The sequence below is a fragment of the Pantoea sp. E2023-21 genome, from assembly GCF_051302795.1.
Classification (GTDB): Bacteria; Pseudomonadota; Gammaproteobacteria; order Enterobacterales; family Enterobacteriaceae; genus Pantoea; species Pantoea ludwigii_A.
The window spans coordinates 513,142-743,827 of record NZ_CP195344.1; the positions used below are offsets into that span (position 1 = coordinate 513,142).

The following is a 230,686-nucleotide window of genomic DNA, read 5'->3' on the forward strand; positions in this document are numbered from 1 at the left end:
GGATTCCACGCAATTCGCCACTTCACGTGAGCAGGTGCCGCAGCTGGTGCTGGTCAATCCGCCACGTCGCGGTATCGGCGCGGAGTTGTGTGCCTATCTCAGTGAGGTGGCGCCCGACTATATTCTTTATTCCAGCTGCAATCCCACCAGCATGGCGCAGGACATTGTGCGTCTGGCGGAATATAGCGTGAGCCGCGTGCAGCTGTTCGACATGTTCCCGCATACCGCGCATTTTGAAGTGCTGTGTTTGCTGATCAAGAAGGGCGGAACAGCATAGCGTTTACCTGAACGGAGGACGTGCAGAACCTGCCAGACGCACGCCACGCTATTCCATAATATTTATTCCGGGAACCACTTCTGATTGATCTGCTGCCAGGTGCCGTTGGCTTTCAACGCCACTAACGCGCTGTTCAGCTCATTTAGCAGCGGCTCATTGCCTTTACGCACCGCAATCCCTAAACCGGTGCCGAAGAAATCGGTGTCAGTGATGTGCTCGCCTACCGCGCTGAGATCCTCATTGGCCTTCAGCCACTGATTTACCACTGCCGTATCGCCAAACACGCCGTTCAGACGGCCGTTCTTCAGATCGAGAATCGCGTTTTGGTAGCTGTCATACGCCACCGCAATCACCTCTGGATGTTTCTCCAGCAGGTATTTCTGATGCGTGGTGCCGTTCTCCACGCCAACACGTTTGCCTTTCAGCTGGCTGAAGTCAGTGAACTGGCCTTTGTGCGCAATCACAATCGCCGAGTTAGCGTAGTAAGGCTGGGTGAAATCCACCTGCTTGCTGCGATCGGCGGTGATATCCATACCTGAAATCACGGCATCATAGCGACGGAATTTCAGTGAAGGAATCAGGCTATCGAAGGCATTATTGGTGAAGGTGCAATCCGCTTTCATTTGCTGACACAGTGCTTTTGCCAGATCGATATCGAAGCCAACGATTTGGTTGTCGTGATCGAGGGATTCGAACGGGGGATAAGTTGCGGAAGAGGCGAAGCGGATTTTTTCAGCCGCATAAGCATTCATTGCCAGAGTTGCCAGCGCAGCAGCAACGATCCATTTTTTCATTATGTAACTCCTGTAAACCATGCCAGAGACGGAACGGGTTACACGATGCCAGTTAATGAATTTATATGCAATATTTTTGCTTAATGATTTAAATGAAAACGGGCGCCTTTTCGGGCGCCCGCTGTGGTTACATCAGTTACGGCGCTCAAATGCCAGCGCACGCTTCTCAACCAGACGCATCATTAACGTCAGCAAGCCGTTAACCACCAGATAGATCAGGCCAGCGGCAGCATACACCGAGATATCGTAAGTGCGGCCATACAGCAACTGTCCGTGACCCATGACTTCCATCAGCGTGATGGTGTAAGCCAGCGAGGTACTTTTGAATACCAGCACCACTTCGTTGGAGTAGGAGGACAGGGCGCGCTTAAAGGCGTACGGCAGCAAAATGCGTAGCGTATCTTTACGATTCATGCCGAGCGCAGCACAGGATTGCCATTGACCAGACGGAATCGCGCGCACCGCACCGTAAAACAGCTGCGTGGTATAGGCGGCGCTGTTGAGCGACAGCGCCAGCAGTGCGCACAGCCAGGGTTGCGACAGCAGATGCCACAGCCACGGAATGTTCTGGATGCTGGGGAACTGGCCGGGTCCGTAGTAGATCAGGAAGATCTGCACCAGCAGCGGCGTACCGGTAAACAGGGTGATATAGCCTTTCACCAGCCAGTTTAGCACCGGCAGTTTAAGCGCCAGCACGATGGTACACAGCACCGACAGCACCAGCGCGGCAATCAACGATGCCACGGTCAGCGTGAGGCTGGTATGAAGCCCTTTTAGCAGCTCGGGTAAGTAATCCAGCATGCGTTAGGCCCCTCGCTCGAAACGCGTGGTGCGCAATTCAATACGGCGCAATACAGCCTGACTGAACAGCGTGATAATCAGATAGATCGCCGCCGCCACCAGATACCAGGTAAACGGCTCTTGGGTGCGGGTGGCAATACTTTTGGTTTGTAGCATCAGGTCGTTCACGCTGATCAGTGATACCAGCGCGGTATCCTTCAGCAGCACCAGCCATTGGTTACCCAAACCTGGCAGCGCGTGTCGCCACATCTGCGGCATAATCAGGCGCAAGAAAATCGCCGACTTCTTCATGCCAAGCGCCTGACCCGATTCCCATTGACCGACCGGCACCGCTTTCAGCGCGCCGCGCAGGGTTTGCGACGCATAGGCGGAATAGAGCATCGCCAGCGCAATCACACCACACAGGAAGGGACTGACGTCGAAGTTTTCAATCTGTACCTGCACCGGAATGTTGAACAGGCCAAGATTGATATGGAAGCCATCGGAGAGCGTCAGCAGCAGTTGAGAGGCGCCAAAATAGATAAACAGCACCACCAGAATTTCCGGCAGGCCGCGAATCAAGGTCACCAGCACAGTACCGAGCCACGCCAGCGGTTTCCAGCGCACTGATTCCCAACCAGCAAAAATCATCGCCAGCACCAGGCCGGCGATCAGTGCACAAACGGCAAGGCCGACGGTCATGCCGGCGGCGCTTGCGAGTGGAATCATTTCATTCATCAGAAATTACTGCTGGAACCATTTGCTGTAGATGGTTTTGTAAGTACCGTCGGCCTTGATCTTCTCCAGCGCGGCATTGAATTTGCCCTGCAACTCGCTGTTGCCCTGACGCACCGCAATACCTAAACCGGTACCGAAGTAATCTTTATCCGTCACTTTCTCACCCAGCGGCGCGAGGTTGGCGTTCTGTTTCAGCCATTCGTTTACCACCGCGGTGTCACCGAATACGGCGTCGATGCGGCCATTTTTCAGATCCAGCACCGCGTTCTGATAGCTGTCGTAAGGCACCACGGTGATGTCGCTGTGTTTGTCAGACAGGTATTTCTGGTGCGTGGTACCGTTTTGCACGCCAACACGTTTGCCTTTCAGCGCGGCTACGTCAGCCATTTTGCCTTTCTGCGCGATGAAGATGGCCGAGTTGTCGTAGTACGGTTTAGAGAACAGCACTTGCTTCTCACGATCGGGCGTGATGTCCATGCCCGCCATTACCGCATCAAAACGACGGAATTTCAGGCTTGGGATCAAGCTATCAAACGCCTGATTAGTAAAGGTGCAGGTCGCATCCATCTCTTTACACAGCGCGTTAGCCAGATCGACATCAAAGCCCTGAATTTTGTTGTCAGAGTCAACAAATTCAAAGGGAGGATATGAAGCCTCGGTAGCGAAACGCAATGTCTGTGCAGCAGACGCGCTCAGGCTCAGGCCGGCAAGGAGGGCAGCAATTACAACTTTTTTCATTAGAAGCTTCCTGACTTAATGCGAAAGATAATTAGCAAACGCGTCGGTTTGCGGCTGTGTAAAGTGGCTGGCATCGCCTTGCTCAACGATGTGACCGTTTTCCATGTACACCACGCGGCTGGCGGTTTTACGCGCCACTTCCACTTCGTGCGTCACGATCACTTGCGTGATGTTGGTCTGGGCCAGCTCACGAATAATGCTGACAATCTGGGCGGTGATTTCGGGATCGAGTGCAGCGGTCGGTTCATCAAACAGCAGCACCTGCGGCTCCATCATCAGCGCACGGGCAATTGCCACGCGCTGCTGCTGACCACCGGAAAGATGCAGCGGGAAACGATCGGCATACGGCGTCAGCCGCAGACGTTCCAGCAGCTTTTCGGCACGCGCTCGCGCAGCGTCTTTGCTGAGACCGAGCACGCGGCACGGCGCTTCAATCAGGTTCTGCACCACGCTCAGGTGCGGCCACAGATTGTATTGCTGGAATACCATGCCCACGTTCTGACGCAGCTCGCGAATCGCGCTGTCAGAAGGCGCTTTGGTGAAATCAAACTGGTTGCCGGCAATCTGCAGGCTGCCGGAACGCGGTTGCTCCAGCAAATTGAGGACGCGCAGGAGCGAACTTTTACCCGCGCCACTCGGGCCGAGCAACACCAGCGTTTCACCCTGCGGACAAGCCAGGTTGATATCGAACAGCGCCTGATGGGCACCGTAAAAACAGTTTATGGCGTTTAGTTGAATACTCATGCGCAAAAAATGAATAGTAATTAGTGTCGCGGATTTTAACGTCACCAGAATAGTTATGCAATTGTGGTGGGTTAATATTTATTAAAGAGCAGTGAAACAACCAAAGCGTAGCACAATATCGCGCAACTCAAGGTGGCAGAGGGCTGGCGAGCCCTATTTAGTTCACAAAATATCAACAAAAAGCGCCGCAAGGATGCGGCGCGCTAATCAATGGTGTTAACTGTAGGAAAAGTGAACGGTTACTTTTTCGCTTCCAGCAGTTGCGTCAGTGAACCGCCGCCAACGTGTGGCACCTGGCCGACATAACGCACATCATCAACTACCCAGCAGGTGCCTTCGTGGATCATCAGCACTTCATCTTGCCAGGTTTTATTGTCGCGGCTTAGCTCAACGCGCAGCGGGATATTGCGCGCGTCGCGATTGGGAATGGTGGATGCGCTGGCGACGTCAGCCGAAGTTGGGCCTTGCGCCAGGCTGGAGAACAGGTCGCCGCGGGTCCACGCCGCGGGTTTCGGGTTCTGGCTGCTGGCACTCAGCAGCTTCTGATACAGGTGATCGCTCAGGTAAGGGCGATATTTCGCCAGCGTGTTGCTGTCTGGCAAACCTTGCGTTGGCTGGCTAACGCGTAAATCGTAGAACTGTTGCGCCACGCTGTCTGGACCACCCTCAACGCAGGCCGCGGTGCGCGGGCCATTATCCTTAATGACCGGCTCAACGGTGGTACAGGCACTTAGCAGCAACGCCGCGGGAATAAGCAGCGCAAAGGCATTGTTTCTCATCTCGATTTCCTTATTGTTCACTGGCAAAGCGCCATTTTTAGCATAGAGTATAGCCTTGCTTTTACGCCGTACGAGCTATAACCAGCTGATTCAGAAAAGGAGAACACCATGAAATTTTCTACAACGCCCACGTTGGAAGGACACAGCATCAGTGAATATTGCGGCGTGGTCGCTGGTGAAGCGATTCTTGGCGCCAATATTTTCCGCGATTTTTTTGCCGGCATCCGCGATATCGTCGGTGGTCGCTCTGGCGCTTACGAAAAAGAGTTGCGTAAAGCGCGCCAGATCGCTTTCAAAGAGCTGGAGGAGCAGGCGAAAGCGCTCGGCGCCAACGCGGTAGTGGGCATTGATATCGACTACGAAACCGTGGGTAAAGAGGGCAGCATGTTGATGGTCAGCGTCACCGGCACCGCCGTGATTATTCGCTAATGCGCGTGGTTGTCCTGTTGGCGATGGCCTTTTTGCTGAGCGCCTGTCAGTCATCGATTGAAGCGCGCCACGGTTATTGGGTGGATACCGCTCATCCGGCGCAGGGCGCACGACCGCGCATCAAAGTGGTGGTGATTCATTACACCGCCGAAGATTTTTCCAGTTCGCTGGCAACACTCACCGATCGGGAAGTTAGCGCGCACTATCTGATTCCACAGCATCCGCCGCAGAAAAACGGCAAGGGCGTGGTGTGGCAACTGGTACCAGAAAGCCAACTCGCGTGGCACGCAGGCCCCAGTTTCTGGCGCGGTGCGACGCGCATCAATGACACGTCGATTGGTATTGAAATCGTTAACAGTGGCTACCGCCGTACTTTGACAGGTTTGCAGTGGCAGCCCTTTACGCCGCAGCAGATCAGCGCGCTGGCGGCGCTGGTTGAAGACATTACGCAGCGCTACGGCATCTCGCCGGAAAATGTGGTGGGGCACAGCGATATCGCGCCGCAGCGTAAGCAGGATCCCGGTCCGCTGTTTCCGTGGCAGCGATTGGCAGAACAAGGTTTAGGTGCGTGGCCCGAGCAGGCGACGGTACAGCGCTATCTCAACGGATGCCCCGCTGAAGAAGCGGTGGATCCGGCTGAGCTGCTGGATACGCTACAGCGTTATGGTTACGACGTATCAGCGGCCACTACGCCACAGATGCAGCGCAAGCTGATTGCGGCGTTTCAGATGCATTTCCGCCCGCATGATTATCGCGGCATCGCCGATGCGGAAACCCTGGCGATTGCCCGCGCGTTATTAGCGAAGTACGGTGCGGCGCAGTGATGCTCCATATTGGTCGCCATGAATGGCGCCCCTACGGAACATCGCGCACCGGCGTTTATTGCTGCAGAAATGCCTGCCAGTGCGCCACCAAACGTTGCAGATCCTGACGGCTGACATCCAGATGCGTCACAATGCGCGTCACTGGACCCACGCTAATGAGCACGTCGCCCGCCTGCATCCAGCTTTTTAGTGCTTCAACCTGCTCCGGTGACACCTTCACAAACAGCATATTGGTGTGTTGATTAAGCACCTCAACGCCGATGGCGCTCAACTGATCGCCCAACCACGCCGCGTTGTCATGATCGTCCTTAAGACGTGCCACGTTATGCTTTAACGCATAGAGCCCGGCCGCGGCCAGAATGCCTGACTGACGCATGCCGCCGCCGGTCATTTTGCGCCAGCGGCGCGCCTCTTCGATATAGGCGTCATCGCCACACAGCAGCGAACCAATCGGCGTGCCGAGTCCTTTTGACAGGCAGATAGTTAACGTGTCGCAGTAGCGCGCAATGGCTTCCAGTTCAACATTCTGCGCCACCACGGCATTAAAAATACGTGCGCCGTCGATGTGCAGCGCCAGCTTGCGCTCGCGAGTGAATGTCCATGCTTGTTCGAGATAGCTCAGCGGCAGCACTTTACCGTGATGCGTGTTTTCCAGGCTTAACAAGCGCGTGCGGGCGAAGTGAAAATCATCGGGTTTAATGGCGGCAGCAACATCGGCGAGCGGCAGGGAACCATCTTCGGCGTGCAGAATCGGTTGTGGCTGAATGCTGCCGAGCACCGCGGCACCACCGGCTTCATATTTGTAGTTATGCGCTTGCTGGCCAACGATATATTCATCGCCGCGCTGGCAGTGACACAGCAGCGCCACCAGATTAGCTTGCGTGCCGGTGGGGAAGAACAGGGCAGCGGCTTTACCGCTCAAGCGTGCGGCTTCAACTTCCAGTGCGTGGACGGTGGGGTCATCGCGGTAGACATCATCGCCGGTTTCGGCTGCCATCATGGCATCGAGCATGGCAGCACTGGGGCGGGTTACGGTATCACTGCGTAAATCGATCACGTCGCTCTCCTGAAATAAAAAAGCGGGCGAAGCGCCCGCATTGTCATCATGTTTGGCCTAATTTGTTTTACCTCAGCCAGTTGGTTTTCGCCAGCTCCACGATTTCATCACCGCGTCCATTCAGAATGGCGCGCATCATGTACAGGCTGAAACCTTTGGCCTGTTCGGCTTTGATCTGCGGTGGCATCGACAACTCTTCCTTGGCGGTAATCGCGTCAATCAGTACCGGACCATCATGCGCAAAGGCTTCCTGCAACACGCCGTTCAGCTCCGAGGCTTTCTCCACGCGCATACCTTTGATGCCGCAGGCGGCGGCAATCGCAGCAAAATCTGGATTCTCAAGATCGGTGCCATCGGTGAGATAACCGCCGGCCTTCATCTCCATCGCCACAAAGCCCAGCACGCTGTTATTGAAGATCACCAGTTTCACCGGCAATTTCAGTTGTGCCACCGAGATGAAATCGCCCATCAGCATGCTAAAACCGCCGTCGCCACACAGCGCGACCACCTGACGCTGTTTGTCCAGCGACTGTGCGCCCAAGGCTTGTGGCATGGCATTGGCCATCGAACCGTGATTAAACGAACCGATCAGGCGACGCTTGCCGTTCATCTTCAGATAGCGCGCCGCCCACACGGTTGGCGTACCCACGTCGCAGGTGAAGATGGCGTCGTCATCGGCGTATTCGCTGATTTGCTGGGCCAGATATTGTGGGTGAATCGGCAACTTGTCATTGGCGGTGGCCAGCTCGTCCAATCCTTTACGCGCATCGACGTAATGTTCCAGTGCCTTGTCCAGATGCTGGCGATCGGTTTTGCTGCTGAGCTGCGGCTGCAGCGCATGCAAGGTGGTTTTGATATCACCGACCAGCGCCATATCGACATGGCTGTGCGAGCCGAGGCTGCCGGGATTAATATCGATCTGAATGATTTTGGCATCGGCAGGATAGAAGGCGCGATAGGGGAATTGTGTACCGAGCAACACCAGGGTATCGGCGTTCATCATGGCGTGGAAACCGGAGGAGAAGCCAATCAGTCCGGTCATGCCGACGTCGTAAGGGTTGTCGTATTCGATGTGCTCTTTACCGCGCATCGCATGTACGATTGGCGCTTTCAGCGTCTCAGCCAGCTTAACCACTTCGGCATGCGCCCCAGCGCAGCCGCTGCCGCACAACAGGGTAATATTTTTCGCGTCGTTCAGTGTTGCAGCCAACGCGGCCACTTCACTGGCATTAGGCACCACATGCGGCAGTTGCGGTGGATACCATTCGCTGCGCGCGCTTTCCGGTGCAGGCTGCAGCGCCACATCGCCGGGGATGACCACGACCGATACGCCACGATTGAGAATGGCTTTACGCATCGCAATGCCCAGCACCTGCGGCAACTGCTCTGGATTTGAAACCAGTTCGCAATAATGGCTGCACTCACGGAACAATTCTTGCGGATGGGTTTCCTGAAAATAGCCGCTGCCGATTTCGCTGGAAGGAATGTGAGCGGCGATTGCCAATACTGGAACGTGGTTGCGGTGGCAATCAAACAAGCCGTTGATTAAGTGAAGGTTGCCAGGCCCACATGAACCGGCACATACCGCCAGTTCACCGCTGATTTGTGCTTCGGCGCCGGCCGCGAATGCCGCGACTTCTTCATGGCGCGTCGGCATCCATTCAATGGTGCCCATACGATTCAAGCTGTCGCTCAGGCCGTTCAGCGAGTCGCCGGTGACGCCCCAAATGCGTTTCACCCCGGCGTTTTCAAGGGTTTTTGCCAGCAGTGCCGCCACAGTTTGCTTCATCGTTTGCTCCTTTCTGGTGTTGAGCCATCCATGCCGATGGCGAAAACGTGTCAGTCAGAAAGCGTAGACGATGAAGCTGGCGCGCAGCCGTGAAAAAATGCGCTGTGCCAATTATGCCGAGAACAGGGCGATGAGGATCGGGGCCAGTAAACTCATGATAAAACCGTGCACAATCGCGGCGGGGACAATTTCCATGCCGCCGGTGCGTTGCAGGATCGGCAGCGTGAAATCCATCGATGTTGCGCCGCTTAATCCCAGCGTCATGCTGCGCTGACGGGTAATTAACAGCGGGATTAGCATGATGGTGATCAGTTCGCGCAGCAGATCGTTGAAGAAGGCTGCGCTACCTATCACCGGGCCAAACGATTCGCTCATCAAAATACCGGAAAGTGAATACCAGCCGAAACCGCTCGCCAGCGCCAGACCGGTTTTGATCGGCAGATTCAGTAGCAGCGCAGCGATGATGCCTCCGAGCAGCGCACTGCTCATAGAGACCAGCGCCACCACCATGCCACGGCGATTAATGGTGATCTGACGCAATGTCATGCCGCTGCTGCGCAGTTGAATACCCACCAGCAATAGCATCAGCATCAAGGCGTATTCGCTAATGGTTGATGCATGGCGCAGCGGTGCCCATTGGCTTAAACCGAGCAGAAAACCGGCCAGCACCGAGCCGCATAGCTTGAGCGACTCCAGCGCCATATGCAGACGCGACGGCAGTGTTTGCGGCTTGTGCTGGTGGCGCCACGGCCAGCGTCGCTCCAGCAGCCACAGCGCCAGCAGCGAGCAGGCAAGAATGCTCAGCATGCTGACCAAGGCGATGTGGAAAATGGCGAGTAAATTACTGCTCAGGTTATCGAGAAACGCCAGGCTGGTGCCCATAAAGAACAGAATGATATACACCAGCGCACTCAGCGTGCGGCTTACAACCTGTAAAAGTGATGTTTGCCGCAGTGGCAGCAGATAGCCGAAAATCAGCGGCAACAGGATAATAATCAATCCGTACATAGTGGGTTTCTATCCATGATTTGAGGGCTGTCACGCTAGCGAAAAACAGTTGAAGTGTAAACCTTTTCCCCTTGCGCTGACTTGACCAGCGCAGCGTGGCGGACCATGCTCAGACAAGGTAACGGATGGATTGTATGATGATTCTGGAACATATCGATATTCACGGTTTTCGCGGCATTAATCGGCTGTCATTGCCGTTGACTGACACCAATCTGCTGATTGGAGAAAATGCCTGGGGTAAATCGAGCCTGCTGGACGCATTAACGCTATTACTGGCACCTGCTGCAGAACCTTATCAATTCACTGAACACGACTTTCACTTTCCACCCGGTGATATCGATGCGCGCATGCGCCACCTGCAGCTGGTATTTCGCTTTCGCGCGCAGGGCGCTGATGATGGCGCACTGTTTCAGCCCTTCTGGCTGCACGATGAAAACGGTCGCTATATCCGTTTCAGCACCCGCGCCAAACGTCAGGAGCAGGGTGTAAAAACCACCTGGCGTTTTATCGATGAGAACAACGATGTGTTGCCAATGGCGGGCACTGACGCCGCGCTGGCGCATCTGCGCGCGTATTATCCGGTATTGCGCTTACGCGATGCGCGTTTTGGCCGCAGAACCCGGCTTACGGACAACGATGAGCAGCGGCGCGCAACCACCTTAACGGCGTTGGCGCAGGAAGTGGAAAAGCTGACGCGCGATTTGGTGGTGCGGCCACAAACGTTAAGCGACGATCTGCTGCGTCAGGGATTGCATACTATGCAGCAACTGCTGGAACACTATTTTCTGGTGCAGCAGTCAGGCAGTAGCGCGATGCGCGTTGCCCCGGAAGTCCGTGATGGCAGCGAAGGCTGGCGCTCGCTGGATAAACTTAATCATCTGATTGCCGGCACTGAATCACGCAGTCGTCAGGTGATTCTGCTGCGCATGTTCTCGCTGTTGATTCAGGCGCACGGCAACGAACCATTGCCCGCGGGTGCGCATCCGCTGCTGCTGGTGGAAGATCCGGAGACGCGCTTGCATCCCATCATGCTATCGGTGGCGTGGAATTTACTGGAACTGATGCCGCTGCAAAAAATTGCCACGACCAACTCGGGCGAATTACTGTCGCAGGTGCCGCTGGAGAATATTTGCCGTCTGGTGCGTGAACCCGCGCGCGTGGCAGCCTGGCGCATTGGGCCGGAAGGGTTGAGTGCTGAAGAGAGCCGCCGCATTGGTTTTCACATCCGTGTGAATCGCCCATCGGCGCTGTTTGCCCGCTGCTGGCTATTGGTGGAAGGCGAAACCGAAGTGTGGATTATTAATGAACTGGCACGACAGCGCGGCTATCACTTCGCGGCGGAAGGGGTGAAAGTAATTGAGTTTGCGCAATCTGGCCTGAAGCCATTGCTAAAATTCGCCCAACGCATGGGCATCGCCTGGCATGTACTGACCGACGGCGACCAGGCGGGTAGCAAATATGCCGCCACCGCGCGCAGCCAACTACCGTCGCATGCACGGGAAAGCGATCATCTCACCCAATTCCCGGCACCTGACATCGAGCATTTTCTCTACAAGCAAGGCTTTAGCGATGTTTATCATCAGATGGCGCACCTGCCGTTAAACGCGCCTATGAATATGCGGCGTATTATTAGTCAAGCCATTCATCACAGTTCGAAACCTGAGCTGGCAATTGCTGTTGCGATGGCGGCGGCGGAACGCGGGCCAGAGGCCATTCCGTCGCTGCTGGATCAGCTGTTCGCTCACGTGATGTGGTTGGCGCGCGGTCGGGCGGATTGAAGTTAGGGTCGATTCGCCAAATAAAAATGCCAGCGTCTGCGGCTGGCATTTTTTTTCGGGAGTGGTCAGAATACGTGAAACAGCCTGCGCGTTAAGCGACCGCAGCTTGCGTGGCTTCACAGGGCACAATTAGGCTGGCGTGATTGCCCTTTGGTCCTTCATGGACATCAAACTGAACCTGTTGGCCAGCTTTCAGCGTTCTGTATCCCTCCATCTGGATCGTGGAGTAGTGTGCGAAGATATCGTCGCCGCCGCTAATCGGACAGATAAACCCGAAGCCTTTGGCGTTGTTGAACCATTTTACAGTACCCGTCTCCATGCTTTTACTTCCCTCGCAAGACATTTTGATAAGTAGGTGAGGTCATTGAAGCTGTGAGTCGAGCTTGTTTAAAACTCAATCAGCTTGTGTTAGTAGAATGTAGAGAAACGGACCTTATCGTCAAGCAAACGGTCCTGGCGGATGGGGATAAATTCATCAAAATTTGAGGCAGTTAACGCTATTGCAAATTTTGTGATACAGGTCGCGCATGTGCTTTTAGGGCCACTTTTTAGCAAGTCAAAGCCGGCTTGACAGGCATGTTAAACTTTAGGAATGGGCGCAGAAATGCGCACAATCGTAACGCAGAATTTCGACGGAACATTATGGCAAACACAAACGACTGGCTTAATTTTGAACATCTAGCCGAAGATAAAGTACGCGAAGGGTTAAAGCCGCCTTCAATGTATAAAGTCATTCTGAACAATGACGATTATACACCTATGGAATTTGTTATTGACGTTCTGCAAAAGTTCTTTTCTTATGATATTGAACGTGCAACGCAGCTGATGTTGAAAGTTCACTACCATGGAAAAGCAATCTGTGGTGTATTCACTGCAGAAGTGGCGGAGACCAAAGTAGCCCAGGTGAACAATTACGCACGAGATAATGAACATCCGTTGCTGTGTACGCTAGAAAAAGCCTGAAGCCATCTCCATATAGGAGATAGGTTGTCAGAGCGATAATTGGGGGAGGTGCCAAATGCTCAATCAAGAACTGGAACTCAGTTTAAACATGGCTTTCGCCAGAGCGCGTGAGCACCGTCACGAGTTTATGACCGTCGAGCATCTGTTGCTGGCATTGCTCAGTAACCCGTCGGCCAGAGAGGCACTGGAAGCCTGTTCGGTGGATATCGTGGCTCTGCGTCAGGAACTCGAAGCCTTCATCGAACAAACCACGCCGGTGTTGCCTGCCAGCGAAGAGGAGCGCGATACCCAACCTACGCTCAGCTTCGAGCGCGTGCTGCAACGTGCGGTATTCCATGTCCAGTCCTCCGGTCGCAGCGAAGTCGCTGGTGCCAACGTGCTGGTCGCTATTTTCAGCGAGCAGGAGTCGCAAGCGGCCTATCTGCTGCGCAAACATGAAGTGAGCCGTCTCGATGTGGTGAACTTCATCTCCCATGGTACGCGTAAAGACGAACCCGGCCAGCCGCAGAACAATGCGGAAAATCCGGTTAACGAAGAGCAAGCAGGCGGGGAGGATCGTATGGAAAACTTCACCACCAATCTTAATCAGCTTGCTCGCGTCGGCGGAATCGATCCGCTGATCGGCCGCGATAAAGAGCTGGAGCGTACTGTTCAGGTATTGTGCCGTCGTCGCAAGAATAACCCGCTGCTGGTGGGTGAATCGGGCGTGGGTAAAACAGCGATTGCTGAGGGGCTTGCCTGGCGCATTGTGCAGGGCGACGTGCCGGAAGTGATGAAAGAGTGCACCATCTATTCACTCGACATCGGTTCGCTGCTGGCCGGAACCAAATACCGCGGTGATTTTGAAAAACGCTTTAAAGCCTTGTTGAAACAGCTGGAGCAGGACAGTAATAGCATCCTGTTTATTGACGAAATCCATACCATTATTGGTGCGGGTGCGGCATCAGGTGGCCAGGTGGATGCGGCAAACCTGATTAAGCCGCTGCTTTCAAGCGGCAAAATTCGCGTGATGGGTTCAACCACTTATCAGGAATTCAGCAATATCTTTGAGAAGGATCGTGCGCTGGCGCGCCGTTTCCAGAAGATTGATATTACTGAGCCTTCTGTGGAAGAAACCGTGCAGATTCTCAACGGCCTGAAGCCGAAGTACGAAGCGCATCATGACGTGCGTTATACCGCGAAAGCGGTACGTGCGGCGGTAGAGCTGGCGGTCAAGTATATCAACGATCGTCATTTGCCGGATAAGGCGATTGACGTAATTGACGAAGCCGGGGCGCGTGCGCGTCTGGTGCCGGTCAGCAAGCGTAAGAAAACGGTTAATGTTTCGGATATCGAAACCGTGGTGGCGCGTATTGCACGTATTCCAGAGCAGAGCGTGTCACAAACCGATCGCGATACGTTGAAAAACCTCGGTGACCGTTTGAAAATGCTGGTGTTTGGTCAGGATAATGCGATTGAAGCACTGACTGAAGCAATCAAGATGAGCCGCGCTGGTTTGGGCCAGGATCGTAAACCGGTCGGATCCTTCCTGTTTGCGGGCCCAACTGGCGTTGGTAAAACAGAAGTTACCGTTCAGTTGGCTAAAGCGCTGGGTATCGAACTGCTGCGTTTCGACATGTCCGAGTATATGGAGCGCCACACCGTTAGCCGTTTGATCGGTGCGCCTCCCGGTTATGTCGGCTTCGATCAGGGCGGTTTGTTGACGGATGCGGTCATCAAGCATCCGCACGCTGTTGTACTGCTGGATGAAATCGAGAAAGCACACCCGGATGTCTTCAATCTGCTGCTGCAGGTGATGGATAACGGTATGCTGACCGATAACAACGGACGTAAAGCAGACTTCCGTAACGTGGTGCTGGTAATGACCACCAACGCCGGCGTACGCGAAACTGAACGTAAGTCGATTGGCCTGATTCATCAGGACAACAGTACTGACGCGATGGAAGAGATCAAAAAAATCTTTACGCCAGAGTTCCGTAACCGTCTCGATAACATCATCTGGTTCCGTCACCTGTCTCAGGAAGTGATTCATCAGGTAGTAGATAAATTTATCGTTGAGTTGCAAGCGCAGCTGGATGCGAAGGGCGTATCGTTGGAAGTGAGCGATGATGCGCGCGATTGGCTGGCTGATAAGGGTTACGACAAAGCGATGGGTGCGCGTCCGATGGCACGTGCCGTGCAGGAAAACCTGAAGAAACCGTTGGCGAATGAACTGCTGTTTGGTTCGCTGGTTGATGGTGGATCGGTATCAGTAGCGCTGGATAAAGATAAAAACCAGCTTACTTACCACTTCCTGAGTGCGGAAAAACGTAAAACCGAAGGTACAGTTCACTAAGCGTGATGCAGATATGAAAAAGGCCGGATGCAAATCCGGCCTTTTTTTTGCGCTAAGTTCGTGCGATCAGCGCGAGATATGAATCTCTACTTAGCGACTACGGAAGACAATGCGGCCTTTGCTCAGGTCGTACGGGGTCAACTCGACAGTCACTTTGTCGCCCGTCAGGATGCGGATATAGTTTTTGCGCATTTTACCGGAGATATGAGCGGTAACCACGTGCCCGTTTTCAAGCTCTACGCGGAACATGGTGTTCGGTAACGTATCCAGTACGGTACCTTGCATTTCAATATTGTCTTCTTTGGCCATCGAATCCTCTGGGTGTACTACCAAACTGTTGAACCGGCAAGATAATGCCGAATTCCATGATTTATGTAAAGAACCGTTGATGATTTTGCCAACGCTTCGCCGTGCGTCGCGCCGTTGCGCGTGCAGTACGGATAAATTAGGGTGTTTTTTGACGTCTGCGGGGGATTAGCGGGCTAAGAATCTGTAGCAATCGGCATCAGTTGCACAATCAAAACAGCTTCGGGGAATGTGTGAGATCCCCAACCTGGCAATTCCGGCTCGCCACAGCGAAGCGCGGACGACATACCAAACTCGCTTATTGTATCACTTTTGTCGGGAATTGTGTGCAAAACATCGGTGAGCCATGTCAAAAAAGGGTTTGTGTTTGCCAGCAGCTGTCAGAAACCGGTTGCCACGCCAGGGTTTGCACATACTGTAAATAATCGACGCGCGGGATTTCAACTGCACCCAATGAGGCGGTATGCGGGTTCAGCACCTGGCAATCAATCAGTCGACCCTGATGCGCCACAAAGTGTTGTGAGAACACCCACAGCGCAGTTTTCGAGGCATTTTCCTGACGGCTAAACATCGATTCACCGCAAAAAATTTGCCCCAGTGCCAATCCATACATGCCGCCCACCAGTTGCTGACCGCACCAGACTTCAATCGAATGCGCATGGCCTAATTCGTATAAACGTAACCACGCACGTTTCACTTCAAAGGTGATCCACGTTCCCTCTTGTCGGCCGCTGGCACAGCCTTCCAGCACCTGTGGAAACGCGTGATTCATGGTAACGCGATAGGGCGAACGCTTATGGAAGCGCGCCATACTGCGACTCAGATGGAAAGATTCTGGCAGCATGACCGCGCGGGGATCCGGCGACCACCAAAGAATCGGATCGCCTGGAGAAAACCACGGGAAAATTCCCCGCTGATAAGCATTCATCAGGCGGGCAGGGGAGAGATCGCCGCCCATCGCCAATAATCCGTTGGGCTCGCGCAGCGCCATTTCAGGGGGTGGGAAATTTAATGAATCCCGTGAAAGCTGTATCAGTCTCATTGCGTCAATCACACTCAGGGCTGTTGGCTAAGACTATAGCGTAAAGCGCTGATGGAAACGCCAGTAGCGGCCTGCTTTTGAGATTAATTCGGCGTGCGTGCCGGATTCAATAATCTTTCCCTGATCCATAACACAAATGCGGTCCATGGACTCCAAACCACTTAAGCGATGCGTCACCATGATTAGTGTTTTACCGTGGGTGACGTGCTGCAATAGTGTCAGGATCTGTTGCTCGGTGCTGGCATCCAAACCTTCAGTGGGTTCATCAAGCAACCATAAATCGCCATCGTGCAACAGGGCACGTGCAATTGCCAGACGACGCAGTTCACCGCCTGATAACGGTCGACCGCCATCGCCCATCCACGCATTTAATCCTTCATCTCGCTCGGCGAGATGCGTTAGACCAACCTGATGTAAGGCATTAATCAACTGTTCATCGCTAGCATCCGGTTTTGCCAGTAGCAGATTGTCGCGCAGCGTTTGGCTAAATAGATGTACACGCTGTGTCACCACACTGATGCGGCTGCGTAGCGAAGCTTCGTCCCAGGCGGCGAGGTCGATATCGTTCAGGCTAATCGAACCTTGTTGCGCTTCCCAGCCGCGCGTAATGAGTGTCAGCAGGCTGGACTTCCCGCAGCCGGTGGGGCCGAGCAGCGCCAGATGTTCACCAGACCCTAACGATAGTGAGAAATGCTGCAGCACCGGTTCAGGGCGCTGTGGATAGCTAAAACAGATATTTTCCAGCTTCAAGCTGATACCTGATGCGCTAGCATTTTTAGCGTTGGGAAAACGTATTGCTGCAGGTTGATCAATGATTTCCTGTACCCGCTTCGCTGCGCTGGTCACTTGCGACAGCGGCAAAAATGCACCGGCAACCGGCGCCAATGCTTCAAACGCCGCCAGTCCGCAGAACACAAACAGCGCGATTAACGCGCCCGGCGCACTATTTCCACCTACGCTAGTAGCGGAAATCCACAACAGCAGCGTAACCGTCACACCGCTGATGACCAGCAGCAGACTTTGTGCCAACGCCTGTAGGCGATGTTGTCTACGTTGCGCCTGTTGCCACTTAAGTTCTTCCGTATCAAGCTGGTCACGCCACAGTTGCGCAGCGCCATAGATTTTCAGCTCAGACAGGCCGGTAATCCAATGCGTTAACTGCAGGCGCCAACTGGCCTGATGCTGGGCTAACTGTTGTCCGACTGAAGTGCCAAGCCGCCAAAACAGCGGCGGCATGAGCAACAGCGTCAATAACATAATGCCGCCGAGCAGCAAAGCTAACGGCACATCCAATAGCGCTAAACCGCAGGTGACCACCACAATCACAATTACAGCGCCGATTAATGGCGAAATCACACGCAAGTAAAGATGGTCGAGCGTATCCACGTCGCTGACGAAACGGTTGAGCAACTCACCTTGACGAAAACGTCCCAACTGTTCAGGTGCGAGGGCGATGAGTTTACTGAAGGTGAAAACGCGCAAATGTTGCAGCACACGGAAGGTAGCATCGTGGCTCACCAGGCGTTCGAAATAACGCGCTGCTGTGCGCATGATCGCCGCACCACGCACTCCAGCAGCGGGCAACATGTAGTTGAACGTGTAAAGTCCCGTAATACCCGCTAGCGAAGAGGCGGCGAGGAACCACCCGGATAACGTTAACAGCCCAATGCTAGCAAGTAGGGTGACGATCGCAAGAATTATGCCTAGCCCTAAACGCCATGGATGACGGTTAAACAGACGCAGGAAAGGCAGTAAATGATTCATCATGCGATCTCCTTTCGACGATGTTGCACCATTTCGCGCAGCGGTCCATCTTGTTCAATCAGCTGCTGCCAATGACCTTGTTGAACCAGTTGCCCCGCCTGCATTACCCAAACTTCATCCCAGCTTACGAGCTCGTTCAGTTGGTGCGTTATCATCAGCGTGGTTTGCTGGGTGGCAGCCTGTTGCAAAGCGCTGATAACATGTTGCTCGCTCTGGCTATCCAGCCCAGAACCAGGCTCATCAAGCAGCAGTAATTGCGCAGGTTTAAGCAGTGCACGCGCCACGGCAATACGCTGTGCCTGGCCGACGGAAAGACCAACGCCGCCATCGCCTAAAAAGGTATCTAATCCTTGCGGCAAACGGGCCAAAAATTCGCTAACTCCCGCACGCTGCAGTACCGCAGTGAGCGTGGCATCATCAATGTCATGATTGAACAGCAAATTTTCACGCAGCGTTTGAGCGGGTAAATGAGGATTTTGGCCTACCCAGGCGAGATGTTTTTGCCAGCTATCACGACTGATATCCCGCAGTTCCTGTCCATTCACCTGCAGCGAACCTTGATAAGGCAGGAAGCCAAGCATCACATTCATTAGCACGGTTTTCCCCGCGCCGCTTTGCCCGACTAATGCTACACGCTTGCCAGCGTCGAGAGTGAAACTGAGTGGCTGCGTTAGCGCTTCACCGCTCGCGGTCATCACCACTAAATTCTGTGCCTGGATGTTAAGCGGTCCAGTGAGAGAAAACGCAGGTGAAGCTTGCTCTACGGCAGGATCGGGACTTTCACATAGAAACTGGTCCAGCGCATCAGCTCCACCAATCGCCTGCGCTTTGGCGTGATAGAAGGTGCCCAAATCGCGTAATGGCTGGAAAAATTCCGGGGCCAAAATTAGTGCCAGAAAACCGGCAAACAGTGTTACGCCGGTGCTGTAATGACCGAAATTCAGTTCGCCGAGGTAAGAGAAACCGAAATAGACTGCGACGACAGCGATCGCCAGTGAAGCAAAAAACTCCAGCACGGCGGAAGAGAGAAACGCCAGGCGCAAAACGTCCATGGTGCGTTGGCGGAAATCCGTGGTACTAGCGGCAATTGCCTGTTGCTCTGCCGCGCCGCGATTGAACAGGCGCAGCGTTTCACGGCCGCGTAGACGATCATAAAAATCACCGCTAAGGCGGGCGAGAGCCACAAAGTTGCGGCGGTTGGCATCTGCAGCGCCCATGCCTACCATGGCCATAAACAGCGGAATCAATGGTGCGGTTACCAGCAGAATCAATCCCGCAGCCCAGTTAATCGGGAAAATGGCGATCAAAATAGCTAACGGAATAAATACCGCTAGCGACATCTGAGGCAGATAACGCGCGTAGTATTCCTGCATCTCTTCGATTTGTTCGAGCAGCAACGTAGCCCAACTGCCTGCGGGTTTGCCCTGAATCCATGCCGGACCTAATTCATTGAGTCGGTTCAGCACCTGTTGGCGTAACGCTCGTCGAATGGCGACGCCAGCGCGATGCCCGGCCATTTCGCGAGCATAGTGCAAGCCGGCGCGCAGAACAAAGCACAGGAGCAGTAACAGAAAATCGGTGAGAAGTGTTGCGCGCGGTTGCTGCGCCACAATCAAATTTTGCAGCAGCGAAGCCATTAACCAGGCTTGAGCAATAATGACCAGAGCGCCAGCAAAACCGAACAGTGAGGCAGCACGTAAATTACGCGCACCGTGATGACGTTGCTGACGGAGCCAGCGGAGAAGTTCTTGTTGCCGTGATTTGTTCATGCGATGCCGTTTGGTAACTCAAAAGAGATGTCAATCCCGGATGAAAACCCAGCAATGTCGGGCGCCTGAACTGTAGCATGCAGGTAACAAAAAAGGCGACCAAAACTGGCCGCCTTTAGACGATTATGATCAGGTTATTAACAACTTACTTATCGTTTTTAACCAGTCCATCAAGGAAACGCTCAGCATCCAATGCAGCCATACAACCGGTTCCTGCAGAGGTAATCGCCTGACGATAGATGTGGTCCATTACATCACCGGCAGCGAACACGCCTGGGATGCTGGTTTGCGTAGCGTTACCATGCAAACCGGACTGCACTTTGATGTAGCCATTTTCTAAATCCAGCTGGCCATCAAAAATGGCGGTATTTGGGCTGTGACCGATGGCGACAAACAGGCCAGCGACGTCAAGTGATTCAGGTGCTTCACCTTTGGTAGACAGCAGTTTTAAACCCGTTACGCCCATCTGATCGCCCACCACTTCGTCCAGCGTGCGATCGGTGTGGAGCACGATGTTGCCATTGCGCACTTTTTCCATCAAACGGTCGATGAGAATTTTTTCAGCGCGGAAGCTGTCGCGGCGGTGAATCAAATGCACTTCAGCGGCAATGTTCGCCAGATAAAGCGCTTCCTCAACAGCGGTGTTACCGCCACCAATGACGGCAACTTTCTGGTTGCGGTAGAAGAAACCGTCGCAGGTAGCGCAAGCGGACACACCTTTGCCTTTGAAAGCGTCTTCTGATGGCAGACCGAGGTAACGCGCTGAAGCGCCTGTTGCAATAATCAAAGCATCGGCAGTGTATTCACTGCTGTCGCCGATTAAACGGAACGGACGGTTCTGCAAATCGACAGTATGAATGTGGTCAAAAATGATCTCGGTGTTGAATTTCTCAGCATGCTCCTGCATGCGTTCCATTAACGCGGGACCGGTTAAATCATTGGCATCGCCTGGCCAGTTCTCCACTTCTGTGGTTGTGGTAAGTTGACCGCCTTTCTCCAGTCCGGTAATCAGCACCGGATTCAGGTTGGCGCGCGCTGCATAAACTGCAGCAGTGTAACCGGCAGGGCCGGAGCCCAGAATGAGCAGCTTACTGTGTTTGGCCGTACTCATGCGTTCCTCAATTTTTTTCTGACAACATAGTTTTTGATTGTAGGGAAATTAACGCCGCAAAAAAAGGCTTCAGCAATTTTGTTAACAATCGCTGCAAGCGGCGTAGACGATGAGTGCAGATTTTGCACGCGGTGTGCGCCAAAAGGGGGCAAAGCTCGGCAAATAGTGGTGCAGCAGCACTAAAATTCTCATTTAAAAACAGCAACCCAGAACTCTATCTGGCATCTTGTACTGAATTTGGATGTTTTACTTTGACAATCGCCTGCGCTTTTGCGAAAACATTGGGAGAAGCAGAGAATATTTAGCGATTCAAAACAGAATTTCATTTCTGTTTTGGGCTTTTTAGCCGAATAAACTCAGCCTGACATTGGTAATGACGCATGATGTGGACAGACAACATGCGTCATACGGATGGTAGCGTTACTGCACAGGCTTATGGTCTTCACTTCAGTAAGGCCCTGAACAATGAGCGTTTTCAGGGTGTGGCAGGTAAAGGGAAGGAATTAAGAGAGACAATAATAATGGTAGACAATAAGAAACGCCCCGGAAAAGATTTAGATCGTATCGACAGAAACATTCTGAATGAATTGCAGAAAGACGGTCGTATTTCCAATGTCGAGCTTTCAAAGCGTGTTGGATTATCGCCAACACCTTGTCTTGAGCGCGTGCGTCGCCTTGAGCGTCAAGGCTTCATTCTGGGTTACACCGCGCAACTCAATCCCCACTATCTGGATGCTTCACTGCTGGTATTTGTTGAGATTACTCTGAATCGTGGTGCGCCGGATGTGTTTGAGCAATTTAACGCCGCAGTGCAAAAACTTGAGGAAACTCAAGAATGTCACCTCGTTTCCGGTGACTTTGACTACCTGCTGAAAACCCGTGTACCGGATATGTCCGCCTATCGTAAACTGCTGGGGGAAACCTTGCTACGTCTGCCGGGCGTTAATGACACCCGCACTTATGTGGTGATGGAAGAGGTCAAACAGAGCAATCGTCTGGTGATCAAAACCCGTTAGTGCAGGGCAGGTGCAAAGCTTGCAGGATTTAGGTACACTCCTGTGAATTCATACAGGACCAACGTCGGGCATGCCCGACGTTGTTGCCTTCTTATTTTACAGGCACCTGGAGAGTTCTCTTGAGCCAGGAATATACAGAAGATAAAGACGTTTCGTTACAACCGCTGAGCAGTGGACGTAGGCTGCTGGAAGCATTGCTCATTCTTGTGGCCTTGTTCGCCATCTACTTGATGGTGTCATTGGTGAGTTTCAACCCTTCAGATCCAAGCTGGTCACAAACCGCATGGCATGAGCCTATCCATAATTTGGGTGGTAGCGTTGGCGCATGGCTGGCAGATACCCTGTTGTTCATTTTTGGCGTGATGGCCTATGCCATTCCTCCCGTCATTATTGGCCTCTGTTGGATCACCTTCCGTCAACGCGATCGTCAGGATTACATCGACTACTTTGCCGTAGGTTTGCGCCTGATTGGCGTGCTGGCCTTGGTGGTGACCACTTGTGGCCTTGCAGCACTCAACGTTGATGACATCTGGTATTTTACCTCAGGCGGCGTGATTGGCAGCCTGGTGAGCAATGCCATGGCGCCGTGGTTCAGTTCGGCTGGTGGCACCTTGACGCTGCTTTGCGTATGGGCTGCAGGCATCACGCTCTATACCGGTTGGTCATGGCTGACGATTGCCGAGAAAATCGGCGGCGTGGTGATGGGTGTTCTGACCTTCGCCAGCAACCGTTCACGGCATGACGAACCCTGGCAGGAAGAAGAGTACGACGACGAAGATCATGCTGAAAAGGTCGCGCCTCCAATGCATGCTGCACAGTCGGCTAATGAAGACGATGATGTGCTGTTAGCAAAACCGCGTAAGGTTAGTGACCCCGTTACACACGCGTTAGGTGACGATCCACTGCTGGCGAAAGCCAGTGCTGCCACTGCCGCTGCGATTGCTGTTACCACGCAAGCCGCCCAGCAGACTCCTGCCGTAGCGCAGCCTGCGGCAAGCGCAGTAGTGGAACCTACCGTTACGCCAGGTTTTGCCGAGACAACGGTTCAGTCGATCCCGAATTCTCAGCCTATTGCTGTCGCGCCTGAGCCGATCGCGCAATCTTCTACGCCACTTTATCGCTTTGAAGTGCCAAATGAACCAGCATCTTCTCCGTTCTCGCCTGCTGATGACGATGAGGGGCCGAGCATGGGCAACTGGCAGGATGCTGCGTCGTCTTCAGCAACAATTAATACCGTCGCTGCCGCATCACTTGCCGCCGGCGCGGTAAAAGCGGCGAGTGCATCAACAGCGTATTCGCCTGCCTTTGATATCGTGCCTGAGCGTGATTACAACCCGCAGGTGAAGCAGGGCATTGGCCCAGAGCTGCCGCGTCCCAACAAAGTTAAGTTGCCAACAAGACGTGAATTGGCATCTTACGGCATCAAACTGCCTTCTCAACGAATGGCGGAAGAGCAGGCCAAAGATGCTGAACAGCAACAACCCGAAGTAACCGCTTCCTACAGCGCTCCTTCACAAGAGGATGATGTTGAATTACAGGAAGCACAACTGCGCGAAGCCTTCGCATCGCAGCAGCAGAATCGCTACGGTGAAAGCTGGCAGGATGCGCGTGAGCCCGAAGATGAAGAGGCGCTACAGCAAGCTCAACTCGCACGTCAGTTCGCCGATCAGCAGCAGCAACGCTATAACGAGCCTGAAGTGAAAGAAGCGCCAGTCTTTAATCTGGATACCTCTTCTGCTTTTGATTTCTCACCCATGAAAGATTTGGTTGACGATACGCCAAGTGAGCCGCTCTTTACCCTATCGGCAACGCCAGAGCCAGAGCCGGAAACTGAAGCGCCACCGCAATGGCAGCAGTCAGCTGCGCCGCAGCCAGCATCACTGCCTTCGTTAAGTGCTGAATCCAGCCCATGGTCATCACCGGAGCAGGAAGCTTATTCGGCGCCGCCTGCACCAGTGAAACCCGCTGCGCCCGTGCAGGACAGCTTGTTCCATCCGTTCCTGGTTCGCCATGAACAGCCGCTGGAAAAACCAACCACACCGCTGCCAACGCTGGATTTACTCACGTCACCACCGGCAGAAGAAGAGCCGGTGGATATGTTTGCGCTTGAGCAAACTGCGCGACTGGTTGAAGCTCGACTGGCTGATTACCGTGTGAAGGCGGAAGTTGTTGGTATTTCGCCTGGCCCGGTTATCACCCGCTTCGAACTTGATCTGGCTCCTGGCGTGAAAGCTTCACGTATCTCCAACCTGTCGCGTGACCTGGCGCGTTCTTTGTCAGCTGTTGCGGTGCGTGTGGTGGAAGTCATTCCAGGCAAACCGTACGTAGGCCTTGAGCTGCCCAATAAACACCGTCAAACCGTTTATTTACGCGAAGTTCTGGATTGCCCTAAATTCCGTGAAAATCCTTCTCCGCTTGCCGTGGTGTTGGGTAAAGACATCGCAGGACAGCCGGTTGTCGCTGATTTGGCGAAGATGCCTCACTTGCTGGTTGCCGGTACCACCGGTTCCGGTAAGTCGGTTGGCGTTAACACCATGATTATCAGCATGCTGTATAAGGCTACGCCGGAAGAAGTCCGCTTTATCATGATCGACCCGAAAATGCTTGAGCTGTCAGTCTACGAAGGTATTCCGCACTTGCTGACCGAAGTGGTTACCGACATGAAAGATGCTGCGAATGCGCTGCGCTGGAGTGTGGGTGAAATGGAGCGGCGTTATAAGCTAATGTCCGCGCTGGGTGTGCGTAACCTTGCCGGTTACAACGAAAAGATTGAGCAGGCTGCTGCGATGGGCCGACCCATTCCCGATCCGTTCTGGAAGCCGGGCGACAGCATGGACACCACTCCGCCAGTGCTGGAAAAACTGCCTTATATCGTGGTGCTGGTCGACGAATTTGCCGATCTGATGATGGCGGTAGGTAAGAAAGTCGAAGAGTTGATTGCACGTCTGGCACAGAAAGCGCGTGCGGCGGGTATTCACTTAGTGCTGGCGACTCAGCGTCCGTCGGTTGATGTCATCACGGGTCTGATTAAAGCCAACATCCCAACGCGTATCGCCTTTACTGTTTCCAGTAAGATTGACTCACGCACCATCCTCGATCAGGGCGGCGCGGAATCACTGTTGGGGATGGGTGACATGTTGTATATGCCGCCAAACTCCTCAATGCCGGTGCGTGTGCACGGTGCATTTGTCCGCGATCAGGAAGTCCACGCGGTAGTTCAGGACTGGAAAGCACGCGGTCGCCCACAATACATCGAAAGCATCACAGCTGGAGAAGAGAGTGATAGCGCGGCTGGCGGTATGATGGGTGATGAAGAGTTGGATCCGCTGTTTGATCAAGCGGTCTCTTTCGTGGTGGAAAAACGCCGTGCCTCAATCTCTGGGGTTCAGCGCCAGTTCCGTATCGGTTATAACCGTGCCGCACGTATCATCGAACAGATGGAAGCGCAGGGCATCGTTTCTGAACCGGGCCATAATGGCAACCGCGAAGTCCTGTCACCGCCGCCACACGAAATGTAATTTTTCGCGTGCAATTGTTCACTTATGGGCCAGTTAACACTGGCCCATTGTTTATCTGTTGGTCGATCCCCATCTTTTAGGGAGCTTTCGGCTTTTTCTCCTGTCGAAGTGACAGGGCGGCAACTACGTTTAATGTTGTAAGTGTCGGGAAACAATGAATAAGGAATCGAATCAGATGAAATTACGCGTTATTGCCTGCGGCCTGTTGGCCAGTTTTGTTTCCGCATCAGTATTGGCGGATGCTTCCAGCGATTTGCAACAGCGTCTTAATAAGGTGAACAGCTTCCACGCCAGCTTTAGTCAGAAAGTCACTGATGGCAGTGGTGCCAACGTGCAGGATGGTGAAGGCGAGTTGTGGGTCAAGCGTCCAAGTTTGTTTAACTGGCATATGACTGCGCCGGACGAAAGCGTAATTATTTCTGATGGCAAAAATCTGTGGTTCTATAATCCCTTCGTTGAGCAAGCAAGCGTTAGCCTGCTGCAAAATGCCGCCAGTAACACGCCGTTTATGCTGATTGCGCGTAACCAGCCGAGCGACTGGAAACAGTACAACATCAAACAGCAGGGTGATAACTTCGAGCTCACGCCGAAGAGCAGTGATGGCAATCTCAAGCAATTCACCATTAACGTGACATCTTCTGGCACCATCAATAAGTTCAGCGCGATTGAGCAAGATGGTCAGCACAGCGATTATCAGCTGAAAAGTCAGAACAACGGCGCAATTAGCCCAGACAAATTCACCTTTACGCCGCCAAAAGGGGTAACGGTGGACGATCAACGTCAGTGAGGTCACGGTGAGTAACCTGTCTCTGGATTTTGCTCCATCGAATGAGTTTCAGCCGCTGGCCGCGCGTATGCGGCCAGCGACACTGCAACACTACATTGGGCAGCAGCATTTGCTGGCGCCTGGTAAACCGCTGCCGCGCGCTATTGAAGCGGGGCATCTGCATTCGATGATTTTGTGGGGGCCGCCGGGGACAGGAAAAACGACCTTAGCCGAGATCATTGCTCACTATGGTAAAGCGGACGTTGAACGCATTTCTGCGGTGACTTCCGGCGTCAAAGAGATTCGTGAAGCGATCGAGCGAGCGCGTCAAAATCGCCAGGTTGGTCGTCGCACTATTCTGTTTGTCGATGAAGTCCATCGCTTCAATAAAAGCCAGCAGGATGCTTTCCTGCCGCATATTGAAGATGGCACCATAACTTTTATCGGTGCCACCACTGAAAACCCCTCGTTTGAACTCAACTCGGCGTTGCTATCGCGCGCCCGCGTATATTTACTCAAATCCCTTACTACGGCCGACATTGAACAGGTGCTACTGCAGGCAATGCAGGATGAAGAACGCGGCTATGGCAAAAGCGATATTGTGCTGCCGGAGAATACGCGTCGCATGATTGCAGAGCTGGTAAACGGCGATGCACGTCGGGCATTGAATACGCTGGAAATGATGGCGGATATGGCGGAAAGCAACGCGGAAGGCCAGCGTGAATTAACACCACAATTGCTCAACGAAGTCTCCGGTGAAAGGGCTGCGCGCTTTGATAACAAAGGCGATCGTTTCTACGATTTAATTTCTGCTTTGCACAAATCGGTGCGCGGTTCAGCGCCCGATGCGGCGCTTTACTGGTATGCAAGAATCATCACAGCGGGCGGCGATCCGCTGTATGTCGCACGCCGTTTACTGGCTATCGCTTCGGAAGATGTCGGTAACGCCGATCCGCGCGGTATGCAGGTTGCACTTGCCGCCTGGGATTGTTTTACCCGCGTTGGTCCGGCCGAAGGCGAGCGTGCGATTGCGCAGGCAATTGTTTACCTTGCCAGCGCTCCCAAAAGTAATGCGGTTTATACTGCTTTCAAAGCCGCGATGCGCGATGCGCGCGAATTTCCTGATTACGATGTGCCGGAACATTTACGCAATGCGCCGACTAAATTGATGAAGGAGATGGGGCTGGGCAAAGAGTATCGTTATGCACATGACGAGAACAACGCCTATGCGGCGGGTGAAGTCTATTTCCCGCCTGAAATGGCGCAGACACGCTACTACCAACCGACTCATCGCGGGCTTGAAGGAAAAATCGGCGAAAAACTCGCCTGGCTGGCTGAGCAGGATCAAAATAGCCCGATAAAACGCTACCGCTGATAAACACCTTACGGTAAGGTGAGCAAGGATTTCATTGCATTCCATAGGGATGCAAGTCCCGCCATTCGTTCAATCAACCTTTTATTACACAGGATTAGCATGCTCGATCCCAACCTGCTGCGTAACGAGCCAGACGCAGTCGCAGAAAAACTGGCACGCCGAGGATTCAAACTGGATGTGGAAACCTTACGTTCGCTCGAAGAGCGTCGTAAAGTCTTGCAGGTGGAAACTGAAAATCTGCAAGCTGAGCGTAACTCCCGATCCAAATCCATCGGTCAGGCCAAAGCACGTGGGGAAGATATCGAGCCGCTGCGTCAGGAAGTGAACGCGCTGGGCGAACGCCTGGATGCGGCTAAAGCAGAACTGGATGCCCTGCAGAACGAAATTCGTGATTTTGCCCTCGCTTTGCCAAACCTCCCGGTCGACGAAGTCCCGTTGGGCAAAGATGACAGCGAGAATCAGGAAATCAGTCGTTGGGGCCAGCCGCGCCAGTTTGATTTCCCGGTCAAAGATCATGTTGAGCTAGGCGAAGCCGCTAAAGGTCTGGATTTTGCAGCAGCGGTGAAATTGACCGGTTCACGTTTCATTGTGATGCAGGGCCAGATCGCACGTCTGCATCGCGCTCTGAGCCAGTTTATGCTTGACCTTCATACGCAGCAGCACGGTTATCTTGAAACCTATGTTCCGTATCTGGTGAATCAGGAAACGCTATATGGGACCGGACAACTGCCGAAGTTTGGTGAAGACCTGTTCCATACTAAACCCCTGGGCGAAGAGGCGGGTAGCAGCAACTATGCGCTGATCCCTACCGCTGAAGTACCGCTGACCAATCTGGTGCGTGATGAAATCGTCGAAGAGGAATCTTTGCCGCTCAAATTGACTGCACACACGCCGTGCTTCCGTTCCGAAGCCGGTTCATACGGGCGCGATACGCGCGGCTTAATCCGTATGCACCAGTTCGACAAAGTGGAGATGGTGCAAATTGTCGCGCCCGAACAGTCCATGGATGCGCTGGAAGAGTTAGTCGGTCACGCAGAAAAAGTGCTGCAGTTGCTCAATCTGCCATACCGTAAAATGCTGCTTTGCACCGGGGACATGGGCTTTGGCTCTGCCAAAACATATGACCTGGAAGTTTGGTTGCCTGCACAGGACACCTACCGTGAAATCTCCTCTTGTTCCAACATGGGCGATTTTCAGGCGCGTCGTATGCAGGCGCGCTGCCGCAGCAAAACCGACAAGAAACCGCGTTTGGTGCACACACTGAACGGTTCAGGTCTGGCGGTGGGTCGTACTTTAGTTGCGGTACTTGAAAACTATCAGCAGGCCGATGGTCGTATTGAAGTACCTGAAGTGTTGCGTCCTTACATGGGCGGCCTGGAATTCGTTGGCTAATTAACGCTCAATTAAATAAACCCGGCAATGCCGGGTTTTTTATTTCTTAAGCTAAAAAACAATTATTTTTTAGTTGGAATTAATCAGAAATAAACGTTATCGATGGCAAATGGCCCTAAAGCATTAAAAATCGTTAATTCAATTAGATAGCTATTCATCGTGGTTTGTTCCTGACGCTTCTAACCTGCTGAAGATAAAAAAAATAAATTGTTCCACAGCAAATCGTGCGGCGACGATTTTTTGCACATTGACTTTAAAATAGTGAATGGCAAACTGCGCGCAATTATTGTCATCTCTTTTGGTTTTATTCCCTATGTCAACCTGGTCGCGCCCCGTCGTTTTGCTGCTTTGCGGCTTAATGCTCATGACGGTGTCTATCGCTGTGCTTAATACGCTAGTACCGCTGTGGCTCACTCATGATCAATTGCCAACCTGGCAAGTGGGTATGGCCAGTTCATCGTATTATACCGGCAACTTGCTGGGCACCTTGCTGGCTGGCTGGTTGATCAATCGTTATGGTTTTAATCGCTGTTTCTACCTGGCCAGCGTGCTTTTTGCAGTGGCGACCATGGGCATGGTGATGCTAGAGGGTTTTTACAGTTGGACGATGCTGCGCTTCACCGCAGGCATAGGCTGCGCACTGATTTGGGTAGTGGTTGAGAGCGCCTTGTTGTGCAGCGGTACCGTACGTAATCGTGGGCAATTACTTGCTGCCTACATGATTATCTACTATCTCGGCACGGTTGCGGGCCAGTTGCTGGTTAGTCGAGTGTCCACAGAACTGCTGCACGTGATTCCGTGGGTCACGGCACTCATTATTTGCGCTGTCTTACCTGTCGTGTTTGTACACGTTAATGCTAGCGCAGCGACGGAAGAAACATCCACTGGGCATATTTGGGTCATGTTACGTCGTCGCAGTTCCCGTCTGGGTATCAATGGCTGCATTATTTCCGGTATCGTCCTTGGCTCGCTGTATGGCTTGATGCCGCTGTATCTCTCTCATCAGGGAATGAGCGATGCAACAGTAGGTTACTGGATGGCATTGTTAGTCAGTTCAGGCATTGTGGGTCAATGGCCAGTAGGGCGTTTAGCCGATCGCTTTGGTCGCCTGATGGTGCTGCGTGTGCAAGTATTCGTGGTTATTCTGGGTGCGATCGCCATGCTAGGTGATGCTGCGATGGCGCCGGCGCTGTTCGTGTTAGGTCTGGCTGGTTTTACACTCTATCCGGTAGCGATGTCGTGGGCGTGTGAAACCGTGGCGCATCATGAGTTAGTGGCGATGAACCAGGCCTTGCTGTTTAGCTATACCGTTGGCAGTTTGGTGGGGCCGGGAATGACGGCGATGCTGATGCAAAATTACTCTGATCGTCTGTTATTCGTGATGATTGCTGCCGTTGCACTGGTTTATCTGGTGATGTTACTGCGTAAAGCCGATCATCAGGCAACGCCGGTTGCGCATGCTTAACGCATTCATTTGGAATGTAAAAAAGGGAGCCAGTGGCTCCCTTTTTTTGCGTTAATACATTACTTCATGGCCGTAGCTGGCGAGGATATTCTTCACTCGCTCCATAATTTCCTTACTCGGCGGCTTAACTCCATCCAGCTTGTACTCTTCGCCCATCGCAATCCATTTGTGTTTACCCAGCTCGTGATACGGCAACAACTCAATCTTCTCGATGTTATCCATATCTTTAGTGAATTCACCTAAGCGGTGAACAGAATCATCATCATCTGAGTAGCCCGGCACCACGACGAAGCGGATCCAGGTTCGTTTGCCTTTCTTTTGTAAGTAGCGTGCGAAATCCAATGTGCGGTGATTTGAGACGCCCACCAAAATCTGATGCACATCATCATTGATCTGTTTTAAGTCGAGCATCACTAAATCAGTAGCATCCAGCAACTCATCGATTACCGGATCATAGCGGCGCACAAAGCCATTGGTATCGAGGCAGGTATGAATACCCTCTGCCTGGCAAGCGCGGAACCAGTCCCGCACGAACTCCGCTTGCAAGATCGCTTCACCACCCGATGCCGTAACGCCACCGCCCGATGCATTCATGAAGTGGCGATAAGAGAGCGCATCTTTCATCAGCTCCTCGACAGTAACTTCTTTTCCACCATGCGTATCCCATGTATCGCGGTTGTGGCAATACAGGCAGCGCATAAGACAGCCCTGAAAAAAGGTAATGAAGCGGATGCCTGGGCCATCAACGGTGCCGCAGGATTCAAAAGAGTGGATACGACCGATGGTTGACATTGCGATGGGTTCTCCAGGTGAGCCTGAACATCAGGCAGCACAATCTCTGTTGTGCTCTAAAAGTGAAAGTCGATTTTGCCAGGCCGCCAGAATTAGCAAACTGGCAAAATAGACTTGTGGAGAAAAGGCTCCCGCAGGAGCCTTTTAATCTCATTAAAGTGTGATTACAACGACTGAGTGAATGTACGTGTAATTACATCCTTCTGCTGCTCTTTAGTGAGCGAGTTGAAGCGTACAGCATAACCAGAGACGCGAATGGTCAACTGCGGATACTTCTCAGGATGTTCCATGGCATCCAACAGCATCTCACGGTTCATCACATTAACGTTCAGATGCTGACCACCTTCAATGTTGGCTTCATGGTGGAAATATCCATCCATTAGGCCAGCAAGGTTAGTTTTACGCACGTTGTCATCTTTACCCAGTGCATTTGGCACGATGGAGAAGGTATAAGAGATGCCATCTTTCGCGTAAGCAAATGGCAGTTTCGCTACTGAGGTCAGTGAAGCTACCGCACCTTTCTGATCACGGCCGTGCATTGGGTTAGCACCCGGCCCGAATGGCGCACCAGCACGACGACCATCTGGGGTATTACCGGTTTTCTTACCATAAACCACGTTTGAAGTGATGGTCAGTACCGATTGTGTTGGTACCGCATTACGGTAAGTCTGAAGTTTCTGAATTTTCTTCATGAAACGTTCAACCAGATCGCAGGCCATATCATCAACACGCGAGTCGTTGTTACCAAACTGCGGATATTCACCTTCAATCTCAAAATCTACCGCTAAGCCATCTTCATCACGGATGGTTTTCACTTTGGCGTATTTGATGGCAGAGAGTGAGTCAGCCGCAACAGATAGGCCTGCGATACCACATGCCATGGTGCGATAAACGTCACGATCGTGCAGCGCCATCAGTGAAGCCTCGTAGCTGTACTTGTCGTGCATGTAGTGAATGATATTCAGGGAGGTGACGTACTGCTTAGCCAGCCAGTCCATGAAGTGATCCAGGCGCTCCATCACGATGTCGAAATCAAGAATCTCGTCAGTGATGGGTGCTTCTTTCGGACCCACCTGCATTTTCAGCTTCTCATCAACGCCACCGTTGATTGCATACAGCAGTGTTTTTGCCAAGTTGGCACGCGCGCCGAAGAACTGCATCTGCTTACCGACAATCATTGGGCTAACGCAGCAGGCGATAGCATAGTCATCGTTGTCGAAGTCAGGACGCATCAGGTCATCATTCTCATACTGTAATGATGACGTATCGATAGAAACTTTTGCCGCGTATTTCTTGAAGTTAACTGGCAATTTTTCTGACCACAGAATGGTCATGTTTGGTTCCGGAGATGGACCCATGGTGTAAAGCGTATTCAGGAAACGGAAGGTGCTTTTGGTCACCAGCGTACGGCCATCGACGCCCATACCGGCCAGTGATTCTGTTGCCCAGATTGGGTCACCAGAGAACAGCTCATCGTATTCAGGCGTACGCAGGAAGCGTACCATGCGCAGTTTCATCACCAGATGGTCAATCAGTTCCTGAGCATCTTCTTCAGTCAGTTTACCTGCCTGAATATCACGATCGATGTACACATCCAGGAAGGTCGATACGCGACCAAAGGACATCGCTGCACCGTTCTGTGATTTAACCGCAGCGAGATAGCCGTAGTAAGTCCACTGAACTGCTTCTTGTGCATTGGTGGCTGGCAGCGAAATATCTGAACCATATTTAGCGGCCATCTCTTTAATCTGACCCAGCGCGCGGTGCTGCTCAGAAATCTCTTCACGCAGACGGATGGTGGCTTCCAGATCTACACCGTTCTCCATATCGCTCTGAAGAGAGTTGAACTGCGCGACTTTGTCTTTCATCAGATAGTCGATGCCGTACAGCGCAACGCGACGGTAATCCCCAATGATACGGCCACGACCATAAGCATCTGGCAGGCCAGTTAGCACGCCTGATTTACGGCAGCGCATGATGTCTGGGGTATAAACATCGAATACGCCTTGGTTGTGGGTTTTACGATAATCGGTAAAGACTTTTTTCAGCGCTGGGTCGAGTTCACGGCCATAAACTTTGCATGAGCCCTCAACCATCTTGATGCCACCAAACGGGATAATGGCACGTTTTAAAGGCGCTTCAGTTTGCAGGCCAACGATTTTTTCCAGGGACTTGCTGATGTACCCCGCATCGTGAGAGGTAATGGTTGATGCCAGATCGGTGTCAAAATCAACCGGCGCGTGAGTGCGGTTTTCGATTTTGATGCCTTCAAGCACGCTGTCCCACAATTTAGTGGTTGCTGGAGTCGCGCCTGCAAGGAAGGATTCGTCGCCTTCATACGGTGTATAGTTTTTTTGGATAAAGTCACGGACGTTGACGCTATTCTGCCATTCGCCGGCGCTAAATCCTTCCCAGGCTGACGCCATTTTTTCATTCAGTTCGGACATGATATACCTGCCTTATTTAGGGAGACTTTGACGTATGGCGCACTGACTCAGCACGCCCGTACTAATTCATTAATGCACCGGCTCATCACCACGCAGATAGATTACCCAGTAGGTCAAACCGACTAATAATCCGCCGCCAATAATGTTGCCGATGGTCACGGGAATAAGGTTATTAAGAATAAAATCGCTAACGCTAAGTGATGGAAACTGTGCGGCACTGGCACCGGCCATTTGCCAAAATTCAGGGCTGGCGAAATCGCGAATAACGATGGCCATTGGGATCAGGAACATGTTGGCGATGCTGTGTTCAAAACCGCAGGCGACAAACATCGCTACCGGTAAGATCATCGCAAACATCTTATCCATCAAACTGCGACCGGAGTAACTCATCCATACTGCCAGGCAAACCATCAGATTGGCGAGGGTGCCGAGACTGACAGCTTCAATAAAGGTGTGATGCATTTTATGGTCAGCGGTTTGCAGGACGTTCAAACCCCAGGCACCATTCGCCACCATGTGTTCTCCGGCTAACCAGATCAGCGCTACAAAGAACAGCGCGCCAAACAGGTTTCCAATATAAACGGTCAACCAATGTCGACCCAACTGCAGCCAGGTAATTCGACCGCTGGCTTTAGCCACTACGATGAGCACGGTTGAGGTGAACAAATCAGCACCGCAAACCACCACCAGCATTAAACCTAGCGAGAAACAAATGCCGCCGATCAGTTTTGCTATGCCATAGGGCATTGCTCCACTTCCGGTGGTAGCAGTGATATAGAAGACAAACGCGATTGAGATAAATACGCCAGCAGTGATGGCAAGGAAGAATGTAGTTAAAGGACGTTTAGTAGCTTTATATATGCCGGCTTCTTCTGCAACTTTCGCCATTGCCGCCGGTAATAATGAATTAAAAGGGTTGTCAGCTTTCACACTAACGCTCTCCAAAAATTGCCTGTAAAGATACTAACAAAGGAGTATAGGTCAGAAATTGATGTGGATCATATTTGCCCGGAAGGTTAACGATAAGCGAAGCGATAATTAGTCTTTTTTTATATTAAACCACTGAATTTAATGAAATAAATAATTTTTAATTAATGCAAAATAAGTTGAAGGGGATGGTGGTGAAGGCTTGGTTCTGTTAAATTTCATTAACGATTGAAGCTGAACTGTTATTTAATAATGTATTTTACTCTCTATGCATAACCCTTATAAAAAAATGGCACTGATTTTATCAGTGCCATTTACGCTTCCGCTAATTTTTATCAATAATCATTAATGAGTGAAGTTTATTTTTGTGCCCAATAACGACGTTTAGCGGTCTGCAATTTTTCATAGGCAGCTAACAGGGACTGATGCGCAGGGAAAGCTTTCAGGTCCAGATCGACAGCTTGCAATCCATAGAATGGCGCTTCACCACTGATTGCGGCGGAAGCTGCATCAACAGCGGCTTGTCCATACATACGAACAAAGGCGCGATGGTATTGAAGAGGATCGCGCTCCTCTTCCATCGCCAGCAACAGCAAAGTTTGCAGGCAGCGATAATAATTAGCGCGCTCTTCACTAAAGATTGACTGATTGAATTCCATCGTCCATTCAGTCCAGATAAGCGCCTGATCCAGGTCGCCTCCGGCCAAAGCCAGCATCGCTTTCAGCTCACCAATACGCAGCGTATACCAGCCATTGTCTTTACCAGATGCAAGACCCAACAGTTCGCGCACGCGGGTAAAGTCATCATGACCTTCCTCATCCAGCTGCACGATCAGATCGAGATAAGCTTCGGGTTCCCATTGGCTTTCTGGTAACGCCAGCAGCGTTTCGCGCAGCGGTGCGCCCATGCTGTTATTCGCCAGCAGCAGGTCTTCTGCCGGATAAATGTCCGACATGCCCGGCACGATTATACGGCAGGCGTACACGCTAAGATGTTCGTAATCGGCGATGTATACTTCTTTGTCTTCCGCGCGGAAGATCGCCATTAGGGTGTCGAACTCTTCGTGAGTCGTACCTGCAAAGCTCCAGTCAACGAAGGGATAATCCGCATCGTCTTTAAACAGGTCCCAGGAAATCAGACCGCTTGAATCAATGAAGTGCGTTTCCAGATTAGCGTGCTCTGCCACCTCTTCATCGTCAAATGTCGGTGGAGTGAACACGTCGAGATCTTTCAAACCACGGCCTTGCAGCAGTTCGGTTACGGTACGCTCTAGCGCCACGCCAAAGTCCGGATGTGCGCCGAAGGAAGCAAAACAGGTGCCGTTTACCGGATTAAACAGTACTACACAAATCACCGGATATTTGCCGCCCAGAGAAGCGTCATAAGAGAAAATTGGGAAACCTTCCGCTTCCAAACGTTCAATCGCCTCAATCACGTCAGGATAACGCTGCATCACTGCTTCAGGGATTTCTGGCAGGCTAATAGATTCCGCGATGATACGATTCTTGATATGACGCTCAAAAACTTCAGACAGGCCCTGCACACGCGCTTCGTTCGCGGTGTTACCGGCAGACATGCCGTTCGAAACGTATAAGTTACCGATGATATTCATCGGGATATAAACCGTTTGCTGGTCAGATTGACGAGTAAAGGGCAAACCACAAATACCGCGCTCGTCATTGCCCGATTGCAGATCAATCAGCTCAGAAGCCCCCAGGCTTTCTTCGGGATCGTAAAATTCGCGCAGACGCGCATCCAGAATGCCGTCCGGCAGGCTGTCATCCTCTGTGAGCGGGAACCACTTTTCATTCGGATAGTGAACAAAATCACCATTGGCGATTGATTTACCTAACCAGAAATCGGCGAAGAAGTAGTTGGTCGAGAGACGCTCAAAATATTCACCCAGCGCGGAAGCCAGAGCGGCCTTTTTGCTGGCACCTTTGCCATTTGTAAAGCACAGCGGGCAGTCGCGATCGCGAATGTGCACTGACCAGACGTGTGGCACCGGATTCAGCCAGGAAGCTTCTTCAATATTGAAACCAAGGTCTTGCAGTTTCTGCTGGAAGCGTGCAATGGAATCTTCCAGTGCGGCGTCTTTTCCGGGGATAAACGTTTGCGTCATGGTGGCGCTCTCTTAAGTCAATGGGGTGGGCGTAAAGCGCGCAATAATACGGGTTTTATGCGTGCTTCGCTATTCAGTCCGCCAAATTTATCTCAGTCTGGCTAAGGTTTTTACACCCTTCGGCTTCCAGATTTTTCTTTCTGAAACCGCCTCACAAAATTCCGCGGCTTGATGCATTTATGACATAAGCTGCGGTGGGGCTGGCTCTGGAAATGTGATCGCCGCCGGATTAATGATTGCAGCTATCTGGAGGCAATGATAAAACCGGTGAGGTATTCATAACCGTTCGATATGACAGTGGTGAGGGGAAATGACTCAGGTTTATAATTTTAGCTCTGGCCCGGCTATGCTGCCGGTAGAAGTGCTCCGTCGCGCAGAACAAGAACTGACAAACTGGCACGGGTTAGGCACCTCGGTGATGGAGATCAGTCACCGTAGTAAAGAGTTTATTGCTGTTGCGGAAGCAGCAGAACAAGATTTTCGCGATCTGCTGAAGATCCCATCCAACTACAAAGTTTTATTCTGCCACGGTGGTGCCCGTGCACAGTTCGCTGCAATCCCCGGCAACTTGCTGGGTGACGCTAAAACCGCGGATTATATTGACGGCGGTTACTGGGCTCATAGCGCTATTAAAGAAGCCGAAAAATTCTGTTCGCCTAATACGATTGATATTAAAACCACGCGTGAGGGTAAGCGTGCTTTATTACCGATGCGTGAATGGCAGTTAAATGATGATGCGGCTTATGTCCATTTCTGCCCGAACGAAACTATTGATGGCATTGCCATTGATGAAGAGCCGCAATTTGGCGATAAAATCGTAGTTGCTGACCTCTCTTCTACTATTCTGTCTCGTCCAATCGATGTGAGTCGCTATGGCGTTATTTATGCTGGGGCACAAAAAAATATCGGGCCAGCAGGCTTAACATTGGTGATTGTGCGTGAGGATCTGCTGGGTAAAGCACAGCGTTATGTGCCTTCTATCCTTGATTACAAAGTGCTGGCCGAAAATGAATCAATGTTTAATACCCCGCCAACTTTTGCATGGTATCTCTCTGGCCTGGTATTCAAATGGCTGAAAGAGAAGGGCGGCGTGGCCGAGATGGACAAGCTGAATCAAGCAAAAGCAGACCTACTTTATGGCGTGATTGATAACAGCGCGTTTTATCGCAACGATGTGGCAAGTGAAAACCGTTCACGTATGAACGTGCCATTCCAGTTAGCCGATTCTGCGTTGGACAAAGTGTTCCTGGAAGAATCTCTCAAGGCAGGTTTGCACGCTTTGAAAGGTCATCGCGTGGTTGGCGGTATGCGTGCATCGATCTACAATGCGATGCCGCTGGAAGGCGTTAAAACGTTGACTGAATTCATGGTCGATTTCGAACGTCGTCACGGCTAAAAGTTTTTTCATGCCAGCCTGTCTGGTATCAGACCCCGTCATAAGATGGGGTCTCGTATTTTCTGGAGATTTGGTTTCACATGCAGGACTCCCTGACTCTACAACCGATTGCTCGCGTTGACGGCACGGTAAACTTACCGGGTTCAAAAAGCGTCTCGAACCGCGCACTCTTGCTGGCCGCGCTGGCAAATGGCACCACCCGCCTAACTAATTTGCTTGATAGCGATGACGTTAAACATATGCTAAATGCGCTTAAAGCGCTGGGTGTCAGCTTTACGCTCTCAGACGATCGCACCGTATGTGAAGTTGTGGGCAACGCGGGCCCATTACGCGCTGAAAAGCCGCTTGAATTGTTTCTCGGTAACGCAGGCACCGCAATGCGCCCATTGGCTGCCGCGCTGTGTTTGGGCCAGCAGTCTATCGTCCTGACTGGCGAGCCGCGTATGAAAGAGCGTCCGATTGGTCATCTGGTTGATGCACTGCGTCAGGGCGGAGCAAGCATTGATTACCTTGAGCAGACTGATTATCCGCCGGTGCGCCTCAATGGTGGGTTTGTCGGTGGTGAAGTCAGTGTAGATGGCAGTGTTTCAAGTCAGTTCCTGACGGCTTTGTTGATGACCGCGCCAATGGCGCAGCAAGATACCACCATCACGATTAAAGGCGATCTGGTTTCCAAGCCTTACATTGATATCACCTTACACCTGATGCGTTGTTTCGGTGTGGAAGTTGATAATCAAAATTATCAGCGATTTGTAGTTAAAGGGCAGCAACAGTACCAGTCTCCAGGTGATTACCTGGTGGAAGGTGATGCGTCCTCCGCCTCTTATTTCCTCGCTGCGGCAGCCATTAAAGGCGGCACCGTACGCGTAACAGGTATTGGCCGCAACAGCGTGCAGGGCGACATCCGTTTTGCTGATGTGCTGGAAAAAATGGGCGCAGTGATTGAGTGGGGCGATGACTATATCTCTTGTACGCGCGGTTCGCTGACGGCGATCGATATGGATATGAATCATATTCCCGATGCGGCAATGACGATTGCAACGACTGCATTGTTTGCACAAGGCACCACGCTGATGCGTAACATTTATAACTGGCGCGTAAAAGAGACCGATCGCCTGGCAGCCATGGCGATCGAACTGCGCAAAGTCGGTGCTGAAGTGGAAGAAGGGCACGACTTTATCCGCGTTACACCTCCGGCTCAGTTGCAACATGCGGACATCGGCACCTACAACGATCACCGCATGGCGATGTGTTTTGCGCTGGTGGCATTGTCTGATACGCCAGTAACAATTCTTGATCCGGGCTGTACCGCTAAAACCTTCCCAAGCTATTTCCAGCAGTTGGCGAAAATCAGCCACGCTTAATAGTCACCAAACCCGGTGCGATCCACTGGGTTTCTTTGCTCTCTTCTGGCCTTATCAGGCGGAAATTCTTCTGAATCTGTCTATATTTCTAGCGCTGTCTACGCTAAAGGGTAACTAACCTGTCGCAGGCAGCGTATAATGCCGCGCATTCCAGGCGGCCTGGAAGGGCTGACAATAAGCACGCAGCAACAGGAGAGAACAATGACGGCAATCGCCCCGGTTATTACCATCGATGGGCCAAGTGGCGCGGGTAAAGGGACCTTATGTAAAGCGATGGCGGAGTCGTTGCAGTGGCACTTACTTGATTCTGGCGCTATTTATCGCGTTTTAGCTTTGGCTGCACTTCACCATCAGGTGGATATTGAGTCAGAAGAAGCATTAGTACCGATGGCTGCGCATCTTGATGTGCGTTTTTTATCGGTTGACGGTGAAATGCAGGTGATCCTGGAAGGTGAAGACGTTACCGGTGAAATCCGCACGCAAGAGGTGAGCAATACTGCTTCGCGCGTTGCCGCTTTTCCGCGGGTGCGTGAGGCCCTGCTTCGTCGCCAACGCGCCTTCCGTGAAGAACCGGGTTTAATCGCCGATGGACGTGATATGGGTACGGTTGTTTTCCCAGACGCGCCAGTGAAAATTTTCCTTGATGCCAGCTCGGAAGAGCGTGCGCATCGCCGTATGCTACAGTTGCAGGATAAGGGCTTTAATGTTAACTTTGATCGCCTTTTATCCGAGATAAAGGAACGCGACGACCGCGATCGTAATCGCGCCATCGCACCTTTAGTGCCTGCCACAGATGCTCTGGTACTGGATTCAACCAGTATGTCGATTGAGCAAGTGATTGAAAAGGCGCTCGATTATGCCAGGCAAAAGCTAGGCATTTAATCTTTCGGCAACCGAATTGTTGTAACCCTGTACCAAGGACCCGGTGCTGGGCATGTGAAACAACCCCATCCGACAATGATGTCAGGTGGACGTTAAATTGAAGAATCCTAAGATTATCAATATGACTGAATCTTTTGCTCAACTCTTTGAAGAGTCCCTGAAAGAAATCGAAACCCGTCCGGGTTCCATCGTTCGTGGCGTTGTTGTCTCTATCGACAAAGACGTAGTTCTGGTTGATGCGGGTCTGAAATCTGAATCTGCAATTCCTGCAGAGCAGTTCAAGAACGCAGCCGGCGAACTGGAAATCCAGGTAGGCGACGAAGTTGACGTTGCGCTGGACGCAGTAGAAGACGGCTTCGGTGAAACCCTGCTGTCCCGTGAGAAAGCTAAACGTCACGAAGCTTGGATCACGTTGGAAAAAGCTTACGAAGACGCTGAAACTGTTACCGGTGTTATCAACGGCAAAGTTAAAGGTGGCTTCACAGTTGAGCTGAACGGTATTCGTGCGTTCCTGCCAGGTTCACTGGTAGACGTTCGTCCGGTTCGCGACACTCTGCACCTGGAAGGCAAAGAGCTTGAATTCAAAGTAATCAAGCTTGATCAGAAACGTAACAACGTCGTGGTTTCACGTCGTGCGGTTATCGAATCTGAAAACAGCGCTGAGCGCGATCAGCTGCTGGAAAACCTGCAGGAAGGCATGGAAGTTAAAGGTATCGTTAAGAACCTCACTGACTACGGTGCATTCGTGGATCTGGGCGGCGTTGACGGCCTGCTGCACATTACCGATATGGCTTGGAAACGCGTTAAGCATCCGAGCGAAATCGTCAACGTGGGCGACGAAATCACTGTTAAAGTGCTGAAGTTCGACCGCGAGCGTACCCGTGTATCTCTGGGCCTGAAACAGCTGGGCGAAGATCCTTGGGTAGCTATCGCTAAGCGCTATCCAGAAGGCACCCGCCTGACTGGTCGTGTAACTAACCTGACTGATTACGGCTGCTTCGTAGAAATCGAAGAAGGCGTTGAAGGTCTGGTACACGTTTCTGAAATGGACTGGACCAACAAAAACATCCATCCGTCTAAAGTTGTAAACGTAGGCGATGTGGTTGAAGTAATGGTTCTGGACATCGATGAAGAGCGTCGTCGTATCTCTCTGGGTCTGAAGCAGTGCAAATCTAACCCATGGCAGCTGTTCGCTGAGACCCACAACAAAGGCGATCGCGTTGAAGGTAAAATCAAGTCAATCACTGACTTCGGTATCTTCATCGGCCTGGACGGTGGCATCGACGGTCTGGTTCACCTGTCTGACATCTCCTGGAATGCGACTGGCGAAGAAGCCGTTCGTGAGTACAAAAAAGGCGACGAAATCGCTGCCGTTGTACTGCAGGTTGATGCAGAGCGCGAGCGCATCTCTCTGGGCGTGAAGCAGTTGGCTGAAGATCCATTCAACAACTACATCACCCTGAATAAGAAAGGCGCTATCGTGACTGGTAAAGTCACTGCAGTTGACGCGAAAGGTGCTACAGTAGAATTAGCTGACGGCGTAGAGGGTTACCTGCGCGCTTCTGAAGCTTCTCTGGACCGCATCGAAGACGCAACTCTGGTTCTGAGTGTTGGCGACGACGTTGAAGCTAAATTCACCGGCGTTGACCGTAAGAACCGCGTTGTGAGCCTGTCTGTTCGTGCTAAAGACCAGGCTGATGAGAAAGAAGCTATCAACACTGTTAACACCAAACAGGATGAAGGCAGCAACTTCTCTAGCGCGATGGCTGAAGCGTTCAAAGCGGCTAAAGGCGAGTAATCGACCTAAGGCACCGGACGATGCAAATCGTCCGGTTTCGGTAAAAGCTGTCATACCTTTCCAAATAAGGATTAACCGGAGGTTACATGACCAAGTCAGAACTGATTGAAAGACTTGCTGGCCAGCACACTCATATTCCGGCGAAAGTCGTTGAGGATGCGGTCAAAGAGATGCTTGAGCACATGGCCACGACGTTGGCCCAGGGCGAGCGCATTGAAATCCGGGGATTCGGCAGCTTTTCTTTGCATTACCGTGCACCACGTACGGGTCGTAACCCGAAAACGGGTGATAAAGTGGATCTGGAAGGTAAATATGTTCCCCACTTTAAGCCGGGCAAAGAATTGCGTGACCGTGCGAACATTTACGGCTAAGCCGTTACCGAACGATAAAAACGACACTTTAGGGTGTCGTTTTTTTTTGCTTGAAGCCGGCAATATTGCGATCCGGTTTCCAAAATGAAGTCTCAACTATGTAATCTCTGCAAACGTCTCTGAACCCATCGCGACACTCTTACTTTTCACTAAAGCAAATCCCTCCTCTTCACTGCACACTCTTCCACCAATCAGGGAGAGTACTAATGCATATTTACTGGATTGTTCTGGCCAGATTGATGATTGCCTCCGCGTTGCCGTTAGGCATATTGCCGCACATACCCGCAGCCAGCGTAATACTCATCATTTTTGGATTCGCGGTGGTGCTTGGACTGATGCCAATAACGTTGCTGCGGATAACAGGGATTGCTCTTTTGATGCTGGTTTGGGCATTGGCTGAAGCCCGGCAGATGATCAATACCATTGAGCAATTGGTTGTAACGCCTGTTGAGGCGACATTACAAATCGCCGAAGTGCGGGAAGACAAGCAGCAGCTAACGGCGCAAATCCTGCGTGTCGGTCAGCGTTATCAATTTCCACCTTTATTCGTCACGCTTAATAACGCTTCCGCGAACCAACCGTTTTGCGCCGGTCAACGCTGGCAGATGAAACTGCGACTGCGTGCTGTGCATGGAAGATTAAACGAAGGCGAGTTCGATCTGCAGCGCTTTGCCTTGTCTAATCATACGCCGCTACAAGGGCGCATCATCAGCCAGCAGGCCGAATCGCTAACCTGCAACTGGCGGACACGCTTAATCAATCACCACTTACCGGCATTCGATTCGCTCCAGCAACCTGCGATTATGCAGGCTCTGGCGTTTGGTATACGTGTAAACATGAGCGAAGCGCAGCGACAACTCCTGCGAGAAACAGGCACCGCCCACCTGATGGCCATCTCAGGTATGCATATCGCATTAGCTGCAAGCGTTGGATGGCTATTAGCGCGTGCTATCCAGGTGATTTTACCTGCTCATCTGATTGGCCATTTATTCCCGTTGCTGATTAGCGTTATAACCGCAGCCACGTACACATGGGTTTCTGGCAGTCACGCACCGGCCCAGCGCGCGATTATCGCGCTCATGCTATGGCTGGGAATTCGTACTGCCGGTTGGCAACTCAGTGGCTGGCAAGTCTGGACGTTATGTCTTGGTGCATTGCTGGCACTCGATCCACTGACCGTTTTATCAGAAAGCTTTTGGTTATCGGCACTTGCGGTCGCGATGCTGGTTGCCTGGTATCAATGGTTCCCGATGCCAAACCGCTTTCGTACGCAGCGCCGGTGGATACCACTGCAATTGCTGCATCTGCAGCTAGGCATGATGATTCTCATGGCTCCGCTACAAATCTTCCTGTTTCAGGGAATAAGCCTAAGTGCTTTATTGGCAAATCTAATAGCAGTACCCGTTGTGTCATTTGTCACGGTGCCGCTGATATTGTTGGCAATGTTGTTGCCGGTACCGCCCATTGCAGAGGGATTATGGTATCTAGCGGATATTTCTATTAGCAAAGTGATGCTCGTGCTGCAGTGGTTACCCGCAGGCTGGTGGGCATGGAGTGAAACGTTGCCTGCCATCCTATTACTTTGGTTAGGATTATTGTTATGGCGAAGCGGACTCATCTATCACAGCTTAATGCCTTGTTGTAGCTTAATGCTCGCCATCGCGGCTTGGCGCACTACTTCACAGCGTGATGATTGGCAAATTGACATGATTGATGTGGGGCACGGCCTGGCAATTGCCATCACTCAGGGCAATGAAGTAGTGCTGTATGACGTTGGACCCGCCTGGAAGCAGGATGATGCCGGCTCACGCGTCATCCTTCCATGGCTGCAGTATCACGGAAAAAGCCTTCATTCTCTGATATTAAGCCATAAGCACCTTGATCACCGTGGTGGGCTACACTCACTGCTCATTGCGAATCCAGCGGTAGAAATCCGAAGTGCCTTAGCAGAAGATAGGCACCTGCCATGCTTCCGCGGCCAGCAATGGCAGTGGGGAAAATTGCAGTTCACCGCTTTATGGCCACCGCAGAATCACACTCAGGGGCAAAATAACGATTCGTGTGTGGTGCGAGTCGATGATGGGCAATTCAGTCTGTTACTCACGGGTGATATTGAGTTGGCAGCCGAGAGGCAAATTGTCGCGCTGGAAAAAGATGCGCTTAAGGCGACACTTTTACAGGTTCCGCACCATGGTAGCCGGACTTCGTCAGGACCATTACTGTTACGTAATGTTGCTGGCAAGGCTGCATTTGCTTCGGTGGCGCGTTATAACGCCTGGCGTATGCCGGCACCTGCCGTGGTACAGCGCTATCAGCAGCTGGGGTATAGGTGGTACGACACGGCCCAATCTGGGCAGATCCAAGTAGGTATCAGACAAGGTCATTGGCAAATTAAGGGCTTGAGAGAGCAAATAATGCCTCGATGGTACCATCAGTGGTTTGGCGTCAAACGCGATTCCAGGTAGAATGAGCGGCTATTTCAAACAGCGTGAATAAATAATGCATCAAGATAAAGATCTCTCAACGTGGCAGACATTTCGTCGACTCTGGCCGATGATTGCGCCCCACAAGGCTGGCCTGTATGTGTCAGCGGTGGCGCTGATACTCAATGCGGCAGGCGATACCCTGATGCTCTCTCTGTTGAAACCTTTACTGGATGATGGCTTCGGTAAAGCTGACAGATCCGTAATGCTGTGGATGCCGCTGGTGGTTATCGGCCTGATGTTGGTGCGAGGCGTAACCAGCTATGTCTCCAGTTACTGTATCTCGTGGGTATCCGGTAACGTGGTGATGAACATGCGTCGCCGTCTGTTCGGCCATATGATGGGCATGCCGGTAACGTTCTTTGATCAGCAATCAACGGGTACGCTGCTATCACGCATCACCTATGATTCTGAACAGGTTGCTTCTTCCTCTTCAAGTGCTTTGGTGACTGTGGTGCGTGAAGGGGCCTCGATCATTGGCTTGTTCATTATGATGTTTTATTACAGCTGGCAGCTGTCACTGATTCTCATTGTATTGGCGCCGATTGTCTCCTTTGCTATTCGTACCGTTTCCAAACGCTTCCGCAGCATCAGTAAAAACATGCAGAACACCATGGGACAGGTTACGACCAGCGCCGAGCAGATGCTAAAAGGGCATAAAGAAGTGCTGATCTTTGGTGGCCAGGAAGTTGAGGCAAACCGTTTTTCTCAGGTCAGCAACAGGATGCGTCAGCAGGGTATGAAACTGGTGTCGGCATCTTCCATTTCTGATCCGGTTATTCAGCTGATCGCCTCGCTGGCACTGGCATTTGTATTGTATGCCGCTAGTTTCCCAAGCGTGATGGAGACGCTAACAGCCGGTACCATTACCGTGGTGTTCTCTTCCATGATTGCACTGATGCGTCCGCTGAAGTCACTGACCAACGTGAATGCGCAGTTCCAGCGTGGCATGGCGGCTTGTCAGACGCTGTTCTCGATTCTCGACAGTGAGCAGGAAGTCGATAATGGCAAATTAGAGATGGACCGTGCTAAAGGTGATGTTGAATTCCGTAATGTGACCTTTACCTATCCTGGTCGTGATATCCCTGCGCTGCGTGATATCAACCTGTCGTTGCCAGCCGGTAAAACGGTCGCATTGGTAGGGCGTTCTGGCTCGGGTAAATCCACTATGGCCAGTTTGTTGACGCGCTTCTACGACATTGATAGTGGTGAAATCCTGTTGGACGGCCACGACCTGCGTGAATATACCCTGCGTTCGCTGCGTAATCAGGTCGCGCTCGTTTCCCAGAATGTGCATCTTTTCAACGATACTGTCGCCAATAACATTGCGTATGCCCGCAATGGTCAATACACGCGCGAACAAATCGAACAGGCTGCGACCATGGCTCATGCGATGGATTTCATCCAGAAAATGGATAAAGGTCTCGATACCGTTATTGGTGAGAATGGTGTGCTGCTTTCTGGTGGCCAGCGTCAACGTATCGCCATTGCGCGAGCTTTACTGCGTGACTGCCCAATCTTGATTCTTGATGAAGCCACATCGGCATTGGATACCGAATCCGAACGTGCGATTCAGGCTGCACTTGATGAGTTACAGAAAAACCGCACCTCATTGGTCATTGCTCACCGTCTGTCGACCATTGAAAAAGCTGATGAGATCGTCGTGGTAGAAGATGGTCGAATTGTCGAACGCGGGACTCACAGCATGCTGCTGGAACAGAAGGGCGCCTATGCGCAACTTCACAAGCTGCAGTTCGGTCAATGATTGAACGCATCTGGAGCGGGCGCTCGCCGTTATGGCTGTTGCTATGGCCGCTGAGTCTGCTTTATGGGGCGATCAGCTGGCTGATACGCTTTAGTTTCCAGCGTGGCTGGCGAAAAAGCTGGCGTGCGCCTTGCCCTGTCATTGTGGTGGGTAACCTCACCGCAGGGGGGAATGGTAAAACGCCAGTAGTGATCTGGTTGGTAGAGGCGCTGCAACAACGCGGAATGCGTGTGGGCGTAGTATCGCGCGGGTACGGCGGGAAAGCTGAACGTTATCCGCTGCTGGTTACGGCTGAAACGCCGACGGCGCAGGCTGGCGATGAACCCGTATTGATCGCTCAGCGCACTCAGGTGCCGGTAGCCGTAGCGCCTCAACGCCGTCTGGCAGTGGAAGGATTGCTCGCTGCGCACGATCTGGATGTCATCATCACCGATGATGGCCTGCAGCATTATGCGCTGCAGCGCGATCGTGAAATTGTGGTGGTGGATGGTATGCGTCGTTTTGGCAACGGCTGGTGGTTACCGGCTGGGCCGATGCGTGAACGTGCCACGCGACTTCAGACTGTGAATGCGGTGATCGTTAACGGCGGCAGTGCGCAGGCTGGCGAAATTGCGATGACATTACAACCTGGTCTGGCTGTGAATCTGATCAGCGGTGCCACGGCATCGTTAGAGCAACTGCCTGAGATCGTAGCGATGGCGGGTATCGGCCATCCGCCACGTTTCTTTAACACGCTCAAACAGCAAGGTGCTAAGCCGGTGGCAGAAATTGCCTTCGCCGATCATCACGCTTATAGCGAAGACGAATTGCGTCGTTTGACTCAGGCAGAACAGTGCTTGCTGATGACGGAAAAAGATGCGGTGAAATGTCGCAGCTTTGCTCGCCCGAATTGGTGGTATTTGCCGGTCGATGCGCATTTGCAAGGCACGGCTGTCGCTACTTTGCTAGACGACATAATCCAACTCTGTACGACTGCACGCGACGCCCGTTCGCGTTAACATTCGCAAAGGGAAATGAGTCATGAACCTCGTTACTTCCCTGTCGTTACAAACCGCTCGTCATCTCCATTTGGCCGCACAAGGACTGTTACGTCCTTTGGGCCGCCGTGCGCGCTATGCCGACATTCACGATACTGTTCGCCAGATGTCCCTACTGCAAATCGATACCATTAATGTGGTGGCTCGCAGTCCATATCTGGTGCTATTTAGCCGTCTTGGTGCTTACCCGGCTAATTGGCTGGAAGAGACGCTGTCATCGGGCGCACTATTTGAATATTGGGCACATGAAGCCTGTTTTATCCCCTTTGAAGATTATCCATTGCTGCGCCATCGCATGCTCGAGCCACAGCGACTGGGTTGGAAGTACAATCAACAGTGGGTAGAGGAACATCAACAGGAAATCACTGACCTTCTGCAACACATCTCCACCCATGGTCCAGTGCGAGCCGCTGATTTCAGCCATGATAAACAGACCAAACCGGGTTGGTGGGCGTGGAAACCGCATAAGCGTCATCTGGAAAACTTGTTCAGTGCCGGTCAGTTAATGGTGGTGGAGCGGCGTAACTTCCAGCGGGTTTACGATTTGCACAGTCGTGTGATGCCGGACTGGATTGATGAACAGCATGCGCTGAGTGAACACGATGCGGTCATCAAGATGTTAAGTCACAGTGCGCGCAGCCTCGGCATTTTCCGGGGCAGTTGGTTAGCGGATTACTATCGCCTTAAACGCGCACCGATCAAACCGTGGCTTGCTGATGCGGCAACGCGCGGAGAGATTGTTCGCGTTGAGGTTGAGCAACTGGGCGAAATGTGGTTACACCATGCCTTATTGCCGCTGCTGGAAAAACCGCTTTCGGCCACGCATACCACGCTGTTATCGCCTTTTGATCCGCTGGTATGGGATCGTCGTCGTGCGCTGGAACTGTTTAATTTTGATTACCGCATTGAGTGCTATACCCCAGCAGAGAAACGCAAATATGGTTACTTTGTCCTGCCGGTCTTGCACCGCGGCTTATTGAAAGCGCGCATCGACGCTAAAATGGAGCGTCAGGCGCAGCAATTAGTGATTCGAGCATTCTGGCTGGAAGAGGGCACACGCGTCAGTAACGCTTTCCTCAATGATGTACAAAAAGCCCTTAATCGCTTTGCCGAGTGGCAGGGTGCCAAAGAAGTGATTATCGAAAATGCGCCTGCTAAATTGCGGGCTGTCTGGTCAAATCGCTGGTCGATTGGCGGGTAAAGCCGCACGATGTCCGGCTTGAGTGCCTCATAAACGCACACGCTATTATGATATGCTAACCGCCTGAATCGGTCCTGAAAGGAGAAGATTATGGATCACCGTTTACTCGAAATCGTTGCCTGCCCGGTATGCAACGGAAAACTGTATTTCAACAAAGAGCAGCAAGAATTGATCTGTAAACCGGATGGCCTGGCTTACCCGGTACGTGACGGTATTCCCGTGCTGCTGGAAGTTGAAGCGCGTACGCTGTCTGTTGAAGAGATTCATCCATGAGTTTTGTTGCCATTATTCCTGCGCGTTACGCATCAACGCGTCTGCCCGGCAAACCGCTGGTGGATATCCAGGGGAAACCAATGGTGTTGCACGTGATGGAACGCGCTCGTGAATCGGGCGCCGATCGTGTGATTGTCGCGACCGATCATCCGGATGTGGCGGCGGCGGTAACGGCGGCGGGTGGCGAAGTGTGCATGACGCGCGTAGATCATCAATCCGGTACTGAGCGTCTGGCAGAAGTGATCGAGAAGTATCAGTTTGCTGATGACACTATCATCGTCAACGTGCAGGGCGACGAGCCAATGATCCCGGCGGAAATCGTACGTCAGGTGGCAGGTAATCTGGCGCAGTCCGAAGCGGGTATGGCGACGCTGGCAGTGCCGATCACCGATGCAGAAGAAGCCTTTAACCCGAACGCGGTGAAAGTGGTGATGGACGCCAAAGGTTATGCGCTGTACTTCTCACGTGCCACCATTCCGTGGGATCGTGAGCGTTATGCCCGCTCACGCGAGCAGATCGGTGACACGCTGCTACGCCACATTGGCATTTACGCCTATCGCGCCGGTTTTATTCGCCGCTACATTGCGTGGGAACCCTGCCCGCTGGAGCACATTGAGTTGCTCGAACAACTGCGCGTGCTGTGGTACGGTGAAAAAATCCACGTCGCGGTGGCAAAAACAATCCCTAGTGTTGGGGTGGATACGCCGGAAGACCTTGAGCGAGTTCGCCTCGCTATGCAGGGATAATCTCCGACCGGCCAGCGGCTCTCGCTGGCCTTAACGTTTGATCTGGCGCTAAGTTTTGCGTCGCCATCACCTCCAGCATACCCCTTTGACATCGGAGGATATCGCATGGAACAGCTCCGTTCAGAACTTGCGTTGGTGCTTGGTGAAAGTATCAGCCGTCTTGAAACCATCAGCGAACAGAAGCACACGCGGCTGTATGCGCTTTATGATAACGCCGGTAAACCCATGCCGCTGGTGGCAAAGTATTTTCGTCACCAGGGACGTGCTGCGCTGGAAGCCAAAAAGCTCACCATGCTGGGTCATGATGGCTTAGTCGCCGTGCCTGCGGTGTTTGGTCTGGTGCTTAGCCAGCAAAAACCCGTTCATGAAATGTTGCTGATGGCGCGGTTTAACGGCGTGTCAGCGGAAGCGCCTGCTCGCAGCGCAGCTCGCTGGGAACAGCTTTGTGAACAGATTGTGGAAGGCGTGCTGGCCTGGCATCGCATCGACAGCCATGGCTTAGTCGGCAGTGTAGACAGTGTGCAGGAAAATAGCTGGCCCGCGTGGTATCGCCAAAGAGTGGAAGTATTGTGGTCAACGCTGGGTTATCTGTCCCCGCCGTTTTTCACGCTAGAAGATCGTCAGATTCTGTTTCGTAGCCGCCAGCTTTTACCTCGTCTGTTTCATGGCTTTGACGATCCTTGCGTGTTGATGCATGGCAATTTGCGCTTAGCCAGTATGCTGAAAGAGGCCCACAGCGATCAGCTGATTGCGATGATGCAGCCAGGCAACATTCTCTGGGCTCCGCGGGAATACGATCTCATGCGATTGGCAGATAGCGGGGCAGAAGCATCACTGCTACAGCACTATTTGCAGCGTGCGCCAGTGGCAGAAGGTTTCCTCTGGCGACGCTGGTTGTATCAGCTGTGGGATTGCATCGACACGCTGGTCAGCAGCGGGCAATTTGACCGTCCGCGCTTTGATCACGCCCGTGAACAATTACTCCCCTGGCTGGGTTGAGGTGAGATCATCACCGCGCAGCTTCTGCCAGGCCTGTCCTAGCATTTCATAGATAGCGCGTTCACTGTGTGCGAGCCACAGCGATGACGGAATGGCGCGTTCCCACCCATTCAACGGCGATGTCACCGCCAGTTGATTAGCCGGCGCGGCCAGCGGATTCATACCGGCACTTTGGAAGAAATGCATGGCACGCGGCAAATGGTTGGCGGACGTCACCAGCAAGAACGGATGTTGCCCAATTGTTTGCTTCACCGCGCGTGCTTCACCAACCGTATCTCGCGGCTGATCCAACTGAATAATCGCTTCTGGCGGCACGCCAAGACTCTCCGCGACTTCTGCCGCCACGCTGGCGCTGCTACGTGGATTTTCGCCTGCCGCTGCGCCAGTAAAGATCATTTTCGCCTGCGGGTAGCGCCGCCACTGACGTACGCCTTCTGCCACGCGCGGCAAACTATTGTTTATCAAATTTGAACTTGGCGCCCAATTCGGATTGAAGGTATAGCCGCCGCCGAGCACCACGATATAATCGACCGGCTCGTTACCGTTCCAGGTGGGATAATGATTTTCCAGCGGTGACAGCATGCGATCGGCAACCGGCTGCAGGCTCAAAACCAGCAGCAGCAGCCAACTGGAAGAGATAAGGATTTTGCCACTTTTTTGCCAACGGCTGAACCAGAGCAGCAAAAGTCCTGCCGCCATCAGTAATAACAGCAGCGGCAAAGGCAGCAACATCCCGCCAATGACTTTTTTAAATGCGAAAAACATCGAATAGGGTCTCTTTTGTCCGAAAAAACAGCAGCCAGACGGTTACTGCGGCATGAAAGGTTCATTCTTGTTGAGCCTGTGACAAAATAGCACAAGTTGAATGCAGCAAAGCGGAGCCATCATCATGCAGGATCGTAACTTTGACGATCTGGCGGACAAATTCTCACAGAACATTTATGGCACGCGCAAAGGGCAAGTGCGCCAGGCGATTGTCTGGGACGAGCTGGAAGCCCTGTTACCGTCATTGCCTGTCGGGCCCTTACAGGTGCTGGATGCCGGTGGCGGCGTGGGACAAGTCTCAAGCGGTCTGGCGGCGCGCGGTCATCAGGTTGTACTGTGCGATCTTTCTGCTGAGATGCTGAAGTTGGCGGAAGCCCATGCGCTCGCAGCGGGTGTGAGCCACAACATGCAATTCAAACAAATTAGCGCTCAGCAGGTGGGCGAACATTTGGATACGCAGGTTGATCTGGTATTGTTTCACGCGGTGTTGGAATGGGTGGCGCAGCCAGAAGAAGTGCTGCAAGCGCTGTGGCACACGCTCAAGCCCGGCGGTGTGCTGTCGTTGATGTTTTACAACGCGCACGGCTTAACCTTCCGCACTCTGACGCTCGGCAATTTCGGCTATATGCGCGCCAATATGAGCAAACGCAAAAAGCGCACGCTGTCGCCGGATTTCCCACGCGATCCTGATGACGTGACGCGCTGGCTGAAAAACTGCGGATTTGACATTGAACGGCGTGCGGGCATTCGCGTCTTCTGTGATTACATGAAGCCGCAACCCGGCGCAGGGAAGAGCGTTGAGGAAATCATTGAGATGGAACGGCGTTTCTGTCGCCAGGAGCCCTTTTTAAGTTTAGGGCGCTATATCCACGTGACCGCGCGCAAACCCAGTCAGAAGGATCAACTATGAGCGAATTTTCCCAGACGGTCCCCGAATTGGTGGCATGGGCGCGCAAGAACGATTTTTCGCTTGCGCTGCCGGTAGAACGTCTGGCCTTTTTGCTGGCCATCGCCACCTTAAACGGTGAGCGCATGGACGGCGAGATGAGTGAAGGCGAGCTAATTGACGCGTTCCGTCACGTTAGCAAAGCTTTTGAACAAACCCACGAAACCGTGCAGGTACGTGCCAACAACGCCATCAACGACATGGTGCGTCAGCGCTTGCTTAACCGCTTTACCAGCGAACTGACGGAAGGGCATGCCATTTATCGTCTGACGCCGCTCGCTATCGGTATTACCGACTATTACATCCGCCAGCGCGAATTCTCCACGTTGCGCTTGTCAATGCAGTTATCGATCGTGGCGCAGGAGTTGAAGCGTGCCGCAGATGCTGCCGAAGAAGACGGTGACGAATTCCACTGGCATCGCAACGTATTTGCGCCGCTGAAATATTCGGTGGCAGAAATTTTCGATAGCATCGACATGACGCAGCGTCTGATGGATGAGCAGCAGCAAGCGGTGAAAACCGACATTGCCGACCTGCTTAACAAAGATTGGCGCGCGGCGATCTCCAGCTGTGAAATGTTGCTGTCGGAAACCTCCGGTACACTGCGCGAGCTGCAGGATACGCTGGAAGCGGCGGGCGATAAATTGCAGGCCAACCTGCTGCGTATTCAGGACGCGACGCTGAGCAGCCCGGATTTAGGTTTTGTCGATAAGCTGGTGTACGACCTGCAAAACAAATTGGATCGCATCATCAGCTGGGGCCAGCAGGCAATCGACCTGTGGATTGGCTACGACCGTCACGTGCACAAGTTTATTCGTACCGCCATCGACATGGATAAGAACCGCGTCTTTGCACAGCGTTTACGCCTGTCGGTGCAAAATTATTTCGACCAGCCGTGGGCGCTGACCTACGCCAATGCCGATCGTCTTTACGATATGCGCGATGAAGAGATGACGCTGCGTAATGACGAAGTGATGGGCGAGCTGCCGCCGGAAATGGAATACGAAGAGTTTAATGAGATTCGCGAACAGCTGGCCGCAATGATCGAAGAGGCGCTACTGATTTATAAGCAGGAACAAAAGCCACTCCATCTTGCCACGGTGATGCGCGACTATCTGTCGCAGTATCCGCGCGCGCGCCACTTTGATTTGGCGCGTATTGTCATCGATCAAGCCGTGCGACTCGGCGTGGCCGAAGCTGATTTAGCCGGTCTGCCTGCGCAATGGCAGGCCATTAATGATTACGGAGCCAAGGTGCAGGCACATGTCATCGACAAATATTGAACAAGTGATGCCAGTCAAACTGGCATTGGCTCTGGCAAACCCGATTTTCCCGGCGCTCGATAGCCAGTTACGCGCGGGTCGCCACATTGGCATTGAAGAGCTGGATAATCACGCCTTCCTGATGGATTACCAGGAATATCTCGAAGAGTTTTACACGCGCTATAACGTTGAGCTGATCCGCGCGCCGGAAGGCTTCTTCTATCTGCGTCCGCGTTCAACCACCTTGATCCCGCGCTCGGTATTGTCCGAGTTGGACATGATGGTCGGCAAGATTCTTTGCTATCTCTATCTCAGCCCGGAACGTCTGGCGAATGAAGGGATTTTTACCCAGCAAGAGCTGTACGACGAACTGCTGTCGCTGGCCGATGAGAGCAAACTGCTCAAGCTGGTAAATCAGCGCTCCACCGGTTCCGATCTCGATCGTGCCAAGCTGCAGGAAAAAATGCGCGCGTCGCTGAGCCGCCTGCGTCGTCTTGGCATGGTGTGGTTTATGGGTAACGACAGCAGTAAATTCCGCATCACCGAATCGGTATTCCGCTTTGGTGCTGACGTGCGCAGCGGTGATGATGCGCGTGAAGCGCAGCTGCGCCTGATCCGTGACGGTGAAGCGATGACGCTGGAAAGCGCGCCAGCTGCGACAGAAACCGATGAATCAGATAACGATATTGACGCTGAAAGCGACGCGAGTGACAACGCGGAGGATGAACAAGCATGATTGAACGCGGTAAATTTCGTTCGCTAACGCTGATCAACTGGAACGGCTTCTTTGCCCGTACTTTTGATCTCGATGAGTTGGTGACCACGCTGTCAGGCGGTAATGGTGCGGGTAAATCCACCACCATGGCCGCTTTCGTTACGGCAATGATTCCTGACTTAACGCTGCTGCATTTCCGTAATACCACCGAAGCGGGTGCCACTTCCGGTTCGCGTGATAAAGGCCTGCACGGCAAACTGCGTGCTGGCGTATGTTATTCGGTGCTGGATGTGGTCAACTCTCGCCATCAACGCGTGATAGTGGGTGTACGTCTTCAGCAGGTGGCAGGGCGCGATAAAAAAGTCGATATCAAACCATTCAGTATTCACGGCTTGCCGAGCGATTCACAGCCTACCGATATGCTGACCGAAGTCCTCAATAACCGTCAGGCGCGCGTTTTGCCGCTGACGGAAGTGAAGGAACGTGTCGAAGCGCAGGAAGGCGTACAGTTCAAACAGTACAACTCTGTAACCGATTATCACTCGGTGCTGTTTGAGCTCGGCGTGGTGCCACGTCGTCTGCGTAATGCCAGCGATCGCAGCAAATTCTATCGTCTGATCGAAGCCTCGCTGTATGGCGGTATTTCCAGCGCCATCACCCGATCGCTGCGCGATTACCTGCTGCCCGAAAACGGCGGAGTGCGCAAAGCTTTCCAGGATATGGAAGCTGCGCTGCGTGAAAACCGCATGACGCTGGAAGCCATTCGCGTTACGCAGTCGGATCGCGACCTGTTTAAACATCTGATTTCTGAAGCTACCAGCTATGTTTCCGCTGACTACATGCGCCACGCTAACGAGCGTCGCCTTCACCTTGATGGCGCGTTGCAGCTGCGTAATGAGCTTTTTACCAGCCGTAATCAGCTCATTTCCGAACAGTATCGACATATCGAAATGGCGCGCGAGTTGTCCGAGCACAACGGTGCCGAGAGCGATCTGGAAAGCGATTATCAGGGTGCCAGCGATCATCTCAATCTGGTGCAAACTGCGATGCGTCAGGCGGAAAAGATCGAGCGCTACGATGCCGATCTGGAAGAACTGACCTATCGTCTTGAAGAGCAGAACGAAGTTGTTGCCGAAGCGCGTGAAGTGCAGGAAGAGAACGAAGCGCGCGCCGAAGCGGCTGAAGTTGAAGTGGATGAGCTGAAAAGCCAACTCGCTGACTTCCAGCAGGCGCTTGATGTGCAGCAGACGCGTGCCATCCAGTATCAGCAAGCCTTACAGGCATTGGAGAAAGCGCGTACGCAGTGCCAGCTGCCCGATTTAACTATCGATAATGCCGCTGAATGGCAGGAAACCTTCCAGGCGCGTGAAGAAGAAGCGACCGAACGTCTGCTGCGTCTCGAGCAGAAACTGAGTGTCGCCGAAGCGGCACACAGCCAGTTCGAGCAGGCGCTGACATTAGTCACGAGCATTGCGGGTGACGTCGGTCGTCAGGATGCGTGGCAAGTGGGCCGTGAATTACTGCGTGATGCCAGCAATCAGCGTCATCATGCCGAACAACTCTCCTCGCTGCGTCTGCGCCTGAATGAATTGGAAACGCGTCTGCGCGAGCAACATGATGCTGAGCGTCTGCTGGCGGATTTCTGCAAACGTCAGGGCCAGCAATACGATGCGGATGCGCTTGACGGTTTGCAGCGTGAACTCGAAGCGCAGATTGAACAACTGAATGAGAGCGTAGCGGATGCCGGCGAACGCCGCATGTTGATGCGTCAAGAGCTGGAGCAACTGCGTGAGCGCATTACGGCGCTGACCGCCCGCGCGCCACACTGGCTGGCAGCGCAGGAGATCCTCACGCAACTGAGTGAGCAAACCGGCCAGGAGCTGACCAGCAGCCAGCAGATTACCGAATTTATGCAGCAACTGCTGGAGCGTGAGCGTGAAACCACAGTTGAGCGTGACGAACTGGCCGCGCGGAAGCGCGAAGTTGAACAGCAGATTGAACGTCTGAGTCAACCGGGCGGCGCGGAAGATGCTCGCCTGACGCAACTGGCGGAACGTTTTGGCGGCGTGCTGCTGTCAGAAATTTATGATGACGTTACGCTGGATGATGCACCGTACTTCTCGGCGTTGTACGGTCCCTCGCGTCACGCCATCGTGGTGCCGGATCTGTCGCTGGTGCGCGAACTGCTCGACGGTTTAGACGAGTGCCCGGAAGATCTCTATCTGATTGAAGGTGATCCGCAGGCATTTGACGACAGCGTATTTAGCGTTGAAGAGTTGCAAAAAGCGGTAGTGGTAAAAGTGGCTGAGCGTCAGTGGCGCTACTCCCGCTTCCCCAAAGTACCGCTGTTTGGCCGCGCGGCGCGTGAAAATCAGTTGGAACTGTTGAACAACGAACGTGAACAGCTGGCCGAGCGTTATGCCACGCTGTCGTTTGATGTGCAGAAAAACCAGCGTTTGCACCAATCCTTTAGCCGCTTTATTGGTAGCCATTTAGCGGTAGCGTTTGATGAAGATCCGGAAGCGCAGATTCGTCAGCTCAACAGCCGCCGTGGCGAGCTGGAGCGGGCTTTAGCGCAGCATGAAAACGATAATCAGCAGCAGCGCGCACAGTTTGAGCAGGCAAAAGAGGGTGTCAGCCAGCTGAACCGCCTGTTGCCGCGCGTTAATCTGCTGCTCGACGACACGCTCGGCGATCGTTGTGAAGAGATCCGCGAGCGGGTAGAAGAAGCGCAGGAAGCCGCGCGTTTCCTGCATCAACACGGCAGCAAACTCAGCAAGCTGGAGCCGTTGATTTCGGTACTGCAAAGCGATCCGCAGCAGCACGATCAGCTGCAGCGTGATTATCAGCAGGCGCAGCAACAGCAGCGTGATGCGCGTCAGCAGGCGTTTGCGCTGACCGAGGTGGTGCAGCGCCGTGCGCATTTCAGCTATGAAAGTTCAGCTGGCATGTTGGGTGGTAACAGCGATCTCAATGAAAAATTGCGTCAGCGTCTGGAGCAGGCGGAAGGCGAGCGCAGCCGCGCACGTGAACGTCTGCGTGGACATCAGGCACAGCTGACGCAGTATTCGCAAGTGCTGGCGTCGCTGAAAAGCTCTTACGACGCCAAACGCGACATGCTGAAAGAGTTGCAGCAAGAGATGCAGGATATCGGCGTGCATGCTGATGCCAGCGCAGAAGAGCGCGCGCGCATCCGTCGTGATGAGCTGTATAGCGCACTGAGCCACAACCGCGCGCGTCGCAACCAGTTGGAAAAACAGATCACCTTCTGTGAAGCAGAAATGGATAGCCTGCAGAAGAAACTGCGCAAGCTGGAACGCGATTATCACCAGATTCGTCAGCAGGTAGTGAATGCTAAAGCGGGCTGGTGCGCGGTGCTGCGTCTGGTCAAAGAGAACGGTGTTGAGCGTCGTCTGCATCGCCGCGAACTGGCCTATCTCAGCGGTGATGAGCTACGTTCCATGTCGGATAAAGCGCTCGGTGCGCTGCGTCTGGCGGTGGCGGATAATGAACATCTGCGCGATGTGCTGCGCATGTCTGAAGATCCGAAACGGCCGGAGCGTAAGATTCAGTTCTTTATCGCGGTGTACCAGCATCTGCGCGAACGTATCCGTCAGGACATCATTCGTACTGACGATCCGGTTGAAGCCATCGAGCAGATGGAGATTGAACTGAATCGCCTGACCGAAGAGCTAACGGCGCGCGAACAGACGCTGGCGATCAGTTCACGCAGCGCCGCGAACATTATTCGCAAAACCATTCAGCGCGAGCAAAACCGTATTCGCCAGCTGAACCAAGGTTTGCAGGCCGTGAGCTTTGGTCAGGTGCGCAGCGTGCGCCTCAACGTGAACGTGCGTGAAGCGCACTCCACGCTGCTGGATACGCTGTCGGAAGAGCATGAACAGCACCAGGATCTGTTTACCAGCAATCGCTTAACCTTCTCGGAAGCCCTGGCGAAACTTTATCAGCGCCTGAATCCGCAGATCGATATGGGCCAACGCACGCCGCAAACCATCGGTGAAGAGCTGCTCGACTACCGCAACTATCTTGAGATGGAAGTGGAGGTCAATCGTGGTACTGATGGCTGGCTGCGCGCGGAAAGTGGCGCACTTTCAACCGGTGAAGCGATCGGTACCGGGATGTCGATTCTGGTGATGGTGGTACAGAGTTGGGAAGAAGAATCGCGTCGTCTGCGCGGCAAAGATATTTCGCCGTGTCGTCTGCTGTTCCTCGATGAAGCGGCCCGTCTGGATGCGCGTTCTATCGCCACGTTGTTTGAGCTGTGCGAACGTCTGGAGATGCAGCTGATCATCGCAGCACCAGAGAACATCAGCCCGGAAAAAGGCACCACCTATAAGCTGGTGCGTAAAATGTTTAACAACACCGAACATGTGCATGTAGTGGGTCTGCGCGGCTTCTCGGCGGATTCCGCACCCGTGAAACAGGAAACGCCCGGGCTTGGTCTTGAAACGGAAAATAGCTAGCGCTAAATCTGGTTAAAAAACAGCGCTACGTTTAATCTGTAAGCGGCATCTGCACTTAAAGGCAGATGCCGTTTTTTATTCGTATACTCAACATTAAGAGTATGGTTGTACATAGCGATAACAGGGCGCTATGTCATTGGTGAGAAGGGGGCAGGGATGTTGCTAAACAATAAAAGCAAAATGAGTCGTGCTGCAGGAGTACTCGGTTTGTCACTGGTATTGTCACCGCTGGCGGTCAGCTATGCGGCTATCACCTCCACGCTGCCTCACTCCACGCACCGTTCGATGTCGGTTGCTGCCAGCCAGCAACAGATCCAGCAGGCGTTTAGCGCCACTGAACAACCCTTCTATCTGCCGGGCTTAGCCGGCATTTATGCTTCGCGCGATATGGCTCCGCTGTGGCAAGACCACGAAGCGGTGCAGGCTTTTCAGCAGCAGCTGGCGGAAGTGGCGCTCTCTGGCGTACAGCCGCAGTTCAGCCGCTGGGTGGAGCGTCTAACCAATCCCAATATTAAAGGTCTGGCGCGCGATATCGTGCTGAGCGATGCGATGCTCGGCTATCTGCAATTTGTCGCCAATGTGCCTTCGCAGGGTGAAACCTGGCTCTACAGCAACGTGCCTTACAAGCTGACGATGCCGACGCTGGCGGCGATTAATCAATGGCAGAACGCGGTCAACGCGGGCGGCAGCCGCACTTTCGTGGTTTCTCTACAGCCGCAACACCCTCAATACGCACCGATGCACAGCGCGTTGAAAACGTTGCTGACCGATAATCGCCCGTGGCCGCAACTGCGCGACAGTACCACGCTGCGTCCGGGACAAATCAGCAATGATGTGCCTGCGTTACGCGAAATTCTGCAACGTACCGGCATGTTAACCGCCAGCCACAGCAGCACGCCTACGCCGGCGGAAGATGCGGTGCCAACCGCCCCGGTTCCGGTGAGTCAAAGCGATCAACCGGTAGCAGTGAGTCCGTCTGCCGCCAATTTTGATGATATTGATGCTGCTCCCGCTCTGGCCGCTTCACCTGAAGTGGCCAATAATGTTGCCGCTAATCCGACAGCCGTCGGCCCCAATGTGTATGACACCGCGCTAGTGGAGGGCGTTAAGCGTTTCCAGCATTGGCAGGGATTGGCCGATGACGGTGCGATTGGTCCGCGCACGCGCGAGTGGTTGAATGTACCTCCGCAGATGCGTGCATCGCTGCTGGCACTGAATATTCAACGTCTGCGCCTGCTGCCGGATGATATGCATAACGGCATCATGGTAAACATTCCCAACTACTCGCTGACCTACTACAACAATGGTGCCACCATTTTGTCATCACGCGTGATCGTCGGTCGTCCCGATCGCAAAACGCCGCTGATGCGCAGCGCGTTGAATAATGTGGTGCTTAATCCACCGTGGAACGTGCCAACTACATTGGTGCGTCAGGATATTGTGCCAAAGGTGAAGCAGGATCCGACTTATCTGTACAAGCACGGTTATACGCTGCTGTCCGGCTGGAGCGCGGATGCGGAAGTGATCGATCCCTCCATGATTGACTGGCGTATGGTGTCGGCGGCGAGCTTCCCGTATCGCATTCGTCAGGCGCCAGGCGCGACGAACTCACTTGGCCGTTACAAATTCAACATGCCAAGCTCAGATGCCATTTATCTGCATGATACGCCCAACCATACGCTGTTCCAGCGCGATATCCGTGCGCTCAGTTCAGGCTGTGTCCGCGTGAACAAAGCTTCCGAGTTGGCCGATCTGCTATTACAGGATGTGGGTTGGAATGACGGACGTATTTCGGACACGTTGAAAGAGGGGAATACGCGCTATGTACCGATTCGTCATCGTATTCCGGTCAACCTTTACTACTTAACCGCCTGGGTTGCTGACGACGGGCAACCGCAATATCGTACAGATATTTACAATTATGATAACCCCGCGCGATCTGGCAGTCAGGTGCTGAATAAAGCAGGTCAATTGCTACTCTAGTGATTGATTTGACTGTTCTCCTTTTACATTAAATTAACCAAGACCAGTCTCGAAAATTTGATTTTGAGCTGGTTTTGGTCTTCTGAATCATATTCCGGGTTGACTGAGTCTTAGGTGGACGTTACTGTTCGGCCTTGTGTACTTTTCGCACATATTTTATCCGCTTTAGATTAGGTAACCTCGCTTCATGGCTAATATTGATTCTCAACGTCGTCGATTACTCTTGATTGGAGGCGCAGCAGCAGGTTTATCACTGCTTCCTGGCTCCGCGCTGGCTTCGCTTTCCACCGCCCGCCCTCGAGTATTGACACTCAGTAACCTTCACACCGGTGAAACCCTTAAAACAGAGTTTTTTAACGGTAAGCGTTATGACAAGGATGAGTTAGCCCGCTTAAATCACTTCTTCCGTGATTATCGCGCCAATCAGGTGAAGAACATCGATCCGCATCTTTTTGACCAGCTTTATCGCCTGCAAACGCTACTTGATACGCGTAAACCAGTGCAGCTGATTTCCGGTTACCGCACGTTAGCCACTAACACCATGCTGCGTGAATCGGGTCCGGGCGTGGCGAAAAAAAGCTACCACACCAAAGGACAAGCCATGGATTTCCATATTGAGGGAATTTCGTTGAGCAATGTTCGCAAAGCGGCGTTATCAATGCGCGCTGGTGGTGTAGGATATTACCCGCGCAGCAACTTCGTACACATTGATACCGGGCCTGCAAGGCACTGGTCCTGATACCGGCAGCGCTGCGTGTGTCGGTCATGGAGCGCTATGAATTACCAAATTATCCCGGTTACCGCTTTTTCCCAGAACTGTTCAGTTATTTGGGATGACGAAACCCAACAAGCGGCATTAGTCGATCCTGGCGGCGATGCGGAAACCATCAAAGCCGTGTTGGCAGAACGTGGTTTAACGCCGTCGCAAATCCTGCTCACGCACGGACATCTCGATCATGTCGGTGCCGCCGCTGAACTCGCGGCACATTATCAGGTGCCGATTGTCGGCCCGCATCCGCTTGATGCTTTCTGGTTAGATAATCTGCCAACTCAAAGCCGCATGTTTGGACTACCCGAATGCGCACCGCTCACGCCCGATCGCTGGCTGGAAGAGGGAGAGACCGTGCAGGTGGGGAATGTTCATTTGGACGTGCTGCTTTGTCCGGGCCACACGCCGGGACACATTGTGTTCTTCGATCGCGCAGGGCGTCTTCTTATTTCAGGCGATGTGATTTTCAACGGCGGCGTTGGACGCACCGATTTTCCGCAGGGCAGTCACAGCGACTTAATCAATGCGATTAAAACCAAGCTGCTGCCGCTCGGCGATGATGTTACTTTCGTGCCGGGTCACGGACCTATCTCAACGTTGGGTCGCGAGCGCATCAGCAATCCGTTCCTTCAAGAATAAAAAATGGGCCATCTAGGCCCATTTTTCATTATTCGCCGTTGGCTTAAAGAACCGCGACAATCGCCTCACACAGCGCCGACATATTGTCTGGCGTCATGCCTGCCACGTTGACGCGACCGGAATTCACCGCATACACACCAAACTCTTCACGCAGACGTACCACTTGATCTTTGGTCAGCCCGCTGAACGAAAACATGCCGTTCTGCTTGATGATAAAGCTGAAGTCTTGATTCGCGCCTTTATCCGCCAGCGTGTTCACAAAGAGCTGACGCATGCGCTGGATGCGCTGACGCATATCCGTCAGTTCCTGTATCCAGATGGTGCGTAGCGCGTCATTGCTCAGAATGGTGGCAACTACAGCCGCGCCATGGGACGGTGGATTAGAGTAGTTAGCGCGAATGGTGTATTTCACCTGGCTGAACGCGGTTTTCGCCACGTCGCTGCTTGCTGCAACCAGCGTCAATGCACCTACACGCTCATTGTACAAACCGAAGTTCTTCGAGTAAGAGCTGGCAACGATTAGTTCCTGGTGAGAGGCGGCAAAAATACGCAAACCTTCCGCATCTTCATCCAGACCGCGAGCAAAGCCCTGATAAGCGAAATCGAACAGCGGTAGCCAGCCTTTCTCTTGTGACAGCTTCGCCAGCTGTTGCCACTGATCGGCCGTTGGATCAACGCCGGTTGGGTTGTGGCAGCAGCCGTGGAACAGCACCACATCGCCCGCTTTGGCTTCCTGCAGTGATGCCACCATGCCAGCGAAATCAAGGCTATGGCTGGCTTCGTCATAGTAATGGTAATCGCAGACTTCCAGACCCGCGGCGTTAAATACATTTTTGTGGTTAGGCCAGCTTGGGTTGCTCACCCAAACACGCTTAACGCTGGTCTGATTTGCCAGGAAATCCGCCGCAACGCGCAGGGCGCCGGTGCCGCCTGGCGTTTGTGCCGTGCAGGCACGACCCGCAGAAATCAGCGCGCTCTCTTTGCCGAACAGCAGCTCCTGAGTACAACGTGCGAAATCCGCCAGACCATCAATGCTCAGGTAGTTCTTGGTGGTTTCATTTTCCAGCAAATACTGCTCAGCTTTTTTAACACTGGTGAGTACCGGCGTTTTACCGGTTTCATCTTTATAAACACCAATGCCAAGATTGATTTTATTCGGGCGGTCGTCGGCACGAAAAAGGTCAGCCAGTCCCAGAATAGGATCGGCGGGTGCGGCAGAGATCGATTCAAACATGAGTCAGTTCCGTTTGGGTGAACTTTAGCGAAATGAGCTATCAGGTTAACGTCAGTCGGCACACTTGCCAACCGCTGATATAAAAAAGAAATAGGGCGGGTGCTGAAAGTAGAAAAGCTAATTGCGAGGCCGATCACTGAAATGCAAAACGGAGCCTTAAGGCTCCGTTTTTAGGTATTACGCCAATCTAATCGTGTGATTAGAACTGGTATACCAAGCCAACGCCAACAACGTCGTCGGTGCTCACGCCCTGAGCGCGGGTGTAATCGTTGTCATCCAGCAGGTTGATTTTGTAATCAACATAGGTAGACATGTTTTTGTTGAAGTAGTAGTAAGTACCCACTTCGATGTATTTAACCAGGTCAGCATCGCCACCAGCGAAGGTTGCACCGTTAGCGGTGTTACCATTCAGCTGCTTGCCTTTAGACTGCAGGTAAGCGATGGATGGGCGCAGACCGAAGTCGAACTGGTACTGTGCAACCACTTCGAAGTTCTGAGTTTTGTTAGCAGTCTGACGAGCAGTATTACCGTAAGCAGTGGTGTTACGTGCTTCGCCGTAGAATGCTGCCAGGTAAACGTTGTTCGCGTCATATTTCAGACCGAAGCCGTATGCGTCAGCTTTATCGCCGTTGCCATCGAGTGCTTGCTGATCGGTACGGTCAGAAGAAGCGTATGAACCTACAACGCTAACACCCATGCCAGTGTCATAGGCTACAGAAGTACCCCAGCCGTCTCCATTGTCATGCAGCACGTCACGACCTTCGTTCTTGCCTTGGTACTGTGCAGCGAAGCTCAGACCATCAACCAGGCCAAAGAAGTTGCTGTTACGGTAAGTAGCCAGACCATTTGAACGACCAATCATGAAGTTGTCGTTTTCCTGATACATGGTGTCATCACCAAATATCGGTAATTGGTCGGTGTAAGACATTGCGTCATAAATAACGCCATAGTTACGGCCGTAATCGAATGAACCTGCATCACCAAATTTCAGACCTGCAAAGCCCAGACGGGTTTTAGAACCGCTGGTGCCCTGAGATTCTGCAACGTTCGCTTGAACGTTGTATTCCCACTGGCCGTAACCGGTCAGCTGGTCAGTAATCTGAGTTTCACCCTTAAAACCGAAGCGAACATAAGTTTGGTCGCCATCATCGCCAGCGTTATCAGAGAAAGTGTGGCGCGCATCAACTTTACCGTACAGATCCAGCTTGTTGCCGTCTTTATTATAAATTTCTGCTGCGTTTGCTGCGCCGGCAGCTAACAGAGCAGGGATAACCACTGCAAGAATGTTGCGCTTCATCATTTTTTATTACCCTCATTGGAGTTATTTGGACATCTGCCACTGCTGCCAAGAAATCTTTACAGAACCTTGAAAGAAGTTTGATGTCTCCTGTGTCTGCACGCATCTTTCCATCACAGGGTTGCTAATTCTAGCCCGAAGATGATTCAAATCTCTCAATTGAGTATCAAAAGGAAAAAATGTATTACAATTTGTAAAAAATAGGGAACTTTGTGAGAGAACTCAAAATTTACAAAAATAAAAAAAGGCCGGCTAGGCCGACCTCTTTATATATATGAATTTCTTATAATTAATCGCTAAATTTAGAAATTCGCATTGCGTGGAGTACGTGGGAAGGGGATAACATCCCTTACATTTTGTACGCCGGTGACATAGGCGATTAATCGTTCGAAACCTAATCCGAAGCCAGCGTGTGGCACGGTGCCGTAACGACGCAGGTCACGATACCACCAATAATCTTCTTTATTGAGGCCCATTTCTGCCAGGCGTGCATCCAGCACATCCAGACGCTCTTCACGCTGTGAACCACCGATGATTTCACCAATTCCTGGCGCGAGCACATCCATCGCCGCCACGGTTTTGCCGTCGTCGTTCATACGCATATAGAAGGCTTTAATGTCTTTCGGATAGTTTTTCACCACAACCGGTGCTTTAAAGTGCTGCTCCGCAAGATAGCGCTCGTGTTCGGATGACAGATCCACGCCCCATGAAACCGGGTTCTCGAAGGTCTGACCGCTCTTCAGCAGGATGTCGACCGCATCGGTGTAATCCACTTGCGCAAAATCGGTCTGAACAAAACGCTCCAGGCGCGCAACGGCGTCCTTGTCCACACGCTCAGCAAAGAACGCCATGTCATCGGCGCGCTCGTTCAGCACCGCCTGGAACACATATTTCAGCATGGACTCTGCCAACGCAGCCGCATCATCCAGCGTCGCAAAAGCGACTTCCGGTTCCAGCATCCAGAATTCCGCCAGGTGACGGCTGGTGTTGGAGTTTTCGGCGCGGAAAGTCGGACCAAAGGTATATACCTTAGACAGCGCGCAGGCATAGGTTTCGGCGTTGAGCTGGCCAGATACGGTCAGGAACGCTTCTTTACCGAAGAAGTCTTTATCAAAATCGATCTTGCCCTGCGGATCGCGCGGCAGATTTTCCAGGTCCAGCGTCGAAACACGGAACATCTCGCCAGCACCTTCGGTATCAGACGCAGTAATCAGCGGGGTAGAAACCCAGAAATAGCCGTTTTCGTGGAAGAAGCGATGCAGCGCCTGGGCCAGCGTATGACGCACGCGCGCCACCGCACCCACCAGGTTAGTACGCGGACGCAGGTGCGCCACTTCGCGTAGGTATTCGATGCTGTGACGTTTTGCCGCCATTGGATAGGTATCCGGATCGTCAACCCAACCAGTGACTTCAACCTTGGTCGCCTGCAACTCGAAGGCCTGGCCTTCGCCCGGCGATTCGACCACTTTCCCTGTAATGATCACGGAACAGCCGGTGGTCAGACGCAGCACTTCATCCTGATAATTATTCAGAGAATTATTGACGACGGCCTGAACGGGATTAAAGCAGGAACCGTCGTAAACGGCGATAAAGGAAAGACCAGCTTTGGAATCTCTTCGGGTACGCACCCAACCACGTACGGTGACTTCGCTGTCAACCGCAACACGGCCGTGCAGTACATCCGCTACAGGCACAACGCTCATAAAGTTCTCTCTATATATATAGTGGATAAAAGCCCCTTTTCGGGGTTTTGCTATGTTACTTGCGAGCCGACAGGAAACAAGCAAAATTGCCGCGCGACAGGGAGATTTGTTGACGGGGAGCAGGGTGCAAGCACCCTGCAATAAGAATCAGCTGGCTCTTTTAACCAGCGGCAGATCGAAGGCTTTGCGCAAGGCGCGCACAAAGGCTTTATCCTGGCAAATGGTTTTGCCGGGACTGTCGGAGAGTTTTGCCACCGGTTTGCCGTTGCAGCTCACCAGTTTAATCACGATATTCAGCGGTGTAACGCCAGGAATATCGCAGGATAAACGTGTTCCGATACCAAACACCACGTTGGCGCGCTGGCCAAAGTGACGATAGAGCGTCAGCGCTTTATCCATGTTGAGGTTATCCGAGAACACCAACGTTTTGCTTTTTGGATCGATATCCAGGCGCTGATAGTGCGCAATGGCTTTCTCACCCCATTCCACCGGATCGCCAGAATCATGGCGCAAGCCTTGGTAACGATGGGCAAAGCCGGGACCAAAGTCACGTAGGAACGCGTCCATGGTGATGCAGTCGGTCAAGGCGATGCCTAATTGATCGTCATACTCATCCAGCCAGGATTGCAGCGCGGCACGTTGGCTATTTGCCAATACCGGACTGATCTGCTGGTGCGCCTGGAACCATTCATGCGCCTGAGTCCCTACCGGATTAAGCTGCAGGCGGCGCGCCAAATCGTAGTTGCTGGTACCAACCAGCCACGGAAACTCCGCTTTTAGCGTGCTGACGATCGCTTCCTGTACCGCTTTGGAGTAACGGCGACGGGTGCCGAAATCCATCAGTTGGAAGCGCGACATATCCAAATCGCCTACCTGCTGACGGAAATCCACCAGCTTGTGCTGCAAGTGCGCTACCGCCTGGTCCACTCCCATTTGCGGCGTGCGATGGCGATGGACTACTTCGCTTATCAGCGCCAGCAATGGCACTTCCCACAGAATCACTTCACGCCACGGACCGCTGATCTGAATGGTCAGATGGCCGTTGTTGTTACGCACGTTGACTTGTGAAGGATCGAGGCGGAATTGGCGCAGCCAGTTAAGGTAATCGGTTTGAAAGAACGGCAGTCCGCTGAGGTAGTGATACTCCTCGTCGCTCAGGGTGAGCGTTTGCAGGGTTTCAATCTGCGCGCGGATCTCGTCCGCATAAATACCGAGCAGCTCGTCGCCACGGCAGCGAAATTCCGCCGTAACCGGGACATCATAATAGCGATGATAGACGGCCTGCTGCATATGGAGCTTGTACGCATCGGTATCAAGCAGCGTGGTCAAAATCGGGGAAGCATGTCCAGTCATGGTGCGTTTCAGCATCCTCTTCCGCGGAGCAGAGCCCGGTGTTCAACAAAGTCATAAAGACGCAGGAGTATAAAACAGTAATGACCGCGATCACACCATAATTGCGGGTGGCAGGTCGAGGGTCATTTGTGCCATTGTTAATGAATTGTAGCCTTTTCAACGAACGCACGCATTGTACGTGGCAACAGAGGCACAACCCGCTTAGACTTTGACGGGTCAACATATTAACGATTAAACGATGCGAGAAGGACTCATGACGCAACAGCCGCAAATTAAATATCGCCACGATTACCGTGCGCCGGATTATACCATTACCGATATCGACCTGACGTTTGATCTGGATGCTGCTTCAACGCGCGTCACTGCGGTCAGCCAGGTGAAGCGTCTTGGCGCTGCGGATGCTGAACTGCGTCTGGATGGCGAAGATCTTACGCTGGTATCACTGGCGGTGGATGGCAATCCGTGGCCACATTACCGCGAAGAAGAGGGCGCGTTGTTCATCAGCCAGCTGCCGGACACCTTCACGCTGACCATCATCAATGACATTCATCCGGATAAAAACACCGCGCTGGAAGGGTTATACCAATCTGGCGAAGCGCTGTGTACCCAATGTGAAGCCGAAGGTTTCCGCCACATTACCTGGTATCTTGATCGCCCAGACGTGCTGGCGCGCTTTACCACCACCATTATCGCCGATGGCGCACGCTATCCTTATTTACTCTCGAACGGCAACAAGCTGGAGAGCGGCCGCCATGAAGATGGTCGCCACTGGGTGAAGTGGCAAGATCCATTCCCAAAACCGTGCTACCTGTTTGCGCTGGTGGCCGGTGATTTCGACGTACTGCGCGACAGCTTTACCACGCGTTCTGGCCGCGATGTGGCGCTGGAGATCTTTGTCGATCGCGGCAATCTCGATCGTGCCGATTGGGCGATGACGTCACTGAAAGCCAGCATGAAGTGGGATGAAGAGCGTTTTAACCTGGAGTACGACCTCGACATCTTTATGATCGTCGCGGTGGATTTCTTCAATATGGGCGCGATGGAGAACAAAGGCCTCAACGTCTTCAACTCCAAATACGTGCTGGCGAAAGCTGAAACCGCCACCGACAAAGATTACCTCGGCATTGAAGCGGTTATCGGTCACGAATACTTCCACAACTGGACCGGCAACCGCGTGACCTGCCGCGACTGGTTCCAGCTCAGCCTGAAAGAGGGTCTGACGGTGTTCCGCGATCAGGAGTTCAGTTCCGATCTCGGCTCGCGCGCGGTGAATCGTATCGATAATGTGCGCGTGATGCGCGGTGCGCAGTTTGCGGAAGACGCCAGCCCAATGGCGCACCCGATCCGTCCGGATCAGGTGATCGAAATGAACAACTTTTACACCTTAACGGTGTACGAGAAAGGGTCAGAAGTGATCCGCATGATGCACACCTTGCTGGGCGAAGAGAATTTCCAGAAAGGCATGCAGCTGTACTTCGAACGTCACGATGGCAGCGCGGCCACCTGTGATGATTTTGTACAGGCGATGGAAGATGCCTCAAATGTTGATCTCTCGCAGTTCCGCCGCTGGTACAGCCAGGCGGGCACGCCTATTTTGACGGTACGCGATGATTACAATCCTGAGCTGGAGCAGTATACGCTGCACGTGGCCCAGCGCACGCCAGCCACCGCCGAGCAGAAAGAGAAGTTGCCGTTACACATTCCGCTGGATATCGAACTTTACGATAACGAAGGCAAGGTGATCCCGCTGCAGCATAATGGTCATCCGGTGCATCACGTATTGAACGTTACCGAAGAGTTCCAGACCTTCATTTTCGATAAAGTCTACTTCCAGCCGGTGCCGTCGCTGCTGCGTGAGTTCTCTGCACCCGTGAAGCTCGACTATAAATGGAGCGATGCGCAGCTCACCTTCCTGATGCGTCACGCGCGCAATGATTTCGCCCGTTGGGATGCGGCGCAAAGCCTGCTGGCAACTTACATTCGGCTGAATGTGGCGCGTCATCAGCAGGGCCAGCCGCTGTCGCTGCCGCTGCATGTTGCCGATGCGTTCCGCGCGGTGCTGCTGGATGAGCAGGGCGATCCGGCACTGAAAGCGCTGATTCTGTCGCTGCCGTCTGAGAATGAAATCGCCGAACTGTTTGATGTCATCGATCCCCTGGCGATCTCGGCGGTGCGTGATGCGCTGGTACGTACGCTGGCAAAAGAGTTGGGTGACGAATTCTTCGCGCTCTATCTGGCCAACCAAAGCAGCGAATACAAAATTGAACACGCTGAGATCGGTAAGCGCACGCTGAAAAACGTCTGCCTTGGTTATCTGGCCTTCGCCGATGCGGCACAGGCGGACAAGCTGGTACAGGCACAATATCAGCAGGCGAATAACATGACTGACGCGTTAGCGGCGTTGGCTGCGGCTGTAGCAGCCAACTTGCCTTGCCGCGATGCGTTGCTGGCGGCGTATGACGAGCGCTGGCATCAGGATGGTCTGGTGATGGATAAATGGTTTGTGCTGCAAGCCACCAGCCCGGCGGCGGATGTGTTGAGCAAGGTGCGCGAGCTGCTAAATCACCGTTCGTTCACCATGGGCAACCCGAACCGTATCCGTTCATTGATTGGTGCGTTTGCGTCAGGTAATCCAGCGGCATTCCACGCCAAAGATGGCAGTGGTTATCAGTTCCTGGTGGAGATGTTGACCGATCTCAACACGCGTAACCCGCAAGTGGCTGCGCGTATGATTGAGCCGCTGATTCGCCTGAAACGTTATGATGCCGATCGCCAGGCGCTGATGCGTAAAGCGCTGGAAACGTTGAAAGGGCTGGATAAGCTGTCTGGCGATCTGTACGAGAAGATCACCAAGGCGCTGAACGCGTAATCATGTGGGGCGCCATGAATGGCGACCCTACGCGGATTTCGTAGAGCGCGCATTTATGCGCGCTTTTTTTAACTCTGCTGCGCAAACTTTAGCGGCTGCTCCGACGAACCGCGCTTCATCACCCGATCCAGCACTTCCGCTTCCAGTTCGGCCAGGCGTGGCGACCCACGACGACGTGGGCGCGGCAGATCGACAATCAAATCCAGCCCAATCTGACCTTCCTCAATGAGCAGCACGCGATCGGCGATTGCCACCGCTTCGCTGACATCGTGCGTTACCAGCAACACGGTAAAGTTATGCTGCTGCCACAGCGACTCAATCAATCCCTGCATTTCGATACGCGTCAACGCATCCAGCGCCCCAAGCGGCTCATCAAGCAGCAGTAAACCTGGGCGATGAATCAGCGCTCGCGCCAGCGCTACACGCTGTTTCTGCCCGCCGGACAACGCTGCAGGCCACTCGTTGGCACGATCCGCCAATCCGACCGCGTCCAACGCTTCCAGCGCGGCGGCACGCCATTCACGGCCTTTCAGTCCCAGCCCAACGTTATCAATCACCTTCTTCCACGGCAGTAAGCGTGAATCCTGGAACATCAAACGTGTATCTTCGCGCGCCTCGGATAAGGGCGCATTGCCAGCCAGCAACGCACCGCGCGTGGTCGATTCCAGACCTGCCAGCAGACGCAGTAAGGTACTTTTCCCACAGCCGCTGCGGCCGACGACCGCGACGAACTGCCCCGATGGAATATGCAGATCAATATTATTCAGGATGGTGCGATCGCCATATTGCTTGCTGACGCCATTGACGCCAACCGGCGTACCGCGATTTAAACGCGCCGGATTTAGGGTTGCGTTGCTCATGCGTTCTCCTTCGATTGGTAGGCCGGATGCCAGCGCAGCCAGACGCGCTCCAGCAGCTGCGCCGCAACGTCGGCCAGTTTGCCGAGCAGGGCATAAAGAATGATGGCCACCACCACCACGTCGGTTTGCAGGAATTCACGGGCGTTCATCGCCAGATAACCAATGCCCGAGTTAGCGGAAATGGTCTCGGCCACAATCAGCGTCAGCCACATCAGGCCAAGGGCAAATCGTACGCCAACCATAATGGATGGCAGCGCACCCGGCAGAATCACCTGAATGAACAGGCTCCAACCGGACAAACCGTAGCTACGCGCCATCTCGACTAAACCACGGTCAATGTTACGAATGCCGTGATAGGTATTGAGATAAATCGGGAATAAGGTGCCCAGCGCCACGAGGAAAATCTTGGCAGATTCGTCAATACCAAACCACAAAATCACCAGCGGAATCAGCGCCAGATGCGGCACGTTACGCAGCATCTGCACCGAGGTATCCAGCAAACGTTCACCCACGCGCGAAGTCCCGGTGATCAAGCCCAGAATCAAACCAATCGAACCGCCGATGGAGAAACCAATGGCGGCACGCCAGCTGCTGATCGCCAGGTTTTGCCACAGTTCGCCGCTCACCGTCAGTTTCCAAAAGGTGATGAGAATGTTTTCCGGTGACGGCAAAATGCGCGTCGACAGCCAACCGACCTGCGAAGCCAGTTGCCATACCGTAATCAGCACCACCGGCAACACCCAAGGCAGTACGGCATTACTCAGCTGTTTTTTAACGTTCGCCATCATCGGCTCCTTTAGCTCTGCGACACTTTTTGCGGCGTGAAATCATTGGCAACCGCTTCACCGTGCGCTTGCACCACGCGTGGTTTAGGCACTTCCGGGATCGCCAGGTCAAGATGCGGGAACAACAGCTCGCCAACGCGATACGCCTCTTCCAGATGCGGATAGCCGGAGAGAATAAAGGTCTCGATACCGAGATCCTGATACTCCTGCATACGCGCCGCCACGGTTGGACCATCGCCCACCAGCGCCGTACCTGCACCGCCGCGTACCAGACCTACGCCCGCCCACAGATTCGGGCTGATCTCCAGCTTATCGCGGCGTCCACCGTGCAGCGCCGCCATGCGCTGCTGGCCCACCGAATCGGTACGCGCAAATGCCGCCTGCGCTTTGGCAATGGTGGCATCGTCGAGATGGGCAATCAGGCGATCGGCTGCCTGCCATGCTTCTTCATTGGTTTCGCGCACAATGACGTGCAGACGAATACCAAAACGTACGGTGCGACCCTGCGCTGCGGCTTTGGCGCGCACCTGCTCAATTTTCTCTTTTACCAGTGCAGGCGGTTCGCCCCAGGTGAGATAAACATCGACCTGCTCGGCGGCCAGATCCTGCGCAGCATCCGAGGAACCGCCAAACCACAGCGGTGGACGCGGTTCCTGCACCGCTTTAAACATCAGACGCGCACCGCGTACCTTCACATGCTTGCCTTCGTAATCGACGGTTTCGCCTTCGCTAACGCGCCGCCAGACGCGGGTAAACTCGGCGGATTCTTCATAGCGTTCCCGGTGATCGAGGAACACGCCATCGCCGGCCAACTCTTCCGGATCGCCGCCGGTGACCAGATTAAACAGCGCACGACCATTCGACAGACGATCCAGCGTGGCGGCCTGGCGCGCCGCCTGAGTCGGTGAAATCACGCCCGGACGCAGAGCGACGAGGAAACGCAGACGCTGCGTAACCGGAATCAATGATGCCGCCACCAGCCAGGCATCTTCACAGGATCGGCCGGTGGGGATCAGCACGCCGCCGAAGCCGAGGCGATCCGCTGCCTGCGCAATCTGTTGCAGATAACCATGATCAACCGGGCGCGAACCTTCCGCCGTGCCGAGATAGTGACCATCGCCGTGAGTGGGGAGAAACCAAAATACGGATACGCTCATGATTAATTTCCTTTAGGCTGGGCGGATTGTGGCTGCCAGATGCGGTCAGCAATATTCACTTTTACCGGCATCAGATGATTGGCATAAAACAGATCGGCCGTTTGCTGTTGGGCCTGTGCGGTATGGGCACTGACCGGCGTAATGGTGGTCGGCGGACGGTGGTCGAGATAGCTGGCAATCACCGGCTTCGGTAAGCCCATCGCATTTGCCAGTAGATCAATACTCTGGTCGCGCTGGCTGCGCGTTAATGCATCGGCATCGCTAAACGTATTCAGCACTTGCTGCACGAAGTCGCCGTTAGCCTCGGTATAGTTGCGCGTGGCTAAATAGAAGGAGCCGGTTTGATTGAGTTTGCTGCCATCGGCCAGCACCCGCACGTTGCCTTGCAGCAGGGCGGCAGAGTAATAAGGATCCCAAATTGCCCAGGCATCAACGTCACCTTGCTGGAACGCGGCGCGCGCATCGGCGGGCGTCAGGTAGGTTGGCTGAATATCGTTAAAACTCAGTCCAGCCTGTTCCAGCGCGCGCAGCAGCAAATTGTGCGAGCTAGAGCCTTTCTGGAATGCCACTTTATGGCCTTTCAGATCGGCCACGCTGTGAATCGGGCTATCTTTCGGCACCAGAATCACTTCAGCCTGAGGCTTGGGAGGTTCCGAGCCGACATACAGCAGATCGGCGCCCGCGGCCTGCGCAAACAGCGGCGGAATATCGCCGGTGCTGCCCAAATCGATGCTATCGACGTTCAGCGCTTCGAGCATTTGCGGGCCCGCTGGGAATTCCACCCACTTTATCTGGGTGTGCGGAAAACGCTGCTCCAGCAGCTGATGGCTTTTCGCCAACACCATGCTCACCGAGCCTTTTTGATAACCGATGCGCAGCTGTTCGGGAGCGCCGGCGGCCTGTGCGCTCACGCTTATCGAGAGCATCGCCGCCACGGCTGGCAGGAGTAAGCCCATCAATATCCTTTTCATCTCTCTTCCTTTATACCGCTTGGGCGTAGGGTGGGTGGCGGCGATGCAGCGCGTGCCAGAAGGTATCCAGCGCCTCATCAATGCGTTGCGACAGCAGCGGATCGAGCCGCGGCTGGCGATCGTAATCAGTAATCTGGCCGTCGGTGGCGAACACGCCGTGCAGCACTTCCTGCGCTTTCAGCGCGTTGAGTACCGGCTTCAGCGCGTAATCCACCGCTAACAGGTGCGAAGCGCTGCCGCCGCTTGCCAGTGGCAACACCACTTTGTGTTCCAGCGCGCGTTCTGGTAGCAAATCAAGCAAGGTTTTCAGTGCGCCGGAAAACGAAGCTTTATAAATAGGCGTGGCGACAATCACGCCATCTGCCAGTGCCAAATCGGCTTTCAAAGCGGCTAATGCGGGAGAATCGAAGCGCGCATAGAGCAAATCTTCTGGTTGGAAATTGTGAATATTCCATGGAATCACCTCCACACCGCGTGCTTCCAGTGCGTGTTGGCACAGGCTCAGCAGCGCTGTTGAGCGTGAAGGGAAGCGAGGGCTACCCGCCAGCGTAATAACTCGCATGGTCACTCCTTATAACTAAAAGTTATTGATTATCTAATATTCAGAACTGATGTGTTCAATACTGTCAGAGCAGGCAGCGAGGCTTAAATGATTTATCTGGTAATCCTAAGTTGGAAAATGGGATAGCTGAGGACATATAAAGGAAGGTCAAAAAGGAGCTATATTGATGTTTAGGTTTAATCTGAAAATCGTTCGATTCTGGCGAGCATTATATTAATCGGAACAGCCTGATGGCGATGACTAATGATTAAAGCACGTTATACATGGCTAAAATGGAGTCGCTAACGAAGAAATATATCGACACATTCGAACTGGCTGAAGATTATTGGGCCGCTGCTATATTGAAATAAATGAAAAAAAGTTCGAGATTCGCCATTATTCTGGCCAGCAGGAATCGGAATAAGCGCAGATTGATCCCCTTCTTCTCCAGCATTACCTGGTTTTTATTTGATGAAACCCATGTCTAAACACGAGTAAAGGTTAAAAAGCGCATCAGTCTTGTATGACATAGTAACAACTGCTGTTACTTTTTTATCGTGAATCTCAACGTTAGTACAGAAATACTGAACAGTTAAATGCTTAGGAATTACGCATCTTATTATCGAGGTTGGAATTAATACTCGCCGCCTGTTTATAATTGGTTGAGATAATTTCCGCTAGAACTCGATAACGATATTTCGCTTATTAATTTACGCCCGTGCTTTGTGGCGTTAACTGCCGTTGCGGCAAGCCAATTTATTCTTAGGGAGATAAATATGGGTAGTTCCTCATTTGCTCACGAACTAACTGAGCAGCAGGCTGTATCTGCACCCTTCAATCGTCTCACTGCACCCCCTAAAACGGACGAAGAGTTGCTGTGTTATTGGCTACAAACGGATGCTGCAGGAACGCAGCTCGCCTCGTCATTGCTACCGACCTTTCCGCACAGCACTCCTGCTGAAGATGACTTCCTGCTGTTCAGCGCGGAGTGCAGCGCGTTGCCTGCCAGTCTGTTGCAGGATGTGGCGAAACTCAGCGATCAACGTCCAGAGCTGAACTGCTTTATTGTTTCTCTGACGAAGCGCGAGCTGGCAAGCGGATTACACTCGTCAACCCAGTTGTTTAAACAACTGCATGAACAGCGCTGGTGGCAGCAGGGCGCCTTTGCCGTGATTTTGCGTGCCGGCCTGGCCCGCGCGGGTGCGCCGTTGACGCGCATTCAGGATGTGATGCTCGCCGGATTACTCCATACGCAAACTGCATGGGTGCTTGACTATGCCAGTGAATCATCGCTGATGACCAAAGCACATTCACCTCAGCCCTTCACCTATCAGCAATTTATTACCGATTATGAAAAACTCACCCGCTTGTCACACTTTATTCCAGAGCGAAACCGTTATCGCGAAAGTTATTTACGCAGCGGCTTATTACAATTAGTCCAGCAGGAGTTAAGGGGCGCAACAACATTCTCAGATAATACCCGGCATGCATTAACCTACTTTGCAGAAAATTTCCCCGCGCAGGGTGCAATGGAAAAACTCATGTTGAAACAACCTGACATCTATTTCGCCATTATGAAAATGAGAAAAAGGCTGGGCGCTTAGCACCAGGATTAATTTTAAGAATAACTCCGGTGTGCGTGTGAATAGATTTATGTCACGCTTAAGGCCACTGAGATAAATCCCCAGATGCCAAAACACCTATGTCTATAAAACGTAACGCGATTGCCAATTATGTTGGTCAAATCTATCTGACGCTGTCAGGTATTTTGGTTGTACCTCTTTATATTCAACACTTAGGAATGGAAGCCTACGGTTTAGTGGGCTTCTTCTCGATTTTATTAACCTGGCTGCAATTACTTGATGCCGGTGTCTCCACCACCTTGATGCGTGAAGCGGCTCGCTATCGCGCGAATCAGGCAGAATTCGTCTGGTTCCCGGCGCTGTTTGCCACGCTGACCAAATTCTTCCTGTTCTCCACTATCGTGCTGGTGGTATTGGGCTGGCTGGCGACACCGTGGATTGCCACGCACTGGCTGGATGCAAAACATCTTCCGTCAGGCGATGTGGTGATTGCTGTGGCAATTATGGTGATCACCGCCGCGATTCGCTGGCGCACCAGCCCCTATCGCAGTGTGATTGTCGGCTTCGAACATCAGGTATGGCTGAACGGCGTTAACCTGATCATCACCACCTTACGCACCTTCGGTGCGGTGCTGGTGATACAGTTCTTCTCTAATCCGGTATTGGCGTTCTTTGTCTGGCAGTTGCTGGTGTCGATTGCCGAAGCGACTTGCTGTATCTACAAATCCTGCCAGCTCATTCCCAAGGCGGCGCGCAAAGAGAAGCGCGGCGATCTGAAAGAAGTGCTGAAACCGTTTATTCGTTTTGCACTCAGCGCAGCGTTTTCCAGTGCGGTGTGGACCTTCATTTCGCAAATCGACCGATTGGTGCTTTCCAAGACGCTGCCGCTGAGCGAATACGGTTCGTTTACCGTGGTGGCGACCGCCGCGACGGGTATTCTGCTGCTCAGCAGCCCGATTATGCAGGCCATCGTGCCACGCATGACCGGCATGAAAACCCGTAAAGAAGGTGATGCGGAGTCACTGAAACTTTACCGCTACACCACGCAGGCCGTGGCGATTTTCATGGCACCGCTCAGTATCACCATTGCCTGCTATGCCGGCCCGCTGCTATGGGCGTGGACGCAAAAGAGCCAAATTGTGGATGAGATGTCATTTGTCCTTAGCCTGTACGCGTTGGGCAGCGGTATTCAGGCAATCTGTGGCTTGCTCTATCACCTGCAGTACATCAACGGCAACCTCAAGCTGCACATGAAAGGCTTCACCTGCTTTGCCGTGCTGCTGGTGCCGCTCAACATCTGGTGCGCCATTCACTATGGCGCGTTGGGCACCGGTTGGCTGTGGCTGGGACAGAATATCTTCTATCTGGTGGGCTGGGCGTGGCTGGTGCATCGCCGCTTTGCGCCGGGCATCCATTTCACCTGGTTAACCCGTGACGTAATGCTGATTTGGGCGGTTTCAGCCGCTATCGCCTGGTTGAGCACATTGCTGCCTATCGAGTGGAATCAGAATCGCTGGATAAACCTGCTGTGGTTGGGCTTGATTGGTGCGTTCAATCTCGGCTTCTGCTGCCTGCTGCATAGCGTGGTGTTGAAGCGTCTCAGAATTCCATTATTTAACGTTGAGGAAAGAGGATGAGCATGATGTCATCTCACCGTATCCCTTCGGTTTCGGTCATCATTCCGAACTGGAATTGCGCGCCCTGGTTGCCAGAAGCGCTGGGGGCATTGCTGCGCCAGTCATCGCCGCCGGAACAGATCATTGTTATTGACGATGGATCCAGTGATAACAGCGTTGCCTGGTTAACCGCATTCGCTGAGCAGCACCCGCAGGTGGTGTTGCTGAGTGGCGAGCGCGGCGGCGTCAGTGCCGCGCGTATGAAAGGTCTCTCGGTGGCTAGCGGGGATTTTGTTTATTTCATGGATGCAGACGATTTTGTCTCCACTGACTTGTTTGCCGACTTCCGTCGCGTGCAGGCGCGCCATGAAGATATCGATCTGTTCTGCTTTGGCGCGAAAATGTTCTTCGATCTGCCCGCCGCGCAGCGTCACTATCAAACCATTCATCAGCGTCATGTCAGCGGATTACTGCCTGGCGGCAGCACCAGCTTGCGTACGCTAATGCAGCACCAATCCGCGCATCGCGTCGTGTGGAGCAGCATTATTTCCCGTCGCTTGATTGACCAACTGGCGCTGCAGTTTCTGCCAATCCAAAACCATGAAGATGCGCCCTATATGTTTGCGCTCTATCTGCAGGCGCGTAACATTTACTGCACCAGCCAAAGCTATTATTACAAACGCTTTATGCTGACCTCGCTGTCACAGAGCACGCGCGATTTCTCCTATGTGAAAAACTACTTCATAGCGCGTGAAAGCAGCGAACAGTTCTTACGCGACCAGCAACTGCCGGTGGATGCGGCCTTGCTGGACAGCTATTACCAAACGGTGATGCACAGCTGCCTGTCGCAGATGCGCAAAAATCATATGGTGATCCCAGCGGATTGGCAGCCGCAGGTGAATCAACTGGTGCGCAACGTGTTGCAGCAGAGCGCGCGTCTGAAGCTGATGTGGTACTGCCCGACGATTTACAGTGGCCTGCAGGCGTGTCGTGAACAGCTTGGCCGCTATTCTGCGCGACGCTGATACCGATCAAATTGTGATGCAGTAGAACAATTTACTTTTGCGCCAGAGCACCTTACCATTCTGGCGCACAATTTCCCGTGCACCCCGACTTCCCTGGTTTTCATCATTGAGGAGAGTGCATGTTATATCCTATCGTCCGGCCGGCGCTGTTTAAGCTTGATCCTGAGCGTGCGCACGAACTCACCTTTCAACAACTGCGTTTTATCAGCGGTACGCCGCTGGAAGGGCTGATTCGCCAGTCGCTGCCATCCCGTCCGGTAACCTGTATGGGATTGACCTTTCCGAATGCGCTCGGCTTAGCGGCCGGCCTCGACAAAAATGCTGAGTGCATTGATGCCTTCGGTGCCATGGGCTTTGGTTTTGTCGAAGTGGGAACGGTAACGCCGCTGGCACAACCGGGAAATGATAAACCGCGCATGTTCCGCCTGGTGCCTGCAGAAGGGATTATTAACCGCATGGGGTTTAATAATCATGGCGTCGATCACCTGATTGAGAACGTCAAAAAGTCACGCTTTAAAGGCATTCTCGGTATCAATATTGGCAAAAATAAAGATACGCCGGTCGAGAAGGGCAAAGACGATTATCTGATCTGCATGGAAAAGGTGTATGCCCACGCCGGTTATATTGCCATCAATATTTCGTCGCCAAACACGCCGGGATTACGCACGCTGCAATATGGCGACGCGCTGGACGAGCTTCTGTCTGCAATCAAATTAAAACAGCAAGAGCTGCAAGCACGGCACCTTAAATATGTGCCCGTCGCCGTGAAGATCGCACCGGATCTTACCGAAGAAGAATTGATTCAGGTTGCTGATAGTTTGGTGCGCCACAATATTGACGGTGTGATTGCCACCAATACCACGCTCGATCGTTCACTGGTGACTGGCCTTAAATATGCCGAAGAGGCGGGCGGATTAAGTGGTCGTCCGGTTCAGTCACGCAGTACTGAAGTGATTCGCCGCCTGGCGCAAGAGCTGCAGGGGCGCGTACCGATTATTGGCGTAGGTGGCATTGATTCGCTGGTTTCAGCGCGTGAAAAAATCGCCGCGGGAGCAACATTGGTGCAGATATACTCCGGATTTATTTATAAAGGCCCGGGTTTAATTAAAGATATCGTGACTCACCTCTAAGACATTTCCCACTTTACTGCGCCGAGGGGTTTATTTATCCCTTCGGCTCGTTTATATTTTGTCCTGCTGGTGCATTTTCAGCCTTTTCCCAAATATATTTTTTAATTTAAGCGCCATTTAGCGCAGCGAATAACCACAGGGCAGATCATGAAAATCAAACCTGATGACAATTGGCGTTGGTATTTTGACGCAGAGCATGACCGCATGATGCTGGATTTAGCGGATGGCATGTTATTTCGCTCGCGCTTCTCGCGCAAAATGCTGACACCCGACGCCTTTAATGTCAGCGGTTTTTGTGTTGATGATGCCGCGCTCTATTTTACCTTTGAAGAACGTTGCCGTCAGAGTGGATTAAAAGGCAATCAGCGCGCCGAATTAGTCTTAAACGCGTTGGTAGCCAGTCGTTTTCTCAAACCCTTAATGCCAAAAAGCTGGCACTTCACCAATCACGCACACAGCTGGCAGCCTGCTGCGGGCGATATGGTGGCGGTGACGTTGGCCGACAGCGGTGAACAGGCGCAGCTCTTTGTAGTGGAAAGCAGTGAAAATGCGGCGCTGTGCTTATTAGCGCAAAACGCGTTGAGCGTGGCAGGTAAAGGTATGCAGTTAGGTGATGCCATTAAGATCATGAACGATCGTTTGCGTCCGCAGCAGGAAGAGCAAACCGCCCACTTTGCGCGGGCGGTGTAATCGGCTTACGCCAGTTCGATATCGCCTGCCGGAATACAGCTGCAGCTTAAGATCGTGCCATCCGCACGCACCGCGCTTTTCTTCAGTGCTTTCACTTCCCCCGCAACCAATGTCACTTTGCAGCTGCCGCAAATGCCGGCGCGACACGAGTAGGGAATGCGGAAACCTTGCATCTCCAGCTGTTCCAGCAACACTTGCTGATTGTCGCCGCTAAAGGCTGCGCCCTGATAATCAATGGTCACTGCGCTGTGGCTGCTGGCAGTGGGCGCCAGGGTTTCGACCACTGCGCCAGCGCCGTAAGCGCGCGGCGTCTGTTTCTCCAGAATCGTTACCGCATCGCCAACGCGAATAATGCCGCTATTCAGCGCGATCAAATTCAGGCCAAAATCGATATCGCCGCTGCCGTCCTGCGCGCTACGAAAACCCTGCAACGTGGTGAGCGGCTCGCCGTCAGGATGTTTACGGCCCGTTTCGGTGCCGACGGTAGTAAACACGCAGCGGCTACACGGCTTCGGCATCTCAAAGGTAATCTCGCCAATTTGTAGCCGTTTCCAGCTGTCCTCTTCCCACGCGGCCGCGCCGCTCACCACCAGATTGGGGCGGAACTGCTCCACGCGCACGCTGGCCGGACAGCGCTGCTGGAGATCCTGCAACGACGCCATATTCACCAGTAAGTAGGGGAAACCGTCGGCAAAACTGAGGGGAACATGATCAAAACGTTTTACGCGGCGCGTGGGCTCCACGCCGGTCCAGCGCAGTTGCACCGGACGTGGGAAAAACGTACTTAACCAGCTATTGATCGTTTCAGGTGCAATACGCGCGGTGAAATGGTTGCCCCACACTTCGGTGGGTGCCTGCTCGGCCGTGAAATCAGCAAAGCGGATCAGCGCCTGCGAACCGTCCGGCGCTTGCAGAAACAGCCCATCAGGCAGCAGTGCCGGGGTAAAACGCACCATTTCCGGAAACTGGCGGGCGGTGACGAACGTACCGTCCTGTTCGGTCACCATAAAGATGCGATCAAAGCCCAGACCGCTTTCCAGCACCTGCGCATGCGACAGTTGCAGGCCGCGCATCGATTTAACGGGATGGATGTAAAGGCGCGAAAGCGTAATCATCACCACTCCAAAAATAGGGTCATAAGTTTAAAAGAAGCTAACTTTATGACATAGCACGCTGATTCGCTATAATGCGCAGCAATTTAAGCAAGAGTAAAAAGTGACGATATGAATTCTCTGTTTGCCAGTACGGCGCGTGGGCTCGAAGAGCTGTTGAAAAGTGAGCTAGACGCGCTGGGTGCGCAGGATTTGCAGGTGGTGCAGGGCGGCGTCCACTTTCAGGCCGACGACCATGTAATGTACCAAAGCCTGCTGTGGAGCCGTTTGGCTTCGCGCATTTTGCTGCCGCTGGGAGAATTTGGCGTCTGGAGCGATCTTGATCTTTACGTGGGTGCGCAAAGTATTCCGTGGACCGAGATGTTCGACAGCAACACCAGTTTTGCCATCCATTTTAGCGGCACCAATGAGGTGATCCGCAACAGCCAATTCGGCGCGCTGCGTATTAAAGATGCCATCGTTGATAGCTTCACCCGGCAGAATCTGGAACGCCCAAATGTCGATCGCGAGCAACCAGGCATCCGTATTAATGCGTGGCTGAACAAAGATCGCGTCAGTATCGCTCTGGATCTCAGCGGTGATTCTCTGCATCAGCGCGGCTATCGCCAGCAAACCGGCGCAGCACCGTTAAAAGAAACCTTAGCGGCGGCGATCGTGATGCGTTCCGGTTGGCAGAGCAGTACGCCGCTGGTCGATCCAATGTGTGGTTCCGGTACGCTGCTGCTGGAAGCGGCGTTGATCGCCTGCGATCGCGCGCCCGGCCTGCTGCGCACCCATTGGGGCTTCAATCGCTGGAAGAAACACAATCAGGCCGTGTGGCAGGATGTTCACGCTGCAGCAAAAGAGCGCGCGCGTGTTGGAACCGCCGCTGCGACCGCCCGTTTCTTTGGCTACGATAATGACAGCCGCGTGCTGGAATCCGCGCGCGCCAACGCGCGTCGTGCGGGCGTATTCGAGCTGTTCACCTTTGCGCAGCAGGATGTTATCAAGCTGAAAAATCCACTGGCGGGCAAGGACATTACCGGCACGGTATTGAGTAACCCGCCGTACGGTGAGCGTCTGGAAAGCGAACCGGCGCTAATTGCGCTGCACAGCCAGCTCGGTCGCATCATGAAGCAGAATTTCGGCGGCTGGAATCTGTCGCTGTTCAGCGCCTCGCCAGAGCTGCTGAGCTGCCTGCAACTGCGTGCCGATCGCCAGTTTAAAGCTAAAAATGGCCCGCTGGAGTGCGTACAGAAAAACTATCAGCTGGCTGCGACCAGCGCAGAAGGCGGCGCGCAGATTGCCGAAGATTTTGCTAACCGTCTGCGTAAGAATCTGAAGAAGCTGGATAAGTGGGCGCGGCAGTCAAATATCGACTGCTATCGTCTGTATGACGCCGACCTGCCCGAGTATAACGTGGCGGTCGATCGCTATGCCGATTGGGTGGTGATTCAGGAATATGCGCCGCCGAAAACCGTAGATGCCAATAAAGCGCGACAGCGTCTGTTCGATGTGATCAGCGCGACACTGAGCGTGCTCGAAATCCCGGCGAATCGATTGGTGATGAAAACCCGCGAGCGCCAGAAAGGCAAAAGCCAGTATCAAAAGCTGGGCGAGAAGGGTGATTTCTTCGAAGTGCAGGAATTTGATGCGCGCCTGCTGGTGAATCTCACCGATTATCTGGATACTGGCTTGTTCCTCGATCACCGTATCGCGCGGCAGATGCTGGGCAAAATGAGTGCAGGCAAAGATTTCCTTAACCTGTTCGCTTATACCGGCACAGCCAGCGTACATGCCGGTTTGGGTGGCGCGAAAACCACCACCACCGTGGATATGTCACGCACCTATCTGGAGTGGGCCGAGCGCAACCTGCGTCTGAACGGTTTGACCGGACGTCAGCATCGTCTGATGCATGCGGATTGCCTGAGCTGGCTGCGCGAGAGTGACGAACAGTTCGATTTGATCTTTATTGATCCGCCGACGTTCTCTAACTCTAAGCGCATGGAAGACGATTTCGACGTGCAGCGCGATCACATGATGCTGATGCAGAATCTGAAACGTCTGCTGCGTCGCGGTGGCACCATTATGTTCTCCAACAATAAGCGCGGCTTTAAAATGGACCTCGACGGTTTAGCACGTCTCGGTCTGCAGGCGCAGGAAATAACCCAAAAAACGCTGTCGCAGGATTTCGCGCGCAACCGTCAAATTCACAACTGCTGGCTGGTTAGCCACGCCGGTAAGGAATAAGTTTTATGTCACTGATCAGTATCCATGGCGCTTACCTCTCATTCAGCGATGCGCCGCTGTTGGATAACACCGAACTGCATATCGAAGAGGGCGAACGCGTCTGTCTGGTTGGCCGTAACGGCGCCGGTAAATCGACGCTGATGAAAATCATCAACGGCGAACAGCCGCTGGATGATGGCCGCATTATTTATGAGCAGGATTTAGTGGTCGCGCGTCTGCAGCAGGATCCGCCGCGCAACATTACTGGTTCCGTTTACGACTTCGTCGCCGAAGGCGTGGCCGAGCAAGCTGAGCATCTGAAGGCTTATCACGCCATTTCCCATCTGGTGATGGAAGATCCGAGCGAGAAGAACCTGAACGAGATGGGCCGCCTGCAGACCATTCTGGATCACCAGAATCTATGGCAGCTGGATAGCCGCATCAATGATGTGCTGCTGCAGATTGGCCTCGATGCCGATACCGAGTTGTCTTCACTCTCCGGCGGCTGGCTGCGTAAAGCGGCATTGGGTCGCGCGTTGGTGAGCAACCCGCGTGTGCTGATGCTTGATGAACCGACTAACCACCTCGATATTGAAACCATCGACTGGCTGGAAACCTTCCTCAAGACCTTTAGCGGCAGCATTGTATTCATCTCGCATGACCGTTCGTTTATCCGCAACATGGCAACACGCATTGTCGATCTCGATCGCGGTAAGCTGGTTTCCTGGCCGGGCAATTACGATCTGTTCCTGACCGGTAAAGAAGAAGCGTTACGCGTCGAAGAGATGCAGAACGCCGAATTCGACCGCAAGCTGGCGCAGGAGGAAGTGTGGATTCGTCAGGGTATCAAAGCGCGTCGTACGCGTAACGAAGGCCGTGTACGTGCGTTGAAAGCGCTGCGTAACGAGCGCTCTGCACGTCGTGAAGTGATGGGCAAAGCCAATATGCAGGTCGGCGAAGCGGCACGTTCAGGCAAAATTGTGTTTGAGATGGAAGATGTCAATTACAGCGTGGGTGGCAAAACCCTGGTGAAAGACTTCTCTACTCAGGTACAGCGCGGCGATAAAATTGCCCTGATTGGCCCGAACGGTTGCGGTAAAACCACCTTGCTGCGTTTGATGCTGGATCAGCTGAAAGCGGACAGCGGCCGTGTGCATTGCGGCACTAAGCTGGAGATCGCTTACTTCGATCAGCACCGCGCTGAGCTGGATCCCGATCGTACCGTGATGGATAACCTTGCTGAAGGTAAACAGGAAGTGATGGTTAACGGTAAACCGCGCCATGTACTCGGTTATCTGCAGGACTTCCTGTTCCATCCCAAGCGCGCCATGACGCCGGTCCGCGCGTTGTCCGGCGGTGAGCGTAACCGCCTGCTGCTGGCGCGTCTGTTCCTCAAACCTAGCAACCTGCTGATTCTTGATGAACCGACCAACGACCTCGATGTTGAAACGCTGGAGTTGCTGGAAGAGCTGGTGGATGGATATCAGGGCACCGTGATGCTGGTGAGCCACGATCGTCAATTCGTCGACAACACCGTGACTGAATGCTGGATTTTCGAAGGCAACGGCGAAATCGGCACCTTTGTGGGTGGCTATCACGATGCGCAGCTGCAGCGCGCGGCGTATAAGCAAGGAAAAGCATCCCAGGCGAAATCTGCTGCACCGGCGAAAACCGCTGAGAAAAGTGAAGCCGCCAAACGTCCGGCTAGCAAGCTAAGCTATAACCTGGCACGTGAACTGGAACAGCTGCCGCAGAAGCTGGAACAGTTGGAAACACGCATCGGTGAATTGCAGGCCAAAATGAGTCATCCAGACTTCTTTAGTCAGCCACACGATAAAACCCAGCCGATTCTGGATGCGTTAGCGCAGACCGAACAGGAACTGGAAGTGGCGTTTGAACGTTGGGAAGAGCTGGAAGCGCTGAAAAACGGCGCATAATCGGGAAGGAGTCAGCATGTGTGCAGCGGATCAGGCGCATCAGTGGAGTCTTTGTCCACAGTGTGATTTAACAGTAAAGCTGCCCGCTGTACCGGTTGGCAGCCGTGCGCGTTGCCCGCGTTGTCACACCACGCTGCAAGCCAACTGGCAGGAGCCGCGTCGACGTCCGACCGGCTACGCCATTTCAGCACTGTTTATGTTGGTGCTGGCTAATCTGTTTCCTTTCATCAATATGCACGTCGCCGGGTTGAGCAGCCAGATATCGCTGCTCGAAATCCCGCAGGTGATGGATCGTGAAGACTACCGCAGCCTGGCCACGCTGTTCCTGCTGTTTGTGCAGGGCATTCCTGCCTTTTGCATGGTCACGATTATCCTGCTGGTCAATCAGGTACGGATGCCGCATAACGTGCGGCTAGGATTGGCGCGCATTCTGTTTCAGCTGCGCAACTGGGGCATGGCCGAAATCTTTATGGCCGGCGTGCTGGTCAGTTTCGTAAAGCTGATGGCGTATGGCGAAATTGGTCTCGGCAGCAGTTTCTGGCCGTGGTGCCTGTTCTGTGTGCTGCATCTGCGCGCGTTTCAATGTGTCGACCGCCGCTGGGTGTGGCAACGTATCGATCCGTTACCGCCGCTGCCAAAGGTGCCGCAAGCCGGTATTAGCGGCTTAAAGCAAGGCTTGCGCAGTTGTCCCTGCTGTACCGCCATTCTGCCTGCCGACCAACTGGCGTGCCCGCGTTGCGGTGTGAAGGCGCATGTCCGCCGTAAGCACAGTTTGCAATGGACGCTGGCGCTGCTGATTACCTCGGTGATGCTCTACATTCCCTCGAATATCATGCCGATCATGGTGACCGAAACGCTCGGCTCGCAATATCCCTCGAACATTATGGCCGGGGTGATTTTGCTATGGAGCGACGGTTCGTGGCCGGTGGCGTTGGTGATCTTCATCGCCAGCATTATGGTGCCCTCGCTGAAAATGTTGGCGATCGCCTGGCTTTGCTGGCACGGCAGCGGACGCGGTGGGCGCGATGATGAAAAGATGCACGTGGTTTATGAGGTGGTTGAATTCGTTGGCCGCTGGTCAATGATTGATGTGTTTGTTATCGCCGTTCTCTCTGCGTTGGTGCGGATGGGGCGATTGATGAGTGTGTATCCTGCGCCGGGCGCGCTGCTGTTTGCCATGGTGGTGATTCTTACCATGTTTGCCGCAATGACCTTTGATCCGCGCCTGCTGTGGGATCGACAACGAGAAACTGAACGTAAGGAGCCGCGTCTTGACGGACAACCATCACGGGACTGCTAAGGTCGACCAGATTAAACGCTGGTCGCCGGTCTGGATTGTACCCATCGTCACGCTGTTAATCGGCGGATGGATTCTTTTTTATCACTTCAGCCATCAAGGCCCGGAAGTGACGCTGATTACTGAAAGTGCCGAAGGTATTGAGGCAGGTAAAACCACAATTAAAAGTCGCAGCGTGAACGTCGGTGTGGTGGAAAGTGCGGTGCTCACTGATGACCTTCACCATGTAGAAATCAAAGCGCGGCTTAACTCCGGTATGGAGAAACTGCTGCAAGGTGACAGCGTGTTTTGGGTGGTAAAACCGCAGATTGGGCGTGAAGGGATTACCGGCCTCGGCACCTTACTTTCTGGCGCCTATATTGAACTGCAGCCGGGTTCCAAAGGTGACAAACCAGAGCGTTACCCATTGCTGGATGCGCCACCCCTTGCACCACCGGATGCCAAAGGTATTCGCGTGACGCTCGACAGTAAAAAAGCCGGTCAGCTTAATGCCGGCGATCCGGTGCTATTCCGTGGCTATCGCGTGGGTTCGGTCGAAACCAGCAGCTTTGATACTGATAAACGTATGATGACGTATCAGTTATTTATCGCAGCACCGTACGATCGCTTGATCACCACCAATGTGCGTTTCTGGAAAGACAGCGGTATTGCGGTAGATATGTCGGCTTCAGGCATGCGTGTTGAAATGGGCTCGCTTACGACGCTGTTTAGCGGTGGTGTGAGCTTTGATGTGCCTGATGGGGCCGAACTTGGTCGTGCTGCTGAGAACAAAGCGGAATACCATTTGTTCGACGATCAGCGCAGCATTCAGGACTCGCTCTATACCAGCCATACTGATTTCCTGCTGTTCTTTACTGATTCAATTCGTGGGTTGCAAGTCGGTGCACCGGTTGAGTTTCGTGGCATCCGCTTGGGCACGGTTTCGCAGGTGCCTTATATGATTCCGGGTGTGAATCAGGCGCTGAATAACGACTACCGTGTGCCGGTGTTGATTCGAATTGAGCCAGATCGCTTTGTTAACCGGTTAGGCGGCGATTTCAATCTTGAACAGCATCTGCAGGAAGGCAAAAAACGCGGACTGCGTGCGACGCTCAAGACTGGCAACCTGTTGTCGGGCGCACTGTTTATCGACCTCGATTTCTACGACAACGCGCCAGCTTATAAAGGCCCGAACGAAGTGGCTGGTCTGGAAGTGATTCCAACCGTCAGCGGTGGACTGGCGCAGATTCAACAGAAATTGATGGCGGCGCTAGATAAGATCAACGGTTTGCCACTCAATCCTGTGCTCAACGAAGCCACCGGTACGTTGAAAGAGAGCCAGCGCACGCTGCAGCAGTTGCAGAAAACCCTGGATAACCTGAATCAGGTCACGGCTAATCCGGCGATGAAAACCCTGCCTTCAGACATGCAGCAAACCCTGCGCGAACTGAATCGCAGCATGAAAGGGCTGCAGCCAGGTTCGCCAGCGTACAGCAAGCTGGTGGGCGATATGCAGCGGCTTGATCAGGTGCTGCGTGAACTGCAGCCGGTGCTGAAAACGCTGAATAGCAAAAGTAACGCGCTGGTGTTTGAAGCCAAGCCGGGCCAGGATCCACAGCCAAAGAGGGCGAAACAGTGAAAAAAGGGCTAATTATTGGTGCACTGTTGCTGCTGACAGGGTGCAGCAGCAGCATTGAAAACACCTATTATCAGTTGCCTGCGGGCAGCAATGTGGCGCGTGTTGAAAGTGCAGCTGGCGCTGATCAACCAATGATTTGGGTCGAGCAGGTGACGGTGCCGGATTTTATGGCGGGCAACGGTTTGGTTTATCAGACCAGCGATGTGAAGTACGTGATCGCGTCGAATAACCTGTGGGCCAGCCCACTCGATCAGCAGCTGCAGCAAACGCTGATTAGCAATCTCAGTAAAGCGCTGCCTGGCCGCCTGATAGCCGGTTCGCCGCTGGGTGAAACTCACGATACGCTTACAGTGAACGTCACCGGTTTCCAGGGGCGCTACGATGGGCAGGTAGTAGTAAGTGGTGAATGGCTACTGCAGCATCAAGGACGTCTAATCAAACATGGCTTTAATCTGACGCTGCCGCAAACCGAAGATGGCTATGATGCGCTGGTGCGTACTCTGGCTCTCGGCTGGCAGCAAACGGCGCAACAAATCGCAAATAGTGTCGTTTCGCTAAATTAAGATTTGTTCGAAGCTTATGATAAGTCCTTGATTTACTGTAGTGTGATCGCAGTCAAATCAAGGGCTTTTTTTATTGCTGAATCAGCCAGATAGACAGTTAACTGACAATTCTACATATCAATTTGACGTCAAATTGATGACATTGGCGTGAATTTTGCGCATTGACCTTTCTTTTGCATCGGGTTAGAACATTACTGTGGTTGAACATTATATCGCCACTCTTTCTTTCCACCCAGATTCCACCAGACCTGAAATGAGGGAAACGAGGCATGAAGAGACAGAAGAGAGACCGCCTGGAACGAGCACATTCACGAGGCTATCAAGCCGGTATTACGGGCCGCTCGAAAGAGATATGCCCTTATCAAATGATCGATGCGCGGTCTTACTGGTTGGGAGGTTGGCGTCAAGCCATGGAGGACAGGTCGGCGGTGGCCTAGCACTGCTGAATGTCTATCATTAAGGAAGAAACCTCCGCTGCGTGCGGAGGTTTTCGTTTGGAAGGATTAGAAAGCGGAAGTGTCTTTGAATAGACCCACTTTCAAATCCGTCGCGGAGTAAATCAGGTTCCCGTCTACGAAGACTTCGCCATCTGCCACGCCCATCACCAGTTTACGGTTGATCACACGCTTGAAGTGAATTTTATAAGTCACTTTCTTCGCAGTAGGCAGGACTTGTCCAGTGAACTTCACTTCGCCCACGCCCAATGCGCGGCCTTTACCTTCTGCGCCCAGCCAGCCGAGGTAAAAACCGACCAACTGCCACATGGCGTCGAGGCCGAGACAGCCTGGCATAACTGGATCGCCGATGAAGTGGCAGTCAAAGAACCACAGGTCAGGGCGGATATCCAGTTCGGCTTCTACGAAACCTTTGTCGAATTTACCGCCGTCTTCGGTCATTTTGACCACGCGGTCCATCATCAACATGTTGTTGGATGGAAGCGGCGGTCCATTTTCGCCAAACAGTTCGCCGCGACCCGAGGCAACCAGGTCTTCTTTACTATAGGATTCGCGTTTATCTACCATGTTCTCAATATGCCTTCTTTTAGTGAAGCCCGAATATTAGCGAACAGTTGTACGCTGAGCAATGTTATCAGCTGTGGTTGAACCAGTTGAGCCAACGCAATGGCCATGGACGCAGGCGAGCTTCCTGCTGATTCAACTGCGTAATACGTTCCTGAATGGTGCTAAGCAGTGATTCGCCGCTTTCACTTTGCCAGGCAATCCCGGTCAATAGCGGCAGCGCTTCATCTACGCTCTCAATGGCCCAGAGATGGAATTGTCCGGCCTTCACCGCTTCCACCACATCCTGATTCAGACTGAGATGGCGCGCATTACTAGCAGGGAAAATCACACCTTGCTTGCCGGTAAGCTCGCGGGAATTACAGATGTGGAAAAAACCTTCAATTTTTTCGTTCAGACCACCCACCGGCTGCACATTACCAAACTGATCGACTGAACCGGTTACCGCAATCTGCTGGTTGACTGGCTGATTAGCGAGCGCACTGATTAATGCACACAACTCAGCCAGCGATGCGCTGTCGCCATCTACTTCCGAATAGGATTGTTCAAAAACCAGTGAAGCGGAGAAGGGCAGCTGCTGCTCCAGTTCCAGCTCGGCAATCAGGTAGGCTTGCATAATCATCATGCCTTTTGCATGAATGTTGCCCCCTAACTCGGCTTTGCGCTCGACATCGGTGAACTCGCCATCGCCCGGATGTACCACGCAGGTAATGCGTGAGGGTTCGCCCCAGGGACGCGGATGACCGGGGAATTCAACCACCGACAGGCCGTTGATTTGCCCAACCACTTCGCCTTCAGTTTCAATCATGATCTGATTGAGCAGGATTTCATCGCGCATGCGATCTGCGAGGAAGCTTTCACGCCACTGGCGGGCTTCAAGCGCTTCTTTCAGCGCTTCACCATTGATACTGTCACCATGCAGCGCCGTTTCCTGCAGTTGGCGACGAAGCCAGCGAGGACACAATGGCAAGGTATCTTGATCACCCGTCATGCGAGCTGCTTCGGTAATCAATAATGGCCAGAAATCCGCTTCAGGCTGTGCCAGACCCGCTTGTTCAGCCTGGGTTAATGTCCACTGGCACCACGATGTCATGTCATCTTCGTCGAGAATCTGTAAACTTTCTTCGAATTCGCTGTAGAGCGCCATCTCATGAACTTCGACGTCCATTTCCTGGAAAGCAGCCAGCGCATCACGATCGCCGCACAACACCAGTCGCAGCTGCAGCGGTAGCGGCGGAATGGCGACGGGTAGGGGTTGACGTTCATCCTGCGAATACCAATCGAAGCGACCTTGCTCGATGCATTTACGCAAACGCAACCACAGCAGCGGCTGCGCCAGTAAGGTATTGACGGCCAGGATTAACGTGCCACCATTGGCGCGATGCAGAAGGCCGGGTTCAGGTTGAACGCGGTCTTTGTATTGACGTACGCATCCGAACAGCTGTTCAGCTTCAATCCAGTCCGCGAAATGCACGCCACCCTGGCTCGTAAACGGACGATTGATATCGGTAGGCGCCAGCAGGCTAACGGTATCGCCCATCACATGATAGTCGCCGCCATAGAGGGAAATTTCATCCGGCTGGAAGCGTTGTGCCGCATCGGCGATGCAAGCCAGGTAATCACTGTTTTCCTGACTGCGTAATAACAGCAGCGGGAATCCCAACGTTTGATGATGCAAATGCGCCAGCGCATTCAGCAGACGCGGCTGAACCGCGGCAAGACTATCGCAATCTTCCAGTGAGACATTCGAGAAAATGGATTGGTAGCGGTCGCTATCCGGCTGCAGGGCTTGCCACGTAATTTGAGTGCTGGTCAAAATATTCGCATTAGTCTGATTTAGGAAAAGCGCGATTATACAGGAATCAACCCGGTTAATCACGGCGGAGTTCCGGCCCGGATTGTGACTGCTGCAACATGTTTTTCCTTGCTGCATCCAGGAAAAAAGCTGTTATTCTTAGTTTGTTACGTGATCACGATGAGATTCCGATGAAATACCAGCAACTCGAAAATCTTGAAAGTGGATGGAAGTGGAAATACCTGGTGAAAAAGCATCGGGAGGGTGAACTGATCACTCGTCATCTAGAGCTTAGTGCGGCCCAAGCTGCAGTCGATACGCTGCTTTCGATGGAGAATAGCCCGGTCGAGGTTAATGAGTGGATCGCGCAGCATATTCATCCGGATTTGGACAATCGTCTTAAGCAGACGATACGTGCACGCCGAAAGCGTCACTTCAATGCTGAGCATCAACACACGCGCAAGAAATCTATCGATCTGGAATATCTGGTGTGGCAGCGTTTGGCGGGATTGGCGCAGCGGCGCAGTAACACGCTGTCAGAAACCATTGTGCAGCTGATTGAAGATGCCGAGCGCAAAGAGAAGTACGCCAGTCAGATGACGACCCTGAAGCAAGACTTGCAAGCGATCCTGGGTAACGGCGGTTCGGAAAAAGAATAAAATTCTTTTCACTCTCATTACATTCAGCCATAAAAAAACCCCGCCGAAGCGGGGTTTTTTACTGCGTGATAACTTAAGCCTGTGGCTGAGTTACAACGTCTTTGATACCTTTCACGTCGATTTCAACGCGACGGTCTGGCGCCAGGCAGTCGATCAGGGCATTACGGCCTTTCACGCTGTCACAGGTGTTGCCAGTAACTGGGTTAGATTCGCCCATACCGCGTGCAGAGATCTTGTTAGCTGGGATACCTTTAGAGACCAGGTAATCAACTACAGACTGAGCACGTTTCTCAGACAGCTTCTGGTTGTACTGCTCTGAACCGATGCGATCGGTGAAGCCCAGTACGACAACAGAACCGTCTTTTGGATCCATTGAGCTCAGCTGGCTATACAGCTGATCCAGAGCCTGCTGACCTTCTGGCTTCAGAGAAGCTTTGTTGAAGGTGAACAGAACGTCAGACTTCAGGGTGAAACGCTTGGTTTCAACAACTGGCGCTGGAGCTGGAGCCGGAGCTACAACTGGCGCTGCATCTTCATCCTGACCGAAACGGTAAGAAAGGCCTACGCTCAGCATGCTGTTGTCTGGACGTGCACCAACGGTACCTGCGTCACCGATGTTGTTAACCCACTGATAGTCCAGGCGAGTCGCCCAGTTTTTGGTCAGTGCGTATTCAACACCAACAGCAGCCAGCGGAGAAACGCCGGTGTCGTGGTCGCTGATGCGAACGCCGTTGTTGTTTTGAGTTGAATCAGCACGCCATACCATACCACCCAGACGGGTGTAGACATCGAAGTCTTCGGTAATTGGGTAGCTCAGTTTAGCGGCCAGCTGAACGCCTTGTGCTTTGAACGCGCCATTCACTTGGTTGCCTTTGTTAGGCATACGGCCCAACCAGTCGTAACCCAGCTCGAAGCCCAGGTACGGGTTAGCCTGGTAACCTGCGAATGCACCAGCACCCAGCTGAGATTCGTGAGTTGGACCATCGTTGTTCGCGTAACCGTTACCGTAGTAACCAGTATCGTGATACTGAGACCAGCCCAGTTTAGCACCGGTATACCAGGTGTTATCTTTAGGTGCGGCCTGCGCTACGGTAGCGAAGCCAGCCAGTGCCACTGCAATTGCGATAGCTGTCTTTTTCATTTTTGCGCCTCGTTATCATCCAAATAGGCAATGAGCAAAAAGGTTGCTCTTTGTGTTAATCCTTCGCCGGGTCTAAACGCTCGCTTTTGACTCTACCGAAAAAACGGAGGTTATTGAGCACCCTGGCGAGCTAAAGTCTACAACGAGATTGGAAACTTACAAGTATGATGTGACGCTGCGCAGCAAAAAAACAGGGATTTATACACACATTTTAACAAATCACATGGCAAAATCTTCGGTATTAGAAAACAAAAAAGCGTCTAAGCCATTGTCATAGCTGGCGGGAAAAGAATCAGTAGCTTAGATGCAACTTTTGCAAAAAAAATGCTGAGAAAATTCCTGGATTTACTTAATGAAACAAATCTGAGGGAATTTTTGTTGGGTTAGGTTGTCTGGAATGAGCAAATTGACGTCCTTGCGGACGCAAAATCAAACCGAGCGCTTCACCTTCTGCTGCAGCTTGTTCCAATTCTAAACGCTCTTCATCGCTCAATTCGTACGGAATCCAGGCAAGCACGACGCTGTAATTGCCTGTACGTAACGCCTTAACCATACTTTCAACGGTGTTAAAACGCTCAGATTCGGTGATATGCATACTCTTGTCTAACGGCAATCCCGACTGCTGCATCCAACTGCGATTCAGCTTATGAGCCGGCGTGAGCCACAACTGCCAGCGTGATTGCTCGCTCAGCTGTTTTAGTACCGGTAGCAGCATAAGTTGCATCATTTCTGGTTGTTCGCTGGAGCGCAGTTCAGTGATTCCACCCAGCGAAGGTTGCGTTAAGCTTGGTGAAGCGAAACGATGAGAACGATCAGCAGGGCCAGAGAAATGAGTACGCATAATTTAATCACTCAGTAATGAACTGTATGAATATACAGTAATGGCTTCCTGGATAAAGATCAACCTCAATTTCTGAAAACGCCTCGCAATTTCTGCACAAGTTCTGTCCCACACGCTTTTATTCATTGAACAGCTAAATCGTTTTTTTTATCTTCTAACCAGATGAATCTGCGAGCTTTTATAGGAAATTTCCCGTGCATGGAATCCAATGAAGGGGGCATTATGAAGAGATATAACCCAGTAGTTGAGCAATCAAAAACGCAGTTGGCTGCACTAGGCAAAATCGAATCGCGTACGCAATTTGGGGGTTACGCGCTGACTGTTGAGAGGGTGATTTTTGCTTACATCAATGAGGATGCACTCTATCTGCGCGCCAGCGAGGCGCTTCACGTCTACAACGCGCAGCGCTCTTTGGAACCGCTGGTATACCGTAAGCGTGGCGTGCCGGTGACCTTAAGCTATTTCAAAGTCGACAAACAGCTGTGGCAAGATCCAGAGCAATTACTGCATTTATCAGCCAGCTCTCTTCGTGCTGCGCAGGATGAAATCGCGACCAGACTTGTCTCGCTACGTTTGAAAGACCTGCCAAATCTGAGCCTGCGTTTGGAGTTGATGCTACATAAGGTGGGGATCAGTTCGGTGCAGCTGCTGTGTGAAACAGGATCGCGGCAATGCTGGTTGAAATTGCGCGCGGTGAATAAGCACATAGGGCTAAAAACGTTGCTGGCATTGGAAGGTGCAATTTCTGGACATCATGAAGCGGCATTACCCGGCGCAATCAGGCAGGAGTTATACGCCTGGTATCTCAAAATGCTCCGCCAACATGCTGCGGCGGAGCATTTACAACCTTAGTTATTAACGAGGCTACGACGCAGACGTGCAATTTCGGGCATCAGCGCAACCAACAATCCCAATTGCTGAATGACTAACGGTGCGCGTGCATCCGGGCTAATCTTCATTTCGCTCATGCGTTGCATAAGCACCTGCTGCATGTCTGCAGCTTGTGCATCCGTGACACGTTCGATTTGTAGCACATCTTCAATGAAGCACACCGCATCATCCAGTAAGGTAAGTAAGGTGCTATCCGCGAGACGCTCGCGGTGCGCTCCCAATGCGGAGATATAACTGAGAAAGGAGTGGTTGAGGCATAGCAGACGAAACGCATTCTCACGCAGCGGTTGTTGCAGCTTGAGTTCACCACTGATATTGGACACCACGGATGCCAGCTCAGCATCGGCGTTATGTGCATCGCGACGAGCTACGCGATAAGCGAGGCGATTGTCTTTCCCCTGATGATACTGCTCCATAATGGCATCAAGATAGCGGCAGTTAGCATCCAGCGTACGATCGGCGACGGCAGTAATTTTGCGGAAACGCCAATCTGGCCAAACAAAGGCGACGGCGAGCCATGCCAGACCGCAGCCCAGCAAGGTATCCACCACGCGCGGCAACGCTACTTCAAACCCTTCTCCCAGCAAATTGAAGCACAGCAGAACGAGCAAGGTGATAAACAATGTGGCTTGCGCATATTGAATCTGACGGAAAGCAAAGAACAGCACACCGCTCAGAACAATCAGCACCAGCTGACCTTCAATCGATGGCACCAGCCACAATACCGGCAGGCCGATGGCGATGCCGGCTAACGTGCCACCAATTCGCAACGCGAGGCGTCGTCGGGTGGCGTTGTAATTGGGCTGGCAGACAAACAGGCTGGTCAGCAAGATCCAGTAACCGCGATCGACACCAGTGATTTGAATGAAGGCATAGCCAACGCACAGTACCAGTGACATTCGCACTGCATGGCGAAAGAGGGCAGAGTTGGGGCTGAGATGGCGACTCAGGCGCAAGCGGATATCCGCCCAGCCGCTAAGCCCTTCACGCGATAGATGGTGATCGCTGTGCGGTGACGGTTCTGCCAGCATCTGCTCCGACTCAATTGATGCTAGCTGCGCATCAATGGCGCGCAGATTGCGCAGCAACCAAAAGAGCGCATGAATATGGGGATCCTGCGGCTCATTTTGCTGAAGCCGTTGCAGCGCGGTTTCCAGTCGTTCAAAGGTGCGTTCAAAATGGCTATCGTGATGCCACGGCTGGCGTAGCAAAAGAGTCTCAGCCAGTTGCCGGCAGGCCCGCGCCTGCATATTCATCAAACGCTGGAAGCGGAACAGCACCTCGTTATAGCGCCAATTGTCGCGCAGTAGGTGGTATTGCAGATGCGAGGAGCTGGCACGTTCATGAATATCCTGCGCAACAAAATAGTAATGCAGGCTGCGACGCGTGCTGCGTGAACCGCGATCGCCACGCAGGCGACTTTGAATGGTGCTTTTAGTCAGATTTAACTGTGCCACCAACTGACTGTTAACCATCGCCGTGGCCACCAGCGTGGCATCATCCTGCTCGTCGCCATCGGGATCAAACAGGTTTGCTTTGGCTTCGAGATAGCGCGCGAGCTGAGAAAAGCTTCCCGCCAATTGCTCCTGTACCGGACGTACCGGGAACATCAAATGGCCGATGAAGGTCAGCAAGTTGTACCAAAGGGCGCCGATCAACAGCAGCGATGGCTGCATCCACCATTTTGGGAACAGGCCGATGCCCAGCATGGTGTAAACCGCAATCAGCAGCGCACCGAAAGCGATAGTGGCATAACGCTGTCCCAGTGCACCGAGCAAAATAAAGCCCCAGCTGGAAAGCGCCAGGCCCAGTCCGAATGCCCACGGATGTGGGAACAGCAGTTCAACTGACACCGAAGCGATACAGAAACACACCAGTGTGATCGCGAGATTGCGCACGCGCCCAATCCAGCGGTCGTCGAGATCGGCCAGCGCCGCGGCGACCACGCCAAGCGTCAGCGGAATGGTCCACTCAATCTGATGCAGCCACCACGGCACCGCCGCACATCCGGTTAAAGCAAAGAAGATGCGGAGCAGATAGCGCAAACTGCTGTTAAACAAGTAGCGTCGCCAGCCTGGCAAAGCGTTATGGATCATTGAACGGCCTCAGTAACGGCGACGCGCATTGGCTTCACGCGCAGCCTGAGCTTCTTCCACCGAGACCACGCGGCGTCCTACTGGCCACAGCGCAATCGCGGCAATTTTAAAGTTAGCAATGCCTACAGGAATGCCAATGATCGTCAGGCACTGCACAATACCGGCCGAGATATGCGCCAGACATAGCCACCAGCCGAACAGCACCAGCCAGAAGATGTTGAGGAAGGTTCCGCCAGTGTTCATCACATGGCTTTTGCTATCGGGACGCAGCACATCCACATGCACAGCTTCGTTGCCAAATGGCAGCAGAGAAAGTTTGGTGATTTCCCAGCAGGAGCGCGTCAAGGGCAGCGTAAAAATCAACACGATGCTGACCAGCGTGGCAAACAGCCAGCTGAGGGTGGTGAAAAAGCCGCCAAGAATGAAATTCAGAATATTAAGTACGGTACGCATAAACGCGATTTTCCTTTTGCAATCCGCAATATGTGGCGCCAAGTTTAGCCTGTTTTAAGGCTGGAGCGCCAAGAGTCTGACAGGTAAACTGCGCGATAAAGAATTCCACATGACGGTGCGGACATGGAACTGAAAGCAACATCGATGGGCAAACGTCTGGCACAGCATCCCTATAATCGGGTGCGTTTGCTGGCCGCCGGCGTGGAAGTCAGTGGTGATCGCCATGAATATCTGATTCCGTTTAACCAGTTACTCAACATTGCCTGCAAACGCGGCATGGTGTGGGGCGAACTGGAGTTTTTGCTGCCTGGCGAGAAAGTGGTGCGTTTGCATGGCACTGAATGGCAGGAAACTCAGCGTTTTTTCCACTACTTACAACACGCCTGGCAGCAGTGGAGCCTGGAGATGAGCGAGGTGAGCGCTGAAGTGCTCGTCGCGCTGGAGCAGGAAATCCTCGCCTTCACGCAGCAGGACCGCTGGCTAAAACGCAGCGAACTGAGCACGGTAAAAGAGAGTATTACGCGTCAGTTTTCCGCATTGCCGTTGCCCCTGGCTCGCATTGCCGAGTTCGACAACTGCCGTGAACGCTGGGAATTCTGCCAGCAATGGCTAGAGCAGGGTGAAACGGCCATTCGCCAACGCAATCGCGAATGGACCCGTAAGATCCTCAGCGATTATCACGAATTCTTCTCCACGGTTGAAACGACACCGCTTAACCCATCGCAATGTGAAGCCGTGGTGAATGGCGAAGATGCCCTGCTGGTGCTGGCGGGTGCCGGCAGTGGCAAAACCTCGGTGCTGGTGGCGCGCGCGGGTTGGTTGCTGCAACGCAAGCTGGCGCAACCGGATCAAATTTTGCTGCTGGCGTTTGGTCGTCAGGCGGCAGAAGAGATGAATGACCGTATTCAAACGCGTCTTGGCGAGAGCGCGATTCAGGCGCGTACGTTCCATGCGCTGGCGCTGCATATCATCCGTGAAGGCAGTAATAAACAGCCGGTGATCAGCAAACTGGAAAGCGATAGCAAGGCGCGCCGACAACTGCTGATTGCGACCTGGCGTGAGCAGTGCAACAGCAAGAAAGCGCAGGCAAGCGGCTGGCGTCAGTGGTTGCAGGAGGAGCTGGAGTGGGAGATCCCCGAAGGTCCGTTTTGGCAGGATGACAAACTGGCGCAGCGTATCGCCTCACGTATGGAGCGCTGGCTGGGTTTGATGCGTATGCACGGTGGTGCGCAGGCGGCGATGATTGCGGATGTTGCAGAAGCGCAGCGCGATAACTTTAGCAAGCGCGTCAAACTGATGGCACCACTGCTCAAAGCGTGGAAAAGCGCGCTAAAAGAGGAGGGCGCGGTCGATTTTTCCGGTCTGATTCATCAGGCGATTGCTGTTCTGGAAAAAGGGCGTTTTATCAGCCCCTGGAAGCATATTCTGGTCGATGAATTTCAGGATATCTCACCGCAGCGAGCCGCACTGCTGACGGCGCTGCGCCAGCAAAACAAACGCACGAGTCTTTACGCGGTGGGCGATGACTGGCAGGCAATCTATCGCTTTAGCGGTGCTGAAATGAGCCTGACCACCGCGTTCCATCACTATTTCGGCGATGGCGATCGCTGCGTGCTCGATACCACATATCGCTTTAACGATCGCATTGGTGAGATTGCCAATCGCTTTGTGCAGCAAAACCCGCATCAGCTGCGCAAGCCGCTGAATAGTTTGAGCAAGGGCAACAAAAAATCGGTGACGTTGCTGCCACAGGAGCAGCTGGAGCCGTTGTTGGATAAGTTAAGTGGTTATGCCAAACCCGAAGAGCGCGTGCTGCTGCTGGCGCGGTACCACCATTTACGTCCATCAATCCTCGATAAAGCCAAAACGCGCTGGCCGAAACTGCAGCTGGATTTTATGACGATACATGCCAGCAAAGGTCAACAGGCGGATTTTGTCATTGTGCTTGGCCTGTATCAGGGACGCGATGGTTTCCCGGCTGAAGCGCGTGAATCAATTATGGAAGAGGGTTTGCTGCCGCAGCCGGAAGATTTCCCGGATGCGGAGGAGCGACGTCTGGCGTATGTGGCGATGACGCGCGCACGTCAGCAGGTGTGGCTAATGTTCGATAAAGACCGGCCTTCGGTATTTGTCGAACACCTGCGCGAGTTGGGTGTGCCGCAAAGCCGTAAGGCCTGATGATTAGGGTTTCAGACGATCGGCGAGATAACGCTGATAGTCTGGAATCTGAATCTCAATCTGCTGTGCAAATTTCGGTGACTGGATAATAAAATCTGCGGTGGTGCGGTTATTGGCCACCGGGATATTCCACACCGTGGCCAAACGCAGCAACGCTTTCACATCCGGATCGTGCGGTACTGCATTTAGCGGATCCCAGAAGAAAATCAGCACATCAATTTTCCCTTCCGAAATCAATGCGCCCACTTGCTGATCGCCACCCATTGGGCCGCTCAGCATGGCATTAACATCCAATCCGGTATGACGATTAATAAGATTACCGGTGGTGCCGGTGGCGTAAAGCACATGCTGCTGGAGCGTGCTTTGGTTGATTTGTACCCACTCTAACAGCGAGGCTTTACAGTGATCGTGCGCAACGAGGGCGATATGTTTTTGAACTTGAAGGGTACGAACGGTCTGCTCCATAGGGCTTCCTGTTTCTTCTCATGCATTATTTATTAATGCAGGAGTTTACCCCTGGCATTTCATCACTATCAACTTGTGCGTAAAGTTTTCATCCAGCTAATAAAACGCAAACGTGTGGCGGCATCAAAACGCTTGAACCAGCCTTGTAAAGAGGGGAGATCGCTGACGTCCTGCCAGGCGTAGTCCAGATTCAGCTGCGCCTCGCTGGCACTAAGCGAATGCAAGGCGAAACGCGGTACAGACGCGGCATGCGCATCGCGGTTGTAATTCACCATCGCCTTTTCAAAATCATGATCACTCTCCTTCGGCAACTGGTCGCGCAGGCTGGTGATCTCCATGCCACGTTCATCAATCAGCTGAAAGTTGAGGGTTTTATTAAAGGTCGTACGTTCGCGACGATTATTTAGCGCGGGCAAACGGATAGCTACTGAATGGGTGTTGGCGTTAAAAGTGACAATCATCGGCACGGATTGAAAGTGCGAGGTGTCAGCGCCAGGTTTTTCCACACGAAATAGAAATTGATGCTGCCCCCGTTCCAACTCAAGACTGCCAGCACCTTTCAGCAGCGAACCAGAGATTTTACGCCCGTCCAGCACCAGCAGTTCGATCTCGGGATCAAGTTTGAGAGTGATGGCTTGGCAGGAGGCTGATACGAGCAACATCAGTAAACCCGTAGCAGTTAAGGACAGCTTCATTTCAACTCCCGGCAAAAGGGGGTAAATCGATTATGTGTAGCAAAGTATTACATTATGGCAGTAAATTTACATTTTTACATATTTATTCGTGCTGACGCGCAAAGTTCTCATGCTTAACAGTTGCAGTGTGAAACGCAATGCCATCTACACTTAAGCGAATGAACCCGGAGAAAAAAGATGAATGATCAAACAATTCGCGATGTACTGACCAAAACCAAACGTATCGCATTAGTGGGTGCCAGCGATCGTCCCGACCGCGCGAGCTATGGCGTCATGAAATATTTGCTTGATCAAGGATACGAGGTGATTCCGGTCAGTCCTAAACTGGCAGGACAACAGCTTCTCGGCCAAACGGCTTATGCCACGTTGGCGGATGTGCCGGGAAAAGTGGATATGGTGGATGTATTTCGCAATGCCGAAGCGGCGTGGGGCGTGGCGCAGGAAGCGATCGCCATTGGTGCGGAGACATTGTGGTTACAACTTGGCGTGATTAATGAGCAGGCGGCGGTCTTGGCGCAAGATGCCGGTATGACCGTAATAATGGACCGTTGTCCAAAGATTGAAATCCCACGACTGGGCATCACACAGTAAAACAGAAGCGGCGACCTGCGTCGCCGTTGTCATTAGTGTCGCAGGCTTGGCGCCTGCAGCTGTTGCCGGATTGTAGCAGCAAGCTCATCCATCGAAGGTTGTTCAGGATGCTCGAATGAGGTTTCACCTGCCAGCTGAATTTCAGCCACGTAGGTGTGGACCTGATCGCCTTCTTCATCTTCCATCACCACATGATACCAGGGCGCGGCGCGTAGCGTTTCGCTAGCAGCGACATCATCAACCTCTGGCTCATCAAGCGAAAACTCCGGATCGACATCCACGATAACGCCGAGCACCCCGGAGAGACGATGTCGGACCTGCTGTCCAATTCCAAATTTAGTCGTAATCATTGTGACCTCCCAAAAGACTGCCCTGCTACCGATATGGAGGCAGGAACAGTGTTTTCAAGTCACAGCACGCGGCAGGCAAAACCTTTCAGATAAAGCCCTTCAGGATAGCTGGCGATCACCGGATGGTCGGCTGCCTGACGGAACTGCTCTATAAATTGTACATCACGACCCGCATCAACGGCGGCGTCAGCGATGATTTTCTGGAACAAATCGGTCGGCATCAGGCCGGAACAAGAGTAGGTCAGCAACACGCCGCCGGGATTCAACAGCTGAATCGCCAGCATATTGATATCTTTATAGCCGCGGCAGGCACCCATCAGCTGGTTCTTGTTCTCGACGAATTTCGGCGGATCCATCACGATCACATCGAACTTCTCGCCGCTGTCGCGATAACGGCGCAACAGTTTGAACACGTCGTCACGTACGAACTGCGCGCGTGACACATCTAAACCATTAAGCTCAACGTTCTGTTTCGCCACGTCGAGCGCATCCTGCGAGGTATCAACGCTAATGACTTCACGGCAACCCCCCATCAATGCAGAAACCGCAAAACCACCGGTGTAGGAGAAGCAGTTCAGCACGCGCGCATTTTTTGAGTAGCCACGCGTGGCAAATCGGCTGTCACGCTGGTCAAGGTAATAACCGGTTTTATGGCCGCCCTGAATGTCTACCAGCAGCTTCATGCCATGTTCAGTGATCGGCAGCAGCGAAGGCGGCAGTTCACCTGAAACTGGACCCTGGGCCAGCTCCAGTCCCTCTTTTTTACGCACCGCGACGTCTGAGCGATCGTAAATAGCGCACTCCGGGAAGCATTGTTGCAGTGCTGAGACGATGGCCGGACGCTGATACTCCGCACCCGCAGACAACAGTTGCAGTACGAGGAAGTTGCCAAAACGATCGATGGTAACGCCCGGCATGCCATCTGACTCACCGGCAATCAGGCGATAGCTATCCAGCCCATCACGTTTTGCCAGCCAGTCACGCCATAATTGTGCTTGCTCTAAGCGGCGCACGAAGAAGGTGATGTCGATTGACTCATCCTGTTGCCAGCTCCAGACGCGTGCGCGAATTTGGGATTGCGGAGAATACGCGGCGCGAGCCAGCCATTTGCCATTGCTGTCGCAGACATCAATGGTTTCACCAGACTGGGCTTTACCTTCCATACGTGCAACGGCACCAGAGAACACCCACGGATGGCGGCGGAGCAGGGATTTTTCACGTCCCTTTGCGAGAATCAATCGAACGGTCATAGTTTGCTATGCTTACCTGAAAAAATGAGGCGCCATTTTCCGGCGGATGGCGACAAATTGCAACGCAAGGTGAGGGGAGAACGCAATGGCAACCACATGCTGCAAAATCTGGGTGCATGGCATGGTGCAGGGCGTGGGGTTTCGCTACCACACGCAAGCGCAGGCCAGAGAGCTGAATCTTAACGGTTATGCGCACAATCTGGCCGACGGCAGCGTTGAAGTGCTGGCGTCCGGCGAAGCACAACAGGTCGATGAATTAATCAGCTGGTTGAAAGCTGGCGGGCCGCGCAGTGCGCGGGTGGATAAGGTGCTGGTGGAGCCGCATCAGCCAGCGGAAATGCCCACCCGATTCACCACGGGCTAATCACAAACACTTAGCCGGCTTTGGCAATCCGGCAATTTTGGTGGCTTGTTTCGCCGGGCCTTCCGGGAACAGGCGGAACAGATAACGGCTGTTACCTTTCTCCTCGCCATATTTTTGCGCCATCGCTTTCACCAGCATACGCACCGCTGGTGAGGTATTAAACTCCTGGTAAAACGCACGCACAAAGAGCACCACTTCCCAGTGTGCTTCGCTCATTACTATTGCTTCTTGTTCTGCGATAGCCGCAGCCAGTGGCTCGCTCCAGTCCGCGCTATTTTTCAAATAGCCTTCCGCATCGGTGGCAATTTCATTACCGGCAAAAATCACAGTTATTCCTCATGATGTTAATTCATACATTGTAAATTCGCTCGGCCCCAAAAAGCAAAAACCCCGCCGAAGCGGGGTTTAATTTCTGTTGCGGTAACTTAATCGCGATTAGCGAAGCCCAGCAGGCTCAACAGGCTAACAAAGATGTTATACAGCGATACGTACAGGCTCACGGTTGCACGAATGTAGTTGGTTTCGCCGCCGTGAATGATGTTGCTGGTTTCCCACAGGATGGCACCGGCAGAGAACAGGATGAACAGGGCGCTAATCGCCAGATGCAGCGCAGGCAGTTGCAGGAAGATATTCGCAACCACCGCCACCAGCAATACGACAAAGCCGGCCATCATCATGCCGCTCAGGAATGACATATCACGGCGCGTGGTCAGCACATAGGCCGAGCAACCAAAGAACACCAATGCGGTGCCGCCCAGCGCCATGGCGATCACATCACCCATGCCTGCAGTGAGGAATGAGCTGAGAATTGGGCCAAGGCAGTAGCCGAGGAAACCGGTAAAGGCGAAGGCAGCCAGAATACCTGCCGGGCTGTTAGCCAGTTTATGTGTCAGGAACATCAAACCATAAAAGCCAACCAGCATCAGAATCAGGCCCGGTGAAGGCAAGGCAAATACCGTGCTGAGTGTGGCTGTGACCGCTGAGAAGGCCAGCGTAAAGCCAAGTAACAAATAGGTATTGCGCAGCACTTTGTGGGTGCTGACTAACGATTGCTGCGACGAGCTAAAAATTCTTTCCATCATGCGCTCCTTAAAGAGAGAAACACCAAATATGTCACGAGGATACGCAGCGACTGAGAGACAGAAAAGGCGTTTTACCCATCTTTACGCGATAAATTGCTGTTTCACTGAGCAGAATGGTGAATTTGACGCCAAAAAAAATAAAATTTGGCTGTTTTTCAGCCGAACGATTCATTGCAGGCTTTACATCGTTATGGGGGATGTTTATAGTGCGCCTCATTGCGGAGGGGTGGCCGAGTGGCTTAAGGCAACGGTCTTGAAAACCGTCGATGGGAAACCATCCGAGAGTTCGAATCTCTCCTCCTCCGCCATTCACTCTTGCAGAGTGACGCAACAAGAAATCCCCGGAGGGATGGCCGAGTGGCTTAAGGCAACGGTCTTGAAAACCGTCGATGGGAAACCATCCCAGAGTTCGAATCTCTGTTCCTCCGCCATATTAAAGAAGCCCGCAGAAATGCGGGCTTTTTGCTTTTCTGCATTCACAGATTCCGAAAAACATCGCGTTGCTTTTCAATCTGCTGCCGTTCAGCAACGCCGCGCGCGTTTACTGCTATATTCCAATCACGGTTTTTGCAAACATCTGGCGATTTTCCGATGCAAGCTGAGTTACACTGTGCGGTAATTCGCTCTTTGGCGGGCTAATCGTTTGAAAGCCAGAGTGTTTCACTGATGAATTATGGAATAGGCACAATGATCAAGAAACTGAGTCTTTGCGCGTTGTCAGTCATCGCTGCGCTCCCGATGGGCATGTCCGCATACGCTGCGGACGGAGATATGCAACTCCAGCAGGTGCTGATGTTAAGCCGTCATAATCTGCGTGCGCCGCTTGCCAATAATGGCAGCGTGCTGGATCAATCCACTAAAAAGAGCTGGCCGCAGTGGGATGTCGCGGGTGGCGAGTTGACCACCAAAGGTGGCGTGCTGGAAGTCTATATGGGTAATTACACCCGTCAGTGGCTGGCACAGCAGGGCTTAGTCCAGAACGGGACATGTCCGGACAGCAGCAACATCTTTGTTTACGCCAACAGCCTGCAGCGCACCGTGGCAACCGCGCAGTACTTTATCACTGGCGCATTCCCAGGCTGTGACATTGCGGTAACCCATCAGGATGCGATGGGCACCATGGACCCGATCTTCAATCCCGTCGTCACCGACGGCAGCGATGAATTCAACAAAAAAGCGTTGGCTGCCATGACCGCCGCCAACGAAAAACTGGCGCTGAAGCCGGCCTTCCAGCATCTGGAAAAAATTGTTGATTACAAATCTGCACCGGCCTGTAACGGCAAAAAGCAGTGTGATTTGAGCAGCGGTGATAACACCTTCAGCGCGGATAACGGTAAAGAACCTAACGTAAGCGGTCCGCTGAAAATCGGCAACTCATTGGTCGATGCATTCACGCTGCAATATTACGAAGGTTTCCCAGCCGATCAGGTCGCGTGGGGCCAGATCAAAACGCCTGAGCAGTGGAAAGCGTTGGCGTCGATCAAAAACGGTTATCAGGATGCGCTGTTTGCTTCTCCTGAAGTGGCGCGCGAAGTGGCCGCACCGCTGGTGGATTATATCCGCAGCCAGTTAGTCGATCAGGACAAAGCTAACGCGCCAAAAGTGACGCTGATGGTTGGCCATGATTCCAACATCGCTTCGTTACTCAGCGCGTTACAGGTCAAGCCGTATGAATTACCGGGCAACGACGAGAAAACGCCGATCGGTGGTCAGGTGGTATTCGAACGCTGGCACGATGTGAAGAACAACAAAGATCTGCTGAAGGTGGAATATGTATACCAAACTGCGGATCAGCTGCGCGATGCCGATGTGTTGAGCCTGAAGAATCCTCCAAAGCGCGTCACGCTGCAGCTGGCGGGTTGTGATACCGATGCCAATGGCTACTGCAGCTGGGATCAGTTCACTGGTGCGTTAAACGGTGCATTGCAGGGTACGCCATTGCAGCCTGCCGCTGCTCCAGCGCCTGCCGCACAGCCGGCGCCTGCCGCCGCGGCCCCAGCCAGTGACGATGCCAAGCAGAAAGCCGATCAGGCTGCTGCCGATAAAGCGTCAGCAGACAAAGCAGTAGCAGATAAAGCTGCCGCTCAGAAAGCAGCAGAGGCGAAGGCCGCTGAAGAGAAAGTGAAAGCGGATAAAGCGGCCGCGCAGAAAGCTGCTGATGAAAAGGCGAAAGCAGAGAAAGCCTCAGCCCAAAAAGCAGCGGATGACAAAGCGAAAGCGGATGCTGCTACTGCGCAAAAAGCGCAGGCGGATGCCACGCCAGCCAAGCCGGAAGAGCCAACAAAACCGGCTAGCAGCAACTAAAATCCCCTTCGTAGGATAGTGCATGATAAAAAGGCCGCAGCGGTTAACGTTGCGGCCTTTTTTTTACACCCATTAACTGGGCAAAAAAACGGATAGAGAACCATCCGTTTGGTTTAACTTCACGACTGTTTCATTTTAGATAACGTGATACTCATCATCGTTAATGGCAGGCAGTGTGGCGTTGAATTGTGCTGCAATACCATGCGTTGTAGTAACCGACAAATCTTCAGACGTGATTTGCAACGCAATTGCTTCAGGCTCCTGCGTTTCGCCATTAGTCAGCAACGTTTTCTCCGCGTCACCCAGCAGATCGCTGACACCTATACCCATAATGTTCATTGCATCAAGAGCCGATGTCTGGATTAATTCTCCGCTAGATTCAGCAGCAACGGTAAACGTCCAGGCAAAGCTCTCCAGATATTCACCTTTAACCACGATCGAATGATCGCCGTTCTGCGCGTCCAGCGTAAAGGACCAGCGGCCATCGGCGGCTGTCAGCACGCTCCCCACCAAATTATCGTTGTCGAAGATTTGCAGCACGATATTTTGTCCCGCCACACCGCGCAGCAGCGGAGTGGCATCGTCGGTGGTAGCACCGTAGGTCACTACGCTTTCACCGTCGTCGTCACTAAACACGCGGAAATCGATGCGGATGTCGCTTGGGTGTTTGACCGAGAACTCGAACGGTACACCCGGCAGGCTGCCAGTGTCATTTGCCATAACGACATGACGACCAGAATCTAAGGCTTCGGTAGTTTGGAAGCTCCAGCGACCGTAAGAATCTGACATAGTGGTGCCGACATCGCGACCATCGATATTAATGGTAACGATGGAGTTGGCGATAGCCACGCCGGAGAAACCTGGGGTGTTGTCGCTGGTGCTGTCATTTTTGCTGAAATAACCGATGGACTGATTCACCGCATCATGGTTATCAATGCCTTCCAGCACGATACCGCGCACCGCATCGGCTGGTGTCACTGTGAAATTAAACGCCTGACTGGTGTTGGCCGCATTTTCACCCGCAGTGAACGCATGTTCACCCAAGGCCAACGCACTGGTAGGCTTAAATGCCCAAAGGCCATTGCTGTTGGCAGTAACAGACGCAATCTCAATGCCATTGTCGTAAATACGCACCAAGGTATTCGCTGGTGCAGAACCGCTGAACAGTGGCTGATTGTCGTCAGTCAAACCATTGGCATTGAGCATACCCGTATTGAAGAAATTATCTGTAACCTGGCTGATACGAAACACTGGCGCGGGTTCAACCGGCACTTCAGGTTCCACCGGCGTGACGGGAACTTCAGGTTCAGGTTCAACCGGCACTTCAGGTTCCACCGGCGTGACGGGAACTTCAGGTTCAGGCTCAACCGGCACTTCAGGTTCAACTGGTGTGACAGGCACTTCAGGTTCAACGCTATCCTGGCTGGTAATAGTGAAAGCGTACTCATTGCTGACATTCTCATCACCAAATTTAGCGACAACCGCGTGGGCACCCGCACTCAACGGTTGCGTCAGCACGATCACCCAGTTGCCGTTACCACTGTTGGTTACCGCAGAGCCAATCTCTACATCGCCTTCATACAGACGGACAATTACGCCTTTTGGTCCGGTACCAAACAGGCTTGGTGTGGTATCTGCCGTTTCGTTCGGGCCTTCGCCTTTGTGACCCTCATTGCTGCTGACCAAATCTATGGTGACAGGAACGTGAATGATGATGTCAAACGGTGCCGTTTCAGTGCCATTGCTGGATTTGATCACAAAGCTGTGTTTGCCGTTTTCCAGCCAGGCTGGCCTTACAGGTGTGAACTCCCATGAACCGCTTGCACCCACGCGGCGTTCACCAATTTTGACGTCGTTATCCCAAATTTCCACCAAAGAGCCGGGCTCTGCAGTACCAAACAGAGTTGGGGTGTCGTCATCAATCGTTTCGTTTTCACCCACCAGACGACCCACGCCTTTGTCATCACGAATGTAATCGATAACCGGCGTTTGCGGCACTTCAGGCTCAGGATCAACAGGGACTTCAGGTTCCGGGTCAACCGGCACTTCAGGCTCAGGATCGACAGGGACTTCAGGTTCCGGGTCAACCGGCACTTCAGGTTCTGGCGCGGTGATGGTGAAACTAAACGGTGTGCTTTCTGTACCAGCACTGGTTTTGAAGATCAGATTGTAGCTTCCCACGTCGAGCGTAGGCTCGTAGAACCAAAAACCCGAGCTGTTGGTGGTGAAAGAGCCGATCAACGCATCGCCATTAAACGCATACAGCACAACGTTTTTTCCCGCCTGGCCAGCAAAAGTAGGGGTTGTATCTTCGGTGCTCCCTCCCGGTGTGACCGAACGCCATGAACCGTTGCTGTCATCTTTGACATCATAGATCTCAATTGGCTGGCTTTCGTTGGAAACGATATTCAGTGTAAACGGCTGGCTTTCTGAACCTGCACCGGCTTTGAATACCAGGCTGTGATTGCCGCCAGACAGTTTAGCGTTATACACCCAGCGACCATCGCTGGTAGACATTACTGAACCGATCTCTTTACCGTGGTCATACACGCGAACCAATACGTTCGGGCCGGCTTTACCGTTGAACTGTGGCGTAGTGTCATTGGTGGTTGAACCAGATCCGATAGCACGCGGGTATTGGCCTGCATCATCAACTACATAGGAAATCTCGACCGGTTTAGTGTCAGGCGACTGAATATTCAATACAAATGGCTGGCTGTCCGAACCGGCACCGGCTTTAAACACCAGGCTGTGGTTGCCGCCATCAAGTTTCGCATCGTAAACCCAACGACCGTCGCTGCCGCTCATGACAGAACCGATCTCTTTGCCGTTGTCATAAATGCGCACCAGCGTTTTCGGACCGGCTTCGCCGCGGAACTGTGGCGTGGTGTCGTTGGTGGTGGCGCCAGACTGAATGTAATGCGCGTACTGTCCCGCATCATCAATGGCACCATACACGGAAACGGGTTTAGCATCGGGCGTCTGGATGGTCAGCGCAAACGCTTTGCTCTCCGATCCATCGTTGCCTTTGAACACGACATTGTGATTGCCGCCGTTCAGGTTGGCGTTGAAGACCCAACGACCGTCACGATCGGTCATCACCGAGCCAATTTCCTGATTATTGTCATATACGCGTACCAGCACATTTGCAGCGGCCTGGCCACGGAATTGCGGCGTGGTATCGTTAGATGTTGCGCCAGACTGAATGTAATGCGCATATTCGCTGGCATCGTCAATGGCACCAAAGACCTCAATCGGCTTCGCGGCGGCCTGCGGCACCGATACTTCAAAGCTGTCTGACAGCGGATTCACTGTGCTGTAGCTTACAATCTGCACTTTGAAATCATGCGCGCCCGGCACGAACTTATTGTCTGAATAGACCCATTTGCCGCTAGCGGAGGTGCGAATTTGCGCAATGATTCTGCCGTTGTCGTACAGGAACACGCTGCTGTTAGGTTGCGCGCGGCCTTCAAAGACCAGCACATTGCTACTTGCTAATTCGCCCGGCTGTAAAGTATTGCCGTAGCTTTCAGAATGAATGGCATCAATGATGGCTTCGTTGGCTTTGATCGGCGCATCAACGGATGACAATACGTTATTTAAAGAGGTTGCTGCGGCGGTTGTGCTGCTCATTGCAGATGAGTGTGAAGTCTCGCTTCTGCTGCGCGAGAGGTTACTAGTCGTCGATTTAGACATCGATTTGATCTCTTTTGAAGGCCACGCACCATACGTAGCGATGCGCGCATAATCGGAGATGCATAAAAAAAAGATGATCCGACTTGTCTCAATCCCCGCAGTCAACCGGATTGATTAAAACCAATTCAAAATAATTTCAACAAATACAGAAGTTTAATGTTAGGGCTTAAACTAAAACGTTTTGTTATAAATCGGTTTAAAGCGATGTTTTGGTAAAAAAAGGGCTGCAATGTTAACCATTGCAGCCTCATACATGTACTTAACTAATCTGAATGTCGATGATTAGCCGGCCACGACCACCAATTTCTGGTTGGCGAACTCTTTAATACCCAGGTCCGACAATTCGCGGCCATAGCCCGAACGCTTTACGCCACCAAAGGGCAGCTCGGCCGAGGTGTCGCTTTGGGAATTAATGAATACCATACCGGTTTCAATCTGTGAGGCCATCTTTCGGCCGCGCGCAATGTCTTTGGTCCAGACCGATCCGCCAAGTCCGTAATGGGAATCATTGGCCAGCGCCACAGCGGCGCGATCGTCCGCCACCACATACACTTGTGCTACCGGGCCAAAGAACTCTTGATAGTAAGCGGGATTCTCTGGGGTCAAACCAGTCAGCACCGTTGGCTGGTAATAGCAGCCAACGCCCTCAATGGCGCGCCCGCCAAACTCTACACGCGCGCCATTTTTAACGGCTTCATCAACCTGCTTCACTAAACGATCGCGAGCATCTTTGGATGACAACGGGCCGAGCGTGGTTTTCTCATCCAGGGGATCGCCGGGAACGGCAGATTGCAGGGCGGCGCTGAATTTCGCCATAAACTTATCGGCAATCTTCTCATGCAAAACGAAGCGCTTAGCGGCGGTACACACCTGGCCGCAGTTGCTAAGTCGACCTTGCGCGCCCTGGCGTACCGCTTCATCAATATCGGCATCGTCGAGCACCACAAACACATCATTGCCGCCCAGTTCCAGCGTCGATTTTTTCAGATGCTTACCGGCCTGTTCCGCTACCGCGCTGCCGGCACGTTCTGAACCGGTCAGCGCCACACCTTGCACGCGCGAATCGGCAATCAAATCCGCCACCTGATCGGTGGAGATAAACAGATTGGTCCACGCACCTTTAGGTGCACCGGCTTCTGCCACCAGCTTTTCAAACACATCCGCGCAGTGCGGCACGATGTTAGCGTGTTTAGCCAGTACCGGATTGCCCAGCGCCAGGTTTGGCGCCAGCACGCGCATCAGCTGATAATAAGGGAAATTCCACGGTTCAACCGCGACGATCACACCAATCGGGTGATATTCAAGCCAGGCGTCGCCTACGTCGCTGGCATAAGGTTGCGGCTGCAAAAAGGTGGCAGCATGTTCAGCGTAATAGCGGGCAATCTGTGAACAAATTTTCACTTCACCGCGGCTTTGCCCAATTAACTTGCCCATCTCTTTACTGGCGATGGTTGCCAACTCTTCGGCCCGTTGGTCGATTAAGTCGGCTAAACGGTGCAACACCTGCAGACGCGGCTGAATATCGCCTTTACTCCACGCGGAATGATAAAGCTCATCCGCGGTTTTCAGTGCTTGTTGTGCATAGGCATCATCGTGCTCATCCCACGCTTTTAGCAGTTGGTTATTGGCTGGATTGATACTTTGATAGGCTGACATACAAGGCTCCTTGGCGATGTAAAATAACAAAGGCGGGACATTGCCCGCCTGCAACTTAAACGTTTTTGCGCTCGACGGTTTTATCGTCCCAGGTCAGAACATCCTGGTCGGTCTTTTTAAATGCGCGAATCAGCACTTCATCACTGCCTTGCTGACTCCAGATCTGCTCTGCTAAACGTTCGTCGTAGTTAGCGACCTCAAAAATGGCTTCAGCGATTTCGCGTGAGGTGTGGCGTAACGAAGCCCATTCACCGACGTGATGCTCTTTCGACTGTTCTGTTGTCATGAAGATCTCCTGTTGTGGATTTTATCCTTTCAGCTTTACTGCCAAACCCGCGACGTGTTGGCCCTGAAAACGGGCAATATCCAGCTCTTCCGCCGAGGGTTGACGCGATCCGTCTCCGCCCGCAAGGGTCGTTGCACCATAAGGCGTGCCACCGCGTACGTGGGAGATGTCGAAAAGTTCTTTCGTGCCGTATCCGATGGGAACAATCACCATGCCGTGGTGGGCGAGGGTGGTCCAGACGGAGGTGATGGTTTGCTCCTGGCCGCCGCCGGTGCCAGTGGAAGCAAACACGCTGGCAATTTTGCCGTACAGCGCACCTGAGGCCCAAAGTCCGCCGGTGCGATCCCAGAAGTTGCGCATCTGACCGGCCATGTTACCGAAGCGCGTCGGCGTGCCGACGATAATGGCATCGTACTGCGGCAAATCTTCCGGTTTCGCTTCCGCCGCAGCCTGATTTACCTTGCCGCCAACCTGCGCAAAACGTTCCGCATCCATGCTTTCCGGTACGCGCAGAATCGTGACCTCTGCACCGCTAACACTCTTTGCACCTTCGGCCACAGCTTGCGCCATGGTTTCAATATGTCCGTACATCGAATAATAGAGCACCAAAATCTTTGCCATAGTTTTCATCCTGCTGGGGTGATGAGTATTCAGAAGTATAGAAGAGCCTGAGCAGGCTGCTGTACAGAGGTTAAGCAGCTGCTATAAACCTGCAGCTAACTGCTTGTAACGCGGCGGTTAATTTGCTTTTTCGCTGATAAATGAGTGAATTATCTGTTTCAAAGTATGAATGCGAACCGGAGTTTTTAGCGCGGGTTGTCTATTATTTATCCAGGTGGGCGGAACATCCGTCACCACGCTTCTCACGGCAGTAACGTGATTAGCCCTCAACCTGGATGCTCAATCCCTGGAGGAAATGATGGCACAACATCGTGGAGGATCAGGCAATTTCGCAGAGGATCGTGAAAGGGCCGCCGAAGCAGGTCGCAAAGGTGGCAAAAACAGCGGCGGGAATTTCAGAAATGACCCGCAACGCGCTTCTGAAGCCGGTGAAAAAGGGGGCGTAGCCGCAGCAAGAAATAGAGTCGCTGCTGGTTAATCTCCCGGCCGCCGGGTTCACCCGGCGGTAACAAGCATTGCAATTTCTCCGCTCTCTGAGCAAACTGACCACCAATTGATTATTTTGGTGCGTTATGTCCGGTTCATCCTCGCGTCTTAGCCTGCGTATTTCACGTCAGGAAATGGTTCTCATCTTTATCACCATGGTTTGGGGCGGCACCTTTTTGGTGGTGCATCGGGCGATGGCGCACTCCGGTCCGTTTTTCTTCGTGGGACTGCGGTTTGCCACGGCCTCGCTTCTGCTGGCGTTTTTCTTCCGTCGCTATCTCAAGCAGGTCACCTGGCTGGAAATTAAAGCCGGGGCCTTAATCGGCTTGTCGATTGCTGGAGGTTATGGCCTGCAAACCTGGGGCATGCAAACCATTTCCAGCAGTCAGTCGGCGTTTCTTACCGCGCTTTATGTGCCGGTAGTACCACTGCTGCAATGGCTATTTCTGCGGCGTCCACCAGGATTGATGGCGTGGTTAGGCATTCTGCTGGCCTTTACCGGTTTGGTGCTGGTGGCCGGTCCGCAGGATGGCAGCCTGACGCTCAACGCCGGTGAGATTGCCACCTTGTTCAGCACGCTGGCGATTGCGGCCGAGATCATTCTGATTAGCCGCTATGCCGGGCAGGTGGATGTGCGCCGCGTGACGCTGATTCAGCTTATGGTAGCCTCGGCGTGTGCCTTCGTTTTAATGATCCCGAATGGCGAATCGGTTCCGGTAATGTCGACGCCGCTGCTGCTCAGCGCCTTAGGGTTAGGCGCGGCCAGTGCCTTAATTCAGGTCACCATGAACTGGGCGCAGCGCAGCGTCTCACCAACGCGGGCTACGGTTATTTATGCCGGTGAACCGGTGTGGGCGGGCGTTGTGGGGCGCATAGCAGGTGAGCGTTTACCGGCCGCTGCGCTATTGGGTGCGGTGCTGATCGTGTGTGGTGTGATTGTCAGCGAACTGCGGATTCGTCGTAAGAAAGCGGTGCCCGAACAGACACCGCTTGAACCTTAAGGATGCTGCCGGGCCGCCTGGTTTGCCAGCGCGGCACCGCGGCGTTGCAGAATCGCGTTAAGAATGATGGCACCAAAGGTCGCTGTTCCGATCCCGCCGAGGGTGAAGCTGCCGATTTTCAGGGCAAAATCTCCCGCACCCAGCACCAGCGTGGTCGCCACCATGATGAGATTCCCGTTCTGATTGAAATCCACATGGTTCTGCACCCAGATACGCGCACCTGCCACCGCAATCAAGCCAAATACCACAATTGAAGCACCACCAATCACCGGACCAGGAATGGTGTGGATCAGCGCGCCAAACTTCGGTGAGAAGCCGAGCACCAGGGCAATGACCGCGGCGGCAACGAAGGCCAGCGTCGAATAGACTTTGGTGACCGCCATCACGCCAATATTTTCCGCATAAGTGGTGACGCCACTGCCGCCAATCGAACCGGATAGCATGGTTGCTAATCCATCGCCGACGAATGCGCGGCCCATCCACGGATCGAGGTTGCGTCCGGTCATACCCGCCACCGCTTTAATGTGACCGAGATTTTCCGCCACCAGAATGATCGCCACCGGTGCAATCATCACAATGGCCTGCATATCAAAGATCGGCGCGGTGGTGTGCGGCAGACCAAACCACGGCGCATTGGCGAGACCGCTGAAGTCCACCGGTTTGCCAAAGCCCAGCACGTTGGTCAGCAGCGCGTAAATTGCCCACGACACAATCAGTCCTACCAGAATCAACAAGCGCTGGATCATACCGCGCGTGAACACCGCGACAAGGCCGATGCACAGCACCGTCATCACTGCCATCCAGCTGTCAAACATCGAGCCAGACACGCCGTGCACCGCTATCGGTGCCAGATTCAGACCAATCGCCATCACCACCGCACCCGTCACTACCGGCGGCATCAGGCGCTCAATCCAGCCGGTGCCCACTTTCATCACGATCAGACCAATCACCGTGTAAAGCGCGCCGCAGGCGATGACGCCGCCCAACGCCAGCGCCAGATTGGGATTGAGTCCCTGACCGTTAAAGCCGGTTACCGCAATGATCACCCCGACAAATGCCGCGCTGGAGCCGAGATAGCTGGGTACGCGTCCGCCGGTGACCAGGAAGAACAGTAGCGTACCGATGCCAGAAACCAGAATCGCCAGATTGGGGTCCAGTCCCATCAACAACGGCATCAATACCGTTGCGCCAAACATTGCCACAGCATGCTGCAGGCCAAGGACCACCGTCTGCGCAAACGGCAGCGTTTCGTCCGGCGCAATCAGCCCATTATCGGTCAAGGCTGACTTTTTCTGCCAGCGGGGGAACCAGGAACTCGCCATTGTCATCTCCAGGGTGTCAGTGAAAGCGAGCCGCGCAGGGCGGCGTTAGCGGGCGTCCTGCCGTAAAAGGTGATGATATCCACGGTCAAACCACGCCAGGCCGTGCGTTTCATCATTGCGCACCAGCGCCAGCACTTCGCAAAACAGGATGTCGTGTGTCCCGACGCTGACCACTTGGGCCACTTTGCAATCAAACGACACCAGCGCGCCGTCTAACAGCGGAGAACCGCTGGCAAGCGTTTGCCACTCCGCGGCAGCGAAGCGTTCGGCCATCGGCGTTTTGCCGCCAAACAGCGTCGAAAGATTTTCATGTCCGGCGGCCAGCGTGTTGACACACAGATAACCGTTGTCGCGAAATATCGGCCACACCGATGCCGAACGATTGAGACACACCAGCAGCGTTGGCGGCGTATCGGTCACGCTGCACACTGCAGAGGCGGTAAAACCGGCGCGACCGGCTGGGCCATCGGTGGTGATGATATTCACCGCCGCCCCTAAGCACGCCATCGCATTACGAAACGCATCGCGCTCCACAAGGGGTATAACAGGCAGTTCATGCACGCTCATCGGTTGCTCCTGTGATTAGCTGGCCGCACGTTGCGCAGGCGCAGCCGTATCGGCCAGCCAGCGCAGCAGCAGCGCGTTAAAGTTGTCGGCATCGGTGACGCTCATGGCGTGCCCGCCCCAGGCCATCTCAATCAGGCTACCGTTGGGCAGCGCCTGTGCCAGCTGCGGTGAGCAGCTCCACGGCACCAGCAGATCGTCCTGACTGCAAATCGCTAACACCGGCTGGGTGATGCGCGCGACATGTGGCCGGAAATCCGCGCTTTTCAGCGCATGCAAGCGGCGCAGCAGATTTTCCATGCCCTGAAAATGGGCGACATGATGCGCATCTTCCGCGTTAATGCGCTCCTGATTGCGTGCCAGCCATTCAGCGGGATAGAGGAACAGCGGCTGCGCGCGCACAAAGGCTTCAACGCCAACGTTCATCAACAGATCCTGACGCACCTGGAAGCAGCGCTGGGTGTGCGCATCCAGCGAAAGCCAGCCGTTGATCACCACCACGCGATCCACGCGCTGCGGGAAGTCCAGCGCCAGCTGCAGGCCGATTAAGCCGCCCAGCGCATGGCCGATGATGGCGTAATGCTGAATGCCGTGCTGTTCCAGCGCGTGCGCCAGTTCCGCCGCCATCATCGCCATGCTGTAGCCATCCGGCAGCGTATCGGCGCTGCGGCCGGTGCCGCGCTGGTCGTAGGTCACCACGCGATAATGTGGCGTCAGCGCCGCCAGCTGCGGCTGCCAGAAACCGGCTACGCCACCCAAGCCAGACGCCAGCACCAGCGTCGGCGCATCCTCTGCGGTTAAACCTTGAATCTCGAGCTGCATCACGCCTCCTGCTTGCCGATATGGGCAATGGTGGCGATTTCGATCAGCGCATCCGGTTTCACCAGCCCGCACTGAATGCAGAAGCGGGCCGGTTTATCGCCGGGGAAGTATTCGGCGTAAATTTGGTTTATTGCCGCGTAGTTGCTCCAGTCGGTGAGAAAAATCGAGTTAAACGTCACATCGTCCATTGTGCCGCCGGCGGTTTCGATGACCTTTTTGATGGTCTCCAGCACGTGACGCGTTTGCGCAGCGGCATCACCAACGTGTACCACATTGTTGTTGGCATCAAACGGCAAGGTGCCGGAGACGTAGACGACGCCGTCAGCTAAAGTGCCGGGCACGAATGGCGCGATCGGCGTACCGCTGCCGGGCGGAATAATCACACGTTTAGGCATGGCGAAATCCTCTTCTTATGGGTTGCAGATGAAACGGGGTGTTAGCTTTTCAGCGTTTCGCAGAAGGTGTCGGTATCGCTGACCCAGCCAAAAAACGTTTCGATATTAAAAATGGCTGCCTGCTGCGCAAACGCTGGACCCGCCTGATAGGTTGCGTCTTCCAGTACCACGCCGAAATATTCCAGAAAGAAGCCGTCGCGCAGCGTCGATTCCACGCAGACGTTGGTGGCAATGCCGGTAAACACCAGATGGCGGATGCCTCGGCTGCGCAGCATGCTGTCGAGTGAAGTGTTGAAGAAGCCGCTGTAGCGCGGTTTCGGCAGTACGATATCGCCTTCCTGCGGCACAAGTTCATCGACCAGCGCATAATCCCAGCCGCCTTTCGACAATAATGTGCCTTGCAATTCAGGACGTTTGCGCATGGTTTTCAGCGCGTTGGATTTATGGAAATTCGGCGAACCCGCGTCACCGGCTTCAACGTATTGGTCATCCCAGCCATTCTGGAACCAGATAATCTGCATTCCGGCGGCACGCGCCGCGGTCACCGCCTGATGAATTTTGGCAATCACCGGTTTGGTGGCGGAGACATCAAAGCCAGCCAAATCGAGATAGCCGCCTTGGGTGGCATAGGCGTTCTGCATATCCACCACAATCAGCGCACTTTGCTTGGGCGGCAGCGCGATAGCTTCCGGACGCGCCGGTAAGGTGACGTTCGGTAAACTTGAGGTATGGGCGCAAACAACGGTACTCATCAGGCAACCTCCTGCTGGGATGCAATTAAATCGTGGCGACACTGCATTAAGGGCTGAATCCGTTCACCGAAATCTTCGATGCCTTGCAGGAAGTCGTCGAAGGTCAGCAACACGCCTTGCGTGCCATCGACTAAAGCAACTTCATCCAACATTCGTGCCACATTGGCGTAAGAACCCACTAGCGTGCCCATATTGATGTTGACCGCTGAAGTCGGATCGGCCATCTGGCGCACGTTAGTGTCGCTGCCGGATTTGGTGTCCTGCTGACTTTGTGTGGTGAGCCAGGCGAGCGCTTCTTCATCGGCTCCGGCTTTGTAGTGCTCCCATTTGGCGCGAGCGGCTTCGTCGCTCTCAGCGGCGATAATCATAAACAGCACATAGGAACCGACGTCGCGGCCCGCTTTATCGGCAGCTTGCTTCATGCGCGCGGCGGTTGGCGCGAAGGCGGTTGGTGTGTTAACGCCTTTACCGAAACAGAAGTTGTAATCGGCGTGCTGCGCCGAGAACGCCATGCCGGCATCGCTCTGTCCGGCGCAAATCACTTTCATCGGTTTTTGCGGCTGCGGGCTGACGCGACAATCGTTCATGGTAAAGAATTCGCCTTTGAAATCGCTCTGGCCGGTGCCCCACAAATCGCGCAACACGGTGACGTATTCGGTCAGATATTGGTAGCGGCTGGAGAAGTAAGCATCGCCGGGCCACAAGCCCATCTGCTCGTACTCCGGTTTCTGCCAGCCGGTCACGAGATTGACGCCAAAGCGGCCATTAGAGATGGAATCAATGGTTGATGCCATGCGCGCCACAATCGCGGGCGGTAAGGTCAGCGTGGCGGCGGTGGCGTAGATCTCAATACGTGAGGTCACCGCCGCGAGTCCTGCCATCAGCGTGAAGGATTCGAGGTTGTGATCCCAGAATTCGGTTTTACCGCCAAAGCCACGCAGCTTGATCATCGAAAGGGCAAAGTCGAAGTGATAATGCTCCGCTTTCAGTACGATCGCTTTGTTGAGTTCAAAGGTCGGCTTGTACTGCGGGGCATGGGTGGAGATCAGCCAGCCGTTATTACCAATCGGGATAAAGACGCCAATTTTCATGTGAAACCTCTCTGCATTAGACGGGGACTGCTTCACGCGCTGCGCTGCTTCCTGCACGCGTCCTGCGGGCGGCGCTCCATCACAAAATTGCAAAGCCTGTGCCACTTTTTTAAAAGACTTAGATAACAAGATGTTAAAATCTTCGCCTGCTCTAACCTGGAGTAATTGGTCCAATTCAGACCGTTTGGTCAAAACGTTCTGCACGTTTTTCATGCGCGGTATGGTCAAAAAAGGTGCAGGCGAGCCATTAGGCAGGAAAGAGGGCCTTTGTTATGATGCGTTCAGGCAGGACGGAAGAGGTAACAGTGTGAAAAGCGATGAAAAAAAACCGGGGCGTCGTTCGCGTGCGGTCGCCGCAAAGCGGGCAGCCATTCTGGAAGCGGCGTTAACTTTCTTCTCGCAATACGGCATTCACGGCACCAGCCTGGATAAAGTGGCGGAGCGGGCGGATGTCTCTAAAACCAATCTGCTGTATTACTATCCGTCGAAAGAAGTGCTGTATATAGCGGTTTTAAAAGAGATTCTCGATGTGTGGCTGGCGCCGCTGCGCGCGCTGCAGCACGATCACGATCCGTTGACGGCGATTGGTAAATACATTCGCCTGAAACTGGAAGTCTCGCGCGACCATCCACAAGCGTCGCGTTTGTTTTGCCTTGAGATGCTGCAGGGCGCGCCGCTGTTGAAAGGTGAACTCGCGGGTGATTTAAAAGCGCTGGTGGATGAGAAGGCGGCGATTATCGAGCAGTGGATCGCCGAAGGGCGGCTGGCGGGCGTGCAGCCGCAGCATCTGTTTTTCCTGCTGTGGGCCACCACGCAACACTATGCCGATTTCGCTTCTCAGGTGGAGGCGATTACCGGCCAGACGTTGAACGATCCTGCGTTCTTTGAACAGACGCTGGAAAATGTACAGCGCATGATTATTGAAGGGATCCGCGTGCGCTGATCCCGCTTTTTTCAAGGAGAGTGGATGGATTCGTTATCGCAACTGACATTAGGCGCGGCGGTTACCGTTGCGGTAATGGGCAAACGCGTTCCGCTGTGGCAAGCGGCGCTGGTAGGCGCGGTGGCAGGGACTTTGCCGGATCTCGACGTGTTTATCGATCATGGCGATGCCATCCGCAACATGACGCTGCATCGCACCGAAAGTCATGCGCTGATATTTCTCACTTTAATTGCAGCGCTGCTTGGCTGGCTGGTGGCCGGAGCAACGCGCAGTCGATCGCACTGGCGCGGCTGGACGCTGGCGATGTGGTTGGCGCTGGTCACGCATCCGCTGCTGGATCTCACCACCGTTTACGGTACGCAGTTGGGCCTGCCGCTCACTGATTTCCCCTATGCCATTGGCAGCATGTACATCATCGATCCGCTCTATACTTTGCCGTTGTTGATTGCGCTGCTGGTCGCCCTGTGGCGACGAGATGCTGTGGGCTTGCGCTGGAATCAGGTGGGATTATTAGTGAGTACACTGTATCTCGGCTGGAGCATGGTGGCACAAAGCATCGCCACGCAGCACATTGAGCAAGATTTGACGCAGCAAGCGGTGCAACCTGAGCAATTGCTGGTGACGCCGACCGCATTTAACACGCTGGTGTGGCGTACGGTGATTATGACGCCGGATCGTTATGGCGAAGCTTATTGGTCGCTGTTGTCACCGGGGCGTCCGCTGCAGATCAGCTGGCACGATCGTCAGCCCGCGCTGTTAGCGCCGTTTAAAGGTCAATGGCATGCCGAGCGTGTGGCGTGGTTTAGTCACGGTTTTTACGCGATGAAGCAGCAGGGCGAGCGGACTTTGATCAGTGATTTGCGGATGGGTGAAGAGCCGAATTACACCTTCACCTTTAATCTGGGAGCGCCGCAGTCACCGGAGATAGCGCCACAGCGTGAACCTTCGGTGCGTCCTTCGCTGGCGCAAGCATGGCACAAATTACGCGAGCGACTCTGATTGCGTAGGGTCGCCATTTCTGGCGACCCATAACGTTTTACGCTTTGCGACGACGCAATAACCAACCCATGGTCAGCATCACGAACCACAGCGGCGTCACCATCAACGCCTGGCGGGTATCTTCCTGCAGCGTCAGCAGTACCAGTACAAAGGCGAAGAATGCCATACATACCCAGCACATAATCTTGCCCAGCGGCATCTTAAATGTTGATTCAGCATGACGCTGTGGATGCTGCTTGCGGTACGCCAGATAGCTGCACAGGATGATGGTCCAGACGAACATAAACAGAATCGCCGACACCGTGGTCACCATGGTGAACACCGTCATCACATCCGGGATCAGGTAAATCAGCGCCACGCCAGCCAGCAGACACAGGCAGGAGAAGAACAGGCCAGTTGTTGGCACCGCACGCGACGAGAGGCGACCAAAGGATTTATGTGCCACGCCTTGTTCCGCCAGGCCATACAGCATACGGCTGGTAGAGAAGATGCCGCTGTTAGCGGAAGAAGCAGCGGACGTCAGCACCACGAAGTTGACGATGCTGGCGGCGGCAGGCAAGCCAATCAACACAAACATCTCAACGAACGGACTGCGGTTTGGCAGCACCTGATTCCACGGCGTTACCGCCATGATCACCATCAGCGCCAGAACGTAAAACATAATGATGCGCAGCGGAATGGCGTTAATTGCCCGCGGCAGAACTTTGTGCGGATCTTTGGTTTCTGCTGCTGCGGTGCCCACCAACTCAATGCCGACAAAGGCGAAAACCGCAATCTGGAAGCCGGCAAAGAAGCCGCTCAACCCTTTCGGGAACATGCCGCCGTGATCCCAGATATTGCTTAATGCCGCGGTGCCACCGTTGGGTGACGGATAATGCAGGCTCACCAGCACAATACCGGTGATGATCAGCGCCACAATAGCGACGATTTTGATAATCGCGAACCAGAATTCCATCTCACCAAACAGCTTCACCGTGGCGATGTTCAATGCCAGGAAAACAAAGACGCACAGCAGGGCGCTCATCCAGATGGAGAAGTCGGGGAACCACAGCTGGAAATAGGCGCTGATGGCGACCACATCGGCAATGCCGGTTACCACCCAACAGAACCAGTAAGTCCAGCCGGTAAAATAGCCCGCCCACGGACCGAGTAAATCGGCGGCAAAATCGCTAAAGGATTTATATTCGAGGTTAGATAACAGCAGTTCGCCCATGGCGCGCATGACGAAGAACAGCATAAAGCCAATGATCATGTAGACGAAAATGATCGATGGGCCCGCGAGGCTGATGGTTTTACCCGAACCCATAAACAGCCCGGTGCCGATGGCGCCGCCGATAGCAATCAGCTGAATATGACGATTGTGCAGGTTACGCTGGAGTTTATCCGGCTGTTCGGCCTCTATGAGCGCCTCTTTTGATTGATCAACCATAAATTTTTCTTTCCTGTCGGGGGATGTTGTGTCAGCTCTATTGGCTGATGAGGTATGTGCCTTTATCCAGGCAAGGGGCATAAGATAGAGGAAAGGCAGGCAGTTTCGGTAATGGTTTTTCCCCCTGAGTGACCTTTTACGCACTTAGCTGTGTCAGTAATTATTTACAGAGTTTAAAGTGCAGTCATTTTGCGTAAATCTTCAACAATTAAGCGATTTACGTCACTTTTCGCGCGCATGACTTCTACACTTGTTAGTTCATTTCATCAGTAAAAGTGAGGCATTGTGCGCGCTCTGTTCGCCATCGCGTTGCTGGCTGTTTGCGGCTGGCTCAGTTTGCCGTGGTTAAAAACGCATCTACCGCCTCAGTGGAATCCCTTTACGCCGCTTAACGTCACCGATCCGCCGGGTTGGATGACGCGCTACAAGCTAAAAAAATTGAGTGGCGATCCGGCTGCCTGCATGGCGGTGATGCGGCAAGCCAGCGAACAGCGGCTGGTGCAATTTCGCGTGGTGCCCCCGATGCAAGGTGATTGCCCGATTGACCAGCCGCTGCGGATCAGCGGCTACGGTGACGTCACCCTGAGCAGCAGTTTTCTTGCCAGCTGTCCGATGGCAGTGACCAGCACCATGTTCGTGATTAACAGCGACAGCGCATTACGTCAGGTGGGTTTCAATAGCCCGTTGAAGCGCATTGCCCATGTCGGCAGCTATGCTTGTCGCAATATTTATCATCGTCAGGAAGGGCGTTTGAGTGAGCACGCTAGCGCCGATGCCTGGGATATTACCGGATTTCAACTGGCGAATGGGCGCTGGTTACAGGTAGGAAAGAACTGGCAACAGCCAGAAGATGCGGCGGCAGGACTGCACGCGCTATGGCGCAATGGTTGCGCCACTTTCGGAAATGCGTTGGGGCCGGATTACAACGCCGCGCATGCCAGCCATTTTCATCTCGGCATACGTGGATCGGGTTACTGTCGCTAGCTAAGCCGCAGGATTAAGTCCTCGTTTTATCAGGAAATGATTAGCTGGCCAGGAGAAAAGAAAGCCAATCATTATTGCCAGTTGCAGCATAAACCAGAATGCCACCAGCAGCGGATTGACCTGCCCGTTCAGCACAAACTTTAGAGCCAATGCCATAAAGATAAAAATACCTAACTGATAAATCAGTAGGGGGAAAACCTCGGTTTTCATTGCTAATAATAAGGCGCTGCCAAATGAATGTTTTTCACGTTGGCGAATAGCCAGAAATTGAAAAAGTAATCCCATAAACAATGAAGCGATAACGCAAATAAGCGCTTGCATCCATAATGTCGGATTAATGGCAAAGTGTTTTAGTAAGGTGACTATCGGGATTGTCATTATGTCGCCGAATATACAAGCTGCTGCAGATAATGATGTGGAAATAAAGATAGTTTGCCAGCTGGCATTACTGCGTATTTTTTGTGGAACCAATAAAGCAAGCTTTTGCTGTTGTGATGGTTTACGACCCAAGTACCACCAGGCGATCCAACCAATAAAGGGCAGATACAACCCTGTTATTGGCCAGATGATATTCATTACCGCAACAGGATGCGGATGGCGAAAAAGATCTTTTAAAATCATCAGGGCTGTGCAGCCGCCTAAAACAAGGAAAGGTAATGCAAATTGGTTCAACATAGTCAATTCCGCTGTTTTCCCACCTACCTGCGACAATGCGCCTGAGCCGTGTTGGAGCACTGTCTCCCATTACCCATTTACCCTAAATTTTTTTCTCCGTAAGAAGTAAGCGTAGCCGTAAATCAGCCCGAGAGAAATTACCTCATTACTTGAGGAATTATCTTAACCGCAGAAAGGGGTGGAATTAAGATGTTGCCAAAACGCATTCACCGTACATACCCCTCTCAATGCAAAAGAATCTGCTCTGCTATAGGTTAATTTTAGTTAATGACGATGCTAAAAATTTATCAATCTAACGATCATTTTCAATCAATCGGATGATTGAAACTACTTCAGAAAAATCCTATTCTAATCAGCTGAGGAATTAACGTTGTGAATCTGTTAACAAATAACGTCAACCTACACATTCCCTTTACGTTAACGTATTGACATTATTGGAGTTGTGAACGTTTTTACGAATTTGCTCTCTTTTCAATCAATAATTTTTGTCAGGCTAATTTATTTTTTTTGCGTTAACACTAACTAATTTCAGAATGTAAAGCGTGAAATAGCGCTAGGGCAATAATGACGACCGATAATTATTTCGTCTGGCGAGGCGAAATGGAAAATGAATTTATGGCGCTGACAGAAGCGGCGCAATTGAAATCACTATTGCAACAACAGATTGAAAAACTGGGTTTTGATTACTTTGCTTTTTTGGTTCAACACCCGGTGCCTTTTACCCGGCCGCGCCTGTTTTTGTTCAGTACTTACCCAGAAAGCTGGGTAAAGCGTTACGAAAGTGAGAACTATTATGCGGTTGATCCCGTGCTATTACTCTGTCAGCGGCCTGGACGCGGTGTGGAATGGACGCGCGATTTGTTTACCGGCGCGGGTAATTTATGGGCAGAAGCTAATGCAGCAGGATTATTGAGCGGCTTTTCCTGCTCGGCAATGGCACCAAATCGTACCATTGGTATATTATCTATTGCATCGACGCTTAACAGTCAGACGCAGCACTTACGCATAGAGTTAGAGGTGAAACTGCATCTTCTGGCGGAACTGAGTCTGCGCGTGTTAGAACGTCTGAATGACGATTCAATGGTCGTTTTATCTAAAGATTTTAGTCAGCGTGAATTAGAAATTCTGAAATGGACGGCTGAAGGAAAAACTTCTGCGGAAATTTCACTTATTTTAGCCATATCTGAACATACGGTGAACTTTCACCAAAAGAATATGCAAAAGCGTTTTAATGTTTCCAATAAAACGCAGATTGCCTGTTATGCCGCAGCGACTGGCTTGATTTAGCGAAAACGCAACTACTAATTTTAGTAGTTCCTTCTCCAGTGTCAGTTGTCTACCCTGCGCGCAACGTTGCCAGGCTGGCTCAAAGAAATCATTGCATACATGGGGATGTCAGGGGCGCATGATGAAAGTAATTCAAACACAGCTTAAGGATATGCCGTCCTCACTGTTGGCAGAATTGGGAACGTATCGCTATAGCGTATTTGCGCGGGGTGAAGGATGGTCAATTCCCCCGCGATTAAGTACGCCTGGGCAAGAGTACGATCGTTTTGATCGCTCGGATGTTACCTGGCTGATAGCCTGGAATGCACGTCAGGGGATTTGCGGTTGCGCACGTCTGCTGCCATGGCACGAACCGGAAGTGCCGGAGGGCTTTGTACTGCCTTTCGATCAGGAGAAAGTGTGGGAAATGTCGCGTTTCTCGGCACGCCTTGAAGTGGATGCGGAGTTGCCGCTCACTATTTTGTGGCACTCAGTGCAATTAGCCGAACTGAGTGGCATGGAGTATTTGATCAGTTCAGCTACGCCGATGCTGGAAAAAATGTTTGAACAACATCAGGTGGTCTACGAACCTCTTTCACCGGGCTTGATCCAATCTGAAGACAATCTGTTTGCCATTCGCATTCCGGTAAATCAACCGGCGCTGGCAGAGAAGTATCGTGGAACGCGACGCTTTAGTCCGGAGGAAGTGCTGCCATCGTTAGGTGTATCGGTGAACTGGCAGTCACACAGTTAACTACCCCGCGCATCACGCGCGGGGCACATTGTTTATTGACGATACGCGGTTTTGATCTGGCGAATGGTATTGTTAAACACTTCCGCCTGCGGCTTATCGCCTAGCGATGCCTGCACATAACGCTCCATGTTGATGATCACCTTACCGGCGTCGGCTTGACCCATTCCTTTCAGAATCAGCGTCACCATCATTTTTAGACAGGCGACTTCGTCTGCCAGCGCCTGCGTGTCTCGTGAAGTTGCGAAATCTTCATCACTCATATTTGACTCCTTGGTGGTGTTACTCAATGTAGACACATTCATCTTGTGCGTAAAAAAGAGAGTATATCATATGGTTGTCAGTCGAATTTAATGCAGCCGAAGCGGTAAAAGCCACACGACGATTTAATTGCTCTTTGCGCTATTTATCAGCAAATGAATTAGGCGTTTAGACCTTATTTATTGAGCAAACATAATGCAGCAATAAAATTGAGCTATAAATTATAACTTAATGATATTATTGATTGTTTTACTTGTCTAATTTTGCATGTTATCGCAGCTTCGCTGCAAAAGCATGATCAAATGAATGTTATTGATTTACATCATTTCGTTTGAGATTTATCTGTGGCGATAGATGTTTTTTCCACCTGAAAACCGGTAAGATGGCCACTTGAAATATATTTCCCTTTCTTAACTTGCGGAGTACTTCCCGTTGATCAGCTTGCTTCTTGTTGATGACCATGAACTGGTACGCGCCGGTATTCGTCGCATTCTGGAAGATATGAAAGGACTTGTCATAGCCGGTGAAGCTGCCTGTGGTGAAGACGCGGTAAAATGGTGTCGTAGTCATCCGGTCGACGTGGTGCTGATGGATATGAATATGCCCGGCATCGGCGGCCTGGAAGCGACACGCAAAATTGTGCGCTTTAACCCGGATATCCGCATCATCATGCTGACCATTCATACCGAAAATCCACTGCCGGCGAAAGTGATGCAGGCGGGCGCAGCGGGTTATCTCAGCAAAGGTGCCGCGCCGCAGGAAGTGGTGAGTGCGATTCGTTCGGTGCATTCGGGGCAACGCTACATCGCCTCGGATATTGCCCAGCAAATGGCACTCAGCCAGATTGAACCGCAAAAAGCAGAATCACCGTTCAGCTGTTTGTCGGAAAGGGAATTGCAGATTATGCTGATGATTACGCGCGGGCAGAAGGTGACGGAAATCTCCGAACAGCTTAGTCTCAGCCCGAAAACCGTTAACAGTTACCGCTATCGCATGTTCAGTAAGTTGAATATCAGTGGCGACGTCGAGTTAACGCATTTGGCCATTCGACATGGCCTGTTCAATGCGGAGCCATTAATCAGTAGTGAGTGACGTTTTCAATTCCAAAGCCTTTCTCAGCACCGTGACCAGCCAACCCGGCGTCTATCGTATGTACGATACGGCCGGCACGGTGATCTATGTTGGTAAAGCCAAAGACCTCAAAAAGCGCCTGACCAGCTACTTCCGTACGCAGGTGGGCAGTCGCAAAACGGAAGTGCTGGTCAGCAACATCCAGAATATCGACGTCACCGTGACGCACACCGAAACGGAAGCGCTGCTGCTGGAGCATAACTACATCAAGCTCTACCAGCCGCGCTATAACGTGCTGCTGCGTGATGACAAATCCTATCCTTATATTTTCCTCAGCAGCGATAGTCATCCGCGCCTGGCGATGCATCGCGGTGCGAAGCATGCCAAAGGCGAATACTTTGGGCCGTTTCCAAACGGTTATGCGGTGCGTGAAACCCTGGCACTGCTGCAAAAGGTGTTTCCGATTCGCCAATGTGAAAATAGCGTGTATCGCAACCGTTCGCGCCCCTGTTTGCAATATCAGATTGGCCGCTGCCTTGGCCCGTGCGTTGCGGGTTTAGTAAGCGAAGATGAGTATGCGCAGCAAACCGATTACGTGCGTCTTTTCCTCGCAGGGAAAGATGATCAGGTTATCAATCAGCTGGTTAAGCGCATGGAAAAGGCCAGTGAGGAGCTCCGTTTCGAAGAAGCGGGGATGTTACGCGATCAGATTCAAGCGGTAAGGCGCGTAACTGAGCGGCAGTTTGTCTCTAATCAGGGGGAAGATCTGGATGTAATGGGTGTCGCCTTTGATGCCGGGATGGCCTGTTTACACGTGCTGTTTATCCGTCAGGGTAAAGTGCTCGGCAGCCGCAGCTATTTCCCTAAAGTGCCCGCGGATACTGAACTGACCGAAGTGGTGCAGACCTTTGTCGGGCAGTTCTATCTGCAAGGCAGCGAAGCGCGCACCTTGCCGGCAGAAATCCTGCTGGACTTCAATCTGCCCGAACGTGAGCTGCTGGCCGAATCACTCAGCGCATTAGCTGGACGCAAGGTGAATATTCAAAGCAAGCCGCGTGGCGACCGTGCGCGCTACCTGAAGCTGGCGCGTACCAACGCGGCAACCGCGCTGACCACCAAGCTTTCACAGCACTCAACCATCCAGCAGCGTCTGGCGGCGTTAGCGACGTTCCTCGAACTCGATACCATCAATCGCATGGAGTGCTTTGATATCAGCCACACCATGGGCGAGCAGACCATTGCGTCCTGTGTGGTGTTTAATCGCGATGGTCCACTGCGTTCTGATTATCGTCGCTACAACATTGAAGGCATTACGCCGGGCGATGATTATGCGGCGATGAATCAGGTGCTGCGCCGCCGTTATGGCAAAGCGTTGGAAGAGGACAAAATCCCTGACGTGATCATTATCGATGGCGGTAAAGGTCAGTTAGCGCAGGCAAAGCAGGTGTTCGCCGAACTGAATGTGCCGTGGGATAAAGATCGTCCGATTCTACTCGGCGTGGCGAAAGGCAGCGATCGTAAAGCTGGCCTGGAAACGTTGTTCTTTGAAGCGGAAGGTGAGGGCGTTTCTTTACCGCCGGACTCGCCTGCACTGCATGTGATCCAACATATTCGTGACGACTCTCACAATCATGCGATTTCAGGTCACCGGAAAAAACGTGCCAAAGTAAAGAACACCAGCGCGCTTGAAAGCATTGAAGGCGTAGGGCCAAAACGGCGTCAACAGCTGCTCAAGTATATGGGCGGCCTGCAACCGCTGATGAATGCCAGCGTTGATGAGATTGCGAAAGTGCCGGGGATTTCCACTGCGCTGGCGGAAAAAATCTACTACTCACTTAAACACTAACGTTGAAAGAGGGGGGGCAATGTAGGAACATACATGAAACCCTACTCACACCAGACAGTTACTGGCATATGCAATTTAACATTCCGACGTGTCTTACCCTGTTTCGAGTCGTACTTATTCCCTTTTTTGTCCTGGCGTTTTATCTGCCATTTCAATGGGCTCCCTTTGCGACTGCACTGATCTTTGTGATTGCTGCGGTCACTGACTGGTTTGATGGTTTTTTAGCACGTCGCTGGAAGCAGACCACGCGTTTTGGCGCGTTTCTCGATCCAGTAGCAGACAAAGTGCTGGTGGCGATTGCGCTGGTGCTAGTGGCGGAACATTTCCATGCCTGGTGGATTACGCTGCCAGCTGCCACCATGATCGCTCGTGAAATCATTATCTCTGCGCTGCGTGAGTGGATGGCGGAGATTGGTAAACGTAGCAGCGTAGCGGTGTCATGGATCGGCAAGGTGAAAACCACCGCGCAGATGTTCTCGCTGTTTGCTTTGCTGTGGCGTCCCGAAGCGACAGTTGTCGGTGTGGGTGTTGTTGCGCTGTACATTGCGGCAGTGTTGACGTTTTGGTCAATGTTCCAGTATTTGAGCGCGGCACGCGGCGATTTGCTCGATAGCTGATCGATGCGATTTAAAAAGCAGCAAACGGACGCAGTGTGTGGATAATTCTATTGACTCATTGCGTCAGATAAGTAGAATGCATCGCATCGAACGGCAGCGAGTCTGCAAGAAGCTGAGTTAAATCAGTAAGTTCGATGAAGAAATACCAGAACCGAGTAGTTGAGTTGGCAACAAGGCGGCAACTGAACGAATCCCTGGGAGCTTACATTGGTAAGTGACATAGGTGAGTGAAGGAAGCCAACGCAGTGGCAAACTCAAATACGATGGTTATGCGGGAATAGCTCAGTTGGTAGAGCACGACCTTGCCAAGGTCGGGGTCGCGAGTTCGAGTCTCGTTTCCCGCTCCAAATTTAGTGGTTCGTATTCAACGAATTACATCTCAGATTAAAGGCGCGTTGGCAGAGTGGCCATGCAACGGATTGCAAATCCGTCTACCTCGGTTCGACTCCGGGACGCGCCTCCAATTTACACCCTGCCCGGGTGGTGAAATCGGTAGACACAAGGGATTTAAAATCCCTCGGCTTATGGCTGTGCGGGTTCAAGTCCCGCCCCGGGCACCATATTCGAAGTAGTAAAAAAACCTTATAAAAGCAATACAATAAGCAGTAATGTCGTAACCGCCCAAGGGCGGTTTTTTTGTTTTTGTCCCTTCATGCTGCGCAATAAAAAACCCGGCAATGCCGGGCTAATCGTTACGATTGCGGTTGTCCCACCGGTCCAGCACCTTCGCTTGCGCCCGGCACCGGTTGGTTGCTTGGTGCATGTGGACGTCCATCACCGCCGACCGCATCGCTTTTGTGCATACAGCCGGAAAGCGATACCAAGGTTAACGTCACCAATACTGCTTTTGTTAAAATCTGCATCTGCTTCTCCAGTTTAAAAATCGAATGCGTTACCAATCTCAAAGAGATCAAAGGATTGACCGTGAGGTAAGCAAAGGCAGTAGCAGCGAGTTACGCAAGCGAAACGCGGCGAGAATAATAAAAAACGCCGGATTTCCGGCGTTTTTCATCTCAATCCTAAAACAACCTATCCCAGGTTCCCACTCAGTCGATCGCGAAAATCGCTACTGCGGTTATCCAGCCCGATGAAGGTGACATTCGCGCCGTGGCGGTGATAGCGATACTCGATGGCATCGAGAGCCGCCACGCTGGAAGCATCCCAAATCTGCGCGTGCGTCAAATCGATGGTAACAGTTTTAGGATCGTGGCCGTAATTGAAGTGTTCAAACAAATCATTGCTACTGCCGAAGAACAGTGGACCGCGTACGATGTAGTTAACCTGTTCACCGTCGTCACTCAACAGACGTTCAGCGTGAATCACGTGGGCGATGCGACGCGCAAACAGCATCATCGCCAGGATCACACCTATCAGCACGCCAATCGCCAGATTGCCAGTCCACACAGTGACGGCAACGGTCAGCACCATCACAAATGTTTCGGACCACGGCATGCGTTTCAACGTTGCCGGTTGCAGGCTATGCCAGTTCACCGTTTTCACTGCCACCACCATCATAATCCCCGCCAGCACCACCATCGGGATCTGCGCCATAACGTGGCTCAATCCAGTAACCAGTAACAGCAACACGATACCCGCCGCGACTGTTGAAACACGCGTACGTGCTTTGCCTAATTCGACGTTTACGATGGTTTGGCCAATCATGGCGCAACCGGCGATGCCGCCATAAAAGCCCGCCAGAATGTTGCCGACGCCAAGCGCCCAGGATTCACGGCGTTTACCAGACGGCGTATCGGTAATGTCATCCACCAGCTTGGCGGTCAGCAGCGACTCCATCAGGCCAACGAAGGCGATGCTCAGGGCGGTCGGCCAGATAATGTGCAGCGTGTGCAGATTGATCGGCACCAGCAGCGTAGTGAAGCCTGGCAGACCCGCGGTCATTGGGCCTTCATCCGCAACATTCGGCACGCGATAGCCCAGCAGCAACGCCACAGCCGTCACCACCACAATGGCTACCAGTGGTGAGGGTACGCTTTTCAGCACTTTCGGCAGCAGCAGCACAATCGCCAGCGTGACAGCGAACAGCACCCACACCAAACCGGATTGTCCCCATACATGCGGGACCTGCGCAAAGAAGATCAAGATACCAAGGGCGTTAACGAAGCCTATCATCACTGAGCGCGGGATATAGCGCATCATGCGCGATAACCCGGCAAGCCCAAAGATAATCTGGATAACGCCGGCCATAATTACCGCCGGCAGGATGTATTCAACGCCGTGTGCATGCACCATCGGGCCAATCACCAGCGCTACCGAACCGGCTGCGGCGGTGACCATCGCCGGACGCCCACCGAGAATCGACAGCGTCAGACATAATACCACCGAGGCAATGAGGCTGACTTTGGGGTCGACACCCGCAATGACGGAGAAGGAGATAACTTCAGGGATCAGCGCCAGCGCGGTAATCATTCCCGCCAGACACTCACGGGTTAACAGGGCGGGCGAACGTAACACGCGGCCCACGGTGATATCGCTCTCCACCGCAGTGGTGCGCTCAGTTGGTTGGCTCATAGATTATGCAGGCTCTTATAGTAATGTGCGCCTACCGTCGCGGTAAGGCAGTAATCAGTTAGAATTTTCCGAGGAAGGATGTTACCGGGCAAAAGGATGAGACGCTAGCATGATGGGGTGGGTGAGAGTGATTCCATCCCTGGAATCCGGCTTTAGACCGCGAGATCGTCAGGTGTCTTATTCACGACCAATTCAAGCAGATGGCGATAAATATCTAGCTGAATCACATCGCTTTCCATCTCCAGACGGTTAATCAGAGAGGAAATAATTGCTTTATTGGAAACCGGCATACCGGCTTGCAGGATTTCGGCAATGATCTGCCCGAAAACTTCCATCTCGGTGCTATCGCTGTTACCGGCAAGTTTGAAAAAGTCTGCGAGGGCGTTATTACTGGTGGCGACGTTTTGCATGTGTGAAGCCCTTAAGATCGGCCTGATGGCAATGTGCCTTCAGCTCCATGATGAAAAAAACTCGCACGCGGACAGGCGCGCAAGACCCAAACCATCAACCAACGCAAAAAGACACCTCTGAAGGTGGAAATCCACAACACCTTCAGAGGCGACGCAAAGTGCATCATTCGTTACGGAGCCATCAGCTGGCTCACGGGACGTAAACTTATACAATCTAGTGTAACTTGTACAATCAGGATTTTGAGCAATTTGTGCTAATCATTATTAAACAATGAGTTATAATTTGTAATGTTTTCTAAAAGCTATACAGATACCGGCATTTCAGCCAAAATTCAGCGCCAGTTGTACAACTCATAAAGAAAGCTGGAGATTCTTTGCCGCGCCAGCTACGTTTGCTGAGGTAAGCAACATTTTCATTGGCGGGCGGCTTCGCATATAATAACGTTCCCATTTAGTTAGATACCTAACCATTAGGCCACTACGTTTTGAGCGACTGTCCCCAACCCTTTTCTCGTTTGCTGCATCTGACCGCGCACGCGTGGCGTTTGGCCGTAGATCGTCGTCTTAAAGAGAGCGGACTGAGTATGAGCAGCTGGATGGCGATTACTAGCGTAGCGACCGCGGCTGAGCCGCCAACGCAAAAAGCGCTGGCACAGATGCTCGGTTTAGAAGAGGCCAGCGTGGTGCCCTTGGTGGATCGATTAGTTAAGCAGCAACTGCTGGCACGCGTTCAGCCGCCGGAAGACCGCCGCAAACGTCTGCTCATTTTGACGGATCAAGGTCGCGTGGCATTTGCTGAAGTCAAAACTCAAGCGGATGCGCTGCGTGCACAGTTGCTGGCGGATATCGATCCCGCATCGCTGGCCGTGACAGAAAAAGTGCTGCAACAACTGCTTACGCGTCTGGGAAGCGTCTAATCGTGGCAAAACGTAATCCTTATGCTCAACGCGAATGGCTGCCTCACGAAAAACCGATGCTGCCGGGTTCGCCTTCAACCCCGCTGCACTCGCCGTCGAAGCGCATCGCCTTTGGCATCATCGGTCTGCTGATTTCTATCACCGGCGCACTGAGTAATGCGCTGGTCTCTGCCAACCTCACCAATCTGCAAGGCACTTTCGGCGCATACAGCAATGAGATCGCCTGGCTGCCCGCGGTGTATGTGATGGGCAATATTTCGATCAACCTGCTGCTGGTGAAGTTTCGACAGCAGTTTGGCCTACGGCTCTTTACCGAAGCGTTTCTGGTGCTGTACGTGATCGTGGCGTTTTTCCATCTCCTCGCCAACGATCTCAGCTCGGCGATTATCGTGCGTACCGCACATGGCATGGTGGGGGCGGCGCTCAGTTCGCTCGGCATCTATTACCAGATTCAGGCATGGCCTGCGAAGCACCGCCTTAAGGCACTGGTTATCGGTATTACCGCCTCGCAATTGGCGATCCCGCTGGCGCGTTTATTTTCCACCGAACTGTTGCAACTTGAAGCGTGGCGCGGCCTCTATCTGTTTGAACTCGGCCTGGCGCTGATTGCGTTAGGCTGCGTACTGGTCGTGAAGTTGCCGCCCGGCGATCGCATAAAAGCGTTTGAAAAAATGGATTTCCTCACCTTTATGCTCATGGCCCCGGGCATGGCGTTGCTGTGCGCGGTCTTGTCGCTGGGACGCATCGAATGGTGGTTCAGCACGCCCTGGCTCGGGGTGGCTCTGGCGCTGGCGTTGGTATTGATCGTGGCGGCGATAGTGGTGGAGCACAATCGCAAGAATCCGTTGCTCAACACGCGCTGGCTCAGCAATGGCATGATTGTGCGGCTGGGCATTGTGATGATTATGATGCGCATCCTGCTGGCGGAACAAAACACCGGCGCGGTGGGATTCCTGCAGCAGCTGGGCTTACTTAACGATCAAATGCGCGGCCTGGCGTTAGCCATCATTGCTGGGGTGATTTGCGGCATGATTGCCAGTGCCTTAACGATTAAACCGACGCATCTGAGCTGGCCGATTGTTGCCTCGCTGGTGGTAATGATCGTCGCCTCGCTGATGGATGCGCAATCCAACCCGCTGACGCGTGCCCACAATCTCTATTTCAGCCAGTTTTTACTCGGGTTCGGCAGCGCCTTCTTCCTTGGGCCGGCCATGCTACTGGGAATTGGTGGGGTGGTAACGCAGCCGAAGAACCTCGTCAGCTTCTCCGTGCTGTTCGGCATGAGCCAGAACTTAGGCGGACTGATCGGCGCAGCGATTCTCGGTACCTTCCAGACGTGGCGCGAAAAGTATCACTCCAGCCTGCTAGGGGACCAGCTGTCGCAGCTCGATCCCAACGTCACTGAACGACTTAGCCAATACAGTTCATTATTTAGCAGTCAGCTGCCCGATAACCTGTTGCTCAGCGCGCAAAGCAGCGCACAGCTGCAAACGGTGGCCACGCTGCAGGCCAACGTGCTGGCCTATAACGACACCTATCTTCTTACCGCCGCGCTGGCGTTCGTCACCTTAATTTGGGTGCTGTATCGCCTGACGCGTTTACGCTATCTCACCTGGCGACAGACTAAAATGAATGCGGCACAACCCCCAGTAACCCCGACGGAGAATTCATGAGCCAACAGGACGACATTCAGGCTGCAGAGCGCGAGCGCACTAACCGCCGACGCATTCTTTCGATCTCCGCCGGCAGCGGCATTGTTATCGTCGGTGTACTGGTTATTTTGTATGCCTGGCAGTTGTGGCCGTTCACCAGCACCATACAATCGACGGAAAATGCCTACGTGCGCGGTCAGGTCACCTTTATCAGCCCGCAGGTCAATGGCTATCTCACCGAGGTTAACGTCGTTGATCTGCAGCCAGTGACCAAAGGCCAGTTGCTGATGACCATCGACGATCGTATCTATCGTCAGCGAGTGCATCAGGCGCAGGCGCAGCTGGATATGAAAATCGCCGCGCAGAACAATAACCAGCAGCAGCGCAAAAGTGCCGAAGCCAATATTCTCAGCAACAAAGCGGCGCTGGAGAATGCCAAAGCTCAGGCGCTGAAAAGCAGCCTCGACCTGAAGCGTGTGGAGAATCTGGCGGCCGACGGTTCGCTGTCGGTGCGTGAACGTGACGCGTCGCGTGCGGCTAATGCACAGGCACAAGCGCAATTGCGTCAGGCGGATGCGCAGGTTGCCGTTTCACAACAAAACCTGCAAACCGTGGTGGTAAATCGCGCGTCACTGCAAGGCGATGTCGCCAGCGCGCAGGCAGCGCTAGAACTGGCAAACATTGATCTGGCGAATACGCGCATCATCGCGCCGGACAGCGGTCAGCTCGGCCAGCTGTCGGTGCGTAAAGGCACTTATGTCACCGCTGGCACGCGGTTAACCTCGGTGGTGCCGGAGAATAAATGGATCATCGCCAACCTGAAAGAAACTCAGCTGGCTCGCGTGCGTCCCGGCTTGCCGGTAAGCATTCGCGTCGATGCGCTCGACGGTAAGCATTACGACGGCCGGGTGGAGTTTATATCGCCAGCCGCCGGTTCCGAATTCAGCGCTATTTCACCGGATAACGCCACCGGCAACTTTGTGAAAATTGCCCAGCGCATTCCAGTGCGTATCAAAATTCTCAACGACGATCTGCAGGCCCTGCGCCCAGGCATGTCGGTGGAGGTGCACATTGATACTGCTGCTGAACCACACAAGGATGCGCCATGAAGCGCTTACTGCTAGCCACCTGCGTGGCACTAATGGTGAGCGGCTGTGCAACAGAAGTGGAAAAAGCGCCATCCTCTTTGCCGATTCCAGACAGCTGGCGTCAGCAGGTGGGGCCGAGCGCGGCACCTGAAGCGCAGTGGTGGCAGAACTTTGGCGATACGCAGCTCAATCGCCTCGTTAATCAGGCATTGCAGCACAACAGCGATGTCCTCACGGCGCGTTCGCGTGTGGATCAATATCGCGCCGAGTTGCGTGCTGCGCAAGGTGATAATTTCCCCACGCTGTCAGCGGGCGTGGCGGCCACGCATCAGCGTGCGCTGTCGGCGGCGACCGGTCAGCCGTATGAAAGCGCGGTATTTCAGGGATTGCTGCAGGCCAACTATGAAGTGGATTTATGGGGCAGCCGCAGTAACAGCATTCGCGCCGCAGAAGCTTCGCTGGATGCGCAGCGTGCCGCCGCCTCTGCCGCCGAGTTAACCGTTGCCAGTTCGGTGGCCTCGGGCTATCTCAGCCTGTGCGCGCTGGACGAACAACTGCGCGTCACCGAAGCCACACTGGCGACGCGTGAGAACGCCCTCAACCTCGCACAACGTCAGTTTGAAACCGGCTACACCTCGCGCCTCGAGTGGATGCAGGCAGCATCGGAATACCAAACCGCTAAAGCGCAGATCCCGCAGTTGCAGCATCAAATCGAGCAGCAGGAGAACGCGCTCAGCGTGCTGGTGGGCATGAATCCGCGTGAAATTGCGCGCAGTAGCCAGTTTGATCATATCAAGCCGCAGACATTGCCCTCGCTGCTACCGTCGCAGTTGCTGAATCGCCGGCCGGATATCGTGCAGGCACAGCGCCAGCTGCTGGCTGCCGATGCTTCGCTGGCGTCAACGCAGGCCAAACTGTTGCCATCGCTGAATCTCACCGCCAGCGGCACCTTGCAAAGCAGCGAACTGCATCAGCTGTTAGATAATCCGTTCCGCTTGTGGAGCATTGGCGGCAGCATTTTGGCTCCGCTGCTGAATCGTGAAGCGCTCACGGCTCAGGTGGATGTGGCAATGGCGACGCGGAATCAGGCGCTGTACGGTTATGAGAAAGTGGTGCGTAATGCCTTTTCCGATGTGGATAACGCGCTGGATGCGATTCGCCGCAGTCAGGAGCAGCTGACGGAGTTGCAGAAGCAGGAGAGTTATGTGGCGGAAGCCTATCGCATTGCGCATAACCGCTATCAAAACGGCTACGCATCTTATCTGGATGAGCTGGACGCGCAGCGCACGCTATTCAGCACCCAGCTAAATATTGTGTCAGTAAAAAATACGCTGCTGTTAGCCCAGATTGATCTCTACCGCTCACTCGGCGGCGGCTGGCAGGGTTAAACATCATGCTACAAGGCCATTTTTCGGTAGAAGTTCCGCCGTATATCGGTCTGCAGCTGGTTTTAAATCGGACGTAAATCGTTATTAAGTGATTCATGCTTCTTTTTACTTGTCTTTACAAATAATGTTATTATCCGCCCGCTTTACACAGTCTGAACGGAACAGTGTTGGTAAGTTTACCGGCGCGGTCGTAAGCCTAAGCGGCTTGCAGAGACAGGGGAAGAAAAGGAAATGATGAACAAAAAAATCGGTTTAGCGTTGTGGGTAACAGCGGTCCTGTTAACCGGCTGCGCACCGCGTACGGCACCCATCCAGAATGTTAGCCAGACCGTAGGTCAAGGCTACTCAGATGATCAAATGAAGCAAGCGATCGTGCAGGCGGGTGCCGCTAACCATTGGGTGATGACGCCAGCAGGTCCCGGCGTGATGAATGGTCACCTGGCCGAGCGCGGTCACACGGCGGATATCCGTGTGAACTACACTGCGAACAGCTATCAAATTCAGTATGTCAGCAGCCAGAATCTGAAAGCAGGTAGCGGTCAGATTCACCGCAACTACAACCGCTGGATTCAGAACCTGAGCCAGGGCATCCAAACGCGCCTCGCGGTTGAAGCCGTTAAATAAGCGCGAAGCGAGATGGCTGACATAATGTTGTAAAGTTAGCCGCAACGCTGCCGAAATAGAAACAGGCGGGCCTTGTGCCCGCCTTGTTAATCGGCGACATCCGCATGGGATGACGGGTAAAGAGAGCAAGGAAGGGATGCCGTGCAGCGAAAATCTGACCATCCCTGAGGCTGAAGAAAGAATACAGGTATGAAACTCGCTTACTCCCTTGTTGACTGGCACGCCATCGCGCCGGGCAACAGCACCGCAGAACAGTGGCAACGCTGGGCGCAACAGGCGCCGGCGTTGGATGCCACGCAACCTATCGCGAAACCCCAATTTTTGCCGATGATGACCGCGCGTCGTCTCAGCGCCGGTAGCCGTGCTGCCGTTGAATGCGGGCTGGCGCTGCTGGCGCGGCAACGCGTGGATGCCATCGTCTTCACCAGTCGCCACGGCGAGCTGGAACGTAACCTGCGCATTCTCACCGCGCTGGCGGAACAGCAAGCGCTGTCGCCAACCGATTTCGCCATGTCGGTTCACAACTCTGCAGTGGGTAGCTTAACCATCGCTGCGCGTCAGCCGCTGGTGTCATCCTCGATTTCGGCCGGCATCGATAGTTTCCAGCAAGGACTGATTGAAGTGGCGGCGCTGCAACAGGCGGGATACGCGCAGGTGTTGCTGGTGGATTTTGACGGCGTGGTACCAGATTACTATCGTCCCTGGCTGCCGGAAATCGATCGCTTCAATGCGCCGTATGCGGTGGCGCTGCTGCTGCGTGCTGGCGATGAGTGGTGCTGCGAGGCGCGGGCCGGCAAACCCGCAGAGCCGCACAACGATCTGCCGCAAAGTCTGCAACTTCTCGCGGCCGTACTGCGTGACACGCCAGGCTTTAGCATTGCCGGCGAGCGCCATCAGTGGATCTGGGAGCGTAACGATGGTGGATAATTCGCTAACCGAGGCGCGTCCCGGTTTCAACTATTACTGGCGACTGGTGATGACTGGCGTCAGCTTTACGCTGTTCAGCGTGGGCGGTCTGTTGCTGTCGCTAATCTGGTTCAATTTGCTGCTTTTAGTGCAGCGCGATGGCCTGCGCCGTCGCCACATCGCCCGCAGTAGCATCGCCTGGAGTTTCCGCTGCTTCCTGCGATTCTGCCGTTTTGTCGGTGTGTACGATTACCAGATTATTGGCGCTGAACAGCTGCGTCAGGATCGCGGCTGTCTCATCGTCGCCAATCATCCGTCGTTAATCGATTACGTGATGATTGCTTCAGTGCTGCCGGAGATGGATTGTCTGGTCAAAGCCGAGCTGCAGCACAATATTTTCTTTCGTGGCGTGATTCGCGCCGCCGATTACCTGATTAACAGCGAAGCCGATACGCTGCTGCCGGATAGCCAACAGCGGCTGGCGCGCGGCGATACCCTCCTGATTTTCCCGGAAGGCACGCGCACGCGCTATGGTGAACCGCTCAAGCTGCAGCGCGGTGCCGCGAATATTGCGGTGCGTGCTGGATGCGATTTGCGTGTGGTGCATATCAGCTGCACCGAGCGCATGCTCGATAAGCAAAGCCGTTGGTATCAGATTCCGCTGGTTAAACCGATTTTTACTGTACGCGTCCAATCGCGAATTGCTAGCCACGCCTTTAGTGAAGCGGAAGAGGATGCGCAGCCGCTGGCCGCACGTCGCCTGACGCGACATCTGCAACAGGCGCTGGTGCCTGACGAGACCAACTAAGTTATGCAAGTACTGATTAACGACATCAAACAGATGATTATCGAAACGCTGAATCTGGAAGATATCAGCCCTGACGACATTGAAACCGACGCGCCGCTGTTTGGCGAGGGGCTAGGCCTCGATTCAATCGATGCGCTGGAACTGGGACTGGCGGTGAAAAATCGCTTCGGCGTACAGCTCTCTGCCGAGAGCGAAACGCTGCGCGCGCACTTTTTTTCCGTGGCAACACTGGCCGCGTTTGTTGAACAACAGCAAGCCTGAGAGCAGTCAACATGATGAACAAAACTGAAATTTACCAGGAAGTGGCTTCGCTGCTCACCTCGCTGTTTGAAATTGAGCCGCAGGATATTCATCCCGAGGCTCGCCTCTATGAAGACCTTGAGCTGGATAGCATCGATGCGGTCGATATGGTGGTGCACCTGCAAAAGCGTACCGGTCGTAAGATCAAGCCGGAAACCTTTCGCGCGGTGCGAACCGTGCAGGACGTGGTTGACGCCGTCGACCAGCTGATGCGCGACGAAGCCTGATCGCATGCTGTTGCGGCTGTTAAACGGACTGGCGCTGCTGGCGTGGCCGTTTCTGGTGTGGCTGACCATCACCCAGCCACAGTGGCGCGCTGTGACGGGCTTGCTGGCGCTGCTGTTTGTGCTGCGCGTCTGGCGTTTACGTCGTGCAACCGGCCCGATGGGGCGCGTGATGCTGCTGCTGGCGGTGGTGGGCACCGCGTTATGTCTCGCCAGCCTGCTGCTGCGATCGCAACATCTGCTGTTGTGGTATCCGCTGGTGGTCAACGCACTGATGCTGCTGCTGTTTGCTGCGTCGTTGTGGAGCCCCATGCCACTGGTGGAAAGGCTGGCGCGGCTGCGCGAACCGCATCTGCCGCCGCGCGCGGTGCGTTATACCCGTCGCGTGACGCAAGTGTGGTGCGGCTTTTTCATCTTCAATGGCAGCGTGGCGCTTGTCACCTGTCTGCTCAATGATGTCACGCTTTGGACCCTCTGGAATGGGGGCATCAGCTATCTGCTGATGGGGACGCTGATGGCTGGCGAATGGCTGCTGCGTCAGCGCATAAGGAAACAGGCATGAACCCACATAGCCTCCGCGAGTGGCTCACCGCGCCAGATCGCATTGTTGCCTGGCATGGCCAGCAGCAATATACGCTGCACACCTTGCGTCAGCAGGTGCAGGCGCTGGTCGATCGGCTGCAACACCAGCCGGGCCAACATTGGGCGCTGTGTTTTGACAATAGCTATGCGTTTACTGCCGCGCTGCTGGCGCTGTGGCACGCCGGAAAAACGCCGGTAATGCCTGGACATTGCCGCGCGGCCCAGCTGGAAGAGATGGCCGACAGTCTCGATGGGGTAATCAGCGATATGCCGCTGGCGCTATCTCTGCCGCAGCTGCGCTGGGATGGCGCTATGGCGAGCGGAACGTTGCCCGCGATCGCCGCCGACGCCACGCTGGTGCTGTTCACCTCCGGTTCGACTGGCACGCCGCGTCGCGTGGTGAAGTCGCTGCGCGCGCTGGAACTTGAAGCCTGCTGGCTCCATACCTTGTGGGGCGCACGATTACGCGATTGCCATGTGATTGCCTCCGTCAGCCATCAACATCTGTATGGCCTGAGTTTCCGCATCATCTTGCCGATGGCGCTCGGGTTACCCTTTGCCGCGCAGCAAATTTTCTACAGCGAACAGCTGGCCGACCAATCGGCCGATCGTCGCTACGTCTTTATCAGCAGCCCGGCGTTTCTGCGCCGGCTGGATCCTGCGCTGGCCGGACCGCGCTGTGAACTGATTGTGTCCGCCGGTGGCGCGTTGCCGTGGACAGCCGCGCAGCATGCACAACAGGCGCTGAGCTGCACCGTCGATGAAATTTATGGCAGCACCGAAACCGGCGTGATTGGCTGGCGCTGCGCCACAGAAGAGAACGCGTTGTGGCACGGTTTTCCGCATATCACCTTGTGCGAGGAAGACGCTGGGCGCTGGCGGGTATTTTCCGCCCTGCTGGAAACCGATGACGGTTGCGCGCTCGACGATCGCATTGTGCTGCAGTCGTCGGGCCAATTTCAGCTGGCGGGTCGCCAGGATCGCGTGGTGAAGATTGAAGATAAGCGCGTCTCGCTGAGTGAAATTGAACGCCGCTTGCTGGCGTTGCCCGGCGTGGAAGATGCCGCCGCGCTGGTGATTCAGCGTCACAGCCGACACGCCATTGGCGTGGTGCTGGCGCTGCCCGACAGGGTGGATGCGGTTACGTTGCACCAGCTAAAAATTGCGTGGAAACGCGCGCTGCAACCCTGGCTGGAGCCGTTGGCGATGCCGCGCTACTGGCGCGTGGTGACGTCGATTCCGGTCACGGCACAAAGCAAGCGCGCCTGGCCACAAATTGAGGAGTTGTTTGATGTTGCCGGTTGAATTGCATGCCCAGCAGCAGGGCGATGCTCTAACATTGCGCCTGCGCGCCGCCGCCGATCTGCTTTGGTTCCGCGGCCATTTCCCGACGTTGCCGATTCTGCCCGGTGTAGCGCAACTCGATTGGGCACTGCATTACGGCCTGACGCGTTTAGCCATCGGTAAATCCTTCGCCGCGATTGACAATATCAAGTTCCAGCAGCCGGTGCCGCCGGATGCCGAACTCGAATTGCAACTGCACTGGCAGGCAGAAAAATCGCTGCTCAGTTTCAGCTACAGCGTGATCAATGGCGCGCTGGCGACGGTAGCCAGCAGCGGGAAGATCCGCTTGTGCTGAGCGCTCACTTCACGCCCTGCGTATTGATTCCCTGCTATAACCACGGCGCGATGCTGGCGTCGGTACTGGCGCGGCTGGCGCCGTTCAATTTGCCGGTAATCCTGGTGGATGACGGCAGCGATGCAACGACTAAACAGCTGATTGCGGCGCTGAATGCGCCGCAGTTGCAGGTACTCACGCTGGCCTACAATCAGGGCAAAGGCGCGGCGGTGATTGCCGGCATGCGTGCGGCGGCGGCGGCGGGTTATACCCACGCGCTACAACTGGATGCCGATGGTCAGCATCAGGTGGAAGACACGCCGCGCATGCTGGCTGAAGCGCAGCGTTATCCGCATTGCCTGATCTCCGGTCGGCCGCTTTACGACGCATCCATTCCCAAATCGCGCCTGTATGGTCGTTACATCACCCATTTTTGGGTATGGGTCGAAACCCTTTCGTTCTCGCTGAAAGACAGCATGTGCGGCTTCCGCGTCTATCCACTCGCGCCTTCACTGACGTTGTGCGATCGGCATCCGATTGGTCAGCGCATGGATTTCGACACCGAAATCATGGTGCGCCTCTATTGGCAGGGCACGCCAAGCCGCTTTCTCGCCACGCGTGTGACCTATCCGGAAAGCGGTGTATCGCATTTTGACGCGCTGCGTGACAACCTGCGCATCTCATGGATGCACACGCGCCTGTTCTTCGGCATGCTGCCGCGCATACCGCAATTGCTGCGCCAGCGTGGCGATGCGCAACACTGGTCTGCCACGCCGGAACGTCGCGGGCAGAGCGGTTTGCGCTTTATGCTGTGGCTCTATCGCCGCGCCGGACGCTTGCCGTTTGTGCTGTTACTGTGGCCGATAGTGGCTGTCTATTGGCTCACGGGCCGCACCGCGCGCGCTGCCTCGCAGCAGTGGCTGACGCGGGTGCAAACGGTGGCGCAACAGCAAAATATCGCGCTGCCTGCGCCGGTGAACAGCTATCGTCACTTCCTGCGTTTCGGCTACAGCATGCTGGATAAAGTCGCCAGCTGGCGTGGCGACCTGCAATGGGGACGCGATATCGATTTTGCGCCCGGTGCCGAAGCCACCGTTCGCGCCGCCGAAGGGCAAGGCCATCTGATTCTGGCGTCGCATCTGGGTGATATCGAAGCCTGCCGTGCGATGGCGAAACAGGTCAGCGGTCTGGTGATTAACGCGCTGGTGTTTACCGATAATGCACAACGCTTTCGCGAGGTGCTGGAGAGCATTGCGCCGCAGGCGGGCGTCAATCTGATGCCGGTCACCGATATCGGGCCCGATACGGCCATTCTGCTGCAGCAAAAACTCGATGCCGGCGAATGGGTGGCGATTGTCGGCGATCGCACCGCCGTTCATCGCCAACGTGGCGGCGAACGGCGAGTGGTGTGGAGCGAATTTATGGGCCATCCTGCGCCGTTTCCGCAGGGGCCATTTGTGCTGGCGGCGGCGTTACGCTGTCCGGTACTGCTGATGTTCGCGCTGCGCGAGCAGGGCAAGCTGAGCGTGCATTGCGAAGCCTTTGCCGATCCGCTGCTGCTGCCCCGTGCGCAGCGCCAGCAGGCGTTGCAGGACACCGTGGATCGCTACGCCGAACGACTACAACAGCATGCGTTACTGGCGCCGCTCGACTGGTTTAACTTTTACGATTTCTGGACGTTGTCCGAGGAGAAAAGCCGCGATGAGTGAAAGCATCTACCGCGCTGAGGTGGAGATTACGGTGTCGTTTCACGACTGCGATCCAATGGGCGTGGTGTGGCACGGCAACTATTTCCGCTTTTTTGAAGTGGCGCGCGAAGCCTTGCTGCGCAGCGTCAATTACAGCTACGGCGAAATGGCTGCCAGCGGCTACGTTTGGCCGGTAGTGGATACCCACGTGAAATATCGCCAGCCGCTGCGCTGTGAAGAGGTGGTGCGTATTGCCGCCAGCATTAGCGAATATGAAAACCGTTTGCGTATCGATTACGTGATTCGCAACGCGGCGGGGCAGGTAACCACCAAAGCGCACACGCTGCAGGTCGCGGTGAATGCCGCCACGCAGGAGATGTGTTTTGTCTCGCCTGACATTCTGTTTGAACGCCTGGGAGTGAAACCGTGATCAGAACCCTTTGCCTGTTACTGCTGGTGATGTGTGCCAACGCCAGCGCGGTCACGCTCGAACAGTTGCAGCAGCGCTTTGCCAGCCAACCGGTGATCCGCGCCAATTTTGTCCAGGTGCGCACTATTGAAGGTATGGCGCAACCGCTGGTATCGCGCGGTCAGTTGCTCATTGCCCAGCAGCAGGGCTTGTGGTGGCAGCAAGTCACGCCGTTTCCGCTGATGCTCATCCTCGACGATAAGCGCATGGTGCAGAGCATGAGCGGCCAGCCGCCGCAGGTGATCACCGCCGAGAGCAATCCGCAGATGTTCCAGTTCAACCATCTGCTGCGCGCGCTGTTCCAGGCGGATGAAAAAGTGCTGCGTGAGAATTTTGAGCTCGATTTCCACGATCGCGGCAACAACCGCTGGCAGCTTGGCCTGACGCCGAAAGCCGCGCCGCTGAATAGAATTTTTAGCCGTATCGATCTGCAGGGCGATGCGTTTCTCAATCGCATCACGCTAGACGACAAGCAGGGCGATAAAACCGAGATCACGCTAAGCGATACCCGAACCGAACCTACACAGTTAACCGATGAAGAGCGAGCCCGTTTTGCCCCAGCGCAGTGAGAAAACCGTTGCGCTGCTGTGGCTAGCGGTGTGCCTGGCGTTAGCGGTGGCACTGGCGGTGTTGCTGCCGCGCAGCCAGCTGAACAGCAGCGTACTGGCGTTGTTACCCCAGCAGAACCTCGGCCAGGCACCGGCGGAAATTCAGCACGGGTTTATGCAGCGCCTCGATCGCCAGTTGGTGTGGCTGGTAAGCGCCAACGATCAAGAGGGCGAGGCGGCCGCAGCCTGGTGGCAAGCGCAACTGCACGCTTTGCCGATGTTGAAACAGGTGAGCGGCGAGCTGAAGGACGATCAGATGCAGCGCTGGGGCGCGTACGCATTTCAGCATCGTAACGGCTTGATCGATGCGGCGACGCGCGCACGCTTGCAAAACGGCGGCGGCGCACAGGCCGACTGGATTCTGGCGCAGCTGTTCTCAGCATTTGCCGGCGTGGGCAGCAAAGAGATCGGCAACGATCCGCTGCTGTTGGTGCGTGGCGCGCAGCTGGCATTACAGCAAAACGCCAACAAGATGCTGCTGCATAACGGCTGGCTGACGGTAAACGATGCGCAGCAGCGCCGCTGGTATTTCCTGCACGGAGAACTGGCGAGCAATGCTTTCAGTATTAAAGAGAGCCATCAGCTGGTGACCGCGCTCAACCAGCTGGAATTACAGTTCAAAACCCGCTGGCCAGATGCGCAACTGCTGACGCGTGGCACGGTGTTGTTTAGCGACGATGCCAGCCAGCGTGCGCAGCATGATGTCGAAACCCTCGGCAGTGTCACCTTAGCGGGATTGCTGCTGCTGGTGTGGCTGGTCTTCCGTTCGCTGCGACCGTTGGCGCTGTGTGCGCTGTCGGTCGCCATCGGCGCGATGGCGGGCACGGTACTGACATTGCTCTGTTTTGGTGAGCTGCATCTCACTACTTTAGTCATGAGCCTCAGCATTGTCGGGATCTCGGCCGATTATACCCTGTACTACCTAACGGAACGCATGGTGCACGGCGAAGACGCGACGCCGTGGCAAAGCCTGCACAAGGTGCGCGGCACGCTGCTACTGGCATTGGGCACCACGGCGATAGCCTGGCTGCTGATGTTGCTGGCGCCGTTCCCCGGTTTACGCCAGTTAGCGGTGTTTGCCGCCAGTGGATTGAGCGCGTCCTGCCTGACGGTGATCTGCTTTTATCCGTGGCTGGTGCGCGGCTTACCGGTACGTCCGATTCCGGCCATGGTGTGGCTGGCGCGCTGGCTAGCAGCGTGGCGTCGCAATAATTGGTTGAAGCGCGGATTACCGGCGCTGGTGGCGATCTATGCGATTAGCGGCATGCTGCAGTTGCATGTCGATGACGATATTGCCCATCTGCAAAGTGCCCCAGCGAAATTATTAGCGCAGGACCGCCAGTTAGCGCAGCTTACCGGTCAGCAGGCCGATCAAACCTGGTTTGTGGTGTGGGGCGATGATGAACAGCAGGCGCTGCAGCGGCTCAGCGCGCTCACGCCGACGCTGCAACAGGCGCAGCAGCAAGGATGGTTTGCTCATTATCGCGTGCTGCCGCTCAGTTCACTGGCGCAGCAGCAGCAGGATGTGGCGCTACTGCAACAGGCTGCGCCGACTATTCTGGAGCGATTGAAGCAGGCGGGCATCACGGTGGCGAAGGCGGATCTCAGCGCCATGCCGGTCACCGTCGGCGACTGGCTGGCGAGCCCGCTCAGTGAAGGCTGGCGGCTGCTTTGGCTGTCGCTGCCGGACGGGCGTAGCAGCGTACTGGTGCCAATCGGTGGCGTAAAAAACAGCGCCGTGCTGCAACAGCTGGCATCCCAGCAGGCGGGCGTCAGTTGGGTTGATCGTAAGGCCAGCTATGATGAACTGTTCCGCTTCTGGCGCACGTTGCTGAGCGGATTGCTGGCGCTGGCGCTACTGCTGATTACCGCCAGCTACATGCTGCGGCTCGGCGTGAAAGCCGGGATGCGCAGCGCGCTGCCGTCGTGGCTGTCGCTGGCGGCGGCGCTGGCGACGCTGGGCTGGATCGGCGCCAGCCTCAATCTGTTTGCCCTGTTGGCGCTGATTCTGGTGCTGGGCATCGGCATCAACTACACGCTGTTCTTCAGCAATCCGCGCGGCACGCCGTTAACCTCGATGCTGGCGGTGACGCTGGCGATGATGACCACGCTGTTAACGCTCGGCATGCTGGTGTTCAGCAGTACCGCCGCCATCAGCGGTTTTGGTACCGTGCTGTGCAGCGGGATTTTTTGTGCATTCTTGCTGGCGCCGCTGGCGCTGGCCCCGGGGAAAAGGAAGCAACGATGAAAAGGGGTATTTTGCTGCTGTTGAGCCTGCTCGTGGGCGGCTGCGCGCAGCATGACAGTGACCTCAACCGGCCGAGCGCGTGGTTGAAACCCGGCGTGCGCGTCACGCTGCCGGCACCGGGCATCTCGCCCGCGTTTCAGCAACAGCAGTTGCTGACCGGTCACGCTAAAGGCAAAACCCAGTCGCTGCTGGTGCTGTTGAGCGCCGATTCGCAACAGCTGAGTCTCGCCGGTTTGTCATCGCTTGGCATTCGCCTGTTCCGCGTCACCTATGATAACACCGGCATTCACACACAGCAGATGATGGCGCTGCCGGAAATGCCGCCAGTCAGTCAGGTGCTGGCTGATGTGATGCTGAGCCACTGGCCGATCAGCGCGTGGCAGCCGCAGCTGCCGCGTGGCTGGACGCTGACCGACATCGAGGATCGCCGAGAGCTGCGCGATCCGTCCGGCAAGGTAATAACGCTGATTCGCTATCTGCAGCGCGGCGAACGGCGTGAACCGATCAGCATCGATCAACGCGCCTTTGGCTATCAGATTCAAATCCAACATCTGGATGCGTCATCATGATTTACATTTCCGCCTTTGGCATGGTGAATGCGCTGGGCAACAATCTGGCGCACATTGCCACGCAGCTGCAAGCGGGTCACGCGCCCGGTATGCAGCCGCGCGAGGGCTGGCTGCAAGACGGCAAACGCTGCTGGCTGGGCGAGGTACTGGGTGAATTACCGGTGATTCCTGCCGCGCTGGCGGCGCATAACACGCGCAATAATCAGCTACTGCTGGCCGCGCTGGCGCAGATGCGCCCGGCCCTGGATGCGGCCATCGCCCAATATGGGCGTGAGCGGGTGGCAATTGTGCTCGGCACCAGCACGTCCGGCGTTGATGAAGGCGATCGTCAGGTGGATGGCGATCTACCGGGTTACGATTACCGCATGCAAGAGTTGGGCGATCCGTCGCGCTTCCTGGCGCATTATTTAGCGCTGGATGGTCCGGCTTACACGATTTCTACTGCCTGTTCCTCTAGCGCGCGCGCGATGATCAGCGGTCAACGTTTGATTGATGCCGGGTTGGTGGATGTGGCATTGGTGGGAGGAGCTGATTCGCTAAGCCGCATGCCGATCAACGGCTTCGCCAGCCTCGATTCCCTTTCTGAACGCCTTTGCGCGCCGTTTAGCGCCGATCGCGACGGCATTTCGATTGGCGAGGCCGCCGCACTGTTGTTGCTGACACGTGAAAAGCAGTCGCTGGCGCTGATCGGTTGCGGTGAATCGTCGGATGCGTGGCACATGTCGGCACCCCATCCAGAGGGGGTCGGTGCGGAGCGTGCCATGTTGATGGCGCTGCAGCAGGCCGGATTACAGCCGCAGGATATCGGTTACATCAATCTGCACGGTACCGCCACGCCGCTGAACGATCAGGTGGAATCTGCGGTTATTCATCGCCTGTTTGGCGATGGCGTGCCGTGCAGCTCAACCAAACACCTTACCGGCCATACGCTGGGCGCAGCGGGCGCGACCGAAGCGGCGCTGGCCGCACTGATCCTGCAGCAGAATTTGCCGCTGCCGCCGCAGGACTTCTCCGTTGCGCCACGCGATACCTCGCTGCCGGACTGCGGTCTAATCACCGCACCGCAGCCGCTGGCGCGTCCGGTGATTGCCTCAAATTCGTTTGCTTTTGGCGGGAACAATACCTGCCTGATTGTAGGAAAACCTCATGAGTGATTTTCTGCCTGTCGCTGCCTATCTGCCGCATCGCGCGCCGATGCTGCTGCTCGACCGCGTCATCCAGGTCACTGACGACAGCGTAATTTGCGAAGTCCGCGTTAACGCGGCGGGCGTGCTGGCGCCGTTTCTCACTGTGCAGGGTGATTTGCCGGCGTGGTATGGCGTGGAGATTATGGCGCAGACCGTTGGCGTCTGGTCGGGCTTCCATGCACGACAGCGCGGCGACGATGAGATTCGTCCCGGTATGCTGCTTGGTGGGCGCGGCTATCGCGCCAGCAGCGCTGCCTTTGCCGTCAATAGCACTTTGCGCATTGAAATGCGTCTACTGATGCGCGACGACAGATTGGGCAGTTTCGAAGGGGAAATCCGCAGCGACGATGCAATCATCGCCAGCGGTCGGTTGAATACTTATCAGCCCAATGAACAAGAGTTAATCCAATTGCAACACGTTCCGTTAAAACAAGGAGTTCAGCTATGACACGCAGCGTATTAGTGACCGGCGCAAGTAAAGGTATTGGCCGCGCCATCGCACTGCGTCTGGCGCAGGACGGCTTTGAGATGGTCGTGCATTATCATCGTGACAGCGACGGTGCAGCGCAGACGCTGGAGGAAATTGTGGCGGCGGGGGGATGTGGACGCACCTTGCAGTTTGACGTCGGGCAGCGCGCTGCTACGCGCAGCGCACTGGAGCAGGATATCGCCGCACATGGCGCCTATTACGGCGTGGTGAGCAATGCGGGCATCACGCGCGATGCGGCGTTTCCGGCGCTGACTGAGGATGAGTGGGACAGCGTGATCCATACCAATCTCGACAGCTTCTACAACGTGATTCATCCGTGCGTAATGCCGATGATTGGCCTGCGCAAGGGCGGACGCATTATTACGTTGTCGTCCGTGTCAGGAATGATGGGCAATCGTGGCCAGGTCAATTACAGCGCCGCCAAAGCTGGGATTATCGGCGCCACTAAAGCGCTGGCGATTGAGCTGGCGAAACGCAAAATTACTGTCAACTGCATCGCACCAGGCTTGATTGATACCGGCATGACCGATCTTGAGCCGCTGGTGATTGATGAAGCGATGAAGCTGATCCCGATGAAGCGCATGGGCGCGGCAGATGAAGTTGCCGGATTGGCCAGCTACTTAATGTCGGATATCGCGGGTTACGTCACTCGTCAGGTGATTTCAATCAATGGAGGTATGCTGTGATCCAGCGTGTAGTGGTAACCGGCATGGGCGGTGTGACCGCGTTTGGTGAGAGCTGGAGCGCGGTGTCAGAGCGTATTAAGCAAGGTAAAAACGCGGTGCGTCATATGCCGGAATGGCAGGTTTACGACGGCTTGCACACCCTGCTTGGCGCGCCAGTGGATGACTTCACGCCGCCAGCGCATTACACGCGCAAACGCATTCGCTCGATGGGCCGCGTTTCGCTGATGGCGACGCGCGCTACCGAGCTGGCGCTAGAGCAGGCCGGTTTGATCGACCATCCGGTACTCACCAACGGTGAAACCGGCATTGCTTACGGATCCTCAACCGGCAGCACCGGACCGGTGAGTGAATTTGCCACCATGCTGACGGAAAAACACACTAACAATATCACCGGCACCACGTATGTGCAGATGATGCCGCACACCACTGCGGTGAATGCGGGCCTGTTCTTCGGTCTGCGCGGCCGGGTGATCCCGACGTCCAGCGCCTGTACATCTGGCAGCCAGGCAATCGGCTACGCATGGGAGGCGATCCGCCATGGTTACCAAACGGTGATGGTGGCGGGGGGCGCGGAAGAGTTATGCCCATCCGAAGCAGCGGTATTCGACACGCTGTTTGCCACCAGCCAGCGCAACGACGCGCCGCACAGCTCGCCCGCGCCATTTGATCAACAGCGCGACGGATTGGTGATTGGCGAAGGCGCGGGCACCTTGATCCTCGAATCCCTTGAACATGCACAGGCGCGCGGAGCCACCATTTATGCGGAGCTGGTGGGTTTCCACACTAACTGCGATGCCGCGCATATCACCCAGCCGCAGCGTGAAACCATGCAGATTTGTATTGAGCGCGCGTTGCAAACCGCCGGTGTCACGGCGGAGCAGATCGGCTACATCAACGCCCACGGCACCGCCACCGACCGTGGTGACATTGCCGAAAGCCTGGCGACGGCGTCAATCTATGGCAACAGCACGCCCATCTCTTCGCTGAAAAGCTATTTTGGCCATACGCTGGGCGCATGCGGTGCGCTGGAAGCCTGGATGAGCATTGAGATGATGCGTGAAGGCTGGTTTGCGCCGACGCTCAATTTGACACAACCGGCGGCAGAGTGTGGCGATCTTGATTACATTGTCGGCGAAGCACGGCATATTGAGACCGATTACATCCAATCCAACAACTTCGCGTTTGGCGGCATTAATACCTCGCTGGTGTTTAAACGCTGGCGTGATGCCTGATATAGCAGGTCGCCATGAATGGCGTAATGCTGGTTAGTTAAGAGATGAAACCCCAATAATCGAGCGCACACGTTGTAGCGGCGCAATTCATTGCGCGATAAATCGCGCCGCTACGGAACGTGCGGTGATTCAATACGGGGCTCAACTGATCGGCATTACGCCATTTATGGCGACCTGATGCAGCTCCTCTCCATTATCTGTGTGGCGAAAGTAGGATTTTTCTTGCTTTCGGGCAACGACTGCGCATAATCGCAAACCGCAATAATAATGATTATCACTTCGTTTGCATTAGGGGATCCCATGCGCACTCTGCCTTTCAATCCCGGACTGAAACCGACGCTGTTGGCCGTAATGGTCAGCGCCGGTTGTTTGCCAGTGATGGCTGCTAACACCAACACCACAACACCCACTGACGCGAAAAACGAGCAGCAGACGCTAACCGTTACCGCGGCGCCGCAAACCGATTTCAAACCCGGCGGCGACGATCTGGTACCGGCTTACCTTGATGGACAGGTTGCACACGGCGGCCGACTCGGCATGCTGGGTGAGCAAAACGCCATGGATGTGCCGTTTAACGTCATCGGTTTTACCTCGAAAATGATTCAAGACCAGCAGGCGCAAACCATCGGTGACGTGGTGCGCAACGATGCCGGCGTGCAGAATCTGAAAGGCTACGGCAACTTCGCTGAGAGCTATCGTATTCGTGGGTTCAAGCTGGATGGCGATGCCATGACCTATGGCGGCCTGGCAGGTATCGTGCCGCGTCAGGTGATGGATGCCTCGTTGATTGATCGCGTGGAAATCTTCAAAGGGGCTAACGCCTTGTTGAACGGTTCGGCGGAGAGCGGCGTCGGCGGCATGATTAACCTCGAGCCGAAGCACGCTGATGATACGCCGCTGACGCGCATCGGCGTAGATTACACCTCCGGTTCACAAGTGGGCGGCACCGCGGATATTGGCCGCCGTTTTGGTGACAATAACCAGTTTGGCGTCCGTCTGAATGCCGTTAACCGCGAAGGCGGCACTGAGGTGGATGGCGAGAAGAAACGCACTACCGCTGCGTCACTGGGGCTGGATTATCGTGGCGACCGTCTGCGTACGTCGCTGGACGTTGGTTACCAGAAGAAAACCTTCCACGATGCGCGTAACGGCATCAATATCAGCGGCATCGATTTCATTCCTGAGGTGCCCTCCAACACGAAAAATTACAGCCAGAACTGGGTATTCAGCGATATCGAGTCGGAATTTGGTCTGGCGAAAGCCGAATACGATCTCACCGATCAGTGGACCGCCTATGCGGGCCTGGGCGCGCAACACACCCATGAAGTCGGCAACTACGGCATTCCGAAGATCCTCGATAGCGCGGGCAACGCCACTATTGGCCGCTTCCGTACCAATCGCGTGCAGGACAACATGAGCGGTATGGTTGGCCTGCGTGGCGATTTCACCACCGGTCCAGTGACGCATAAAGTCAATTTCGGCTATTCGGCGATGACCGCGAACGCGAAAAACAGCTATCGCATGTCGTCGGGTAACGATGCCAGTGTGAATATTTATAATCCGCAGGATGTAGCTGAACCGGAGAGCATGTTCGCTGGTGGTGCTAAGTTCAGCGATCCGCTTACCACTTACCGTTCACGTTCGCAGGGCTACCTGCTGAGCGACACGCTGGGCTTCTTTGATGACACCTTGCTGGCCACCGTGGGTGCGCGTCATCAGAAAGTGGTGGTGCGTAATTACGGTTATGACGGTGTAGAAGATGCGGGCACACGTTTCGATAGCAGCCGCTGGCTGCCAGCGTACGGTTTGCTGTATAAAGCCACGCAAAATATCTCGCTGTATGCCAACCATACCGAATCACTTACGCCGGGCACTGCTGCGCCGTTTACCGCCAGCAACTACGGTAGCGTCACCGGCATTGTGCATGCTAAGCAGAACGAAGTGGGTGTGAAGGCGGACTTTGGCCGTATTGGCGGATCGCTGGCGCTGTTTGAAATCAAACAGCCGGTAGGCGTGCTGAACAATTCGGTGTACCAACTGAATGGAGAGCAGCGTAACCGCGGCGTTGAGCTGAATGTGTTTGGCGAACCGGTGCTGGGTCTGCGTCTGAACAGCAGTGCCACCTGGATCGATCCGGATATGACCAAAACCGGTGACAGCGATCAGGATGGCAAAAACGCCATTGGCGTACCGCGCTTCACGGCGGCGCTGGGTGCTGAGTATGACATCAAGCCGGTTGACGGTTTGACCGCCACAGCCTTGCTGAACTACACCGGTTCGCAGTATGCCAACCTGGCGAATACCACCAAGCTGGACGACTACACCACATTGGATTTAGGTCTGCGTTATCGCATGAAGGTTAACCAGAACGATATGGTGTGGCGCGTGGGCATGGATAACGTTACCAATGAGAAATATTGGGCCAACGTTGATGACAGCGGCACCTATTTGTCTCAGGGTGAACCGCGCACGGTCAAGGTTTCACTGAGCTACGATTTCTAATCAGTTCCTCACGGGGCGGATTGACGCCCCGTTATTTCTTCGCCAGAAATATTCCTGTACCTTACGGCACATTGCATTACACTCTGTGCGGCAATCCTGCGCGAAAACTCGCCTTTATCTTTGAGTCATCATGAGTTCACCTGCACCACCAGACGACCACGACGAACCTTATCGGCAGCCGCTCGACGACGCGCTCTTCGCCATTGTGGTACTTGCAGTGACTTCGGTTACGCTGATAATCTTTGTCCTGATGATTACGCTGTGGATGAGCTAAGGTCAGCCCCGGGAAAAGGAAGTCTGCAAGGAGATGTCGATGGAATCCAGAGATGACAAACTGATCGCCATAATTGGCCTGCTCTCCGCGTGCTTGATTGGCGTGGTGTTTCTCTTCACCATGACCTGGCTCACCGACGTGCGTCATCCCGCTGATCCTTCACTTGATGTGCAAACCTGCCCGCAAAAACTGACCACCACGCAACAGTCTTAGCTTTTTGTCTGCCAGTTCTGCCACTTAATCTGCTGACTGCGCAACTCCAGCGCCAGCGCCTCATGCAGGGTACGATTGCCATTCGGATCGCCGAGGCCAAACAGCGGCCCTGGTGACCGTCGATCGTCGGCCCACGCCGGATACTCCACCACCGGATAGAGCGAAATGCCCTCCAGCGCTACACCGTGATCCAGCGCCAAACGCGCCTCTTCACTTATCTGACGCAGCCAGGGCGCACGCGCATCTCCTTCGGCACCGGTTTCAGCCAGAATCATCGGGCGCTGATAGCGTTGCCAGCACTGGATAAGCAATCGGTGCAGCGGTTGGCGCGTTGGATGGTCGAGCGGAATGGTTTCGCCCGAGAAAAACCAGTGATTATCGGGATAGTAATTGAGACCAAGGATATCGAGAAAATCTTCACGACCGCCCAGTTCAGGTGCATCGCGTCCGCCAATCCAATCCCAGGCTTCAAACTGTGCCTGATGCTGCGCGTCGGCGTAAGGTTTGCTGTCAGGATTATCGGGATGCGTCGCGACTTGTACCAGCGGGTCGGTCAGTACAAAGCGGGCATCAGGATAGATCTCGCGAATGGCGTGCATCGCCGCCAGCGAGGCGCGGACGAGCTGGCGCTTCAGCTCGCGACCACGATCGCTGGCGTAAGGATCGAGCCAGGAGACATCAGCGCCAGCCCACGACCAGAATGAGATCTGATTGATCGGCGTGAAAAACGGCTTTTCAATACCTTCATCGCGCATCAGTTGCGCCATCGCGCGGGCGAAGCGTTCGAAGTGATCAACGAAGCCGGCTTTCCAGATATCCAGATGATTGGGATAGCCAAAGTGCGCCAGCTCCCAGATAATCTGCATATCGTGACGCGCCGCGGCGTGAACCATCGGCAGAAAGGTGCGCCAGTCATATTCGTTGGGTACGGCTTCAATCAGATGCCAGCGTGCGCCATCGCGCGCCGTGTGCAAACCTTCTTGCGCCAGTGCGGCATAATCTTTCTCCAGCAGCATGTCGTGACCGCTGCTGATCACCATATCCAGCCGACGTCCGCCCGCGCGACAGGCGGTTGAACAGGGAAAACTGCCCTGAAAGAAACTGCGGAACAGCTGAGGGTGATGGCGTAGGGATGGCTGAGTCATGATGCTCTCCTCACGGTGAACGCCGGATGCAGAACGCTTGGCTAAGTCTAGACTAAATTGACGTCGCGCCATCCGGCAGAAGAGGAAGCCTCCGATTGCCATTTTCGCGCCGATACTAACAATAATAGGTCCACAGTCTTCAGGGATTCACTATGAGTGAAGCAGCAACATCTTTGCCGTCCGAGGAACAACCGGGCAACGGACTGAAATTCAGTGTTGAGGCGCGCTGCGCCCGGCATCCGGGCATGAGCGGCATTCATCCGCTCAACGATGGGTTGGACGCCTTTGCTGCGCGCTATCAAATGATGAGCATGGCGCAGCACACCATCGATGTGCAGTACTACATTTGGCACAACGACATGTCCGGCCGCTTGCTGTTCAGCGCATTGCTGGACGCCGCCGAGCGCGGGGTGAAGGTGCGATTGTTGCTGGATGACAACAACACGCCAGGTTTAGATGAAACACTGGCGGAGCTTGATCGCCACGCCAATATTGCCGTGCGGCTGTTCAATCCGTTCTCGTTCCGCACGCTACGCGCGCTCGGTTATCTCACCGATTTTTCCCGCCTCAACCGGCGTATGCACAATAAGAGCCTGACGGTGGATGGTGCAGCCACGCTGGTGGGCGGGCGCAATATCGGCGACGAATATTTTGGAACCGGCGATGAACCGCTGTTTACCGATCTTGATGTGCTGGCGATTGGTCCAGTGGTGGACGAAGTAACGCAGGATTTCGATCGTTACTGGCGCAGCAAAGCGGTGTCGTCGCTGCGTAAGGTGGTAGACGTAAGCGGCGATACGCATCAGGCGGTGCGCTTGCCGCAAGAGTGGCAGCAGAGTGAAGCGGTGGAACGCTATCTGGCCCGGCTGGAGCACTCATCATTTATCAGCCAGATGGCGCAGGGCGAACTGGAGATGACGTGGGCAGAATCGCGCCTGCTAAGCGACGATCCGCGTAAAGGGCTCGGCAAGGCGAAACGCCGTAGTTTGCTGCCGCAGCGCATGCTGGAAGTGATCGGCACGCCGCAGCAGCAGTTTGATATCATCTCGGCATACTTTGTCCCAACGCGTTCGGGCGTAGCGCAGTTGCTGGCGCTGAAGCGGCGCGGCGTAAAAATTACCATACTCACCAATTCACTGGCTGCCAATGATGTGACGGTGGTGCACGCCGGTTATGCACGCTGGCGCAAAAAACTGCTGCGCCACGGCATCGCGCTGTATGAACTGAAGCCGCAGGATAATCCGCAAAGTGCGCCACACGATCGCGGTATTACCGGTAATTCCGGTTCCAGTTTGCATGCCAAAACCTTCACCGTAGACAATCGCAAAGTGTTTATCGGATCGTTTAATTTCGATCCGCGTTCCGCCATGCTGAATACCGAAATGGGTTTGGTGATTGAGAGCGAAACCCTGGCGCAGCAAACCCATCAGCGCTTTATTGCCGGGATGCGCCATCGTGCCTGGACGCTGCGTCTGGATAAGTGGGGACGCGTCAACTGGGTGGAGTTTGCTAACGAGCAGGGCGAAGTCGTGCATAAACACGAACCGCAGTGCACGCTGCTACAGCGCTTGCTGGTACGACTGGTGTGGCGCTTGCCGGTTGAGTGGTTGCTTTAAATAAAACGGGCCAGCTTAGCTGGCCCGAATATCATTTGCGTTGCGGCTTACCGGAGAACAGGAAGCGCAGCAGCGGAATGCGCAGATGAATTTCATATAACGTGAAAGCGACGCCAAATACCATCAGCAAGCCGACGAAGAAGCCGAGCGTGTTGTTGCCAATGTGCGGCGTGATGTAGATGCCGTACAAAATGGTCAGCGGATGGTGCACCAGATAGATGAACAGTGAGGCATTCACCAGATACATGATGCGCGGCGAATGGCTGTTCAGCAGCTTATGTCCGAAGCTAAAACAGACGTTCAGCATGCATAACCCCATCAGCGTCGAAATGATCATATCCAGCTCATACAGCCAACCTTCACCGCTGCTGTAACGCTGATTCAGGCTGTAAGCGATGAATACTGCAATAGCGCCAAAGCACATCACCGGATTAAAGCGCACAAACAGCGCTTTCAACGCTTGATGTTTCCAGCTCAACGCGCCCAGCATAAAGAAGGGCAGGAACGTCAACGTCTGCATGACGGCAATACTGAACAGACCATCGGCAAAAACGGCCGGTGCCAGTGTAAACAGCACGCGGCGGAACAAGCACCACATCAGGGCATAACCCAACAGCGCCAGCGTTAATTTGCCCCAACCGATGTGCTGATAATCAATGCGGCGCTGCTGTTTGCCAAGCCAGCGAAACGTCAGCATGCCTAACGTAGTCAGAATCACCAGTACCAATAAAAACCACAGGTGCGAGATCAGTTCCCACATCAAGGTGTTGTACTTGTCGTACAAGGAGAAACTGTTCCAGTCGCCAATTTTATCGGTGAGATTTTTCACCATGAAGAATTGCGGCAACGTAATCAGGGGAACAGCAGTCAAAAGGGGAATGCCGACGCGCTCCAGACGGACTTTGAGCCAGCGCTGCGGCTGGTAACGTAAGTAGAGCATGTAGGAAAAATAGCCTGAGATTACAAAGAACACCTGCATGCGGAAGGCGTGGATAAAGTCGTTCAACACCGTTAACCACATTGAGGCGTCAGGACTGTTCACAGCCCATTTTTGCGTAGAGTAAATCAGTGAGACGTGAAAAGGCACGCCTAATAACATTAAATACGCTCGAATCGAGTCGAGGAAATATTCACGTTCGGGTTTAGCTGAACTCATAATCTTCCAATAGTCAGTTTACTTGCCGGTTTCGCCCTGAAACCGGATTATGCCGAAGGAAAATTCTACCGGCTGTAAACAGGGTATACTATCAGGTGAATCTGTATGTGATTTTGCAGGGTTTAATTATCCGAAAAGCACACTTTCAGCTTACAAATCAGCGGAACAATCTATTACATACGCTGTCGGAAAACCGAATAATCCTTTAAGATAATCGGGTTTGATCTAAGCACACGAAAGGGGGGGATGTGCTGAATAATGTGAATAATAAAGTGGGACTGGTAAAGATGCGCTGGGTAGGCGCGGCAGTTCTGCTGGCTATGTATGCCAACAATAGTTGGGCGTTTAACATTGATGATGTTGCAAAACAAGCCAAGGCGTTGGCAGGGAAAAGTTTCGAAGCGCCAAAAAGCAATTTACCCTCTCAGTTTCGTGAAATGAAGTTTGCTGACTACCAGCAGATCCAGTTTAACCACGACAAAGCTTATTGGGGCAAACTGCGCACGCCGTTTAAGCTTGAGTTCTATCATCAGGGCATGTATTTCGATACGCCGGTGAAAATTAACGAAGTCACGGCGTCTTCAGTACGTGAAATTAAATATAATCCTGACTACTTCAATTTCGGCAACGTAAAACACGATGCTGATTCAGTCAAAAACCTCGGCTTTGCTGGGTTTAAGGTGTTGTATCCTTTAAATAAAAAGGGCAAAGACGACGAGATCACCAGCTTCCTCGGCGCCAGCTATTTCCGTGTGATTGGCGAAGGCCAGGTATACGGTCTTTCGGCGCGCGGTTTGGCGATTGACACCGCCTTGCCGTCAGGTGAAGAGTTCCCGCGCTTTAAAGAGTTCTGGATTGAACGTCCAAAACCGCAGGATAAACAGCTGGTGATTTATGCGCTGCTGGATTCGCCACGTGCGTCCGGTGCCTATCGCTTCACCATCCATCCGGGCAAAGAATCAACGGTTGATGTGCAATCGAAAGTTTACCTGCGTGACAACGTCGGCAAACTGGGCGTGGCGCCGCTGACCAGCATGTTCCTGTTTGGTGCGAACCAGCCATCGCCGGTGACCAACTTCCGTTCAGAGCTGCACGATTCGAATGGTCTTTCAATTCATGCCGGTAACGGTGAATGGATTTGGCGTCCGCTGAATAACCCGAAACATCTGGCGGTCAGCACCTTTACCGTAGAGAACCCGAAAGGCTTTGGTCTGCTGCAGCGCTCGCGTGATTTCAGCCGTTTCCAGGATCTCGACGATCGCTACGACCTGCGCCCAAGTGGCTGGGTTGAGCCGCAAGGTGATTGGGGTAAAGGCCGCGTTGAACTGGTAGAGATTCCCACTGCGGATGAAACCAACGACAACATCGTTGCGTTCTGGACGCCGGAAAAACTGCCAGAGCCAGGCAAAGAGATGAACTTCCAGTATCGCCTGCATTTCACGCGCGATGAAAATCAGCTGCACTCAGACGATATCGCGTGGGTGAAAGACACGCTGCGTTCAGCCGGTGATGTGAAGCAGTCGAATCTGGTACGTCAGCCAGACGGCTCAATCGCCTTCACTGTAGATTTCGTTGGCAAAGCGATGAGCAAGCTGCCGGAAGATACGCAAGTGGCACCGCAGGTGAGCGTGGGTAATAACGCTGACGTGGTTGAGCAGAGTGTGCGCTACAACCCGGTGACCAAGGGCTGGCGTCTGGTGTTGCGTCTGCGAGTGAAAGATAACAAGCAGCCGACTGAGATGCGTGCGGCGCTGGTGAGCGGCGACAAGACATTGACGGAAACCTGGAGCTATCAGCTACCTGCCAATGAATAAATCGATATTTCTACCTCAATCTTACGTGGAGGCTCTGCCGCTTGATGCGGCAGGGCGCGCCCGTCTGAGCGATTCACTCCAGAATGCCCAGGCGTTCCACGCTATTCATACGTCGCTGGGGCAGGATAACGCCGCCAGCGAGCGCCCGGATGATGCGCCGCTGAAATCGGTGTCATCCCGTGTGCAAATGGCCTGGCCGGACTCATTGGCTGATGGTCAGCAACTGAGCAAGGATTATCTCGACCGCACCACGCTAAAGGCGATGCCGAAGGTGAAGCGCTCGTTGATGTTCCCGGAGATCTGGCGCACCAATCCGATTGCGCGCGCCTGGGATTCCCTACGCGGCCAGAAATCTACGCCACGTTATGCCACTGTTGAAGAGCAGAAAAACGAAGATAAATGGCGCCATGTAGGATCGGTGCGTCGTTACGTGCTGCTGATTCTGACGATTCTGCAGACTGTGGTGGCGACCTGGTACATGAAAACCATTCTGCCGTATCAGGGCTGGACGCTGATCGATCCTATCGAGATGTTCAACCAGAACTGGTTGCAGTCGGTTGAACTGATTCTGCCGTACATTCTGCAGACCGGGATTCTGTTCCTCTTTGCCATCCTGTTCTGTTGGGTTTCAGCCGGTTTCTGGACCGCGTTGATGGGCTTCCTGCAGTTGCTGATTGGTCGTGATAAATACAGTATTTCGTATTCAACCACCGGCGATGAACCGCTTAATCCGGAACATCGTACTGCGTTGATCATGCCGATCTGTAATGAAGACGTAGAACGTGTGTTTGCGGGCCTGCGTGCGACCTGGGAATCGGTTAAACGTACCGGTAATGCCGAACACTTCGACGTTTACATTCTGAGTGACAGCTACGACGCGGATATCGCTATCGCCGAGCAGAAAGCCTGGATGGAACTGGTACGTGATGTCGGTGGCGCGGGCAAGATTTTCTATCGTCGTCGTCGTCGTCGTGTGAAGCGTAAAAGCGGTAACATCGATGACTTCTGCCGACGCTGGGGCGTCAACTACAGCTATATGGTGGTGCTGGACGCCGACAGCGTGATGAGCGGTGAGTGTCTCACCGGTCTGGTGCGTATGATGGAAGCTAACCCGAACGCCGGTATTATTCAGTCGTCGCCGAAAGCGTCTGGCATGGATACGTTGTATGCCCGTTGCCAGCAGTTTGCCACGCGTGTGTACGGTCCGTTGTTCACCGCCGGTCTGCACTTCTGGCAGTTAGGTGAATCACACTATTGGGGCCATAACGCCATCATTCGTGTGCAGCCGTTCATTGAGCACTGTGCGCTGGCACCGCTGCCGGGTGAAGGTTCGTTCGCCGGTTCGATTCTGTCGCATGACTTCGTTGAAGCGGCACTGATGCGTCGTGCCGGTTGGGGCGTATGGATTGCGTACGATCTGCCGGGTTCTTATGAAGAGCTGCCACCGAACCTGCTGGATGAGCTGAAGCGTGACCGTCGCTGGTGTCACGGTAACCTGATGAACTTCCGTCTGTTCCTGGTAAAAGGGATGCATCCGGTTCACCGTGCGGTGTTCCTGACGGGCGTGATGTCTTATCTGTCTGCGCCGTTGTGGTTCATGTTCCTTGCGCTGTCAACCGCCTTGCAGGTGGTGCATACGCTCATGGAGCCGACCTACTTCCTGCAACCGCGTCAGCTGTTCCCGGTATGGCCGCAGTGGCGTCCCGATTTGGCGATTGCATTGTTCTCAACGACACTGGTGCTGCTGTTCCTGCCGAAGTTGTTGAGTGTGGTGCTGATTTGGTGCAAAGGAGCGAAACCTTACGGTGGCGCCATCCGCTTGTTCTGCTCGCTGATTCTGGAAATGCTGTTCTCGGTGCTGCTGGCGCCGGTGCGCATGCTGTTCCACACCGTGTTCGTGGTCAGTGCGTTCCTCGGTTGGGAAGTGGTGTGGAATTCACCGCAGCGTGATGATGATGCTACGCCGTGGAGCGAAGCTTTCCGTCGCCATGGTTCACAGATGCTGTTAGGTCTGGTGTGGGCAGGCGGCATGGGCTTCCTCGATCTGAACTTCCTGTGGTGGTTGTCGCCAATCGTCTTCTCGCTGATCCTGTCGCCATTTGTGTCGGTGATGTCGAGCCGCGCGACGGTGGGACAGAAGAGTAAAAACGCCAAACTATTCCTGATTCCGGAAGAGTATGAGCCACCGAAAGAGCTGGTCGATACCGATCACTACTTGCAGATCAACCGTCAACGCGCGCTGAAAAATGGTTTTATGCATGCGCTGTTTAACCCAGCGTTCAATGCTCTGGCGACGGCAATGGCAACATCGCGTCATAAGCAGAGTGATTTGCTGGACCATGCACGCGATCGTCGTGTTGATCAGGCTCTGAGTGATGCGCCAGAAAAACTGAATCGTGAGCAGCGTTTGCAGCTGATCAGCGATCCGGTGGTGCTGGCTCGTGTGCACTCACGCTTGTGGGAAAGCGCGGACAAATATCATCAGTGGGTGGAAAGCTATCAGAAGCTGAAGCTCAATCCAGAAGCGCTGCCACAGCGCTGAGGATGAGAGAGTGGAAAGCGGCAGAAATGCCGCTTTTTTTTCGCCATTAATCTGACGAAATCTTTACGCGTAGGTAGTGGTTATTTCATCTCACAGGCGGTTAAACTAACACCAGTCCACTGTGAGTAAATGTTGTGAATGATTTCCTGAAACTAACCGCGCTTAGCGTCGCCATCGTTTTATTATCCGGCTGTGGCAGCATTATCAGCCGTACCTTTCCCGGCCAGGGTCACGGTAATCAATATTATCCCGGCGTGCAGTGGGATGTTCGTGACGGACCGTGGCGTGTACTGACCATTCTCGATTTACCGCTATCGCTGGTGATGGACACACTTTTATTGCCGGTTGATGCCAATCACGGTCCGTACGAATAACGTCAATTACAGATTGTCAGAAGGGCTGTTATCGTCTTCCCACTCTTGCGCTGCCGCTTCGCCTTCTTCCAGGTCACGCGGTGGTTCTAGCTGGAATTCGCCTTCGTCCCATTCGTGCAGCGTATTTTCTGCCTGCCACTCCTGACGCAGTTCGACTTCATCAAAATCGCCGTCAAATATTGCCTGCGCGGCTTCTCCGCTGGAAATGGGCAGGCATTCACCCTGACCATTCTCTTCAGCGAAAAATTCTGCCTGCCACATAATGTCGCCATCCTGCATCACGTACTTCTGCAGGGCAAACTGGCTGACGCTGGCATCTTCTTCTGCGATTTCAGGTTGGGTGGCGAGAAACTCTTCGCGAGCGGCTTCAATGGCTTCTTCAAGGGTGCTAAACAGGCTCATCATCAACTCCATAGGAAAAAAAAGGATTTCACAGAAGAATAGACGAAAAATCAGGAAGTGCGGGGCGGCAGGGAATATCGGTTGGGCGGTTGAGTGAAATTCAACCGCCCAACCAGTCAGATTAATTTCTGAGGAAAGTGTAATACCGGACGTACAGAGTCATGAATAATTGGAGCTGAGTAACGAATACAACATTTAATACAGGGCTTAACCTTTTTGAAATTAATACGTGCGGTTGATAGTGCCTGATTTAAATTATATAGAGTGCCAATAAAAACCATATCCTCCTTTACCGGTAGCCGTTTGCACTCTTTTCGATGTAGAAGATGATAACCTTCCTGATCGGTACTGATCGTTACGTAGTAGTAGATGCCTTTATTCATTTTAGATTTGTCCTGAGATATATTTGCTGTGTGTAATCTTTTTATATTTTTTAAAAAAGCGACTTAACGTGCTAACTGACATGACCGAAATTAGCTGGAATCGATTTCACGAACAAATTCCATAATGATATAAGAAGGTGCTTTATTTTATTTAAATGGAATATGAGTGTTTTTATTAGGACAATACCTTGTTTCGTAAGTTAATTTTACTACATTGATAAGTGAAGTCGAAGAGTTTAGGGATATTAAATAGGAATAGACCTGGAAGTGCTCAAAATCAGGGCCGTAGTGGCACAAAAATGATGAGTAAATATTAATGCGTTGGAAAACCCAGAATCAATAACATGCTGGATTTTACGGTCAGCCCTGATGTTGAAAGATAAATATTTTAGGGCATCCGGGTTAATTTGCGGATTCTCATGTGACTAACATCGGCGCTAATGCCACGATCAGCCTAAGTTAAGACTGGTACCACTTCATTAACAGAAGATCGTTGAATGTCATGTGATAAGGCAAATTTCGAGGGGAAAATCGAGGCGCCATCTGCGCCCCGACTCACTTTTAATAAACGGAAGGCTGCCCCTGCGGGCGGGTTTTAAAGCGGCGGTGCAGCCACATATATTGCTCGGGAGCCAGCAGAACCGTCTCTTCTACCACTTTATTCATTACCACAGCGGTCTCGAGTTCTGATTCCAGGGCAAATTTATCGCGGATGTCAGGCATCATTTTAAGCTCATAACCACGCGCGTTCGGCAGTCGTCGTGCCAGGAAAGGTACCACGCTAGGATTTGCCAGACGAATCAACATATGGGTTCCGGTGGTTGTCGCCGCGTCCTGCACCGCAAAGAAGGGAGCAAACACGCTGCTGCGCGGGCCATAATCATGGTCCGGCGCATACCAGATGATGTCGTTGTTCTTCATGGCGCGAATCATGCCTTTAAGGTCTTTGCGGTCAAGCATGCTTTTATTCGAACGCATGCGGCCCCAGGTTTGCAGCCAGTCGATCAATTTATTGTCGTTGGGGCGATACACGCCAATGCCTGGATTGTGCATACCAAATACGCGCGCCCCCAACTCCAGAGTGAGGAAGTGCATGCCAATTAATAATATGCCGCGTTTCTCAGCCAGTGCGTTGGAAACGTGCTCCAGGCCACTGGTGGTCACCCATTTACGAATGCGCCAGTCCGGCCAGAACCATGCCATGCCGGTTTCAATCAGCCCCATGCCCACAGATTCGAAATTATGCTTCACCATCGCGTCACGCTCGTTGGTCGGCATAGTAGGAAAGCACACTTCCAGATTGCGCTGCGCCACTTCTACACGGCGCTTCATAAAGCGCATTGCAATGCGTCCAAGCCCACAGCCAATCGCATGCAGTACCGGGTAGGGCAGCAGTACCAGCAGGTAAAGAAAACCAATGCCAAGCCAGGTAAGCCAGTAGCGCGGATGAAGCAGTTCACGGGTGAGTTGGGGAAGTTGAGTCATGGAAATGTCAGTATCCTGCGTCTTATGCCAGAGAGTCCGGTTTCTGTAATTTTTTGTGATTATGCCATTTTTTCGTTCTGGCTGAAATCAAGCATAGACTGCGGAGGGCTATCCGGCAGCACATATACGCACGAAAACGCAATTGTAACGCACTAATGCGCCGGTAATCGTAACCGTCAGGCTTAACAAACCAAAGATTTTGCCTCACGCTTCAGGTATCATACGCGCGCTAAATTTCTCTGATTGCTAACAGGAACGAACACCATGCCAGTGTTACATAACCTTGTTTCCAATAAAGAGCTGAAAGAACGTATGTTGGCGGAAACCGAACCACGTACCACAGTCTCTTTTTATAAATACTTCCAGATTGCCGATCCTAAAGCGTTCCGTGATGCCCTCTACGTTGAGTTGACGAAATTCAAGGTGTTTGGCCGCGTGTATGTCGCGCATGAAGGTATCAACGCGCAAATCAGCGTGCCGGCAAGCCGTTATGAAGCAATGAAGGCAGCGCTCTATGCTTTCGATGCGGCTCTGCATAATTTACGTATGAACATTGCGCTTGATGATGACGGTAAATCTTTCTGGGTACTGCGCCTTAAAGTGCGTGAGCGCATTGTGGCGGATGGGATTGAAGACGACAGCTTTGATGCGAGCGATGTGGGCGCTTATCTTAAAGCGGCTGACGTTAATGCGATGCTTGACGATCCCGATGCGCTGTTCGTCGATATGCGCAACCACTACGAATATGAAGTGGGGCGTTTCGATAATGCCATGGAAGTGCCGGCGGATACCTTCCGCGATCAGTTGCCGATGGCCATTGATATGTTGCAGGATCAGAAAGACAAAAAAATTGTCATGTACTGCACTGGCGGTATTCGTTGTGAAAAGGCCAGCGCCTGGATGAAGCACAACGGTTTCAATGATGTTTATCACATTGAAGGGGGCATTATTGAATACACCCGTCGGGCGCGCGAGCAGGGTTTACCGGTGCGTTTCAAAGGTAAGAACTTTGTTTTTGATGAACGCATGGGTGAGCGGATATCCGATGATATTCTTTCCAGCTGTCATCAGTGCGGCACGCCTTGCGATAGCCATACCAACTGCATCAATGATGGCTGTCATTTGTTGTTTATTCAGTGCCCCAGCTGCGCTGAAAAATACAATAACTGCTGCAGCCCAATCTGCATGGAAGAGTCAACGTTGTCGCCAGAAGAACAGCGCGCACGCCGTGCGGGCCGTGAAAATGGCAACAAGGTGTTTAACAAATCACGTGGTTTGCTGAACATGACGATGGCGATTCCGGCGCCAGATAAAAAATAAGCGCAACACAGCCTGAAGCCATCCAACTTCAGGCTGTAACTGCTTTACTTACGCACGCCTTCCACTGAAATAATCAGTTCAGCTTTCTGCGATGCCGGGCCGAGATCTTTGCTGATATTGAACTCTTTCAACACGATTTCACCGCTCGCTTCAAATCCTGCACGATAGCCGCCCCACGGATCTTTACCTTCACCGATCAATTTTGCATCCAGCGTCACTGGCTTGGTCACGCCATTCAGCGTTAAATCGCCAGTGATCTTGTAATCTTTGCCCTCTTTTTTCACCGCAGTAGAGGCAAAGGTTGCCTGTGGGAATTTACCGGTGTTGAGGAAATCCGCGCTGCGCAGATGTTTGTCGCGCTCGGCATGGTTGGTGTCGAGGCTATTGGTATTGATGGTGACGTTGACTTTATCTGCCGAGGGATTGGCTTCATCAAAAGTGAAACTGCCATCAAAGTCTTTAAAGGTGCCGTATAACCAGCTGTAGCCCAGATGCTGAATGCGGAACTGAACAAACGCGTGCTGGCCTTCCTTATCAAACTTATAGTCAGCCGCGCTGGCCGTTAGGCTTGTGCTCAATAATCCGGCCGCGGCTATTGCCAATAATGTCTTCTTTAGCATGTTACTTTTCCTTTTCAGAGGTTAACGGGATGCGGTAACCCAACATCCTTTTCAGTGTCACATCACGGTCGATAAAATGGTGTTTCAGGGCAGCTAGCGCGTGCAGGGCGGAGAGCAGCACCAAACCCCATGCCAGCCAAAGGTGAACGTCACCTGCCAGATCCGCTTGTTGCGCGGCACCGCTAAACAGGGCGGGAACGTCGAACCAGCCAAATACTGAGATCGGTTTGCCATCGGCGGTGGAGATGAGGTAACCCGTAAACAGCAGCACCAGCAGCAAGCCATATAACATCCAGTGCGCGGCGCTGGCGCTGCGCTGCACGGAAGGCGAAGAGCTCGACAGCGGTTTTGGCGGCGGCGAGATAAAACGCCAGCCGAGACGCAGCAGTAATGCAGCAAACAGCATTATGCCGACACCTTTATGAATTTCTGGTGCGTCGTGATACCAGCCATCGTAATAACCTAATCCGACCATCCATAAACCCAGCGCGAACATGCCGTAAATAGCCAGCGCCATCAGCCAATGCAATAAAATGGAGACGGCACCGAAATGCTGTGTGGAATTACGCCACATATGAATATCCAGCAGAATGAAATAAGTGGTAATCAGCATCTACATTTTGCAATGAAAGATCAATTAACCTTACTTTTCTATAAAGTCGGAAATCACCTTCGGAATAAATGAGGGTTTATTTAAAACTCAGTCAGGATAATTGAAGGGAGGACTTAAAAGACAAGGGTAATTACGGGATAGGGCATATTGGCTACACCAAATGCGGCAAATCCTTGAGTTGAATGTCTATATAGGTAATTAAATGTCAACTTACGTCAAGTGTGCCGGCGCGTCATTACGCCGACACGCAAGAATTAGTTAAATCGCGCGAGCGAGAATGGCTTGATATCAAAAGAGAACGGTTTATTTTGCGCAAACTCACTGGCGAGTTCGCCCAGCACGCTGGCAAATTTAAAACCATGTCCGCTCAAACCGGTGATGATAAGGCGATTAGGCTCATCCGGCAGCGTATCAATAATAAAATCCTCATCTGGCGTGTTGTCATAGCTGCAGGCTTCGCCATGCAAGCAGACCCCCACGCCCGGCAGGAATTTACGCAAGAAATTAAAGGACTCGTTACCGTCCACTGCGATGCTGCCAAAGGGTTTGCGATCTTCCGGTGTTTGCATCAGCTGGCCGCCATCATGACGTCCTACTTTTAGCGCGTTGTTATCCGCCGGGAAGCCATAAAAGTGGCTGCCGTCGGTCATCTCCACGGTAAAACCTGGGAATTTGTTGTTCTCGCTATAGCGACCGTCCGCCTGATACCAGGCAAAAACTTTACGCACGGGCGTGACCGGCAGATCGGCGACCAACTGACTGACCCAGGTTCCCGCGCTGACCAACAGTTTACGTGCGCGGAAAATGCCATCGCTTGTGGTGACCTGCTGCAGATCGCCATCGCGGCCAATTTCCGTCACTGGACAATTAAACAGTTGCGCACAGCCAGCCTGTTCCGCCAGTTGCACCCAGCTGCGCACCGCTTGCTCGCATTTGAGAAAACCCGAGTGGGGTTCAAATACACCGATATAGCCATCCGGCACTGTGAATTGCGGCCAGCGTGCACGCACTTCATCGGCCTGCAGGATTTTCACATCCAGCTGCCACGCTTTCGCGCTATCAATGACATTTTGAATAAAGGAGGAGGTGAGCGGTGCTAAATTAAGGATACCGCTGCGATGCATAATGCGCTCGCCGCTTTGACGTTCCAGTTCATCCCACAGTGTCTGAGCGCGCAGCACCAGCGGCACATAGCGTTCACCTTCACCATAAGCATGACGAATCAAGCGGGTTTCGCCATGGTGGGTGCCTTGGCTGTGTGGGGGATGGGCGCTATCAATCATCAACACGGATAAACCAGCTTGAGTGGCGTAAAAGCCGGCGGCTGCACCAACCGAACCGCTTCCCACCACAATCAGATCATAAACCATAACCACATCACTCCAGCAAAACGGCGAAATTTTTCAACAGCATATCAAAAGAGAGCGCCCATGAAAAAGGCACCCTGTTGGGTGCCCTTTCACGCGATAGTAGAAATTAATGCTTTTGATTGTCGCGTAGGTACTGCTCAGTGGACTCTATTTTTGCAATGCCAGCTTCAAGTAGGGAGATAAACTGTCTGGCGACATCGGTAGTCAGCCAGTAGGTCGGGCCCACGTCAGCTTCTTCTTCTTTCTGATCCTGCGAGGAGAGCGAGTGCAGGCGAATCATCATGGCGTCATAACTGTCTACGGTGCTGATGTCCCATCCTACCAATGGATGAGTCTGGATGACGTCTTTATTTCTGTCCATTATAACCTCCGTATTACTCGTTAAACGAAGTGCTTCTTGAGGTTCAATGCGGCTGTATCGTGCACTAGCGAAGCAATTATAACATGAATTAGCGAGTGCAATAGTTAAAAGGTATGACGAAGTTAAACAGAGTAAAAATAAACGTCCTCAAAATAGCCATTAAAGGGAATAATAAAATGCCCGAGGACTCAGGCATTTTATTGCAAATATTACGGCGAGTGCTGACGAGGTTATCGGCTTTAATGTTGGGAAACGTTAAGCCAAAAAATGCGGCACTGTTATGCGTGTGGCTCAGCGGGAAGCATGCCATGACGTTTCTGAATCTCTTCAGCCAGCCGCGTAAAATGCTGCTGTAACTGCTCGTCATGGTTCTGATTTTGTGCTTCCAACGTCAGATTGTGTACCAGTAACTGATTGGCGCGATCGTCGAGACAGAAGGTCAATGTGGCAAAAGCATTTTCTAATACGGTTAAGCGGCGCTGTTGCTCAGCAATAAATGCCAGCAATTCCCCAAAGGTCATCGCCTCTTCTGGTTTTTCAGTAGTCATGTAAAACACCTCCTATAAGCATGACGAGGCAAGAATAGGGGATCGCTTAACATGAGTCTAGATGCAGGAAGTTTTTCTGGCGAGAGGGAAATAAAAACAAAAAAGCCGGGTGGCGAAACCCGGCAAAAACGGCACAGTGGCAGTTAATCGTTATTAAACCAGTCGTCCGCGCTTTCCCAGGTTTCTTGTAACAGTTCGCTGATGCGTTCGCGTGATTCTTTGCAGCCACCAAACACGCTGAGTTGGTTGCCGCCGGCGTAACGTACTTTGACGTGATGATCGTCATCAGGGAAATCGTGCGTAATGCGACGGACCAGTTCGACGCTGAGTGCATCAAGTGCACCAGCAGGAAGGGGCGAAGTTTTTGCTACGGTAATTTCAACACGCATAGAAGCCTCCGGAATAATATACTGTTTATTTGTACAGTATAATTATCCCGAAGGCAAGCAGCAGAAAATTATTCTTTGATACGCCAGTTCAGCGTTTCACCGGCGAGGAAAGGTACCAATGTGTCATCCGCCAGTGCAATGCTCTCCTCTACTTTCCAGGATTCACGTACCAGCGTCAAGGTGCCCTCATTCAGCGGCAGGCCGTAGAAATTCGCCCCGTTTTCCGAGCAGAAAGCCTCAAAATGTTCCAGCGCGTTCAGCTCCTCAAATACCGTAGCGTAAGCGGGCAACGAGGTTGGCGCATTGAACACCCCGGCGCAGCCACAGCTCGCTTCTTTCAGGTGACGCAGATGCGGCGCAGTATCGGTACCGAGGAAGACACGGCGATTACCGCTGGCGACCAGTTGACGTAATGCTTCCTGGTGAATATTGCGTTTTAGGATCGGCAGGCAGTAAAGATGTGGACGCACGCCACCCACCAGCATGTGGTTACGGTTGAACATCAGGTGTTGCGGCGTAATGGTGGCACCCAACAAATCGTTACCGGCTGCCAGATATTCCGCCGCTTCTTTGGTGGTGATGTGTTCCATCACCACTTTCAGCGCCGGGAACTGCTTACGCAGCGGTTCCAGCACGGTTTCAATAAAGCGGGCTTCGCGATCAAAAATATCGATGTGAGAATCGGTTACCTCGCCATGCACCAGCATCGGCATGCCGATTTGCTGCATGCGCTCTAACACCTTAGCAATCGAGGCGATATTGGTGACGCCGTGGCTGGAGTTGGTGGTGGCATGCGCAGGATAGAGTTTGGCGGCGGTAAACGTGCCGTCACGAAAGCCGCGTTCGATCTCATCGGGGTCGAGTGAATCGGTGAGGTAGCAGGTCATCAGCGGAGTAAAAGCATGCTCAGCAGGTAATGCGGCCATGATGCGTTCGCGATAAGCCACGGCTGCGGCCACGCTGATAACCGGTGGAACCAGGTTTGGCATGACAATCGCACGTCCATTTACAGCACTGGTATACGGCAGTACGGCGTTGAGCATCGCGCCATCACGCAGATGGATGTGCCAGTCGTCAGGGCGGCGAATAGTGATTTGCTGAGGTTGGGCTGTCATTCAAAAAGACTCCGGCTGAGAAGAAAACGAGAGGCACGTTTAGGCCGGGGAGTAATCATAAGGATGTGGGCAACCGTTTGCACGGGATTTTATCGTGACAAACAAAAACCGCACCCGAAGGTGCGGTTACGCGGATTATTCGGTAAACGGAATCACTAATTGCCCCGGTTTGACTTCAATCCCTTTGGCGAGTTTTTTCGCCAGCGCTTCGCCTTTGCTGCGATCTGCGCTCAGCACATAGGCCGGTTTCTCATTGAAGTAGCGCTTCAGCGACGCATTAAGATAGGGCGTGAGGGTTTTCATGATCGAGGCCATTTTTTCTGGCTGCACCTGCGCATCGACAATCTCCATATCATGCAGATAAATCGCGCCTTCTTGCGCGTTATAGACCGGTTGCGCTTTCATTTTCAGCAGCATTTCGGCCTGTTGTGGACCAAACAGTGAGCTGACATTGATATTGGCTTTTCCCGAGAGCGTGATTTTGCCGGGTTCTTCACGACCAATCTGACTGTTGAGATCGCTCAGCACAATGTGCGCATTCACCAGCCCGGAAACACCGATATCTTTTTCAAAGTTATTGCGTTTTTGCAGCGCTTGATTCACTTCCTGTTCGCTGATGGTGTATTGCGTCAATTGGTTACAGCCGCTGAGTAGCACGGCAAAAAATAGGGCGAATAGCCCAGGAAACGCCTTTTTCATAATGTCCTCATCCTGATTGAAACGGCAAAACAAAACAGCGATAGCCTGCCTGATTCAGCGGCACGTGTCACCAGGAGAGAGATGAGAAGCGCCGTAGCGCCTCTCTAGGGATAGGAATTACGCGGCAATAGAGGAGAGCAAATTGACCTGAGTCTGTTTCGCCATATTGTCGCGATAATCGGCAACACGGCTTGGCCATTCAATGCCGTTTACCAACGTCAATGAACGCAGTAGCGGGAACAGATGAATATCATCTTCGGAAAGCTCACCATTAACCGCATTCGGTTTGACGATCAGCTTGTCTAGCTGGCGCAGGTCATCGCTGATATTTTTGATCAGGCCTGGCGCGTGTTTACGCAACTCGGTGAAATCACCCACGCTGGCCTGCTTCTTCTCGCTAAAGTAGCTGCGCGCTTCCGGCGTAGCGAATTCAGCGAAGGAGGCATCAGCAATGCGGGGTAGCAATAGCTTATTCACGTAACCATTTACGTGGCGCAGCCAGTCGCTGATGGCAGGATTACTTTTGCCGTTGAGCAGCGGCTCATGATCGGACTTATCCACCAGCCGTACGATATCCATACTTTCTGGTACAGCACTGCCATCGGCTTTTTGCAGAATCGGCGCCATCTTCTGGCCGATGAGTTTTTTCGGCGTTTGCTCATCGTCATTCAGCATAACAATCAGTTCTAACGGCAGATTTTTTAACCCGAAAATCATGCGTGCTTTGACGCAGAAAGGGCAGTGATCGTAGATGTAGAGTTTCATCCCGTTTCTCCTGTGGTTCTAAGGGTGACGGAGGTCACCCTTTTTTCTGACGTGCGGGAAGTATGGAAGAGATCTACGGCAGGGGCAAACTAGCTGCTGAAAATTGCGGGTGCCACCGAACGCGGCTGGAACTGCCACCAAAGTGCCAAAAGAGTGATCATGCCAACGCTGCTCAGCAGCATCCACGGCAGTTCGGGCAGCGCCCATTGCTGGCCCATGTCGAACATCCAGCCACCGCCGGAGTAGCCAATTAAGCCACCAATCGCGAGGCCGAGGCGGCTGAAGCCCATATAACTGCCGCGAGCGCGTGAACTGGCCAGCGACGCGCTAAGCGTTTCACGTGCCGGTTCGGCAATGATGGATCCGAGATAAAAGACGGCGATCAGCATAAACAGCGACGGCAACGAGTCGGTCATGCCAACCGGTAGCAGGCTGAAGGTCATCAGGAACAAACCGGCCATCAAACGCGTTTCCAGGCGGAAGCGCTTCTCACTCCAGCGCGCCAGCGGATAAAGCAGGCTTAATGACAGCAGCGCTTCAATCGCGTACATCCACTTCACCGCAGCGGGCGCACCGGCCACCTGATTCACCATCACCGGCAGCATCAACATCACCTGTACGGCGAGAATGTAGTAGCCCGTCAAGGTCAGCACATACAGGCGAAAGCGCTTGTCCTGCCAGACGCGTTGCATCCCTTCACGCATCGCAATGCGTTCTGTCGAGATACGCCACGCGGGTAACCAAATAGCGTTAAACAGCGCAGCACTGACAAACACTGCCGCGCCGACCCAGCACACCAGACGGAAATCCCACGCCAGCAGCCAGCTACCAATCAGAGCGCCAAGCACGGCACCGGCGCTGTCCTGCATCATCAGCAGCGAGAAGAAGCGGCCGCGATCGCGTGCGCGTACCAGTTTCATCACCAGCGCACTGCGTGGTGGGTCAAACAGCGTGCCACCAAGACCGGAAAGCAAACAGGCGAACCACAGCAGCCAGGGTTCATGCGCCAGCGCCATGCAGGCAAAACCCGCCGCGCGCATTAGCATGCCGGTGACAATCAGTGGACGTGCACCAAAACGGTCGGCAATGGCACCGCCAAAGATGCCGAATCCCTGCTGGACGAATTGGCGCAAGCCAAGCGCAATGCCGACCATCAACGCGGCCCAACCTAGCTGTTCGACAAAATGGATAGAGATAAGGGGAAATACCACGAAAAATCCCATTACCACCAACATGTTATCCACTAAGAGAAATGTTTTACCGAGGCGTCGTGCCCGCGCAACCCGAGACATGCTAATTCCTGAGCAAGTGAGAGGAGATAAGAGACCAATTGGTCTATTTTCCGCCTGCGCAGGGGCGAAAAACAGCTTTCTCAGGATGATATTTTTTCATCGAATCCGCAGAAATATTAATCCTAAATCAGGATGAATCCAGAGGAACGCGTTCAAGGGTTTTACCGCAAGCGGGGTGACGGTTATAGTGAGGCGTATCGCCGCTGGCGTACATCTTTCTTAAGTTATGGATTTCAGGAGTCATGATGTTTGGCTATCGTTCTGCTGGCCCACGCGTACGCCTCACAACCGATCGCTTAGTGGTGCGTTTAGTACATGAACGCGATGCCTGGCGATTAGCGGATTATTACGCTGAAAATCGTGCATTTCTAAAACCCTGGGAGCCAGTGCGCGATGAAAGCCATTGTTACCCTTCGGGTTGGCAAGCGCGCCTCGGGCTGATTGCTGATATGCACAAACAGGGCTCAGCCTACTATTTTGTGCTGATGGACCCAGAAGAGACTGAAGTGCGTGGTGTTGCTAATTACAGCAACGTGCTACGCGGATCGTTTCACGCCTGCTATCTCGGCTATTCGCTGGGCGAGAAATGGCAAGGTCAGGGACTGATGTTTGAAGCGCTCAACACCACCCTGCGCTATATGCAACGACAGCAACGTATTCACCGCATTATGGCCAACTACATGCCGCACAATCAGCGCAGTGGCGATCTGCTGGCGCGCCTTGGGTTTGAAAAAGAGGGCTACGCCAAAGATTACTTATTGATTGATGGGCGCTGGCAGGATCATGTGCTCACAGCGCTGACCTGGCGGGAGTGGAACCCGGATCGCCGTGGACAATAAAAAAAGGATTAACGCAATGAAAATGGCCTTATCAGCGCAGGCGCTGCGCGTGATTGGTTGCCTGCTGGAGAAGCAGGTCACCACGCCGGATCAGTATCCGCTCTCCCTCAATGGCGTCGTCACCGCCTGTAATCAGAAATCCAACCGTGAACCGGTGCTGAACCTCAGCGAGATGGAAGTGCAAGCGCAGCTTGATGAGCTGGTGAAAAAGCATTTGGTGACGTCCAATAACGGCTTTGGTCAGCGCGTCAGCAAATATGAACAACGCTTCTGCAATTCAGCCTTCGGAAATCTACAATTGAGTCCGGCTGAAGTGGCGGTACTGACGCTGCTGTTCCTGCGCGGCGCACAGACGCCTGGCGAATTGCGTACCCGCAGCGGTCGTCTGCACGAATTTAGTGATATGAACGAAGTCGAGCAAACGCTAAACGGTTTAATCACACGCGATGAGGGGCCAATGGTAGTGCGTATGGCGCGCGAACCGGGTAAACGTGAGAGTCGCTATATGCATCTGTTTGGTGGCGACGTGGTGGAAGAGGCGGCCAGTGCAGAAACCGTTAGTGACAGTGACGATTTGACGGCGCGTGTCGCGCAACTTGAAGAAACGGTTGCTCAGTTGCAGTCGCAACTGCAACAGCTGCTGCAAAAGGAGCGCTGAGATGACGCTGCGAATTGGCATTGTGGGTTTGGGTGGAATCGCGCAAAAAGCGTGGTTGCCGGTGTTATCGCAGGCCAGTGGCTGGCAGCTTGCCGGTGCGTTTTCGCCCAATCAGGCAAAGGCGCAGCCCATTTGCGATAGCTATCGCATACCTTACTTTGGTCAACTGGATGCGCTGGCGGCCGCCAGTGATGCAGTGTTTGTCCACAGCAGCACCGCCAGCCATTTCGAGGTGGTTAAAGCGCTGTTGCTGGCGGGCAAAGATGTCTGCGTGGATAAACCATTAGCCGAAACCCTGCAGCAGGCCGAAGCGCTGGTGGCGCTGGCGCACAAGCAAAAACGCAAGCTGATGGTGGCGTTTAATCGTCGGTTTGCGCCGCGTTACCAGCAGCTAAAAAGTGAAATGCCGCGTGCCGCCTCGCTGCGCATCGAGAAGCACCGCGCCGATAGCGTCGGCCCGCACGATCTGCGTTTTACCTTGCTGGACGATTATCTGCACGTGGTGGATACCGCACTGTGGCTGGCGGGCGGCACCCTGACGCGTGAATTGGGACACATTGAGACCAATGATGATGGCGCGATGCTGTACGCCGAACACCATTTTTCCGCTGGCACGCTGCAAATCACCACCAGTATGCATCGTCGTGCTGGTACGCAACGTGAAGTGGTGAGCGCGATCTGCGACGGAGATTACATTGAAATTAATGAGATGCGCGACTGGCAGCAGGAGAACGGCAGCGGTATCGTGCGTGATGTACCGCCCGCGTGGCAAAGTCATCTTACCCAGCGCGGTTTTAGTGGTGCGGCACACCATTTTATTCAGTGCGTAGAAAATCAGACGATGCCTGAAACCAGTGGCGAACAAGCGCTAGTGGCGCAGCGTCTGGTGGAAAAATTGTGGCGCGATGCCGAACGCGAATAATTCCTTGTAACACTCAATGCTGGTCATTTCCCGCCGTGGCAGTAGACTATCGCCGGACATCACGGGATGTCCGCGCTAAGTCGCTCATTTCTCCGACACTTTTCAGGATGCGCCACTCAATATGAATTTGTTGAAATCGCTGGCTGCGGTCAGTTCGATGACCTTGTTTTCCCGCGTACTGGGCTTTGCCCGAGATGCCATTGTGGCGCGCGTTTTTGGCGCAGGAATGGCCACCGATGCCTTCTTTGTTGCCTTCAAACTGCCGAACCTGCTGCGTCGTATTTTTGCTGAAGGCGCGTTCTCCCAGGCATTTGTGCCGATTCTTGCGGAATATAAAAGCAAGCAGGGCGAAGATGCCACGCGCGTGTTTGTTGCTTACGTCTCCGGTTTATTAACGCTGGTGCTGGCGGTGGTGACCGTGTTGGGGATGATCGCTGCACCTTGGGTAATTGTGGTGACGGCGCCAGGTTTTGCCGATACGCCCGATAAATTCGCCTTAACCAGCGCGCTCCTGCGCGTCACCTTTCCTTATATTCTGCTGATCTCGCTGGCGTCGCTGGCGGGCGCGATCCTTAACACCTGGAACCGGTTTTCAGTCCCGGCGTTTGCACCGACGCTGCTGAACGTCAGCATGATTGGTTTCGCGGTGTTTGCCGCGCCGCATTTCCATCCGCCGGTGATGGCGCTGGCCTGGGCGGTGGTGGCGGGCGGCGTGCTGCAGTTGGGCTATCAACTGCCGCATCTTAAAAAGATTGGCATGCTGGTTTTGCCGCGCCTGAATCTGCGCGATGCGGGTGTGTGGCGCGTGATGCGTCAAATGGGGCCGGCAATTCTCGGCGTGTCGGTGAGCCAGATCTCGCTGATCATTAACACTATTTTCGCCTCATTTTTGGTATCCGGCTCGGTTTCGTGGATGTACTACGCTGATCGTCTGATGGAGTTTCCCTCCGGCGTACTGGGCGTGGCGCTGGGCACGATTTTGCTGCCCTCGCTGGCGAAGAGTTTTGCCAGCGGCAATCAGGAAGAGTATTCACGCCTGATGGATTGGGGTTTGCGCCTCTGCTTCCTGCTGGCGTTGCCGAGCGCCGTCGCGCTGGGGATTTTATCCGGTCCACTGACGGTTGCGCTGTTCCAGTACGGCAAATTCACCGCCTTTGATGCGTTGATGACGCAGCGTGCGCTGATTGCCTATTCGGTAGGTTTGATGGGTTTGATTGTGGTGAAAGTGCTGGCACCCGGTTTTTATTCCCGTCAGGACATCAAAACTCCGGTGAAAATTGCCATCGTGACGCTGATTGTCACGCAATTGATGAACCTGGCATTTATCGGCCCACTCAAACATGCCGGTTTGTCGCTGTCGATCGGTTTAGCCGCCTGCCTGAATGCCGGATTGCTGTACTGGCAACTGCGTAAGCAGGATATCTTCCAGCCGCAGCCGGGCTGGTTTAGTTTCCTGTCGCGTCTGCTGATTGCGGTGGTGGTGATGGCCGCAGCGCTGCTGGGTATTTTGCAGGTGATGCCGGCATGGGAAGAGGGGCAGATGTGGTGGCGACTGATTCGCCTGGCCGCAGTTTGTGCCATCGGTGGCGGGGCGTATTTCGTGATGCTCGGCCTGCTGGGCTTCCGTCCGCGCGATTTCGCGCGCCGCACTATGGTTTAAAGGCCGCACTCTCTTAACGGACATGCAGCGTCTGCCGCTGCGTAAGGGCAATCCGCAGCGCTGAAGCGTAAACGGTGGGCCAGGAGAGTCCCACATGGATGCGGGACTCAGTTCGGGCCGGGCAGGAAGCCCGATCCCGAACGGTCCGTCGGCACAACGTTGAAGCTGAAGGTACCGCGTAAGCGGCGCGAGGACCGCCCGGCAGCGGCAGATGCTGCAGGTCCCGCACACAACAAAAAGGCCGCCATCCCAAAAGATAGCAGCCTCTTCAAACCCACTTTTTCTACCCTTTACGACTTAGCGTCGCCTGACCCTTACCCAAACCATCCGGGCCGTAAAACGCCTGGGTTTGGTGCGGTCGCAATACCGCTAATGCTTCATTAGTGAAGCCGATTTGATGCTGTAACAAAATCCCATTGTGCGTATTGGCATCGCGCAACCGGCGCGTGTGCTGTTGAATACGCATCCAGCGGCTTTCACGATCGCGGTGATCACCATAGGGCGCCTGCGTGCCGAGCGTTTTCTCGGTGGTGCGGCGCATTTCGTCCAGATAATTCAACGTGGTCAGCAGCGCACTTTTGTCTTCAGAAATACGCTGCAGCATGTTGCCATTAATCTGGCCGGCAGAAAGTTGCTGTTGTTCTTCATCCATTACTACGGCAAGAGAAGTCAGCACGTCCTGCATTTTGTCTAAGGTGATCAGCAGATTGTCCATTGGGATTAGTTACCCTCTAAATACGCCTTGGTATCGGCGATCAGCGCGTCGGCGATCTTACCGGTATCCATTTTCAATTCGCCATTACGAATGGCCGTCTTCAGCTGCTCAACGCGCGCTGTGTTAATGTCTTTGCTGCCAGGCTGCATCAGCTGCGCCTGCGCCGGACTCAACTTCACTTCCGCACCGCTTTCAGTGGTGGTGCTGGCTACGGGCGTAGCGCTCTGACGCACTTTGCCGCTGTTGTCGTTGCTGTCGCGTGTTTGAACAGTGCTAACCGGATTAGTAGGCTGCGTTCTGTCGATGCTCATGGTAAGGCTCCTGTAAGGTCAGTTGGGGGTCAGCCAACTGAATCAGCATAGGGTAATGTCGTTGTTGATATCTCTATCGGCAGAACAACAGGGTTCTTTAACGCTTTATAGCGATATAAGAATATTCCCATCTGCGTCCACGCGACCGCTGACAACCTGACCATTTCCCATCCTCACGCGCACCATTTGTGCCGCGCTGGCGTTGTTCAGCGCACGTCCTTCGCTGCTGGCATTAAACCCGTTTCCACTCGCGACTACCATCACATTTTGACCGGCTTTTACACGCCACGGCTGACGCACCATGGTGGCGGTCACTGGCTGTCCCGGCGGGATATCACGCAGCGCAACGGCATCGATGACACCACTGCTATCAACCAGCGCGCGTGCCGGCAATTCATCCAGTCGGCCGGTTTCCAGACGGAAGTCAGTGGCGCTGAGATTGCTGCCGCGCGCCACCTGACGGCTTGCCACCAGATATTGCCCGGTGACCTGCACCTGAACCTGCAAGAAGCGACGATTTTGATCGCAGTTAGCGGCGATGCTGATGTTGCCCCACTGACGGCTATTCCCCGGAAGTTGCAGTTCAGGCGTTTCACAGCTTGGCCACTGCGCCTGCGGAGTACGCACAACGACCGTCATGCCAGCGGCATGTTGTGGATCGCGCGCTTTAAAAAATTGGGTCAACTGCGCGGTAAGGTCCGCGGCATAACTGGGTAGCGCCAGTGCCAGCAAAACGGTGGCTAGCAAGGTGGAATATCTGCGCATAACGCCTCCTGACGAGAAGATGGCACTGAGTCTACGCCCTGCGCAAAAAAATCAATGTCAAAAATAGCCGTGATTTTTGCTGTTATTCAGACGATCACCCTTGCTTTTGTCGACTTAAGCTGTCAGCTCGAAATTCTCATTCGCGGAGGAAGCATGCTCGACAAACTCGATGCCGCGCTGCGATTTGGTACAGAAGCGTTAAACCTACGTGCTCAGCGTCAGGAAATTCTGGCGTCAAACATTGCCAACGCCGATACCCCGGGTTACCAGGCTCGGGATATCGACTTTGCCAGCCAACTGAGCAAGGTCATGCAAAACGGCCGCGCCGAAGGCAGCAGTCTGGCGCTGAATGTGACGTCCTCACGCCACATTGAAGCGCAAACCAACTCTCAGCCGTCACTGGATCTGCTGTACCGCATTCCCGATCAACCTGCCGCGGATGGCAACACCGTGGATATGGATCGCGAGCGTACGCAGTTTGCTGATAACAGCCTGAAATACCAAACCGATCTCACCCTCATCAGTAGCCAGATCAAAGGCATGATGAGCGTTCTGCAGGGGCAATAAGCATGGCATTGCTGAATATCTTTGATATCGCCGGTTCTGCGATGACAGCGCAATCACAGCGCCTCAACGTCAGCGCCAGTAACCTGGCAAACGCCGACAGCGTAACCGGCCCTGATGGCCAGCCTTACGTGGCGAAGCAGGTGATTTTCCAGACCGACGCCGCTCAAGGTGCAGCGACCGGCGGCGTTAAGGTTGCGGGCGTGGTTAACGATCCAACTCCGGCAAAACTGGTGTATGACCCAGGCAATCCGCTGGCGGATCAGAAGGGCTACGTCAAGATGCCCAACGTTGATGTCGTGTCCGAGACCGTAAACACCATGTCAGCGTCGCGCAGCTATCAGGCCAACGTTGAAGTGCTGAACACGGTGAAGTCAATGATGATGAAAACCCTCACCATCGGTCAGTAACGGAGAACGAATATGAGCGTAGCAGTAGGGATTAAAGACAGTCTGGACCCAACGGTACTGACCTCCAGCAGTGCGTCGAGCGGTAACTCTTCCGCTGACCTGCAGAACCAGTTCCTCAACATGTTGGTGGCGCAGCTGAAAAACCAGGATCCGACCAATCCCATGGATAACAGTCAGCTCACCACGCAGCTGGCACAGATCAACACCCTGAGTGGTATTGAAAAACTGAATACCACGCTGGGATCTATCTCCGGCCAGATCACCACCAGTCAGTCGTTGCAGAGTTCAACGCTGATTGGGCACGGCGTGATGGTCAATGGTTCTCAGGTGCTGGTGGGCAGTGGAACAACTACGCCGTTTGGTGTGGAACTGGCCAGCGCGTCTACCGCCACCAGCGTCACCATAAAAGACAGCAATGGCGCGACGGTCCGCACCATCGACCTCGGCAAACTGAGTGCAGGCGTCCACACCTTCTCGTGGGACGGCAAAATGGATGACGGCTCTACCGCCGCGGATGGCAAATATTCTGTCTCACTGGCCGCCAGCAATGGCAGCACGCAACTGGTGGCGCAGCCGCTGAACTATGCCTACGTCAATGGCGTGAGCACCACGGATAGCACCACAAAACTGGATCTCGGCACCATGGGCTCCGCGACCCTCGATGAAATTCGTCAGATTCTCTGATTAACCTTTTAGCAGGAGAAATTACATGTCTTTTTCACAAGCGGTGAGCGGCCTGAATGCTGCCTCCAGCAACCTGGATGTGATTGGTAACAACATCGCCAACTCCGCCACAGCCGGTTTTAAATCCAGCACCATTGCTTTTGCCGATATGTTTGCCGGTTCTAACGTAGGTCTGGGTACTAAAGTTGCCGCCGTCATCCAGGACTTTGGTGATGGGAGTACCACGTCAACCAGTCGTGGGCTGGATGTAGCACTGAGCGGCAACGGTTTCTTCCGCATGACCGATGCCAGCGGCGGCGTGTTCTATTCGCGTAACGGTCAGTTCACGCTGGATGCAAACCGTAACCTGGTGAACACCCAAGGTCTGAACGTCTCCGGCTATCCGGCCAGCGGCACACCGCCAACCATTCAGACCGGTGCCAACCCCGTTGCGTTGAGTATCCCTACCACGCAGATGGGCGCACGTGCGACGACGACCGCCACCCAGGTTGCGAACCTGAACTCCACCAGCACCACGCCAAGTGTGACCACGTTTGATAAGTCCAACGTTGACAGCTACAACGCGAAAACCACCATGACGGTGTATGACACGCAGGGTAACGATCATCAGCTGGATATGTACTACATCAAAACGGCGGATAACACCTGGACTGTGCATATGGTTGACTCCACCACAGGTAATGAAGTCGGTAACACCGCAGCTGGCGACAACCTGGGTTATCAGATGAAGTTTGATGCTAACGGTAAGCTGACCGGCGTATCAAAAATGATTGACGATCCGGCTAACCCGGGCACCGCGATTGCGGATACCGCGACCACCAGCGCCTCACTGGCTACCCTGGTTGTGGGCGGCACCAACGGTGCGGATGGCATGAACATCAGCATGAGCATGTTGGGTAGCCTGCAACAAAACACCGGTGCCACCACCTTTGGTAACCCAACGCAGGATGGCTATCAGCCGGGCGATTTGACCAGCTATACCATCAACGATGACGGCACCATTACCGGCACTTATTCCAACCAGAAAACCCAGTTGTTGGGTCAGATCGTGTTGGCGAGCTTCTCTAACCCGGAAGGTCTGAAGTCTGAAGGTGACAACGTCTGGTCAGCAACCAGCTCATCAGGTCAGGCCGCAGTGGGTCTGGCAGGCACGGGCACTTACGGCAACCTGACTTCAGGTGCGCTGGAAGCCTCCAACGTCGATATGAGTAAAGAGCTGGTAAACATGATCGTTGCGCAGCGTAACTATCAGGCTAACAGCCAGACCATCAAAACTCAGGACCAGATTCTTAACACCCTGGTTAACTTACGTTAATTCGCTAACGGGATTGCTTTATGGATCACGCAATATATACCGCAATGGGCGCGGCCAGTCAGACGTTGGATCAACAATCGGTGACGGCCAGCAACCTCGCCAACGCCTCAACGCCGGGCTTCCGTGCACAGCTCAACGCGTTGCGCGCGGTACCGGTCAGCGGTTGGTCGCTGCCGACGCGTACGCTGGTTGCCGCTTCAACACCTGGCGCCGATATGTCGCCAGGCTCGATGGACAACACCGGCCGCCCGCTGGATGTGGCAGTACAGCAAGATGGCTGGCTGGCGGTGCGTACCGCTGACGGTTCTGAAGCCTACACCCGCAACGGCAACATGCAGATCAGCTCGACCGGTATTCTGACCATTCAGGGCAATCCCGTGATGGGCGATGGCGGTCCGATCGCCATACCGCAAGGTTCCGAACTGACGGTTGCCGCCGACGGCACCATCACCTCGCGTAACGCGGGTGATGCGCCGAACGCCACGGTGCAGATTGGCCGACTGAAACTGGTGCGCGCCACCGGTAATGAGTTACAGCGTGGTGATGACGGCATGTTCCGTCCTACCCAGCAAGCGCAGGCAACGCGCGGGGCGGCTCTGGCGAACGATGCCACCGTCACCGTGATGCCTGGCGTACTGGAGGGCAGTAATGTCAAGCCGGTGGAAACCATGGTCGATATGATCGCCAACGCCCGACGTTTTGAGATGCAGATGAAAGTGATCTCCAACGTCGATGAAAACGAACAAAAAGCCAATCAATTGCTCAATATGAGCAGCTAAGGCGTAAGGAAAACACCATGATTCGTTCTTTATGGATCGCCAAAACCGGTCTTGACGCTCAGCAAACCAACATGGACGTCATCTCCAACAACCTCGCGAACGTGAGCACGAATGGTTTTAAACGTTCGCGCGCGGTATTTGAAGATTTGATGTACCAAACCCTGCGTCAGCCGGGCACCCAGTCGTCGGAGCAAACCACGCTGCCGTCGGGTCTGCAGATTGGTACCGGTGTGCGTCCCGTCACCACCGAACGTCTGCATCAGCAGGGCAACCTGTCGCAAACCAGCAACTCGAAAGACGTGGCGATCAACGGCCAGGGTTATTTCGAAGTGCAGATGCCGGATGGCACCTCAGCCTATACCCGTGATGGTTCGTTCCAGGTGGACCAGAACGGTCAGCTGGTGACTAACGCCGGTTATCCGGTACAGCCAGGCATTACGATTCCAGCTAACGCTACCAGCATCACTATCTCGCGTGATGGTGTGGTGAGCGTGACGCAGCAGGGCCAGACGAACCCGGCGCAGGTCGGTCAGCTGACGCTAAGCACCTTCATGAACGATGCGGGCCTGAATAGTCAGGGTGAAAACCTCTATCAGGAGACGCAGGCATCCGGTGCGGCGACGCAGAGTACGCCAGGCCAGAACGGCGCAGGTCTGCTGTATCAGGGCTATGTCGAAACCTCGAACGTCAACGTGGCGGAAGAGCTGGTCACCATGATTCAGACGCAGCGCGCTTACGAAATCAACAGCAAGGCGATCAGCACCTCCGATCAGATGCTGGCGAAGTTAACCCAGCTGTAATGCTGGTGTCGTTGGGCCAGCGTTGCTGGCCTGATCAAGCAACATGAAAAAGGTTAGAACTCCGTGGCGAAGCAAGTGATTCTCAAGCCTGGTCATTGGTTGGTAGCCACGATGCTACTCACTCTTAACGGTTGTGCGTTAGTGCCGCGCACGCCACTGGTACATGGGTCGACCACAGCTGAGCCGACGCCATCCGCGCCGCCAGTGGTGAACGGTTCCATCTTTCAGGGCGTCGCGCCGCTTAACTACGGCTATCAGCCGCTGTTTGAGGATCGCCGTCCACGCAACATTGGCGACACGTTGACGATCACCTTGCAGGAAAACGTCAGCGCCAGCAAAAGCTCGTCCGCCAACGCCAGTCGCGATGGCAGCAACAGTTTTGGTGTTACAGGTATTCCAACCGGCTTAAGTGGCCTGGTGGGGGCCGGTGGCGAAAAAGCCACGCTTGATGCCAATGGCAAAAATGACTTCGCAGGCAAAGGTGGCGCAACGGCCAACAACACCTTTACCGGCACCATCACCGTCACCGTTAATCAGGTGTTGTCGAACGGCAACCTACGCGTGGTCGGTGAGAAACAGATCGAAATTAACCAAGGCACCGAGTTCATCCGCTTCTCGGGCGTGGTTAACCCGCGCACCATCAGCGCCAGCAACGCCGTGTTGTCTACGCAGGTGGCCGATGCACGTATTGAGTACGTCGGAAATGGTTATATCAATGAAGCGCAGACGATGGGTTGGTTCCAGCGTTTCTTCCTGAACGTCTCGCCGATGTAAGAGGTAGTAAGAATGAATATGACGACTCTGCTCCGCCTGAGCCTGGGCTTGCTGCTCGGTTTCAGCGTAATGGCTCATGCTGATCGCATTCGCGATCTCACTTCAGTGCAGGGCGTGCGTGATAACCAGCTGATCGGTTACGGGTTGGTGGTGGGCCTTGATGGCACCGGCGACCAGACCACGCAAACCCCGTTCACCACGCAAACGGTGAGCAACATGCTCTCTCAGCTCGGCATTACCGTGCCGGCCGGCACCAACATGCAGTTGAAAAACGTGGCCGCCGTTATGGTCACCGCCAGGCTGCCGACGTTTGCGCGCCAGGGGCAAGATATCGATGTCGTGGTTTCTTCGCTGGGTAACGCCAAAAGTCTGCGCGGCGGTACGCTGCTGATGACGCCGATGAAAGGCGTCGATAACCAGGTTTATGCGCTGGCGCAGGGCAATATCCTCGTCGGCGGCGCCGGTGCGTCTGCGGGTGGCAGCAGCGTGCAAGTCAACCAGTTGAACGGGGGGCGCATTACCGGCGGTGCAACGGTGGAACGTGAACTGCAGAGCAACTTTGGTAGCCAAAACACCATCAACCTGCAGCTGAATAATGAAGACTTCAGCATGGCGCAGCGCATCGCTGACGCGATCAACAGCCGTGGCATTGGCTCGGCGCAGCCGCTGGATGCACGTACCGTGCAGATCCGCGTGTCGCCGAATAACAGTTCGCAGGTACGTTTGCTGGCAGAGATTCAGAACCTGGATGTTTCGGTACCGCTGGAAGATGCCAGGGTGATTATTAACTCACGTACCGGTTCGGTGGTGATGAACCGCGAAGTGACGCTGAATACCTGTGCCGTGGCCCAGGGCAACCTATCGGTTACTGTCAATCAGCAGCAGAACGTCAGTCAGCCTGATACGCCATTGGCCGGTGGTCAGACGGTGACGACCAACAACACCCAGATCGATCTGCGTCAGAGTGGCGGCGCGCTGCAACGTGTTAACTCCAGCGCGAACCTTAACAACGTGGTGCGTGCGCTGAATGCGCTGGGTGCGTCACCGATTGAACTGATGTCGATTCTGCAATCGATGGAAAGTGCGGGCTGCTTGCGCGCCAAACTGGAAATTATCTGATGAACGATACGCAATCGCTGGTGAATGCGGCTTACGACAGCCGCTCGCTGAACGACCTGAAACGTGAAGCCGCCGCCGACCCGAAAGGGAAGGCAATGCAGGTGGCCAAGCAGGTGGAAGGGATGTTCGTGCAGATGATGATGAAAAGTATGCGTGCCGCGCTGCCGCAGGATGGCCTGCTGAGCAACGATCAAACGCGTCTTTTCACCTCCATGTACGATCAGCAGATTGCGCAGGACATCGGTAAACGCGGCTTGGGTATGGCTGATATCATCGTGAAACAGATGCAGCCAGCCCAGGAGCCGGACGAAACCGCCGGCACGGTGCCGATGAAGCTGGATAATAGCTTCATCTATAGCAACTTGCCGTCGAATCAGCTGGAGCAGATGGTGCGTAAAGCGGTGCCGCGCTTGCCGGTTTCGCCGAGCAGTTTGCCGAGCGACAGTAGCGACTTTATCGCCCAGTTGGCGCAGCCGGCGCAGGTCGCCAGCCAGCAGAGTGGTATTCCGCATCACCTGATTCTGGCGCAGGCCGCGCTGGAATCGGGCTGGGGCCAGCGTCAAATACTGACGCGCGACGGCAAGCCGAGCTACAACGTGTTTGGCATTAAGGCCAGCGGCGACTGGAAGGGGCAAACCACCGATATCATGACCACCGAATATGAAGGTGGCGCTGCGAAAAAAGTGCGCGCCAGCTTCCGCGTGTATGGCTCCTATATGGAAGCACTCAGCGACTACGTCAAACTGCTTTCTAATAACCCTCGCTATGCCGCTGTTGCCAACGCGCCGAGTGCGGAGCAGGGCGCCCGCGCTCTGCAGGCTGCCGGTTACGCTACCGATCCAAAGTACGCGCAGAAATTGGTGGGAATGATCCAGCAATTCAAAAACATGGGCGAAAAAGTGGTGAAGGCGTACAGCAACGATATCACCGATTTGTTCTGATTTTTGCTCTCAAGTTTCACTTAAGCACGCCGATAACAATCACATGCCGCGGGCCTTCACCGTCCGCGCAATCGCATTGATGACTGCCAGCCCGGTTAACGGGAAATTAAGGAACCGAGATGTCCAGCATAATAAACTCAGCGATGAGTGGGCTGAGCGCCGCACAGGCTGCATTAAGCACCACCAGTAACAACATCAGCAATTACACGGTAGCGGGCTACTCGCGTCAGACGGCGATTCTGTCGCAGTCGAACAGCACCTTGCAGGGCAACAGCTATTACGGCAACGGTGTGACGCTTTCTGGCGTACAGCGTGAATACGATGAGTTCATTACTGCTCAGCTGCGCGGCTCTAGCGCTAATTACAGCGCTGTGAATACGCAATACACCCAAATTTCTAACATTGATGATCTGTTGTCGACGTCAACCACCAGCTTGTCGACCTCAATCCAAAGCTTCTTTACCAACGTCCAGAACGTGGTGAGCAACGCCAACGATCCGTCGGCACGTCAATCAATGCTGAGCTATGCACAAGGTCTGGTGAATCAGTTTCAGACCACGGCGCAATATCTCAATAATATGCAGAACAGCGTCAATACCGACGTTGCTTCAAGCGTTGACCAGATCAACACCTTCACCAGCCAGATCGCTGACCTCAACACCCAGATCGCCAAGCTCACCACCGGCGGCGGTGCGGCACCCAATAATTTGTTAGATCAACGCGATCAGTTGGTGAATAGCCTGAATAATGTGGTTGGCGTGAACGTATCCCAACAGGACGGTAGCTATATCGTCTCAATGGGCAACGTGACGCTGGTGAATGGCAAAAACTCCACCAGTTTGGTGGCAATGCCATCCAGCAGTGATTCAACGCGAACCACCGTCGGCTATGTCGATAAGCAGGCGGGTAACGTTGAGATCCCGGAGAAAACGCTGACCACCGGTTCACTTGGCGGTTTGCTGGCGTTCCGCTCGCAGGATTTGGATAGCGCGCAAAATCAGCTCGGTCAGTTAGCCGCGGCGTTCACCACAAGCTTCAATACCGTGCACAGCGAAGGGTATGACAGCAACGGCGATCAAGGGGGCGACTTCTTCAACATCGGTTCGCCAACCGTGGTGGGTAACAGTAAAAATACCTCAGCGGCTACCGTTACTGCTGCCTGGTCAGATACCAGCGCAATGAAAGCCTCTAACTACACCGTGAGTTATGACGGCAGTAATTGGTCGGTAACTCGCATGTCTGACAACGTGAAGTTTAGCGTTACGCCTGATGCGACCGACGGTACCCTCAATTTTGACGGCCTGAAACTGACGGTGAGCACCTCACCTGCACCTAACGCGAAAGACAGTTTCCTGGTCAAGCCGGTTCAAAACGTCATTGCTGGTATGTCGGTGGCGATCACCGATGAGTCGCAAATTGCTGCGGCATCCAGTGCGACCAGCGGTGAAAGTGATAACCGTAATGCGCAGAAATTGTTGGATTTGCAGGACAGCAAGCTGGTGAATGGCAATGCGACCATTGCCCAGGCTTATGCCAGCATTGTTAGTAGCGTCGGTAACAAAACCAGCACGCTGGAAACCGCCAGTACCACCCAGCAAAACGTGGTCACGCAGTTGAGCGATCGCCAGCAGTCAGTGTCAGGCGTCAACCTCGATGAAGAGTATTCTAACCTGACTAAGTATCAGCAGTTCTATATGGCGAATGCGCAAGTGCTGCAAACGGCGAGTACCATTTTTAATGCGCTGATGGGCATCCGCGGCTAAGCATAGAGGATAAAACCATGCGTTTAAGTACCAATATGATTTTTAACCAGCAGGTGCGCGGTATTAGCGATTCGCAAGCCTCGTGGTTAAAAGTGGGTGAGCAGCTCTCTACCGGGCTGCGTGTTAGCAATCCTTCAGATGACCCCATCGCCGCCTCACGCGCCGTGGTGCTTTCCCAATCGCAGGCGAAAAGTAGCCAGTATGCTACGGCACGCAGCTTTGCCGATCAGAGCTTGTCGATGGAAGAGAATGCACTCTCCAGCGTGACCAGCAGCATCCAGGATGCGCAGACCATGATCGTCTATGGTTCAACCGGCACCTTGAGTGATGATGACCGTGCATCGATTGCCACTAAATTAGAAGGTATCCGGTCACAGTTATTGAATCAGGCTAATAGCCGTGATGGTAATGGCCGTTACATCTTTGCCGGCTATCAAACTGATGTCGCACCGTTTAGTGACGCAGGTGCACCAGCGGGCGTCTCTTACGTCGGCGGCGCGGATGCCATTACACAGAAAGTGGATGATGGCCGTACGATGGCGGTTAGCAGCACCGGCTCGTCGGTGTTTATGTCGATTACCAGCAACTCAAAGGTTGAGCCGGACGGTAGCGCGAGCGAAACGAACCTGTTCAATATGCTCGATAGTGCAATTGCTGCATTAAAGACGCCGCAGGATGAGGCTGATGATGCAACCAAGCAGGTATTCCAGGATGCGATGGATAAGTCCAACCGTGGGCTGAGCAACTCATTAAACAACGTGCTGTCAGTGCGTTCGGCGGTGGGTTCACAGCTGGCTGAACTGGATACACTGGATGCGCAAGGTGATGACCGCGACACCATTATGGCTTCGCAAATGACGGATTTGGTGCAGGTTGATTACACCCAAGCCATTTCGAGCTACACCATGCAGCAAACGGCGTTGCAGGCATCGTATAAAACCTTCACTGATATGTCGAAGTTGTCACTGTTCCAGCTTAATTCGTAATAGACCTGAACCTTTGAGCGTACTTTAACCGGGTGCGCTTAGTTTCGCCCACCGCCTTTCGAGGCTGTGGGATTTTTTTTGCCTGAATAACAGGCAATAAAAAACCCCGGACTGGCCGGGGTTCGATGTTTACTGACTTGCTAAAGCTTACGCGCTTTCCGGACGGGTTGCCGGTGCGGTTGCCTGATGCGTCGCGCTGTGACCACCTGCAGAGCCGCGGCCCTCGAAGTCGAACGGCGGACGGACCCAGTCGCTGTTGCGAACCGGCTCAGATTCCCACGCCGGTGCCGGTGCTTTGGTCATTGGAGCGGTAGCGTGATGCTTGAAGCGCGTCTCAACCGTGGTCACTGCGGTATCACGTGCCGCAACCGGTGCATGAGGTTCAGTGACTGGGGTGACTTCAGCATCAGCCGCTACTGGTGTAGCCAGCACTTCTTCAACCTGCGCTTCAACTGCTGGCGATACATCTGCCGGTGCCTGCTCAACAACGTCAGCCACTTCGCGTACTTCAGGCTTCGCTTCTTCAACGACGGCCGCCGGTTCCGCTTCTGCTGCGGTTTCCTGTGCAACCTGTTCATCAGCAGCAGAAATCACCGCAGGTTCTTCGTTGACGGGCGCAGCAATCGGCGTGACGTCATCAGTATTCACCACCGGCACATCAGTGTGCGCCTGCGGTTCAGCCTGATGCACGGCTTCATCAGTGGCAACCTGCTCAACAACCGGTTCAACGGCCGGTTCAACAGTAGCGGGTTGAGCCACGGCATCTGCGGTTTGCTGGTAGCCGTAATCCGACACTTCATGCATCGCATCTTGCGTGGTGTATTCTTCCTGCGCTTGCGCTACCGGGTAAGAAATCCATACCTTGCCTGACGCCATTTCTGGTGATGCAGCAGCAGATTCCAGCGGCATTGCAGACTGCGTTGGGTAACGCTCGTCACGGTAACGACGACGACGCTGACCGCTTACGCGCAGGTGACGCGGTGAACGACGTGAACGGCGCGGCATATTGGCGCTATCACGGTTATCGCTATCATCTTGCTCGTCATTGCTGGCTTCTGGATGTTCGATGTACGAAGCGCGCGGCGCAGTTTCCACCGGGGTTTCGTGCACAACAGGTGCTGGCGCTTCAGCGGCGACGTCACCGGTATCACCGCCACGGACGCGTTGTGACAGCTGACGCTGCTTACGACGCGGCATTACCTGAACACGTTCTTCTTCCTGCGCAACATTCTCGTCAACGACATCGGGCTTAACAACCGGTTCAGCGGCTTTCTGATCCTGCGGCTGAGTGCGTTTCTCTTCCTGACGACGACGCTGGCGATCGGCACGCTGTTCGCGGCGCTGTTGCTGCTGCTCATCACGCTGCTCAAGCGCTTCATCGCTCAGTACTGGACGCGCTTCACGCGGTTCGTTCTGACGCTTGTTGCGACGGTTGTCCTGATTGTCACGCGGTTCGCGCGCTTCACGTGGCTCACGCGCTTCTCGCGGCTCGCGTGGTTCACGGCCTTCACGCACCTGACCATTCTCGCCATTACGCGGTGTGCGTTCACGGCGGTTGTTGCGACGGTTGTTGCTGTTGCGACGCTCGCCACGCTGCTGCGAATTCTCAGATTCAGCGGCAGACAACACAGCGGGTGTTTCTTGCTGGGTTTCAGCTGGCGCGGCAGCTGGCGCATCACCGGCAAACAGCTTCTTCAGTCCACCCAGCAGGCGGGCGACGAAACCGGTGCTGGTTACCGCAGGCGCAGCAACCACAGGTTTGGTTTTCGCTTCTGCTGCGGGCTGAGGTTCTTGAACGACTTCAACTGGCGCTGGCGGTGCATCAGGCATCGCGAAGGCTGCCAATGCGGGCTGCTCTGGACGGCGACGCTCAGCGTGCTCTTCTTCTGAAGGCAGCGCCATTTCCGCTTCGTGCAGTTTCGGCAAGTGATAGCTCAGCGTTTGCGTCTCTTCGCCAGTGCGCACACGCAGCACAGAGTAGTGTGGCGTTTCCATCTGATCGTTTGGCACGATGATGGCACGCACGCCGCCCTGGCGTTTTTCGATGGCACTCACGGCATCACGCTTTTCGTTCAGCAGGTAAGAGGCGACCTGTACCGGAACAATCGCATGAACTTCTTTGGTGTTGTCTTTCAGCGCTTCTTCTTCAATCAGACGCAGAATAGACAGCGACAGCGATTCGTTATCACGGATGGTGCCGGTGCCGCTACAGCGTGGGCAGACGTGATGGCTGGATTCACCCAGTGACGGGCTCAGACGCTGACGTGACATCTCCAGCAAACCGAAGCGTGAAATGTGGCTGATCTGGATACGGGCACGATCCTGACGTACCGCTTCACGCAGACGGTTTTCCACGGCGCGCTGGTGGCGCACTGGCGTCATGTCGATGAAGTCGATAACAATCAGGCCGCCGAGATCGCGCAGACGCAGCTGGCGAGCGATCTCATCTGCCGCTTCCAGGTTAGTGTTATACGCGGTTTCTTCAATATCACCGCCGCGGGTAGCACGTGCGGAGTTGATATCAATGGCGGTCAGTGCTTCGGTGCTGTCGATAACAATCGAGCCGCCTGACGGCAGACGCACTTCACGCTGGAAGGCCGATTCAATCTGCGATTCAATTTGGTAATGGCTGAACAGCGGGATTTCACCGGTGTACAGTTTGATTTTGCTGCTAAAGTCTGGACGGCCAAGTGCAGCAATGTGCTGACGTGCCAGCTCCAATACCTTTGGATTATCGATAAGGATTTCACCGATATCCTGACGCAGATAGTCGCGGAAAGCGCGCACGATAACATTACTTTCCTGATGGATCAGGAACGGCGCGGGACGGCTGTCTGCGGCTTTCTTAATGGCTTCCCAATGCTTCATGCGGAAGCTGAGATCCCACTGCAGTGATTCGGCTGATTTACCCACGCCCGCAGTACGGACGATTAATCCCATGCCGTCTGGAAGTTCCAGTGCGGAAAGGGCTTCTTTTAACTCGGTACGATCGTCACCCTCGATGCGACGTGAAATACCGCCAGCGCGTGGGTTGTTCGGCATCAATACCAGATAGCTACCGGCGAGAGAAATAAAGGTGGTAAGTGCTGCACCTTTATTACCGCGCTCCTCTTTATCAATTTGAACGATAACTTCCTGACCTTCACGCAGCACATCTTTGATATTCGGACGACCATGTGCGTTGTAATTGGCAGGGAAATATTCGCGGGAAATTTCTTTCAGAGGGAGGAAACCGTGACGTTCTGCACCATAATCGACAAATGCAGCTTCAAGGCTGGGTTCAACGCGGGTGATTTTACCTTTGTATATGTTGGCTTTTTTCTGTTCGTGTCCAGGACTTTCAATATCCAGATCGTACAGACGTTGTCCATCAACCAGGGCAACGCGCAACTCCTCCTGCTGAGTTGCGTTAATTAACATTCTTTTCATCGTGACTTACTCGTTATTCTCACATGAGTGATCTAGCTGCGGGCATCGTTACCCTGGACGAGAATCAACCGATGGCCCCGTGTCTTAATGCACTGACGTCAACCTCACGGTTGTCGGCGGCTAAAGGGGCGCAAATCTTGTCGGTGGCCTGTTTTTCATAAGGAAATCCAGCGCCTGAAGGTGGAAATGTTACAGAGTATTCAAAAATCCACACATCCTAGTCTGTCGTCCAGGCCGCAACCCGCAGCCCGCTAAGTGCCTGATTTAACATTACGTCTTACGCCATTGCTGCGTGTCCGTTCAATCCGGCAAAATGACTTATTTCGCTCTTTTTCCTGCCTGAATCTTTCCAGGCAGAAACACCTGCATTATTCCATTGCTCACCAACATATAGCAAGGCGACTTTTGCCAAGCTGAGAAGTTTATTCATCCATAACCTGTTCATTTGCAGGGCTAATCATCGCATCGCTGAAAATGTCACCATTTTCACCGCTTCATGACGCGACAAAGAGAGAGTTAAGCACAGAAAAAGGGGTGGCGCTATCCAGGGACACTAATTAGAATCGCCGCCATGAAAACAGAGAATCCCGGCGTACAGTATGTCGCCATCACGGCTGAAAATGCCGGACAACGAATTGATAACTTTTTGCGCACCCAGCTAAAAGGTGTGCCGAAAAGCATGATTTATCGCATTTTGCGTAAAGGCGAAGTGCGGGTGAACAAAAAACGCGTGAAACCGGAATATAAGCTGGAGGATGGCGATGAGTTGCGTATTCCGCCGGTGCGGGTTGCCGAGCGCGAAGAGAATACCGTTTCACCCAAGCTGGATAAAGTTGCAGCGCTCACCAATGCCATCCTTTATGAGGATGATTACCTGATAGTGCTGAACAAGCCGTCGGGCACGGCGGTACACGGTGGCAGCGGATTGAGTTTTGGTGTGATTGAAGGGCTGCGTGCGCTGCGTCCGGAAGCGCGTTTTCTGGAATTGGTCCATCGCCTCGATCGCGATACTTCTGGCATCCTGCTGGTGGCGAAGAAGCGCTCGGCGCTGCGTTCGCTGCATGAGCAACTGCGCGAGAAGGGCATGCAAAAAGATTACCTGGCGCTGGTGCGCGGTGACTGGCCTTCGCACCTCAAAGTGGTGCAGGCACCGCTGCTGAAGAATATTTTGCAGAGTGGCGAGCGAGTGGTGCGAGTAAGTGCGGACGGCAAGCCTTCAGAGACGCGGTTTAAAGTGGAAGAGCGTTTTGGTTTCGCCACCCTGGTGAAAGCCAGCCCAGTAACGGGCCGCACCCATCAGATTCGTGTGCATACGCTGCACGGTGGTCATCCGATCGCCTTTGACGATCGTTACGGCGACCGCGACTTTGATGCCCAATTGAGTTCGACGGGCTTATCGCGTTTGTTCCTGCATGCGGCAGCGTTAACTTTCACCCATCCCAACACCGGAGAAGTGCTGCGGATGGAAGCGCCACTGGATGGCGCCCTGAAACATTGCCTCGCGCAATTGCGTCAGAAAAAAGCCTGATTTTTGGGCATCAACATAATGCGTTGATGCCCACCGCTCTTAACATCTCACCCAGCGCGATCAGCGGTAAGCCAATTAAAGTATTGGGATCGCGACCTTCCAGCCTGTCGAATAAACAAATTCCCAATCCTTCGCTTTTGAAACTGCCGGCGCACTGCAGCGGCTGTTCCTTTTCAACATAGCCGCGAATCTCTTCGGCACTTAACTCGCGGAAATGCACGGTAAAGGGTTCGCAAATGACCATTTGTTTGCCGCTCTGCGGTTGCAGAAGTGCCAGCCCGGTATAAAAGGTGATGGCGTTGCCGCTGGCGGCCGCGAGTTGCTGGCAGGCTTTCTCCACGGTATGCGGTTTGCCGGTTATCTCACCATTTAGCACACAGACCTGATCGGAACCGATAATCCAACTGCCCGGGTAACGTGCGGCGAGCGCCTGCGCTTTGGCTAGTGCCAGCCGCTGCACCAGCTCGGGAGCGAATTCATGTGGGCGTGGTGATTCGTCGCAATCAGGGGCCGCAGTAATAAAAGGCAGGCCCAGTTTGCTCAGTAGCGCCTGACGAAAAGGGGAGGTAGAAGCTAAAACTAAAGGTGTCATCATTTTTTTTCAGAATAGATAGCGTAAAGATGACAGTCATTTTAAACTATGCGCCGCACTGGATGCGACTAACGGGTGAAAGATGCCGTAAACCGGCCTTTTTCTTTGACTCTATGACGTTACAAAGTTAATATGCGCGCCCTATGCAAAAGGTAAAATTACCCCTGACGCTCGATCCGGTCCGCGCCGCGCAAAAACGCCTTGATTATCATGGTGTTTATGCACCTGAATTGGTGGCGCGCTTGGCCGAAACGGTCGTGAGTGTGGACAGTGAAGTTGAATGCGATATGTCGTTTGCGGTTGATAACCAGCGCCTCGCCGTTCTGCAAGGAACAGCCGAAGTGCAGGTGACTCTGTCATGTCAACGCTGCAACCAGTCGTTTCCACGTCATGTTCACGTAAGCTATTGCTTCAGCCCTGTCTCTTCTGATGATCAGGCTGAGGCACTACCGGAAGCCTACGAGCCAGTTGATGTCAATGATTTTGGTGAGATCGACTTGCTGGCAGTGATCGAAGATGAGCTCATCCTCGCCCTGCCCGTGGTTCCGGTGCATGATTCTGAACACTGTGAAGTGTCCGACGCGGACATGGTATTTGGTCAACTGCCTCCAGAGGCAGAAAAGCCAAATCCCTTTGCCGTATTAGCCAGTTTAAAGCGTAAGTAATAGGAGTAAGGTCCATGGCCGTACAACAGAATAAACCAACCCGTTCTAAGCGTGGTATGCGTCGTTCACACGATGCTCTGACCACTGCTGCTCTGTCAGTAGATAAAGTTTCTGGCGAAACTCATCTGCGTCACCATATCACTGCGGATGGTTACTACCGCGGTCGCAAGGTTATCACCAAGTAATCCTCGCGATTACACAAGGCGATACCTTGACACGTTTGACCCTGGCAGTTGATGCCATGGGCGGGGACTTCGGTCCTTGCGTGACAGTGCCTGCAGCCTTGCAGGCACTGGCCTCTCATTCGGAGCTGGTTCTTCTTCTGGTCGGTGATCCCGACATCATCTCGTCATTTCTTGCCAAAGCGGATTCCTCGTTACAGAGGCGTGTGCAGGTTATTCCTGCCGAATCGGTTATTGCAAGTGATGCCAAACCTTCTCAGGCGATTCGTAACAGCCGCGGCAGTTCAATGCGTGTGGCGTTAGAATTGGTCAAAGAAGGGAAAGCGCAAGCCTGTGTCAGCGCGGGAAATACCGGCGCACTGATGGGCCTGGCGAAAATGTTGCTCAAGCCGCTGGATGGCATTGAGCGTCCGGCGTTGATGACGGTATTGCCGCATCAGCAGCAGGGTAAAACGGTGGTGCTGGATCTCGGCGCTAACGTCGAATCCGATAGCGCGATGCTGGTGCAGTTTGCGATCATGGGCGCAGTGATGGCCGAAGAAGTGCTGGAGATCGCTCAGCCGCGTGTTGCGCTGCTGAATATTGGTCAGGAAGAGACCAAAGGGTTGGAAACAATCCGCGCCGCATCTGCTGTGCTGCGAGCATCACCGCAAATCAACTATATTGGATATCTTGAGGGGAACGATCTCCTCACCGGCAAGACGGATGTGCTGGTTTGTGATGGCTTCGTCGGTAACGTCACGCTAAAAACCATGGAAGGCGTGGTAAGAATGTTCCTTTCTTTGCTCAAATCGTCAGAGGAAGGAAAAAAACGGGCATGGTGGTTAAAATTGCTGGGACGCTGGATTCAAAAGCGTCTGGCAAAGCGTTTCGGCCACCTCAACCCCGACCAGTACAATGGCGCTTGTCTGTTAGGATTGCGCGGAACAGTGATCAAAAGCCACGGTGCGGCGAATCAACGCGCATTTGCCGTGGCGATAGAGCAGGCAGAGCAGACGGTGCGAAAGCAAGTCCCACAAAGGATTGCGGCGCGCCTTGACACTGTATTAGCCAGGAGTGACAAAGCGTAGATGTTTACCAAAATTATCGGTACCGGCAGTTATTTGCCTGAGCAGGTTCGCTCCAATGCGGATCTGGAAAAAATGGTTGAAACGACGGACGAGTGGATTGTTACTCGTACCGGCATCCGCGAGCGTCGTATTGCAGCACCGGAAGAAACCGTTGCGACCATGGGCTTCACGGCCGCACAGCGCGCGCTGGATATGGCGGGTGTGAATGCGAGCGACGTTGGCCTGATTATTGTGGCGACTACCTCTTCCAGTCACGCCTTCCCAAGTTCAGCGTGCATGATCCAGCAAATGCTGGAGATTAACGATTGCGCTGCCTTCGATTTGGCCGCTGCCTGTGCGGGATTCACCTATGCACTGAGCGTTGCCGATCAATACATCAAAAATGGTGTGGTGAAGCATGCGCTGGTGATCGGTGCTGACGTGCTGGCGCGAACGCTTGATCCTAACGATCGTGGCACCATCATTCTGTTTGGAGATGGCGCCGGTGCTGTGGTGCTAAGCCAGAGCGAAGAGCCAGGCATTCTTTCTACCCATCTGCACGCCGACGGACGTTACAGCAAATTGCTGACGCTGCCGTATCAGGATCGTGCCCACCAGGATGAACCTGCATACCTGACGATGGCGGGCAATGAAGTCTTCAAAGTGGCCGTGACTGAACTCGCGCACATTGTTGATGAAACCCTGCAAGCCAATAATCTTGATCGTGAAATGCTCGACTGGCTGGTGCCGCATCAGGCGAATCTGCGCATTATTAGCGCAACCGCCAAAAAGCTCGGCATGGGCATGGAGAAAGTTGTGGTTACGCTGGATCGTCACGGTAATACGTCTGCCGCGTCAGTGCCAAGTGCACTGGACGAAGCGGTGCGTGATGGCCGTATCAAGCCGGGACAACTGATTCTGCTGGAAGCCTTTGGTGGTGGTTTCACCTGGGGTTCTGCGCTGGTTCGCTTTTGATTGACAGGAACGAAAGATGACGCAATTTGCTTATGTTTTCCCAGGACAGGGATCGCAGACCGTCGGCATGTTAGCCGATTTGGCTGCTGAAAACCCGCAGGTTGAAGCTACTTTTCGTGAAGCTTCTGATGCGCTGGGTTATGACTTATGGCAGTTGGTCCAGCAGGGACCGGCTGAAGAACTGAATAAAACCTGGCAGACGCAGCCTGCGTTGCTGGCAGCTTCAGTGGCTATCTATCGCGTATTGCAAAGCAAAAATGCGGTAAAACCAACGTTGATGGCAGGTCACAGCCTGGGTGAATACTCAGCGCTGGTTTGTGCCGGCGTGTTGAATTTTGCTGATGCCATTAAATTGGTTGAGCTGCGCGGTAAGCTGATGCAGGAAGCCGTACCGGAAGGTACCGGCGCCATGCAGGCCATTATTGGGCTGGATGATGCTTCAATCCGTAAAGCTTGCGAAGAGAGTGCACAAGGTCAGGTGGTTTCACCGGTTAACTTCAACTCGCCAGGTCAGGTGGTTATTGCTGGCAATAAAGAAGCGGTTGAGCGTGCAGGGGCGGCATGTAAGGCTGCCGGTGCCAAACGTGCACTGCCACTGCCGGTCAGCGTGCCATCGCACTGTGCGTTGATGAAGCCCGCAGCCGATAAACTGGCTGTTGCGCTTGAAGCCATCACCTTCAGTGCACCGGTGGTGCCCGTGGTAAATAACGTCGACGTGAAGTGTGAAACTGAAGGTGCTGCGATTCGTAGCGCGCTGGTGCGTCAGCTCTATAGCCCAGTACGTTGGACCGAATCGGTCGAGTTTATCGCTGCACAGGGCGTTGAGCAGCTGTTGGAGGTCGGTCCAGGGAAAGTCCTGACCGGTCTGACCAAACGAATTGTGGATAGCCTGAGTGCTGCTGCCGTGAACGATTCTGCTTCACTGAGCGCGGCGCTTACACAGGAATAAGAGGAAAAACATGAGCTTTGAAGGTAAAGTAGCGCTGGTTACCGGTGCAAGCCGCGGTATCGGTCGCGCCATTGCGGAAACGCTGGCTGCGCGCGGTGCGAAAGTGGTGGGTACCGCCACCAGTGCAAGCGGTGCGGAAGCAATCAGTGCTTACCTCGGCGACAAGGGCAAAGGCCTGCTGCTGAACGTTACTGATGCAGCCTCAATTGAGAGCGTCCTCGAACAAGTTCGCGCCGAATTTGGCGAAGTGGACATTTTAGTCAATAATGCAGGCATTACGCGTGACAATCTGTTGATGCGCATGAAAGATGATGAGTGGGCGGATATCCTGGATACCAACCTGACATCTGTCTTCCGTCTTTCCAAGGCGGTTATGCGTGCCATGATGAAAAAACGCGTAGGCCGTATCATTACCATCGGTTCTGTAGTTGGGACCATGGGTAACGCGGGCCAGGCAAACTATGCGGCAGCAAAAGCAGGTTTGATTGGCTTTAGCAAATCACTGGCGCGAGAAATTGCGTCACGTGGCATTACTGTAAACGTCGTGGCTCCGGGATTTATTGAGACGGACATGACGCGTGCACTGAACGAAGATCAACGTTCCGGTATTTTGGCAGAAGTTCCTGCAGGTCGTTTAGGTGACCCGCAGGAGATTGCCAATGCTGTTGCATTCTTAGCCTCTGACGAAGCAGCCTACATCACGGGTGAGACGCTTCATGTCAATGGCGGCATGTACATGGTCTGATAATCACGAAAACATTTGCTTTATCTGCGGTAAACACCGCAGAATAACGCAAAATCGTGGTTCGACCAGCCGGGATTTTGTTGCATCTTTTTCAACATTTTATACACTACGAAAACCATCGCGAAAGCGAGTTTTGATAGGAAATTAAATAGTATGAGCGATATCGAACAACGCGTTAAGAAAATCGTAGCTGAGCAGCTGGGTGTTAAAGAAGACGAAGTGATTAACACTGCTTCTTTCGTTGAAGACCTTGGTGCAGATTCTCTTGACACCGTTGAGCTGGTAATGGCTCTGGAAGAAGAGTTTGATACCGAAATTCCAGACGAAGAAGCTGAGAAAATCACTACCGTTCAGGCAGCGATCGACTACATCAATAGCCATAAAGGCTAATGAATATCTTCAGGCGGTCACCTCGACCGCCTGAGTTTTATGTTTGCCCCACATAGCGTTATTTTTTCCCTCCCTGGAGGACGTGCGTGTCTAAGCGTCGTGTAGTTGTGACTGGTCTTGGCATGTTGTCTCCTGTCGGCAATACCGTAGAGTCTACCTGGAGTGCTCTCCTTGCCGGTCAGAGCGGCATTAGCCTGATCGACCATTTTGATACTAGTGCCTACGCAACGCGATTTGCGGGCTTAGTAAGAGGTTTTAATTGCGATGATTTCATCTCGCGCAAAGATCAGCGCAAGATGGATGACTTCATCCAATACGGCATCGTTGCTGGTATTCAGGCTATGGCAGACTCAGGTCTGGTCGTAACCGATGAGAATGCTGGTCGCATTGGTGCGGCAATCGGTTCTGGCATTGGCGGCCTGGGTTTAATCGAAGATAACCACAGCTCGCTAGTCAACGGTGGACCGCGCAAAATCAGCCCATTCTTCGTGCCTTCTACCATCGTAAACATGGTTGCAGGTCACCTCACCATCATGTACGGCCTGAAAGGTCCTAGCATCTCTATCGCAACTGCCTGTACGTCCGGTGTGCATAACATTGGTCATGCGGCACGTATCATTGCGTATAACGATGCAGATGTGATGTTGGCCGGTGGTGCGGAGAAAGCCAGTACGCCGTTAGGTGTAGGCGGTTTTGGTGCTGCTCGTGCGCTCTCCACGCGGAATGACAATCCTCAGGCGGCAAGCCGTCCGTGGGATAAAGATCGTGACGGTTTCGTGTTGGGTGATGGTGCTGGCATTATCGTACTGGAAGAGTACGAACACGCTAAAAAACGTGGTGCGAAGATTTATGCTGAGATCATTGGTTTCGGTATGAGCAGCGATGCCTATCACATGACATCACCTCCGGAAGACGGCTCAGGTGCAGCAGCAGCGATGATCAACGCGCTGCGTGACGCACAGCTGAACGCTGACCAGATTGGCTACGTCAACGCGCACGGCACCTCGACGCCAGCCGGTGACAAAGCGGAAGCGCAGGCGGTTAAATCGGTGTTTGGTGCTGCGGCTCACAGTGTGATGGTCAGCTCTACCAAGTCGATGACCGGCCACCTGCTGGGCGCTGCGGGTGCGGTAGAAGCGATTTATTCGATTCTGGCGCTGCGCGACCAGGCGATTCCACCGACCATCAACCTCGACAATCCTGACGAAGGTTGCGATCTGGACTTCGTGCCGCATACGGCGCGCGAGGTCAGCGGACTGGAGTACACCTTGTGTAACTCCTTTGGATTTGGCGGCACGAACGGCTCGCTGATCTTCCGCAAGGTATAATCGCTCCTCAGCCATACAGAGGCCCGCAATGCGGGCCTTTTTTATATTTCTACCGCGGTATTCAAGGTGGCCAATATGTGGATAAACGGCATACAGCAAACCGAGCTTTCAGCACGCGATCGCGCGGTGCAATTTGGTGATGGCTGCTTTACTACCGCCGCGGTGATTAACGGCAATGTTGTTATGCTGGAAGCGCATCTGCAGCGTCTCAAGGATAGCTGCGCCCGGTTGATAATGGATGCGCCTGATTTGCTGCAACTCTCAGCAGAAATGCGCCAGGCCGCTGCGGGACAAGCGCAGGCGGTATTGAAAGTTATCTTAACGCCGGGCGCAGGTGGACGCGGTTACAGCCGCGCTGGTTGCCACTCACCAACCCGCATTATCGCGCGCGCTCCGTGGCCCCAGCATTACGCTACGCTGCAACAGCAGGGTGCAGTGCTCCACACCAGCCCAATACGTCTGGCGCGCAACCCGTTGCTGGCCGGAGTGAAGCACCTGAATCGGCTTGAGCAGGTTATGATTCGCCAGCATCTTGACCAGACAGGCGGCGACGAAGCGCTGGTGCTTGACACTGGCGGGACGGTGGTGGAATGCTGTGCGGCCAATTTATTCTGGCGCAAAGGCAGCAACGTCTATACGCCGAATCTTGAACAGGCTGGCGTGGATGGGATTATGCGTCGTTATCTGATGGCGCAGATGGCCGCGAATGGCCAGACTTGTCAGCTTATTGATGGCAGCAGGGACGAAGTGTTGAACGCCGATGAAGTGGTGATTTGTAACGCCCTGATGCCGGTTTTACCCGTGCGACAAATTGACGACGTATCGTTTATCGCACGTTCGCTGTATCAGCAACTGCGCGCCAGTTGCCCGACGATGGAAGCATCATGACTCGAATGAAAAAAATTCTTGCAGGCGCTGTGGTGGTCGCAGGACTTGCCGCCGCCTTTAGCTATTGGCAGATTGAACGTTTAGCCGATACGCCGTTAACACTGAAGCAGGAAACCATCTATACCTTGCCCGCGGGCAGCGGTCGCGTAGTGCTGGAAGCGCAACTGGAAAGCCAGCACATCATTCCTCAAAGCATCTGGTTTGGGCCGTTGCTGAAACTGGAGCCGGAACTGGCACGTTTTAAGGCGGGTACCTATCGTCTGGAAACCGGCATGACGGTGCGACAGCTACTGCAACTGCTGGCAAGCGGTAAAGAAGCACAATTCCCGGTGCGTTTCATTGAAGGTTCCCGGTTTACCGAGTGGTTAGCAGAACTGCGTAAAGCGCCATACCTGAAACACACGCTGACCGACGATCAATTTGCCACCGTCGCCGCTGCGCTCAAACTTGATGTGAGCCAGCTGGAAGGGAGCTTCTACCCAGATACCTATCTTTACACCGCCAATACCAGTGATGTGGCGCTGCTGGAACGTGCGCACACGCGTATGAACAAGCTGGTTGATGAGATTTGGCAGGGGCGCATGGACAATCTGCCTTACAAGAAAGAGCAGGATCTGGTTACCATGGCGTCGATCATTGAGAAAGAGACCGGAGTGAGTGAAGAGCGCGCGCGCGTAGCGTCGGTGTTTATCAACCGTCTGCGTACCGGTATGAAATTGCAAACCGATCCCACGGTGATTTACGGTATGGGCGACAGCTATACCGGCACGTTAACGCGTAAAAATCTGGAAACGCCAACCGACTACAACACCTACACCATTAGCGGTTTGCCACCGGGACCGATTGCGATGCCGGGCCGTGCTTCCCTCGAAGCAGCTGCACATCCGGAGAAGACCAATTACCTCTATTTTGTCGCAGATGGCAAAGGTGGGCACACCTTTACCACCAATCTGGCCAGTCACAACAAAGCGGTGCAGGTTTACAGGCTGGCAATGAAGGAAAAAAATGAAAAGTAAGTTTATCGTCATTGAAGGCCTGGAAGGTGCAGGTAAAACCACCGCGCGCGATGCGCTGGTTACCGTACTGCATGAACACGGTATTAATGATGTCGTCTTTACGCGCGAGCCGGGCGGCACGCCGCTGGCAGAACAGCTGCGGGTGTTGGTCAAACAGGGCATTGATGGCGAACAGGTGACGGATAAAGCCGAGCTGCTGATGTTGTACGCAGCACGCGTACAGCTGGTCGAGAACGTAATTAAACCTGCGCTGGCACGCGGGGCCTGGGTGATAGGCGATCGTCACGATCTCTCTTCACAAGCCTATCAGGGTGGCGGCCGTGGCCTGGATGCGCAGCTAATGACCACGCTGCGCGATGCGGTGCTGGGCGATTTCCGCCCCGACCTCACACTTTATCTCGACGTGACGCCAGAAATTGGTCTGCAACGCGCGCGCGCACGCGGCGAGTTGGACCGTATCGAGCAGGAATCGTTGCGTTTCTTTGAGCGCACGCGTGAACGCTATCTGGCCTTAGCCGCTAAGGATTCCTCCATCCTTACCATTGATGCGACGCAGAATATCGAAAACGTGACATCGTCACTTCAAGGCGCATTGCGTAACTGGCTGGCAGGCCAATCCGCATGAATTGGTATCCGTGGCTGAATCAGCCTTATCGACAGATCATTGCGCGCCATCAAAGCGGTCAGGCGCATCACGCGTTGCTGGTGCAGGCCATTGAAGGCATGGGTGACGATGCGCTGATCTGGGGCGTCAGCCGTTGGCTGATGTGTTTGCAGCCGGAAGGGTTGAAAAGCTGCGGTCATTGCCACGGCTGCCAGTTAATGCAGGCGCACACACACCCGGATTGGTATCGCCTGGAAGCCGACAAGGGTAAATCTTCACTGGGTATTGATGCGGTGCGTGATGTCACTGAAAAGCTGTATCACTTTGCCCAGCAAGGCGGCGCAAAGATCGTATGGCTGCCCGATGCCGCTCAGCTTACGGAAGCTGCCGCCAATGCGTTACTCAAAACGCTGGAAGAGCCACCGGCGAATTGCTGGTTTTTCCTCTGCGTGCGTGAACCTTCACGCCTGCTGGCAACGCTGCGCAGTCGCTGCATGACGTGGCATCTGTCACCGCCGGAAGAGGCACATAGCCTGCAGTGGTTGCAGAAACAGCAGCCGCAGCCGGAAGAAAAACTGCGCGCCGCCCTGCGTTTAACTAATGGCGCACCTGCAGCCGCCTTGACGCTGTTACAGCCCGAGCGCTGGCAGGCGCGTGAAACGCTGTGTGAAACGCTGATCAAAGCGCTTAACGGCGATATCCTGCAGCTGTTACCGGCGCTGAACAGCGACGATGTTGCTGAACGTCTCAGCTGGCTGATTTCGCTGCTGGTAGATGCGATGAAAGTGCAGCAGGGGGCGAGTCAGTGGCTGAGCAATGGCGATCGTCCGGATGTGGTCACGCAATTGGCACAGCAGATGAATAGCGGTGCGCTGAATAGCAGCGCGCAGCAGTGGATGAAATGCCGCGAACAGTTACTGCATGTGGCCGCGCTCAACCGAGAGTTAATATTGACCGATCGTTTACTCGCCTGGAGCCGTTTATTGGCTCCAGCCACGGTCGGCTAAGCGAAATAAGAGATAACTATGTTTATTGTCGATTCACACTGCCATCTTGATGGCCTCGATTATGAAAAGCATCATCGCGATCTGGATGATGTCATCGCTAAAGCGGCGGCGCGCGATGTGAAGTTTATGCTGGCGATTGCCACCACCTTGCCGGATTACTACAAAATTAAACAGTTGGTGGGCGATCGTGAAAACGTTGCGCTGGCGTGTGGCGTGCACCCGTTGAATCAGGAAGCGCCATATGACGTTGAAGAGTTTCGCCGCCTGGCTGCCGAAGATCGCGTGGTAGCTCTGGGTGAAACCGGACTGGATTACTTCTATCAGCAGGAAACCAAGGCGCAGCAACAAGCCTCGTTTCGTGAGCACATCCGTACCGGCATCGCGCTAAATAAACCGATCATTGTGCACACGCGTGATGCACGGGAAGACACGCTGGCGATTCTGCGCGAAGAGCAAGTGGAGAAGTGCGGCGGCGTGTTGCACTGCTTCACCGAAGATAAAGAAACCGCCGCTAAGCTGCTTGATCTCGGTTTTTATATCTCCTTCTCCGGCATTCTGACGTTCCGCAATGCCGAGCAGATCCGCGAGGCGGCGCGCTATGTGCCGCTTGATCGCATGCTGGTGGAAACCGATTCGCCCTATCTGGCGCCGGTACCGCACCGTGGTAAAGAGAATCAACCGGCCTTTACGCGTGACGTTGCCGATTATATGGCGGTAGTAAAGGGCGTTGATATCGAAACGTTGGCCGCTGCCACCACGGAAAACTTCTCCCGCCTGTTCCACATCCCGATGAGTCGTCTCGGCGGTTAACCGCTTTATTTCAAATGCTGTAATTAATCAGAAAACATTCAACTGTACTGTGCCTGAAAGGGCGCAGGCAGTGTTTTATTGTTTTTTATTAGCGCAAGTCAGTAAGAAATGACTGAAAGCAAAGCCCCATCCTTAACGAAATGTGATGGCCGTCAATTTAACAATTAGCGATTTATTTTACTCTTCGTAATAAATCAAAAGACGCTTAGCGTCACCCCGGCGAAGGATCCTCCCCCTAAGCCATGCGCATTGCGCAAAAAATTGCACTCATACTCAGGAGTTTCTATGTTCAAGAACGCATTTGCGAACCTGCAGAAAGTAGGTAAATCGCTGATGTTGCCGGTATCGGTTCTGCCGATTGCCGGTATTTTGTTAGGTGTTGGTTCAGCAAACTTCAGCTGGCTGCCGGAAGTGGTTTCCCACGTTATGGCCGAAGCGGGTGGTTCGGTGTTTGCCAATATGCCGCTGATCTTTGCGATTGGTGTGGCTCTCGGCTTTACCAATAACGACGGCGTTTCCGCGCTGGCGGCCGTGGTTGCTTACGGCATTATGGTGAAAACCATGGCAGTGGTCGCACCGCTGGTGCTGCACATCTCCGCTGCGGAAATCGAAGCGAAGCATCTGGCTGATACCGGCGTACTGGGCGGCATCATCGCAGGTTCCATCGCGGCGTATATGTTCAACCGCTTCTACCGCATTAAACTGCCTGAGTATCTCGGCTTCTTTGCCGGCAAACGCTTTGTGCCGATCATTTCCGGTCTGGCCGCGATTTTCACCGGTGTCGTGCTGTCATTCATCTGGCCGCCAATCGGTACGGCGATTCAGGAATTTTCGCAGTGGGCAGCCTATCAAAATCCGGTTGTGGCTTTTGGACTTTACGGCCTGATTGAGCGCTCGCTGGTGCCGTTTGGTCTTCACCACATCTGGAACGTTCCTTTCCAGATGCAGATTGGTGAATTCACTAATGCCGCAGGTCAGGTGTTCCACGGCGATATTCCACGTTACATGGCGGGCGACCCAACTGCAGGCAAACTCTCTGGCGGCTTCCTGTTCAAAATGTATGGTCTGCCAGCAGCAGCGATTGCCATTTGGCACACGGCAAAACCAGAAAACCGCGCCAAAGTGGGCGGCATCATGATCTCAGCCGCGTTGACTTCATTCCTGACCGGTATCACCGAGCCGATCGAATTCGCTTTCATGTTCGTGGCACCGATTCTGTATGTGATCCACGCGATTCTTGCAGGTCTGGCCTTCCCAATCTGTATTCTGCTTGGCATGCGTGATGGCACCAGCTTCTCACACGGTCTGATCGACTTTATCGTGCTGAGTGGTAACAGCAGCAAAATCTGGCTGTTCCCGATTGTGGGCATCATTTACGGCCTGATTTACTACAGCGTATTCCGTTTCCTGATTGTGAAACTGAACCTGAAAACACCTGGCCGTGAGGACACTGCGATGGAGCAGAGCAGCGCAACTGGCAGTGAAATGGCAGGCAAATTGGTTACCGCGTTTGGTGGTAAAGAGAACATCACTAATCTTGATGCCTGTATTACCCGTCTGCGTGTGAGCGTGGCGGATGTCGGTAAGGTTGATCAGGCGGAACTGAAAAGCCTTGGCGCACGTGGCGTGGTGGTGGCAGGTTCCGGTGTTCAGGCGATTTTCGGCACTAAATCCGATAACCTGAAAACCGAAATGGATGACTATATCCGCAGTATGTAACCTAAGTTGGCCGGCAGAGCCGGTGCGATGACGCGGCGTCAGATCGTAAAGACGCCATAAACCATCCCTGGGGCTCGCCCCAAGCCATCCATGGCTTGGGATGCTTTCCTCCTCTGCCGCCGCTTCAACGCACTTTAATTTCGGTGCGTAAAAATGCCCTCATATGAGGGCATTTTTTATTTATAAATAAACGCGCAAATATTCCGTTAAACACAGTAGCGCCATTGCCTGGCCATACGGCATCGAGGTAAGCGGTATCTGGCGGTAATACTCCAGATCGCTGCCCATTGCCGTGCCGAACGACACTTGTTTCAACTCTCCATCCTCATCGATATTGCCGACCACACCCCGCAGTGCGCGCTCTGCAACGGGTAAATACTCAGCCGGAAGATAACGTTTCCGTACGGCTTTTAGAATGCCGTAGGCGAACCCGGCGGTCGCGGAGGCTTCTGGGTAGCTGTTGGGATCGTCGAGCAGGGTATGCCATAATCCGCTGCTGTGCTGACAGGCACGCAACGCCTTTACCTGGCTCTCCAGCACCTGCTGCAGAAAACGACGCGTGGCGTGATGTTCCGGCCAATTCATCATTTCAAGGAAGTCAGGAATGACGATGGTGACCCAACTGTTGCCGCGCGCCCAACGTGCGTTAGCAAAATTGTGCCGCCCCTCAAACGTCCAGCCGTGGAACCACAGGCCGGTTTGGCGATCCATCAAATATTGGGTATGAATCAGGAACTGATAGCTGGCTTCTTCGACAAATTCCGGGCGATCCAGCAGTTGCCCAATCTTCGCCAGCGCCATCACGCTCATCATTAACGTGTCGTCCCACAGCTGCTGGGTGTTCTCGTTGTTGTAAACGATGTGCTGCAATCCACCTTGTTCGGTGCGCGGCATATCATACATTACCCATTCTGCCCAACGCTCCAGCACCGGTCGCCACGCTGCATTTCGCGTCTCTTCATAGCGATAAGCCAGTGTCAGGAATGGACAGACGGTATTGACGTTCTTGGTCGGGGTGCCTTCCTCCAGCCGCGTACTGAACCAATCATCAATAATCTTCAGCGTCGCCTGATCGCCGGTCTGTTGATAATAATGCAGCATGCCGTACAAACCGATGCCGTGCGTCCACTCCCAACCGGCCCAGCCTTTGGTATCGATCACGCGACCATCATCGAGACGCAGTAAAAACTCACCGCTATGATCGGTAATGTTTACCAGATTCTGCGTTAGCCGTTGAATGAGCTGTACCAGTTCGGTGCGTGGCAACAGATATTCCGGCTGGCGCAATAACGCGCTGTGCTTTACAGGAAATACAGTCATGGTTCATTCCTATCGTTAATCAGGGTAGAGAGAGAAGGTAAAGATTTTGGTTGAGCCGGCAGCGGCGGCGCTGCCGCTTTGTGGCGGTTGAGATAACCGACGTTGTTGTTGCCCCACAGATTTTCATACGGCATGCCCGCCAGCATTTCGACGATGCCCCGCGCCTGCGGCGTAATGCGTTCTGGCACCACGCGCCCGGCTTCGCGCATCTTCAACGTCTCTTCGCGCAATACGGTGTGGGTTTGCAGGTTGAGTTTGAAGCGCAGTGAAATAATGAAGCCGCAGGCCAGCACACAAAGGGTACCGACGCTCAGAATCGCCAGAATGGTATGGCCGACAGCAGGCACCTGCGTGGCCTGGCCGGAAGAGAATCCAGCCAGCTGCAATACGATGCCGACGAACATCACCGCACCCGCTTGCGAGGCTTTGCGCGTCAGCGTCATGATGCCGGCGAAAATACCTTCGCGGCGCTGACCGGTAATCACTTCATCGACATCAGCGATATAGGTGTAAGTATTCCACGGCACATAGTTGATGCCGCCGCGACCCAGACCTGCGAGGCCAGAAATCAGTACCAGTAAGGCAAAGTTGTCGTTCATGCCGGTGTACCACAATCCGGCGTAGGAGAGGGCGCTAAGACCAAACAGCACCACCACCATACGGTACGCGGGCGCAGGTCCAAGGCGAATACACAGCGGAATCATCGCCATCACCGCAATAAACTGCATCACCGCCATGGTGCCCATCAAGCTGGAGGCGATTTGCGCGCTTTGCATCAGCACAAAGACCACATACCAGGTGAACACCGCGTTGAACACGTCCTGCGCGATATAGCCGCCGAGATACATACCAAGATGCTGGCGGAAAATACGAATACGCAGCGTTGAGGCCAACTCGGTGTAGAGGCGTTTCAGGCTTTGCAGCAAGGTCAGCTGTGATTTCTCCTGCTCTGCGCGGCGCGATTCGGCGGAGAAATCATCCGGATCGCGTTCCCAGGTAAACAGCCAGACCAGCGTTAATACCAGCGCACAAATCACGGAGAACACCAGGCTGGCATAGAAGAAGGAGATGGGATTTTCTTTGCCAAACCAACCAATCAGTACGCCCGGCAGGAACGCCGCCAGAATGGCCGACAGCTGCGCCAGCCCAATACGCGCGCCGGAGAAACGGGTTTTCTGTTTGAAATCATCGGTCATCTCCGGCACCAGCGTTTCGTAAGGCACCAGAATCATGGTGTAGACGATGTCGAACAGCAGATAGGTCAGCAGATACCACCAGAAACTCATGTCGCCAACCCACATCAGGCTGTAGCTGAACACACATGGGATGCCGAGCAGGATAAAGAACTTGCGACGACCAAAGCGCTTGCCGAGCCAGGTCGAGCCAAAGTTATCGGTCAGGAAGCCCATTAGCGGGCTTACCACCGCGTCCAGCACGCGGGCGGCGGCGAAAATGAAGGTGGCCTGTATCGGCGAGAGCCCACAAAAAGTGGTGTAAAAGTAGAGCAGCCAGGCGGCAGTTAACGCCGTGGTGCCTGCACCGAGGAAATCCCCGGACCCATAGGCGAGATAATGGCCCAGGCCAATCTTACGAGAGCGCATGGCAGGTTCTCCTTGAATAAGTCGGTAAACACATCCCTCATTACTCCGTACAACTTGCTCGGATTGGATTGAAAGTAGAGCGGCTTAAGCCGGCAAACCTTCGTTATTTCGCAATGACTCGCAGGTGAGTGGCAAAATTACAAAGAAAATGCTGTGATATCTCTAATTTATAAAACAGCGTTTCATTTTTGTGGTTAATGAAGTGTTAGAAATGCGAGGTCCAGCACACTGAGGTTCAGGTGAGAAATCGGCTTAAAGGCAGCCATTTAATGAAGGAAATGTGGTCCTGAGGTTGAAAGAAATGGAATTCCTCACGCATACTGCCTGACTGAACTCAGGCTTAAGGAAATGCACCATGGCTGAAGAAACCATTTTCAGTAAAATCATCCGTCGCGAGATTCCCGCCGACGTGGTTTATCAGGACGAACTGGTCACCGCCTTCCGTGATATCGCGCCCAAAGCGCCCACCCATATTCTGATCATCCCCAATGTATTGATTGCAACAACCAACGATGTGCAGGCCGCGCACGAGCAGGCGCTGGGCCGCATGATCACCGTGGCAGCCCAAATTGCCCGTGATGAAGGCATCGCCGAAGACGGTTATCGCCTGATCATGAACTGTAACAGTCACGGCGGTCAGGAGGTTTATCACATCCACATGCATTTGGTCGGCGGTCAGCCGCTGGGCCCAATGCTGGCCATCTAACTCAGGCGGACAACGTGATGCGTCAATGGCTGAGTGGCTTGCTGTTGCTAACCCTTGCGGGTTGCAGCAGTGATAAGCCGATGATTAATACTTCACAGTCGCTGGTAATGGAATCGGCGGTGTTATCCGCGGGTATTATTACTGATGATCCTAAGTTGACCGAAGAAGATGGTCAGCAGCGTGCCATGAGCGTGTTGTACAACCAGCGTGAAACGCCGGTGAAAGTACACTATCGTTTCTACTGGTACGACGATAAAGGATTGGAAATTACGCCGGAAGAGCCAGCGCAGATCCAAATCGTACCGGCGCATGGTAGCGTAGAAGTGGCTTCACAAATGGGCAATCCGACCGCCAGTAAGGTGCGTCTCTATCTTTATCTTTAAGGAGTAAGCTGTGATTCGCAGTATTAAACGTTCGGGCGCGCTGCTGTTTGCGCTAATGCTCACCGGTTGTGTTGTGCAACAACAGACGCCGGCACCGGTAGAACCCACGCAGCCGACCACGCCTACTCAGCCGGTAGAGCCGCCAACGCAGCCTGTGCCGCCGCCGCAAACTGTGCCGCAGCCACCGAAGCTAAAAACCATTAACTGGGACGCCAGCGTACAACCGTTGGTGGGTAAAATGGTGCAATCTTCAGGCGTGAATCCGGGCAGCGTGTTGCTGGTGGATCGCATTAAGAACAGCACTAACGGCGCGTTGCAAACTGACAAAGCCACCGACGCGATCCAGAATGCGCTGGCCAATAACGGCAAGTTCACGCTGATCACGCCAGAGCAGTTGGCGCAGGCCAAGCAGACGTTGGGCTTATCGCCAGATGACAGCCTTAATTCGCGCAGTAAAGCGATTGGTCTGGCACGCAACGTCAACGCGCAGTATGTGCTGTACAGCAATGCGAAGGGCGATGTGAAAGCGCCGACGCTGCAAATGCAGCTGATGCTGGTGCAGACCGGTGAAATCATCTGGTCAGGAAACGGTGTTGCTCAACCCTGATCCCCAGCTGCAAAAAATGATTCAGCAACAATGGCCGACGGCGCAAGCTGCCGGTCATTTTTTCGCGCTGCCGGGACTGAGCGGGCAAAGCGTGCGCGTGCAGACGTCGCAGGGCGAGTTGCTGGCGCGACGTGCGCCGCCGCAGGTGATTCCGTTTGTTGATCGCCAGCGCGAATACCGCGTGTTGCAGCGGCTTAGGCACGCGGAGTTGGGGCCGCAGCCGCTGGCGTGGCGCGATCCCTGGCTGCTACAAAGTTGGCTATCGGGCGAGGTGCTCACGCCCGCGCAGTTTAACGCGCAGCGAGAGGCGATTTTGCTGCTGCTGCAGCGTCTGCACCAACAGCCGTTAACCGGCTATCGTTTACGCTTAGCGCCGCTGCTGCAGCGCTATTGGCAGCTTTGCCATCAGCGTCATTGGCGCTGGCAGCGTCGTCTGCAGCGCTTATTACAGCAGGGCGAACCGCAGCCATTGCGCCTTGCGCCACTGCATATGGACGTGCATGCCGGTAACCTGATTGCTACGCCAGCCGGATTACGCCTGATCGACTGGGAATACGCCGCCGACGGCGACGTGGCGCTGGAACTGGCGGCGGTGTGTGCTGTTGATGGTGATACGCGATCGGCGTGGATTAGCGGTTATGCTGCACAGGCCCATCTGGACGAGCAAGCGCTGGCGCGCCAGATGCAGCGCTGGCAGCCGTGGCTGCAATTGTTGATGGCCAGTTGGTATCAGCTGCGTGCCGAGCAGAGCCAGGATGACACATTACTACAGCTGGCGCAGGCCAGCTGGCACGATCTTTAACCTAGGATTTTAAACATGACCATGAACACGCCTGGACCGCTGATGCTCGACGTCGAAAGCTATGAGCTGGACGCCGAAGAGCGCGAAATTCTGCAGCATCCGCTGGTGGGCGGGCTGATTTTGTTTACCCGCAACTTCCACGATGTCGAGCAGTTGGCAGAGCTGGTGCGCCAGATTCGCGCTGCTTCGCGTCATCGTCTGGTGGTGGCGGTGGATCAGGAAGGCGGCCGCGTACAGCGTTTCCGCGACGGCTTCACGCAGCTGCCGGCCATGCAATCTTTCGCCGCGCTACACGATCTCAACGTTGCGGGTGAACTGGCGCAGCAGGCGGGTTGGCAAATGGCGGCAGAGATGATCGCCATGGACATCGACATCAGTTTCGCGCCAGTGCTGGATATTGGTCACATCAGTGCGGCCATTGGGGATCGTTCGTTCCATGAAGATCCGTCCATCGCGCTGCAGGTCGCGCGTCGTTTTATCAACGGCATGCATGAAGCGGGCATGAAAACCACCGGTAAACATTTCCCAGGTCACGGCGCGGTCAGCGCGGATTCGCATAAAGAGACGCCGCGCGACCCTCGCGATGCCGCGACGCTGCGTCAGCATGACATGGCGATCTTTAAGCAGTTGATTGACGAGCAACTCCTCGATGCGGTGATGCCGGCGCACGTTATCTATACTGAGGTGGACCCGTTGCCCGCCAGCGGTTCGCCGTACTGGCTGCAAACCGTGTTGCGTAAAGAGCTCGGCTTCAACGGCGTGATTTTCTCTGATGACTTATCAATGGAAGGCGCAGCGGTGATGGGCAGCTACTCCGAACGCGCACAGCAGTCGCTGAATGCCGGTTGCGATATGATCCTGGTGTGCAATCAGCGCGCGGGCGCGGTGAGCGTGCTGGATAACTTGACGCCGATCGAGGCAGAGCGCGTTACACAGTTATACCATCAAGGCCGGTTAACCCGTCAAAGCCTGTTGGCAAGCGATCGCTGGCGGCAAAATCAGCGTCAGTTAAGCGCGTTACAAGAGCGCTGGCTGGCGCACAAAGCCTCGGGCAGATAAGCGTCGCTGCCCGGATTTCATTCCACGCTGAGGATAATCATGATCATCTATCTGCACGGTTTTGATTCCAACAGTCCGGGCAACCATGAAAAGGTGCTGCAGCTGCAGTTTATCGACCCGGACGTCAGATTAGTGAGCTACAGCACTCGCCATCCCAAACACGACATGCAGTTTCTGCTGAAAGAGTGCGACAAGCTGCTGCAACAGGGCGATGATGCGCATCCGCTGATATGCGGGGTTGGGCTGGGTGGGTATTGGGCCGAGCGCATTGGTTTTCTCTGCGGCATGCGTCAGGTGATGTTCAATCCTAATTTGTTCCCGTTTGAAAATATGGAAGGCAAAATCGATCGTCCGGAAGAGTATCTCGATATTGCTACCAAGTGCGTCAGCGATTTTCGTGAAAAGAACCGCGAAAAGTGCCTGGCGATTCTCTCTCGTCAGGATGAAGCGCTGGATAATCAGCGCAGTGCGGGGCATCTGCATCCGTTCTATGAAATCATCTGGGATGACGAAGCCAGCCATAAATTCAAGAACATCGCGCCGCATTTACAGCGCATCAAAGCGTTCAAACTCCTCGCCTGATCGCCAGCGCGCCGTGTGATGCGGCGCATAAAATGTGTAACATTCTGATAATTCAGCTGAAAGATTGATGTACATCAATTTTCTTATGTGATGTCTCCGACGCCGTGATATTCTGCCCTCAGCTCGCGATTTAACGTCGCCAACCCTATGTTTATTAAGGTTTTTATTAACCATTAATTAACTATTGGTTTACAACTTTGAGGGGGTCTTTGTTGACTACATCTATGGAAAAAATCGTTATCATCGGCGGTGGTGCGGGTGGCTTAGAGCTGGCAACGCAGCTCGGTCACAAGCTGGGACGCAAGAAGAAAGCCGAGATCATTCTGGTCGATCGTAACCACAGCCATCTATGGAAACCGCTGCTGCATGAAGTGGCAACCGGTTCGATGGACGAAGGGATTGATGCGCTGAGCTACCTGGCCCACGCGCGTAATCATGGCTTCCAGTTCCAACTGGGATCGCTGACGCAAATCAACCGTGAAAGCAAAACCCTTGAGCTGGCCGAAATCCGCGACGCGGAAGGTGCGTTATTAGTGCCGCAGCGTGAGCTGGCCTACGATCGCCTGGTCATTGCGCTCGGCAGTACCTCAAACGACTTCGGCACGCCGGGGGTAAAAGATCACTGCATCTTCCTCGATAACCCGCATCAGGCACGTCGTTTCCACAACGAAATGCTTAACCTGTTCCTGCGTTTCTCGGCCAGCGAAGGCAGCCTGGAGAAAGTGAATATTGCCATTGTCGGCGGCGGCGCCACCGGTGTGGAACTCTCCGCAGAGCTGTATAACGCGGTGAAACAGCTGCACAGCTACGGCTATAAAGGTCTGGATAGCAGCTCGTTGAATGTCACGCTGGTGGAAGCCGGTGAACGTATTCTGCCGGCGTTGCCACCGCGTATCTCCGCCGCGGCACATCAGGAACTGACTAAGCTCGGCGTGCGTGTATTGACGCAAACGATGGTAACCAGCGCCACAGAAAAGGGCTTGAATACCAAAGGCGGCGAATTCATTGATGCCGATCTGATGGTGTGGGCGGCCGGTATTAAAGCGCCAGACTTCCTGAAAGAGATTGGCGGCCTGGAAACCAACCGCATCAATCAGTTGGTGGTGAAAGAGACGTTACAAACTACGCTGGATGACGACATCTATGCCATTGGCGATTGCGCATCCTGCGCGCTGCCGGGTGGCGGATTTGTGCCGCCGCGTGCGCAGTCGGCGCACCAGATGGCGTCGCGGGCGCTGGACAATATTCTCGCCCAGCGTAAAGACAAGCCATTGAAAGCCTATGTCTATAAAGATCACGGTTCGCTGGTATCGCTCTCCCGCTTCAGCACCGTAGGAAGTTTGATGGGCAACCTGATGCGCGGATCGATGATGGTGGAAGGGCGCATTGCGCGTTTTGTCTACATCTCTCTATATCGTATGCACCAGATTGCGCTCCACGGATACTTCAAGACCGGGTTGATGATGCTGGTCGGCAGTCTTAACCGCGTACTGCGTCCGCGCCTCAAGCTGCACTAATGATTCCCGGGCGGTGTAATGCCGCCCCACGCTATGCTAGCTGCCGTAAGCCGCTGAAAAATCCACGTTCAGCTTAAGATTACGGCACGATTTCACCCGCTCTCAGAACTCTCCTAAAAGCTGGCCCTGATGGGTTTCCGCTGCGTTTCCTCCATTAATCTGATGTTGCAATTACGGTCCATCTGTAAAACTTATTACCAACAAACACGGCGCGGCGCGCACGCCGGTTATGCCTCGGCTACACAGGATTTCGTAGCGGCAGGAATGCGCGGTAACAACCTTCAGGAGGACATTCCTGTGAATAAATCAATGTTAGCGGGTATCGGTATCGGCGTAGCAGCAGCGTTAGGTGTTGCCGCTGTCGCCAGCATGGATGTTTTCGATCGCGGCCCGCAGTTTGCACAAGTCTTGTCGGCAACACCGATCAAAGAGAGCATCAAACAGCCGCGACAGGAGTGTCGCAACGTGACCTTAACCCATCGTCGTGCGGTACAGGATGAGAATCGTATTGCCGGTTCGGTGCTGGGCGCGGTAGCAGGCGGCGTGTTGGGCCATCAGTTTGGTGGCGGACGCGGACGCGATGTCGCTACAGTAGCGGGTGCGCTGGCTGGTGGTTACGGCGGTAATCAGGTGCAGGGTGCGTTGCAGGATCGCGATACATACACCACCAACGAGCAACGTTGCAAAACGGTATACGATAAACAGGAAAAAATGCTGGGTTATGATGTGACCTATAAAATAGGCGACCAGCAGGGCAAAATCCGCATGGAAAACGACCCTGGCACCCGCATTCCACTCGACCGAAATGGTCAGCTAATACTCAATTCGAATCAGGCCTAATTGGGCAAAGATGCATCACAGCAGCCGTAACGTAAAAGCGCCGCAAGGCGCTTTTTTCGTCGGTCCGCCATACATGGCGACCAGGTTTGCTTAAACCTTCAGCCAACGAAATTTCAGACCAGATATTGCATTCACAGGCAGCGGTGTTGGGCGCCATCCGCAGCGCCGAGCGCAGAGCGACGGCCCGGATGAGCCGACACGACGTCGGCGAAAGCGCGGCATGAGCCAGGGATGGCGAATCCGCGCGGTCCGTCAGGCCGGAGGGATAAGCGAGGGAACAGCGAGGACGGCGCAGGCGCGGATTGCTAAGGTCCGCGCCTTCGGACCTTAGCCCGGCCGCCTGCTTGACGCGTTCTGAAACTGCCGGATGCCTAGCGGGCGGAACCTCTGCGGTGTCAGTGCACAGCTCAGCGCATGCTTAACTGACGAGCATTACGCCATGTATGGCGACCCTACGGCATTAAACCCGTTTTTTCGCCAGTTCGCTGACAAATCCCTGCACCCATTCCATACGAATTTTTCGGTCGGCCATTTCACGGGTAAATTTCAGACGGGTTGGACCATCCAGCTTCCACTGTTGGGGATCTTTCTGCAGCAGCCCAATCAGCCAACCCGGATCGACCTGATTTTGCGGCGCAAACTCGAAGAAACCGCCTTTATCGCTGGCTTCAATCTTACGAATCCCCAACTCGCGCGCCACTAAGCGCAACCCGGCGATATCCAGCAGATTACGCGCAGCATCCGGCAGTTTACCGAAGCGGTCGATCATCTCGACCTTCAACTCCGCCAGATCCTGCGCATCCGCCGCGCTGGCTACGCGCTTGTAGAGCGACAAACGGGTGTTTACATCCGGAATAAAATCATCCGGTAGCAGGGCAGGCATACGCAATTCGATTTCGGTTTGATTGCTGGTAAGATCTTCCAGCGACGGCTCGCGGCCTGCTTTCAGCGCATCGACCGCGTTCTCCAGCAGCTCCATATACAATGTGAAGCCGATGGTTTCCATCTGGCCGCTCTGATCTTCACCGAGCAGTTCTCCGGCACCGCGAATCTCCAGATCGTGCGTCGCCAGTGCAAAACCGGCACCTAAATCTTCCAGCGAAGCGATCGCTTCCAGACGCTTCTGCGCATCGGTGGTCATGGCTTTTGGATGCGGCGTCAGCAGCCACGCATAGGCCTGATGGTGCGAACGTCCTACGCGGCCACGCAACTGATGCAGCTGGGCCAGACCAAAGTGATCGGCGCGTTCGATGATAATGGTGTTGGCGCTGGGTACGTCGATACCGGTTTCGATGATGGTGGTACACACCAGCACGTTGAAGCGCTGATGGTGAAAATCATTCATCACCCGCTCCAAATCGCGCTCGCGCATCTGACCATGCCCAATGGCAATACGCGCTTCCGGTACCAGATCGGCCAGCCGCTGCGCCGCTTTCTCGATGTTCTCCACGTCATTATAGAGATAGTAAACCTGGCCGCCGCGCAGCACTTCACGCAGAATCGCCTCGCGCACCACCAGACTATCGTACTCACGCACAAAGGTTTTCACCGCCATGCGTCGTGCCGGTGGCGTGGCAATAATCGACAGATCGCGCATACCGCTCATCGCCATATTCAGGGTACGCGGAATTGGCGTAGCGGTGAGCGTCAGGATATCCACATCGGCGCGCATCGCCTTGATACGCTCTTTGTGACGCACGCCAAAGCGATGCTCTTCATCCACGATCAGTAGGCCAAGATCGTGCCATTTCAGGTCGTTCGACAGCAGCTTATGCGTGCCGATCAGAATATCGACTTTGCCTTCGCGCGCCTGCTCCAGCACCTGAGTTTGTTCTTTAGCGGTACGGAAGCGCGACAGCATCTCAATGCGCACCGGCCAGTTAGCGAAACGATCGCGGAAGTTGTCGTAATGCTGCTGCGCCAGCAGCGTGGTCGGCACCAGCACCGCGACCTGTTTGGCGTTCTCAACCGCCAGGAAGGCGGCACGCATTGCCACTTCGGTTTTACCAAAGCCCACGTCACCGCACACCAGGCGATCCATCGCCAGCGGCTGACACATGTCGCTCAATACCGCATTGATCGCCTGACCTTGATCCGGCGTAGTTTCAAACGGGAAACCTTCACAGAACAACTGATACTGATCGCGATCGTGCTTAAAGGCGAAGCCGGTTTTGGCCGCGCGTTGGGCGTAGATATCCAGCAGCTCCGCCGCCACGTCGCGCACTTTCTCGGCCGCTTTTTGCCGCGCGCGTGACCAGGCATCACTGCCGAGTTTATGCAGCGGCGCATTCTCGTCCGCACCGCCGGCATAGCGGCTAATCAGATGCAGCGACGAAACCGGCACGTACAGCTTGGCGTCGCCAGCATAGGAGAGCATCAGGTATTCGGCGACGATGCCGCCAGCTTCGAGCGTGGTCAGACCAATATAACGCCCGACGCCGTGCTCAAGATGCACTACCGGCTGGCCGGGATGCAGCTCGGCAAGGTTGCGGATCAGCACATCGGGATTGATGGTGCGGCGATTATCCTGGCGCCGACGACTCACGCGCTCGCCGAGCAGATCGCTTTCGCAGATCAATGCCAGATGGCGTTGCGTATCGATAAAGCCACGCTCGCTGGCGCCAATCATCAAGCTGTGCGGCTGATCGGCGGCTTGATCAACGTGATCGATAGCGTGCAGACGCAATTTGATGCGCGTCAACAATTCTTGCAGGCTTTCGCGGCGGCCTTCACTCTCTACCGAGAAAATCACCTGACCGCTGAATTGTTCGAGGAATTGACGCAGCAGATCGAGCGGCGCTTTGGCCTGCGCCTGCACCGTTAATTCCGGCAGCGGCTGATAACCCAGGTTGGTGTTCGCCGCTTTCTCCGGCAGCGTCTCGCTGCTGAGTTGCATACGCGGCCAGGCTTTTAGTTCGCTCAGCAGCGCATCGGGACGCAGCCACAGCGTGACCGGCTCCAGCAAGGGACGCATCGGATCGATACGGCGATTCTCAAAGCGCGCGTTGGCATCAAGCCAGAAGCGCTCGGCGCTAGCCAGCAAATCGCCGCTGTTGAGCAGCAGCGTATTACCCGGCAGGTAGCTGAACAGCGTCGGCAGTTCCTGCTCGAAGAACAGCGGCTGCCAATATTCGATCCCGGCGGGCAGTGTGCCTTTGCTCACCTGTTGATAGACGTGCTCCGGTTCACGACGCACATCAAAGGTTTCGCGCCAGCGGCTGCGGAACAGCTCGATGGCGGCTTTATCGGTCGGGAATTCATGCGCCGGCAGCAGGTTGATGGCATTGACCGCTTCCAGCGTGCGCTGGGTATCAACATCAAACAGACGCAGGCTATCAATTTCGTCATCAAAGAAGTCAATGCGATAGGGCTGATCGCTGCCCATTGGGAACAGATCGAGCAACGCGCCGCGCGTGGCGTATTCGCCGTGCTCCATCACCTGATCAACGTGGCGATAACCGGCCTGCTCCAGCTGATCGCGCAGCGCATCGCGCGACAGTTTTTGCCCTTGCTGCATCACCAGCGCATGGCCGTGCAGGAAGCTGTGCGGACAGACGCGCTGCATGAGCGTGTTGACCGGCATAATCAGCATGCCACGCGTTAAATTGGGCAGTTGATACAGCGTAGAGAGGCGAGCGGAGATGATGTCCTGATGCGGCGAGAAGCTGTCGTAGGGCAGGGTTTCCCAGTCAGCGAGATGGGTGACCGGCAGATCGGTGAACTGGCGTATCTCCTCCTGCAGGCGCAGGGCAGATTGCATATCCGGGGTAATCATCAACACCGGACCGCTGTGGCGTTCGGTGATGCTGGCACACTCAAGCGCTTGCGCGGCGCCGACTAACTGGCCGAGCTGGCGATGGTCGCCGGCTTTGACTGGCAGGGTATAACGACTCTGTTCCGACATGGGATCTCGACATTCTCTCCTTGGATTACAGGGCGTCATCATTCCATAATCCGCCCTGAGGATCATCTGTCGTTTCGGAGTTTCTGCCTGGTCGCCATAAATGACGCCCCTACAAAAACGCGAAGGGGCGCCATTCATGATGAAATAACGTAGGGTCGCCATTCATGGCGACCACAAATCACTTACTCGATTGCTGGGTGTAGTGCATCCGTGGACGATCAACATTGGCCCATGACAGCTCTTTCTCCAGATGGTAACTGTGATTGCCGTCGTCCCACTTCACGTAATAGCCGGTTGGCGCATCTCCCTGTTCAAAAACGTTGACAATCTCGCCTCTGATTTCACCCGATTTGTGTTTCACAATACTGTTTTTGGGGAACTTGAACATGGTGTACTCCTCGTCGCCATCGGTGTTTCATCAATAAGTCTACGCCAGCCCATGACCAATAAACGTACAAATAACATCATTAATTTGTCGCAAATTTATGCATAACCTTGGGCTGATACGGTTTTTGACACAACTTTGCCGCTAACTCAGAGGGTTAGAGGTTTCATAAAGCAGGCACCTCCTTTATCATCCCACTACTTATTTTCAGGCAACTGCCAAGACGGATCTCATGTATCAACCAGTCGCGTTATTCATCGGTTTGCGCTACATGCGTGGACGTGCCTCAGACCGCTTTGGTCGCTTCGTCTCCTGGCTCTCTACTATCGGCATTACGCTCGGCGTATTGGCGCTGGTCACCGTGTTATCGGTGATGAACGGCTTCGAGCGCGAGCTGGAAGGGAATATCCTTGGCCTGATGCCGCAGGCGCTGGTCACCAGCGACAAGGGCAGCATTGACCCGAAAGCGTTGCCGGCGGAGGGCCTCAAACTGCAAGGCGTCAAGCGCATGGCTCCGCTGACTACTGCGGATGTGGTATTGCAGAGCGCGCGTAACGTTTCGGTGGGCGTGATGCTTGGCATCAATCCTGATGAAGCAGATCCGCTGACGCCGTTCCTCGTTAACACGCAGCAACGCGTGCTGCAACCCGGCCAATATAACGTCATCCTCGGTGAACAACTTGCCGCGCAGCTCGGCGTAAAGCGCGGCGATCAGCTGCGTTTAATGGTGCCGTCGGTCAGTCAGTTCACGCCGGTGGGGCGTTTGCCGAGTCAGCGTATTTTCACCGTGGCGGGCACTTATGCGGCAAACAGCGAAGTTGATGGCTATCAGATTCTGGTCAACCAGCAAGATGCGTCACGCGTGATGCGATACCCGCTCGGCAATATCACCGGCTGGCGTTTATGGCTGGATAAGCCGTTGAGCGTTGATGCGCTCAGCCAGCAAAAGCTGCCAGATGGCCTGACGTGGAAAGACTGGCGTGAGCGTAAAGGCGATCTGTTCCAGGCGGTGCGCATGGAGAAAAACATGATGGGCCTTCTGCTGAGCCTAATCATCGCGGTAGCGGCCTTTAATATCATTACCTCGCTTGGCCTGTTGATCATGGAAAAGCAGGGCGAAGTGGCGATTCTGCAAACGCTGGGATTAACCCGTCGTCAGATTGTCGCAGTATTTATGGTGCAGGGCGCCAGCGCCGGGATTATTGGCGCGCTGCTTGGCACTCTGCTGGGTGTGCTGCTCGCCAGCCAGCTCAATAATTTGATGCCGGTGATTGGCCTGTTCCTTGATGGCGCGGCGCTGCCGGTCGACATCAACGTGTTGCAGGTGATCACGATTGCGCTGGTCTCGATGGCCGTCGCGCTGCTGTCTACCCTTTATCCGTCGTGGCGCGCTGCTGCCGTCCAACCCGCTGAGGCTTTACGTTATGAGTAATACTCCTTTGTTGCAGTGTCGTGACCTGTGCAAACGCTATCAGGAAGGCAGCGTGCAGACCGATGTACTGCGCAATGTCGCTTTCAGTCTGCAGCCGGGTGAACTGACGGCGATTGTCGGCAGCTCCGGTTCAGGGAAAAGTACCTTGTTGCACCTGCTGGGCGGTTTGGATGCACCGACCTCGGGCGATGTGGTTTTTGATGGCAAATCGCTGAACGCCATGTCGTCAGCCGCCAAAGCAGAGCTGCGTAACCGCGAGCTGGGCTTTATCTATCAGTTCCACCATTTACTGCCAGACTTCAGCGCGCTGGAGAACGTCGCGATGCCGCTACTGATAGGCAAAATTGGCAAAGCGGAAGCGGAATCCCGCGCACGTGAAATGCTGGCGGCGGTTGGGCTGGAAAAGCGTGCCGCGCATCGGCCTTCTGAGTTGTCGGGTGGGGAACGTCAGCGTGTGGCGATTGCCCGCGCGCTGGTAAATCGTCCGCGTCTGGTGATGGCCGATGAACCTACCGGTAACCTCGATGCCCGTAACGCCGACGCGATTTTTGAACTGCTGGGCGAGCTGAACGTCAAACAGGGCACCGCCTTCCTGGTGGTGACGCACGATCTGCAACTGGCGAAACGCCTAAGCCGTCAAATGGAGATGCGCGACGGTGAGCTGAGCGACCAACTGACGCTGGGAGTGATCTGATGGCTTCGTCATTATCTCTGCTGCTCGGGCTGCGTTTTAGCCGCGGACGGCGGCGTGGTGGCATGGTCTCGCTGATCTCCATCATTTCCACCATTGGCATCGCGCTGGGCGTGGCGGTATTGATCATCGGCCTGAGCGCCATGAACGGCTTTGAACGTGAGCTCAATAACCGCATTCTAGCGGTGGTGCCACACGGTGAAATCGAACCGGTTAATCAGCCGTTCCGCCACTGGCAACCGATGATCGCCCCCATTGAACAGGTTTCCGGCATTGCTGCGGCTGCGCCGTACATCAACTTTACCGGGCTGATTGAGAGTGGCGCGAAGCTGCAAGCGCTACAGGTAAAAGGCGTCGATCCGCAGCAGGAATCGCGGCTTAGCGCCTTACCGAGCTTTGTCGCCGGTGATGCCTGGTCGCAGTTCGCGGCCGGCAAACAACAGATCATCCTTGGTGGCGGCATCGCCAAATCGCTTAACGTCAAACAGGGCGATTGGATCACCATCATGATTCCGAATAATGATGGCGAAAATAAACTGCTGCAGCCGAAACGTATTCGTCTGCAGGTCAGCGGCGTGCTGCAACTGAGCGGCATGCTCGATCACAGCCTGGCGCTGGTGCCGCTGGCCGATGCGCAGACGTATCTGGATATGGGCGACAGCGTCAGCGGTATTGCGCTGAAGATGAACGACCCGTTCCAGGCGCAGAAGCTGGTGCGTGACGCCGGTGAAGTGACGCACTCTTACGTCTATATCAAGAGCTGGATTGGCACTTACGGCTACATGTACCGTGACATCCAGATGATTCGCGCCATTATGTATTTAGCCATGGTGCTGGTGATTGGTGTGGCCTGCTTTAACATCGTTTCGACGCTGGTGATGGCGGTAAAAGATAAGAGCAGCGACATCGCGGTGCTGCGCACGCTGGGCGCTAAAGACGGCCTGATTCGCGCCATCTTTATTTGGTACGGCTTGCTGGCTGGCCTGCTCGGCAGCGTCAGCGGCGTGGTGGTTGGCGTGCTGGTGGCGCTCAATCTCACGCCGGTGATGCGCGTGTTTGAGCACCTTACCGGGCATCAGCTGCTGGCGGGCGATATCTACTTTATCGATTTTCTGCCGTCTGAACTGCACTGGATTGATGTGATTTCGGTGCTGGGCACCGCGATTGTGCTGAGCCTGATTGCCAGCTGGTATCCGGCACGGCGCGCCAGCCGTATCGATCCGGCCCGCGTGCTCAGCGGTCAGTAAAGATAAAACGCAGCCGCCGTGCGGCTGCTATTATCGGGCAGATTGGCCCGAAAAATACCCGAAGCGCGGCGATAAACGCCGCAGATAAGGAGCTTTTATGCGCATACCGCGCCGCCGCCTACGACTCGCCCGCGACAAAAAAAACCGCCGCAAGGTGCATCAGCGCTTTCGCCAACGCATCTTCGAGCGCGATCGCAAAGCTGAACTGGCTGCGCATCCGCAACCGCGCGTGGTAGTGCTGACTGGCGCGGGTATTTCCGCCGAGTCGGGGATTCGCACTTTCCGTGCCGCCGATGGCTTGTGGGAAGAGCACCGCGTGGAAGATGTCGCCACGCCGGAAGGTTTTCAGCGCGATCCTGCGCTGGTGCAGGCGTTCTACAATGCGCGCCGTCAACAGCTGCAGCAGTCAGAGATTCAGCCTAACACTGCGCACAAAGCGCTGGCAGAACTGGAGCAGGTGCTGGGCGATAATTTCCTGTTGGTGACGCAGAATATCGATAACCTGCACGAACGTGCCGGCAGCCAACGCGTGCTGCATATGCACGGTGAGCTGCTGAAGGTGCGTTGTGTGAACAGCGGACAAGTGCTGGACTGGACCGAAGATTTAACGCCGGACGATCGCTGCACCTGCTGCCAGTTCCCGGCAATGTTGCGTCCGCACATCGTATGGTTTGGTGAAATGCCGCTGGGGATGGAAGAGATTTATCAGGCGATTGAGCAGGCGAATCTGTTTATCGCCGTTGGCACGTCAGGCCATGTCTATCCCGCCGCCGGGTTTGTCCATGAGGCGAAACTGCAGGGCGCGCATACCGTGGAACTGAATCTGGAACCGAGCCAGGTCGGCAATGAGTTTGCCGAGCGTCATTACGGCTTAGCCAGCGAAGTGGTGCCGGAGTTTGTGCATACATTCTTGCGTGGGTTGTATAAGTAGAGAAAATTATAGGGTGCGCATTTTTGCGCACCCGGTATTCCAGGTCGCCATGAATAGCGACCTTACAAGTGATTAACGTCCCGCCTTCAACTTCTGGAACAGCGTCTCATACTGCACGCTGGCATCACCAACATCATTCTGCCATTCGCCGTTTTTAATCACGTCGGCTGACGGATAAAGCGAAGGATCGTTGGCTACTTCCGGCGGCAACAACTTCTTCGCCGCCAGGTTTGGCGTAGGATAACCAATGGTTTCCGCCACTTGCGCTGCGACTGCCGGGCGCAGCAGGAAGTTAATCAGCTTCAGCGCGCCTTCACGGTTTTTCGCGTTAGCCGGAATCGCCAGATTATCCATCCAGAAAATCCCGCCTTCCTGCGGCCAGACAATCTGCAGCGGCGTGCCCGCCTGGCGTGCAACATACGCCGAACCGTTCCAGATCATGCCAACGTTCACTTCGCCTTCCATAAACGGGTTGCCCGGGTTATCGGAGTTGAACGCCAGCACGTTCGGCATCAGCTTTCTCAACTCTTCGTAGGCAGCGTCGATCTGTTTTGGATCGCGGGTATTGCCCGAATAGCCCAACTTGCGCAGCGCCATCTGGAACACTTCTCGCGCATCGTCGGTCAGCAGCAGGCTTTGCTTATACTCCGGCTTCCACAAATCGGCCCAGCGGGTGATGCTATTAGCATCCACTTCATCGGTGTTGATCCCAATTGCCGTTGCACCCCAGATATAGGGAATCGAATAATCGTTGTTAGGATCAAACGGCTTATTCAGCAGGTTAGGATCGAGATTTTTGAAGTTGCTGAGCTGAGATTTATCAATCTTTTGCAGCATGCCTTCATGGCGCATTTTGGCGACGAAGTAGGTTGAAGGCACCACCAAATCATAGGCGCCATCTTTCCAGGTCTTCAGCTTGGCATACATGCTTTCATTGGATTCGTAGGTAGAGTAAATCACCTTAATGCCGGTCTCTTTGGTGAACTGCTCCAGCAGCCCCGGTGGCACATATTCGGTCCAGTTATAGAAATAGAGCGTTTTGCTGTCATCTGCCTGCGCGCTCTGCATGCCCAATGCCAGCGCCCCAGCCGCCAGCCAATGAGACCATTTTTTCATCGATTATCCTCTATTTGGTTTTATCACGGAGCAGCAGCTGACTGAGCGCCACCAACAGCAGCGACAGCAGCAGCAAAATTGTCGCCAGCGCATTCACTTCGGGTGACACGCCAACTTTAACCATCGAATAAATTTTTAATGGCAAGATTTCAAAGCTCGGCCCGGTGACGAACGACGAAACCACCACATCGTCCATCGACAGCGTAAAGCTTAACAGCCAACCCGCTGCGACGGCCGGTAGCGCCAGCGGCAGCAGAATCTTGCGTAATATGGTGACTTCGCTGGCACCGAGATCTTTGGCGGCTTCCAGCATGCGTACATCAAACCCTTTTAGGCGCGAATAGACGGTAATTACCACAAACGGCAGGCAGAAGGTGATGTGTGAAAACAGCAGCGACCAGAAGCCGAGCGAAATGCCCAGCAGCATAAACAGCACCAGCAGTGAAATTGCCATCACGATATCCGGCGACATCATCACCA

General features: G+C 53.9%; 215 protein-coding genes, 5 tRNA genes and 2 pseudogenes (2 of these 222 running past the window's edge). 136 read left to right on the plus strand and 86 right to left on the minus strand.

Features of this window, described 5'->3' with window-relative positions; genetic code table 11:
- Positions 1–277: the end of a 23S rRNA (uracil(747)-C(5))-methyltransferase RlmC gene (gene rlmC, locus ACRQ84_RS02465; RefSeq protein WP_483817099.1), read on the plus strand. 860 nt of this gene lie to the left of the window's left edge; only the last 277 of its 1,137 coding nucleotides appear in the window; its start codon lies beyond the left edge, outside the window; its stop codon occupies positions 275–277.
- Positions 278–339: 62 nt separating this feature from the next.
- Here the strand turns inward: rlmC and artJ (ACRQ84_RS02470) are convergent, their stop codons facing one another.
- From artJ (ACRQ84_RS02470) to ACRQ84_RS02495, 6 genes are all read right to left on the minus strand, one after another.
- Positions 340–1,071, minus strand: coding sequence for an arginine ABC transporter substrate-binding protein (artJ, locus tag ACRQ84_RS02470; protein WP_176970897.1), 732 nt, complete (start codon positions 1,069–1,071; stop codon positions 340–342).
- A gap of 132 nt (positions 1,072–1,203) precedes the next feature.
- A complete protein-coding gene (artM, locus tag ACRQ84_RS02475) occupies positions 1,204–1,872 on the minus strand; it encodes an arginine ABC transporter permease ArtM (protein WP_483817100.1) in 669 nt (222 codons plus the stop codon).
- A 3-nt stretch (positions 1,873–1,875) separates the two neighbouring features.
- Positions 1,876–2,589 (minus strand): arginine ABC transporter permease ArtQ, encoded by a 714-nt coding sequence (gene artQ, locus ACRQ84_RS02480; protein WP_064740725.1) that lies wholly within the window; start codon positions 2,587–2,589, stop codon positions 1,876–1,878.
- Between the two features lie 6 nt (positions 2,590–2,595).
- Positions 2,596–3,327: an arginine ABC transporter substrate-binding protein gene (gene artJ, locus ACRQ84_RS02485; protein WP_008102446.1), complete on the minus strand. Its 732-nt coding sequence runs from the start codon at positions 3,325–3,327 to the stop codon at positions 2,596–2,598.
- A 15-nt stretch (positions 3,328–3,342) separates the two neighbouring features.
- Positions 3,343–4,071 carry an arginine ABC transporter ATP-binding protein ArtP gene (gene artP, locus ACRQ84_RS02490; protein WP_064740726.1) on the minus strand — a complete coding sequence of 243 codons (729 nt, stop codon included), beginning with the start codon at positions 4,069–4,071 and terminating at the stop codon, positions 3,343–3,345.
- 239 nt (positions 4,072–4,310) lie between these two features.
- Entirely contained in the window at positions 4,311–4,850 is a 540-nt protein-coding gene (locus ACRQ84_RS02495) for a lipoprotein (RefSeq protein ID WP_483817101.1), read from the minus strand.
- Positions 4,851–4,958: 108 nt separating this feature from the next.
- On the opposite strand from ACRQ84_RS02495, the gene ACRQ84_RS02500 reads away from it, so the two are divergent.
- Both ACRQ84_RS02500 and ACRQ84_RS02505 read left to right on the plus strand, forming a co-directional pair.
- A complete protein-coding gene (locus ACRQ84_RS02500; RefSeq protein WP_007887640.1) occupies positions 4,959–5,279 on the plus strand; it encodes a heavy metal-binding domain-containing protein in 321 nt (106 codons plus the stop codon).
- A complete protein-coding gene (locus ACRQ84_RS02505; RefSeq protein WP_483817102.1) occupies positions 5,279–6,103 on the plus strand; it encodes an N-acetylmuramoyl-L-alanine amidase in 825 nt (274 codons plus the stop codon). Before ACRQ84_RS02500 ends, ACRQ84_RS02505 begins: the two co-directional genes overlap by 1 nt.
- Positions 6,104–6,158: 55 nt before the next feature.
- Here the strand turns inward: ACRQ84_RS02505 and ltaE are convergent, their stop codons facing one another.
- The 3 genes from ltaE to ACRQ84_RS02520 all read right to left on the minus strand — a co-directional run bounded on the left by ltaE (position 6,159) and on the right by ACRQ84_RS02520 (position 9,957).
- Entirely contained in the window at positions 6,159–7,160 is a 1,002-nt protein-coding gene (gene ltaE / locus ACRQ84_RS02510; RefSeq protein ID WP_483817103.1) for a low-specificity L-threonine aldolase, read from the minus strand.
- 67 nt (positions 7,161–7,227) lie between these two features.
- A complete protein-coding gene (gene poxB / locus ACRQ84_RS02515) occupies positions 7,228–8,949 on the minus strand; it encodes a ubiquinone-dependent pyruvate dehydrogenase (protein WP_064740730.1) in 1,722 nt (573 codons plus the stop codon).
- 111 nt (positions 8,950–9,060) lie between these two features.
- Positions 9,061–9,957 (minus strand): LysO family transporter, encoded by an 897-nt coding sequence (locus ACRQ84_RS02520; protein WP_483817104.1) that lies wholly within the window; start codon positions 9,955–9,957, stop codon positions 9,061–9,063.
- 137 nt (positions 9,958–10,094) lie between these two features.
- Here ACRQ84_RS02520 and ACRQ84_RS02525 point away from each other — a divergent pair, with 137 nt between their 5' ends.
- Positions 10,095–11,735, plus strand: coding sequence for a DUF2813 domain-containing protein (locus ACRQ84_RS02525; RefSeq protein ID WP_064741204.1), 1,641 nt, complete (start codon positions 10,095–10,097; stop codon positions 11,733–11,735).
- A 91-nt stretch (positions 11,736–11,826) separates the two neighbouring features.
- Here ACRQ84_RS02525 and cspD read toward each other — a convergent pair whose 3' ends face one another.
- Complete coding sequence (cspD, locus tag ACRQ84_RS02530) at positions 11,827–12,054, minus strand: cold shock-like protein CspD (RefSeq protein WP_007887624.1); 228 nt, start codon at positions 12,052–12,054, stop codon at positions 11,827–11,829.
- A gap of 323 nt (positions 12,055–12,377) precedes the next feature.
- Between cspD and clpS the strand changes: the two genes are divergently transcribed.
- Together clpS and clpA are read left to right on the plus strand one after the other, a co-directional pair.
- Positions 12,378–12,698 (plus strand): ATP-dependent Clp protease adapter ClpS, encoded by a 321-nt coding sequence (gene clpS, locus ACRQ84_RS02535; RefSeq protein WP_007887621.1) that lies wholly within the window; start codon positions 12,378–12,380, stop codon positions 12,696–12,698.
- A 55-nt stretch (positions 12,699–12,753) separates the two neighbouring features.
- Positions 12,754–15,033: an ATP-dependent Clp protease ATP-binding subunit ClpA gene (gene clpA, locus ACRQ84_RS02540; protein ID WP_483817105.1), complete on the plus strand. Its 2,280-nt coding sequence runs from the start codon at positions 12,754–12,756 to the stop codon at positions 15,031–15,033.
- Between the two features lie 90 nt (positions 15,034–15,123).
- Here clpA and infA read toward each other — a convergent pair whose 3' ends face one another.
- From infA to trxB, 5 genes are all read right to left on the minus strand, one after another.
- Positions 15,124–15,342, minus strand: a complete 219-nt coding sequence (gene infA, locus ACRQ84_RS02545) for a translation initiation factor IF-1 (protein WP_002211347.1) — start codon at positions 15,340–15,342, stop codon at positions 15,124–15,126.
- Positions 15,343–15,688: 346 nt separating this feature from the next.
- Entirely contained in the window at positions 15,689–16,381 is a 693-nt protein-coding gene (gene aat / locus ACRQ84_RS02550; protein WP_064740733.1) for a leucyl/phenylalanyl-tRNA--protein transferase, read from the minus strand.
- Positions 16,382–16,414: 33 nt separating this feature from the next.
- Positions 16,415–18,145: a heme ABC transporter ATP-binding protein/permease CydC gene (gene cydC / locus ACRQ84_RS02555; protein ID WP_483817869.1), complete on the minus strand. Its 1,731-nt coding sequence runs from the start codon at positions 18,143–18,145 to the stop codon at positions 16,415–16,417.
- Positions 18,145–19,914, minus strand: coding sequence for a heme ABC transporter permease/ATP-binding protein CydD (gene cydD / locus ACRQ84_RS02560; RefSeq protein ID WP_483817106.1), 1,770 nt, complete (start codon positions 19,912–19,914; stop codon positions 18,145–18,147). The genes cydC and cydD overlap by 1 nt, the downstream gene beginning before the upstream one ends.
- A 145-nt stretch (positions 19,915–20,059) precedes the next feature.
- A complete protein-coding gene (gene trxB, locus ACRQ84_RS02565) occupies positions 20,060–21,025 on the minus strand; it encodes a thioredoxin-disulfide reductase (RefSeq protein WP_064740735.1) in 966 nt (321 codons plus the stop codon).
- Between the two features lie 521 nt (positions 21,026–21,546).
- On the opposite strand from trxB, the gene lrp reads away from it, so the two are divergent.
- The 6 genes and pseudogenes from lrp to serS all read left to right on the plus strand — a co-directional run bounded on the left by lrp (position 21,547) and on the right by serS (position 29,092).
- Positions 21,547–22,041 (plus strand): leucine-responsive transcriptional regulator Lrp, encoded by a 495-nt coding sequence (gene lrp, locus ACRQ84_RS02570; protein ID WP_006118610.1) that lies wholly within the window; start codon positions 21,547–21,549, stop codon positions 22,039–22,041.
- A gap of 230 nt (positions 22,042–22,271) precedes the next feature.
- Positions 22,272–22,673, plus strand: a pseudogene (locus tag ACRQ84_RS02575) (DNA translocase FtsK 4TM domain-containing protein); the annotation flags it as partial.
- 900 nt (positions 22,674–23,573) lie between these two features.
- Positions 23,574–25,559: pseudogene (locus ACRQ84_RS02580) on the plus strand (DNA translocase FtsK); the annotation flags it as partial.
- Positions 25,560–25,734: 175 nt separating this feature from the next.
- Positions 25,735–26,346 carry an outer membrane lipoprotein periplasmic chaperone LolA gene (gene lolA, locus ACRQ84_RS02585; RefSeq protein WP_008102417.1) on the plus strand — a complete coding sequence of 204 codons (612 nt, stop codon included), beginning with the start codon at positions 25,735–25,737 and terminating at the stop codon, positions 26,344–26,346.
- A gap of 7 nt (positions 26,347–26,353) precedes the next feature.
- On the plus strand, positions 26,354–27,700 hold the full coding sequence (locus ACRQ84_RS02590; RefSeq protein ID WP_483817107.1) for a replication-associated recombination protein A: 1,347 nt from the start codon (positions 26,354–26,356) through the stop codon (positions 27,698–27,700).
- A 99-nt stretch (positions 27,701–27,799) separates the two neighbouring features.
- On the plus strand, positions 27,800–29,092 hold the full coding sequence (gene serS, locus ACRQ84_RS02595; RefSeq protein WP_064740738.1) for a serine--tRNA ligase: 1,293 nt from the start codon (positions 27,800–27,802) through the stop codon (positions 29,090–29,092).
- 150 nt (positions 29,093–29,242) lie between these two features.
- Here the strand turns inward: serS and ACRQ84_RS02600 are convergent, their stop codons facing one another.
- The gene (locus ACRQ84_RS02600) at positions 29,243–29,458 is read right to left on the minus strand and encodes a hypothetical protein (RefSeq protein WP_483817961.1); all 216 of its coding nucleotides are present in this window, start codon (positions 29,456–29,458) and stop codon (positions 29,243–29,245) included.
- On the opposite strand from ACRQ84_RS02600, the gene ACRQ84_RS02605 reads away from it, so the two are divergent.
- Complete coding sequence (locus ACRQ84_RS02605; RefSeq protein WP_483817108.1) at positions 29,406–30,557, plus strand: MFS transporter; 1,152 nt, start codon at positions 29,406–29,408, stop codon at positions 30,555–30,557. The two genes, ACRQ84_RS02600 and ACRQ84_RS02605, sit on opposite strands and share 53 nt — an antisense overlap.
- Positions 30,558–30,608: 51 nt before the next feature.
- Here the strand turns inward: ACRQ84_RS02605 and pflA are convergent, their stop codons facing one another.
- The 4 genes from pflA to ycaO form a co-directional block, all read right to left on the minus strand.
- The gene (gene pflA / locus ACRQ84_RS02610) at positions 30,609–31,349 is read right to left on the minus strand and encodes a pyruvate formate lyase 1-activating protein (protein ID WP_064740740.1); all 741 of its coding nucleotides are present in this window, start codon (positions 31,347–31,349) and stop codon (positions 30,609–30,611) included.
- 164 nt (positions 31,350–31,513) lie between these two features.
- Entirely contained in the window at positions 31,514–33,796 is a 2,283-nt protein-coding gene (gene pflB, locus ACRQ84_RS02615; protein WP_258144858.1) for a formate C-acetyltransferase, read from the minus strand.
- 69 nt (positions 33,797–33,865) lie between these two features.
- On the minus strand, positions 33,866–34,726 hold the full coding sequence (gene focA / locus ACRQ84_RS02620; protein ID WP_064740742.1) for a formate transporter FocA: 861 nt from the start codon (positions 34,724–34,726) through the stop codon (positions 33,866–33,868).
- Between the two features lie 356 nt (positions 34,727–35,082).
- A complete protein-coding gene (gene ycaO / locus ACRQ84_RS02625; protein ID WP_483817109.1) occupies positions 35,083–36,846 on the minus strand; it encodes a 30S ribosomal protein S12 methylthiotransferase accessory factor YcaO in 1,764 nt (587 codons plus the stop codon).
- A gap of 310 nt (positions 36,847–37,156) precedes the next feature.
- Between ycaO and serC the strand changes: the two genes are divergently transcribed.
- The 12 genes from serC (at position 37,157) to ACRQ84_RS02685 (ending at position 51,161) form a co-directional block, all read left to right on the plus strand.
- On the plus strand, positions 37,157–38,242 hold the full coding sequence (gene serC / locus ACRQ84_RS02630; RefSeq protein WP_483817110.1) for a 3-phosphoserine/phosphohydroxythreonine transaminase: 1,086 nt from the start codon (positions 37,157–37,159) through the stop codon (positions 38,240–38,242).
- Between the two features lie 80 nt (positions 38,243–38,322).
- Positions 38,323–39,606: a 3-phosphoshikimate 1-carboxyvinyltransferase gene (gene aroA / locus ACRQ84_RS02635; protein WP_483817111.1), complete on the plus strand. Its 1,284-nt coding sequence runs from the start codon at positions 38,323–38,325 to the stop codon at positions 39,604–39,606.
- A 201-nt stretch (positions 39,607–39,807) separates the two neighbouring features.
- Positions 39,808–40,488, plus strand: a complete 681-nt coding sequence (cmk, locus tag ACRQ84_RS02640; protein ID WP_064740746.1) for a (d)CMP kinase — start codon at positions 39,808–39,810, stop codon at positions 40,486–40,488.
- A 121-nt stretch (positions 40,489–40,609) separates the two neighbouring features.
- Positions 40,610–42,286: a 30S ribosomal protein S1 gene (rpsA, locus tag ACRQ84_RS02645; protein WP_052025984.1), complete on the plus strand. Its 1,677-nt coding sequence runs from the start codon at positions 40,610–40,612 to the stop codon at positions 42,284–42,286.
- Between the two features lie 86 nt (positions 42,287–42,372).
- On the plus strand, positions 42,373–42,657 hold the full coding sequence (gene ihfB, locus ACRQ84_RS02650) for an integration host factor subunit beta (protein WP_003849360.1): 285 nt from the start codon (positions 42,373–42,375) through the stop codon (positions 42,655–42,657).
- A 206-nt stretch (positions 42,658–42,863) separates the two neighbouring features.
- Positions 42,864–45,122, plus strand: a complete 2,259-nt coding sequence (locus tag ACRQ84_RS02655) for a DNA internalization-related competence protein ComEC/Rec2 (RefSeq protein ID WP_483817112.1) — start codon at positions 42,864–42,866, stop codon at positions 45,120–45,122.
- Positions 45,123–45,156: 34 nt separating this feature from the next.
- Complete coding sequence (msbA, locus tag ACRQ84_RS02660; RefSeq protein WP_064740748.1) at positions 45,157–46,905, plus strand: lipid A ABC transporter ATP-binding protein/permease MsbA; 1,749 nt, start codon at positions 45,157–45,159, stop codon at positions 46,903–46,905.
- A complete protein-coding gene (gene lpxK, locus ACRQ84_RS02665) occupies positions 46,902–47,903 on the plus strand; it encodes a tetraacyldisaccharide 4'-kinase (RefSeq protein ID WP_483817113.1) in 1,002 nt (333 codons plus the stop codon). Before msbA ends, lpxK begins: the two co-directional genes overlap by 4 nt.
- A 22-nt stretch (positions 47,904–47,925) precedes the next feature.
- A complete protein-coding gene (locus ACRQ84_RS02670) occupies positions 47,926–49,143 on the plus strand; it encodes a winged helix-turn-helix domain-containing protein (protein ID WP_483817114.1) in 1,218 nt (405 codons plus the stop codon).
- Between the two features lie 90 nt (positions 49,144–49,233).
- Positions 49,234–49,416 (plus strand): Trm112 family protein, encoded by a 183-nt coding sequence (locus ACRQ84_RS02675; protein ID WP_007887424.1) that lies wholly within the window; start codon positions 49,234–49,236, stop codon positions 49,414–49,416.
- Positions 49,413–50,162: a 3-deoxy-manno-octulosonate cytidylyltransferase gene (gene kdsB, locus ACRQ84_RS02680; protein WP_049851021.1), complete on the plus strand. Its 750-nt coding sequence runs from the start codon at positions 49,413–49,415 to the stop codon at positions 50,160–50,162. Before ACRQ84_RS02675 ends, kdsB begins: the two co-directional genes overlap by 4 nt.
- 105 nt (positions 50,163–50,267) lie before the next feature.
- On the plus strand, positions 50,268–51,161 hold the full coding sequence (locus ACRQ84_RS02685) for a YcbJ family phosphotransferase (RefSeq protein WP_483817115.1): 894 nt from the start codon (positions 50,268–50,270) through the stop codon (positions 51,159–51,161).
- On the opposite strand, the gene elyC is transcribed toward ACRQ84_RS02685, so the two are convergent.
- Positions 51,141–51,926 (minus strand): envelope biogenesis factor ElyC, encoded by a 786-nt coding sequence (gene elyC / locus ACRQ84_RS02690; RefSeq protein WP_483817116.1) that lies wholly within the window; start codon positions 51,924–51,926, stop codon positions 51,141–51,143. The genes ACRQ84_RS02685 and elyC overlap by 21 nt on opposite strands.
- A 124-nt stretch (positions 51,927–52,050) precedes the next feature.
- Here elyC and cmoM point away from each other — a divergent pair, with 124 nt between their 5' ends.
- From cmoM to ACRQ84_RS02725, 7 genes are all read left to right on the plus strand, one after another.
- Entirely contained in the window at positions 52,051–52,836 is a 786-nt protein-coding gene (gene cmoM, locus ACRQ84_RS02695) for a tRNA uridine 5-oxyacetic acid(34) methyltransferase CmoM (protein ID WP_483817117.1), read from the plus strand.
- On the plus strand, positions 52,833–54,155 hold the full coding sequence (mukF, locus tag ACRQ84_RS02700; protein WP_064740755.1) for a chromosome partition protein MukF: 1,323 nt from the start codon (positions 52,833–52,835) through the stop codon (positions 54,153–54,155). Before cmoM ends, mukF begins: the two co-directional genes overlap by 4 nt.
- Positions 54,136–54,870, plus strand: a complete 735-nt coding sequence (gene mukE, locus ACRQ84_RS02705) for a chromosome partition protein MukE (protein ID WP_483817118.1) — start codon at positions 54,136–54,138, stop codon at positions 54,868–54,870. The genes mukF and mukE overlap by 20 nt, the downstream gene beginning before the upstream one ends.
- Entirely contained in the window at positions 54,867–59,333 is a 4,467-nt protein-coding gene (mukB, locus tag ACRQ84_RS02710; RefSeq protein WP_483817119.1) for a chromosome partition protein MukB, read from the plus strand. Before mukE ends, mukB begins: the two co-directional genes overlap by 4 nt.
- A 156-nt stretch (positions 59,334–59,489) precedes the next feature.
- A complete protein-coding gene (gene ldtD / locus ACRQ84_RS02715) occupies positions 59,490–61,316 on the plus strand; it encodes a L,D-transpeptidase (RefSeq protein WP_483817120.1) in 1,827 nt (608 codons plus the stop codon).
- A 187-nt stretch (positions 61,317–61,503) separates the two neighbouring features.
- Positions 61,504–62,055, plus strand: coding sequence for a peptidoglycan L,D-endopeptidase MepK (locus tag ACRQ84_RS02720; RefSeq protein WP_008102370.1), 552 nt, complete (start codon positions 61,504–61,506; stop codon positions 62,053–62,055).
- 36 nt (positions 62,056–62,091) lie between these two features.
- Complete coding sequence (locus ACRQ84_RS02725; RefSeq protein WP_483817121.1) at positions 62,092–62,724, plus strand: MBL fold metallo-hydrolase; 633 nt, start codon at positions 62,092–62,094, stop codon at positions 62,722–62,724.
- A gap of 43 nt (positions 62,725–62,767) precedes the next feature.
- Here ACRQ84_RS02725 and ACRQ84_RS02730 read toward each other — a convergent pair whose 3' ends face one another.
- The 4 genes from ACRQ84_RS02730 to pncB form a co-directional block, all read right to left on the minus strand.
- On the minus strand, positions 62,768–63,958 hold the full coding sequence (locus tag ACRQ84_RS02730) for an amino acid aminotransferase (RefSeq protein ID WP_064740760.1): 1,191 nt from the start codon (positions 63,956–63,958) through the stop codon (positions 62,768–62,770).
- Between the two features lie 199 nt (positions 63,959–64,157).
- Positions 64,158–65,258, minus strand: coding sequence for a porin OmpC (ompC, locus tag ACRQ84_RS02735; RefSeq protein WP_483817122.1), 1,101 nt, complete (start codon positions 65,256–65,258; stop codon positions 64,158–64,160).
- Positions 65,259–65,557: 299 nt separating this feature from the next.
- Positions 65,558–66,958 (minus strand): asparagine--tRNA ligase, encoded by a 1,401-nt coding sequence (gene asnS, locus ACRQ84_RS02740; RefSeq protein ID WP_064740762.1) that lies wholly within the window; start codon positions 66,956–66,958, stop codon positions 65,558–65,560.
- Positions 66,959–67,105: 147 nt separating this feature from the next.
- Positions 67,106–68,311 carry a nicotinate phosphoribosyltransferase gene (gene pncB / locus ACRQ84_RS02745; RefSeq protein WP_064741206.1) on the minus strand — a complete coding sequence of 402 codons (1,206 nt, stop codon included), beginning with the start codon at positions 68,309–68,311 and terminating at the stop codon, positions 67,106–67,108.
- A gap of 253 nt (positions 68,312–68,564) precedes the next feature.
- Here pncB and pepN point away from each other — a divergent pair, with 253 nt between their 5' ends.
- Positions 68,565–71,180, plus strand: a complete 2,616-nt coding sequence (pepN, locus tag ACRQ84_RS02750) for an aminopeptidase N (protein ID WP_483817123.1) — start codon at positions 68,565–68,567, stop codon at positions 71,178–71,180.
- 68 nt (positions 71,181–71,248) lie between these two features.
- Here the strand turns inward: pepN and ssuB are convergent, their stop codons facing one another.
- The 5 genes from ssuB to ssuE are packed head-to-tail and all read right to left on the minus strand — an operon-like array spanning position 71,249 to position 75,515.
- Entirely contained in the window at positions 71,249–72,040 is a 792-nt protein-coding gene (gene ssuB, locus ACRQ84_RS02755; RefSeq protein WP_064740764.1) for an aliphatic sulfonates ABC transporter ATP-binding protein, read from the minus strand.
- Positions 72,037–72,825, minus strand: coding sequence for an aliphatic sulfonate ABC transporter permease SsuC (ssuC, locus tag ACRQ84_RS02760; RefSeq protein WP_064740765.1), 789 nt, complete (start codon positions 72,823–72,825; stop codon positions 72,037–72,039). The genes ssuB and ssuC overlap by 4 nt, the downstream gene beginning before the upstream one ends.
- Positions 72,826–72,836: 11 nt before the next feature.
- Positions 72,837–73,982 carry an FMNH2-dependent alkanesulfonate monooxygenase gene (ssuD, locus tag ACRQ84_RS02765; protein WP_008102354.1) on the minus strand — a complete coding sequence of 382 codons (1,146 nt, stop codon included), beginning with the start codon at positions 73,980–73,982 and terminating at the stop codon, positions 72,837–72,839.
- 2 nt (positions 73,983–73,984) lie between these two features.
- Positions 73,985–74,908, minus strand: a complete 924-nt coding sequence (locus ACRQ84_RS02770) for a sulfonate ABC transporter substrate-binding protein (protein WP_483817870.1) — start codon at positions 74,906–74,908, stop codon at positions 73,985–73,987.
- Between the two features lie 55 nt (positions 74,909–74,963).
- Positions 74,964–75,515 (minus strand): NADPH-dependent FMN reductase, encoded by a 552-nt coding sequence (ssuE, locus tag ACRQ84_RS02775; protein ID WP_483817124.1) that lies wholly within the window; start codon positions 75,513–75,515, stop codon positions 74,964–74,966.
- A 704-nt stretch (positions 75,516–76,219) separates the two neighbouring features.
- On the opposite strand from ssuE, the gene ACRQ84_RS02780 reads away from it, so the two are divergent.
- The 5 genes from ACRQ84_RS02780 (at position 76,220) to ACRQ84_RS02800 (ending at position 81,538) form a co-directional block, all read left to right on the plus strand.
- The gene (locus ACRQ84_RS02780) at positions 76,220–77,098 is read left to right on the plus strand and encodes a hypothetical protein (protein ID WP_483817125.1); all 879 of its coding nucleotides are present in this window, start codon (positions 76,220–76,222) and stop codon (positions 77,096–77,098) included.
- Between the two features lie 98 nt (positions 77,099–77,196).
- Positions 77,197–78,714, plus strand: a complete 1,518-nt coding sequence (locus ACRQ84_RS02785; RefSeq protein WP_483817126.1) for a lipopolysaccharide biosynthesis protein — start codon at positions 77,197–77,199, stop codon at positions 78,712–78,714.
- A gap of 2 nt (positions 78,715–78,716) precedes the next feature.
- Positions 78,717–79,718 (plus strand): glycosyltransferase family 2 protein, encoded by a 1,002-nt coding sequence (locus ACRQ84_RS02790; RefSeq protein WP_483817127.1) that lies wholly within the window; start codon positions 78,717–78,719, stop codon positions 79,716–79,718.
- Positions 79,719–79,837: 119 nt separating this feature from the next.
- Positions 79,838–80,848: a quinone-dependent dihydroorotate dehydrogenase gene (gene pyrD / locus ACRQ84_RS02795; protein ID WP_064740771.1), complete on the plus strand. Its 1,011-nt coding sequence runs from the start codon at positions 79,838–79,840 to the stop codon at positions 80,846–80,848.
- Positions 80,849–80,995: 147 nt separating this feature from the next.
- Positions 80,996–81,538, plus strand: coding sequence for a cell division protein ZapC (locus ACRQ84_RS02800; protein WP_064740772.1), 543 nt, complete (start codon positions 80,996–80,998; stop codon positions 81,536–81,538).
- A 5-nt stretch (positions 81,539–81,543) separates the two neighbouring features.
- Here the strand turns inward: ACRQ84_RS02800 and ACRQ84_RS02805 are convergent, their stop codons facing one another.
- The gene (locus ACRQ84_RS02805) at positions 81,544–82,653 is read right to left on the minus strand and encodes a YcbX family protein (RefSeq protein ID WP_064740773.1); all 1,110 of its coding nucleotides are present in this window, start codon (positions 82,651–82,653) and stop codon (positions 81,544–81,546) included.
- A gap of 108 nt (positions 82,654–82,761) precedes the next feature.
- Between ACRQ84_RS02805 and rlmKL the strand changes: the two genes are divergently transcribed.
- The 6 genes from rlmKL to rmf all read left to right on the plus strand — a co-directional run bounded on the left by rlmKL (position 82,762) and on the right by rmf (position 90,710).
- A complete protein-coding gene (rlmKL, locus tag ACRQ84_RS02810) occupies positions 82,762–84,879 on the plus strand; it encodes a bifunctional 23S rRNA (guanine(2069)-N(7))-methyltransferase RlmK/23S rRNA (guanine(2445)-N(2))-methyltransferase RlmL (protein WP_483817128.1) in 2,118 nt (705 codons plus the stop codon).
- 5 nt (positions 84,880–84,884) lie between these two features.
- On the plus strand, positions 84,885–86,795 hold the full coding sequence (locus ACRQ84_RS02815) for an ABC transporter ATP-binding protein (RefSeq protein ID WP_483817129.1): 1,911 nt from the start codon (positions 84,885–84,887) through the stop codon (positions 86,793–86,795).
- 16 nt (positions 86,796–86,811) lie between these two features.
- Complete coding sequence (gene pqiA / locus ACRQ84_RS02820; protein WP_483817130.1) at positions 86,812–88,095, plus strand: membrane integrity-associated transporter subunit PqiA; 1,284 nt, start codon at positions 86,812–86,814, stop codon at positions 88,093–88,095.
- Positions 88,067–89,710 (plus strand): intermembrane transport protein PqiB, encoded by a 1,644-nt coding sequence (gene pqiB / locus ACRQ84_RS02825; protein ID WP_064740777.1) that lies wholly within the window; start codon positions 88,067–88,069, stop codon positions 89,708–89,710. Before pqiA ends, pqiB begins: the two co-directional genes overlap by 29 nt.
- Positions 89,707–90,273 (plus strand): membrane integrity-associated transporter subunit PqiC, encoded by a 567-nt coding sequence (gene pqiC / locus ACRQ84_RS02830; protein WP_064740778.1) that lies wholly within the window; start codon positions 89,707–89,709, stop codon positions 90,271–90,273. The genes pqiB and pqiC overlap by 4 nt, the downstream gene beginning before the upstream one ends.
- A 269-nt stretch (positions 90,274–90,542) precedes the next feature.
- Entirely contained in the window at positions 90,543–90,710 is a 168-nt protein-coding gene (gene rmf / locus ACRQ84_RS02835) for a ribosome modulation factor (RefSeq protein WP_007887362.1), read from the plus strand.
- 66 nt (positions 90,711–90,776) lie between these two features.
- On the opposite strand, the gene fabA is transcribed toward rmf, so the two are convergent.
- Complete coding sequence (gene fabA / locus ACRQ84_RS02840) at positions 90,777–91,295, minus strand: bifunctional 3-hydroxydecanoyl-ACP dehydratase/trans-2-decenoyl-ACP isomerase (protein ID WP_007887361.1); 519 nt, start codon at positions 91,293–91,295, stop codon at positions 90,777–90,779.
- Between the two features lie 67 nt (positions 91,296–91,362).
- A complete protein-coding gene (locus ACRQ84_RS02845) occupies positions 91,363–93,225 on the minus strand; it encodes an AAA family ATPase (protein WP_483817131.1) in 1,863 nt (620 codons plus the stop codon).
- Between the two features lie 53 nt (positions 93,226–93,278).
- On the opposite strand from ACRQ84_RS02845, the gene matP reads away from it, so the two are divergent.
- Complete coding sequence (gene matP / locus ACRQ84_RS02850; RefSeq protein WP_155726421.1) at positions 93,279–93,746, plus strand: macrodomain Ter protein MatP; 468 nt, start codon at positions 93,279–93,281, stop codon at positions 93,744–93,746.
- Between the two features lie 73 nt (positions 93,747–93,819).
- Here the strand turns inward: matP and ompA are convergent, their stop codons facing one another.
- Positions 93,820–94,887 (minus strand): porin OmpA, encoded by a 1,068-nt coding sequence (gene ompA, locus ACRQ84_RS02855; protein ID WP_064740781.1) that lies wholly within the window; start codon positions 94,885–94,887, stop codon positions 93,820–93,822.
- A 349-nt stretch (positions 94,888–95,236) separates the two neighbouring features.
- Positions 95,237–95,728 (minus strand): SOS-induced cell division inhibitor SulA, encoded by a 492-nt coding sequence (gene sulA, locus ACRQ84_RS02860; protein WP_064740782.1) that lies wholly within the window; start codon positions 95,726–95,728, stop codon positions 95,237–95,239.
- 222 nt (positions 95,729–95,950) lie between these two features.
- Here sulA and ACRQ84_RS02865 point away from each other — a divergent pair, with 222 nt between their 5' ends.
- A complete protein-coding gene (locus ACRQ84_RS02865; RefSeq protein ID WP_064740783.1) occupies positions 95,951–96,580 on the plus strand; it encodes a TfoX/Sxy family DNA transformation protein in 630 nt (209 codons plus the stop codon).
- Here ACRQ84_RS02865 and yccS read toward each other — a convergent pair.
- The gene (yccS, locus tag ACRQ84_RS02870; RefSeq protein WP_483817132.1) at positions 96,577–98,715 is read right to left on the minus strand and encodes a YccS family putative transporter; all 2,139 of its coding nucleotides are present in this window, start codon (positions 98,713–98,715) and stop codon (positions 96,577–96,579) included. The two genes, ACRQ84_RS02865 and yccS, sit on opposite strands and share 4 nt — an antisense overlap.
- Positions 98,716–98,724: 9 nt before the next feature.
- A complete protein-coding gene (locus tag ACRQ84_RS02875) occupies positions 98,725–99,168 on the minus strand; it encodes a YccF domain-containing protein (protein ID WP_064740785.1) in 444 nt (147 codons plus the stop codon).
- A gap of 123 nt (positions 99,169–99,291) precedes the next feature.
- On the opposite strand from ACRQ84_RS02875, the gene helD reads away from it, so the two are divergent.
- A complete protein-coding gene (gene helD / locus ACRQ84_RS02880; RefSeq protein ID WP_483817133.1) occupies positions 99,292–101,346 on the plus strand; it encodes a DNA helicase IV in 2,055 nt (684 codons plus the stop codon).
- Between the two features lie 3 nt (positions 101,347–101,349).
- Here the strand turns inward: helD and ACRQ84_RS02885 are convergent, their stop codons facing one another.
- Together ACRQ84_RS02885 and ACRQ84_RS02890 are read right to left on the minus strand one after the other, a co-directional pair.
- Positions 101,350–101,811 carry a methylglyoxal synthase gene (locus tag ACRQ84_RS02885; RefSeq protein WP_176970840.1) on the minus strand — a complete coding sequence of 154 codons (462 nt, stop codon included), beginning with the start codon at positions 101,809–101,811 and terminating at the stop codon, positions 101,350–101,352.
- Positions 101,812–101,879: 68 nt separating this feature from the next.
- Positions 101,880–102,506 (minus strand): YccT family protein, encoded by a 627-nt coding sequence (locus ACRQ84_RS02890; RefSeq protein WP_483817134.1) that lies wholly within the window; start codon positions 102,504–102,506, stop codon positions 101,880–101,882.
- 177 nt (positions 102,507–102,683) lie between these two features.
- Here ACRQ84_RS02890 and ACRQ84_RS02895 point away from each other — a divergent pair, with 177 nt between their 5' ends.
- Entirely contained in the window at positions 102,684–103,097 is a 414-nt protein-coding gene (locus ACRQ84_RS02895; RefSeq protein ID WP_064740789.1) for a CoA-binding protein, read from the plus strand.
- Positions 103,098–103,129: 32 nt separating this feature from the next.
- On the opposite strand, the gene hspQ is transcribed toward ACRQ84_RS02895, so the two are convergent.
- Positions 103,130–103,447: a heat shock protein HspQ gene (gene hspQ / locus ACRQ84_RS02900; RefSeq protein WP_064740790.1), complete on the minus strand. Its 318-nt coding sequence runs from the start codon at positions 103,445–103,447 to the stop codon at positions 103,130–103,132.
- Between the two features lie 59 nt (positions 103,448–103,506).
- Entirely contained in the window at positions 103,507–104,697 is a 1,191-nt protein-coding gene (gene rlmI / locus ACRQ84_RS02905) for a 23S rRNA (cytosine(1962)-C(5))-methyltransferase RlmI (RefSeq protein WP_064740791.1), read from the minus strand.
- An 85-nt stretch (positions 104,698–104,782) separates the two neighbouring features.
- On the opposite strand from rlmI, the gene yccX reads away from it, so the two are divergent.
- A complete protein-coding gene (gene yccX / locus ACRQ84_RS02910) occupies positions 104,783–105,061 on the plus strand; it encodes an acylphosphatase (protein ID WP_483817135.1) in 279 nt (92 codons plus the stop codon).
- Here yccX and tusE read toward each other — a convergent pair whose 3' ends face one another.
- Together tusE and yccA are read right to left on the minus strand one after the other, a co-directional pair.
- Positions 105,062–105,388, minus strand: coding sequence for a sulfurtransferase TusE (gene tusE, locus ACRQ84_RS02915; protein WP_483817136.1), 327 nt, complete (start codon positions 105,386–105,388; stop codon positions 105,062–105,064). It lies immediately after the preceding gene.
- 98 nt (positions 105,389–105,486) lie between these two features.
- Positions 105,487–106,140 (minus strand): FtsH protease modulator YccA, encoded by a 654-nt coding sequence (yccA, locus tag ACRQ84_RS02920; RefSeq protein ID WP_007887332.1) that lies wholly within the window; start codon positions 106,138–106,140, stop codon positions 105,487–105,489.
- A 223-nt stretch (positions 106,141–106,363) separates the two neighbouring features.
- Here yccA and ACRQ84_RS02925 point away from each other — a divergent pair.
- The 3 genes from ACRQ84_RS02925 to agp all read left to right on the plus strand — a co-directional run bounded on the left by ACRQ84_RS02925 (position 106,364) and on the right by agp (position 108,447).
- Positions 106,364–106,451: transfer RNA gene (locus ACRQ84_RS02925), tRNA-Ser, on the plus strand.
- 35 nt (positions 106,452–106,486) lie between these two features.
- Positions 106,487–106,574 (plus strand) — tRNA-Ser (locus ACRQ84_RS02930).
- Positions 106,575–106,830: 256 nt separating this feature from the next.
- Complete coding sequence (gene agp, locus ACRQ84_RS02935; RefSeq protein ID WP_483817137.1) at positions 106,831–108,447, plus strand: bifunctional glucose-1-phosphatase/inositol phosphatase; 1,617 nt, start codon at positions 106,831–106,833, stop codon at positions 108,445–108,447.
- A 135-nt stretch (positions 108,448–108,582) separates the two neighbouring features.
- Here agp and ACRQ84_RS02940 read toward each other — a convergent pair whose 3' ends face one another.
- The 4 genes from ACRQ84_RS02940 to wrbA form a co-directional block, all read right to left on the minus strand.
- Positions 108,583–112,080, minus strand: coding sequence for an Ig-like domain-containing protein (locus ACRQ84_RS02940; RefSeq protein ID WP_483817138.1), 3,498 nt, complete (start codon positions 112,078–112,080; stop codon positions 108,583–108,585).
- Between the two features lie 345 nt (positions 112,081–112,425).
- Positions 112,426–113,799, minus strand: a complete 1,374-nt coding sequence (locus ACRQ84_RS02945) for an NAD-dependent succinate-semialdehyde dehydrogenase (protein WP_483817139.1) — start codon at positions 113,797–113,799, stop codon at positions 112,426–112,428.
- A 55-nt stretch (positions 113,800–113,854) separates the two neighbouring features.
- The gene (locus ACRQ84_RS02950; RefSeq protein WP_007887329.1) at positions 113,855–114,085 is read right to left on the minus strand and encodes a YccJ family protein; all 231 of its coding nucleotides are present in this window, start codon (positions 114,083–114,085) and stop codon (positions 113,855–113,857) included.
- Between the two features lie 21 nt (positions 114,086–114,106).
- Positions 114,107–114,706: an NAD(P)H:quinone oxidoreductase gene (gene wrbA, locus ACRQ84_RS02955; protein WP_064740798.1), complete on the minus strand. Its 600-nt coding sequence runs from the start codon at positions 114,704–114,706 to the stop codon at positions 114,107–114,109.
- Positions 114,707–115,004: 298 nt separating this feature from the next.
- Between wrbA and ACRQ84_RS02960 the strand changes: the two genes are divergently transcribed.
- Entirely contained in the window at positions 115,005–115,184 is a 180-nt protein-coding gene (locus ACRQ84_RS02960) for a con-10 family general stress protein (protein WP_483817871.1), read from the plus strand.
- 94 nt (positions 115,185–115,278) lie between these two features.
- Positions 115,279–116,193, plus strand: coding sequence for a DMT family transporter (locus tag ACRQ84_RS02965; protein ID WP_483817140.1), 915 nt, complete (start codon positions 115,279–115,281; stop codon positions 116,191–116,193).
- Here the strand turns inward: ACRQ84_RS02965 and rutG are convergent.
- Genes rutG through rutA form a run of 6 tightly spaced genes read right to left on the minus strand, consistent with a single transcriptional unit; the run spans position 116,190 to position 121,139 of the window.
- Positions 116,190–117,515, minus strand: a complete 1,326-nt coding sequence (gene rutG, locus ACRQ84_RS02970; RefSeq protein ID WP_064740800.1) for a pyrimidine utilization transport protein G — start codon at positions 117,513–117,515, stop codon at positions 116,190–116,192. The two genes, ACRQ84_RS02965 and rutG, sit on opposite strands and share 4 nt — an antisense overlap.
- Before the next feature lie 45 nt (positions 117,516–117,560).
- Positions 117,561–118,082, minus strand: a complete 522-nt coding sequence (rutF, locus tag ACRQ84_RS02975; protein ID WP_483817141.1) for an NADH-dependent FMN reductase RutF — start codon at positions 118,080–118,082, stop codon at positions 117,561–117,563.
- Between the two features lie 15 nt (positions 118,083–118,097).
- Positions 118,098–118,901: a pyrimidine utilization protein D gene (rutD, locus tag ACRQ84_RS02980; RefSeq protein WP_483817142.1), complete on the minus strand. Its 804-nt coding sequence runs from the start codon at positions 118,899–118,901 to the stop codon at positions 118,098–118,100.
- On the minus strand, positions 118,901–119,296 hold the full coding sequence (gene rutC / locus ACRQ84_RS02985; RefSeq protein WP_483817143.1) for a pyrimidine utilization protein C: 396 nt from the start codon (positions 119,294–119,296) through the stop codon (positions 118,901–118,903). The genes rutD and rutC overlap by 1 nt, the downstream gene beginning before the upstream one ends.
- A 41-nt stretch (positions 119,297–119,337) precedes the next feature.
- On the minus strand, positions 119,338–120,048 hold the full coding sequence (rutB, locus tag ACRQ84_RS02990) for a pyrimidine utilization protein B (RefSeq protein WP_064740804.1): 711 nt from the start codon (positions 120,046–120,048) through the stop codon (positions 119,338–119,340).
- On the minus strand, positions 120,048–121,139 hold the full coding sequence (rutA, locus tag ACRQ84_RS02995; RefSeq protein WP_064741207.1) for a pyrimidine utilization protein A: 1,092 nt from the start codon (positions 121,137–121,139) through the stop codon (positions 120,048–120,050). The genes rutB and rutA overlap by 1 nt, the downstream gene beginning before the upstream one ends.
- Positions 121,140–121,446: 307 nt before the next feature.
- On the opposite strand from rutA, the gene rutR reads away from it, so the two are divergent.
- Both rutR and ACRQ84_RS03005 read left to right on the plus strand, forming a co-directional pair.
- Positions 121,447–122,082: an HTH-type transcriptional regulator RutR gene (gene rutR / locus ACRQ84_RS03000; protein WP_064740805.1), complete on the plus strand. Its 636-nt coding sequence runs from the start codon at positions 121,447–121,449 to the stop codon at positions 122,080–122,082.
- Between the two features lie 24 nt (positions 122,083–122,106).
- Positions 122,107–123,081 carry a metal-dependent hydrolase gene (locus tag ACRQ84_RS03005; protein ID WP_483817144.1) on the plus strand — a complete coding sequence of 325 codons (975 nt, stop codon included), beginning with the start codon at positions 122,107–122,109 and terminating at the stop codon, positions 123,079–123,081.
- Positions 123,082–123,118: 37 nt separating this feature from the next.
- Here the strand turns inward: ACRQ84_RS03005 and cycA are convergent, their stop codons facing one another.
- Complete coding sequence (cycA, locus tag ACRQ84_RS03010) at positions 123,119–124,510, minus strand: D-serine/D-alanine/glycine transporter (protein WP_064740807.1); 1,392 nt, start codon at positions 124,508–124,510, stop codon at positions 123,119–123,121.
- A gap of 285 nt (positions 124,511–124,795) precedes the next feature.
- On the opposite strand from cycA, the gene ACRQ84_RS03015 reads away from it, so the two are divergent.
- The gene (locus ACRQ84_RS03015; RefSeq protein WP_064740808.1) at positions 124,796–125,494 is read left to right on the plus strand and encodes an extensin-like domain-containing protein; all 699 of its coding nucleotides are present in this window, start codon (positions 124,796–124,798) and stop codon (positions 125,492–125,494) included.
- On the opposite strand, the gene ACRQ84_RS03020 is transcribed toward ACRQ84_RS03015, so the two are convergent.
- Positions 125,495–126,169: a DUF4396 domain-containing protein gene (locus ACRQ84_RS03020; protein WP_483817145.1), complete on the minus strand. Its 675-nt coding sequence runs from the start codon at positions 126,167–126,169 to the stop codon at positions 125,495–125,497.
- A gap of 564 nt (positions 126,170–126,733) precedes the next feature.
- Between ACRQ84_RS03020 and sdiA the strand changes: the two genes are divergently transcribed.
- Together sdiA and ACRQ84_RS03030 are read left to right on the plus strand one after the other, a co-directional pair.
- Positions 126,734–127,456, plus strand: coding sequence for an autoinducer binding domain-containing protein (gene sdiA, locus ACRQ84_RS03025; protein WP_483817146.1), 723 nt, complete (start codon positions 126,734–126,736; stop codon positions 127,454–127,456).
- 121 nt (positions 127,457–127,577) lie between these two features.
- Entirely contained in the window at positions 127,578–128,189 is a 612-nt protein-coding gene (locus ACRQ84_RS03030; protein ID WP_483817872.1) for an acyl-homoserine-lactone synthase, read from the plus strand.
- Positions 128,190–128,221: 32 nt separating this feature from the next.
- Here the strand turns inward: ACRQ84_RS03030 and ACRQ84_RS03035 are convergent, their stop codons facing one another.
- Positions 128,222–128,449: a DUF2594 family protein gene (locus ACRQ84_RS03035; protein WP_007887303.1), complete on the minus strand. Its 228-nt coding sequence runs from the start codon at positions 128,447–128,449 to the stop codon at positions 128,222–128,224.
- A gap of 430 nt (positions 128,450–128,879) precedes the next feature.
- Between ACRQ84_RS03035 and uvrY the strand changes: the two genes are divergently transcribed.
- The 6 genes from uvrY (at position 128,880) to ACRQ84_RS03065 (ending at position 132,541) form a co-directional block, all read left to right on the plus strand.
- Positions 128,880–129,539 carry a UvrY/SirA/GacA family response regulator transcription factor gene (gene uvrY, locus ACRQ84_RS03040; RefSeq protein WP_064740812.1) on the plus strand — a complete coding sequence of 220 codons (660 nt, stop codon included), beginning with the start codon at positions 128,880–128,882 and terminating at the stop codon, positions 129,537–129,539.
- Complete coding sequence (gene uvrC / locus ACRQ84_RS03045; protein ID WP_483817147.1) at positions 129,532–131,364, plus strand: excinuclease ABC subunit UvrC; 1,833 nt, start codon at positions 129,532–129,534, stop codon at positions 131,362–131,364. Before uvrY ends, uvrC begins: the two co-directional genes overlap by 8 nt.
- Positions 131,365–131,432: 68 nt before the next feature.
- The gene (gene pgsA / locus ACRQ84_RS03050; RefSeq protein WP_008102316.1) at positions 131,433–131,981 is read left to right on the plus strand and encodes a CDP-diacylglycerol--glycerol-3-phosphate 3-phosphatidyltransferase; all 549 of its coding nucleotides are present in this window, start codon (positions 131,433–131,435) and stop codon (positions 131,979–131,981) included.
- A gap of 271 nt (positions 131,982–132,252) precedes the next feature.
- Positions 132,253–132,328, plus strand: a tRNA-Gly gene (locus tag ACRQ84_RS03055).
- Between the two features lie 42 nt (positions 132,329–132,370).
- A tRNA-Cys gene (locus ACRQ84_RS03060) sits at positions 132,371–132,444 on the plus strand.
- An 11-nt stretch (positions 132,445–132,455) separates the two neighbouring features.
- Positions 132,456–132,541: transfer RNA gene (locus tag ACRQ84_RS03065), tRNA-Leu, on the plus strand.
- Positions 132,542–132,673: 132 nt separating this feature from the next.
- Here ACRQ84_RS03065 and ACRQ84_RS03070 read toward each other — a convergent pair.
- The 3 genes from ACRQ84_RS03070 to ACRQ84_RS03080 form a co-directional block, all read right to left on the minus strand.
- Positions 132,674–132,844 (minus strand): hypothetical protein, encoded by a 171-nt coding sequence (locus ACRQ84_RS03070; RefSeq protein WP_196762369.1) that lies wholly within the window; start codon positions 132,842–132,844, stop codon positions 132,674–132,676.
- A gap of 166 nt (positions 132,845–133,010) precedes the next feature.
- On the minus strand, positions 133,011–134,510 hold the full coding sequence (locus ACRQ84_RS03075; RefSeq protein WP_483817148.1) for a SulP family inorganic anion transporter: 1,500 nt from the start codon (positions 134,508–134,510) through the stop codon (positions 133,011–133,013).
- A 152-nt stretch (positions 134,511–134,662) separates the two neighbouring features.
- Positions 134,663–134,920 (minus strand): biofilm/acid-resistance regulator YmgB/AriR, encoded by a 258-nt coding sequence (locus ACRQ84_RS03080; RefSeq protein WP_483817149.1) that lies wholly within the window; start codon positions 134,918–134,920, stop codon positions 134,663–134,665.
- A 485-nt stretch (positions 134,921–135,405) separates the two neighbouring features.
- Here ACRQ84_RS03080 and ACRQ84_RS03085 point away from each other — a divergent pair, with 485 nt between their 5' ends.
- The 24 genes from ACRQ84_RS03085 (at position 135,406) to ACRQ84_RS03200 (ending at position 157,193) form a co-directional block, all read left to right on the plus strand.
- A complete protein-coding gene (locus ACRQ84_RS03085) occupies positions 135,406–135,837 on the plus strand; it encodes a MarR family winged helix-turn-helix transcriptional regulator (protein ID WP_064740816.1) in 432 nt (143 codons plus the stop codon).
- Between the two features lie 2 nt (positions 135,838–135,839).
- Positions 135,840–137,510: an MFS transporter gene (locus ACRQ84_RS03090; RefSeq protein WP_483817150.1), complete on the plus strand. Its 1,671-nt coding sequence runs from the start codon at positions 135,840–135,842 to the stop codon at positions 137,508–137,510.
- Positions 137,507–138,598 carry an HlyD family secretion protein gene (locus ACRQ84_RS03095; protein ID WP_483817151.1) on the plus strand — a complete coding sequence of 364 codons (1,092 nt, stop codon included), beginning with the start codon at positions 137,507–137,509 and terminating at the stop codon, positions 138,596–138,598. Before ACRQ84_RS03090 ends, ACRQ84_RS03095 begins: the two co-directional genes overlap by 4 nt.
- Positions 138,595–139,965 carry an efflux transporter outer membrane subunit gene (locus ACRQ84_RS03100; protein ID WP_483817152.1) on the plus strand — a complete coding sequence of 457 codons (1,371 nt, stop codon included), beginning with the start codon at positions 138,595–138,597 and terminating at the stop codon, positions 139,963–139,965. The genes ACRQ84_RS03095 and ACRQ84_RS03100 overlap by 4 nt, the downstream gene beginning before the upstream one ends.
- Positions 139,966–140,199: 234 nt before the next feature.
- A complete protein-coding gene (locus ACRQ84_RS03105; protein ID WP_483817873.1) occupies positions 140,200–140,589 on the plus strand; it encodes a hypothetical protein in 390 nt (129 codons plus the stop codon).
- Positions 140,590–140,778: 189 nt separating this feature from the next.
- Positions 140,779–141,516 (plus strand): beta-ketoacyl synthase chain length factor, encoded by a 738-nt coding sequence (locus ACRQ84_RS03110; RefSeq protein ID WP_483817153.1) that lies wholly within the window; start codon positions 140,779–140,781, stop codon positions 141,514–141,516.
- Positions 141,506–142,303 (plus strand): lysophospholipid acyltransferase family protein, encoded by a 798-nt coding sequence (locus ACRQ84_RS03115; protein WP_064740822.1) that lies wholly within the window; start codon positions 141,506–141,508, stop codon positions 142,301–142,303. The genes ACRQ84_RS03110 and ACRQ84_RS03115 overlap by 11 nt, the downstream gene beginning before the upstream one ends.
- Before the next feature lie 3 nt (positions 142,304–142,306).
- Positions 142,307–142,564: a phosphopantetheine-binding protein gene (locus ACRQ84_RS03120; RefSeq protein WP_483817154.1), complete on the plus strand. Its 258-nt coding sequence runs from the start codon at positions 142,307–142,309 to the stop codon at positions 142,562–142,564.
- Positions 142,565–142,575: 11 nt separating this feature from the next.
- Positions 142,576–142,830: an acyl carrier protein gene (locus ACRQ84_RS03125; RefSeq protein ID WP_064740823.1), complete on the plus strand. Its 255-nt coding sequence runs from the start codon at positions 142,576–142,578 to the stop codon at positions 142,828–142,830.
- Between the two features lie 4 nt (positions 142,831–142,834).
- Positions 142,835–143,389 carry a COG4648 family protein gene (locus ACRQ84_RS03130; RefSeq protein ID WP_064740824.1) on the plus strand — a complete coding sequence of 185 codons (555 nt, stop codon included), beginning with the start codon at positions 142,835–142,837 and terminating at the stop codon, positions 143,387–143,389.
- Positions 143,386–144,714, plus strand: coding sequence for an AMP-binding protein (locus ACRQ84_RS03135; RefSeq protein ID WP_483817155.1), 1,329 nt, complete (start codon positions 143,386–143,388; stop codon positions 144,712–144,714). Before ACRQ84_RS03130 ends, ACRQ84_RS03135 begins: the two co-directional genes overlap by 4 nt.
- Positions 144,701–145,048, plus strand: coding sequence for an ApeI family dehydratase (locus ACRQ84_RS03140; protein WP_064740826.1), 348 nt, complete (start codon positions 144,701–144,703; stop codon positions 145,046–145,048). The genes ACRQ84_RS03135 and ACRQ84_RS03140 overlap by 14 nt, the downstream gene beginning before the upstream one ends.
- Positions 145,042–146,736, plus strand: coding sequence for a glycosyltransferase family 2 protein (locus ACRQ84_RS03145; RefSeq protein ID WP_483817156.1), 1,695 nt, complete (start codon positions 145,042–145,044; stop codon positions 146,734–146,736). Before ACRQ84_RS03140 ends, ACRQ84_RS03145 begins: the two co-directional genes overlap by 7 nt.
- The gene (locus ACRQ84_RS03150) at positions 146,729–147,145 is read left to right on the plus strand and encodes an acyl-CoA thioesterase (protein ID WP_483817157.1); all 417 of its coding nucleotides are present in this window, start codon (positions 146,729–146,731) and stop codon (positions 147,143–147,145) included. The genes ACRQ84_RS03145 and ACRQ84_RS03150 overlap by 8 nt, the downstream gene beginning before the upstream one ends.
- Positions 147,146–147,174: 29 nt before the next feature.
- Positions 147,175–147,753, plus strand: a complete 579-nt coding sequence (locus tag ACRQ84_RS03155; RefSeq protein ID WP_483817874.1) for an outer membrane lipoprotein carrier protein LolA — start codon at positions 147,175–147,177, stop codon at positions 147,751–147,753.
- Positions 147,719–150,040 (plus strand): MMPL family transporter, encoded by a 2,322-nt coding sequence (locus ACRQ84_RS03160; protein WP_483817158.1) that lies wholly within the window; start codon positions 147,719–147,721, stop codon positions 150,038–150,040. Before ACRQ84_RS03155 ends, ACRQ84_RS03160 begins: the two co-directional genes overlap by 35 nt.
- Complete coding sequence (locus ACRQ84_RS03165) at positions 150,037–150,609, plus strand: DUF3261 domain-containing protein (protein ID WP_483817159.1); 573 nt, start codon at positions 150,037–150,039, stop codon at positions 150,607–150,609. The genes ACRQ84_RS03160 and ACRQ84_RS03165 overlap by 4 nt, the downstream gene beginning before the upstream one ends.
- On the plus strand, positions 150,606–151,763 hold the full coding sequence (locus ACRQ84_RS03170) for a beta-ketoacyl-[acyl-carrier-protein] synthase family protein (RefSeq protein ID WP_483817160.1): 1,158 nt from the start codon (positions 150,606–150,608) through the stop codon (positions 151,761–151,763). The genes ACRQ84_RS03165 and ACRQ84_RS03170 overlap by 4 nt, the downstream gene beginning before the upstream one ends.
- A complete protein-coding gene (locus tag ACRQ84_RS03175) occupies positions 151,756–152,244 on the plus strand; it encodes a hotdog family protein (RefSeq protein ID WP_483817161.1) in 489 nt (162 codons plus the stop codon). Before ACRQ84_RS03170 ends, ACRQ84_RS03175 begins: the two co-directional genes overlap by 8 nt.
- Entirely contained in the window at positions 152,241–152,972 is a 732-nt protein-coding gene (locus ACRQ84_RS03180) for a 3-ketoacyl-ACP reductase FabG2 (RefSeq protein ID WP_483817162.1), read from the plus strand. Before ACRQ84_RS03175 ends, ACRQ84_RS03180 begins: the two co-directional genes overlap by 4 nt.
- Positions 152,969–154,204: a beta-ketoacyl-ACP synthase gene (locus tag ACRQ84_RS03185; protein WP_196762370.1), complete on the plus strand. Its 1,236-nt coding sequence runs from the start codon at positions 152,969–152,971 to the stop codon at positions 154,202–154,204. The genes ACRQ84_RS03180 and ACRQ84_RS03185 overlap by 4 nt, the downstream gene beginning before the upstream one ends.
- A gap of 300 nt (positions 154,205–154,504) precedes the next feature.
- Positions 154,505–156,706 carry a TonB-dependent receptor gene (locus ACRQ84_RS03190; protein WP_483817163.1) on the plus strand — a complete coding sequence of 734 codons (2,202 nt, stop codon included), beginning with the start codon at positions 154,505–154,507 and terminating at the stop codon, positions 156,704–156,706.
- Positions 156,707–156,836: 130 nt separating this feature from the next.
- Positions 156,837–156,980 carry a hypothetical protein gene (locus ACRQ84_RS03195; protein ID WP_007893692.1) on the plus strand — a complete coding sequence of 48 codons (144 nt, stop codon included), beginning with the start codon at positions 156,837–156,839 and terminating at the stop codon, positions 156,978–156,980.
- Positions 156,981–157,019: 39 nt separating this feature from the next.
- Positions 157,020–157,193 carry a hypothetical protein gene (locus ACRQ84_RS03200; protein WP_196762371.1) on the plus strand — a complete coding sequence of 58 codons (174 nt, stop codon included), beginning with the start codon at positions 157,020–157,022 and terminating at the stop codon, positions 157,191–157,193.
- Here the strand turns inward: ACRQ84_RS03200 and ACRQ84_RS03205 are convergent.
- On the minus strand, positions 157,190–158,338 hold the full coding sequence (locus tag ACRQ84_RS03205; RefSeq protein WP_483817164.1) for a glycoside hydrolase family 1 protein: 1,149 nt from the start codon (positions 158,336–158,338) through the stop codon (positions 157,190–157,192). The two genes, ACRQ84_RS03200 and ACRQ84_RS03205, sit on opposite strands and share 4 nt — an antisense overlap.
- A gap of 152 nt (positions 158,339–158,490) precedes the next feature.
- Here ACRQ84_RS03205 and ACRQ84_RS03210 point away from each other — a divergent pair, with 152 nt between their 5' ends.
- Positions 158,491–159,954: a phospholipase D-like domain-containing protein gene (locus ACRQ84_RS03210; RefSeq protein WP_064740836.1), complete on the plus strand. Its 1,464-nt coding sequence runs from the start codon at positions 158,491–158,493 to the stop codon at positions 159,952–159,954.
- 31 nt (positions 159,955–159,985) lie between these two features.
- On the opposite strand, the gene mdoC is transcribed toward ACRQ84_RS03210, so the two are convergent.
- Positions 159,986–161,110: a glucans biosynthesis protein MdoC gene (mdoC, locus tag ACRQ84_RS03215; RefSeq protein ID WP_483817165.1), complete on the minus strand. Its 1,125-nt coding sequence runs from the start codon at positions 161,108–161,110 to the stop codon at positions 159,986–159,988.
- Positions 161,111–161,388: 278 nt separating this feature from the next.
- Here mdoC and ACRQ84_RS03220 point away from each other — a divergent pair, with 278 nt between their 5' ends.
- The 3 genes from ACRQ84_RS03220 to ACRQ84_RS03230 all read left to right on the plus strand — a co-directional run bounded on the left by ACRQ84_RS03220 (position 161,389) and on the right by ACRQ84_RS03230 (position 165,840).
- Entirely contained in the window at positions 161,389–162,924 is a 1,536-nt protein-coding gene (locus ACRQ84_RS03220; protein WP_196762382.1) for a glucan biosynthesis protein G, read from the plus strand.
- Positions 162,917–165,466: a glucans biosynthesis glucosyltransferase MdoH gene (gene mdoH / locus ACRQ84_RS03225; RefSeq protein ID WP_064740838.1), complete on the plus strand. Its 2,550-nt coding sequence runs from the start codon at positions 162,917–162,919 to the stop codon at positions 165,464–165,466. The genes ACRQ84_RS03220 and mdoH overlap by 8 nt, the downstream gene beginning before the upstream one ends.
- 134 nt (positions 165,467–165,600) lie before the next feature.
- Positions 165,601–165,840 (plus strand): YceK/YidQ family lipoprotein, encoded by a 240-nt coding sequence (locus tag ACRQ84_RS03230; RefSeq protein WP_064740839.1) that lies wholly within the window; start codon positions 165,601–165,603, stop codon positions 165,838–165,840.
- Positions 165,841–165,846: 6 nt separating this feature from the next.
- Here ACRQ84_RS03230 and ACRQ84_RS03235 read toward each other — a convergent pair whose 3' ends face one another.
- From ACRQ84_RS03235 to ACRQ84_RS03245, 3 genes are all read right to left on the minus strand, one after another.
- Entirely contained in the window at positions 165,847–166,242 is a 396-nt protein-coding gene (locus ACRQ84_RS03235; RefSeq protein ID WP_483817875.1) for a MysB family protein, read from the minus strand.
- 116 nt (positions 166,243–166,358) lie between these two features.
- On the minus strand, positions 166,359–166,625 hold the full coding sequence (locus tag ACRQ84_RS03240; protein ID WP_073991701.1) for a hypothetical protein: 267 nt from the start codon (positions 166,623–166,625) through the stop codon (positions 166,359–166,361).
- A 561-nt stretch (positions 166,626–167,186) separates the two neighbouring features.
- Positions 167,187–168,110 (minus strand): Kdo(2)-lipid IV(A) acyltransferase, encoded by a 924-nt coding sequence (locus tag ACRQ84_RS03245; RefSeq protein ID WP_483817166.1) that lies wholly within the window; start codon positions 168,108–168,110, stop codon positions 167,187–167,189.
- Positions 168,111–168,374: 264 nt separating this feature from the next.
- Between ACRQ84_RS03245 and trhO the strand changes: the two genes are divergently transcribed.
- Complete coding sequence (gene trhO / locus ACRQ84_RS03250) at positions 168,375–169,430, plus strand: oxygen-dependent tRNA uridine(34) hydroxylase TrhO (protein WP_483817167.1); 1,056 nt, start codon at positions 168,375–168,377, stop codon at positions 169,428–169,430.
- Positions 169,431–169,474: 44 nt separating this feature from the next.
- Here the strand turns inward: trhO and ACRQ84_RS03255 are convergent, their stop codons facing one another.
- The 10 genes from ACRQ84_RS03255 to mdtH all read right to left on the minus strand — a co-directional run bounded on the left by ACRQ84_RS03255 (position 169,475) and on the right by mdtH (position 177,202).
- Complete coding sequence (locus ACRQ84_RS03255) at positions 169,475–170,050, minus strand: YceI family protein (protein ID WP_064740846.1); 576 nt, start codon at positions 170,048–170,050, stop codon at positions 169,475–169,477.
- A 1-nt stretch (position 170,051) separates the two neighbouring features.
- Positions 170,052–170,624, minus strand: coding sequence for a cytochrome b (locus ACRQ84_RS03260; protein ID WP_064741211.1), 573 nt, complete (start codon positions 170,622–170,624; stop codon positions 170,052–170,054).
- A gap of 293 nt (positions 170,625–170,917) precedes the next feature.
- Positions 170,918–172,033 (minus strand): N-methyl-L-tryptophan oxidase, encoded by a 1,116-nt coding sequence (solA, locus tag ACRQ84_RS03265; protein WP_483817168.1) that lies wholly within the window; start codon positions 172,031–172,033, stop codon positions 170,918–170,920.
- Positions 172,034–172,139: 106 nt separating this feature from the next.
- Positions 172,140–172,394, minus strand: a complete 255-nt coding sequence (gene bssS, locus ACRQ84_RS03270) for a biofilm formation regulator BssS (RefSeq protein WP_007893664.1) — start codon at positions 172,392–172,394, stop codon at positions 172,140–172,142.
- Between the two features lie 278 nt (positions 172,395–172,672).
- Positions 172,673–172,942: a hypothetical protein gene (locus ACRQ84_RS03275; protein WP_483817169.1), complete on the minus strand. Its 270-nt coding sequence runs from the start codon at positions 172,940–172,942 to the stop codon at positions 172,673–172,675.
- A gap of 143 nt (positions 172,943–173,085) precedes the next feature.
- Complete coding sequence (dinI, locus tag ACRQ84_RS03280) at positions 173,086–173,331, minus strand: DNA damage-inducible protein I (protein ID WP_064740849.1); 246 nt, start codon at positions 173,329–173,331, stop codon at positions 173,086–173,088.
- 68 nt (positions 173,332–173,399) lie between these two features.
- Positions 173,400–174,446, minus strand: a complete 1,047-nt coding sequence (gene pyrC / locus ACRQ84_RS03285; RefSeq protein WP_064740850.1) for a dihydroorotase — start codon at positions 174,444–174,446, stop codon at positions 173,400–173,402.
- A 135-nt stretch (positions 174,447–174,581) separates the two neighbouring features.
- Positions 174,582–175,145, minus strand: coding sequence for a lipoprotein (locus ACRQ84_RS03290; protein ID WP_064740851.1), 564 nt, complete (start codon positions 175,143–175,145; stop codon positions 174,582–174,584).
- A gap of 117 nt (positions 175,146–175,262) precedes the next feature.
- On the minus strand, positions 175,263–175,910 hold the full coding sequence (gene grxB, locus ACRQ84_RS03295) for a glutaredoxin 2 (protein ID WP_064740852.1): 648 nt from the start codon (positions 175,908–175,910) through the stop codon (positions 175,263–175,265).
- Between the two features lie 89 nt (positions 175,911–175,999).
- Positions 176,000–177,202 carry a multidrug efflux MFS transporter MdtH gene (gene mdtH / locus ACRQ84_RS03300; protein ID WP_064740853.1) on the minus strand — a complete coding sequence of 401 codons (1,203 nt, stop codon included), beginning with the start codon at positions 177,200–177,202 and terminating at the stop codon, positions 176,000–176,002.
- Between the two features lie 245 nt (positions 177,203–177,447).
- On the opposite strand from mdtH, the gene rimJ reads away from it, so the two are divergent.
- The 4 genes from rimJ (at position 177,448) to murJ (ending at position 181,281) form a co-directional block, all read left to right on the plus strand.
- Complete coding sequence (gene rimJ, locus ACRQ84_RS03305) at positions 177,448–178,041, plus strand: ribosomal protein S5-alanine N-acetyltransferase (protein ID WP_064740854.1); 594 nt, start codon at positions 177,448–177,450, stop codon at positions 178,039–178,041.
- Between the two features lie 16 nt (positions 178,042–178,057).
- The gene (locus ACRQ84_RS03310) at positions 178,058–178,699 is read left to right on the plus strand and encodes a DUF480 domain-containing protein (RefSeq protein ID WP_483817170.1); all 642 of its coding nucleotides are present in this window, start codon (positions 178,058–178,060) and stop codon (positions 178,697–178,699) included.
- A gap of 1 nt (position 178,700) precedes the next feature.
- Complete coding sequence (locus ACRQ84_RS03315; protein WP_483817171.1) at positions 178,701–179,621, plus strand: Gfo/Idh/MocA family protein; 921 nt, start codon at positions 178,701–178,703, stop codon at positions 179,619–179,621.
- A 121-nt stretch (positions 179,622–179,742) separates the two neighbouring features.
- Entirely contained in the window at positions 179,743–181,281 is a 1,539-nt protein-coding gene (gene murJ / locus ACRQ84_RS03320) for a murein biosynthesis integral membrane protein MurJ (RefSeq protein WP_064740858.1), read from the plus strand.
- Positions 181,282–181,564: 283 nt separating this feature from the next.
- On the opposite strand, the gene flgN is transcribed toward murJ, so the two are convergent.
- From flgN to flgA, 3 genes are all read right to left on the minus strand, one after another.
- Entirely contained in the window at positions 181,565–181,996 is a 432-nt protein-coding gene (gene flgN / locus ACRQ84_RS03325; protein WP_483817172.1) for a flagellar export chaperone FlgN, read from the minus strand.
- 5 nt (positions 181,997–182,001) lie between these two features.
- The gene (gene flgM, locus ACRQ84_RS03330) at positions 182,002–182,307 is read right to left on the minus strand and encodes a flagellar biosynthesis anti-sigma factor FlgM (protein ID WP_064740860.1); all 306 of its coding nucleotides are present in this window, start codon (positions 182,305–182,307) and stop codon (positions 182,002–182,004) included.
- Positions 182,308–182,412: 105 nt separating this feature from the next.
- Positions 182,413–183,072, minus strand: coding sequence for a flagellar basal body P-ring formation chaperone FlgA (gene flgA / locus ACRQ84_RS03335; protein ID WP_064740861.1), 660 nt, complete (start codon positions 183,070–183,072; stop codon positions 182,413–182,415).
- A 153-nt stretch (positions 183,073–183,225) separates the two neighbouring features.
- Between flgA and flgB the strand changes: the two genes are divergently transcribed.
- The 11 genes from flgB (at position 183,226) to flgL (ending at position 193,207) form a co-directional block, all read left to right on the plus strand.
- Positions 183,226–183,639, plus strand: a complete 414-nt coding sequence (gene flgB / locus ACRQ84_RS03340; protein WP_008103091.1) for a flagellar basal body rod protein FlgB — start codon at positions 183,226–183,228, stop codon at positions 183,637–183,639.
- 2 nt (positions 183,640–183,641) lie between these two features.
- Entirely contained in the window at positions 183,642–184,046 is a 405-nt protein-coding gene (gene flgC / locus ACRQ84_RS03345) for a flagellar basal body rod protein FlgC (protein ID WP_064740862.1), read from the plus strand.
- A gap of 12 nt (positions 184,047–184,058) precedes the next feature.
- On the plus strand, positions 184,059–184,730 hold the full coding sequence (flgD, locus tag ACRQ84_RS03350; RefSeq protein WP_064740863.1) for a flagellar hook assembly protein FlgD: 672 nt from the start codon (positions 184,059–184,061) through the stop codon (positions 184,728–184,730).
- A gap of 25 nt (positions 184,731–184,755) precedes the next feature.
- The gene (flgE, locus tag ACRQ84_RS03355) at positions 184,756–186,045 is read left to right on the plus strand and encodes a flagellar hook protein FlgE (protein ID WP_483817173.1); all 1,290 of its coding nucleotides are present in this window, start codon (positions 184,756–184,758) and stop codon (positions 186,043–186,045) included.
- 20 nt (positions 186,046–186,065) lie between these two features.
- Positions 186,066–186,824, plus strand: coding sequence for a flagellar basal body rod protein FlgF (locus ACRQ84_RS03360; RefSeq protein WP_064740865.1), 759 nt, complete (start codon positions 186,066–186,068; stop codon positions 186,822–186,824).
- Between the two features lie 17 nt (positions 186,825–186,841).
- Positions 186,842–187,624 (plus strand): flagellar basal-body rod protein FlgG, encoded by a 783-nt coding sequence (gene flgG / locus ACRQ84_RS03365; RefSeq protein WP_007885801.1) that lies wholly within the window; start codon positions 186,842–186,844, stop codon positions 187,622–187,624.
- Positions 187,625–187,687: 63 nt separating this feature from the next.
- Complete coding sequence (locus tag ACRQ84_RS03370; protein ID WP_483817174.1) at positions 187,688–188,398, plus strand: flagellar basal body L-ring protein FlgH; 711 nt, start codon at positions 187,688–187,690, stop codon at positions 188,396–188,398.
- Between the two features lie 12 nt (positions 188,399–188,410).
- A complete protein-coding gene (locus ACRQ84_RS03375) occupies positions 188,411–189,517 on the plus strand; it encodes a flagellar basal body P-ring protein FlgI (RefSeq protein ID WP_483817175.1) in 1,107 nt (368 codons plus the stop codon).
- Entirely contained in the window at positions 189,517–190,458 is a 942-nt protein-coding gene (gene flgJ, locus ACRQ84_RS03380) for a flagellar assembly peptidoglycan hydrolase FlgJ (protein WP_064740868.1), read from the plus strand. The genes ACRQ84_RS03375 and flgJ overlap by 1 nt, the downstream gene beginning before the upstream one ends.
- Positions 190,459–190,577: 119 nt before the next feature.
- Positions 190,578–192,221: a flagellar hook-associated protein FlgK gene (flgK, locus tag ACRQ84_RS03385; RefSeq protein ID WP_064740869.1), complete on the plus strand. Its 1,644-nt coding sequence runs from the start codon at positions 190,578–190,580 to the stop codon at positions 192,219–192,221.
- A 17-nt stretch (positions 192,222–192,238) separates the two neighbouring features.
- Positions 192,239–193,207, plus strand: a complete 969-nt coding sequence (flgL, locus tag ACRQ84_RS03390; protein WP_483817176.1) for a flagellar hook-associated protein FlgL — start codon at positions 192,239–192,241, stop codon at positions 193,205–193,207.
- Positions 193,208–193,354: 147 nt separating this feature from the next.
- Here flgL and rne read toward each other — a convergent pair whose 3' ends face one another.
- Positions 193,355–196,636: a ribonuclease E gene (rne, locus tag ACRQ84_RS03395; RefSeq protein WP_483817177.1), complete on the minus strand. Its 3,282-nt coding sequence runs from the start codon at positions 196,634–196,636 to the stop codon at positions 193,355–193,357.
- Between the two features lie 277 nt (positions 196,637–196,913).
- Positions 196,914–197,066, minus strand: a complete 153-nt coding sequence (locus ACRQ84_RS03400) for a hypothetical protein (protein ID WP_155726423.1) — start codon at positions 197,064–197,066, stop codon at positions 196,914–196,916.
- A 141-nt stretch (positions 197,067–197,207) separates the two neighbouring features.
- On the opposite strand from ACRQ84_RS03400, the gene rluC reads away from it, so the two are divergent.
- The gene (gene rluC / locus ACRQ84_RS03405) at positions 197,208–198,164 is read left to right on the plus strand and encodes a 23S rRNA pseudouridine(955/2504/2580) synthase RluC (RefSeq protein WP_064740872.1); all 957 of its coding nucleotides are present in this window, start codon (positions 197,208–197,210) and stop codon (positions 198,162–198,164) included.
- A gap of 10 nt (positions 198,165–198,174) precedes the next feature.
- On the opposite strand, the gene ACRQ84_RS03410 is transcribed toward rluC, so the two are convergent.
- The gene (locus ACRQ84_RS03410) at positions 198,175–198,756 is read right to left on the minus strand and encodes a Maf family protein (protein WP_483817876.1); all 582 of its coding nucleotides are present in this window, start codon (positions 198,754–198,756) and stop codon (positions 198,175–198,177) included.
- Between the two features lie 143 nt (positions 198,757–198,899).
- Here ACRQ84_RS03410 and yceD point away from each other — a divergent pair, with 143 nt between their 5' ends.
- The 14 genes from yceD to ptsG all read left to right on the plus strand — a co-directional run bounded on the left by yceD (position 198,900) and on the right by ptsG (position 211,083).
- A complete protein-coding gene (yceD, locus tag ACRQ84_RS03415) occupies positions 198,900–199,421 on the plus strand; it encodes a 23S rRNA accumulation protein YceD (RefSeq protein ID WP_064740874.1) in 522 nt (173 codons plus the stop codon).
- A 14-nt stretch (positions 199,422–199,435) separates the two neighbouring features.
- Positions 199,436–199,606 (plus strand): 50S ribosomal protein L32, encoded by a 171-nt coding sequence (gene rpmF, locus ACRQ84_RS03420; protein WP_007885783.1) that lies wholly within the window; start codon positions 199,436–199,438, stop codon positions 199,604–199,606.
- A 26-nt stretch (positions 199,607–199,632) separates the two neighbouring features.
- Complete coding sequence (plsX, locus tag ACRQ84_RS03425) at positions 199,633–200,673, plus strand: phosphate acyltransferase PlsX (RefSeq protein ID WP_483817178.1); 1,041 nt, start codon at positions 199,633–199,635, stop codon at positions 200,671–200,673.
- Positions 200,674–201,627 (plus strand): beta-ketoacyl-ACP synthase III, encoded by a 954-nt coding sequence (locus tag ACRQ84_RS03430; protein WP_064740876.1) that lies wholly within the window; start codon positions 200,674–200,676, stop codon positions 201,625–201,627.
- A gap of 16 nt (positions 201,628–201,643) precedes the next feature.
- Positions 201,644–202,576, plus strand: a complete 933-nt coding sequence (fabD, locus tag ACRQ84_RS03435; RefSeq protein WP_064740877.1) for an ACP S-malonyltransferase — start codon at positions 201,644–201,646, stop codon at positions 202,574–202,576.
- A gap of 10 nt (positions 202,577–202,586) precedes the next feature.
- Positions 202,587–203,321, plus strand: a complete 735-nt coding sequence (gene fabG / locus ACRQ84_RS03440) for a 3-oxoacyl-ACP reductase FabG (protein ID WP_007885776.1) — start codon at positions 202,587–202,589, stop codon at positions 203,319–203,321.
- A 153-nt stretch (positions 203,322–203,474) separates the two neighbouring features.
- A complete protein-coding gene (gene acpP, locus ACRQ84_RS03445; RefSeq protein ID WP_064740878.1) occupies positions 203,475–203,711 on the plus strand; it encodes an acyl carrier protein in 237 nt (78 codons plus the stop codon).
- A gap of 86 nt (positions 203,712–203,797) precedes the next feature.
- Positions 203,798–205,039 carry a beta-ketoacyl-ACP synthase II gene (gene fabF / locus ACRQ84_RS03450; RefSeq protein ID WP_483817179.1) on the plus strand — a complete coding sequence of 414 codons (1,242 nt, stop codon included), beginning with the start codon at positions 203,798–203,800 and terminating at the stop codon, positions 205,037–205,039.
- Between the two features lie 75 nt (positions 205,040–205,114).
- Entirely contained in the window at positions 205,115–205,927 is an 813-nt protein-coding gene (gene pabC / locus ACRQ84_RS03455; RefSeq protein WP_483817180.1) for an aminodeoxychorismate lyase, read from the plus strand.
- Positions 205,924–206,943: an endolytic transglycosylase MltG gene (gene mltG, locus ACRQ84_RS03460; protein WP_483817181.1), complete on the plus strand. Its 1,020-nt coding sequence runs from the start codon at positions 205,924–205,926 to the stop codon at positions 206,941–206,943. Before pabC ends, mltG begins: the two co-directional genes overlap by 4 nt.
- Positions 206,933–207,568, plus strand: coding sequence for a dTMP kinase (gene tmk, locus ACRQ84_RS03465; protein WP_064740882.1), 636 nt, complete (start codon positions 206,933–206,935; stop codon positions 207,566–207,568). The genes mltG and tmk overlap by 11 nt, the downstream gene beginning before the upstream one ends.
- On the plus strand, positions 207,565–208,554 hold the full coding sequence (gene holB, locus ACRQ84_RS03470; RefSeq protein WP_483817182.1) for a DNA polymerase III subunit delta': 990 nt from the start codon (positions 207,565–207,567) through the stop codon (positions 208,552–208,554). Before tmk ends, holB begins: the two co-directional genes overlap by 4 nt.
- Before the next feature lie 18 nt (positions 208,555–208,572).
- Positions 208,573–209,364: a metal-dependent hydrolase gene (locus ACRQ84_RS03475; RefSeq protein ID WP_483817183.1), complete on the plus strand. Its 792-nt coding sequence runs from the start codon at positions 208,573–208,575 to the stop codon at positions 209,362–209,364.
- A gap of 285 nt (positions 209,365–209,649) precedes the next feature.
- Positions 209,650–211,083 (plus strand): PTS glucose transporter subunit IIBC, encoded by a 1,434-nt coding sequence (ptsG, locus tag ACRQ84_RS03480; protein WP_064740885.1) that lies wholly within the window; start codon positions 209,650–209,652, stop codon positions 211,081–211,083.
- A gap of 180 nt (positions 211,084–211,263) precedes the next feature.
- Here ptsG and ACRQ84_RS03485 read toward each other — a convergent pair whose 3' ends face one another.
- Both ACRQ84_RS03485 and ACRQ84_RS03490 read right to left on the minus strand, forming a co-directional pair.
- A complete protein-coding gene (locus ACRQ84_RS03485) occupies positions 211,264–212,403 on the minus strand; it encodes a beta-galactosidase BglB (RefSeq protein WP_483817184.1) in 1,140 nt (379 codons plus the stop codon).
- Positions 212,400–214,004, minus strand: coding sequence for an MFS transporter (locus ACRQ84_RS03490; protein ID WP_483817185.1), 1,605 nt, complete (start codon positions 214,002–214,004; stop codon positions 212,400–212,402). Before ACRQ84_RS03490 ends, ACRQ84_RS03485 begins: the two co-directional genes overlap by 4 nt.
- Positions 214,005–214,359: 355 nt before the next feature.
- Here ACRQ84_RS03490 and hinT point away from each other — a divergent pair, with 355 nt between their 5' ends.
- From hinT to ACRQ84_RS03530, 8 genes are all read left to right on the plus strand, one after another.
- Positions 214,360–214,710: a purine nucleoside phosphoramidase gene (gene hinT / locus ACRQ84_RS03495; protein WP_483817186.1), complete on the plus strand. Its 351-nt coding sequence runs from the start codon at positions 214,360–214,362 to the stop codon at positions 214,708–214,710.
- A gap of 17 nt (positions 214,711–214,727) precedes the next feature.
- Positions 214,728–215,093, plus strand: coding sequence for a YcfL family putative periplasmic lipoprotein (locus ACRQ84_RS03500; protein WP_064740889.1), 366 nt, complete (start codon positions 214,728–214,730; stop codon positions 215,091–215,093).
- A 10-nt stretch (positions 215,094–215,103) separates the two neighbouring features.
- On the plus strand, positions 215,104–215,700 hold the full coding sequence (gene lpoB, locus ACRQ84_RS03505) for a penicillin-binding protein activator LpoB (protein ID WP_483817187.1): 597 nt from the start codon (positions 215,104–215,106) through the stop codon (positions 215,698–215,700).
- A 16-nt stretch (positions 215,701–215,716) separates the two neighbouring features.
- Positions 215,717–216,502: a thiamine kinase gene (thiK, locus tag ACRQ84_RS03510; protein ID WP_483817877.1), complete on the plus strand. Its 786-nt coding sequence runs from the start codon at positions 215,717–215,719 to the stop codon at positions 216,500–216,502.
- Positions 216,503–216,517: 15 nt separating this feature from the next.
- Positions 216,518–217,561, plus strand: a complete 1,044-nt coding sequence (gene nagZ, locus ACRQ84_RS03515; RefSeq protein WP_483817188.1) for a beta-N-acetylhexosaminidase — start codon at positions 216,518–216,520, stop codon at positions 217,559–217,561.
- A 39-nt stretch (positions 217,562–217,600) separates the two neighbouring features.
- Positions 217,601–218,143, plus strand: a complete 543-nt coding sequence (gene ycfP, locus ACRQ84_RS03520; RefSeq protein ID WP_064740893.1) for an alpha/beta hydrolase YcfP — start codon at positions 217,601–217,603, stop codon at positions 218,141–218,143.
- Positions 218,144–218,355: 212 nt separating this feature from the next.
- Positions 218,356–219,660: an NAD(P)/FAD-dependent oxidoreductase gene (locus ACRQ84_RS03525; protein WP_064740894.1), complete on the plus strand. Its 1,305-nt coding sequence runs from the start codon at positions 218,356–218,358 to the stop codon at positions 219,658–219,660.
- 297 nt (positions 219,661–219,957) lie between these two features.
- A complete protein-coding gene (locus ACRQ84_RS03530; RefSeq protein WP_007885735.1) occupies positions 219,958–220,500 on the plus strand; it encodes a glycine zipper 2TM domain-containing protein in 543 nt (180 codons plus the stop codon).
- Positions 220,501–220,960: 460 nt separating this feature from the next.
- Here the strand turns inward: ACRQ84_RS03530 and mfd are convergent, their stop codons facing one another.
- Positions 220,961–224,404 carry a transcription-repair coupling factor gene (mfd, locus tag ACRQ84_RS03535; protein ID WP_483817189.1) on the minus strand — a complete coding sequence of 1,148 codons (3,444 nt, stop codon included), beginning with the start codon at positions 224,402–224,404 and terminating at the stop codon, positions 220,961–220,963.
- Positions 224,405–224,582: 178 nt separating this feature from the next.
- Positions 224,583–224,792 (minus strand): hypothetical protein, encoded by a 210-nt coding sequence (locus tag ACRQ84_RS03540; protein WP_064740896.1) that lies wholly within the window; start codon positions 224,790–224,792, stop codon positions 224,583–224,585.
- Positions 224,793–225,021: 229 nt separating this feature from the next.
- Between ACRQ84_RS03540 and lolC the strand changes: the two genes are divergently transcribed.
- The 4 genes from lolC (at position 225,022) to cobB (ending at position 229,090) form a co-directional block, all read left to right on the plus strand.
- Positions 225,022–226,221: a lipoprotein-releasing ABC transporter permease subunit LolC gene (lolC, locus tag ACRQ84_RS03545; protein WP_483817190.1), complete on the plus strand. Its 1,200-nt coding sequence runs from the start codon at positions 225,022–225,024 to the stop codon at positions 226,219–226,221.
- Entirely contained in the window at positions 226,214–226,915 is a 702-nt protein-coding gene (gene lolD, locus ACRQ84_RS03550; protein ID WP_064740898.1) for a lipoprotein-releasing ABC transporter ATP-binding protein LolD, read from the plus strand. The genes lolC and lolD overlap by 8 nt, the downstream gene beginning before the upstream one ends.
- Positions 226,915–228,159 carry a lipoprotein-releasing ABC transporter permease subunit LolE gene (gene lolE, locus ACRQ84_RS03555; protein WP_064740899.1) on the plus strand — a complete coding sequence of 415 codons (1,245 nt, stop codon included), beginning with the start codon at positions 226,915–226,917 and terminating at the stop codon, positions 228,157–228,159. Before lolD ends, lolE begins: the two co-directional genes overlap by 1 nt.
- A 97-nt stretch (positions 228,160–228,256) precedes the next feature.
- Positions 228,257–229,090, plus strand: coding sequence for a Sir2 family NAD+-dependent deacetylase (gene cobB / locus ACRQ84_RS03560; protein WP_483817191.1), 834 nt, complete (start codon positions 228,257–228,259; stop codon positions 229,088–229,090).
- A 72-nt stretch (positions 229,091–229,162) separates the two neighbouring features.
- Here the strand turns inward: cobB and potD are convergent, their stop codons facing one another.
- Positions 229,163–230,206, minus strand: a complete 1,044-nt coding sequence (gene potD / locus ACRQ84_RS03565) for a spermidine/putrescine ABC transporter substrate-binding protein PotD (RefSeq protein WP_064740901.1) — start codon at positions 230,204–230,206, stop codon at positions 229,163–229,165.
- Positions 230,207–230,216: 10 nt separating this feature from the next.
- On the minus strand, positions 230,217–230,686 hold the 3' portion of the coding sequence (gene potC / locus ACRQ84_RS03570) for a spermidine/putrescine ABC transporter permease PotC (RefSeq protein ID WP_064740902.1). Its footprint extends 304 nt past the window's final position; 470 of the gene's 774 nt are visible here — the last part of the coding sequence; its start codon lies beyond the right edge, outside the window; the stop codon is at positions 230,217–230,219.

Bases quoted from the DNA above. Each gene is read 5' to 3' on its own strand.
- ACRQ84_RS02865 (WP_064740783.1), top strand. From the start codon at position 95,951: ATGAAGAGATATAACCCAGTAGTTGAGCAATCAAAAACGCAGTTGGCT.
- flgL (WP_483817176.1), top strand. From the start codon at position 192,239: ATGCGTTTAAGTACCAATATGATTTTTAACCAGCAGGTGCGCGGTATT.
- matP (WP_155726421.1), top strand. From the start codon at position 93,279: ATGAAATACCAGCAACTCGAAAATCTTGAAAGTGGATGGAAGTGGAAA.
- aat (WP_064740733.1), bottom strand. From the start codon at position 16,381: ATGAGACTGATACAGCTTTCACGGGATTCATTAAATTTCCCACCCCCT.
- mdoC (WP_483817165.1), bottom strand. From the start codon at position 161,110: ATGAGTTCAGCTAAACCCGAACGTGAATATTTCCTCGACTCGATTCGA.
- ACRQ84_RS02495 (WP_483817101.1), bottom strand. From the start codon at position 4,850: ATGAGAAACAATGCCTTTGCGCTGCTTATTCCCGCGGCGTTGCTGCTA.
- yccS (WP_483817132.1), bottom strand. From the start codon at position 98,715: ATGATCCATAACGCTTTGCCAGGCTGGCGACGCTACTTGTTTAACAGC.
- ACRQ84_RS03400 (WP_155726423.1), bottom strand. From the start codon at position 197,066: ATGAATAAACTTCTCAGCTTGGCAAAAGTCGCCTTGCTATATGTTGGT.
- ACRQ84_RS03255 (WP_064740846.1), bottom strand. From the start codon at position 170,050: ATGCTAAAGAAGACATTATTGGCAATAGCCGCGGCCGGATTATTGAGC.
- trhO (WP_483817167.1), top strand. From the start codon at position 168,375: ATGCCAGTGTTACATAACCTTGTTTCCAATAAAGAGCTGAAAGAACGT.
- rutF (WP_483817141.1), bottom strand. From the start codon at position 118,082: ATGAGCGTGCATGAACTGCCTGTTATACCCCTTGTGGAGCGCGATGCG.
- mukE (WP_483817118.1), top strand. From the start codon at position 54,136: ATGTCATCGACAAATATTGAACAAGTGATGCCAGTCAAACTGGCATTG.
- ycaO (WP_483817109.1), bottom strand. From the start codon at position 36,846: ATGACGCAAACGTTTATCCCCGGAAAAGACGCCGCACTGGAAGATTCC.
- ACRQ84_RS03195 (WP_007893692.1), top strand. From the start codon at position 156,837: ATGAGTTCACCTGCACCACCAGACGACCACGACGAACCTTATCGGCAG.
- bssS (WP_007893664.1), bottom strand. From the start codon at position 172,394: ATGGACAGAAATAAAGACGTCATCCAGACTCATCCATTGGTAGGATGG.
- artJ (WP_008102446.1), bottom strand. From the start codon at position 3,327: ATGAAAAAAGTTGTAATTGCTGCCCTCCTTGCCGGCCTGAGCCTGAGC.
- sdiA (WP_483817146.1), top strand. From the start codon at position 126,734: ATGACGACCGATAATTATTTCGTCTGGCGAGGCGAAATGGAAAATGAA.
- ompC (WP_483817122.1), bottom strand. From the start codon at position 65,258: ATGATGAAGCGCAACATTCTTGCAGTGGTTATCCCTGCTCTGTTAGCT.
- mukF (WP_064740755.1), top strand. From the start codon at position 52,833: ATGAGCGAATTTTCCCAGACGGTCCCCGAATTGGTGGCATGGGCGCGC.
- ACRQ84_RS03105 (WP_483817873.1), top strand. From the start codon at position 140,200: ATGAACAAAAAAATCGGTTTAGCGTTGTGGGTAACAGCGGTCCTGTTA.
- cydD (WP_483817106.1), bottom strand. From the start codon at position 19,914: ATGAACAAATCACGGCAACAAGAACTTCTCCGCTGGCTCCGTCAGCAA.
- ACRQ84_RS03245 (WP_483817166.1), bottom strand. From the start codon at position 168,110: ATGACTCAACTTCCCCAACTCACCCGTGAACTGCTTCATCCGCGCTAC.
- ssuD (WP_008102354.1), bottom strand. From the start codon at position 73,982: ATGAGCGTATCCGTATTTTGGTTTCTCCCCACTCACGGCGATGGTCAC.
- rutG (WP_064740800.1), bottom strand. From the start codon at position 117,515: ATGGCGAGTTCCTGGTTCCCCCGCTGGCAGAAAAAGTCAGCCTTGACC.
- ACRQ84_RS03110 (WP_483817153.1), top strand. From the start codon at position 140,779: ATGAAACTCGCTTACTCCCTTGTTGACTGGCACGCCATCGCGCCGGGC.
- ACRQ84_RS03410 (WP_483817876.1), bottom strand. From the start codon at position 198,756: ATGACACCTTTAGTTTTAGCTTCTACCTCCCCTTTTCGTCAGGCGCTA.
- artP (WP_064740726.1), bottom strand. From the start codon at position 4,071: ATGAGTATTCAACTAAACGCCATAAACTGTTTTTACGGTGCCCATCAG.
- agp (WP_483817137.1), top strand. From the start codon at position 106,831: ATGATCAAGAAACTGAGTCTTTGCGCGTTGTCAGTCATCGCTGCGCTC.
- ACRQ84_RS03070 (WP_196762369.1), bottom strand. From the start codon at position 132,844: ATGCAGATTTTAACAAAAGCAGTATTGGTGACGTTAACCTTGGTATCG.
- ACRQ84_RS03135 (WP_483817155.1), top strand. From the start codon at position 143,386: ATGAACCCACATAGCCTCCGCGAGTGGCTCACCGCGCCAGATCGCATT.
- yccA (WP_007887332.1), bottom strand. From the start codon at position 106,140: ATGGAAAGAATTTTTAGCTCGTCGCAGCAATCGTTAGTCAGCACCCAC.
- ACRQ84_RS02845 (WP_483817131.1), bottom strand. From the start codon at position 93,225: ATGCAGCAAGGAAAAACATGTTGCAGCAGTCACAATCCGGGCCGGAAC.
- ACRQ84_RS03170 (WP_483817160.1), top strand. From the start codon at position 150,606: ATGATTTACATTTCCGCCTTTGGCATGGTGAATGCGCTGGGCAACAAT.
- serC (WP_483817110.1), top strand. From the start codon at position 37,157: ATGACTCAGGTTTATAATTTTAGCTCTGGCCCGGCTATGCTGCCGGTA.
- ACRQ84_RS03030 (WP_483817872.1), top strand. From the start codon at position 127,578: ATGAAAGTAATTCAAACACAGCTTAAGGATATGCCGTCCTCACTGTTG.
- pncB (WP_064741206.1), bottom strand. From the start codon at position 68,311: ATGACTGGACATGCTTCCCCGATTTTGACCACGCTGCTTGATACCGAT.
- ACRQ84_RS02605 (WP_483817108.1), top strand. From the start codon at position 29,406: ATGTCAACCTGGTCGCGCCCCGTCGTTTTGCTGCTTTGCGGCTTAATG.
- ACRQ84_RS02885 (WP_176970840.1), bottom strand. From the start codon at position 101,811: ATGGAGCAGACCGTTCGTACCCTTCAAGTTCAAAAACATATCGCCCTC.
- ACRQ84_RS03095 (WP_483817151.1), top strand. From the start codon at position 137,507: ATGAGCCAACAGGACGACATTCAGGCTGCAGAGCGCGAGCGCACTAAC.
- ACRQ84_RS02800 (WP_064740772.1), top strand. From the start codon at position 80,996: ATGAAAATCAAACCTGATGACAATTGGCGTTGGTATTTTGACGCAGAG.
- acpP (WP_064740878.1), top strand. From the start codon at position 203,475: ATGAGCGATATCGAACAACGCGTTAAGAAAATCGTAGCTGAGCAGCTG.
- fabD (WP_064740877.1), top strand. From the start codon at position 201,644: ATGACGCAATTTGCTTATGTTTTCCCAGGACAGGGATCGCAGACCGTC.
- rutA (WP_064741207.1), bottom strand. From the start codon at position 121,139: ATGAAAATTGGCGTCTTTATCCCGATTGGTAATAACGGCTGGCTGATC.
- ACRQ84_RS03210 (WP_064740836.1), top strand. From the start codon at position 158,491: ATGAGTGAAGCAGCAACATCTTTGCCGTCCGAGGAACAACCGGGCAAC.
- flgJ (WP_064740868.1), top strand. From the start codon at position 189,517: ATGAACGATACGCAATCGCTGGTGAATGCGGCTTACGACAGCCGCTCG.
- ACRQ84_RS03155 (WP_483817874.1), top strand. From the start codon at position 147,175: ATGTGTGCCAACGCCAGCGCGGTCACGCTCGAACAGTTGCAGCAGCGC.
- lrp (WP_006118610.1), top strand. From the start codon at position 21,547: ATGGTAGACAATAAGAAACGCCCCGGAAAAGATTTAGATCGTATCGAC.
- rutD (WP_483817142.1), bottom strand. From the start codon at position 118,901: ATGCAGCTCGAGATTCAAGGTTTAACCGCAGAGGATGCGCCGACGCTG.
- ACRQ84_RS02670 (WP_483817114.1), top strand. From the start codon at position 47,926: ATGAACCTCGTTACTTCCCTGTCGTTACAAACCGCTCGTCATCTCCAT.
- artQ (WP_064740725.1), bottom strand. From the start codon at position 2,589: ATGAATGAAATGATTCCACTCGCAAGCGCCGCCGGCATGACCGTCGGC.
- ACRQ84_RS03100 (WP_483817152.1), top strand. From the start codon at position 138,595: ATGAAGCGCTTACTGCTAGCCACCTGCGTGGCACTAATGGTGAGCGGC.
- ACRQ84_RS02965 (WP_483817140.1), top strand. From the start codon at position 115,279: ATGTCCGGTTCATCCTCGCGTCTTAGCCTGCGTATTTCACGTCAGGAA.
- potD (WP_064740901.1), bottom strand. From the start codon at position 230,206: ATGAAAAAATGGTCTCATTGGCTGGCGGCTGGGGCGCTGGCATTGGGC.
- hspQ (WP_064740790.1), bottom strand. From the start codon at position 103,447: ATGATTACGACTAAATTTGGAATTGGACAGCAGGTCCGACATCGTCTC.
- rimJ (WP_064740854.1), top strand. From the start codon at position 177,448: ATGTTTGGCTATCGTTCTGCTGGCCCACGCGTACGCCTCACAACCGAT.
- mdoH (WP_064740838.1), top strand. From the start codon at position 162,917: ATGAATAAATCGATATTTCTACCTCAATCTTACGTGGAGGCTCTGCCG.
- ACRQ84_RS03260 (WP_064741211.1), bottom strand. From the start codon at position 170,624: ATGTGGCGTAATTCCACACAGCATTTCGGTGCCGTCTCCATTTTATTG.
- rpsA (WP_052025984.1), top strand. From the start codon at position 40,610: ATGACTGAATCTTTTGCTCAACTCTTTGAAGAGTCCCTGAAAGAAATC.
- mdtH (WP_064740853.1), bottom strand. From the start codon at position 177,202: ATGTCTCGGGTTGCGCGGGCACGACGCCTCGGTAAAACATTTCTCTTA.
- ACRQ84_RS03310 (WP_483817170.1), top strand. From the start codon at position 178,058: ATGAAAATGGCCTTATCAGCGCAGGCGCTGCGCGTGATTGGTTGCCTG.
- artM (WP_483817100.1), bottom strand. From the start codon at position 1,872: ATGCTGGATTACTTACCCGAGCTGCTAAAAGGGCTTCATACCAGCCTC.
- ssuB (WP_064740764.1), bottom strand. From the start codon at position 72,040: ATGAGCAACGCAACCCTAAATCCGGCGCGTTTAAATCGCGGTACGCCG.
- ACRQ84_RS02655 (WP_483817112.1), top strand. From the start codon at position 42,864: ATGCATATTTACTGGATTGTTCTGGCCAGATTGATGATTGCCTCCGCG.
- ACRQ84_RS02685 (WP_483817115.1), top strand. From the start codon at position 50,268: ATGGAACAGCTCCGTTCAGAACTTGCGTTGGTGCTTGGTGAAAGTATC.
- cycA (WP_064740807.1), bottom strand. From the start codon at position 124,510: ATGGTTGATCAATCAAAAGAGGCGCTCATAGAGGCCGAACAGCCGGAT.
- flgN (WP_483817172.1), bottom strand. From the start codon at position 181,996: ATGGACAATCTGCTGATCACCTTAGACAAAATGCAGGACGTGCTGACT.
- ACRQ84_RS03150 (WP_483817157.1), top strand. From the start codon at position 146,729: ATGAGTGAAAGCATCTACCGCGCTGAGGTGGAGATTACGGTGTCGTTT.
- pabC (WP_483817180.1), top strand. From the start codon at position 205,115: ATGTGGATAAACGGCATACAGCAAACCGAGCTTTCAGCACGCGATCGC.
- elyC (WP_483817116.1), bottom strand. From the start codon at position 51,926: ATGTTTTTCGCATTTAAAAAAGTCATTGGCGGGATGTTGCTGCCTTTG.
- dinI (WP_064740849.1), bottom strand. From the start codon at position 173,331: ATGCGTGTTGAAATTACCGTAGCAAAAACTTCGCCCCTTCCTGCTGGT.
- ACRQ84_RS02600 (WP_483817961.1), bottom strand. From the start codon at position 29,458: ATGAGCATTAAGCCGCAAAGCAGCAAAACGACGGGGCGCGACCAGGTT.
- ACRQ84_RS03315 (WP_483817171.1), top strand. From the start codon at position 178,701: ATGACGCTGCGAATTGGCATTGTGGGTTTGGGTGGAATCGCGCAAAAA.
- ACRQ84_RS03080 (WP_483817149.1), bottom strand. From the start codon at position 134,920: ATGCAAAACGTCGCCACCAGTAATAACGCCCTCGCAGACTTTTTCAAA.
- pqiA (WP_483817130.1), top strand. From the start codon at position 86,812: ATGTGTGCAGCGGATCAGGCGCATCAGTGGAGTCTTTGTCCACAGTGT.
- yccX (WP_483817135.1), top strand. From the start codon at position 104,783: ATGGCAACCACATGCTGCAAAATCTGGGTGCATGGCATGGTGCAGGGC.
- rutB (WP_064740804.1), bottom strand. From the start codon at position 120,048: ATGAGTACCGTTGTTTGCGCCCATACCTCAAGTTTACCGAACGTCACC.
- ACRQ84_RS03360 (WP_064740865.1), top strand. From the start codon at position 186,066: ATGGATCACGCAATATATACCGCAATGGGCGCGGCCAGTCAGACGTTG.
- ACRQ84_RS02940 (WP_483817138.1), bottom strand. From the start codon at position 112,080: ATGAGCAGCACAACCGCCGCAGCAACCTCTTTAAATAACGTATTGTCA.
- flgK (WP_064740869.1), top strand. From the start codon at position 190,578: ATGTCCAGCATAATAAACTCAGCGATGAGTGGGCTGAGCGCCGCACAG.
- serS (WP_064740738.1), top strand. From the start codon at position 27,800: ATGCTCGATCCCAACCTGCTGCGTAACGAGCCAGACGCAGTCGCAGAA.
- cmk (WP_064740746.1), top strand. From the start codon at position 39,808: ATGACGGCAATCGCCCCGGTTATTACCATCGATGGGCCAAGTGGCGCG.
- ACRQ84_RS03175 (WP_483817161.1), top strand. From the start codon at position 151,756: ATGAGTGATTTTCTGCCTGTCGCTGCCTATCTGCCGCATCGCGCGCCG.
- flgC (WP_064740862.1), top strand. From the start codon at position 183,642: ATGGCATTGCTGAATATCTTTGATATCGCCGGTTCTGCGATGACAGCG.
- ACRQ84_RS03500 (WP_064740889.1), top strand. From the start codon at position 214,728: ATGCGTCAATGGCTGAGTGGCTTGCTGTTGCTAACCCTTGCGGGTTGC.
- ACRQ84_RS03020 (WP_483817145.1), bottom strand. From the start codon at position 126,169: ATGTTGAACCAATTTGCATTACCTTTCCTTGTTTTAGGCGGCTGCACA.
- ACRQ84_RS03160 (WP_483817158.1), top strand. From the start codon at position 147,719: ATGAAGAGCGAGCCCGTTTTGCCCCAGCGCAGTGAGAAAACCGTTGCG.
- pflA (WP_064740740.1), bottom strand. From the start codon at position 31,349: ATGTCAACCATCGGTCGTATCCACTCTTTTGAATCCTGCGGCACCGTT.
- msbA (WP_064740748.1), top strand. From the start codon at position 45,157: ATGCATCAAGATAAAGATCTCTCAACGTGGCAGACATTTCGTCGACTC.
- clpA (WP_483817105.1), top strand. From the start codon at position 12,754: ATGCTCAATCAAGAACTGGAACTCAGTTTAAACATGGCTTTCGCCAGA.
- ACRQ84_RS02960 (WP_483817871.1), top strand. From the start codon at position 115,005: ATGGCACAACATCGTGGAGGATCAGGCAATTTCGCAGAGGATCGTGAA.
- ACRQ84_RS02945 (WP_483817139.1), bottom strand. From the start codon at position 113,799: ATGTCAGCCTATCAAAGTATCAATCCAGCCAATAACCAACTGCTAAAA.
- flgG (WP_007885801.1), top strand. From the start codon at position 186,842: ATGATTCGTTCTTTATGGATCGCCAAAACCGGTCTTGACGCTCAGCAA.
- ACRQ84_RS03140 (WP_064740826.1), top strand. From the start codon at position 144,701: ATGTTGCCGGTTGAATTGCATGCCCAGCAGCAGGGCGATGCTCTAACA.
- ihfB (WP_003849360.1), top strand. From the start codon at position 42,373: ATGACCAAGTCAGAACTGATTGAAAGACTTGCTGGCCAGCACACTCAT.
- sulA (WP_064740782.1), bottom strand. From the start codon at position 95,728: ATGCGTACTCATTTCTCTGGCCCTGCTGATCGTTCTCATCGTTTCGCT.
- ACRQ84_RS03120 (WP_483817154.1), top strand. From the start codon at position 142,307: ATGCAAGTACTGATTAACGACATCAAACAGATGATTATCGAAACGCTG.
- rlmKL (WP_483817128.1), top strand. From the start codon at position 82,762: ATGAATTCTCTGTTTGCCAGTACGGCGCGTGGGCTCGAAGAGCTGTTG.
- rluC (WP_064740872.1), top strand. From the start codon at position 197,208: ATGAAAACAGAGAATCCCGGCGTACAGTATGTCGCCATCACGGCTGAA.
- poxB (WP_064740730.1), bottom strand. From the start codon at position 8,949: ATGAAGCAAACTGTGGCGGCACTGCTGGCAAAAACCCTTGAAAACGCC.
- ACRQ84_RS03035 (WP_007887303.1), bottom strand. From the start codon at position 128,449: ATGAGTGATGAAGATTTCGCAACTTCACGAGACACGCAGGCGCTGGCA.
- rpmF (WP_007885783.1), top strand. From the start codon at position 199,436: ATGGCCGTACAACAGAATAAACCAACCCGTTCTAAGCGTGGTATGCGT.
- ACRQ84_RS02805 (WP_064740773.1), bottom strand. From the start codon at position 82,653: ATGATTACGCTTTCGCGCCTTTACATCCATCCCGTTAAATCGATGCGC.
- tmk (WP_064740882.1), top strand. From the start codon at position 206,933: ATGAAAAGTAAGTTTATCGTCATTGAAGGCCTGGAAGGTGCAGGTAAA.
- ACRQ84_RS03075 (WP_483817148.1), bottom strand. From the start codon at position 134,510: ATGAGCCAACCAACTGAGCGCACCACTGCGGTGGAGAGCGATATCACC.
- rmf (WP_007887362.1), top strand. From the start codon at position 90,543: ATGAAGAGACAGAAGAGAGACCGCCTGGAACGAGCACATTCACGAGGC.
- ACRQ84_RS03180 (WP_483817162.1), top strand. From the start codon at position 152,241: ATGACACGCAGCGTATTAGTGACCGGCGCAAGTAAAGGTATTGGCCGC.
- wrbA (WP_064740798.1), bottom strand. From the start codon at position 114,706: ATGGCAAAGATTTTGGTGCTCTATTATTCGATGTACGGACATATTGAA.
- ACRQ84_RS02505 (WP_483817102.1), top strand. From the start codon at position 5,279: ATGCGCGTGGTTGTCCTGTTGGCGATGGCCTTTTTGCTGAGCGCCTGT.
- ACRQ84_RS03235 (WP_483817875.1), bottom strand. From the start codon at position 166,242: ATGAGCCTGTTTAGCACCCTTGAAGAAGCCATTGAAGCCGCTCGCGAA.
- yceD (WP_064740874.1), top strand. From the start codon at position 198,900: ATGCAAAAGGTAAAATTACCCCTGACGCTCGATCCGGTCCGCGCCGCG.
- flgE (WP_483817173.1), top strand. From the start codon at position 184,756: ATGTCTTTTTCACAAGCGGTGAGCGGCCTGAATGCTGCCTCCAGCAAC.
- ACRQ84_RS03130 (WP_064740824.1), top strand. From the start codon at position 142,835: ATGCTGTTGCGGCTGTTAAACGGACTGGCGCTGCTGGCGTGGCCGTTT.
- cspD (WP_007887624.1), bottom strand. From the start codon at position 12,054: ATGGAGACGGGTACTGTAAAATGGTTCAACAACGCCAAAGGCTTCGGG.
- ACRQ84_RS02790 (WP_483817127.1), top strand. From the start codon at position 78,717: ATGATGTCATCTCACCGTATCCCTTCGGTTTCGGTCATCATTCCGAAC.
- flgA (WP_064740861.1), bottom strand. From the start codon at position 183,072: ATGCGCAGATATTCCACCTTGCTAGCCACCGTTTTGCTGGCACTGGCG.
- lolD (WP_064740898.1), top strand. From the start codon at position 226,214: ATGAGTAATACTCCTTTGTTGCAGTGTCGTGACCTGTGCAAACGCTAT.
- ACRQ84_RS03290 (WP_064740851.1), bottom strand. From the start codon at position 175,145: ATGAAAAAGGCGTTTCCTGGGCTATTCGCCCTATTTTTTGCCGTGCTA.
- lolA (WP_008102417.1), top strand. From the start codon at position 25,735: ATGAAATTACGCGTTATTGCCTGCGGCCTGTTGGCCAGTTTTGTTTCC.
- cobB (WP_483817191.1), top strand. From the start codon at position 228,257: ATGCGCATACCGCGCCGCCGCCTACGACTCGCCCGCGACAAAAAAAAC.
- pyrD (WP_064740771.1), top strand. From the start codon at position 79,838: ATGTTATATCCTATCGTCCGGCCGGCGCTGTTTAAGCTTGATCCTGAG.
- ACRQ84_RS03115 (WP_064740822.1), top strand. From the start codon at position 141,506: ATGGTGGATAATTCGCTAACCGAGGCGCGTCCCGGTTTCAACTATTAC.
- thiK (WP_483817877.1), top strand. From the start codon at position 215,717: ATGATTCAGCAACAATGGCCGACGGCGCAAGCTGCCGGTCATTTTTTC.
- ACRQ84_RS02720 (WP_008102370.1), top strand. From the start codon at position 61,504: ATGGCTAATATTGATTCTCAACGTCGTCGATTACTCTTGATTGGAGGC.
- cmoM (WP_483817117.1), top strand. From the start codon at position 52,051: ATGCAGGATCGTAACTTTGACGATCTGGCGGACAAATTCTCACAGAAC.
- ACRQ84_RS03005 (WP_483817144.1), top strand. From the start codon at position 122,107: ATGGATTCGTTATCGCAACTGACATTAGGCGCGGCGGTTACCGTTGCG.
- rne (WP_483817177.1), bottom strand. From the start codon at position 196,636: ATGAAAAGAATGTTAATTAACGCAACTCAGCAGGAGGAGTTGCGCGTT.
- ssuE (WP_483817124.1), bottom strand. From the start codon at position 75,515: ATGCGAGTTATTACGCTGGCGGGTAGCCCTCGCTTCCCTTCACGCTCA.
- ssuC (WP_064740765.1), bottom strand. From the start codon at position 72,825: ATGGCGAACGTTAAAAAACAGCTGAGTAATGCCGTACTGCCTTGGGTG.
- rutC (WP_483817143.1), bottom strand. From the start codon at position 119,296: ATGCCTAAACGTGTGATTATTCCGCCCGGCAGCGGTACGCCGATCGCG.
- ACRQ84_RS03485 (WP_483817184.1), bottom strand. From the start codon at position 212,403: ATGACTGTATTTCCTGTAAAGCACAGCGCGTTATTGCGCCAGCCGGAA.
- ACRQ84_RS02675 (WP_007887424.1), top strand. From the start codon at position 49,234: ATGGATCACCGTTTACTCGAAATCGTTGCCTGCCCGGTATGCAACGGA.
- lolE (WP_064740899.1), top strand. From the start codon at position 226,915: ATGGCTTCGTCATTATCTCTGCTGCTCGGGCTGCGTTTTAGCCGCGGA.
- nagZ (WP_483817188.1), top strand. From the start codon at position 216,518: ATGACCATGAACACGCCTGGACCGCTGATGCTCGACGTCGAAAGCTAT.
- cydC (WP_483817869.1), bottom strand. From the start codon at position 18,145: ATGAATCATTTACTGCCTTTCCTGCGTCTGTTTAACCGTCATCCATGG.
- ompA (WP_064740781.1), bottom strand. From the start codon at position 94,887: ATGAAAAAGACAGCTATCGCAATTGCAGTGGCACTGGCTGGCTTCGCT.
- ACRQ84_RS03475 (WP_483817183.1), top strand. From the start codon at position 208,573: ATGTTTATTGTCGATTCACACTGCCATCTTGATGGCCTCGATTATGAA.
- pyrC (WP_064740850.1), bottom strand. From the start codon at position 174,446: ATGACAGCCCAACCTCAGCAAATCACTATTCGCCGCCCTGACGACTGG.
- ACRQ84_RS03125 (WP_064740823.1), top strand. From the start codon at position 142,576: ATGATGAACAAAACTGAAATTTACCAGGAAGTGGCTTCGCTGCTCACC.
- flgM (WP_064740860.1), bottom strand. From the start codon at position 182,307: ATGAGCATCGACAGAACGCAGCCTACTAATCCGGTTAGCACTGTTCAA.
- ACRQ84_RS02815 (WP_483817129.1), top strand. From the start codon at position 84,885: ATGTCACTGATCAGTATCCATGGCGCTTACCTCTCATTCAGCGATGCG.
- pflB (WP_258144858.1), bottom strand. From the start codon at position 33,796: ATGTCCGAACTGAATGAAAAAATGGCGTCAGCCTGGGAAGGATTTAGC.
- ACRQ84_RS03240 (WP_073991701.1), bottom strand. From the start codon at position 166,625: ATGAATAAAGGCATCTACTACTACGTAACGATCAGTACCGATCAGGAA.
- lolC (WP_483817190.1), top strand. From the start codon at position 225,022: ATGTATCAACCAGTCGCGTTATTCATCGGTTTGCGCTACATGCGTGGA.
- lpxK (WP_483817113.1), top strand. From the start codon at position 46,902: ATGATTGAACGCATCTGGAGCGGGCGCTCGCCGTTATGGCTGTTGCTA.
- ACRQ84_RS03430 (WP_064740876.1), top strand. From the start codon at position 200,674: ATGTTTACCAAAATTATCGGTACCGGCAGTTATTTGCCTGAGCAGGTT.
- helD (WP_483817133.1), top strand. From the start codon at position 99,292: ATGGAACTGAAAGCAACATCGATGGGCAAACGTCTGGCACAGCATCCC.
- ACRQ84_RS02770 (WP_483817870.1), bottom strand. From the start codon at position 74,908: ATGCTCTCGATAAGCGTGAGCGCACAGGCCGCCGGCGCTCCCGAACAG.
- ACRQ84_RS03165 (WP_483817159.1), top strand. From the start codon at position 150,037: ATGAAAAGGGGTATTTTGCTGCTGTTGAGCCTGCTCGTGGGCGGCTGC.
- murJ (WP_064740858.1), top strand. From the start codon at position 179,743: ATGAATTTGTTGAAATCGCTGGCTGCGGTCAGTTCGATGACCTTGTTT.
- ptsG (WP_064740885.1), top strand. From the start codon at position 209,650: ATGTTCAAGAACGCATTTGCGAACCTGCAGAAAGTAGGTAAATCGCTG.
- pgsA (WP_008102316.1), top strand. From the start codon at position 131,433: ATGCAATTTAACATTCCGACGTGTCTTACCCTGTTTCGAGTCGTACTT.
- ACRQ84_RS03375 (WP_483817175.1), top strand. From the start codon at position 188,411: ATGAATATGACGACTCTGCTCCGCCTGAGCCTGGGCTTGCTGCTCGGT.
- mukB (WP_483817119.1), top strand. From the start codon at position 54,867: ATGATTGAACGCGGTAAATTTCGTTCGCTAACGCTGATCAACTGGAAC.
- flgB (WP_008103091.1), top strand. From the start codon at position 183,226: ATGCTCGACAAACTCGATGCCGCGCTGCGATTTGGTACAGAAGCGTTA.
- fabG (WP_007885776.1), top strand. From the start codon at position 202,587: ATGAGCTTTGAAGGTAAAGTAGCGCTGGTTACCGGTGCAAGCCGCGGT.
- mltG (WP_483817181.1), top strand. From the start codon at position 205,924: ATGACTCGAATGAAAAAAATTCTTGCAGGCGCTGTGGTGGTCGCAGGA.
- aroA (WP_483817111.1), top strand. From the start codon at position 38,323: ATGCAGGACTCCCTGACTCTACAACCGATTGCTCGCGTTGACGGCACG.
- clpS (WP_007887621.1), top strand. From the start codon at position 12,378: ATGGCAAACACAAACGACTGGCTTAATTTTGAACATCTAGCCGAAGAT.
- flgD (WP_064740863.1), top strand. From the start codon at position 184,059: ATGAGCGTAGCAGTAGGGATTAAAGACAGTCTGGACCCAACGGTACTG.
- ACRQ84_RS03490 (WP_483817185.1), bottom strand. From the start codon at position 214,004: ATGCGCTCTCGTAAGATTGGCCTGGGCCATTATCTCGCCTATGGGTCC.
- ACRQ84_RS03200 (WP_196762371.1), top strand. From the start codon at position 157,020: ATGGAATCCAGAGATGACAAACTGATCGCCATAATTGGCCTGCTCTCC.
- ycfP (WP_064740893.1), top strand. From the start codon at position 217,601: ATGATCATCTATCTGCACGGTTTTGATTCCAACAGTCCGGGCAACCAT.
- ACRQ84_RS02890 (WP_483817134.1), bottom strand. From the start codon at position 102,506: ATGAAGCTGTCCTTAACTGCTACGGGTTTACTGATGTTGCTCGTATCA.
- ACRQ84_RS02520 (WP_483817104.1), bottom strand. From the start codon at position 9,957: ATGTACGGATTGATTATTATCCTGTTGCCGCTGATTTTCGGCTATCTG.
- ACRQ84_RS02950 (WP_007887329.1), bottom strand. From the start codon at position 114,085: ATGACAACAGAACAGTCGAAAGAGCATCACGTCGGTGAATGGGCTTCG.
- ACRQ84_RS02525 (WP_064741204.1), top strand. From the start codon at position 10,095: ATGATTCTGGAACATATCGATATTCACGGTTTTCGCGGCATTAATCGG.
- trxB (WP_064740735.1), bottom strand. From the start codon at position 21,025: ATGAGTACGGCCAAACACAGTAAGCTGCTCATTCTGGGCTCCGGCCCT.
- ACRQ84_RS03275 (WP_483817169.1), bottom strand. From the start codon at position 172,942: ATGACTACTGAAAAACCAGAAGAGGCGATGACCTTTGGGGAATTGCTG.
- ACRQ84_RS02730 (WP_064740760.1), bottom strand. From the start codon at position 63,958: ATGTTTGAATCGATCTCTGCCGCACCCGCCGATCCTATTCTGGGACTG.
- pepN (WP_483817123.1), top strand. From the start codon at position 68,565: ATGACGCAACAGCCGCAAATTAAATATCGCCACGATTACCGTGCGCCG.
- ACRQ84_RS02725 (WP_483817121.1), top strand. From the start codon at position 62,092: ATGAATTACCAAATTATCCCGGTTACCGCTTTTTCCCAGAACTGTTCA.
- grxB (WP_064740852.1), bottom strand. From the start codon at position 175,910: ATGAAACTCTACATCTACGATCACTGCCCTTTCTGCGTCAAAGCACGC.
- ACRQ84_RS02895 (WP_064740789.1), top strand. From the start codon at position 102,684: ATGAATGATCAAACAATTCGCGATGTACTGACCAAAACCAAACGTATC.
- ACRQ84_RS02785 (WP_483817126.1), top strand. From the start codon at position 77,197: ATGTCTATAAAACGTAACGCGATTGCCAATTATGTTGGTCAAATCTAT.
- artJ (WP_176970897.1), bottom strand. From the start codon at position 1,071: ATGAAAAAATGGATCGTTGCTGCTGCGCTGGCAACTCTGGCAATGAAT.
- rlmI (WP_064740791.1), bottom strand. From the start codon at position 104,697: ATGACCGTTCGATTGATTCTCGCAAAGGGACGTGAAAAATCCCTGCTC.
- ACRQ84_RS03190 (WP_483817163.1), top strand. From the start codon at position 154,505: ATGCGCACTCTGCCTTTCAATCCCGGACTGAAACCGACGCTGTTGGCC.
- asnS (WP_064740762.1), bottom strand. From the start codon at position 66,958: ATGAGCGTTGTGCCTGTAGCGGATGTACTGCACGGCCGTGTTGCGGTT.
- solA (WP_483817168.1), bottom strand. From the start codon at position 172,033: ATGGTTTATGATCTGATTGTGGTGGGAAGCGGTTCGGTTGGTGCAGCC.
- kdsB (WP_049851021.1), top strand. From the start codon at position 49,413: ATGAGTTTTGTTGCCATTATTCCTGCGCGTTACGCATCAACGCGTCTG.
- holB (WP_483817182.1), top strand. From the start codon at position 207,565: ATGAATTGGTATCCGTGGCTGAATCAGCCTTATCGACAGATCATTGCG.
- ACRQ84_RS03540 (WP_064740896.1), bottom strand. From the start codon at position 224,792: ATGTTCAAGTTCCCCAAAAACAGTATTGTGAAACACAAATCGGGTGAA.
- mfd (WP_483817189.1), bottom strand. From the start codon at position 224,404: ATGTCGGAACAGAGTCGTTATACCCTGCCAGTCAAAGCCGGCGACCAT.
- fabA (WP_007887361.1), bottom strand. From the start codon at position 91,295: ATGGTAGATAAACGCGAATCCTATAGTAAAGAAGACCTGGTTGCCTCG.
- ACRQ84_RS03205 (WP_483817164.1), bottom strand. From the start codon at position 158,338: ATGACTCAGCCATCCCTACGCCATCACCCTCAGCTGTTCCGCAGTTTC.
- ACRQ84_RS02500 (WP_007887640.1), top strand. From the start codon at position 4,959: ATGAAATTTTCTACAACGCCCACGTTGGAAGGACACAGCATCAGTGAA.
- hinT (WP_483817186.1), top strand. From the start codon at position 214,360: ATGGCTGAAGAAACCATTTTCAGTAAAATCATCCGTCGCGAGATTCCC.
- ldtD (WP_483817120.1), top strand. From the start codon at position 59,490: ATGTTGCTAAACAATAAAAGCAAAATGAGTCGTGCTGCAGGAGTACTC.
- infA (WP_002211347.1), bottom strand. From the start codon at position 15,342: ATGGCCAAAGAAGACAATATTGAAATGCAAGGTACCGTACTGGATACG.
- ACRQ84_RS02875 (WP_064740785.1), bottom strand. From the start codon at position 99,168: ATGCGTACCGTACTTAATATTCTGAATTTCATTCTTGGCGGCTTTTTC.